Origin of the sequence: Psychroserpens algicola, from assembly GCF_014526325.1 — a bacterium.
Taxonomy (GTDB): domain Bacteria; phylum Bacteroidota; class Bacteroidia; order Flavobacteriales; family Flavobacteriaceae; genus Psychroserpens; species Psychroserpens algicola.
In genome coordinates this window covers 1-230,686 of record NZ_JACNMJ010000002.1, presented here as the reverse complement: position 1 = coordinate 230,686, position 230,686 = coordinate 1, and the positions used below count along the sequence as shown (strand labels likewise).

The following is a 230,686-nucleotide window of genomic DNA, read 5'->3' as shown; positions in this document are numbered from 1 at the left end:
TATCAAGAGCCGACAGAAGACGTATTAAAAGTTAAAATTAATGGATTAGATTCGGTAACTGCTCGAGGAATATCTATCTATGACATGTCTGGAAAAGTCTTATATACTGAATTATTTAGTGCATCAGAATTAGAAAACCAATCTGAAATGATACGATCAATTAATACATCACCTTATGCCAGAGGCATCTATATTGTTAGATTGATTTATGACGATACCAGTGTCTTAAAGAAAATCCCGATTCGGTAATATATTTTTGAATTAGCTATTAATTGTAATAACCATTGCTAGTATAAATATGCTAGCAGTGGTTTTTTTATGTAATAACAATAGTACACTTCATATGATTCTTAAATAATTTTATACATATCTTAATAATTTTAATCTATTGTACGTCAGTTTGTTATGTGCGTTAATTTTTAGTATTTAAGCTTCGTTTAATAAATAAATGACGTTTCAACGTCTTTTTCTGCACTTTCATCGTATATCAAATCGTATACCATAATGCAATGTATGTATGATCTAATCAATTTTTAGATTTTTAGTACGAAAATTCTTAATGAAAATTAGTCGCAATTGGCTTTAAATTAGTTGATTAGAATTGTAGTTTTGCGTCTAGAAAATTGAATTGATTTAAAATTCTACATGAAGGTTTTCGCATGTTTTAAAATTGCATTTTAAAAATAATTAATAAAAAAAATATTAATCCATTACAAATTATTAACCCTAAAATGATTACACTTAACCATAGAAGCCCTCTCTATCGTGCCTTCAAATTATTAAACTTCAATTTTTTACTATTACTTCTGTTTTGCATATCAAATTTTAGTACTGCGCAACAGAAAGCTTTTCCAGATGCAGTTGGAGCAGCAGCATATGCTACAGGAGGTCGTGGAGGCGATGTTTACCACGTTACAAATTTAAATAACAGCGGATTAGGAAGTTTTAGAGACGCAGTAAGTGCTTCTAATCGTACCGTTGTTTTTGATGTAAGTGGCACCATTCAATTAACATCTAACTTACACATTTATGCTAGTAATTTGACTATTGCTGGGCATACTGCTCCACTAGGAGGAATAACAATTACAGGGAAAGCCGTGTTTTTTCAAGACATAGATAATGTAATTGTAAGATATATAAGATTTAGACCTGATTATAATCCAGCTGGTAACGTTGATGCATTAAATGGCGTCAATTGTACGAATTTTATAATTGATCACTGTTCGATTTCCTGGGGAGGAGATGAAGCATTTAGCACAGTTGGTAGTTCGTCAAATATTACAGTGCAAAACTGTATTTTTGGTGAAAGTAAAACCGGTATGCTTGCTGGAGATGGATATAGTCCTATTTCTACAAATTATAGTATAATTGGTAATTTATACTATAATATAAGTCACAGATTTCCAAACGTTACAGCGCTTAGAACTGATGTTATAAATAATGTCGTTCATAATTGGTTTACAAGGTTAATGGCTGTAGCTGCTCATAATAATTCACAGTTAAACGAAATAGGTAACTTTTATCAAAGTGGAGTAAAAACAGCAGATCCAAGAGGATATGATTTTGCAGTTAACTGGTTAGATATTGGTAGCTCGAGTCAGCGTTCTAATATAAGAATATATACTGATGGTAATGTTTATCCCTCTTTTTTAACCGAAGCAGGTGACGATTGGAGTCTTTATGTGCATAGATTTAATGTAAATAGTGGCGCGTATGCAGGAATTAATCAATGGGATGATGCTGACACTGATTTTCGTTTATCTTCACCATTGCCCTTACTAGGTGAAGCGCCAACATTGATGACTGCTCAGCAAACCCTTATAAATGTACCATTAAATGCTGGAGCAAATAAATATTTAAATAGTGATGGTAGTGCTGCAATATATCGTGATAAAACAGATGATATTTACATCACGAATGTTACTAATAATGTATCTGAATATTATTCTTATCCACCAACTAATATAGTTACTAAACAACACTATTTAGAGTTTCATAATTCAGTTAGTAATACACCAATTAATTCCAGACCTGCTAATTATGATTCTGATAATGATGGCATGCCAAATGTCTGGGAAAACCAAAATGGATTGAATCCTAATAATTCATCAGATGCTAATAGTGTTCAACCTGATGGGTATACCAATCTTGAGTATTATCTCAATGAAATGTCTATTGTGGCAAATACAACGCCTGACTGTTCAAATGAAATTGCAACCTTCCCATACAATGAAGGGTTTGAAAATACATTAGGAGCCTGGACACAATCTAGTGCAGATGATATAGACTGGACAATTGATGCCAACGGAACACCTTCAAGTGGGACAGGTCCTGCAAATGCATCACAAGGAACCTACTACGTGTTTGTGGAGGCTTCAGGAAATCCAGCAAAACAAGCATTTTTAAATTCACCATGCTTTAACCTGTCTAATTTGTCTAATGCCAATTTCAGTTTTAAATACCATCAATTGGGTTCTACAGATACAGGAACGATTGATTTAGAAGCAAGTGATGATAATGGCGCTAGCTGGACATCCATATGGAATAGTTCTGGAAACTTAGGGAATTCATGGCTGGCTGCCGATATTGACTTAGCGGCTTACGTTGGAGGAAGTGTTCAATTGCGATTCAATAGAGTTGTAGGAAATTCTTATCAGGCCGATATTGCTATTGATGAAGTGAATTTAAAAGGAACGGCAAATACAGTTACTACTGACTGTTCTAATGAAGTCACATCGTTTCCATATACTGAAGGGTTTGAAAATACGTTAGGAGGCTGGACACAGTCCAATGCAGATGATATCGACTGGACAATTGATGCCAACGGAACACCTTCAAGTGGAACGGGTCCTTCAAGTGCATCGCAAGGAACTTACTACGTGTTTGTAGAGGCTTCAGGGAACCCAGCAAAGCAAGCATTTTTAAACTCGCCATGTTTTAACTTGTCTAATTTATCTAATGCCAATTTCAGTTTTAAATACCATCAATCGGGTTCTACGGATACTGGAACGATTGATTTGGAAGCAAGTGATGATAATGGAGCTAGCTGGACATCCATCTGGAATAGTTCTGGAAACTTAGGCGATTCATGGCTCAATGCTGATATTGACCTGGCAGCTTATCTTGGAGGAAGCGTTCAATTGCGATTCAATAGAGTTGTAGGAAACTCTTACCAAGCAGATATTGCTATTGATGAGATAAACTTAAAAGAGATTATTAATACTGTGGATGAAGATTGCTCAGGAGAAATTGCATCGTTTCCATATACTGAAGGATTTGAAAACACGTTAGGAGGCTGGACACAATCTAGTGTAGATGATATTGACTGGACAATTGATGCCAACGGAACACCTTCAAGCGGTACTGGTCCGACAAGTGCATCACAAGGAACTTACTACGTATTTGTAGAGGCTTCAGGAAATCCAGCAAAACAAGCATTTTTAAACTCGCCATGTTTTAATCTGTCAAATTTGTCTAATGCCAATTTCAGTTTTAAATACCATCAATCGGGTTCTACGGATACAGGAACGATTGATTTAGAAGCAAGTGACGATAATGGTGTTAGCTGGACATCCATCTGGAATAGTTCTGGAAACTTAGGTAATTCATGGCTGACGGCTGAAATTGATCTGGCAGCATATCTCGGAGGAAGTGTTCAATTGCGATTCAATAGAGTTGTTGGTAACTCTTACCAGGCCGATATTGCCATTGATGAGATTAGCTTAAAAGAAATTATTAATACTGTAGATGAAGATTGTGCAGAAGAAATTGCATCGTTTCCATATACTGAAGGGTTTGAAAATACGTTAGGAGGCTGGACGCAATCTAGTGCAGATGATATCGATTGGACAATTAATGCCAACGGAACGCCTTCAAGCGGGACTGGTCCTGCAAGTGCATCACAAGGAACCTACTACGTATTTGTAGAGGCTTCAGGAAATCCAGCAAAGCAGGCATTTTTAAACTCGCCATGCTTTAATCTGTCAAATTTATCAAATGCCAATTTCAGTTTTAAATACCATCAATCGGGTTCAACTGATTCGGGAACCCTGGACTTAGAACTAAGTAAAGATAATGGTACTAGCTGGACATCTATCTGGAATAGTTCTGGAAACTTAGGTGATTCATGGTTAATGGCCGAGATTGATTTGACAACCTATATTGGAGGAAGTGTTCAATTGCGATTCAATAGAGTTGTAGGTAACTCTTACCAAGCCGATATTGCCATTGATGAGGTAAGTTTAACAGAAAGCACCAATTCTGGATGTGCTAGTGGTATTACATCGTTTCCATATACTGAAGGATTTGAAAATACGTTAGGAGGTTGGACACAATCCAGTGCAGATGATATCGATTGGACAATTGATGCCAACGGAACGCCTTCAAGTGGGACAGGTCCTGCAAATGCATCACAAGGTTCATACTACGTGTTTGTCGAGGCTTCAGGAAATCCAGCAAAGCAGGCGTTTTTAAATTCTCCATGTTTTAACCTGTCTAATTTATCAAACGCCAATTTCAGTTTTAAATACCATCAATCGGGTTCAACCGATTCAGGAACTATTGCTTTGGAAGCAAGTGATGATAATGGTGCAAGCTGGACATCCATCTGGAATAGTTCAGGGAATTTAGGCGATTCTTGGCTAACCGCAAATATTGATTTGACTGCGTATTTAAATGGAAGTGTTAGACTGCGATTTAATAGAGTTGTAGGCAATTCTTATCAGGCTGATATTGCCATTGATGAGGTAAGTTTAACAGAAAGTGTCAATTATGGATGTGCTAACGGAATTACATCGTTTCCATATACTGAAGGGTTTGAAAATACGTTAGGAGGCTGGACACAATCTAGTGCAGATGATATTGACTGGACTGTTGATGCCAACGGAACACCTTCAAGTGGTACAGGTCCGACAAGTGCGTCACAAGGTTCATACTACGTATTTGTAGAAGCTTCAGCAAACCTAACAAAACAAGCGATTTTGAATTCACCATGTTTTAATTTGTCGAGCTTATCAGATGCAACTTTTAGTTTTAAATATCATCAACTAGGTTCAACCGATTCGGGAACTATTGACTTAGAAGTAAGTGATGATAATGGTGCAAGCTGGACATCGATTTGGAATAGTTCAGGAAACATAGGTGATTCATGGCAATCTGCAAGTGTTAATCTTTCGTCTTATTTAGGTGGTAGTGTGCAATTGCGTTTTAATAGAATAACAGGTAACACCTGGAAGGCAGATATTGCTATCGATGATGTATCGCTATCAACTAGTAAGTCTGGTAGAAAGGCAGAAACAGGAAAATCGAAAGCAAAAGCAGAAGCAGAAACAAAAACAGTGGCGACTACAATCGAAACAAACACGATAGCTGTTGAAGAACTAAAAGACATCGCTTTATATCCAAATCCGGTTAAAGGCAGTTCAATTAATATTAAGTCTGACTATACAAATCTTTCATTTGAAATTTATAACATGGTTGGCCAGATAGTTTCTAAAGGAACTTTAAAAAACAATGCTATTGATATTAGTAACTTAAATACAGGTGTTTATCAAATTAGGTTTTCTTCGGAAGGTCAAATAATAACAAAGCGATTTATTAAGCAATAATTATTAGGCAATAATTATTAGGCATATTTAATATTAAAAAGTCCAGATGTAATGATCTGGACTTTATTTATTTGACTTCTAATCTAATGTCATGATTTCACATTAAATATGTGATGATTGCTATAGTGGATGATTATTTCTAAAAAGCCTTTATTTGATAATTAAAGACTGGATGGTAGCAGAAGAATCACAATTTTTGACAGTTAGGAATACCTCTTTTTCTTCGAGTTCATTTTCGATAAGATAGGTTTTGCAACCTTCAGATTTTGTATCACTTTCTGAAAAGTTTACATCTCCAGTTTTAATCAGTTGAGACACAGCCAGAGTATCTAAGCTGTATGTTTTCATTGCATTTTCAGTAGCTTCAGAATAGAAGTGTTTTTTTATACTTATGTTTTTTATAGTTCTGGCATTTGGACCATAGGAACAAGATGTCTTTTTTCCGCCTAGAAAAAAGGCAAGTAAAATCAGACCTATAGAAAATCCGCCTAAGTAATAGCCTATTCTATGAATTAATTTCATGAGTGATAGTTGTCATTTTGATTGTTAGCAATATAGTTAGTGAAACAAATTACTTTTTTTAACTTCTAGAAAATTAACAGATTGACATCACTACAGTCTAAATCGAACCAATCGGCAACAGATTTATTTGTCAATATTCCGTGGTAAAAATACAACCCATTTTTTAAACCACGATCAAAACGGATGGCATTTTCAATACCACCATCTTCAGCAATTTTTAATAGGTAAGGGGTAAAGATATTACTAATTGATACTGAGGCCGAACGTGAATAACGAGCAGGAATATTTGGAACACAGTAATGAATAACACCATTGTGTTCAAAAGTGGGTTTATCATGATTTGTAACTTCACTGGTTTCAAAACATCCACCCATATCAATACTAACATCGATAACAACAGCTCCAGATTTCATGGTATTCACCATGGCTTCTGTAACTACAATTGGAGACCTGTTTTTGCCTCTAACGGCTCCAATAGCTACATCGCAACGTTTTAGAGCCTTTACCAGGTTTTTAGGTTGAAGTGTCGAGGTATATAAAGTTCTTCCGAGGTTGGATTGTACACAACGTAATTTTGTAATAGAATTGTCAAATATTTTGACATTTGCACCTAGTCCGATAGCAGAACGCGCAGCAAACTCGCCTACAGTTCCTGCGCCAATAATGACAACTTCGGTAGGAGGCACACCGCTAATATTACCAAACATCAAGCCGTTACCACCATTGACATTGGATAACAGTTCAGATGCAATGAGTATAGAAGCAGTTCCGGCAATTTCGCTAAGTGATCGTACTGCAGGATATGCGCCATCGTCATCTTTAATGAATTCGAAAGCCAAGGCAGTTATTCGTTTAGCAGCCAGGGTTTCAAAATATTTTTTGCTTTGAGTTTTTAGTTGTAATGCAGAAATTAAGAGCGTTTGCGGATTGATGAGTTTAATTTCGTCTATCGAAGGTGGTTCTACTTTAAGTATAATAGGGCAGGAGAACACTTTTGCTGTATCGTTGGTGACTTCTGCTCCAGCTTCGCTATAGGTTTTATCTTTAAAATTAGCGCCTTCTCCAGCACCAGACTCTATCATAACGCGATGGCCATTTGAAACTAATGCAGAGACAGCATCTGGGGTTAAACAGACTCTTTTTTCTTGAAAATGGGTTTCTTTGGGTATTCCAATAAATAAATCACCTTTCTTTTTATAAACTTCTAGGGTTTCTTCTTGTGGAAGTAATTGTGCTTTGGTAAAAGGAGATAAAGATTTGCTCATTGATGTTTTAATTGGTAACTCAAATTACAAATAAAAATTCATTTTTTGCAAAATAAGTTTTATATTAGAGATTATTTTCTATGAGTTTGATTTTGAAGAGAAAAAATATCCATGACTATATTATAATATTAATTATTCTATCAGTTAAACTAATCTTTTATATACCTGAGTTAATGACCAATGAGCAGCTAAATACAAAAGTATTTGGTTTTGAATTTAACTTAAGATTGATTTTGTGGTTTTTAGCTGTTAAACTTCAATTAATAATATTATTATTTATATGGCATTACACATCGAGACATTGGTGGAAAATTGCTATAATGATTCCTCTAACTCTAGAAGTTTTTAAGTTTATTGGTTTTCTAAATATCAAGTTTGAAAATTTTGATGAAGTAGATTTTATTACCAGTATACCAGTAACTATTCCTATAGTATTGTCCTTACTTTATTTATCTAATAAATTGAATAAATATATTAATCATCAAGTAGTTTATGAAAAATTAAATACTGAAATTGATTTAGTTTTTAAAGAAATGCACTATAACAATAATGACGAATTAATTTTAAAGTTAGAATTTAGTAATTTAAAGAAAAATAAAAAGAATTTTGACAAAGCTGAATACTTAGAAAAATTATTAAAACTTAGGAGTAAACTTTATCAAAATGAAAAACATTAAAATAAAAAAAGATTTAATTATTGTTCTTATAATAATAATTTCTCCGTTTGCTTTTTACTTTCATGTATTGGCACCTACAACGAAAGTTTGGGATACTAAATTTTTCACTATAGATGCAGGATACTTTGAAAATGTAAAAAATTATTTATGGATTTATGCATATAAAACTTTGACTATTTTAATGATTTCTATTTGGTTTGTGACTTGCAAAAACTGGTGGAGATTGGTTCTGTTAATTCCTCTATCAATTGAATTTTCAAAATTTATCAGTTTTTTAAATGATAGATATAATTTTTTAGATAATTATGGTTTTGCTCATTCACTTCCAATATTTTTAATGTTTAGTTTTCTTCTCTTGTTTATAGCAAAAAAGCTAAACTATTATTCAGTAAATAGCAATACCAGATCAGAACTCAATGATGAGATTTATAAGTTGATGAATGATTTATCACTATTTAATAGGAAGGAATCTTATAAAATTAAAAAGAAATATGATCTTATAAAAAAGCAGAAAGATAAAATTGAAAAAAAAGAATATTTATGTAGTCTTATAGAATTAAGAAATAGTATAAATGAATAACTTAATTATCACTATCATCAATATTATTAATTTCTAACAATATTTCATCAAAAAGAGCTTTCTTTTCATCAGACCATTTTTCTTTTAAACGATTATTTATGTAGGCTTCAATCTCTAGTTTAGTTTTTGATTTAGGTTTAGGAACTTCTTTAATGAACATCTCTCCTTTACCAGTAATCAACCATATTAAATTAACCTGAGGATACTCTTTAATAATACGCTCAATCACGTCGCTTCCAACCGAAGCATTGTTCTTTTGCATGCGTAATATATAACCATTGGCAGTTCCAATAGAAATGTCAAATTGTCTGGCACTCATGTTTAATGCAGTAATCAACTGCATAATACGATGTACGGTTTTACTCATTATAATTAGGGTTATTAAGAGTCAATCAATATAACTGTATGTTACAAATGTAAATGTTTTTGAATTAAAATCAATAAGTGTCGATTATTTTCTAAATTTTAGCTTATGCAATTTAGTATTAATAAAAAAAACAGCTCATATTTATGAACTGTTTTATCTTATAGAAGTTATTTATGTTAACGAGTTAAAAATATTGCTTGATTTTTCCCCACAGTCCTTTAGGTTTCATCATAAATTCTTCTTCAAGTTCCTGCATTGTTTTATCAGCATCGTTTAATTTGTCAAATATTTTTGCTCTCACCAAATATATTGAAGGTATAATTATTGCCATAAGTGGCAGCATATACATAAAATTCATCTCATCAAAATATGATTGATCTTCATTAAAAAGAGCAAATATTTGATACAAATACATTACAATAGGTACTAAGAGAGCGTGATACCACCAGTGTCTACAGGTGAAAAACCAAATTAATAATAAGAATAGAGGAACCGCTTTGCCTGTAAGAATCCACATAACTAAGTTTGCATTTTCCCAAGCTTTACTATCATAAGTAAATAAAAAAGTGCTCCAAAATCTTTCTTCTGGAACACTTTCATGAATCGAAAACAGATATGGTGTAATAGCTAATAAAATAGCCACGACACTACCTTGAATAAAATTTCTTTTATAAGTTATCTGGTTTTTTGAATTTCTTTTTCTCGATTTCAGTTTTAACTTGTCCATCTAGGTTAATTAAATCAGTTGCCTGAGCTGTGAACAACATACCACCGAAAATCGCGATAGCTAGTACGTACTTTTTAGTCTTCATAATATAAGGGATTAAATTAATTAATTGCTCAAATATAAGAAGCACTTATACTTTAAACAGTTAAAACGAGTGTTAAAAACCACTCTTTTAATCATCTTTTCTTACGGTTTTTCCGTAATCCTCAATAAAGACGCGGTGTTAGGTTGCTTATTTATTTGTTAAATATTGTGTTGCTCTATAGGTTTTTTCTGGGTTAATATCATGTTTTGGCTCAATTTGAGGGATCTTGAGGTCTTATTTTTGTAAGAAATTTCAATACTGTTTATGTCTTGTGGTAATAAATTTTCAGCGTTTTCAGGCCATTCAATAAACACCCAATTGGAGGTGTATAAATAATCTTCAAATCCAAAATTTAAAGCTTCTTCTTCGTCATTAATTCGATATAAATCAAAATGAAAAATCGAAGCCTCATTTCCTAAATATTCATTTACAATTGAAAATGTCGGACTACTAACGTCATCATCACATCCAAGACATTTAACTAATGATTTTATAAGCGTTGTCTTTCCAACTCCCATATCACCATTAAATGCTATAGTTTTTGATGTTGCATGATCCAATATCTGTTTTGCAACAGTATCGATGTCTTCAATCTCATATGTGATCTCTAATAACACTGACATTTTCTTAGTAACATAAATGTATTTTATCTAATTTGATAGCAATATTACATAAATTATATGAGAAAAACTAGAAAAAAGTGTATTTCATCGGCTTTTTTTGCATTACATGGATTTATTTCGGATTCATTACAACAAACGGAATAATCATTTCTTCCAGCGAAACGCCTCCATGCTGATAGGTATTTCTGTAATAACTTACATAATGATTGTAGTTGTTTGGATAGGCTAAAAAATAATCACTTTTCGCAAAAATAAAGGAGCTACTCATAGTTATTGATGGCAATTGAATGGTTTTTGGGTCTTTAGCTACCAAAACTTCACGTTCTTCATAAGTCAAACTTCGACCAGTTTTATAACGCAAATTTAAGCTCGTGTCCCGATCACCAATTACCTTTGAAGGATGTTTTACATTTATGGTACCATGATCTGTAGTTAGAATCAACTTAAACCCAAGACCTTGCGCTTGCTGTATCATTTCTAATAAAGGAGAGTTTTTAAACCAGCTCACCGTTAGTGATCGGTAAGCCTTGTCATTAGACGCTAATTCTTTAACAACATCCATTTCTGTTTTTGAATGTGATAGCATATCCACAAAATTGTAAACAATCACTGAAAGGTCATTATCTTTTAATGTTTTGAAGTTTTCAACCAGTTTTTTTCCTGCTTTAAGGTTTGTGATTTTATGGTATTCTGTTTTTAAATGTTGAAGTCCTAAACGCTTTAACTGACCTTCTAAAAATTCTGCTTCATGCATGTTTTTTCCACCTTCATCTGTATCGTTTTTCCAAAGATTAGGATGTAGTTTTTCCATATCTACAGGCATTAATCCCGAAAATATGGCATTTCTTGCATACTGTGTCGCTGTTGGAAGGATACTGTAAAAGGGTGTTTCAGAATCTTTTTTGTAATAGTTGTTGACTATAGGTTCAAAAGCCTTCCATTGGTCATAACGTAGGTTGTCAATGACGATTAATAGTGTAGGCTGATCTTTACTTATTTCAGGAACAATTTTGTCTTTAAACAAATTGTGCGATAGTGTTGGTGCGTCAGCATTATGATCAAACCAATCTGAATAATTTTTTTCTATAAACTTACCAAACTGAACATTAGCTTCAGTTTTCTGAGACTCTAGTATTTCGGTCATGCCAACATCTTCAATATCTTCAAGTTGCAACTCCCAGTATATAAGTTTTTGATACAAGTCACTCCATTCTTCAAAGCTGTTTACCATAGATAAATCCATAGCTATTTTTCTAAACTCTTGCTGGTAGTTAGAGGTTGTTTTTTCTGAAACGAGCCTAGAGTGATCCAAGTTTTTCTTTAAACTCAATAAGATCTGATTAGGGTTTACAGGTTTAATGAGGTAATCGGCAATTTTATTTCCGATGGCTTCTTCCATAATATATTCCTCTTCACTTTTTGTAATCATAACTACAGGAAGATTAGCACGACGCTCCTTAATTTCATTTAATGTTTCTAAACCGGTCAGGCCTGGCATATTTTCATCTAAAAACACGATATCAAAATTAGTATCGTCAATAATTTCAATAGCTTCGGTACCACTTTGACACGTGGTAACTTTATATTGTTTTTGCTCAAGAAAAATAATATGTGGCTTTAAAAGATCGATTTCGTCGTCAACCCAAAGAATATTTATAGTGTTCATGTATATTTGTTTAAATTAATGTAAAAGCTTAACGTTTGAAGACAAGTAACAAACTTAAAATCTTTAACGACCCAATTTACGGATTTATTACTATTCCGAATTCGGATATTTTCGATTTAATTGAACACAAATATTTTCAACGATTGCGCCGAATTTCTCAAATGGGTCTCTCATATTTGGTGTATCCGGGAGCTCATCATACGCGATTTCATCATGCCATTGGCTGCATGCATTTAATGCAAAAAGCTGTGAATGTGCTTCGTTTTAAAGAGGTTACAATTTCTCAGGAAGAAGAAAAAGCACTTTTTATTGCTATTTTATTGCACGATATTGGACACGGACCATTTTCTCATGCCATGGAACACAGCATCGTAAATGGCATTTCTCATGAAGAGATTTCGATGCATTTCATGCAAAAGCTCAATAAAGAATTTAACGGAAGTTTAACGCTAGCCATCCAGATTTTTGAAGGAAAGTATCACAGACCCTTTTTATGTGAGCTCATTTCAAGTCAGTTTGATATGGATCGCGCAGATTATCTTAAACGCGATAGTTTTTATACTGGAGTAGCCGAAGGTAATATCAATAGTGAACGATTAATTACCATGTTAAATGTTGTTGACGACAGACTGGTTGTAGAAGAAAAAGGAATTTATAGTGTGGAGAAATTCCTGGTCGCTAGACGATTTATGTACTGGCAAGTGTATTTGCATAAAACAGGATTGGTAGCTGAACAATTGCTGACCCGAGTTTTAAAACGTGCTAAAGAACTCAAAAGCCAAGGTGTACAATTAAGAGCAAGTGAAGCCTTAACGTATTTTCTTGACAATGAAATTTCCGCCGAAAATTTTGATGATTTTACTCTTGAAACATTTTCTCGTCTAGATGATACTGATATTGTTTCAGCTATGAAAGATTGGCAATACCATGAAGATTTTATTCTCAAAAACCTTTCAGGAATGATTATCAATAGAGATCTTCTGAAAATAAAACTAAAGAATAAACCGATTAAAAGATCAACGCTTGACAAGCACATTTCAAGCCTGATATCTAAATATAATATTTCTAAAAAGGATGCTGAATATTTTGTATTTATCGATGAAATATCTAATCAGGCATATCAGTCTAAAAAACAGAATATCAAGATTTTGCAGAAAACTGGAAAAGTGGTAGACATCACCAAAGCATCAGACCAGTTTAGCATGAAAGCCTTGTCTAAACCTGTAACAAAATATTATATCTGTTATCCTAAATAAAATCTAACACATTTTTCCTATTTTTGCGTGAATGAACTTTACAGCACAACAAATAGCTGGAATTTTAGAAGGTGATATCGTAGGCGACCCTGAGGTAGAAGTTTCTAAACTTTCAAAAATTGAAGAAGGTACAGAAGGCTCTTTGACCTTTTTGGCAAACCCAAAGTATAAGTCATACATTTATTCTACCAAAGCGTCTATAACGATTGTCAACAAAACATTTGAGCCAGAAAATGACATCTCTACAACGCTTATTAAAGTTGAAGATGCCTATAAATCATTTTCTAAACTTTTAGAATATTACAATCAAGTTAAACTGAATAAATTCGGAATAGAACAACCTTCATTTATTTCTGAAACAGCTTCTCTAGGAACTGACGTTTATGTTGGTGCTTTTAGCTATATTGGAGATAATGTTTCCATTGGACAAAATGTTAAGATTTTTCCAAACGCATATATAGGTGACAATGTTGTTATTGGAGACCATACTATTGTGTTTTCAGGAGCAAAAATTTATTCGGAATCCATCATAGGAAAATACTGTGTTGTCAACTCGGGCGTTATCATTGGAGCCGATGGCTTTGGTTTTGTGCCAGACGAAAATGGCGAGTATAGTAAAGTTCCTCAAACAGGAAATGTAATTATTGAAGACCATGTCGATATTGGTGCAGCGACTACAATTGATAGAGCAACGCTGGGATCAACCATCATTCGCAGAGGTGTAAAGTTAGATAACCAAATTCAAATTGCTCACAATGTAGAAATTGGTAAAAATACAGTTATTGCAGCTCAAACAGGAATTGCAGGGTCAACAAAAATTGGTGAAAATTGCCAAATTGGAGGTCAGGTTGGTATTGCTGGTCATATTACAATTGGTAATAATGTTAAAGTTCAGGCGCAATCTGGAATTGGAAAACATGTTAAAGATAACGAAGTGCTTCAAGGGTCACCTTCATTCACTTACGGAGATTGGAATAAATCATATGTATATTTCAAAAATTTACCTAAGATTGTTAAAACCATTAATGATTTAGAAAAGAAAGTAAATGGCAATAATTAAAACAGACGTTAAACAAAAAACTATTGAGAAACAGGTTTCTCTCACTGGAGTAGGCTTACATACTGGTAAAAATGTTACGCTAACATTTTGTCCTGCTCCTGTAAATAACGGATTTTCTTTTAAGCGTATCGATTTGGAAGGATCTCCAGTTATTGAAGCAGATGCTAACTATGTCACCAATACTCAAAGAGGCACTTGCTTAGAAAAAAATGGAGTTACTATTCAGACTTCTGAGCATGTACTAGCAGCTTTGGTTGGATTAGATATCGATAATGCGATTATCGAATTAAATGCTTCTGAGCCTCCAATTATGGATGGTTCTTCAAAATTCTTTGTTGAAGCTCTCGAAAAAGCAGGTATTACAGATCAAGATGATTTTAGAGAAGAATATGTTGTGTCTGATGTAGTCTCTTATTCTGATGAAGAATCAGGAAGTGAAATTATCGTGATGCCAGCAAAAGAATACCAGGTGACAACTATGGTTGACTTCGGAACAAAAGTTCTCGGAACGCAAAATGCAACCATGAATCATATTTCAGATTTTAAAACTGATATTTCTGATTCAAGAACGTTCAGTTTCTTACATGAATTGGAAATGTTATTGGAACACGGACTTATAAAAGGTGGAGATCTTAATAATGCCATTGTTTATGTAGATAAAGAATTATCTCCCGAAACTATGGATAAATTGAGAGTCGCATTCAATAAAGATTCTATAGCAGTCAAGCCTAATGGGATTCTTGATAATTTAACTCTTCATCATCCTAACGAAGCTGCGAGGCATAAGTTACTTGATGTTGTTGGAGATTTAGCTCTAGTAGGAACTCGTATTAAAGGTAAGGTAATTGCTAATAAACCAGGACATTTTATCAATACACAGTTTGCAAAAAAACTGTCTAAGATTATAAAAAATGAGCGTCGTAATAACGTACCTCAAATCGATTTGAATCAAGAGCCATTAATGGACGTGATTCAAATTATGGACATGTTACCTCACAGACAACCATTTTTACTGCTTGATAAAGTGTTTGAATTGTCTGAATCTCATGTGATTGGTATGAAAAACGTTACCATGAACGAAGAGTTTTTTAAAGGGCATTTCCCTGGAGCACCAGTAATGCCAGGAGTTTTAATCGTTGAAGCTATGGCGCAAACTGGAGGAATTTTAGTCTTGAGTACTGTTCCAGATCCAGAAAACTATTTAACCTTCTTTATGAAGATTGATAAAGTGAAATTCAAACAAAAAGTAGTTCCTGGTGATACTCTTATCTTTAAGTGCGATTTAATAACGCCAATTCGTCGCGGTATCTGCCACATGCAAGGCTATGCTTACGCCAATGGAAAACTTTGCGCAGAAGCAGAGTTAATGGCTCAAATTTCAAAAGTAAAATAAAAAGCAAATGAACCAACCTTTAGCTTACGTACATCCTGGAGCAAAAATCGCTAAGAATGTAGTTATAGAACCTTTCACGACAATATATAGTAATGTAACCATTGGAGAAGGCACATGGATTGGAAGTAATGTGACCATAATGGAAGGGGCTCGTATTGGTAAAAATTGTAATATTTTCCCTGGTTCTGTAATTTCTGCAGTACCTCAGGATTTAAAATATAATGATGAAGATACACTTACAATAATAGGTGATAATGTTACTATAAGAGAGTGTGTTACGATTAATAGAGGAACTACCGATAAAATGAAAACGGTTATCGGTAACAACTGCTTAATCATGGCTTATTGCCACATTGCTCACGACTGTATTGTTGGTGATAATTGTATCTTTTCAAATAATAGTACTTTGGCTGGTCATATTTCTGTTGGTGATTACGTCGTTTTAGCAGGAATGACTGCAGTGCATCAATTTTGTTCTATCGGAAACCACGCTTTTGTAACTGGTGGATCTTTAGTGCGTAAAGATGTGCCTCCATTTGTAAAAGCAGCTCGAGAGCCATTATCGTATGTTGGAATAAACTCTGTAGGCTTACGTCGACGTGGATTTTCAACAGAAAAAATTAGAGAAATTCAAGATATATACCGAATATTATATCAAAAAAATTATAACAATACACAGGCTTCAGATTTAATTGAAGCTGAAATGGAGGCAACTCCTGAACGTGATGAGATTCTTCAGTTTATTAAGAACTCTCATAGAGGTATCATGAAAGGGTATTTCAAATCAAATTAATTTAATAAATTAGACAAACATATTATGGCAAGTACTTCAGATATTAGAAACGGATTATGTATTAGATATAATCACGATATCTTTAAAATTATCGAATTTTTACATGTTAAACCTGGAAAAGGACCTGCTTTTGTGAGAACTAAGCTTAAAAGTGTAACAACGGGAAAAGTTATAGACAATACATTTTCAGCAGGACATAAAATTGATGATGTTAGAGTAGAAACTCATAAGTTTCAATACTTGTACAATGATGGTGAATTTTACCATTTTATGAATGAGTCTGATTATACTCAGATTCGCTTACTTGAAGCGGCTTTAGATCGACCAGATTTAATGAAAGAAGGTGAAGTCGTAACGGTTTTAATTAATACCGAAGACAATATGCCATTATCTGTAGATATGCCTGCAAGTGTGATTTTAGAAGTGACGCATACCGAACCAGGTGTCAAAGGAAATACAGCAACCAACGCAACAAAACCTGCAACCGTAGAGACAGGAGCTGAAGTTAATGTACCTTTATTTATTAATGAAGGTGACAAAATTAAAATAGAAACTGAAAAAGGAACCTATAAAGAACGTATCAAGGAATAGTCAATGAAATTCCCAAAACCTCATACACTTAAGGAAATTGCAAACCTTATCTCTACAGAATTTGTAGGAGCTGAGGATTTTCCTGTTTTAGGGATGAACGAAATTCATGTTGTTGAACCTGGAGATATTGTATTTGTTGACCATCCAAAATACTACGATAAAGCATTAGAATCTGCTGCTACCATAGTTTTAATCAATAAAAAAGTAGAGTGTCCTGAAGGAAAAGCACTTTTAATAAGTGATGATCCGTTTAGAGACTTCAATGCGCTTACGCTTCATTTTAAACCGTTTCAATCCTCTAATGTGTCAGTTTCACCTTCGGCAACAATAGGAGAAAATACAATTATCCAGCCCAATTGTTTTATTGGTCATAATGTCAAAATTGGTAATAATTGTACCATTCATTCCAATGTTAGCATTTATGATGATACAGTTATTGGTGATAATGTCATCATACACGCAGGAGCAATTTTAGGAGCTAGCGCGTTTTATTATAAAAACAGACCAGAAGGCTTTGACCAATTGCGTTCAGGTGGTCGCGTAGTTATTGAAAACAATGTAGATATTGGTGCCTTGTGTACAATTGATAGAGGTGTTACTGCAGATACAATTATTGGTGAAGGTTCTAAACTGGACAATCAAATTCAAGTTGGACATGATACTGTTATTGGTAAAAAATGCTTAATTGCATCTCAAGTCGGAATTGCTGGTTGTGTTATCATTGAAGACGAAGTCACTATTTGGGGACAAGTAGGAATCACCAGCGGGATTACCATTGGAAAAAAAGCTGTTATTTCAGCAAAAGCAGGTGTTAGTAAATCACTTGAAGGACATAAAAGCTATTTTGGTGTACCTGCAGATGATTTCAGAAGTAAATACAAAGAAATTGCAGCCATCAGAAAAATACCTGAAATTCTTGAAAAACTAAAAACTTTATAAATGTCAGCAAAAGAAGTTGTTAAAGCATTCTATGCATTAGATTTAGCCCAGGATAATAATGCCATTGATTACATTCATAAGGATTGTAAATTACTTTGGAATAGTAGTAATGGGTTTACAACTTTAGATTATGATGGTATAAATGCGATGCTCTCAGGTTTAAAAAAAGCGTATCACTCGTTTACTTATCGCATCAGCCACTTATTGGAAGATCAAAACATGGTTACTGCACGATATACCATTTATGTAACCTCAATTGAACGTCCTCAAAAAGAAGATGCTTTAGCACATTTTATATCCATTTGGGAAGTAAAAGATGGGAAATTATATCGCGGACATGAGATTAGTCAGCTTGCTGATGACAGTTCAGAAAGTTTAAATTCATATGCTGAAATAAAAGTCTAAAAATTTTTAAAAATCATAAGCAATAACTTATTTTTGCACAACGAATTTCAAAGTAAGAAATTCTTCTAATCACAAAAAAGTCAAATAAAACAAACACAAATGAGCGTTTTAGTTAATAAAGATTCAAAAATAATAGTTCAAGGTTTTACTGGTAGTGAAGGTACGTTTCACGCAGGCCAAATGATTGAATACGGAACCAATGTTGTTGGTGGAGTAACTCCAGGAAAAGGAGGTCAGACACACTTGGATAAACCCGTATTTAATACCGTTGCTGAAGCGGTTAAAGAGGTGCAAGCCGATACCACAATTATTTTTGTTCCTCCAGCATTTGCTGCAGATGCGATCATGGAAGCTGCCGATGCTGGAATTAAAGTCATCATTACAATTACAGAAGGCATTCCTGTAGGTGATATGATTAAAGCCTCAAATTATATAAAAAATAGAGACTGCAGATTAGTTGGTCCTAATTGCCCAGGAGTTATTACTCCAGGTGAAGCTAAAGTTGGTATTATGCCAGGTTTTGTGTTCAAAAAAGGAAAAGTTGGTATTGTGTCTAAATCGGGTACATTAACTTACGAAGCTGCTGATCAGGTTGTAAAACAAGGTTTAGGAATTACAACCGCTATCGGAATTGGTGGTGATCCAATTATCGGAACAACAACCAAAGAAGCTGTTGAATTATTAATAAACGATCCTGAAACTGAAGCTGTGGTTATGATTGGAGAAATTGGGGGTCAATTAGAAGCCGATGCTGCACATTGGTATAAGGCAAGCGGAAGTAAAAAACCAGTTGTAGGCTTTATTGCAGGAGAAACAGCACCAGCAGGACGTACTATGGGACATGCAGGAGCAATTGTAGGAGGAAGTGATGATACAGCACAAGCTAAAAAGAAAATTATGAGAGCTTGTGGTATTCACGTCGTAGATTCACCAGCCGAAATTGGTAAAAAAGTAGCAGAAGTTATTGGTTAAGAATGATTTCCTGTTAAAATAAATATAAAACACATTCGTTATAATTCCGTTGACTGTAACTTAGTCAACGGAATTTTTTTTAACTAACTCAATTAAAATTAACAATTATTATCACATGAAAAACATCAAACTATGTGTTATGCTGTTTGTAATTGCATTAGCTTACAATTGTAAAACAGATAACAAAAGTGATTTGGCCTATGCTGTCGAATCTAAAACAGACAGTAATGGATTTGCTTTCGAATCTGTTGCAAATGACCCAACAGGTTTACGCTTATACACGCTAGATAACGGTTTAAAAGTGTATTTAAGTAAAAATATTGATGAACCTAAAATTCAAACGTTTATTGCTGTAAGAGCAGGTTCTAATTATGATCCAAAAGAATCTACAGGATTAGCACACTATTTAGAGCACATGGTTTTCAAAGGTACCGATGAAATCGGTACAGCAGATTGGGAAAAAGAAAAAGCGTATTTAGATCAAATCTCTGACCTATATGAACAACACAGAGCTGAATCTGATCCAGAAAAGAAAAAAGAACTATATAAAAAGATTGATGAAATCTCATTAGAAGCATCAAATCACAGTATCGCAAATGAGTACGATAAAATGGTTGCTTCTTTGGGTGCAACAGGAACTAATGCTTATACGTGGTTCGAGCAAACTGTTTATGTCAATAAAATACCTGCAAACGAATTAGAGAAATGGTTAAAAGTAGAAAGCGAGCGATTTAGCCAGTTAGTATTACGCTTGTTTCATACAGAGTTAGAAGCTGTATTTGAAGAATTTAATAGAGGTCAGGATAACGATTATAGAAAGCGTTATGCAGCAATGTTAGATGGTCTGTTTCCTAATCATCCTTACGGACAACAAACGACTATAGGAATAGGAGACCATTTAAAAAATCCTTCAATGGTTGATATTCACAACTATTTTGATAAATACTACGTGCCAAATAATATGGCTATGGTATTAGTTGGTGATATCGATTTTGAGAAAACGATAAAAGGGGTGAATGACGCCTTCGGAAAGTTTGAAAGAAAAGAAGTTGTTCACCCAATACTACCTAAAGAAGAACCTATTACATCACCAGTAATTAAAGAAGTTTTTGGTCCAACTGCTGAAAATATTTCAATTGCTTTTAGAACTGATGCTTCTGGAACAAAAGAAGAAAAGTTAGTCACTATGTGTGATATGCTTTTAGCTAATGGTACTGCCGGACTTATAGATTTAAACTTAAATCAGCAGCAATTAGTTCAAAATGCGAGCTGTTCTCCAACATTCTTAAAAGAATATGGTTACCACACTTTTACAGGAACACCTAAAGAAGGGCAAACACTTGATGAAGTGAAATTATTATTACTTGGTGAAATTGAAAAACTTAAAAATGGAGAATTTGACGAATGGATGCTTGATGCTGTTATTAATGACTTAAAATTAAGTGAAACTCAGCGTTATGAAAATAATTCAGCCTTAGCAGATATGTATGTCAATGCGTTTATCAAACATTTAGACTGGAAAGGTAGAGTTGAATTTTTAGATGATTTAAGAACAATAACGAAACAAGAAATCGTTGATTTTGCAACCAATTTTTATAAAGACAATTATGTTGTAACCTACAAACGTCAAGGTGAAGATGATTCAATTGTAAAAGTTGAAAATCCAGGAATTACTCCTGTCAACCTAAATAGAGAAAAAAGTTCTGCCTTTTTAACCAATTTCAATGCTATAGAGTCAAAACCTTTAGAGCCAAAGTTTATCGACTATAAAGAGGCAATTAAAGAGACTAAAACTGATAATGGTATCAATGTGTCTTATATTAAAAATGAACAAAATGATTTATTCAACATGAATATCATTTTTGATATGGGAAGTGATAATGATAAAAAACTCGGACTCGCTGCTGGATATATGGAATACCTAGGAACAGATAAGTATTCTGCTGAAGAATTGAAAAAAGAATTCTATAAATTAGGAGTCAATTATTACGTTAGTGCTGGAGCAGAAACAACTTATGTTGGTTTAAGCGGAATAAAAGAAAACTTACCTAAAGGTTTAGAATTATTAGAGCATCTATGGAATAATGCAGTACCTGACAAAGAGGCTTATGATAAATATGTCGAATCTATAGCTAAAGGACGAAAAGATAACAAAACTCAAAAAGGAAGTATCCTATGGAGTGGTTTAATGAGTTATGGAAAGTACGGCGAAAATTCACGTTTGAGAAACATTTTTAAAGTCAGTGAATTGCAAGCTATGGATCCTGCCGAATTGGTTGAGATTGTTAAAGACATGAAAAACTATGAGCAGCGAATTTTTTACTACGGAAAAGATGTCGATGCTGCTGTAGCTGCTTTAAACACAAGTCATGTAGTTGCTGATGAGCTTAACAAATACCCAGAAGCAATGGCTTATCTTGAAAAAGAAACTGGAGGCAATGTGTACTTTGTAGATTTCGATATGGTGCAATCTGAAATGCTGTTTTTAGCTAAAGGCGATCCTTTTAAAGCTGAAAACATGGCGGCTTCTACTTTGTTTAATACCTACTTCGGAAGCGGATTGTCTTCAATCGTTTTTCAGGAAATTAGAGAATCTAAATCTTTGGCTTACTCTGCATTCTCAAACTATAGTAATGCTAGCAAACAAGATGATTCTAATTACGTCATGGCTTATATTGGTACGCAAGCTAATAAAATGCCTCAGGCTGTTGATGCAATGATGGATTTAATGACAAATATGCCTGAAGCTGAAGAGCAATTTAATGCTGCTAAAGAATCGACATTAAAAAAACTTGCAGCGCAACGAATCACTAAATCAGATGTATTTTGGAATTATGAGCGACTTAAAAAGTTAGGTATCGATAATGATAATCGAGAAGAGATATATAATACCATCAAAAACATGACTATGGATGATCTTCGTGGTTTCTTTAATGAAAACATTAAAGGGGAAAACTATAATGTTATGGTAATTGGTAATAAGAAAGATATCGATTTTAATGCTCTAAGTAAATTAGGGAAAGTTCAGGAAATGGATATCGATTATTTATTTAACTATGAACAACCTGAAGAAATTAAAATGTAGTTTCAGCTAAAACGCATTTAAATATAAAGGCAGCTAATTTTTAGCTGCCTTTATTATTTGAGATAAAATTTGATGAAAAAGAGCAAAGCGATATCAATAGATTTTGGTTAATTATACTTGTAATCAAAACTATTTATACAATGAAATACTTAATAACATTATTCATAATTGTTCTTCCTATCATTGGATTTGCTCAAGACCCGATGTTGCAAAATGACACTGACGAATTAGAAGATCAGGCAACTCAAATCACACAGCAATACAATAATGAACTGGCATTAACATCAAAACAGTTTGTGTTATTTCAGAAAAAGGTAGAAGAATTTTTAATTAGAAGAGAAACTATTGAAACAAAATATAAGGGAAAAGAAAAGTTAGACTTGTTGTTTACAATGCAAGAAGTAGAAACTCGAGAAATGAATGACATTCTCACGAGACCACAACTCAACTTATACAAAAAAATTAAAGCAAAAATTCAGCCGCTATCAGTAGTAGATAAACGGTAAAATATCTACACATATATGTTAAAAACCTCACAAGAATTTGTGAGGTTTTTATATGTTGTGCAACTTGTAATTGCTATATTTGAATACCAACTATTAAATAGTAAAAAATGAAATTATTAGAAGGAAAAACAGCAATCATAACAGGTGCAAGTCGAGGTATAGGTAAAGGTATTGCCGAAGTTTTTGCTCAACATGGAGCTAATGTTGCATTTACATACAGCTCTTCTGTAGAGGCAGCAAATGAGTTAGAAAAAGAATTAAACAGTCAGGGTATTAAAGCTAAAGGTTACCAAAGTAATGCAGCGAATTTTGAAGACGCTCAACAACTTGCAGAAGATGTCTTAGCCGAATTTGGAAGCATCGATATCTTAGTTAATAATGCAGGTATTACAAAAGACAACCTTTTAATGCGTATGGGTGAAGATGATTTCGATAAGGTTATTGAAGTGAATTTAAAGTCAGTATTTAATATGACCAAAGCGGTTCAGCGTACCATGCTAAAACAACGTAAAGGGTCTATAATTAATATGAGTTCAGTAGTTGGCGTAAAAGGAAATGCTGGACAAACAAATTATGCGGCGTCTAAAGCAGGAATTATCGGGTTTTCAAAATCTGTAGCTTTAGAGTTAGGATCAAGAAATATAAGAAGTAACGTCATTGCTCCAGGGTTTATAGAAACCGAAATGACAGCAAAGCTGGATGAAGAAACCGTAAAAGGTTGGAGAAGTGCTATTCCTTTAAAACGTGGTGGTACACCAGAAGATATAGCAAATGCTTGTGTGTTTTTAGCAAGTGATATGAGTGCTTATGTCACAGGACAAACCTTAAACGTCGATGGTGGAATGTTGACCTAATTCGAATTTGATTTCACAGAGTTTAGACAATAGTTTAAATGCTGTTCGAAAGCTATTACATGCAAACAGAAACAATAATATACATGATCATATCTGGAATTTTAGCGCTATTACTAGCGCTTTTTCAGTATGCTTATAAGTCTAAATTAAGTGGAAACCGGTCCTGGCTGCTCATGCTGTTGCGATTTATTTCACTATTTGCTGTTTTTGTGTTGCTTATCAATCCGAAATTTAATACGGTTACATATTACAATGAAAAGCCAAATTTAGTCGTTGCTATAGATAATTCAGAGTCCATTCGTTATCTTAATCAAACTGAAAGTACTACTGATTTCATTACAGCATTAAAAGCTAATGAAGCTCTGAATGATAATTTTAATTTAGAGTTTTATAGCTTCGGAAAAGAGCTCAATTCAGTAGATTCGTTGTCATTTGATGAAACACAATCCAACCTGGCTTTGGTGTTTGAACGTTTATCAGAAGTATATAATAATTCAATTTCTCCTACAGTGCTCATTTCCGATGGGAATCAAACCTATGGAAATGATTATACCTATCTGACAAAACGTTACAAGCAACCTGTGTTTCCTGTGATTTTGGGTGACACAACAACCTATACGGATGTGAAAATTCAGCAATTGAATGTCAATCGCTACGCGTATTTAAAAAACAAATTTCCTATTGAAGTTATTGCGACTTATAACGGAAACGCAACAGTTAATACACAATTAAAAATTACTGCTGGTAATGCGATTCTGTTTTCTAAGCCAGTCACTTTTAGTAAGTCACAAACATCACAAATTGTCAATATAACATTGCCGGCAAATAGAGTAGGTGTTACGAGTTATCGCGCAGAGATTGTTCCTTTAGATAATGAAAAAAACAAGGTGAATAACATTAAAAACTTTGCTGTAGAAGTTATTGATCAGAAAACCAGTGTCGCTATTGTTTCAGATATTTTGCATCCTGATTTAGGAGCGTTGAAAAAATCGATTGAAAGTAATGAACAACGAAGTGCGGAAATTTTATCTACAGTAGAATTTTTAAATAAGTCTAATGACTTTCAATTGGTAATTGTGTATCAACCAACAAATAATTTTAGAGCATTATTCAGTGAAATAGATAAGCTGAAGTTGAATAAAATTATCATTGCCGGAACAAAGACAAACTGGTCATTATTAAATCAGTTGCAAAGTAATTTTAAGCAGGAACTTACCAATCAGGTGGAAGAATTTCAGCCAACCCTAAATCAAAACTATGCTACTTTTATTGTTGATAATTTAAACTTTGGAGAATTTCCGCCTTTAAAAGCAGAGTTTGGTAGCACATCATTTACGGTTCCTTACCAAACCATTCTTTATAAAACTATTAACGGAAATCAAATTGACGAGCCATTGCTGGCTACATTTGAAATCAATGATAAACGTGAAGCATTACTATTGGGTGAAGGCATTTGGAGATGGAGAGCACAAGCATATATGAATGAAAATTCATTCAATATGTTTGATAATTTTATGGGAAAACTGGTACAATACTTAAGTACTAATAAACGTAGGGCGCGACTCAATGTAAATTACGAATCGTTCTATAATGGTAATGATAATGTAAAAATCACTGCGCAGTTTTTTAATAAAAATTATGAGTTTGATGATAATGCTACGCTAAATATTACATTAAAAAATAAAGCGACAGAGGCTGTCAAATCATTTCCTTTTGTTCTGAAAAACACAAACTATGAAGTAGATTTAAGTGGTTTAGAGGCAGGAGATTATAGTTTTACAGTTAAAGTTAACTCCGAAAATATTTCAAAATCTGGTGAGCTCAAAATACTAGATTATAACGTAGAGCAACAATTCTTAAATGCTAACGTCACTAAACTTCAAAACTTAGCATCTACAAGTCAAGGATCGTCTTATTTTATCACAAATGCTTCTGAAATTGCAAATGATTTACTTAATGACTCAAGGTTTGCAACGGTTCAAAAAAGCACTAAAAAAGTCGTACCTTTGATAGATTGGAAATATCTTCTTGCACTCATTGCGCTTAGTCTAGCTTGTGAGTGGTTTATTAGAAAATATAACGGACTAATTTAAAAATTTAAACTATGGAAAAATTACCAAAAGGCGGTGTTCTAACTATCATCGTTATTGTTGCTGCATTAATATTATTATTTAAATCGGTTGTGACTATAGATTCAGGGCACGCTGGTGTACTTTATCAATTAGGAGGAGGAGTTGATCCTGAGAGTGAACCACTTGGAGAAGGTATAAATTTTGTCGCACCATGGAACAGTGTTATCGATTATGAGGTAAGACAACAGGAATTGCCTGAGAAAATGTCGGTATTATCCTCAAATGGTTTGGATATCAAGCTAGATGCTTCAGTACTTTATCAACCCGATTACAAAAACTTAAGTCGTTTACATAAAGAAAAAGGTAAAGAATATATTAGTAGAGTTTTACAGCCAGCTATTAGAAGTGCTGCACGTAGTGTTGTTGGACGTTATACTCCAGAGCAACTATACTCAAGTAAACGTGATGCTATTCAAGATGAAATTTTTGAGGAAACCAAAAAAATTGTCGAGCCACAATACATTCAGTTAAACAATATTTTAATTCGTGATGTGACGTTGCCTCCAACAATTAAAGAAGCTATTGAGCGTAAATTAAAGCAAGAGCAAGAATCGTTAGAGTATGAATTCAGACTTGTTACCGCTGAAAAAGAAGCTCAAAAAGTTAGAATTGAAGCGCAAGGTAAAGCCGATGCGAATAAAATTTTAAGTGCTTCACTTACAGATAAAATACTTCAGGATAAAGGCATTGATGCTACAATCAAATTGTCTGAGTCTCAAAACAGTAAAGTCATTGTTATTGGATCTGGAGATTCAGGAATGCCAATCATATTAGGTAATCAGTAAACTTATAGTGAGAGCTTGTATTTTATGTTTACTAATATCTGTTTTTGGGTTTGCTCAAAAGGACAATCAATCTTTCTATAGAAATTTTGTAGAGGCTTATTACAACAAACAAACTCCAGAACCTATATTGATTTATGATGATATGGGTGGAAATGTTGTAGATACGTTGTATAACATTGCCGACAAGAATTCATGGTATAAGATTGCTATTACTGAAAGTGAATTTGGTTGGTTTAAAATGCGTAACATCCAAAGATTACCGAGTTCGTATAAAAATTTCCCTTATGATGATCATTGGGTGAAAAGTACTAACTTTTTAGTGCATGTCGATAATTATGATGACAATCATCAGGTGTATATATATGATTTACCATCATTAAATTCTAACCGAATTCATAAAATGGATAATTTTCAAATTGTGAACATTATAGAAATTAATGATTTATGGTCGAAAGTGAAATTTAAAGTTGGTAAAAAACGAATTGAAGGTTGGTTGCGTTTTAAAGATCAATGTGCCTATCCGTGGACTACTTGTCCAAAATATGAGTAATTTGCAATTTGAGCTTTAAATATTAATAATATCATAAATCTTCTTCTAAGATTAGGTTTTGTTAATTTTAATTTGCAATCTTTGTTTAAACATAACAACTAATGTATTTTATTCAATCACATCATCATCATTTTCATACTGGCACTCAAGCGAGCTGAAAATGTATTGAATGAAATCAAGATATTTAAAAAACCGTTTGAGTAAATCAAACGGTTTTTTGTTGTTTAACAAGTTCCTTAAATGATTTGCTCAAGCTAAAAAAAATAAAAAAGTAATTATGAGTAAATTAAAAATTGCAGTACAAAAATCGGGAAGACTTCACGATGATTCCATGCGGATTCTTAAAGATGTAGGAATTTCAATTGATAACGGAAAAGATCAGCTTAAAGCCTCGGCTAAAAATTTTCCACTCGAAGTATTTTACCTTCGGAATGGCGATATTCCACAATATTTAAAAGATGGAGTTGTAGATGCAGCTATCATAGGAGAGAATGTTCTGGTTGAAAAAGGCAATGGAATTTCTAGTATCGAAAAATTAGGATTTTCAACGTGCAAAGTATCTGTTGCTATTCCAAAATCAAAAACATATACATCCATTCAGGATTTGGAAGGCAAGCGCATAGCCACATCGTATCCAAATACGGTTAATCAATTTCTTAAGCAGAATAAGGTCAATGCCAATTTGCACATCATTAATGGATCGGTTGAAATTGCGCCTAATATCGGATTAGCTGATGCCATTGTAGATATTGTTTCCAGCGGTAGTACATTGTTTAAAAACGGATTAAAAGAAGTTGATGTGTTGTTAAAGTCTGAAGCCGTTCTAGCTGTATCACCAAAAATATCTTCAGAAAATCAAAACATATTAGATAAACTTCAGTTTCGTTTGAAATCGGTTTTACGAGGCCGACAAAGTAAGTATGTATTACTTAATGCTCCAGACGAAAAGTTAGAAGCTATCATAAATATTTTACCAGGAATGAACAGTCCGACAATTCTGCCTTTGGCAAAAGAGGGTTGGAGTTCATTGCATTCGGTGATTAATAAAAATGAATTCTGGGAAGTGATTGATGAACTCAAAAGTAATGGAGCCGAAGGAATTTTAGTATGTCCAATTGAAAACATGGTACTGTAATGAAAACGATTTTAAACCCTAAAAAAACAGATTGGTCTGCTATATTAAAACGACCAACTCAAACTGTTGAAAATATTGAAAATACTGTTAATCAAATATTCAATGACATACAAAGACGTGGAGATAAAGCCATTTCTAAATACACTGAATTGTTTGATGGTGTTACATTAGATGCAACAGTTGTTAGTGAAAAAGAGATAAGTGAAGCTTCACTGCAGGTTCCAGAAGCACTAAAGAAAGCAATTCAAACTGCTAAAACAAACATTGAAGCGTTTCACCAGGCTCAGGAAACCAAGCGTGTTACAGTTCAAACCTTTCCTGGTATAGAATGCTGGCAGGAAAAACGAGCAATCGAAAAGGTTGGCTTATATATTCCTGGAGGCACTGCACCATTGTTTTCAACTGTTTTAATGTTGGCTATTCCAGCTCAGATTGCAGGTTGTAAAGACATTGTAATGTGTTCTCCACCAAATAAAGAGGGTCTAATTGCTAATGAAATTTTATATGCCGCTCAATTATGTGGTGTAACAAAAATCATTAAAGTTGGAGGTATACAGGCTATTGCAGGAATGACCTTTGGAACTAAAGTCATTCCGCAGGTATATAAAATTTTCGGGCCAGGAAATCAGTATGTTACTGTAGCTAAGCAATTGGCTACCAAATATGGTGTTGCCATCGATATGCCTGCTGGTCCAAGTGAGCTTCTAGTCGTAGCTGATGATTCGGCAAACGCAAGTTATGTAGCCTCAGATTTATTGAGTCAGGCTGAGCATGGAGCCGATAGTCAGGTGATATTAATATCAACGTCTCAACAACTTATTACCCAAGTTGCTAATGAGGTGAAACAACAATTAGCAGTATTGCCTCGTAAAGACATGGCTGAGAAAGCTATAGATAATTCGAAACTTATTTATGTGGAAACTGATACAATTGCGATGGAAATGATTAATGAGTATGCTCCTGAACATTTTATCATTTGTACAGAAAATGAAGATTTTTACATTGACTATATCGTAAATGCTGGCTCCGTATTCATAGGAAACTACACACCAGAAAGTGCAGGTGATTATGCCTCTGGTACAAATCATACGTTGCCAACAAATGGTTATAGTAAATCGTACTCTGGAGTCAATTTAGATAGCTTTACCAAGAGCATCACATTTCAGAAAATATCAAAAGAAGGGCTATTAAACATTGGTAATACCATAGAATTTATGGCAGAAGCTGAAGGACTTCAAGCTCATAAAAATGCAGTAACATTGCGACTAAACGATTTAAAATAAGACGCTATATTAAATTCAGTACAATGATAATGAAGCAAAAATTTAATTTAAACAACCTCATTCGTGACAATATCAAAAACCTAAACCCATATTCTTCAGCAAGAGATGAATATAAAGAAGTTTCTGGTAGTATGGTATTTCTTGATGCTAATGAGAATCCATTTAATAATGGTGTCAATCGATATCCAGATCCTCAGCAAAATCAGGTAAAAACGCAACTGTCCAAACTGAAATCTATCTCAGTAGACAACATACTTCTAGGTAATGGAAGTGATGAAGTTTTAGATTTAATTATTAGAGCATTTTGCGAACCTAATCAAGATAGTGTTATCACATTGCCTCCAACATATGGTATGTATGAAGTATTGGCTAATGTCAATGCTGTGGAAGTTATAAAAATTCCTTTGAGTTCAAATTTTCAACCACAAGTAGATAAGATTCTCAAAGCATCGTCTAAGGCTACTAAATTACTGTTTCTCTGTTCTCCTAATAATCCAACGGCAAACAGTTTTGATACGAAACAAATCGAACTATTGCTTAATGAATTTGAAGGTATAGTGGTAATAGATGAAGCCTATATCGATTTTTCAAAAGCAGAAAGCTGGATACAGCGCTTAGACGAATTTCCTAATTTAATTGTAACACAAACCTTATCTAAAGCTTATGGCATGGCAGGAATTCGACTGGGAGTTTGCTATGCGTCAAAGGCAATAATTTCGATTCTAAATCGCATTAAGCCACCTTATAATATTAACGAATTAACACAGATAAAGGCTTTAGAATACTTAACAAAACCTCACCTGGTTATCGAAGATGTAAGACGTATATTAGAGCAACGCGACTGGTTAATGACAGAGCTAAAATACATAAGCTGTATAAACACAGTTTACGATTCTGATGCTAATTTTATTTTGGTTAGCGTTGATAATGCCACAGCTCGATATTCTGAACTGGTAAGTAAAGGTATTGTCGTAAGAAACAGAACTAATCAACCTTTATGTGAAAATTGCTTGCGATTTACTGTCGGTTCGCAAATGGAAAACATCAAATTAATTACAGCATTAAAATCACTAAAATAAGCTATGAAAAGAGTATTATTTATAGATAGAGACGGTACACTCATCAAAGAACCAGCAGACGAGCAAATTGATTCATTTGATAAATTGGAATTCTATCCGAAAGTCTTTCAGTATTTAAGTAAAATCGCTAGCGAACTCGATTTTGAAATCGTCATGATTACCAATCAGGATGGTTTAGGAACCGCAGTATATCCAGAACATACGTTTTGGCCTGTGCATAATTTCATTCTAAAAACCTTTGAAGCTGAAGGTGTCGTTTTTAAGGAACAATTTATAGACAGAACTTTTGCTAAGGATAACGCTCCAACCCGAAAACCAAACACGGGTTTACTGACGAAATACTTTTCTTCGGAATATGATCTGGAAAATTCTTTTGTGATTGGAGATCGGTTAACAGATATTGAACTTGCTAAAAACTTGGGTTCAAAAGGAATTTTTATAAATGATCATACAAACTTAGGAACCGATGAAATTACAGTAGAACGAGAGGCTCTAAATGGGTTTATTGCTTTAGAAAGTAATGATTGGGAAGCCATCTATACCTTTCTAAAAACAGATGCTCGAACCGGAAGTATAACGCGTGATACTAACGAAACAAAAATTAGAATCGATTTAAATCTTGATGGAACTGGTCAAAGCAGCATTCATACAGGAATTGCCTTTTTTGATCATATGCTGGACCAAATTGCACGTCACGGACAATTGGATTTAATGATTGATGTTGATGGCGATTTAGAAGTCGATGAACACCATACTATTGAAGATACAGCGATAGCTCTAGGTGAGGTGTTTGCAACGACTTTAGGAGACAAATTAGGTATTGAGCGATACGGATTTTCTTTACCTATGGATGACTGCTTTGCGCAGGCTGCCATTGATTTTGGTGGACGAAACTGGCTCGTTTGGGAAGCCGATTTCAAACGTGAAATGATTGGCAAAATGCCTACTGAAATGTTTTTTCATTTTTTTAAATCTTTTACCGATGGCGCCAAATGTAATTTGAATATAAAAGCAGAAGGTACCAATGAACATCATAAAATAGAAGCCATCTTCAAAGCCTTTGCTAAGGCTATTAAAATGGCTGTTAAGCGTGATGTAGAGAAAATGATTTTACCATCAACTAAAGGGATGTTATAAATGAAGGTTGTAATTATAGATTATGGCGCTGGAAACATAAAGAGTATACAGTTTGCCTTTAAACGTTTAGGTGTTGATGCTCAACTCTCTAATAATGCAGATGTTATAAAAGCTGCAGATAAAGTTATTTTTCCAGGAGTTGGTGAAGCGAGTTCAGCTATGTTCATGCTTAGACAAAGCGGATTAGATAAACTTATTCCTAAATTAACACAACCTGTGTTAGGAATTTGCCTAGGTATGCAACTTATGTGTAATTATTCTGAGGAAGGTAATACTAAAGGACTTGGAATTTTTAATGCAAACGTTAAACGTTTTAATAAGCGTGTAAAAGTTCCGCAAATGGGTTGGAATACAATAAAAGCGTTAAAATCTAAGCTATTTAAAAACATTAATGAAGGCGAATTCATGTACCTTGTGCATAGTTTCTATGTAGAAGAATGTGCAGCTCAAATTTCAACGACAAACTATGATGAAGACTATGCTTCAGCATTACAAAAAAACAATTTTTATGGGGTTCAATTTCACCCTGAAAAAAGTAGTGTGGCAGGAGAACAACTATTAAAAAACTTTCTAGACTTATGAGAATTATACCAGCAATAGATATTATAGATGGAAAATGTGTTCGCCTTACAAAAGGAGATTACAGTACTAAAAAAGTATATAATGAGAACCCAATTGAAGTTGCAAAAGCCTTTGAAGGTGCTGGAATTCAATATTTGCATTTAGTAGATCTGGATGGTGCAAAAGCTAATCATATTGTAAATTATAAAGTTTTAGAGCAAATCAGTTCTAAAACAAATTTAAAAATCGATTTTGGAGGCGGCTTAAAAGCAGATGAAGATTTGCATATCGCTTTCAATTCTGGAGCCAAGCAAATTACTGGTGGAAGTATTGCTGTTAAAAATCCAAAAGTTTTTGAAGGCTGGATTAATAAATATGGTGGAACTAAAATTATTCTTGGTGCAGATTGTAATAATGAAAAAATTGCTGTCAGTGGATGGCAGGAAGAAAGTAATATTGACGTTTTGCCTTTTATCAAATCCTATGAATCCAAAGGTGTAACGTATGTGGTCTGTACTGATATTGCTAAAGATGGAATGCTTGAAGGACCTTCATTTGATTTGTACAAGCGCATTATCAGTACGTCAAAACATATTAAATTAATAGCATCTGGTGGTGTGACGTCTATCAAAGATTTAAACACATTAGAAGATTTAGGTTGTGAAGGAGCAATTATAGGTAAAGCACTTTATGAAGGACATATTAGATTACGAGATTTAGAAGCACATATTTAAACTATGTTAACAAAACGAATTATACCTTGCCTGGATATCAAAAACGGAAGAACCGTTAAAGGTGTCAATTTTGTAGACTTAAGAGATGCTGGTGATCCTGTAGAATTGGCAAAACAATATGCAAAACTAGGAGCAGATGAACTGGTGTTTCTGGATATTTCAGCTACGCTTGAAGGTCGTAAAACGATGCACGAAATGGTTTTAAAAGTGGCTGAGCATGTTAATATTCCATTTACTGTTGGAGGAGGTATTTCATCCATAAAAGATGTTGATGATTTATTGCATTGTGGTGCAGATAAAGTTTCAATTAATTCGAGTGCAGTGAAACGCCCAGAATTAATCAATGAATTAGCAAATAAATTTGGGAGTCAATGTGTGGTTGTTGCTATTGATGCTAAACAAATTGATAATGAATGGATAGTACATTTAGCAGGAGGAACTCAACCTACAACGCTTAATTTATTTGATTGGGCTAAAGACGTTGAGCAACGTGGTGCTGGAGAAATTCTATTTACTTCAATGAATAATGATGGTACCAAATCTGGTTTTGCTAATGCTGCATTGGCAAAATTATCAAAACTGGTAAACATACCAGTTATTGCTTCTGGAGGAGCAGGAACTATACAGCATTTCGCAGATACATTTAAAGAAGGAAAAGCTGATGCTGCCTTAGCGGCAAGTGTATTTCATTTTGGAGAAATAGAAATTTTAAATTTAAAAAGAGAGTTAAAAAAACAGCATATACAAGTGAGGCTCTAGAACACTTCACTAAGCTTTTTAAGAATAAAATAATAAAGATTATATAATGAATATAAATTACGATAAAAATAACGGACTTGTTCCTGCTATCATACAAGATGCCGCTACTAATACTGTCTTAATGTTAGGCTATATGAATGAAGAAGCACTTCAAAAAACTGTAGAGACCAAACTCGTAACTTTTTTTAGTAGAACCAAACAACGCTTATGGACTAAAGGTGAGGAAAGTGGGAATCATCTAAAGCTAGTAGATATAAAACTTGATTGTGATAGCGACACACTATTAATTAAAGTGAACCCAAATGGACCAACCTGTCATAAAGGGACAGATACGTGCTGGAATGAAAATAATAGTCAGGATTATGGTTTTTTGTCAAAATTGGAAGATATAATTTCAGAAAGAAAGCAAACTGCCTCTGACGACACTTCATATGTAGCTTCATTATTTGCTAAGGGTATCAATAAAATTGCTCAAAAAGTAGGAGAGGAGGCAGTTGAAGTTGTCATTGAAGCCAAAGACAATAATGATGAATTATTTTTGAATGAAAGTGCCGATTTACTATTTCATTATTTAATTCTTTTACAAGCTAAAGGCTTTATTTTTAATGATGTAATGTCAATTTTACAAGAGCGTCATGTAATGTAGCTTTGTTTTTCATCGAATATTTTCGCATATTATCGATTAATATTTTTTTTCATCGAATAATATTAGATTTCAACGGTTTTTTTTGGTGGTTTTATAAGTTTGTGTTGACAAAAATTAGTTTAACAAATTTAACAACCAAATCTTATGAAAAACTTTACACCTACTTTAGTTTTTTTATTTTTTTTGTGTCTCTACAATTTTTCAAGTGCGCAAGAAAAATTTGGATTCAATATCCAAAACACAATCCAAGAGAGTAACCATCTAAACTCATCATCTGATGAAAATGAACGCTTAAATCGATTATTACCAATCACATACACTTATGATGATGGTTGGATTTCCGATAATCCAATAGGAATAGCGACTTCAATTGATACTATTATTATAGAATCAGGAACTGTAAATATTTCCGCTAATACAGTTTGTGATAACTTAGTAGTTAATCCTGGAGCTGCAGTTACTGTTGATACTGATGTAACCCTAACTACAGCAGTTGTTGATTTAAACTCTACATCTCAAATGTTTTCCAGTTTAATAGCTGACGGAACAATTATTGGAGCCGTGAATTACCATCGGTATGCCTCAAAAATAGGAACTAATGATTTAATTTCCTCTCCGGTTTCCAATCAGTTATTCGAAGCATTTGCCTTGGTTAATATTGGTGACCTAGCTGCTTCTGGCTTAATAAGAGCTTTTGCTCCTTATAATACAACAGCTGGAGCTTATCAAAACTACGATATAATCAATAACGCTACTACAGTAATTGAGTCTGGTGTTGGCTATAGAGTGGCAACAGTTGATGGTAGTACACTAACCTTTTCCGGACTGGTAAGAACTGATGATGTATTAGATATTCCAATTTCTGATGCAGCTTCGGGTGACGCATGGAATTTGATTGGTAATCCGTATCCGTCATATCTTGAATTTGATACATTTTTTAACCTAAACAAATCACAATTTGATGGTGCTTCTCACCGAGCAATTTATGGTTACGATGGAGATGCATCAGACGGCTGGACAGTTTGGAATCAAGCAACAATTGATTCTCCAGCAATAACCGAACTCATTGCACCTGGTCAGGCATTTTTTGTGAAAGCTAAACCTGGAGGTGGTTTAATAGATTTTACAACATCGATGCGTTGTAGCGGAACATCTGATGATTTTATTTTAGGGAGAACGACGTTATCGGCTCATCACGGACATATAAAATTAAACATGAGTTCTGGTAGTTCGAGTTATAGTACCGATTTTTACTTTAATAGTAATGCTTCTGATGGCTTTGATCCTGGATATGATGCTGCTCTTTATGGCGAACCTTCTTCATTTTCTATTTATTCACATTTAGTTGAAAATAACACAGGTACGGCTTTCGCAATCCAGTCACTTAATCCTGATGCCATGTATGACATTGCTGTTCCGTTAGGTATTAATGCCACTCAAGGACAAGAAATTACTATTAGTATTACGGAAACAGATATGCCAAATACTATCGATATTTACTTAGAAGATACAGTGGCTAATACACTTACACTGTTAAATACCAACGACTTTGTATTCACGCCTAGTACTGATTTATCTGGTACTGGTCGCTTTTTTCTGAGGTTTGAATCTGATGTGCTTCATGTTGCGCAATCGACTTTAGAGATTTTAAGTATCTATAACAATACTCAAGATAGAACAATCGTTATATCTGGTGAATTACAACAAGGAACTACAGGTAAATTGTATAATATGAGTGGCCAATTGGTGCTTTCAAATGCTTTAAATAGTGCGACTACTCAAAATAATATTAATGTAAGTGCATTAAGTACTGGTATCTACATGTTAGAGTTAAGTAATGCTGCAAATGACATACGAATGCATAAGTTGATTATTCAATAAGAAAGATAAAATCAACTAATTTATTTAGCCGCTATAGTCAATGATTGTAGCGGCTTATTTTGTAAAATATATTAGTAAGTATGCTTCTGAAAATTTTGTAAAAACTCATAAAATAGCGTTCTTGCTTTTATGTTTAATAAACGCTTTTACTATTTAATAAAGATTCAATATTTAGGATATCGTTTTCATGGTTGGCAAAAGCAGCCCAAACTGAAAACGATTCATTTAATGATTGATAGAACACTTAATTTTATTCTTGACGGAAAACCATTTAAAACTTTAGGTTCTGGTCGTACAGATGCTATGGTTTCTGCCAATGAAACCGCGTTTGAATTGTTTGTCTATGAAAAAATAGAAGATCAAACCGCCTTTTTAGAATTGTTTAATCTTAACCTGCCTCAGGATTTAAGAGCATTAGCTATTGAGGAAGTAGATGCTGATTTTAATATCATTCAGCACTCAAAAGTTAAAGAGTATGTGTATTTGTTTACTTATGGGCAAAAATGTCATCCCTTTTGCGCGCCAATAATGACTACAATTTTAGATGATTTAGATATAGAACTAATGAAAAAAGGAGCTCAGTTATTTGAAGGGACTCACAACTTCAAGCCTTATTGTTTTCGAGCGACCGATAAAGGATTATATGAGCGTACTATTGATAGTTGTATCCTTACAGAAAACACATTGTATTCCGCAAATTTTTTTCCGAAAAACACGTACACACTTATCGTAAAAGGAAAAGGCTTTGGTCGAAACCAGATTCGCCTCATGATGGGAACGCTTATAAAATTAGGTAGAGGAGAAGTAGATTTAAATTATATTGAAAATTCCCTCAAGTCTGAAAGTACAGAGGTTATGGATTTTATAGCACCTGCTTCAGGTTTGATTTTGAATTCGGTTGCTTTTGAATAACATTATAATTTGCTTTTTGCATGAGCTAAACCTAATTCAATATAATGCAATAATTCGGCTTCGGTTTTAATGCCATTTTGAGAAACATAGACGAACTCTTTCATTAGTCGTTTGGTAAAATCCATAGGTCTTACAGCGTCTTTAGCCAATTCAGTAGCTATCACATCTGAGAGGACTCTAACCATCAAATCATCTTTAACAATACCAACAGTCATTTTACCTTTGTATAAAAAGCAAAGGCCTCCAAACATTTTCTTTTCAGTAAAATCTTCTGAAAAAAAACGAAGTTGTTCTCTGATTCTGTTTGCGAGCTGTTCGTCAAATGCCATAACTTAAATTTTTAATCGCGCAGAAGCCATGATACTTTGATCGGCATAATCACCTTCTAAATATTTAAGATGACCAACTATAGCAATCATAGCAGCATTATCTGTTGTATATTCAAACTTTGGAATATAAGTCGTCCAACCAAATTTTTGTTCGCCATTTTTTAAAGCTTGCCTAATGCCTGAGTTTGCCGATACACCACCACCAATTGCAATATGTTTAATACCAGTTTGCTTCGTTGCCAATTTCAATTTATCAATTAAAATTCCAATAATCGTATATTGAATTGAGGCGCAAATATCATTCAAATGCTCTTCAATAAAATTAGGATTTGCTTTTACCTGCTTCTGTATAAAATATAATATAGCCGTTTTTAATCCCGAAAAACTAAAATTTAAGCCATCTACTTTAGGCTTTGTAAAGGCAAATGCTTTTGGATTTCCCAATGCAGCTCTTCTGTCTATTTCTGGTCCGGCAGGATAGCCTAAACCTAATAATTTCCCACTTTTATCAAAGGCTTCACCAACAGCATCATCAATGGTTTCTCCAATCACTTCCATATCGAAGTACGAATTGACCTTAACAATTTGAGTGTGGCCTCCAGAAATCGTCATCGCTAAAAAAGGAAATGGCGGCTTTTTAAAACCGTCTTCTTCAATAAAGTGTGCCAGAATATGAGCTTGCATATGATTTACATCAATCAACGGAATGTCTAACCCGTAAGCCATTGATTTTGCGAAAGAAGTTCCTACCAATAAAGATCCCATTAAACCTGGACCACGAGTAAAGGCAATGGCACTGAGTTGCGTCTTAGAAATTTCAGCAGTTTTTAATGCCATATCAACTACAGGAACAATATTTTGTTGGTGTGCTCTAGACGCTAATTCTGGTACAACACCGCCATAAGCTTCGTGTATTTTCTGACTGGCAACAATGTTACTTAAAATTTTGCCGTTACACATTACAGAAGCCGCAGTATCATCGCAAGAAGACTCTATAGCAAGAATATATATATTTTGTGAAGTCATTAATATAAATTAGGCACAATAATTGTTAATTTTGAGGTCAAAGTTATAACTTTCAGAGCGTATCAAGAAATTCCTAAAAATAGTATCAAAAATATTAGCAATTATTTTGCTATTGTTCATCATTTTGGTGTTGGTATTATCTATTCCAGCTGTTCAAACAAGTTTAGGAAAATATGCAACTAATCGTATTAATGATGAGTTTGGGACTAATATTAACATTGGAAAAATCGGACTCCAGTTTAATGGCGATGTAGAACTTAAAGAAATTTACATTGAAGATTATAAAAAAGACACCTTAATTGCCATAAATGAACTAAATACTTCAATCCTTAACTACAGAAATGTTATTGATGGTACTTTAAACTTTGGTGATATTGATATCATGGGTTTAATTTTTAATGTCAAAACGTATAAAGGCGAAACCGATACAAATCTCGATATTTTTGTAGCCAAATTTGATGAAGATAATCCCAGACCTGAAAAAAGCACATTTTTACTGTCTTCAAGTGATGTCTCTATATATGATGGGACATTTAGATTAATTGATGAAAATCGTGAAACAGAAAAAGTACTCGAGTTTTACGATCTGAATATCAATGCAACCAATTTTGTCATTGCCGCAAGTGATGTTAATGCCCGAATAAATACGCTGGCTTTTAAAGATAGTCGTGGTGCATATGTTAAAAATATGGTGACCGATTTTGAGTATACTGTTGAACACATGATTTTTAATAATCTGAGTATTAAAACTGAAAATTCTCATCTTGACGGAAATTTGCGTTTTGATTACAATAGAGAAGATTTTAAAGATTTTGAAAATAAGGTAAACGTAACAGCAAATTTTAAAGATTCTGAGGTGTATCTCAATGATTTAAATACGTTCTACAACGAATTTGGAGTCAATCAAAAAGCGCAGCTCAATGTAGAATTATCAGGAACTCTCAATAATTTAGATGCAAAAAATCTTCAGCTTAATGCCAGTGGTAGAAGCAAAATTTATGGCGATATTAACTTTAAAAATCTATTCAGTCAGGCTGAAGGCGATTTTTCAATGAACGGTCGATTCGATAATTTATCGTCAAATTATTATGACCTAACCGCATTATTACCAAATATTTTGGGAGAATCTATTCCGACAGTATTTTCAAAACTTGGCGATTTCAGAATCACAGGAACCTCATTTATAACTGATACAACCATTGACGCAGATATTAATATTAATACTGATATAGGCTTAATAATATCAGACATGAAAATGACTCGTGTTGATGATATCGATAATGCCAGTTATATTGGTAATGTTGTTTTTGATGAGTTTGATTTAGGAGTCTTACTTAATGATCCTAAGGTTAAAACAACATCTTTTAATCTGGATGTCGACGGAAAAGGATTTACAATTAATAATTTGAGTACTCAGGTAAAAGGGGAGGTTTTTCATATCGAATATAATGATTACGACTATAAAGATGTCGATATTTCTGGTAAACTCGGAAATCAGATTTTTAATGGTTTCCTCGAATCGAAAGACAAAAATTTCAAATTTCAATTTAACGGACTAGCAGATTTGTCTAAAGAGATCAAAGCTTTTGATTTTAGCGCTAACGTTGAATATGCTAACCTTAGAGCCTTAAATTTTATTACAAAAGATAGTATTTCTGTATTTAGAGGGAATGTAACCACATCGATGAAAGGCGCTACCATTGATGATGCGTTCGGAACCTTAGATTTTGAAAATACAACTTATGTCAATGAAAATGACGAATACTATTTTAAAGATTTTAAAATAGAGTCCAAATTTGAAAATGATAAGCGTATACTAACCATTAATTCACCAGATATTATTCAGGGTGAAATGAGTGGTAATTTTAAATTTGCCGATATAGGTAGGCTGGTCGAAAATTCTGTAGGTAGTATCTATACCAACTATATTCCAAATGAAATTGAAACCGATCAGTATATAGAATTTGATTTTAAAATCTATAATAAAATTGTAGAAGTATTCTACCACGAACTAGAATTAGGACCAAACACAACTGTAAAAGGACGAATTGAAACTGATGAAAAACAGTTTAACTTAACATTTAATTCGCCAAAAATTAAACTACTCGATTATTTTGCAAATGACATTTCTATATTAATTGACAATAGTAATCCGCTGTTTAATACCTATGTTGAAATGGATACATTGAGTACGAAGTTTTACAATGTGTCAAAATTCAGCCTTATTAATGTAACACAACGTGACACCCTTTTTATCAAATCTGAATTTAAAGGAGGTAAAAATAACGTAGATGACTTTAATTTGAGTATGTATTATACCATCGATGAAAATAACAAATCGGTTGTTGGTTTTAGAAAGTCTTCGGTTTTATTTAAAGATAATGAATGGATTATTAATGAAGATAAGAACAAACTGAATAAAATCACCTTTACCAGAGACTTTAAAAACTTTGACATTAGTGAGATGGTGATGAATCATTTTGATGAGCGTATCGAACTTTCAGGAGACATACAAAGTGATACTTACAAAAATCTGAAACTTGATTTTACCGATGTTGACCTCACTAAAATCACACCTAGAGTCGATAGTTTGCTGTTAGAAGGACGCGTTAATGGAGAGTTAAAAATTCTTCAAAAAGATGGCGTGTATTTACCAAATTCAACTGTTGTAATAAGTGATTTAAAAGCTAATGACTTTGAATTAGGTGTACTTAACGCACAAATTACAGGTAATAACTCCTTAACCAATTACAATGTTGATGTAACTCTTAAAAATGACAACTTAAAATCACTTGATGCCAAGGGTGTAATAGATGTAGATTCAAATTTAATCGATATCGATGTTGCCTTTGAAGAGTTTTTGTTAGATCCTCTAGATCCTTTTGGAGAAGGCGTAATAACTAATATTAGAGGTTTGGTTACAGGTAATGCTAAGGTAAGCGGTAACCTGAAAAATCCGCAATTTAATGGTGATTTACTTTTAGATAACGCAGGATTAACCATACCATATCTGAATATTGATTATAGCTTTGACTTTGATTCTAAAGTGAAACTAGAATCTCAAAAATTCATATTCCAGAATGTTGAGATTACCGATTCTGAGTATTTCTCAAAAGCAACTTTGAATGGTTTTATTGGTCACCAGAATTTTTCAGATTGGAAACTCGGATTAGAAATTGATACCGACCGTTTACTGGTTTTAGATACCGATTATGATGAAGAAGAGCTCTATTATGGAACAGCTTTTGTCGATGGAAAGGCAGAAATTTCCGGACCAACAGACGCACTAAAAATAGAATTCAACGGAAGTACAGCTCAAGGGACTATTTTTAAAATTCCTTTGAGTGACTTAGAAAGTTACGGTGATAATTCATTTATTAAGTTTTTAAGTCCTGAAGAAAAAGAAGCCCGTTTACGTGGTGAAATAGTTAATAATACTGAAATAAAAGGGCTAGAGCTCGAGTTCAATTTGTTCGTCAATCCGTATGCAGATATCGAAATTGTAATTGATAAAAATTCAGGAAGCACCATTCAAGGTAAAGGAAATGGTAATTTACTGTTTGATATCAATACCAACGGAAAATTTCAAATGTTTGGAGATTTTCAAATTGTTGAAGGTAATTATAACTTCGCTTATGCTGGGCTTGTTCAGAAAAAATTCACTGTGGTTCCAGGAGGCTCCATCCGTTGGGAAGGTGATCCACTAAAAGCGCAGGTGGGTTTAACAGCAGTATATAAAGCCAGAGCTAATCCTTCGGTTTTACTAGATGCGCCTATTAATAGAAGTATTGACGTAGAAGTAGAAATTAATCTAACAGGTCAGCTAGAACAACCAGATCCAGATTTTACTTTTAATTTTCCAGATGTAGATTCTAATATTCGATCAGAATTAGAATATCGTTTAGAAACCAGAGAAAGTAGAGAAAATCAGGCCTTATTTTTATTGTCAACAGGTTCGTTTGCTAGTGAGGCAAGTCTGGGACAACAAGCATATGGTACTATTTCAGATCGTGTAAATGCCTTTTTTAACAGTTTTCTAACCAACGATGACGGGAAACTGCAGGTTAATTTTAACTATGAAGCGGGATCGCAAACTGCAGATTACCAAACCGATGATAGATTAGGTTTAACATTAAGTACAAAAATTAGTGATCGCGTATTAATTAACGGTAAAGTAGGAGTGCCTATAGGTGGTGTCAATCAAACTGTAATTGCTGGTGATGTTCAAATAGATGTACTTTTAAATGACGACGGAACACTTAAAGCGACATTCTTCAACAGAGAAAATAGTATTAGAAACTTTGGTGAAGAAATCGGTTATACTCAAGGCGCAGGTTTAACTTATAATGTCGAATTTGACACCTTTAAAGAATTGGTACAAATCATCTTCTCTGGTAAGAATAAAAAGAAAGCGGAAAAAAAGGAAGAAAAAGTAGAAGATGAAAACGAAAATCTAACTCCAGATTTCATAAAAATCAAATCAAAAAAGGGTTCGAAAAGCAATTAATTTCGCCTGTTTTTAACATTTTTTCTTTTTTTTATTAACGAAAACGTTTGAGTTTTTGAACACCTGTTAAATAAACCCTATTTCCATTTTTATTGTAGTTTTTGTTTACTAAGTTTACTTTTTGAATCAAAAAATATATGTCAAAAAAGATAAAAAAAATAGGTGTTTTTACATCTGGAGGAGACTCTCCAGGAATGAATGCTGCCATACGATCTGTAGTTAGAACTTGCGCTTTTCATAATGTAGAATGTGTTGGGATTTACAGAGGTTATGAAGGGATGATTGAAGGTGATTTCAAGGCGATGAATGCACGTAGTGTAAAAGACATTATTAATAAAGGAGGAACCGTTCTTAAGTCTGCTAGATCTAAAACGTTTAGAACTGCCGAAGGTCGTAAAGAAGCTTATAAACAATTAACCAATGCCAATATTGATGCTCTTGTTGCTATTGGTGGTGATGGTACTTTTACAGGTGCCATGGTGTTTAATCAGGAATTCGGGTTTCCTGTCATGGGAATTCCTGGTACAATTGATAATGATATCTTCGGAACATCTCATACACTTGGTTACGACACCGCATTAAATACAGTCGTTGAAGCTATCGATAAAATTAGAGATACTGCAAGTTCACATAACCGCTTATTTTTTGTTGAAGTTATGGGACGTGATGCCGGACACATTGCTTTAAATGTTGGTATTGGAGCAGGAGCTGAAGAAATTTTAATTCCTGAAGAAGATTTAGGTTTAGACCGACTATTAGAATCTCTTCGTCGCAGTAAACAATCCGGAAAATCGTCTAGTATTGTTGTCGTAGCTGAAGGTGATAAAATTGGTAAAAATGTTTTTGAACTTAAAGATTATGTGGAAGAAAATATGATCGAATACGATGTACGTGTTTCTGTTTTAGGACACATGCAACGTGGTGGATCACCATCATGTTTTGATCGTGTATTGGCAAGTAGAATGGGTGTTAAAGCTGTAGAAAGTCTTTTTGAAGGAAAAACCAATTATATGGTAGGTCTTTTAAGTGATAAAATAGCGCTTACACCTTTAGATAAAGCTGTTAAAGGTAAATCTGAAATAAATATGGAATTATTACGAGTGTCAGATATCATGACAACATAATTCTAAACACAATAACTGAATAATAACGTAATAGAAATAAAAAAAGAAAAAAATGTCAAATTTAAAATTAGGAATTAACGGTTTTGGTAGAATAGGTAGAATCGTTTTTAGAGCAACAGTAAAGAGAGATGATGTTGATGTCGTTGCAATCAATGATTTATTAGATGTAGAGCACTTAGCTTATTTATTAAAATATGATTCTGTTCATGGAAATTTTGATGGAACCGTAGAAGTTAAAGATGGACATTTAGTCGTTAATGGTAAAACGGTTAGAGTTACTGCAGAAAGAGATCCTAAAAATTTAAAATGGGATGAAGTAGGAGCAGATGTTGTTGCCGAATGTACAGGAATTTTTACAACGCTTGAAACAGCAGATTATCATATCCAAGCAGGAGCAAAGAAAGTTGTAATTTCTGCACCTAGTAAAGATGCTCCTATGTTTGTAATGGGTGTTAATGACGATGAATTAACAGGAGATCATACTATTGTATCTAATGCATCATGTACAACTAACTGTTTAGCACCAATGGCAAAGATTGTTGACGATAATTTTGGTTTAGAAGAAGCTTTAATGACAACGATTCATGCTAGTACTGCAACACAATTAACGGTTGATGGACCATCTCCTAAAAATTATAGATTAGGACGTTCGGCACTATTAAACATTATCCCTTCTTCAACAGGAGCAGCTAAAGCTGTAGGAAAAGTTATTCCTAAACTTAACGGAAAATTAACGGGTATGGCATTTCGTGTTCCAACTGCTGATGTATCTGTTGTAGATTTAACAGTTAGAACTAAACAAGAAACATCTCTTGAAGATATCAAAGCTGCTTTCAAAAAAGCTTCTGAAGGTGCAATGAAAGGTGTTTTAGGATATACTGAAGATGCGGTGGTTTCGCAAGATTTTGTGAGTGATGTAAGAACTAGCATATTTGATGCTGATGCTTGTATCGAATTAAATCCAAAATTCTTTAAATTGGTATCTTGGTATGACAATGAGTTTGGATACTCAAACAAATTAGTAGATTTAGCTCAAAAAGTTAATTCTTTATAGTAAATAATTCACTTTAAATCCGCAGTTATCAATAGTTTAGCTGCGGATTTATTTTTTAACTAAGCTCATGATTTTAATCACTGATGGTGGCTCAACTAAATGCGATTGGATAGTCGTAGATACTAATGGAAATCAACTCCATGAAAAAATTCGTACTAAGGGTCTTAATCCTGCCATTTTAAAAGAAAAGAAACTTAAAAAAATAATTCGTAGTAGTGATGAACTCATGCAGTTTAATCATCAAGTGACGCATGTATTTTTCTATGGCGCTGGCTGTGGAACAGAAAAGCCAAAACTAATGCTTACTGAAGCACTAATGTCCATATTTATTAACGCTGAAATTGATGTCCAAGAAGATACTATGGCAGCTGTTAGAGCTACATTAAATCATAAAGATGAAGCCGCTGTTGTTTGCATTATGGGTACGGGTTCAAATTGTAGTTACTATGATGGCGAACATTTGCATCAACGTGTCGTATCATTAGGTTATTCTCTTATGGATGATGCTTCAGGGAATTACTACGGAAAAGAGCTTATTAAAGACTTTTACTTTAATAAAATGCCTGAAGATATAAAGGTTGCTTTTGAACATAAATACAACTTAGACGCCGATTATATTAAATATAATTTATACAAGCAGCCTAATCCGAATGCGTATTTAGCGAGCTTTGCAGAGTTTATGTTTTTAAACAAAGATTCTGATTATATAAGGGACATGATTAAAAATGGAATTCGTGTTTTTGCTGACCATATGATTTTTCAATACCGACAAGAATTAAAAAGCGTACCTGTTCACTTTGCAGGATCAATTGCGTTTTTTGCTGAGCAGGAAATACGCGAAGTAGCAGATGAACTTGGTTTTACTGTAGGTAATTTTGAAAGACGCCCTATTGAAGGGTTAGTGACTTACCATACAAATCAGTTATAAATACTCATCAATTATTTGGTAGATTTAAACGACCTTATGATAACCAGAGCGCAAAGTATTGTAGTGGCTACAAGACCTATGGCAAGTCCGTTTTTTCCATAGATAAAATTTCCGATAGCAAAAAGCATACTGTAAACACCAATTACACCACAGAAGAATCCAAGAATCTTCATTCCAAAGCCTTTAAATTTAGATTCACTTCCGAAGATTAAACTGTTAAAGGAGTTTAGCGTATTGGCATCTGTAGGTTTAGTTAGTAAAGTCACTAAAATCCAGCCTATTGTGGTGACAACAACGCCAAATACCAATTGCCAGTGTCCAGCGAGCTCAATCATAGGAGTTTCTAGTTTTCCGTTTATAAAAAAGAACACAGCAATAACAAATGAAATGACCATTGCAGCAATCTCACTATACGGATTAATTCTTCCCCAGAACCATCTTAAAATAAATAGTAAACCGGTACCTGCTCCAATTTGTAATAATAAGTTAAGGACTTCACCTGCCGACTGAAGAAAAAATGAAAACAGAGCAGCTAATATCATTAGTGATATTGTAGAAATTCGACCCACTAAAACCTGTTTTTTATCTGAAGCATCCTGATTTATAAAGCGCTTATAAAAATCATTAACGATATACGAGCTTCCCCAGTTGAGTTGAGTTGATATCGTGCTCATAAACGCAGCAATCAACGATAGCAATACAATACCAATTAATCCAGACGGCAAATAAGTCATCATAGCTGCATAAGCAACATCTTCACCTTGCATTGAAGCCGAAAGGCTAGGGAAGGTTTGATTGATACTCTCTAAGTTTGGAAAGATGATTAATGATGCCAGACCCACAATTATCCATGGCCAAGGACGAATTGCATAATGTGCAACATTGAAAAATAAGGTTGCCCAAGTAGCATGCTTTTCATTTTTAGCAGCAAGCATTCGTTGTGCGATATAACCACCACCACCTGGCTCTGCGCCAGGATACCAAGTACTCCACCATTGTACTGCCAAAGGAATGATAAGTACTGTGATTAAAGCTTCAGTATTACTAAAATCAGGCAGTAAGGCTAGTTTATCTTTTACGTTGATGTGTGTTAGTAAATTTGTTGTGCCTCCAATTTCTGGTAGATTTACAATGTAAATGGTAGCCCAAATACTTCCAATCATGGCAATTATAAACTGAATGAAATCTGTGATTAAAACCCCTTTTAATCCGCCAAAAGCCGAATAAATCACTACTATTATTGATGAATAGATTAACATTTCACTTTGCGAAATACCAAGTAATATATTGGCAATTTTGGCACCAGCCAGGCATACACCTGCCATAGTGATCACATTAAAAATAACACCTAAATAAATTGCTCTAAAGCCTCTTAAATAGCCTGCAATTTTTCCGCTGTAGCGCAATTCATAAAATTCTAAATCGGTAGTAATATTACTTTTTCGCCATAGTCTGGCATAAAAAAATACGGTAAGCATGCCAGTAAGTAACATGGCCCACCATACCCAGTTTCCTGAAACGCCACCTTCTCTTACCAGCTGTGTTACTAAACCTGGTGTATCAGCAGCAAATGTAGTTGCCACCATACTCACACCAAGGAGCCACCAAGGCATATTTCGACCTGAAAGAAAAAATGCTTTAGAATCTTTACCAGCTTGCTTTGATACATAGATACCAATACCAGCAAAAAGAATTAAAAAGAAAATAATGATGATCCAATCGAGAGTTGAAATACTCATAGTCGTTAGTTAAGATGTTAGCATAACAAATCTAATATTTATATTGTAATAAAAAAGGCATTAGAATATCTAATGCCTTTTTGGATAAAAATTGGTTGGTTAGTTATTTTATCCATCCTTTTGCTGTTGCCATTTTTGCAAACCAAATAAGGAAAGCACAAATGACTAATATCATAATTGGCATTGCTAAACTCATATCGTCAACAGTACTAAATAAATAGCCATGCTGAACAGCAGCACATAGAAAAGAGATTATAAATAAAATTGTAGCCCATTTTTTTCTAATAAGTAATGCTAAAGCGCCTAAGGCACCGCAAAACACTGCTAAAGCAAAACAAGCAGTATACCATGCAGGATATTCTACTAAAAATTCAGCTTGTTGTTCTTGAGGAAGTTGAGCTACCATGTCTTCAGTCATGAAAGCACGACCTAAATATGCAAGAACGCCAAGGCCATTCCAAATAAGTGCTAATACGGCAACAATCCAAAACCAAACAGGTGGTTTGTTGTTTAAAGAATTTGTCATTGTAAATAGATTTTAGTTAGTTAAACGCAACAATTTATAAAATTTATTGCTAAAAAATCAAAAAACTCAACCCGATTTTATGATTTACATAAAATCGAATTGAGTTTTGACACTTAAAATTTGTATAAATTCTAATCTTCTACAATATGAAGAACAGGTGTTTTATTTACCCATTTTCCATTTTTAGATTCACCAAGAATAATAACATCTTTTGTTTGCTCATATTCTTTTATGGTACGCATCATTTGCTCTTTGGTGTCTCTGTGTAATTTAATTCCAGTATTTTTACCTTTATTTCGGATTTCTATATAAAATCCGTCTCTGAATTTTATAGGTCTTGTTGGAGGTCTTCCCATGTATCTGTATTTGTAGTAATAGTCTTGCATATTAATAAAAATATATTCAATATGCAAGGGATTCATTGATTTTTCAAAACTAATTATTTTAGCCACTCTAAAACAGCAATTTGCATTAGTAAAACTTATTAACATATAGACACTAGCTATCCCAAAAAGTTTTTATATTTTTATCTGCATCGACTCAGATATTACAATGAAAGTTAAAAAGAAAAAAAAATCTTATAAAGCATCCAATCTTCCGCCAGGTACTATGGCTTACAAAGGCCTAAAACAAACGAGTACTACTGATGTTGAAATTATAAACTATTCAAAAGATCAATACAAAAGCATTAATTCTAATCGTGTCGAAGATGCTTTTGATTTTAAAGGAAATGATCATGTAACCTGGATTAATATTAACGGATTAAATGATATTAAGGCCATAGAAACTATTGGCTTGCATTACCATTTACATCCTTTAACGCTCGAGGATATTGTTAACACCAATCAACGCCCAAAAATTGAAGAGTTTGAAAATTATCTTTTCGTTGTATTTAAAATGTTATACATAAAAAATGATGACGAATTGTACTATGAACATATGAGTTTAATTGTTGGTGAAGATTATGTCATAACCTTTCAGGAAGCAGATGGTGACGTTTTTGATGATTTAAGAGAACGCTTGAGTACTGCTAAAGGACGAATTAGAACTCAGGGATCTGATTATTTAATGTATACCTTGCTAGATGCTATAGTAGATAATTATTTTACTGTTATAGAAGCGTTTGGCGATAAGGTTGAAGAGTTAGAAAGTGCACTTTTTCAATCTGAAGATACTGGTCCTGATACACCGCAAGTCATTCAAAAACTAAAACAAGAAATTCTTAAAATTAGACGTTCCATTTATCCACTAAGAGAAGTTATCAATCGCATGGAGAAAATTGAATGTGCATTCATTGAAGAAAAAACACACAGTTATCTTCGGGATCTATATGATCATATTATACAAGTAAATGAATCTGTTGATTTATATCGCGAAATGATATGGAGTTTAATGGATATGTATATGACGATTATTAGTAATAAGATGAATGAGATCATGAAAGTGCTTACTATCATTGCTACCATATTCATTCCATTAACATTCATTGCAGGTATATATGGTATGAATTTCGAAAACATGCCTGAACTCCATACCGAATATGGTTATTTTATACTGATAGGAGTGATGTGTGTGCTGTTTATTTTTATGTTAATTTATTTTAGAAGAAAGCACTGGCTTTAACATAATTTAAGTTAAACAATTCCCAAAAGGGTTAAATGCTGTTAAACCACTTGACAAAATTCAAATATCCCATAGTTTATATAGTGTAATTAATTATTAACACTAAAAAAACAAACAAAATGAGTTATTTGAATATGCAAGATGAAAAGTTAATTCCGGTAGTAGTTGAATTAAATACACTTTTAGCCAATTACCATGTATATTACCAAAAATTAAGAAACTTCCATTGGAATATCCTTGGAGAGAATTTCTTTGATCTTCATAATAAATTTGAAGAATTATATACTGATGCACGAACGAAGATTGACGAAATTGCCGAACGTATCTTAACGTTAAGATACCATCCGATGAGTAAGCTTTCTGACTATTTAGAAATTTCTAAAGTACAAGAAGTATCGCCATTAAAGTCAGATAAGGATATGGTCAAAGAAATTATCAATGATCATAAAATCTTATTGAAACAAATGAGTACTGTTATCGAAAAAGCCAACAGTGCTAGTGATGAAGGTACAATTGATTTAATTGGTGCTTACATAAGAGAATTAGAGAAATCTAGCTGGATGCTTAATGCATGGACTAAGAAAACTTCTGAACAGCTAAAACCTAATCTCATCGAATCTTAAAATAGCTTAAGTTTATAATTATAGCATAAGCATCAAAAGCTTATTGGTATAAGCAAAGACTATCAAACCAGTACTGCTATATTGTAGTATTGGTTAGATAGTTCATCTACCTTACAAATAATACAAGTAATTAAACTAAAGAAAAAGAAAAATGAAAGATCAATTAGACAGTGCATTTAGTAACCTATCAGAAAAACTATTAGGATGGCTGGATGCTATTATACAAAACTTACCAAACCTAGCTTTAGCCATCATTGTACTCATAAGTGCCTACTTCATTGCTAAGTATGTCAACAAATTTGTGTACAAAATTGTATCTAGAAAAGTACAGCAGGAATCCATAAGTAGCATTGTTGCCAGGATTAGTGCAGTTATGGTTGTTCTCTTAGGTTTGTTTTTAGCATTAGGTATACTAGACTTGAGTAAAACATTAACATCGTTACTAACAGGTGCAGGAGTTATTGGTTTGGTAATCGGTTTAGCTTTACAAGGCACGTTGTCAAATACGATTGCAGGTGTTGTCATTTCTTTCAGAAAGAAAATCCAAATAGGTAATTGGGTAGAAACCAATGGCTATTCTGGTGAAATTATTGATATTAATTTGAAAGATTTTACGTTGAAAGAAGCCGATAATAATATGGTTGTCATACCTAATAAAATGATATTAGAAAATCCGCTTAAAAACTATTCATTAACTACAAAAATGAGAGTGTTTTTAGAATGCGGCGTAGGCTATGAATCTGATTTAGAACAGGTTGAACAACTTACTAAAGAAACCATTTCAAATGCCTTTGATCAGGTTGAAAGTCCTGATGATGTAGAATTTTACTACACAGAATTTGGTGGAAGTTCAATCAATTATTTATGTCGATTTTGGATAGATGCTGATAGTATGTTAGAAAAACTAAAAGCTAAAACAAAAGCAATTATCGAGATTAAGAAGGCCTATGATAAAGAAGATATTAATATCCCGTTCCCAATAAGAACATTACAGTTTGATAATCAATTAACACTTGATAATTCGAAAACAGTCGAAGAGTCTTTTTCTAAAAACTAAATAAATAGTTTAAGTATTTGCAACACTATGTAAATCATATGAGCAAATATCATCAAACATTTTGATGGATATTGCAACTATAGATTTGAAAATCAAATCAGTTAAACACTAAATAAATTAAACATGAAAAAAATACTAGTAGCATTTTTATTCCTATTTACTGTAAGTACAGTATTTACAGGATGTAGAGATGAAAAAACACCAGAAGAAAAAGTTGAATCAGCCATTGAAGACGTCAAAGATGACATTGAAGATGCATCAGATGATGTTAAAGACGCAGCTGAGGATTTACAGGATGAAATCGAAGAAGCTGCTGAAGAAGCTGGTGATGATAACTAAAAATAGAACCAAACCAAACGTAGTTAGAACGTCTAGCTAAATAGATATAGAACCATTAAAAATTATAACAAAATGAAATATTTAATTTATACATTTTCTTTACTAATGGTCGCTGGAGCGTATGCTCAAAATAAACCGGTTGATAAAGTAGAGGAAACAAAAGTAAAAACAATTAAAACCGTAGAAGACGGTAAAGTTGTTGAAAACAAAGTGAAAGTGACAACCAAAAAAGAACAAGAGGTCATGACAGATCCTAATTACAAAGGAACTATCGATGCGCCTAGAGTTTTTCCTAAAGTAAAAGTTACTAAAACAGTGAGTGTTGATAATGATAACGATCCATTTTATGAATCGAAGGATAAAATTATCTACTACACTAAAGATAAAAATACATTCAAATTTAAAGCTGAAGACAAAGGGTTTATGATGGCCGATGAAAATGACGTCATGCTAGGATCTGCGATATTATCTTTAAACAAACAGTATTATATTTTAGACATTAATAATTACTCTGGAATTGGATACTTTAATAGCGAAGGTAATTTTGTAGTTGAATATTATAATTCAGATACTAAAACTTTAGTTAATGAAGAGTTTAAGAACAGTGCTAAGTTTTAATAAATACTTAGGTTAAGAAAAGAAAGTCTCAATTTTTATTGGGACTTTTTTTTGTACTTTTAATCTGAAAAAATTATAACCTTATGGCTACTGCAACATTCTCAAAAGATATTTTAGATTTCTTCAAAAAATTAGAAAAAAACAACGATAGAGACTGGTTTAATGCACATAAAAAAGAGTTTAAAGCTAATGAGCGTAAAGCTAAGGAAGCTTATAATCTAATTTATGAATCCTTAAATAAGCATGATGTTGTCGATGGATTTAAGCTCTTTAGAATTTATAGAGATGTGCGATTTTCAAAAAACAAATTACCCTATAAAACTCATTTCGGAGGCTCGTTTCATAGAAAAAAACCAGAATTACGAGGTGGCTACTATGTTCACATTCAGCCAAATGATCAATCGTTTATCGCTACTGGATTTTGGGAACCGAATAAAGAAGATTTATTGAGAATACGTAGAGAATTTGAACAAGATGATCAAGAAATTAGAGCTATTATAAATGATAAAACTTTCAAATCTGTTTGGGGAGAGTTTGTTGGTGACGAACTTAAAACAGCACCAAGAGATTTTGATAAAACGCATCCTGCTATCGATTTAATAAAAAAGAAGCAGTACATCTTTACAAAACATTACAGTGATAAGGAAGTCATAAGCGAGGGATTTATAGATGATGTGAATGCCTCTTTTAAAGCAATCAGACCGTTTTTTGACTATATGAGCGATGTCCTTACAACCAACTTAAACGGAGAATCTGTTATCTAATTTCAGTAATTGTATATGTTGTATTATTAAATGTAATACAATCGCCTGTCGTTTTATTATATAACAACTCGCCAATAGGAGAGGACTTTGAAATCACAAAATAAGTATCATTTTCAAGCTCTATTTTTCCAATACTGAGCGCTATGTAAAAATTCGATACATTCGTTTTTACCAAACTACCAAGAACTACGTGTTGATGAATGGTATTGGTGTGAATCGTTTTAAGCGTATCTATCATTTTAGTAGCATCGCTTAAATACTGAGCGTTTTTCTCTAAATCATTAAACAATTTTCCATTGCCAGAATCATCGCCATCGTCATTACTTTTGTCATTGTTTTCAATAGCGTCTTTAATGGTTTCAATTTCATCTTTATAATTGGCAATACGCTTATTTACATATGAGAAACAAGCCTCCAGCAGTTACGTTTTTAGAGTACTCATATAGCTTTAGCAAGCGGTTGTGAAAACAATTGAATATTACTCACTAAACGTTCTTTTACAATATGCATCATACGCTTATTTAAGGCAGAAGAATTTTGAATATATAGCTCGTATTCTTCAACAGTAAACTGTCCGATAATCATTCCTTTTACCGAATTTCTAAACTTCATGTCTTTATGAATAGCATTCTCAATATAAGCGAGTTGTTTTGTAAGCGATAAATCATAAAATACATTTTTTCGTTTGGAGATATAATTTCTAAAAACGACAATAAGAAGGTGGTTTTGCATTTTTATGATAGGACGTAATGTGGCATTTTGAAAGCACTCATCTGTAGTCATATGTTCATTAACTTGAGCTGAAGCTATGGTTGGACGTATAGATTTAAGGTTTGTAGATCGATCATTCATGGCTTTAAATTTTATTAAAAATAGAAATAAACTACTGCTGATTTATGGTGTGAATTATATCTTGTCAACGGTGTTATTAACAAATTGAAAATTTTGATACTTCTATTTCATTTTCCAATATGTCCTCATATGATATAGTACAAGAAACTCTTACCTTTGAAAAAAAGCTAAAACTATGAAATTTGGAAGCGTAGATAATCCACAAGATTTAGATTTAAGTTTGCCTCAGGATCACATTGATACAGCAAGGGTTTTAAATCGCGTAAAAGATGATAATCTTCCTGAGATTTATGTAGGTTGTGCAAAATGGAACAAAGCCGATCTTAAGGGTTTTTATCCCAGAGGAACCAAAGATGAATTAGGCTACTATTCCAATCAATTTAATGCTATTGAGCTAAATGCGACGTTTTATAGAATTTTTCCTGCTGAACAATTTTCAAAATGGTACGATAAAACTCCTGAAGGCTTTAAGTTTTTTCCGAAGCTCAATCAAGAAATCAGCCACTGGAAACGTCTTAATGAGGTTCAGGCTGTTGTAGACCATTATTTGTCTAATGCCATGCATTTAAAGGAAAAACTCGGTACTATATTTCTACAAATGCATTCTAATTTTGCACCAAAAGACTTTGATCGCGTTGTAAATTTTATAGAACATTGGCCAAAAGAAATTGATTTGGCAGTAGAGTTTAGACATACCAATTGGTATGCTGATGATGTCGTTGCAAACCAGTTATACGATGTGTTGGAACAACATAATATTTCTAATGTTATTGTCGATACCGCAGGACGTCGTGATTTGATGCATATGCGACTTACAAATCCTACAGCTTTTGTGCGCTATGTTGGTGCTAATCACGAAAGCGATTACACCAGACTTGATGATTGGGTCATGCGCTTAAAAGAGTGGCAGGAGCAAGGCATTAAAGAAATAGATTTCTTTATCCATCAAAATATTGAAAAAGAATCGCCATTATTATCGGCTTATTTCATCAAAAAACTCAATGCAGAACTGGGTTGCAACTTAAAGATTCCAAATGGAGATAAGGACACCTTATTTTAGCTTACAGAATACAAAAAACATAACAACGAATTATTAGCATATGAGATTTCACACACGTAAATGGGTTAAACCCGAAGATTTAAATCCGAATCAAACACTTTTTGGAGGTCAGCTTTTAGCCTGGATTGACGAAGAAGCAGCACTGTACACCATCATTCAATTAGAAAATTCTAAAATTGTAACCAAGTACATTTCTGAAATCAACTTTATGTCATCGGCTAAGCAAGGTGATATTGTTGAAATTGGTATTGAAGTGATAAAATTTGGTAAGTCCTCATTAACCTTAAAATGTGAAGCCCGAAATAAGATGACCAGAGAAACAATTCTTACCGTCGATAACATCATTATGGTTAACTTAGGTGAAGACGGAAAACCAGCACCTCATGGCAAAACAGAAGTCGAATTTGTTAAAGACAGGCTAGAAAACTAGTCCTTTATTTTTAAACTTACTGTTGTACTATACCAGACGAAAACTCAAAAACCTCTAAGTCAAAATAAGGCACTGCGGCCAAGGCGTGATCGAAAATATCAGACATGATATACTCGTAATTTTCCCAGCGTTTATCACTACTAAAACAATAAATTTCAAGAGGAAGACCGTGAGCTGTTGGCTCTAATTGTCGCACCATGATAAACATCTCTTTATTTATGGCAGAATGATTCTCTATATAAGTTTGTAGGTACTTTCGAAATACACCTAAATTCGTCATATTTCTACCATTAATAAGAACCGATTTATCGATTTGATTCGCTTCATTAGCAGAATTGATATCTTTTTGACGCTGATTTAAATAACTGGTAATTAGTTGAATAGTTTTTAATTTTTCAATATGTTCATCGGTAAGATAGGTCACACTACTGGCTTTTAAAATGATAGACCGTTTGATACGTCGACCACCAGACGATTGCATGCCTCTCCAGTTTTTATACGAATCGGAAATGAGCGCATAGGTCGGAATATTGGTAATGGTCATATCAAAATTTTGAACCTGAACCGTTGACAAGTTAATCTCAATAACTTCGCCATCGGCACCATATTTTTCCATGGTAATCCAATCACCAATACGAACACTATCGTTTATAGCCACCTGAATACTTGCAACAAAACCAAGAATAGTATCTTTAAAAATTAATAGTAAAACCGCAGATGCAGCACCAAGTGTGGTAAAGAATTTTAAAAAGGACAGGTTAATTAAAATGGCTAAAATTGAGGCTACTCCAATAATCCAGATGAATAACATCACCACTTGAATATAACTGTCAATAGGCTTATCTCTTAAGCTAGGTAAGGTTTTAAAATAAGATTCGAAAGTCTTTAAAACACTTCTGATAATCCATATGGTTAAGATAATAGCATACACTTTCAGAAGCATGATGACATAGCTCTCAAAATGCGGAAAGTCATAAAATACTATTGGAAATAATTTAATAGTCAAAAACAAAGGCACCAAATGGGCAATACGTCGTGGCGCACGATGATTGACAAGTAAATCATCAAAATTGGTTTTAGTCTGTTCAGAAAATTTATTTGAAAAATGAATGATAAGTTTTCGGGTGATACGATCTGTAACAAATATGATAATGATTAAAATAAGCAATAAGCATATCATATTGAAGTACTTCGCCGAAAGCTCAGACATCCCAATAGAGACAAAATAATCAGAAAAAAAACACTGGATCTGTTCCATTATTTGGTATTTGGCTTCAAGTATTTCTTTTCAACGTAAAAGGTTCCAAAAGGAATCACTGAAGCTGCTAATACTATAAGTAAGGTTCTTGTATTCCATTTGAACTCTTGACCTACAACTATAGCCAATACAATATACGCCAAAAATAAGATACCATGTGGCATACCTAATAATTTGACATACATTGGCTCATCTCCAAAGTATTTGATGGGTGTCGCAATAAACAACAACAATATATAGGACACACCTTCGAGAAGTGCAATAATTCTAAAGCTATTTATAAGTGAAAACATAAACTCTTAAATTTTATGCAAAATTAGTAGATGTATAACAAATACAATCATTTATTACAAGTATTTTAACGAATCCTGATTCATAAAAAAAGGCCATCGTTTCCGACAGCCTTTTCATGGATTAATTAACCATAAAATTCTAGGTTAAGAATAATAATTAGTTTGACGACATCATAGCGAAAAACTTGTCGATATTGGGTAAAATAACGATACGTGTTCTACGATTTGTCGCTCTGTTTTCTTTCGTGTCATTATCAGTTAGTGGCTGATAAAAGCTACGTCCTGCAGCAATTAATTGTTCGGGCGCCACGTTGTAATCATTCTGTAATTTTTTTACAACAGCTGTTGCACGCAATACACTCAAATCCCAGTTGTCTTTGACAGCTGCAGTGCTTTTCATTAATTTATTATCTGTATGACCTTCTACCATAACGTCAAGACTTTCTTCTGAATTGATAACGTTAGCAATTTTTTGTAAAATCTCATTGGCCTTATCACTTACTTTATAGCTTCCAGAATTGAATAACATTTTATCTGAAATAGAAATCATTACTACTGTTTCCTGAATGTTTACAGCAATATCTTCATCTTCTTCAATTGAATCCATTGACTCTTGTAAATTGAACTGTAAGGCTAAATTCATTGAATCTTTCAAGGTTTTAGCCGTTGCCATATACGCTGGAGGTACATTTTTAAGTGATTCGCGCATAGCATCTTTTTGCTTTTCAGAAATCACAACACCATCAACTGAAACCAGTTTTGTATTGTTGTCTTCGGTAAGCTCATTTATTTTAGAATTGTAGTTGTCAACGCGCTCCTGAATTTTTGCAAACTTCGTCTCTAATTCTTCTTTTTCGACTTTAGTTTTTGTTAATTCACTTTTTAACTCGCCGTTATCTTGCTCTAAGGCAAGGTATTTCTTTTTAGAAACGCAGGCTGTTAAAAATAATGCTGATAGTACAATTACTGAAATTCTTTTCATAATGTTTTAATTATTGTGTTATTGGTTATTTGTTAATATCTACGGTTATAAATCTGATATAGACTTTTTGTTGCTAACATTATGTTTTTTTTAAGATTTTAAAAATCAACACATTTGTTAGTAAGGTTCTATAAATCAGTATCTAAAGGGTGTTTTTAAATTAATGTGTCTTCATTTTTTCTTTACGTTTTTGAAGTTGACGCTTTAATTCACTGACAGTATCTGAAATCGCTTCACGGAAATTTTCATGTGAAGATTCGGCAAATAGTCTTGGACCAGGAGCACTGAGTCTGATACCGCATTTCATTCCTGTGTCATCACTCGAAGTATTTTCAGTTTTAAAAAAGACATCTGCTCTAATTACAAAGTCGTAATGGTCAAATATCATTTTTAATTTCTCTTCTGCGTACTGTTCTAAACTTTCACTTGCTGTTACATCGTGATATTCATAATTAATTGTCATAGTTGTATATTTTAGATGATTTGAAATTTCAATATTGAAACTCCTTATAAAATCAATATACAGGGAAGCACATTGCTATTTTAACTGTATCCTAAGTAATTTTATCGCAAATGATATCTGAGCTCTAAAGTCCTTAAAGTTTTGTGAAATCGACGTTAAATTTTATTGGCATTGATTATTTTTAAAGCAAAATCACACCAAACCAACACTCATGAAACACATAGTCCTTTTTGTAATGGCATTAGCATTTTGTTGTATGCCAATGACACATCATGCCCAATCGAAACGAAAAAAGAAGAAGAATGACAAAACGGAAGCAGTCACTCCAGCACCTAAAAAAAATCAAGGTAAAATAAAAGCTTATGATAAAGTCATTACTAAAGATGCTATATCTGATGAGGGTTTATTTAAGGTGCATAAAGTAGGAGAGAAGTACTTTTTTGAAATTCCTAATGAGCACCTCGGAAAAGATATGCTGCTGGTGAGTCGAATAGCTAAATTACCTGCTAATCTGGGAGGTGGTTATATTAATGCAGGAACAAAAACAGGTGAACGTCTGGTTGCCTGGGAACGTTTTGACACTAAGATTCTCATCAAAGAACGCTCTTATAATTCGGTAGCAGATGAGGAATTACCTATCAGTATTTCGGTTAAATCGAATAACTACGAACCCACTTTATTTGCTTTTGATATTGCCGCTTTCAGCAAAGATTCGTCAGCAGTTGTGGTCGATGTCACTAAGTTTTACAGCAGTGATGTGAAAGCGATTAGCGGACTACCGAGTCGGTTACGAACTACATATAAAGTTCGAAATCTCGATGTGTCCAGAAGCTTTATCAATAGCATGAAAAGTTTTCCACAGAATATAGAAGTCGTTCAGGATATGACCTATAATGCTTCACAACCACCTTCGGCACGTTCGGCTGAAACGATCAGTTTGCAAATGAATCAATCCATGATTTTGTTGCCTGAAACGCCTATGCAGCCACGATTTGCCGATGAGCGCGTAGGTTGGTTTACGTTTAGTCAGGTCGACTACGGAAGCGAACAACTCAAAGCAGATACCAAAACTTATATCCGCAGATGGCGACTAGAGCCCAAAGATCCTGCTGCATACGCCAGAGGAGAACTGGTAGAGCCTGTTAAACCTATTGTATACTATTTAGATCCTGCAACGCCCGAAAATCTGCGACCTTATATCAAAGCTGGTATTGAGTTGTGGCAAGGTCCGTTTGAAACCGCTGGATTTAAGAATGCTATTATTGCAAAATATCCACCGACAAAAGAAGAAGATCCCGATTTCAGTCCAGAGGATATTCGCTATTCGGTAGTGCGTTATGTGGCGAGTGAAACCCGAAATGCTATGGGTCCGAGTGTATCAGATCCCAGAAGTGGTGAAATTATTGAAAGTGATATTATCTGGTATCACAACCATTTACGTTCCTACAGAAATCGGTATTTATTAGAAACAGGAGCGGCGAATCCTTCGGCAAGAACCTTAAATACTCCAGCAGAAGATATTGGTGAAATGATGAAAATGGTGATTGCTCACGAAGTAGGCCATGCTTTAGGATTACCACATAATATGAGTGCCAGTAAAGCGTATGATGTTGAGAGTTACAGAGATGGTGCGTTTACACAAGAATTTGGAATCGCTTCTACCATTATGGATTATGCACGTTACAATTATATTGCGCAGCCAGGCGATCAAAATATTAGATTCATTCGTCAGATAGGACCTTATGACCATTATGCCATCAATTGGGGTTATCGTAACATTCAGACAGCAAATTCAGCAGAAGCAGAAATTGGCACTTTAGACGCGTGGATCCTTGAAAAAGCAGGCGATCCTAAATATGTCTTCGGAAAACAAAGTAGCCGATTTGATCCAACATCACAAACAGAAGACATTGGAAATGATGCAATTAAAGCTTCTAATTATGCCTTGAGTAATCTAAAGTATGTTGCACAACAGTTGCCAAAATGGACGAGTGATCAAACCAATAACTATGATGATTTAGAAGAACTCTATGGCGAATTATTAGGTTGTTATAACCGTTATGTTGGTCATGTTTTAAGTAATATTGGAGGCGTAGAGGAGCATCTCATTACACCACGTCAGGGCGGAATTGCTTATCAGGCTGTACCGAAACAAAAGCAGCAGGCTTCTATGCAATGGTTGCATAAAAATGCCTTTGAAACGCCAATGTGGTTATTAGATAAAAGCATGTTGCAAAACATTAATTATGCTGGATATACTGACCGTTTAAGACGTTTGCAAAGTCGTTATTTAAATGGTTTATTAAGTTTTGACCGCTTAGGACGCTTAATTGACCACGAAGCTATTAATCCTACAAATTACAGTGCCTTATCCATGTTACAGGATTTAAGAAAAGGTGTGTGGAATGAAGTTAATTATACTAAAAATGTAGATGTGTATCGTCGAAATTTACAGCGTGTTTATATTGATCGTATGCAGTATTTGATGACAGAAGACTTAGATCCACGACAGTCGCGACAGTATTTTAATGTATCACAATCGGATGTTAGAGCTTTGGTTAGAGGCGAACTAAATACCTTAAAACGTCAAGTTGCTGCTGCAGGAAATCGAGCAGTGAATACCGTCACAAAGTACCACTACAGAGACTGTGTTAAGCGCATCGAACAGATTTTAGATCCCAAATAAGCACATTTCCGACGCATAAAAACGACACCCTTTTGAAAACTCAAGAGGGTGTTTTTTTACCTATGCTTTAACATAGGGACTGTAGATTACGAATGGCTGGTTAGCATCCGCAAACGGTACCTTTGCAAATCGCTTTCATATAGCGATAATTACAACTCACATGATGCGCTTTACCAATTTCTCCGGGATTAAATAATAATGCTTCAGCAATTGCAGCAAGACGTTCTGTGTCATTGATTATAGTTGGTTTCTCAATAGTAGAATCTTTGGTAACGTAAAGCGCATTTCCGACAGGTTCATAGTTCCAGTCTTCAGCATCCTTAAGTAATTGTCGCAATGTCATCCAAGACTCTGGTACAAAAGAGCGTAATAACTCTATTGTTAGTTTTCCGGGAGGTAAAAACGGTACAATATCAAGGTAGTTTTCATAATTGTAATCGTTAGTAAAAGTCGAATTGTAATAATCTCTAAACGTGGCGTTTCCAGGTTTCGGACCAGCAAACGTTATGGTTTGAGTTACCTTGATGTTATATTTTTTACTACTAAGCAGTACAGCAGCTAAAGGCGCCATCGCACCACCTTTACTATGTCCTGTGATGTATAGCGGCAGACTTTGATCTGAATTTAATATGTTGAGGACTTTTACAATGTCACAAATTAGTGTTGTTAGTGCAAAATGAAATCCGGAATGCACTTTTCCAGGGAAATAGTCGTACTGACCAGGCACTGCAAGAAATATATTCTGAATCCAGTCGAGAATCGAATCTACTGTCCAAGCAGGAGGTAAGGTACCACGAAAGGACAGGATGATTTCTGATTTAGTTTTACCGACAAAACAAGCTTCAATCTCATCAGATACAATCACATAAGGATCATCTACCAGACCAATTTTATTGTATTGATTGGCCACATCTTTAGTAATAAGTGGTAAAGGCGTCGGTTTAGGTAACCCTTTGGGATTGATAAGATCTAACTGATACATTCCAGAAGGATACGAGGTTTGAATTAAATATGCCGATGCAGATGCACATAATAACTTACAAGGATCGATAGTTGCCATAGCTTTGAATTTTGATGTTTTTCAAATTTAATTTCCGAAGCTCATAAAAAATAGCGTAGTATTACGTGGTTTTAAAATCGCATAGCTGTTGCAACTTTGAGCTATGTCAATAAATTGTTTTATAAATACTATCTTGTAGGATTATTAACCAACTAACTAATAATAATACCAATGAAATCACTAACTGTTCAAGACATTAATGCGATAATTAATGGCGACATTGTAGGTCAGGCCAACCTTGAAATTACAGGATTGGAGCACATTCAAAAAGCAAATCAGCATCAAGCCACCTTTATAGGAAATCGGAAATATGCGGCTATGTGGAACGACTCTAATGCCGCTTTAGCCATTGTTAACGATACTATTAGCTTAGAACCTGGCGAAAACAGAGTTCTGATAAAAGTCAAAAATGCCGATCTGGCTATGGCAAAGTTATTAGACGCATTTACTCCAGAGTCACCACATTTTGAATCGGATATTCATCCTACAGCCGTTATAGATGCATCAGCAAAACTAGGCGAAGGGACTAAAGTTGGAGCGGGATGTTATATCGGAAAAGATGTTGTTATTGGTAATGGCGTAGTACTGTATCCTAATGTTACAATACTTGATGACACTACTATTGGAGATCATACAACAGTCTGGTCTGGTACAGTAATTAGAGAGCGTTCGGTGATAGGCAGCTATTGTATTTTTCATACCAATGTGAGTATTGGCGCAGATGGCTTTGGATATCGTCCGAGTGATGATGGGAGAGGACTCGTTAAAATTCCGCATATCGGTAATGTCGTTATCGGTAACGGTGTCGAAATCGGAGCGAATACCTGTGTCGATCGTGCGAAATTTAGTTCTACCATTATAGGCGACGGCTGTAAGATTGATAATCTGGTTCAGATTGCCCATAACTGTGTATTAGGACGCTCGTGCATTATGGCAGGTAGTAGCGGCTTGGCAGGTTCGGTGACCTTAGGTGATGGTGTTGTTATAGGAGGCAGTGCTTCAATAAAAGACCATACCACGATTCATTCAGGAGCGACAATTGGAGCAGGATCAGGTGTGATGAACGATGTACCTGCAGGAAAAACAGTACTGGGATATCCTGCAACAGACTCACGTGAGATGCTGAAACAATGGGTTGCGCTACGGAAATTGGCACGCTAATACGTAAACGTCTTTAGGTCATTAAGCCGATTTCTGCTGTACATTTTGTTTTAAATGTAGCAAGCCAGCGACCATACGGTCTAATTCTTGTTCTAAGAATTCTGCTTTTCTCTTGCTAAATCCTGAAATGGTTTTGGTATAGAGTTCTAATCCGTTATGCGTAATACAAACGCCATAAGTATCAGTTTCAGCATCTAAAAACACTGAAGTTCGGTAGTCACTACATGCTAACAACCAGTAACATAAACTATTAATCTGATTGAATAAAGAAAATTTCGTTTCCATAATCGTAAGGTTTAATAGATTGAGGGTCATCTTATACTAAGATAGTTTCAGAAGGCTGTAGTTTCAAACTTGTTGGTTATGTGGTTCATTTTATTCGGTAGCGTGGTTAAAAGGGCCAAATAAACAGATGAACTACAGCTCATCATTAGGATGGAACTCGAAATAGAACGTCTTTGAAATAAGTGAAGGACTTTTTTTGTATTTTAATCTCATGAAATTATTTAATAAAACACGTTTTAAGTCGGTAGAAGCCAAGCGCCTTCGAAATTACCTGCTGTATGCCGTTGGTGAAATTATCCTGGTTGTCTTTGGAATTCTTATCGCTTTATACATCAATAACTGGAATAAGGACAAGCAAATTGCACGTCATAATCATGATTTACAGCAAAAGATCTTAGTTCAGCTGGATCGTGATATTCATGATTTGGAGCAGTTTAAGCAGGAATTAGACACGCTCAATCAGGTGTATTTAAAAACACTGAAACGTAAGTATGACCAATCTAAGGTAGATGATGGTGGATTGTTATCTACCATATTATTTGAAGTCAAAGAACTGGCGTTAGACAAGCATAGCGTGAACTGGATTGATAATGCCGAATTGGATAATTCGGAAATTTCAGAAGGGCTTATAGATTTAAGCAGTTTATATAAAGCGTATTTTAAAAATATTGATGATATCGAATCGATTATTTATAAAAAGCTTACGACCAATTTGGAAATCATAGAATCGACACAACCTTGGTATACCGAATTGATTACCGATTTTAGTTGTAAGACCGAATGCGTAAAATATTTATTGCATGACGAATCGCACAAATCCCGAATAGCATCGTTACGATTTTTATACATTAATGGGTATGGTAGTATCATTGACGGCTTTTATTATGATCTGAAACGTGCCAAAACACAATTAGAAGCCAAGATTAAAAACGAGCATACTTAGACATTTAAGTTTTATATCGTTTTGATTTAATCCTTACACATACCAACAACAGGGAAGACTTTAATTATTTTTATTTTACATAATATAAATTATAGTACATTTACAACAAATTACTGTATACACAGTATTTTACATAATTGCAGCTATAATGGCTGCCAGACTTATAGCGTTCGTAATTATGTAAAAAGTAATTTGTGACACTACCAAAGTTTATAAATTGGATAAGCTGTAACACACATAGCAATTATGTACAAGCTAATTGTGATATCTATAGTTTACAAAGGTCCTGGATATTACAACCCAATAAACTACTATGCTTATAAATCTCTTATATTGTATAATGCTCCATAAATTTTGAAATACGCGATTCTCAGGCAGATTAAATTATTTTAGATGTATTCGTACATACGCGTATTTGACAGTCAACCGGACATTTGGTTAGTGCTCTAGTTTTACAAACACGCTTCACCCGAATTAAACCCGACGCATACCCGACGCATACCCGACGCAAACCCGACGCAGATACGGAGGAGTTCGTTAGGACATTTGGACTTATTGTTTGAATATTATGTAAAATAGAAAGATAACTTATTTTTGGTTTTAGATGCAATTACATTGCGTTGTACTAAAATTTTAATTTAGATTGTAATCCCATCGCACTAGCTGGCTCATTCTCTAAGATTCTATTTTATATAATATTAATAGTTAATTAACGAGAATATTAAGATTTCTTTCTTCAGTATGTGTTTGTTCAAAATCATACACTTCAATATTATCGCGTTGTTGTTTAGTAGTTTTTTTTAGTCTACGATTAACTAATTTAATTCTAATTTCTTCTAATTTAATCGTGTCTAAATTTGGTATGATAATTGAATTCGTGAAACACAAAATATCTTCAATATTTCTATCTTCACGAAGCATTTTATCTAAAATATCAAATTGCTTATCTGTTATATTTTTATTGTAAGGAATTGATAGTTCTTTAAACTCATTTGGTGTCAGTTCAAGAACTCCACCTCCATAAAATCGACCTTCCAACTCTGCCAAAACGAATGTCAATGAATTATAAAATGAAAAAACTAAATTTTTGATATTATAATTTTCTTTCATATTGATTCTATAAAATGAATCGGTAGCAAGACTATTAGCTTCGTTAACGAAAATTTTAGGATATTTATGACATCTTTTAACAAACAAACCTTGTGATAGCCAGGTGCTTGGAACATGATACCAATTATCTCTCAAGGTCATTTTATACCTTAAATGTAGTTCTCCTTTTCCTTCTTTTTCCTTCTTCTCCCCTTTGGTTAGATAATTAATTAATTTGACATCAAGTTTTGATTTTGGAAGATTAGGAAAAAGTAAAAAATTGACTTTAACATTTTTATTTTTTAAATAGTGAAAATCAAAACTAGTAAACTTTGCAACATTGGGAACTAATGCTCCTTTTGGAAGTATCGGTTTTACAATACTGCTGAATCTTGATAATTTATTTTCTTTTAACTCTTTATCATTAAGTATGAAATAATCATTTGCAGCTGAAACAATACCTACTTGCGCTTTTTCTGTATAAAACTTAATTTGCTTATGCTCATTTTTGAGATAATCCACAAAGTTTAATTCATCATCTGTTAAAATATAATTAGTCCATTTATCAAGAGTTGTTCTATGGATATTATTGTTTTTTTCTGTGAATTTTGGTTCTTTTAAATCATCTAATTGTTCAACCTGATAGAAAGAAATACCATGTTGATTTATATTCTCAATTCCCTTTACACCAATTAAAGCTACAACATCTTGTTGTATTCCATCAAATATTAATTCATTAAACGCAAAGACCTCTACCCTATCGAACTTATCAATAATTAATGCTCTCAATTCTTTTGCATATTTTACTTGTAATATTTCTGAAGGAATAACAAAACAAAGTACACCATTTTGATTTAAGCTCATTATTGCAGCTTCAACAAAGGCCATCCAAATGTTGTTAATTTTACCGTTCGATACTACCAAGTTACTTGAATCTTTAAACCTCTTATGAACTTCATCACAACTTTTTACTTGAACCTTCTTAAGATTACTTCTCTTTACATAAGGTGGGTTTCCAATAATTAATGAATATTCATCATCATTCTCTAAATAATGTTTTAAATAATCTTGATGATTAATAGTCTTATCAATTTTATCTGATAAAGGAATTAAGGCATCGGCTTTAGCTAATTCTACACCATTTATATCGAATAAGTCAATAGAAATATTATCAATTGTATTTAAATCTAAACTCTTAAAAAAAGAAGAAACAAATTCACCATCACCACAACTAGGTTCCAAAACAGATATTTTATTTCCTTTTAGATATTTTTGGACAATATGATTTGATAAAAATTCTGATAGAATTTTTGGAGTATAGTATGAACCTGTATTTTTTTTAGTATTTGACAATTACTTATTTCTTTTTATTTCGCTTGGTTCATACCTTGCTATTTCTTTATCCTTATTTAATAAAAGACTAATTTCAGTAATTTTTACATTAATTTCATAAAGTAACTCTGCTGCAGTTTGACTCCCTTTTTTTGTTAAAAGTGATTTGCTTAAATTAATAAGTTTATTTGCTTCACTTACATAGTTTTCCCTAATAAAATTTTCTTTTCTTTCATTTATTAGTTGTGGTCTATTTAAAAATATTTTTTCTACAATATAAGTTGATGCAATAAAATTTCCGGAAATAGTCCCATCTCCATTATGTTTAAATAATGTATTATAGTCTATTTCATTAGGGTTAGGATATGAAATTACAGAATGATCAGGGACAGGTTCATTAGGCCAATCATTACTTTTAAATCTATTGCAAATTGCACAAGCATAAAATAAGTTATTATAATCTTTAACTAATCCAGCAAATTCTTCTAGTGATTTAGGTTTATAATGTTCTACATGAAAATGATCACTTCCTCCAATCGGATTTTCATGAATTGCACAATAAACACATTTTTCTTTAGCTTCCCTTCTAAGATATGGTTTATAGTCACCATATTTAGAAACGGTATCTGGTACTATAGAATCTTTTTTATTAAAAACTGTATATCTCATTCTATTTCTTTAAAAAATTTTCAATTTTATTTGATAATTCTTCTAGCTCTTTTGTTTTGGAATCTAATTCTTCTATCCATTCCTGTCTATCAATTGAAATAAAACTTGATAATGGTAACTGCATTTTGGTTTGTAAAGCTTTTAATTCATCTTTATTCTTGTCAGTTGCTTTATTTAAAGCTACTAGTTCTGATAATTCAGCTAATCTTATATACTCTTTGTTGAAATTTTCTAAATAAGTTTGAGTTGCACGTACTATTCTTTTAAATTGTTGATTGGCGCTATCATCATTATTAAATTTGTCCCTTTGGATAACGCCTTCGAATTCACCCTCCATTTGTGTTAAAATATCATCATCAGCATGAGCAGTAACAACATATATAGGTAATTGTTTATTGGTTTCTCTAATTACTCTCACAAGATCATGTCCATCATAACTATGAAACCCACCACCTGTTTTAGGCGTTTCTCGAAGTTTTTCGTCAACAATTAAAATGACAATTTTATTGTGAGATATCCACTTAGGATAATCCAATATTTGATTTAATGGGTCGAAATGTTGTACATCCCAAGAGATTCCTTCTTGTTTTAGATATCTACCAAATTTTTTTGATAATCTTTTTCTAACACTTTTTCTATCATCAATTACTGCTACTAATGCCATATGTAAATTCTATTTTTTTGGTAACCAAATCGTGAATTTTGCTCCTTTTAAATTTGGATCGTTTCCAACTTCTCTTTGCCCGTCAAGATCATCAATAATTGACTGAACAATTGTTAATCCTAACCCTGTTCCAATTTCATTCCCTTTTTCATCAGTCTTAGTTGTATATAAAGCCTCCCAAATGATTTCAGTAAAATCTTCATGAATGCCATTTCCAGAATCAGAAACTATAATTTCGAAACCATCTGTTTCATCGATAACTTTACTACTTAATTTAATTTCTATTTCTCTTAATGTATCATTATGAAGGCAAGCAGAGTATGAATTAGTCAATAAATTAATAATTATTGTTTCAATATCCATTGGAAATGTTTTTGCAGTAACCTCTTCCATTTTAGTTGAAATTTTAATACCTCTAACATGAAATGCTGTTGACATTTCCTTTATTGTTTTACTTAATAGAGCTTTAATATCTATTAGTCTTTTCTTTCGTTTATCTCTTTTAATTCTTGTTAAAGCAAAAGACCCCCATTCAGAAACATGCTTTGAATATTCTCTAGCCTCGATAAGCTCTTCAATTGCTTCATTTATATTTGGAGGATTCTCATTTAAAGACTCTATTGCTTCTTCATTGGCCATTTTAAATTGAGAAATTGACATTTGAGTTTCATGACCAAAAACAGCAGAAGCAATACCTACAGTCGCAAGGCCTCCTAAAGTTCTATTTTTATTGAGTATTTCTTCAATTATTTTTTCTGTCGACTCGGTTTTTACAAGAATTGCATCAACATTTCTCGAGGCATCTAAAACATAAATATGATTATTTTCTTCTGCCTGTTTTCTTAATTCAGACAATTCTAATTTTAATTTTTCTAATTCCTCTTTATATTCATCTAGTATTTTCTTATGAGACTTTTTTGGTGTTATATTTCCTGGCTTATCAATTTTTTTATGGATATTATGTCTGTGTAATTCCAATAATCTCACACCACAAAGCACTAGAGCTCTAAGGTCAAAATATGCTTCATTATGAACTAACCCCTCTCTTGCAGCACTATCTTCCAATTTTGCATTCTCATCCCTGTTAATGTAAATTGCACCAAGCATTTGATTGTTTTTTACCATCCAATCTTGTCTACCTATACCTGCAGGATTTTGTGCTTGTCTATCACCTAAATTCAACCAATCTTCACCATCTTTACCTGAAAAACCATATGGTTTTACGCTAATATTGTCTCTATATATTTTTACGCCTCCATTAAATTCCAAATACTCTTTTAATTGTTTTAATGTAAAACCAGTTCCTTTGACAAGAGCAGATTCACGAGGATAAAACATTAAATCAAACATTACAGGACCACATGAAGGTTTTTTATCACTAATATCAAATTTTTTAAAGTCATTTAGATAGTTTTGTTCACCTTTTATATTAGACTTTTGAGAAAGCAATTTCCAAGATATTTGTTTTTCTATTTTTTTATCACCAAACCCATATTTATCACTAATGAAATATGATATTTCTTCACTCATTCCATCATAATAAACATTGAGTTCAACTTCTGGTTCTAAATGTTCTTTTGGTTTTATTTCTCCTTTGTAATCCGTCTTAATATTAGTGTTGATTGTTATTAAGAAATCTTCAATAACTTTGAAAGGCGATGTTAAAATTGATAATTCTTCATATAATCTTCGCAAGTCAGATTCACTCCAATTATTTCTTAAATTTCTAATAATAATTTCAGTCCCAGTATTACTTTTTTCAGGTAAATTAATCTTTGGTGTATCAATTTTTTTGAATGGTATAAGTAGAAGGTCTATACCTTGTTTGTTGAAATCATCCCAATTAATTTCTAATCCAAATATATCAGAATCTTTAGATTTAGTAACCAAACTTATTGTAGAGCCTAGTCTATCTGCGGAAAGTCTTCCAATTCCTTTTTCACCTGTTTTTCTTCTTTCCTTTTTTGATTTCTTTTCTATCCTTTTAGTAGAAAAACCTATTCTTAACCATCTATTAATAACATCTTCTTGAGACATTCCAATTCCAGTATCAACTATTCTAATATAGCTATTGGAACCATCCATAATAATATCAATATCAACTTTTTCTGCATCAGCATCATACCCATTTTTTACTAATTCAATAACTGCTGTAGTATGATCTTTAATACTTTCCCTTCCTAAATGAGCAATTGTTCCAGCATCAGTTCTGAAACGAAGATTTTCATTATCATATTGAATAAAATCAGAAGTCAATTCTAAAAACTGTTGATAATCCATACTTTCAGCTTTTAATAAGGATTCCAGTTCTTTTTTTATAGTATTTTCAGTCTTCATGAGTGCTTTTTTGTGTTAGAAACAATTAAATCCTTGACATCCATATCTAGTATATTTGCAATTCTATTCAAATCTTCTAAACTTGGTTGTCTTCTATTCTGTACATAAGAATTAACCATATTATAGCTTTTACTCAACTTTTCAGATAACCAAACTTGCTTAATTCCTTTTTCTTCAAGCACCTCTTTTATGCGATTCATTATTCTTAGGGATTTGAAAAATAAAAATAGTACTAATATTTAATAATATATCATAATTTGAGATAAAATTTAATCATTAGACATATTGCAATTCCACACACATCACTCATATATACCTATAGCTTTTAAGAAGTTGCGAATCTCACAAGTTCGATTTCCACTACACTCCTACCGACGGTTCGTAAAAAACTGTTTACTCGCACACACGCTTTAATTTAAAAAAGCCATCAATGAGATGGCTTTTTTTAGTATAACGATTATAAACGGAATGATTTTGACTTATGATGGCTTGATATTCTGGTTGACTCTAAATAAATTATTGGCATCATACTGCTTTTTAATCTGTAATAATCGCTCATAGTTATGCTTATAACTTGCTTTAATACGATCTTCGCCTTCGTTCATCATAAAATTAGAATAGGCTCCACCAGATGAATATGGATGTAATGCTTCCCAATACTCCTTACACCAATTGGTAATTTTATCTGCATTTTTAGGATCGGGATCTACACCAACGATGACACCTGCATATTTAGCACCTCTGTATGCCCAAGGCGTATCTTTAGCGCCTACTCTGCTTGCTGCTCCGCTAATTGGATATAAATGCATTTGAGATAATGGTGTTGGTATATTAGACCCAAATTTTAAGTGTTGCTCCGTAATATCTGGCGTTAAAGTATCAAAAAAATCTGCTCGCCAATACCATTGCATTCCTGATGGAAAAAGACCATCAAACATGCTTTGCAAAGCAGGATATGGCATATCACCAACGTGAGCAAATACAGGGTTTAAATCTAAAACGGGTTGGAATAATTCTTCGAATGTATTGGGATCACCAACGTAACACCAAACAATAGCACAAAACTGTTTGTTGTGTAGTTCTGCTGGAAATGGGGATTCTGGAATGATCATAGTGGCTATGAAACCGCTTAATTCTTCTGGTCCATTTTGTAAAAAGTTGTCATACCAAGCCATAATTTCTTCAACGCGTTCTATGGGCCACAAGGTTGGTCCGCCCTTAATCATCTTTACAGGATGCGCCTGAAATTTAAAAGATGTTACTACACCAAAGTTTCCTCCTCCGCCTCTAATTGCCCAAAAGAGGTCTGTATGTTCTTTAGCATTCACAGTGACAAAACTCCCATCTGCTAAAACCATTTCTGCTTCTAAGAGATTGTCTATAGTGAGTCCATATTTTCGGGATAAATAGCCAACACCTCCTCCAAGGGTTAAACCACCAACGCCTGTAGAAGATACCATTCCTGATGGTACTGCTAAGCCAAACTCGTGTGTGACCGCATCAACTTCATTCCAAATATTACCGCCTCCAACTTTTACCGTATTGTTTGTTGTATCAACATCCACAAATTTTAGTCCGGATAAATCAATAACGAAACCCTCATCACATAACCCCAGACCAGCACCATTATGGCCGCCTCCTCGTATAGCTACCAATATATTATTATCTCTTCCAAAATTTACGGCAGCAATAACGTCTTCTGTAGTTTCGCACATGGCGAATAATCCTGGATGTTTATCTATCATGCCATTGTACACTTTGCGTGTGTCATTATAAGTTGCATCTGATGGAAAAACGAGACGCCCTTTTAATTGTGATGCAAAGGATTTTAAAGTATCAGAATCTATATCTTTAATTGCTTTTTTCATGTTTTATGTATAAAATAAATCATTTAGATTAATTTTAATGATTTATGATGTTAAAGGTGAATGGTGTTCGTGTACCATTTTCCAGCCGTTACTGGTCTTCACAAATAATAGTGTGATTTGATCGTTAACAATTACTAAATCGTCTCCAAACCTTAAGTGAAAATCGGAATGGAAGGTTAAATTAGCCACGTCTCCATAAACGGCAATTTGCAAATCATTGGCATCAAACTTTACGACTTCAGTTACAGCTCCAAAAACGTTACGTTCGTGTGCTTCATTCGCTGCAGCGCCATTTCTTGGCTCTCCATTTTTAAATTCTGTAAATTTCGGACTATAAGCATGAAAGGAAATAAGTTGATCCATATCGCCATCAATAATGCTTTGTGCTATAGCTCCGAAAGTGTCCATGACTTCTTGTTTCTCTTCTGGGAATTCATATGTGATAATATCACGATTATTTATTTGGTTGTTATCATCTTCGTTGTCACATCCTATGATTATAATTGAAAAAATCATCATCAATACTACTGCTAATTTTGTGTTCATAATTTTATATGTTTTTGGTTTTCAACAAAATTAGAATAGAAAAATAATGTGTAATTCTACATTTAGACCAAATAAAAGTACTTTTAGACCAGTAGTAAATTTAGCTTCAACTAATTGATATATAGTTGCTTATTTTTTAGATGTGAAATTTGAAGGCAGTATTCCGTATTTTTTATGGAAACATTTTGAAAAATATGCAGGACTACTAAAGCCTGTTTGATAAGCTATCTCAGATATGTTATTATGTTGTTTTTCGAGTAATTCTAAAGCTTTCTCTAAACGATAATCTCTTAAAAATGTATTAGGAGATTTACCTACTAAAGTCATCATGGTTCTGTAAAGTTTAGACTTACTATAGCCTAAGTTTTCTTCAAAATCATTAACGCTTATTGTGGCTTGCGACCATATACGTTCTGTATAATTCATTAATAGCATTATAAAATCTTCATCCTTCGTATTTAGAACACTTATAGATGTGTTTGCTAAGGGTTTATTTTGATTTTCACCTTCGTAGAGGTCATTAACTACTGAAGAAATTGAAAAACCACCTTTAGTGATATCGCTTAAATAATCGGCACATTTTATAGTATCCTCAAAAATACTGTCTTTTTCAGTAACAGGTGTGCCAGCACTAATGCCTATTTTAAATTCTAAATCTGGAGTTATGACTTTATGGTGTGTCTCTTGAATTTGCATCGCACAATGCAAAGCATCTGTCACCGAATCAAAAGCGACTAAAAAGACATTTGCATCTTGTTTTACTATACGTCCATTATGATGAGACGTTAAGGTCTTAATAGAGGTGTTGTAGCCTCTAACCGCAGCTTTTAGGATATTGATGTCGTTAATTCTTAAAGTTTTAGTCTTTAGTTTTACAACCATCAAGGTTCTAAAAGCAGGGTCATTAATAATGTTAAGCTTTACATTTTTAGATTTTTCAGGATCTTCAATACGTCCTAAAAAGGATTCAACTATGGTATCATTAACCTCAATTATACGCGTAGGTATTGCTCCATGTGCATTTTCATGCAAATCTATGAGAGCTTGTTTATTTGGAGCTTCAATTAAGCAAAAAGCCGTTTTTCTCACTTCATCACACCAATAGGTTAATCCTCTACAATTATATTTGTGCTCAAGATTTAAATCTGCTTTGTGCATTTCTGCAACATGTGCAGCTGTAATACCTTCGGGAAGGTCGTGTAAATCTAAAAATAATGGCATCTGGTTGATTTTGAATGTAATATACATTAATTTTTAACGTATAAATTATAAAATCAGCTGACTTATATTTTAAAACCTATTTTTTGAAAGCTAATCGTATTAATGAAGCGGGTGATTTTTTCAGGAGTTGATAATGAAAATAGACTTGCAAGCAGCAATGTTTTTATTGCAGATAGAAAGTGAGTTATAGTCCATTTTACACATATTCCTCATGTATAGCTAAAGCTCATAAGAAACCGTGAATCTTTCAAGTTCGATTTTCTCTCCTCTCCTATTCGCCTTCGCTAAAAAAACTCAAGTTACCTAAACCACCAATAATCCTAAAGATAACCAGCACTGTCACAGTTTCGGGAAACATACTTGGCAATCCTGATCCAAATGCAGAGACCGTAAAAAGGAGTGCTAATATGATGAGCGAATTTTTTCGCCCTATTTAATACTTAATTTTCCTGCGATGATGTCACCGACAAAACACCCTAAAAGTGCGCTTCCAACGACCCAGCCTTTTAAGGCATCACTCAATTCGAAGTACTTACTAAAATAAAATTGAGCACCATTAGATGACGCCTGTATCATAACCAAATAAAAGACCACCTAAAGCAGAAATGATGGTGATTAGCAATAAGTATGTTTTTTATTCATAATTGTATTCGTCTTAATAATCATATAAAAATACTTTTTAATTATTGATATACTCTAACGGTTGTTCAATGTCATATCACAATCCCTTAGCTTTACGTAAGATCTTGACCACACGACTGTGGGTTATTTCTAACAAATTCCACTGGTAGCCTTCAAAATCGGTGGTATTCATAAATTGAATGACAACAGCATCAATATCTTTATGGTATTCTGCCATACATTGGTAGCCTGGCGCCAATCCGCCATGATTAAACTCATAAAGCGAACTGTAGAGTTTCATTTCTTTTTCATTGAGTAATGAACCATCGTTTAAAGCTCTTAAAAAGATGCCAACATCTTCAGCTGTAGCTATCATCATGCCATTATTCTCGTTTTTAAAGTCCTTTTCAATTCCCACATAATATCCACTCATAACATCATCTATATTGTTTATGTCATCAAGAGAACCAAACGTGTTTTTTAGTCCAAGAGGTATTAAAATTTCCTTGTTGAAATACTCTTGACGCGGACCTCCTGTAACTTGCTCAATGATTCTTGAAAGCAATAAATAATTGGTATTAGAATAGCCATAATCTTCGTTGGGCTCAAAGTTGGCAGGTAAATCGAGTGCATATTGAAGCACGTCGATATTGGTGTTGGGTTGGTTTTTCCAAAACTCTGGATTGTCTGTAAAATTTGGAATACCACTTCGGTGCTTCACCAGCATTCGCAAGGTAATCTTATCTGAATTTTCAAGTCTTCCCACGAGTTCTGGAAAGTAATCTGCTACTGTTTTTTCTAAGGATATACGATTTTCATTTGCTAGTTTAGTAATGGCAACAGCGACATAGAGCTTGCTAATACTGGCGATTTTAAATAAGGCGTTTGGTTTGGCTGGAATTTTCTCTTCTTTATTATGATAACCAGCTGTGTAAAATGCAGGAGGCTTTCCAGCTTCATCAACATATACAATTACGCCATCAAAGCCATAACTCAAGGTTTGATCTACTTGCTCTTGAACGGTGTCTGGTAATGGCAATATCCAAGCTTTTACTAAAATCCACGGAACAAACCATAAGGAAATAAAAGTTCCAACAAGTAAAACTATTCTAAATATTTGTTTGCCTTTTGAGGTTTTTCTTAAAGTGCTTACCATTTTATGAAATTGAGTTATTTAAAATGTATAGTACAAATATCTAAAATGGAAACTATGATAAAAATAAAAAACTACTGAACTGTAGAATACGATAGCTAAATTGGTATTTAAAAGTTTAATCTTAAGTAATGCTGATTTCGTTTAATAAATTTTAAAAGTTTACGCTTCATTAGATTTTTCTAATTGCTTTCGTATATGATCACTATCCCAATGATTATCGTAAGCTACAATGCCACGTTTAAAATCATTTTCTAGCAACTTTTCTTGTTGCTCGAGTTCTTTACGCGCTTTAAAAATATAGTCGTCGTCACGTTTCGGCTCTGTTGCTAAACGTCTTAAACTAGCTTCGTCATATTTAATAAAATTTTGAACCTGACGATTCAATGTATATTTTCTGAAACCTAACTTACTCAAAGCATCGCTAGCCAAAGTTAACGATGTATCTAGAGTTTCACGATAAATATTATGAACATCGAGATTTAATAATTCATATGCATCGTACCTGTTTTTAGAACGTACCATAAGTCCTACATGCGGATATTTTTCCTTGACAATTTTTGTTATGGCTTTTGCTACGGACACTTTATTGGTGGCGCAAATCAGTAGTTTGGCTTCGGCAATTCCTGCAGATTCCAGTAAATCTTGACGTGTAGCATCACCATAATACACTTCAAATCCCATCTTTCTCAGGAAATCCACACGATTAGAATCAAAGTCTAATATCGTGGCTTCAACACCATGCGAACGTAAAAAACGACCAATTGTACTTCCAAAATGTCCGAAACCAACCAAGATCACTTTTTGCGATTTAGCGATATGATCCATTGGGCGTTTTATCAATTCTTTAGTTCCTATTTTCGGAAGAATTAAACGCTCATTTAGCAATGCTAAAATTGGTGTTAAAGACATCGATACGGCTGTCACCACAAGCATCATATCCATTTGTTCTTGTTCTAAAATGTTTAACTGAAAAGCGAAAGACAATAATACAAAGGCAAATTCACCAACTTGCGCTAAACTAAACGTCAGCAGTACATTTTGGTCTAATTTCAGTTTAAAAATACGTCCTGTTATAAATAACACCAGTGCTTTAATAATAACAATGGCAAGCAAAATGCCACCAATGGTCAACGGACTTTTAGCAATAACCACAAAGTTGATGGACGCACCAACAGCCATAAAAAAGAGTCCGAGTAGTAAATTTTTAAAAGGTTCAAGCGTACTTTCCAGTTCGTGTTTAAATTCGCTAGTAGATAAAACGACACCACCTAAAAAAGCACCTAATGCTGGACTTAAGCCAACAAATTCCATTAAATATGAAATGCCAAATACGATTAAAAATGCAGCGGCAATTAATAACTCTCTAACACCTGTTTTGGCTACTTTTCGAAGCATTGGCACCACTACAAAACGACCTGCTAATACTATGACTACAACCGATAAAATAATGGCTAAGGTTTGTAATCCAATTGGTAAACTCTCAATTAAAGTCCCTGTAGTATGAGCTGTATCACCTTCAGTAATATCTGACGAATTAGATAGTAATGGTAACGCACCAATCATAAATATTACAATGATATCCTGAAAGAGTAATATCGAAAAGGAACTTGACCCGAAGGTCGTATTCATCAAGCCTTTTTCCTTAATAGTTTGTAAGGCTATTGCTGTTGATGATAGGGCTACTGCCATTCCAACGGTTAAAGCTACTTGCCATTCAAAACCCATAATTGCAAAAAATATATAAGTTAGCGCTATGGTTAATGTGACCTGTATGCCTCCCATTCCCAGAATTGATTTCCGCATATTCCAGAAATTTTTGGGTTCGATTTCTAATCCGATTAAAAACAGCATAACAACAACGCCAAATTCGGCAAAATGAAGTATGTCCTCTCCTTCTTCTCCAATAAATCCGAAAACGTAAGGCCCAATTAAAACGCCTGCCAATAAATACCCAATCACCGAACTTAAGCCCAATCGCTTAGCTAAGGACACACAAATAATGGCTCCAGCTAAAAAAACGATGGCTTCAAATAGTAAACTTCCAGACATAATTTAAACCGTTAAAATTTCTAAATCGTTAAGAAAAAAGCAATTTGATAACTGTGTCGCATTAAAATCGCCCTGGAGTAAATCTATGAGCTGTTCGTATTGGTTGGCATAATTCAGTAGATCTTCATCCGATAAATGATGCGTTCCCATGACTGCAAATGGCGGCAAATAGCGCATGCCACACAAATTGGCAGTTTGTTCATAAGGTCTTAAAAACTCGTTAATCGTAAAGGTATTATACCCTTCAGAACAATATACTTCTCGTGAACCACCAGTCGTAATAACGTTAAAAATAGTTTTATTTTGAAGCACTTTCCCTTTTGGTCCGTAAGCCCAGTTAAACTCTAAAACCAAATCTTTCCATTGTTTTAAAATCGCAGGACTACTATACCAATACAAAGGATGATGCCAAATGATGATATCGTGCTGTACTAGTAATTCCTGTTCGCGCTGTACATCAATATGAAAGTTGGGATAATGCTCATATAAGTCGTGAAAGGTCACATGTGCCTTATCTTTTAAGCGTTCAATTAAAGCAGCATTAGCTCTGGATTTTTCAAACTTCGGATGTGCAAAAAGAATAAGTACTTTTTTCATTGATATTTTGGTTGATTCTGAAACTTTAACTGCTTATAATTGCTTCTGTTAAAGTTAGCAATAATTTAATTTTGGTTGCATCGTAAGCATCAGGATGCGCATGTGCATATACACCTCTGTCATTGTCAAAATATGTGCCTGATTGATTTTTATGACGTTCTGACATTGCTAGATCATAAAGAATGTCCACTCCTTTTTCTGCTGGCGACCAATGTTGTCCGTAGGCTTCCTTTGCCATTTTTGTGTTTAACAAAGAACCAGGGTTTACTGCAATAGTCGTTATATTTGAATGATTTTCAGCAAAGTCGAAAGACCACATCGTTAAGGCTAACTTACTTTGCGCATAGCTTTCACTTGCGTTAACGGTAGCATCTCCAGTTAACACCCCTTTTTGAACGGTAGATTGTGCTGCCGAACTTAAGTTAATGATTCGTGTTTCTGAACCTTTATTTAAAATGGGTACTAAACTTTCAGTTAAAATATAAGGTGCCAAATAATTTACTGCCATTCTAACATCTAATCCGTCATTGGTTTTATCTATCGGACTTTTATAAATACCAGCATTATTGATAAGTATATCTAATTTAGAAACTTCTTTTTTTATTTTTTCGGCTAGTTGTTTTACAGCATTTAAATCTGAAAAATCAGCTACAAACCCTTTGATATTTGGATTGTTTGAAGCCTTTTCTAGTTCATTAATGACTGAATTTACTTTAGCTTCACTTCTACCATGAAGATATATGTGATGGCCTTCTTTAGCTAATTTTAATGCGGTAAGTTTCCCGATGCCGTCTGTACTTCCTGTAATTAATATGGTTTTCATTATTGATGTCTTTTATGTTTGATTAGTCAGCTTAAGCACAGTCGAAAAGTTTTTATTAATTCTCGACTGCACTTAAAATGACGTTATGCATTTACTGCAATGTATTCTATTTTTTATTCTATTTAAAATGGTGCTATAGTATCTTTTGGTCCATCTGGCAAACTCCAGCGTTGACGAGCTGTAACATTTTCTAATGCAGTATCTTTGATAGTGTTACTGCTGATGTTTCCGTAACTACTGTTGCTACCACGAGGAATTTGCATCTGGTCTCCATACAACCAAACCACTAAGTTACTGCGTTGTCCGCTAGTAATTGGGTGTGTGGCGTGTGGCACATTACCTCTATGAATAATGGCTTTACCAGGCTCAAACTTTGTTTGTACCGTTTTTCCTGAGGCTTTATCATAGAAATCAACAATGGAACCTGTAAATGCTTCATCAGGTAAATTAATGTTGATATTCAAGGTAGCCGCAGACGCATCGGTATGTGCATGTAAATCCTTATCCTTATCTGGATTGTACTGAATAGAAAACCCAAAAGTTTGATTATCGTAACCATAAGTTCCTAATAATAATCGCGCAATTGGACGCATATAACGATCCATTATAGCATTATAAAACGCTTGGAAACTTGGTGCAGCAAAATGACCTTCAGAACGAGGATCTAACATCATTCCATAACGGTTTAATTGTATTCCGTAAGGCGCACGTTTTGGAATTCCTGAATTTACCGCATCTTCTAAATACTTACGAAAATCAGCTAAACGCTCTAAATCAAAAAATTGTGCTACATAAACACCAGGAATAATTTCTTCCCATAAATCGGCCACAATAGTTTCCTTTTCTGGATTTTCCCAAGCGTCGTTAATGGCTTTACGTAATTTAGGGTCAAGTAAAGATTCGTCTGGTAGTAATAAATGGTCTTTATTTTCTAGTTCCCATTCAGCCCAAGCAGCCTCTAATAATTTACGGTTATCATTCCAAAATTTTGAAACTGATGGATCGCGTCTTAATGATAATTCTCTTGATGGTACGTCTAGAGCACGAGCTTCTGCAAGTGCATTGGTTTTTGTTATTGTTTTCATAATTTCTAATCTCTTTTTATAATTGAATCTCTTGCAAATCCATTAGCATAGATTCCCAATTCTTTTGATTATTATGATCGAATTGCGCACCATTTTCATCTGCTATTGTAAAACGTTTAATCGCTGGTGTTTTACTGGTTGCTTGAAATAACTGGTAAGCTTCTTCTTTTAAAGCCTCTTTAATTGGTAAGTCGATTGACGCATAAATGGCACGTTTACAAGCTTCAATAGATTCTGCTGGAAATTTAGAAATACGCTCTGCCAACGCATCTATATAAGGTCCGATCTCATCAGCATCTAACGCTTTGTTGATGGTTCCGAATTTTTCAGCTTCGTCAGCATCCCAATCTCTGGCGCCTAAAATAATCTCTAAAGCTTTACCAAGTCCTGTTTGTCTTGCCATACGAGACGCTCCACCTCCACATGGTAAAATGCCCATACCGACTTCCATTTGCATGAATTTGGCTTTTCCTCTTGCCGCAAAACGCATGTCTAATGCTAATGCCATTTCGTGTCCGCCACCACGTGCAAAACCTTCAATTTTTGCTATGGTTGCTTGTGGTACATTACTTAATCGTTCTAAAACCGATTGTAAGTCTAATAGTTGTACTTCGTTTCTAGGCACTGCTTCCGTAGACATATCTCTAAGCAAATTGGTATCATAATGACATACCCAATAGTCTGGGTTTGATGATTGAAATACAACCACTTTTACACTTCTGTCCCGTTCTAAACGTAAACACAAACTACTTAAGTCTGCTAGCATTTCTTGTCCTTGTACGTTTACTGGTCCGAAATTAATAGTTACCGTTAAAATGCCCCCATTTTGTTTTGCTGTGAATGTTTGAAAATTTTTGTAATCCATGATTTCTAATGTTTTAGTTACTACTGTTTTTTGTTGTGTTATACTAACAGTACAAACTTACCTCAGAGATCAAGGTGTTTTTTGGTAGAAAACAATGTGTTATTGGTAAAAAATAAGGTTTATAGTAAAAAAACCTTAGGCTAAATTGGCTTTAAAGGCACTTAAACTTATGCCCTTATACGTTTTAAAGGTTTTATTTAAATGGCTAGAATCTGTAAAACCAAGCTCTAAAGCTATTTCAGAATCTTGTGCATCCGTGTACTTTAATCGTGTTTCTACCAATTTCAATTTATAATTAAGGATGTATTTTTTTAAAGGCACATCAGTATGTTTTTTAAAATACTCACTAATATAATTGTCTGCCATATGAAATTCTTCCGCTAAGCTTTTGGTACTTAATACTTCAGGATTGTAGATATTAGAGTGAATAAAGTTTATGATTTGCTGAATTTTTGATGACTTTACCTCTTTAATAGTTTCAGCATTTATATACTGAATATTTCTAGCAATTAAATGAAGTATAACTGACAATGAATTTTGAATGATGAAAATATCATTGGATTGTTTATTTAAATATTCCGTAGCGACCATGTTTGCTAAAGCGACCAAATGCGCTCTATCTGAAGTGGTTTCAAATTGCATTTCGCGTAGTTGATGACTTTCACTATTTAAAATTTCTTCAATTTTACGAAACCAATCGTTAACAGGAAGCGTTGCCTTTTGTAAAGCTGTGTTTCTAAAAAAACTCTTTAAAAACTTAATGGCTGTTACTGTGGTTGGTGTTTCAGCTTGTATAATATAAACGTCATCAGGAATAAACACGAAAATACTATTGTCGGAATACCGTACCGTTTTACCGTTAATTTTTATGGTACCATCGCCTTTTTCGATATAAACAATTTCGAAAAAACGTATCGTTGTGTATTGACAAAACGTAAAAAAAGTTTCGTCTTTATACTTCTGAATTACGATATTTTCGAGAATGGTTCTTGCCATTATTACTAAAATAGTGAATTTAAAATAGAAGAAGCCACAGTATGTCGTGGCTTCTCCTTGCTATTAATCAATAAGGGTGTATTAATTAAAATCATAATATTATTTTGAAATCACTTCAAAATCGCCATTAGTGCGAATATAAATCAATGCGCTTTCATTATCTTTTACAGAAATGTTATTAATGGTATTTTCTTTAGCTCCAAAATAACTTCCAGGTTCGAGTACATTCATAAACTTACTGTCTGAAAATCGATGCGCTATAGTTCCCTGAATTACCACAGCTCTGAAGTTGGAACTTAAATTTTTAATCGCTCCTTCAAAACCAGCAGGTAATTTTAAGAGCGTTGCACGTAATTGTTTTTCCTCATGATTTCCCCATAAGAAAGCAGTTTCTACTTGACTTTCATTAGAAACCCAAGTCATATCTTTGGCGTTTAACCATACTAAATTTGAAGGGTCCATGTTTACAGGACGCTCGCCATTATCAAAAGCTTCAGAAGTAGGCTTTACTAAATACGGACCTTCTTGAATATCTAAAAGAGCTAAATTATCCTCAGCATCAGCTGCAGTAATATGTGCTTCTCCTGCAGGCTGCTGCCAGTAAGATCCTGCAGGTAGCCATTGCTTTTCAGCATGTTCATCATCATTATGCAATAATCCTTTAATAACGACACCACGATACGTGATATTGTGAATGTGAGGAGGCGATGAAAATCCTTTTTTAAATTTCACTAAAAAACCAGCTGGCTCATTTTTGGTACGATCACCCCAAAGTTTACCTGCAGCTGGACTTTTGTCGCCTCTTAAAGGGTTAAGCCAACCCCATTCAATATCATCAGCAGTTACTACCTCATTTTTAGATAAAATAGTATCGGTTGTTGGTGTTTGTGCCACTGCATTAGCACAAACTATTAACGTAAATAATATTGTAAAAAATGTTTTCATTGTGTTTTTATTTCCAAGTGACTATATCTTCTAATGGACGTCTTGATTTTGGGAATTCTGGATCTGCTTTCCGATATCCAAATGCCGCCATAAATGACAACCCGTACTTATCTGTATCTATATTAAACTTTTCTCTAAGCAAAGCTTCCGCTTTTTCTTGATGAAATCCTTCTATCGGACAAGAATCTATTCCTGCTAAAGCTGCCGCTGTCATCATATTCCCTAGAGCAATATACGTTTGCTTAGATGACCAATCGAATAATTTTTTATCTGAATCTAAATTAAAGTCACGTTCTTGAAACTCTCTGTAAAATTTAGAATACATTTCAATGACATCTTCTGGCATTTGCTTGACGTCTTTCATCATATGTTCTATATATGCTGCATCATGTTTTACCATAGGAGCCTTCATACTTAATCCTAAAATAAAATGACTAGCCGTATCTAACTTCAAAGGTGCTCCCCAAGCTACTGGCTTTAAAAGTTCGCGTAACTCTTTATCTTGAACAACCACAAAATGCCAAGGCTCAAAACCAAAAGAGCTTGGTGATAGATTAGCAGTTTTTAAAATGAAGTTTATTTGATCATCTGTTAATGTTTTTTTTGGATCAAATTCTTTAGTGGCATGTCTGTAATTAAATGCGTTTAAAATATCTTCTTTAGCAATGTTTGGTGTATTCATTTTTATAATATTATAGGTTTAAAATAATTGTACTATCAAAAGTATAGTAACAAAAGTATTGGTAGTTTTATTATTATACAATAACGGTCATAAATGATAGTATATATTTTAGACTAAATACTTTGGCTCGATATCAGTGTTTATAGTACTTTGGAGCTAATGTTAAAATAACTATAAAAAGTATAGTTGTATAATTAATGATAGTGTAATAACTTTGCAAAATTAGAAGCGTAGATTTATGGATATTGAATATAAAAAAAGAGTCATCAAATTTAATGATAAGACGTTCTCTTGCTCAACCAGTATTGCCATGGAACTGATTGGAGGAAAATGGAAAAGTGTTATTCTCATTTATTTGTTGAACGGGAAGAAACGATATAATGAATTATATAAGTTGATATCCACCATTACTGAACGTACACTAAGTCTTCAACTTAAACAACTTGAAAAAGATGGTTTAATTTCAAGAAGAGTTTATACAAAAAAACCTCCATTAAAGGTTGAATATGAACTAACGTCTTTTGGTGAAACTTTAGGACCTGTTTTATTAGCTATTGCCGATTGGGGAACAACAGTTGCTGAAGAAAAAGGAGAGATTGTAGATTAACTGTAACAATACATTAACAAAACTTAACGTTTTATTTTTTATATTCGGCAATCAAAAATTAGTAGTTCCTTTTCCCTTATATGAAATTAGTCATTTCTTGTATTATATGTATCGCTTGGTCTTTTAACGTTGAAGCCCAAAAAAACTTAGACTTCAATGTAGATATTTCAGACTTTAAATTTATTAAAACCGTAGATTCTGTATCGGTTACTATCGTTCCTGAAATGGATACCATACCACCTCTGGATATTAAAGCTGAGTATTGGGATCATACAGTGTATAATCCTTATCGAGATGCAAATGTGACATTTCCGTTACAACTTCAGTTTAAAGATTCTACATACCACTCACCTATCGGAAAGCAAAAAGTAGTCACCTCTCGTTATGGTTGGAGACGAGGCAGACCACATCGCGGTATAGATATAGATCTCGTTACTGGTGATAGTTTGTATGCCATGTTTGATGGTATAGTGCGTATGTCAAGATACAGCAGAGGTCATGGAAAAACAGTTGTTATAAGACATTATAACGGATTGGAAACTGTTTACGCTCATTTATCTGTTTATGGTGTAAAAGAAAATGACACAATAGCCAAAGGTCAGTATATAGGTAAAGGCGGTGTTTCTGGAAATGCTAGAGGTAGCCACTTGCATTTGGTGGTTAATTACAAAGGTATAGCTATTAACCCTGAATATTTATTTGAGTTTAATGATTCTAATAAAATTAGAGCAAACGAACTTTGGGTTACAAAAACCTGGACACGACCAATTGCTCATAATTCTAAACGTCAAAGTAAATTAAAATTGTTGCTTTCAGAAGAAGATGCAATGACTAGCCTAATCAAAGAAAAAATAATATACGTTGTCAAACCTGGAGATACGCTATCTCGAATTTCAAGACGAAACAATGTATCTATAGCCTCGATTTGTAAAACTAATGCACTCAGCCGAAACTCTATTATTAAGATTGGTCAAAAACTCGTTATCGAAAAATAATAAGGGTATTCTTAATTTAAAGCCGTAGTGTTATCACTATTTAAAACAATGTTTTTGTGGGCAACTAATAAATCACCCTCTTTTTCTAGTTTTAAAACTCTGGTAGGATCTCCTTTTTTTGCCATACGCTTACGACATAATTTAGTCAATAATGGATCGTCATCAAAAAGAAAACTGGCTAACTCATATTCTGGTTTCTTAGGCTCTTTAATTACTGGAAACAACTGTTGTAATTGATTGTAGCGTCTATCATTACCTGGTACAAATGTATACAATGTATATTGCCCATCAGCATCCGTTTTTACCCAAGCTCTATGGTGCACATAGCGTTTATCATTAGAAGTTCTTAAATCAAAATCTCCCGTTTCATCAGCTTGTTCAATAAATAAAATGACATCTTTTGCAGGTGTGACACCATCACTTTGATAGATTGTTCCCGTAACTTTTATTTTAGTTGTTTTAGATTCAAAGTCAGGTATGGTATCTGTACTATTTAATTGAAGTTCTTGATAATCATATATAGGGTTTCTGTCTAAATAGTCGTCTAAAGTGCTTGTAGCATCTTGTGCGAAAATCGACATATTAAAAACTGTAAGACACGTGAGACTTAGAAGTGAGAATATTTTTTTCATGAGGTTAAGCATTAAGATTTACTCAAAATTCATAGAATAATTTCATAAAACCTTAAAAATCATACGAATGCTTAAATTTTACGATGAAATGTTATACAACGCAAAATACATCGATGAAATGTAGATATAACCTTAGCATTAAAAGTGATTGATTTTAAAATCTGCTATCTCAATTTTAGACCATTTATATTAATTCTTATCAAAAAGTTTATATGCCCTTTATATGATTTTTTAATTATCTAAACTTTTAGATTTTTCAAAAAAAAGTAATTTTTTACAATTTTTTGAGATGTTTAGATTGAAAAAAAGACGAAAGTATTTCATCGTAAAAATATGCATTTTGTCTAGTGATTATGCAGTTTATCCAAGAAATATGCATTTCATGCGTTAAAATACTTTGCAAAAAAATTGAAAAATTAGTTGGTTTTTTTAATAATTTGTATAGATTTGCTTGTCCTAGATTAACTAAAAAAACTAAAAATGAAAACAAAACCTACTTTATTAAGCATCATTTTTTTACTGATGATCAGCTTCAGTTTCGCTCAAAAAAAGAATGCTCCTGTTAATATAATTAGTGGCAAAGTCAATATTTCTAAATACCATAGTCATGATGAATTAAACAGAATGACTAAAGGCGAGTTACTAACCTTATACATCGAACGTATTGAAGTCATTGTAAATATTTTGCCCAATATAGCCTTCGCTACTAAACCCGGAGTTACTATGGGTTCTTTAGGAATTCCTGAAACAAAAGAAAATAAAAAAGCACTTGAAGCCAATCGTGAAGCTTCTGTCAATTATTTTGATAGTACTGTTGAATTTCAAACTTCAATTTTACCCTATTCTGATACCAGAGATTTAATTGCTGCAATTTTATTCTATGAAGAAACACTTAAATCATTACACACCTATAATGATTATAAAACCGATTAGCCTATTTTTTACTTATTAATTTGAATTTAGCCTCGACAATTTGTCGAGGTTTTTTTGTGATTTTATTTTAAATCTTAACCTGTTGATTATTTGATAGTTAATTTTGAACTAGAATTTTAGTGTTAAATCAAAATTATTTGTAGGAATAAAACTACAAGTGTATTAAAATTGTGTATTTCGTCGATATTTTTTGCATTTCATAAGTATTAATCCTATGTTTGATGTATATATTTTAGCGCCCACTAATCTAACAAATTGAATTTAACTACTATGAAAAAAATTACTCAGGTTACACTTATCTTTTTATTAGTGTATGGCAATTTATTTGCACAGCAGGAAAAAGGCATCATTGGTTATAACAACTGGTTGAATCCTTGGACAGAATTTAAGCCAAATAAAGTTGAGTATGGAAAGCCTACTCAAATACTAAGTGGCAATATTTCGAGAGATACAAAATTGTATAAAAGAGACATCTATTTGTTATTAGGTGATGTTTTTGTTACAGACAGTTCTACATTGACAATTGAACCAGGAACAGTAATTATTGGAGATTTCAAAACTAAAGGTTCATTAACCATTAGTAACGGATCTAAAATCTTAGCTGAAGGTACTCATACAGACCCTATTATTTTTACTTCAAGTAGAAGTGTTAAAAAACCAGGAGATTGGGGAGGCATATTTATTCTTGGCAATGCGCCAACTAATAAATACGGAAATGAATCCTCAATAAACTATGGGCTAAGACCATCAGATTCTAAAAGCATTAGCTATGGTGGAAATGATCCTAATAGCAATTCTGGAAGTTTAAAATATGTACGTATAGAGTATGCGGGAAAACGAACAAAAGATTATGGCTATTTTAATGCGCTGACTCTTGCTGGAGTTGGGCAACATACTATTATTGAAAATGTAATGGTAAGCTATTGTGAAGGTAACTCATTTAATGTTTTAGGCGGTGAAGTCACATTAAACAAATTAGTATCCTACAAATCAAGTAGTAATGACTACGAATTTAATTATGGTGCGCAATGCTGGATCATTAACTCTTTAGCCATACGCTCTCCGTATGTTTCTGGAGCTGATATCTCAAGATGTATGTACATTTCGTCATTTGATCAAAAAGAGGATGCCGATTTAACAAATAATCAAACTCTAGTTGAAGCTGAAAACCTAACGTTAATCAATCTAAGTGATGATTTACGTAACGACATTAAAGTTGGTTTAGTAAATGAAGCAATTTACATCGGTGAAGATGCATCATTTACAATTGATAAAAGTGTGATTTCTGGTTTTAATCCTGCTGTAATTTTTGATAATAAAATTAAAATTAACAGTGAAAATCTGGAAAAAATCCAATTCACTAGAACTTACTTTAATAATTGCAAGGGAAACATTTTTGTAAAAGATGTTCCTAATAACGAAGATTTAGAAAACTGGTATGGCAACAGAGCTTTCAATAATGTATACTCTAAAGGACCAGATTCTGAAACGTTCATCGATGCTAAAAATTTAAATCGTCCAGATTTCAGATTAAGAATTAATAGAATTATAGCATCAAATGATCTTATCGATGATGACGATGACGACGATTAATAAATCCCTAATAATAATTAATAGCAAAACTTATTAAGATTTAATTAAAGAACCATTGCTTATAGAATAAACAATTACGCCCCAAACTAAATGTACTACACTAAAATCGCATATAATTTCCTTATTGGACTTTGTGTGTTTATTCTTGCTTCTCAAGAAAACCTCAATGCCCAAATTGTTATTGGAGCACCTAATTTAGGCTTCAGTCAAGCATGTGCGAGTGATTCATTTAACACTTACAGTACAACATTTGTATTTTCACCAGAAAGTGGATTAAATGCTTCTAATCAATTTTCGATAGAATTATCTGATGCCGATGGAGATTTTTCAAACGCCATTGTCATTTTTACATCAAATCCAGGTGCTGTTACAACATCACCAGCAACCTTAAATTTTTCTCTACCAGAAACGACTGCTGGAGAACAATATAAAATAAGAATTAAGAGTAGTTCACCTGCTGCAACAAGCTCAAGTTCTGTGTCATTTGCCGCTTATTATAAAATTCAAGATAGTCCGTTTACAATTAATAATTTAGTCTCTACGGGAGCTTATTGTTCTGGAGGTAGTTATTTGTTAACCATTGATAATCCTGGAAATGGATCAAATGATTCTCCATTAAACTATCCGTCGTTAACTTTTAACTGGTATAAAGAAACTGGTCCAACGACTTCTGTTTTTGTAGCTGAAGGTCCTTCGCTTACTGTAAGTGATGAAGGCACCTATTTTGTAGAAACCAACTATGGAACATGTACTTCAAATTCATTTTCAAATCGTGTAACCATTAGTGAAGTCTCTTCTGGAGAGGCTAATGCTGGTATTTCATCTAGTTTAGGAAATCCATTTTGTCCTGCTCAAGGTGCAACCACATTAAGTACATTAGGAGGTAATAGCTACCAATGGTTTAAAGATGGTGTGGTTATTCCAGGTGCAACTGATCAAATGTATCAAACGACCGAATCGGGTGAATATGCTGTACAAGTAGATTTAGGAAGTTGTTCGGCTTCTGGTTCAATAGACCTTGTTAGTGAACTTTTTGATGCCACAATCAATGTACCAGAAATCAATACTATAGAAGATGGTGATACACTTTTTGTTGAACTCACAACAACAGCAACTGCTCCAGAATTTGAATGGTATTTAAATGACGTACAAATTATAGGTGCTACGGAAACGACATATACCGCAAGTGATTTTGGTACATACAAAGTCATTATAACTGAAACTTCAGGTTGTATGGGATCTCGCGAATTTCTGTTTGAAGTCGAAGAGGCTGTAGATCCATTTCCTGATGTAGCGCAAATTCCAAATGTTATAAGTCCAAATGGAGATAACATTAATGACACATGGGTGATTCCAACAAAATATGTTAGTGGTACTAATACCGAAGTCATAATCATGAACAATCGTGGGAAAGTCGTATTGCAAACCGATAATTACCTCAACAATTGGCCAGAGCAAGATTTAAACTTATCAAGTATAAATCAAGTATTTTATTATGTCATAACGACTGCAAATAACGAAACCAGAAAAGGTTCAATAACGCTAGTGAAATAATATGAAAACACCTCTTTTTGTTTTAATATTATGTATCTGTTCAATACAGTTGTTCTATTCTCAAGAAGATGATGGAGTGGTATCGCTTAGCTTGCCTGTAAGAAATTCATTGACATTTAATCGATATGCAATCAACCCAACGTTTAGTTTCGTTAGGGAACAAAATAAATATGTAAGCTTTTCTAATAAACGTGAATGGGTGCAATTTGATGACGCACCTCTCACCTATTTAGGAAGTTATTCAGGTAGATTTGGTGAAAATATTGGTGCAGGCATTGGCGTGTTCCAGCAAAATTATGGAGTATTAACCACGTTTGGAGGTATGCTAAATTTCGCCTATAATGCAAGATTAGCTAGAGATAGTAATTTAACATTTGGTCTTAATATTGGAGCCTATAAAAGTGGAGTTAATACAGGTAATGTAATTACTAATTTTGATGATCCTTCTTTGCAAAATGTACCAGAAAACTTTTTACTTACTGTTAATCCAGGTATCAACTATGGCTTAGCATTTTTTGATTTTGGTGTTTCTATAAACAATCTTGCTGTTTATAATTTTAAGACTTCAGAAATGATTGAAGATAATCCGGAACAAAGTATTCAAGCACATTTAATGTATACAGGATATATGAATACCAGAGGTTTTTTTGATGAAAGTAAATTCTCCGGACTCATAAAATCCGAATTTAAGACCGATGAAACTATTGTGTCTGCTATAGCCATGCTTACTGTTCCTAAAGGAATTTGGGCGCAAGTAGGTTATAATACTGTATTTGGTGTTTCGGGTGGTATCGGACTTAATATTACTCAAGAAATTGCTATTGAATACAATTTTGAGAAAGCGATTGGTGATTTAACCGAATTTGGACCATCACATGAAATCACACTAGCGTACCGATTTAAAAACAGAGAGCGATATGACTACAGTAGTGGTGATGAAGTTGCTGGTTTAATTTCAACTAACAAAAGAAAGCCTAAAGTATCTAAAATAGATAAAGAAAAAGCTGAAGCTAATAGAAAGTTAGCAGCTGAAAGAAAAGCAGAACAAAAGGCAAAAGCAGAAGCAGACGTGCAAGCGAAGTTATTAGCAGAGCAAAAGGCAAAAGCAGAAGCTGATGCACAAGCAAAGTTACTAGCGGAACAAAAGGCAAAAGCAGAAGCTGATGCTCAAGCAAAGTTATTAGCTGAACAACAAGCAAAAGCAGAAGCTGATGCACAGGCAAAGTTATTAGCGGAACAAAAGGCAAAAGCAGAAGCTGATGCACAAGCAAAGTTACTAGCGGAACAACAAGCAAAAGCAGAAGCTGATGCACAAGCAAAGTTATTAGCGGAACAAAAAGCAAAAGCAGAAGCTGATGCACAAGCGAAGTTATTAGCAGAGCAAAAAGCAAAAGCAGAAGCTGATGCACAAGCGAAGTTATTAGCAGAGCAAAAAGCGAAAGCAGAAGCTGATGCACAGGCAAAGTTATTAGCTGAACAAAAAGCAAAAGCAGAAGCTGATGCACAAGCGAAGTTATTAGCAGAGCAAAAAGCGAAAGCAGAAGCTGATGCACAGGCAAAGTTATTAGCTGAACAACAAGCGAAAGCAGAAGCAGACGCCCAAGCAAAGTTATTAGCAGAACAACAAGCGAAAGCTGAGGCTGATGCACAAGCAAAGTTACTAGCAGAGCAACAAGCGAAAGCAGAAGCTGATGCACAAGCAAAGTTACTAGCAGAACAACAAGCCAAAGACGATTTGATTTCTAACCCTAAAGATGAAACGACGAAATCAATGCTCGCGTTGACACAGCAAACTGAAGAGACTAAAACAACTCAAAGTGAATTATTAAAACGCTTTGATGCTATCGTTGAAATTAAAAACAAAGATTTAAAAGATTTAAAAGAGGAAAATGATCTGAGTGAACAAGGAATTACTGTTGGGCCAAAACCTTTTAAAAGTATAACTGAAGAGAATAATAAATTAGCGGCTATAAAATCTGAGTTAGATAATGTTATAGCTTCTCGCAACGAAAAAATAAAACAACTTAAAGCTTTATATGACGATAAGTTTGAAGCAGATACCATTACTAATGATGAAGTATTTCTTCATTACAAAAAAACTATTGAGCGTTTAGAATCTGAACAACTAAAAGCCATTGATGCTAGAGCAAATTTAGAAACAAGACTTGAAGATATTAAAGTTGCTACTGAATTTGAAAGACGACGACGAATTAAACGTGCTGCATTTGATAATGAAGAAGAGCGTTATTCACAAGATAGAGCAGCTTTACAAAATATTAAACAAACGACAAACCTTGCTGCTGCGCCATTAAAATCTGAAGATTTTGATTTTGGAGAAGAGCAAAGCGGAAATATCCAAATATTGAAAAATATTAAGAATGTTGACGAAGGTTATTATTTAATTATTGCTGTGCATAGTGATGCTGATAAAAGAAATGATTTTGTTAGAAAAGTTGTCGCTTCAGGAAGAACTGATGTAGATTTCTTCTACGATATCAATACTAGTAAGTATTACATTTATTATAAAAAAGTTGATAGCATTGAAGCTGCAAATGAAGGATTAAAATCAAAAGAAAACAGACCATACAATGAAAAAATGTCCCTCGTCAAAATAGAGAATTAAAATAAGTAATTAGGCCCAATTTCATTTAAGAAATGCCCTCTTCTAAAATGAAATTAAAAAAATTAGTATCATGAAAAAACCTACTTTTTCTAGAATCGCAATCGTAATCTCATTATTGTTTTTAGGCCTTCAATCCTATGCCCAAAACTATGAGCCATTCACTCCGAGATTTAATGAGGATTTAAAAGGAGATATTGTTCTAATCGGTAACAATATCCTTGGACCAGATAATAATGCATTTAATGATAATTCAGTATACAATCATAATGTAGATATGAGGTATATTGATATTGATGGTGATGCAACAACATTTAGTTCATCAAGTTCAGATTTAGACATTCCCAACCCTAACTGTTATAGAATTATTTATGCAGGTTTGTATTGGGGAGCTGTTAATCCTGGTAATGAGCCAATAACTGAAGTCAAATTTAAAGGACCTGTAGGTGGTTATAATGATATTCAGGGAACAATTATATATGATGCAAATGGAACTACTGTAGATGGTGGTGATAGCTTTTCTTATGCTTGTTTTGCAGATGTGACAGACATCGTTACAAGTTTTGGTTCTGGAACAGATTTAGGAACGTACACCGTTGGTAACGTGTCTTCAGCCGAAGGTCAAACATCCACGTTTAACCCTTATAACGGTACAGGTCAATCTGCTGGATGGTCACTGTTTATTGTTTACGAAGATCCAACTTTACCAGGGAAATCCATTACAAGTTTTGATGGTTTTAGTGCCATTAGTGTTCCTGGTAACAATCCAAATTTAGATATTCCTGTTGACGGATTTAGAACAATCCCTGCTCCTGCTCCTGTTAGAGCAAATTTTGCCTTCGCAACATTAGAGGGAGATAGCCCAATTGTTGGTGATCGTTTACGTTTAAATGGTGTTAGTTTATCTACTGCCGATCGTCCGGTAACCAATTTTTTTAATAGTTCTGTAACGCAATTAGACGCCACACCTGTTAATAACAGAGTCCCAAATAGTACAAATACACTCGGTTTTGATACTGGTGTAATGGCCATTCCAAATCCAGGAAATACTGTAATTGCTAATGATGCTACTTCTGGAACTATACGTTTAGAAACTAGCGGAGATACTTATTTTCCTTATTTCTTCGCCTTTGCAGTCGAAATAATCGAACCTAATATCGTACTCACCAAAATTGTTGAAGATGATGCAGGAAATGATATTGGAGGGCAAACCGTAGGTCTTGGGTCATCATTAAATTATGTGATTGGCTTTCAGAATACTGGAAATGATAATGCTACAAACTTTCAGATTAGAGATATTCTCCCGGTTAATATTATATACAACCACCCAACCGATTTAGTATTACCTCCTGGTGTTACGGTTTCAAGTTATAATCCTGTAACTCGTGAACTTATTTTTGATATAGACAATTCACTTGTTGAAGAAAATGATCCGGTATATGAAATCCGTATTGAAGTTCAGGTTGTTGATGATTGCGGACAACTGGCAGATGCCTGCTCAAATATTATTAGTAACCAGGCTTTTGCATCTTATAACGGATTTTATAATCCTACATTTCAAATTACAGATGATCCAAGTTTAAGTAGTAATACGGGATGTTTATTATCTCCTCAGGCTACTAATTTTTTAGCCGATTTAGATTGTACGTTTACTGAGGAAATAGTCTTATGTGGTGATAGTGTAGATTTAACTGCTGCAGATGGATACGATTCGTATTCATGGTCAACAAGTCCGACAGGAACACCAGTAATTGGCAATACCCAAACCATCACAGTCACCGCTACAGGAACATATTATTCATTTAATACAGCTGTAGCGCCTTGCCAATCAATTGAGCAAGAATATGTGGTAGAGATTTTTGGAGGTAATATCGAAAACCCGGTAATACCATATGCTGACGAAGTCGTGACCTGTCCTAACGATGGAAAACTATTACCAAATATATTTTTATGTGGAGCCAATGATTCAAGGTTTATTCAGACAAATATTTCAGGAGCTTCATCAATCATATGGGAACAATTAGACGAGTCAAGTTGTCCTGCCGTTTCAGATCCAGATTGTGCAAATGAAGATGATTCATGTACATGGAATCAAGTAGGTGTTGGTTCAGATTTTTTAGCTGATACTTCAGGTCAATTCAGATTAACCATAAATTATGAAGGTGGATGTTTTGTTCAGTTTTATTTTAATGTCTATCAAAATTTACTCAATGCCGATGTTATCGCTACAGATATTATTTGTACAACACCTGGAAGCATAACGGTTATTGATGTGCCTTCTGGTTATGAGTATAGCTTAGATGATATTACCTATCAAACGAGTAATGTATTTACAGTTAATACGCCAGGAACTTATACGGTTTATATCAGACAAATAGGTGTTCCTACCAACCCTTGTGTATTTACTGTTCCTGATGTTCAAATTAGAGATAGAGATTTTTCGGTTACAACAACTGTAATTCAACCTTTATGTCATGGTGATAAAGGAAGTATTCTTTTAGCTGCTAATGATGTAGATCCTCAATATTCATTTGAATTATTTGATGGAGGGACTTTAGTAAATAGTGTTGGTCCGATTGTAGAAAACACTTATAATTTTGAAAATTTAAATCCAGGAACGTATACGGCTACAGTTGAAACAGAAAATGGATGTACCTACACTGAAGACATAGAAATTGTCGAGCCACCACTATTGACAGTTACAGCAGCTGTAACTATTCCATTAACATGTACAGATGGAGAAATAACAGTGTATCCTGAAGGAGGAACACCTCCTTACTTCTACTTTGTTAATGGTTCAACAGATTTTCAAACGGTTCCAGAAATAGTTGTGACTACAGCTGGAGTCTATGATATTACAGTTGTGGATTCTAACAACTGTAGTGCGAGTACAACTATAACGGTTGACGCTATTCCTGAACCTGAATTTTCTATTATAACAACCGATATACCATGTTCTGGAGATGCTGGAACATTAACGATTGATGTTACTGCTACTAATGGTTATAGCTTAGAATATAGCATAGACGGCGGAACTACCTTTTTTAATTCACCTGTATTTACTGGTTTAACTGAAGGCGACTATAATGTTGTGGTTCAGTACTCTGCAGGCGCATCAATTTGTACTACAGATCCGCAAACGGCTACTATTATAGCCAATAGTGCTATTTCAGGAACTGCGGAATTGACGGCACCTTTTACATGTAATTCAGCAGGAACAATAACGGTTACTGGAGTTACTGGTGGAGACGTACCTTATACCTATAGTATTGATGGTGTTAATTTTCAGTCCAGTGATACCTTTTCTGGATTAACTGAAGGCACTTATACAGTAACTATAAAGGATGCAAATGATTGTACTATTATAACCAATCAGATTACTATTGAAGCATTAGATCCGCCAACAGATTTAACATTTGACAATACACCTGTCACATGTCCTTCAAATACAGCAACAATAAATATCACAGGAACTACTGGTGGAACTGGTGTATTAGAATATCAAATAATTGCACCAGCAGCTTATAGTACTCCGTATCAAACATCAACTGCATTTACAGGTTTAGAACCAGGAACCTATACGTTTCAGGTTAGAGATGAAAATGACTGTGTTTACAGTGAGTCTTATACTATCGATCCTATTCCTACACCTACAATAGCTGTTGTATTGACATCAGATTTAAATTGTACAACATCACCAGATGCTGTTATTACTGGTACTATAACTGGCACTGCTCCTTTTACATATGCTGTATCAATTGATGGTGGTACTTATACATCACTTGGAGCTACAGGAACACCATTTACTTATACTGCATCTACAGATGGCACTTACCAGTTTGAAATTACTGATGCAAATGGGTGTACTGCAGAATCAACTATAATAACAATCGAACCCATCTCTTTACCAAATTTGAGTCTTGTTACACAAGCACAGCAAATACTATGTAATGGAGATTCTAATGGTGCCATAGATATTGATATTGATGATACTGTTGGCACAGCTCCTTTTGTAATCAACGTATATAATGATACAACAGGTGTTGATTACGGAAATCAAACGTCTGGATTAACAGCTGGTACTTATACAATTACCATTACAGATGCAAATTCTTGTACAGCAACTGATACAGTAATTATTAACGAACCTGACCCGATTGTATTAGATTATGATACAGTAGATATTACTTGTACTTCTGGCAATACATCAGAAGGCTCAGTAATTATTAACTCTGTTACTGGTGGAACAGCACCATATAATTATTTTGTCACAGGATCAAATGGCTATTCTAATTCAGAACTTAATGCTACTGGATCAACATCAGTAAGTTTTAATGTCGTCGATTTTGGATTATATCAAATTAATATTGTTGATGCTAATGGATGCTCAATATTGGTGCAAGATGTATTGGTAGCCTCTCCTCCAACAGATTTAGATATTTCTGTAACAGCAACTGTAGACTGCCTTTCTGGTGGAGAAGCTGTGGTGAGTGTTGGATCTACATTAACCAGTTCAGGACCATTCTTTTTTAGTATTTATCAAGGACCAATATCTGTATATCCAGATCCTGTGGGATCATGGATTCCAGAAGATTCTCCTGGTAGTGAAACTGCTACATTTATGGGGTTAACACCAGGTGTTACCTATACGTTTATCGTTTACGATGCATCAACCAACTGTAGCTATTATGAGCCTGCAACTACACCTATACCTACAAATTCAACATTGACATTAAGTGCAATCAGCTCTAATAATATTACATGTACTGGAAGTGCCGATGGTAATGTGTCATTTACTATTAACAGTACTTATGGTACTGATGTCAATGTAGATTATGAGATATTTGATTCATTATCACTTGTATCAACAGGTATAACTGGTTCAGGAGTAGTTCTTGCTGGAGATAATCTAATAGTTACTGATTTAGGACCATTACCTTTTGGTAATTATTTTGTTTCGGTTACAGAAACTTCAGGTCCAAATACTGGTTGTGGTGTTGTGACTTCACCATTTAACATCACCGAATCGGCTATTGCTTTAAACTTAACAACATCTATAGATCAAAATGCAAATTGTAATGCAAACTCTGGAATCATAAGTGCTATTGGAGAAAATGGAACAGCTCCTTATCAATATCAAATCACAACAACTCCTGCTGCTCCACTTGCATCTGACACAAACTGGGCTTCAACAAGTGTTTTTAATGTTGATGCAGGTAATTATTATGTACATGTTATAGATGCGTATGAATGTATTGTGTCTAGTCCGGTCATCGTGCTACCAATGGACTCGACTCCTCAAATTTCTGCTGTTGCAAACAATTTGTGTACAATAACTGAAGGTAACTTTGAAATTGACGTCGTTTTAGATACACCTGGAACTGCTCCATATAGTTTTAGTATTAATGGAGGAGCATTTCAAACGCAAACAGCGCCATTTAGTATTTCAAATTTATTCTCAGGAACTCATACTATTGAAATTCAGGATGCAAATGGTTGTGGAAATCTAGTAACCGTTGATATTCCTGCACCAATTGAATTAACACCTGAAGTTTCAGCATTACCAACTTGTAATAATGATGACGGTGAAATAACAGTTACAGCTAGTGGTGGATCAGGATCTTACACTTATAGTATCAATCCAAGTCCAGTGTCTGTAAGTTTAAGTGGCTCGGTATTTTCAGGTGTGCCATCTGGAGTTTACACCATCACAATTACAGATACTGTGACTTCTTGTACTGAGGAAGTGACTATATCATTAGCCGAAGCTACACCTCCTACTTTTACAACAACTCCTACCAATGTTACATGTTTTGGAGATAATAGTGGTTCGTTTGATATTAATGTAAATGGCTATTCTGGAACCTATACTTATGAAGTTTTTGATAGTTCTGGTACTTCAGTAACTGGGATTGTAAATGCAAATACTTCTACAAATCCATTAACCGTTACTGGTATGAATGCTGGCACATTTTCAGTAGTCATTACCGAAACACAAAGTCCGTTTTGTTCTGCAACATCTGGTGTTGTTATCGCTTCGCCTTCTGAAATACTAACACTTACAGCAACTGAAACATCTAATGTGACTTGTGATAATAGTCAAGGAACTATTTCAGCTGTTGCAAATGGTGGTTGGGGCGATTATCAATATGAATTAACAGGAGCTGCTACAGTTCCATATTCTTCAAATGGAACATTTACAGATCTTTCAGCTGGAAATTATACTGTTAACGTAATGGATGCTCAAGGCTGTATCAATTCAGTAAACATAACACTTATAGAACCTACGCCTATTGATGCCACATTTACACCGAGTACAACAGTATTATCTTGTTTTGGTGATCAAGATGCTTCAATTACAGTTACTAATGTAACTGGAGGTGTTGGTACAGAATACATATATACACTTCATACCATTTCTCCTACACCAAGTACATCAGGGCCACAAAGTTCAAATGTATTTACCAACTTAGGACCTGGTACATATACTATAGATATATCTGATGGAAACGAATGTTTTACGACTTCAGCTAATATTGTGATAGCTGAACCTACTCCATTAGAAGTAGATTTGGTAAAATCGACAACTCAAACATGTTTAACAGAATCTACATTAACCCTAAGTGCTTCAGGAGGAACTGGACCATACACTTATAGTAATGATAGTTCGTTTGCAACTGTTTTAGGGTCTTTTAATTCTTCGGTAACGTTTTCTGTACCTACAGGAACATTCCAATACTATGTTAGAGATGCAAATGGTTGTATATCTAATGTTTCTAATGAGATTACCATTGACCCACTTCTGGATTTAGTTATCAACTTACAATCAACTAACCCAACGATTAATTGTGCAGGTGATAATAATGGAACTATCATGGCTACAGCTCAAGGTGGATTAGGAAATTATATTTATACGTTACAGGATACGAGTGGTGCAACAATCCCTGCAACACAAAATAGCCCTGGTGTATTTACCGAACTTGTTGCAGGCACTTACGTAGTATTTGTAGAAAGTGGTGATTGTGATACAGCTTCTGCTCCAATTACGATAACCGAACCAAGTGCTCCATTAGAAGTAGATTTCGTCGTAAACGATATTACTTGTAGTGGAAATAATGATGGTATTTTAGAAATTAATGCGACAGGTGGAACAGGAATTATTAAATATGCTATTTCACCACAATTGGATCAATTTTTTGAAACTAATGTTTTTGAAAACTTAGCACCAGGTAACTATGATGTGATAGTTCAAGATGTGTTAGGTTGCTATGTTACTTTTGATTTTACTATTACAGATCCAATACAGGTGATTTTGAGTATTGTTCCAAATTCATTGTTTGAAGAAACTTGTGAAGGTGAAGGTAATGGTGAGTTTAGCATTGATATTTCTGGAGGAACTTTGCCATATAGTGTGAGTTTAGATAATTATGATGGTCCTTATACAACAGGATCATCTGGACAAACTGTATTTGATTTTACGGCCTTAAATGGTGGTGATCATACTGTTTTTGTTCGTGATGCTCAAGGCTGTGAGTCTGAATGGAATATTACATTCCCTGATCCAGTAACTATAAATCCTGAAGTAAATATCGAATACCTCTGTGAAAATAACAGTCTTAGTAATACAGTAACTGTTACAGTTGATGATAGTATAACAGATGCATCACAATTAGATTATTCTCTAGATGGAGGTCCATATCAATTAAGCAATGTATTTACAGATGTTATACCAGGAACAGGGCATTATATCGATGTGAGACATACTAATGGTTGTATCCAAACTACCGATTTATTTGATATTGAAGACTATCAACTGCTATCATTATTATTAACCCAAGGTGATGAACCAGGTGAAATTATAGCTACTACAACTGGTGGCACTGGTATTTATCAATATACATTTAATGGAGAAGATTATGGTACTACTAATGTATGGGTTGTTACTGAAGAAGGGACATACACCGTAATTGTAACTGATAGTGCAGGTTGTCAGGCAACAGCCATGATTGAAATAGAAATAGAAGGTCCTTGTATTCCAAATTATTTCACACCTAATGGTGATGGTGTTAGTGATGGCTGGACTGTTGGTTGTGCTGAGGATTACCCAAATCTTACATTCGATATTTTTGATAGATATGGTCGTAAAGTTGCAACCTATCGTGTGGGCGAATATTGGGATGGCAAATACAATGGTACTGAGCTGCCAACAGGTGACTATTGGTATGTTGTTAAGCCTAACAGTGAACTTCTTAACAAGGATTATGTTGGACATTTCACACTTTACAGGTAATAATGCCTAAAGAATTAAAATTAGTATTCAAATGAAAAAATTCTCTCTATATATTCTTTTATTATTCTGTTCTTTCAATTACGGACAAGAATTAAATTTACCTGTATGGACCCAATATCTTGCAGATAATGATTTTGTCATTTCTCCTACGTATGCAGGAATTGGAGACAATTTTAAAGTTAGAGCTAACGGACTCACACAATGGGTAGGTATTAAGAATGCGCCAGACAATCAATCCTTGTATGCCGATTTCCGAATAGGAAATCAAACAGGCGTTGGTTTATCACTATATAATGATAGAAATGGAAATACACGCCAGAAAGGTGCGAAATTCTCATTCGCTCATCATATCATCTTAGATTATAAATCGAAACAATATTTATCGTTTGGACTGTCTTATAATATCAATAGTTTTAGGATTGACATTGAAAATTTTCAACCTACTGAAGAGATGCCTATTATAGATCCTAGTATTACAGATGACAGGTCGCGATCTAATAATAACTTTGATGTTGGCTTTTTATACCGTTGGAATCGCTTTTATTTTAGTTTTAATGCTAATAATATATTGCGAAAGGATATTGATGATTTCGTTGGTGTTGAACCAAATCAGCTTCTCAATTATCAAGCCTATACTGGTTATGTCATTGCGAGTAAACAAAATAAAAATATAGAATTTGAGCCTTCGGTGTTTTTCCAAATGTTTGATAGTGATAACCGATCGGCTACAGACATCAATTTTAAATACCGTCGATTTAATCGCGATGGTGATTATTATTGGGTTGGCGGATCGTACCGCTTTTTGAACGATCAGTTTTTAAAGCCCTTAAATGTAGGGCCAATGGCTGGTATAATGAAAAACAGACTTTATCTAGCCTATTCATATCAACTAACAATTAATGACCTATCTGGTTACAATTCGGGTACACATGTATTAACTATAGGACTGGATTTTATGTCTGGAATTAGCAATTGTGCCTGTACAAAAGGAACGAGCTATAGAAAGTATAAAAATAACGGAAATAACAGAAACTAGGTCTTGTTAACTTCTAATTTATAACCTATTCCGTGTACATTAGTAAGTTTGATTGTATCGTCGCCTTTTAGCTTTTTACGCAATTTTGAAATGTAAGTGTCCAGGCTTCTGCCTACAATAACACCATTATCTTCCCAAACTTTTTTTGTGAGTTCTTCGCGCGTTATGATTTGATTGGGACGCGCAACTAAAAGTTCTAAAAGCTCGCACTCTTTTTTAGATAAATTGATTTCAGTAGCAGACTTTACCAATTTATTTTGCTCTGGATAAAACTGAAAACTGCCAATTTCAGAATAATTTGTTAGCGCTTCATGCGAACTCTCTGAAGTCAATCGCTTTTCTCTAAAATAATAGCCTATAAAAATAATAGCACCAAATAAAATGACATATAGTAACGGATGCCTATTAAAAAATGTAGACCTGGCATCTAGAAATGTGACTTCAATAGTATAACAATCTTCAGGTAAATAGCGTCCAGCACACGGAATTATAGTGCGTTCCTCCTCTACATTCATCTCATAACTGTAAGCAACTTCTTTATCTGCACACTGAATGGCTTCAACACGATAATTTTTAGATAAAAGCATAATGGCAAAACTACTATCGATAACGGTAACCAGCTCATTAGGTTCAAACGATAAAGAATGTTGGAATGACAACTGATACGTAGATGCATCCTTTTTTACAACAGGCAAAATAATTGATGTTGAATCCTGCTGTTGTAACAACAATTGATTACCTGCTTCTCGTAAGGCAATTTTAATTTTACTAGAATCATCAATCGCTGTTGTAGTATTGTCACAAGCGATAAAACTACAGACAAATAGAAAAATAATGACAGCACTAAGACTATATAATTGTTGTTGTTTCATAATTACATGTAAATAACATAATATTTACTGACTTTTTACAACTGTTGACACTTCTTTTACATTTTTTTGACACTTTTAACCTGAGTCACTTCTAGTTTTACATCATAATCAAAATTAAAAAACGATGAAGTTAAAAGTACAATTATTAGTAAGCATATTTACAATTTGCTTAATTGCAACAACCAATGCACAAGAAAAATTACAAATCAGTACCGCTAAAAGCGAAATTAAATGGTCTGGAGAATACACCTTTTATTTTGGAGGTCATAATGGAACCATTAGTTTTTCTGAAGGATATTTTGAAAAAACGAATGAGGTCATAACTGGTGGAGAATTTATTATTGACATGAACTCAATAGTGTGTGACGACATAGATACAAAAGATGCTAATGAAAGTCTGGTGAACCATTTAAAAGATCCCGATTTTTTTGATGTTGATAAATTCCCGAAGGCGACATTACAAATCACAAGTGTAGAGTATCATGATAACGCACAGATGAAAATCTATGCTAATCTTACCATTAAAGGAATTACAAAACCCATATCGTTTAACGCAGAAGTAGATTACGAATCACAACAAATGACTACAAAATTTAAAATCGACAGAATGCTTTGGGACATAAGCTATAATAGCAAAATGAGAGATGGAGCCATTTCTGACGCCATCGGATTTGAAGTGAAATTAAGTTTGTAAATTTATATCATGAGAACAGTCTTACTTAGCTTTACTTTTCTGATGGTCTCCGTTATGAGTTTCGGACAAGATGAAGCGTCTTTAGGCGTACTAGAATCGGATACAACATGGCTCAAAGAAATTATTAAATTTCCGATAGGATTTGCTCCTGAAATCAATTATACAGGATATGAAGATCTTAGATTTGCAAAGCAATGGAGAGCAATAGACCATGATGATTTTTGGTGCTATATGTTTGTGTGGCATGTTGATAGTATTCAGAAACCATCGGCAAAAGATTTAGAACAGCAGTTGAAATTGTATTATGACGGACTCATGAAAGCCGTTAATAAAAAGAAAGATTTTGAAGTTCCTGAAACTACTGTTCTCGTTATTAATGCTAAAGGTGATGCCGCTAGTGATTTTATTGGCAAACTAAAAGTTTATGATTCATTTAATTCTGAAGCGATAATCACTTTAAATGTTCAAGTGAAATTATACCATTGCATCGCCTCTAATAGAACCAATATTATGTTTAAGTTATCACCATTAGATTTTGATGAGGCAATTTGGGAACGGTTTAAAGACGTCAAACTCACAGATGGTAATTGTACATTAAAAAATTAAGTATATGCCAAATATCCCATGTCCCAAATGTAGCACTACAATTGAATTTGATTTTAAAACTGTTTTAGACGGAAAAGATTTTATATGCAAAAATTGCAATAGTAAAATCACTTTAACATACAGCGATAACAAAACGATTTTTAAAAATGCTCAAAAAGCATTAGATAAACTTAAAGACAATTTAGATATTGATTAGTAGCAAAAAATTATACTGGATATCCTATATTTGAGTATAACTTAATACTATGAAAGACCTCACATTCGATAAAAGCCGTGTTATAAACTTTAGTGATGCTGTGTTTTCTATCGCTATGACATTGTTAGTTTTAGAAGTAGGTATCCCTTCAATTAAAGCCATTTCATCTAATAGTACTTGGGTGATATTACAAAATAGAATTCCGAGTTTTATTGGATTGGTTGTTAGTTTTTTAGTGACTGCTTTATATTGGGTATCACATCTAAGATCGATGAAATACGTTACAACTGTAGATGCTAAACTATTATGGCTTAATATTTTTTTATTGTTATTTATAGTACTTATGCCCTTCTCTACAGGGTTTTATGTGACTGGTTACAATTTAGTCGGGCCATTTGTCTTTTACTGTTTTAATCTTTCAGCTATCGGGCTTTTTAATTTTTTATTGATAAGGTATATCATGAAAAAAGAAATTGCTAATCCAGAATTAACACCTCACATCAAAAGGTGGTATTTACATACAGCTCTTAATGCATTAATCATCTGGATTTTAGCAGGTGTTTTAGCATTTATACTGCCTTCGGTTGCAAGATTAATATTCATTTTAATATTTGTAATTCAGTTTTTTATTAACCGTAATTACAAAAAAAAAACAACAAGACTTAAATAATACGCTTTAGTTATTCTGAAATTGGAGTAATTTGTCCAGTATATCGAATTGGAAAACGCTTCGCTCCTTTTAGAATCATATCACTCTTAAGCGAAGGATATAAAATAATGGTAACGTTATAACCCTCATTATTACTTTTTGCATCAAATGAAATGGTATAACTGCTGTTATCATTTTTTTCAGCTTTGTAGTTTTTAATCGTTCCATCAAACGAAATATTATTATCATCAGATTCGTTATAACCCGATGGCATTTGTACTTCTCCATAATATGGAAGTCGAGATGTTATGGTTTCACCATCGAGCTTAAGTTCGTTTGCAATACCTGTTAGACTAATGCGGTTGGCGTTACTTCCTGGCGCAATAATTCCAGAATTTTGTAAAGCAGATATACTTCTGTTCACTTGTGGCATTGCCCAGTGAGATTCAATTTTAAATGTCTGATTGGCTACTAATTGATCTAAAGCAGCTATTTGTTCTGGAGTTGCATTTGTTTTTGAAGCACTACAAGCCATTACAAATAAACTCACAAATGACAATATGATAATTCTTGTTTTCATAATATGCTTTTTAGCTTACTAAAGATACAAATCCATAAGTTCAAATCATTGGCATTTAACATTTTATATAAGGTTATTGATTTATTATTTCACCATTTGCTCTAAACTCAATATCCTTATTTTTTCCTTTTTGCTTAAATTCCACATCGTAAAACAAACCTTTAGAGTGGTGTTCAACTTTTTCAACTTCAGTAATATCATCACTATCATAGTCCGATTTAATGACATCTCTAATGGCCTTAGGTAAATCTTTAACATCGATACTACTTTCGGTTTCAATCCATTGTCCGTTAGGCGCATAATCGGCTCTGTATTTTATGCCATCTATTTTGAAGTTAGATTCATAATTTCCATTGGAATCTTTATGCCAGTCTGGATCATTTTCACCAGGATACATCTTTTGAAATGTTTTCTTAACCGCATCTGGAGCCTGAGCATTTGAGCTGTTTTGACATGCTAAAAAAAATGTTATCAGTAGTGTAAATAAGATATGCTTTTTCATAATTTTTGTAGTTATGTTTAATGTGAATAATTCTATAATTTCAGTAAAATTAAATATTTACATCCTACAGTATTATCTCATTAACTATAATTAAGAGCGGTATCACTAAGCCGCATTAGAGTCAATGATTTCATCATATCGGATATATTAAGTCTGGTGATTATACTACTTTACAACTATTAAATAATCATTAAAACTATATTATTATGTCAATACTTACAATCATTATAAGCGTACTACTCCCACCCGTTGCTGTATTTATGCAACACGGTGTTGGAAAAGAACTGCTTATCAATATTTTATTAACCATACTTGGATGGGTTCCAGGTGTGATTCACGCTTTAATCGTTAACAAATAATACTAAAATCATGAAAACCAATAAAGACACAAAAGATTTAGATTACAATCCTGAAATCACCAAAGAGGATTTAAAACATTTGGGTGACAAACAAGGGCATCTAAAAACAGAAACGAGTGATGATGATCTACTCAAAAACAGAAATAAGCCTGTTGATTTCACTGGTAAGGATTTAGATGTTCCGGGTCGAAAACTTCCAAAGGACAGTACTCCTAAAAAATTAAAAGATGAGGAAAATCAGTTATATAGTCAGGGAAGTGAATCAAATGAAAATTTAGAGCAAACTACTGAACACCTTAAATAATTAGGGGTTTAAACAAAAAAAAGACTACTAATTGGTAGTCTTTTTTTATGACGTAATTGATACATTATATCATATCTTGTAATTCTTGTTTAGAAACCGATTGTCCGTATAATTTCTGGTCTGGATCCATAATTGATGTTTGTGTTAAATCACCAACATATACTGCATCAAATCCGATATCTTCAATTAATTGTTGCGTAGCTGCTCTACTATCGGCATCTTGTGCAGCAAAAGGAATAGCCAGTTTTTGAGATGAATCCCAGGCTCTGTTTTTTAAATCTTCAGCTTTAATCGTATTAAATGCTTTGGCTGTCTTAGCCGTATTAAACTTCATTGCTGTATATTCTGAAGCATTTCGATTACTATCTCTTACCTCTTTTGCCATGTCACCATCGCGTTGCGGATACGGGTTTGTAGCATCAATGATAACTTTGTTTCCGTATTCACCTGCATATAATTCTGATAGTCTATCAATGGCTTTAAATGGTGTAGCTAGTAAATACACGTCAGCATTAGCTTCAAAGGCTTTTTCAATACTCATAGCTTTAGCCTTACCTTCTGACGACCGAACTAAATCGTTCAACTCTTCAGGATGTCTACTGCTAAACAATACCTCATGTCCGGCTTTAGCCCAATGTTTTCCTAAATTTCCTCCAATGTTTCCACTTCCTATAACTCCTATTTTCATAATATTGATTTTTAGTTACTATTAATTTATAAGCTAAGTTGCTAAAAAATACGCTCAGAGATTCGCTTAAATGATGAAACTATTAACGCATTTAAAAGCGTTTGGAGAAAAAACCTTTGTAAAAAGACGAACTCCTTAGTGACCATACTAAGGAGTTCTATTTGTGTAATACTTAAATGCGTATTGCTACATATTTAAGTGGCTGCGAAAGTAGACTAATTTATTTAGTAAACACGCAATTTGCCGATAAGTTTTAAAAATTATTAAAGTGTCATTTGTTTAAACTTAATTCCCAGGTCCTTTTGGATGTTTTGAATTTCCTGCTCTTCACCAGAAATAATAAGTGCAATAGACTCACCTGTTTTACCTGCTCTGGCTGTTCGGCCACTTCTATGGGTATAGTAGTCCAGCTGATCTGGTAACTGATGATGAATCACAAACGCCAGATTGTTGACATCAATACCTCTAGCCGAAACATCGGTAGACACTAAAAATTGTAAAGACTGGTTTTTAAACGCTCGCATTACCTTATCACGCTCTTTTTGCTGCATATCGCCTTGCAAAGCATCGACTGAAAAGCCTTCTGCTTTTAATTTTTCAGTTAGCTGATTGGTTCCTGCTTTAGTTCTACAAAAAATAATACCTCTGTCATCATCATATTTATCTAGTAAACGCGTAATGATATTGACTTTTTCTTTAATTGAAGTGACGATATAATGATGCGAAATATTAGCATTCACAATACTGTTTCTGTCAATTTCTACACGCATGGCATCAGCAGCCATATAGGTTTTGATAATTTTCTGAATCTCTTCAGGCATCGTCGCCGAAAACAACCAGGTATGTCTCGTTCCTGTTGTGTATTTGAGAATTTTATTCAAATCCTGCTTAAATCCCATACTCAGCATCTCATCAGCTTCGTCTAAAACCAATGTGTCGATGTGTTTAATGTTAACCTCGCCTCGTTCTATAAAATCCAATAATCGCCCTGGAGTTGCTACAATTATATGAGTTGTACGTTGCAAGCGTTTTAATTGAATGTCCATTTTTTCTCCACCATACACGCCTTCAGCAAAAATTTTAGCATCACAATATTTGGTGAATTTGAATAGCTGTTTCTGAATTTGTTGCACCAATTCTCGTGTTGGTGCTAAAATCAAAGCTTGAACATGGTCTTTTTTGGGGTTGATATTCTGAAGAATTGGCAATCCGTAAGCTGCTGTTTTACCAGTACCTGTTTGTGCTAAGCCAATAAAGTCGTTTTCATTTTTAAGCAACACAGGTATGGCTTCTTCCTGAATTTGAGTGGGTTGTTTTATGTTGAGTTCTTTCAATCCTTTAATCAAAGGTTTTGAAACGCCTAAGTCGAAAAATGTCTTGTCCATAATCAATAATAATTGTCTGCAAAGGTATTGTTATTCTGCTAGCTTTCAGAATTAATATTCGTAATTTCGAACTGAAATGGAAATCGATTCAAAACATATCCAACAGCTATATCAAGCCTGCTGCAATACGCATTTGCTTTGGAAAAATAGTGTTGTATGTGGTCTCAAACAACTCCAATTGCCCAATGAAACATCTTTAGTTTTTCTTCGGAAACTGAAGCGACGACTCCGACTTGGTCAATTAGCTGAACAATTTGCATTTAATTATATGGAGTCATGTGAAGCCTTAGAAATACTAGCCGAGAATATTCAAATCCAAAAAGAAAAGCATACTAAAGGTGAATTGGATGCCTTGCTACTTATTGATAACCAACCAATTCATCTTGAAATTATCTATAAGTTTTACGTATATGATGAAAGTTTAGGGACTTTAGAAACAGATAAATGGATTGGTCCCAACCGAAAAGACAGTCTCAAAGAAAAACTCACCAAACTCACAAAAAAACAGTTGCCTCTACTCTATTCTAGTGATTGTAAATCAACGCTAAAACATTTAGGTTTGGACAATTATAGTTTTAAACAACGGGTCTTATTTAAAGCACAACTGTTTGTGCCTTATCAGCAAGAGATTCATTTTGAACAGCTCAATCAAGATTGTGTTTGTGGCTTTTATATACATACCAAGCAACTAGAACATTTTAAAGTTTGCGAATTCTATATACCAAATAAATTGGATTGGTTTTTAGAACCGCAAACTGATGTTGACTGGTTGAATTATGCTAATTTTATTCTGGATTCGCATACATTTTTAGAACAACAACAATCCCCTTTATTTTGGATAAAAACTGAAAACGGTACAGTATCTAAAGGCTTTTTGGTGTGGTGGTAAAACTTTAAATTGTTATAAACACGCTTAAATCTAGCATTACAGTTAATTTACATGCATGATAAGTATTAGATTTGTTTATAAACTAAACTTCTACTATGACAACCTTAGCTATAATTGGAATTGGTCCTCGCGGATTGCATGCTTTAGAAAACCTGTTAATTAATCTTTCCAGAGCTAATAAGCACATTCAAATATTAGCTTTTGAGCCTTGCCATGAACCTGGTGCCGGACAAGTTTGGTATACTAATCAATCTGATGCAAATTGGACAAACATTAGTGAAAGAGCTTTAAAAAACTTAGAAGGTCGACAAGAAATACACTATCGAGACCGTTTAATTGAAGGATTTCCTTCATATCACGAATGGATAAACTTCGCGCAGAGTGATAAAGCTCCAGATACTTTTCCTCCGAGAAAACAATTGGGACGCTACTTACATGAACGTTATGAATCTCTTACCAAATCACTAGAGCATGATAGCTTTCAACTTATAAATTCTAAAGTTGAACGTATTGAGTTTAAGCAACAGCAACTTCAAGTACTTACAAAAGACAACAGCTACATTTGTGATGACGCTTTAATTACAATTGGTCACCAACCAACTGAATTATCAAAGCAAATTAAAGAATGGAAAGCGCATGCAAAAGCTCATCAAAACATAAACACTTTTGAAGACTGCTATCCATTATCACAATTTGAAAGTATTAAAAATCAAAAGCATTTAAATATTGGGATACGAGGTTTTGGTTTGGCTATGATAGATGTGATGCGTGATTTGGTTACCAACTCATTTGGAACATTTAGAGTTGTAGACCCTTCAACTTTTAAAACACAATATATAAGTAACGCAGCACAGCACCTCAAATTAATTCCATTTTCGTTAGACGGCTTACCAATGGCTCCTAAGCCCTTAAACAAGCATATAGATGATTGGTTCAAACCCACTGATGAAGAACTGAATTATTTTAAAACGGAACTAGAAGCAGTATCACGAACTCAAATTAAGGTGAGTTCCCTTGATTTTTTAACCATACCTATTTCTAAAATAGCCGCTAGGGTTTTTGTTGAACTTAAGTCTGAAGCGATGAATCATGATTTGAATCAAAAACAAATTGAAACTTTGATTCTAGAATGGTTGGATGATTCAGAAACAAAACATCACCTTTTTCAAGATAACAGTTCAACATACAATACTATTAAATCGTATATTCAAATGGCATTAGGACTGGAGTCGATAAGCCTTGATTACTGCATTGGTCAAGTCTGGAGACATTGTCAGCCAACCCTATACAAATCATTTTCTCATGCCCAATTAGACGAAGCTATCATTGAAAAAGGTATTGCGCTTGACGAGGAAAGTAAACGGTTTTCTTACGGACCACCAGTAGAGAGTATGCAACAAATTCTGGCGTTGGTAGATGCCAATATTCTTAGTTTGGATTATGTTAATGATCCAGATATCGAACTTAATGATAAGGGATGGCAATTAGAAAATGCGCAACAACAAACCATACAAATTGACATCATGATTAACAGTGTTTTAGATGCGCCTAAACTTTTGGAAGTCACAGCTCCCATAATTACTAATCTTATTCATAATGATTTAATTGAGCCCATACACTCAAAGTTAGGTATAGACACAAAACCAAACGCCTATGTTATAACTGAAGAAAATAACGAAGACATCCCTATAGCAGTTTTAGGTCGATTATCAAAAGGCAGTGTAATTGGTGTTGATGCTATTTTGGAATGTTTCGGACCGAGAATTAAGGACTGGGCAGAAGCTTATGTGAATCAATTAGGAAGTTAATTAATAAGGCTGTTTTTCGCTTAAATATTTCCAGTAACGTTTTGGCACGTGTCGTATATGGAGTTTCATGTTTTTTCGAGATTCAATATTGGTGCTTTTAAAATAATCTTGCCATAACTTCTGAAATTCAAATTCCTGTTGATCAAAGTAGTCTGTATTGGTTTTAGTAAAATCAAAATTTGAAGGAAATTCCATAGCAATAATATCTACCTTCTGTAAGTCATAAAAGAGTCCATACTGACGTTTGATATCATAAATCAACCATTTTTGGTCAGCATAACGGCGTTTAAAATGCTTTGAAATTAGAGGCAATACATTAAAATCGGGTTCAATACTTGCAAAATAAATAGCATCCTTTGTTAGTCTGAATCTCACAAACGCTTCCATTCGATGCTTTTCACGGCCAACCATTTTGGCAATTTGTACTATTTTCAAAACGGAAGGGTGAGAAAAGTCTTTGTCAACTTTTAAATCTGTTGAGAAAACATATCGTATATAATCCAGTAATAGATTTTCAACACCAGCCTGTTCACTTAAAAATGCATAATACAATTGATAATGACCAGATTTAGACATTTTGTTGTTTAACCCTTTCCAAACGCGATTGGCTTTTAATTCATCTGTGACAATGGTTTCATTTTCAGAAAACATAATATGTTGCACACCCGACTCACTTTGAATTGTTACAGCATCTAATTGTTGTTCAAACACATAAAAGACTGTGCTTAAAAATCCATCAAAAGTGCCATCATAAATTAAATTTCGATTGTGCATCTTATCCGAATAAACTTAATTGATTACTCAATGTGCTGCGATATTTACTTGTAGAGTTTTGTAGAATTAATCCTTTAATTTTTTCAGGAGATAAGTCTCTACGCTCAAACTGATTGCTATCACATAACATAAAGTACTGTGCTCTGTTTAATGCAATTCCTATCTTTTTAAGATGCTCCCAGTTTAATCTTCTAAAGCGACGTGCATTTAAAATCTTATATACAGACTTCATTCCCAAACCCGGAATTCTAGCAAGCATGCGCTTGTCTGCTGTATTAACATCTACAGGAAATTCGTGCAAATTTCTAAGTGCCCAGCTTAATTTTGGGTCAACATCTAAATCTAAATTTTGATGCTTTTCATTTAAAATTTCACTCACATCAAAACCATAAAAGCGCATTAACCAATCGGTTTGATATAATCTGTTTTCTCGCATCATAGGAACGGCACTTCCTATTTGAGGTAAGCGATTATCATAGCTTATAGGTACGTAGCCAGAATAGTATACACGCTTCAAATTATAAGTGTTGTAAAAATGATTAGAGGTTTGCATAATCTGAAAATCATTCTCACCACTAGCACCAATAATCATTTGCGTACTTTGACCAGCTGGTGCATACTTAGGTGTATTTTTTATAATCTTTTTTTCTGATTTATATTGAATGATTTCATTTTTTACCTTTACCATTGGTTTGATAAAATCTTCACGTTTTTTATCTGGTGCTAATTTTTTTAATCCTGAAGCAGTAGGAATTTCAATATTTACGCTGAGTCGGTCTGCATATAAACCTGCTTCTCGCATCAATTCATCTGAAGCTCCTGGAATCGATTTTAAATGTATATATCCGTTAAAATTCTCTTCCAAGCGCAATTTTTTAGCAACGGCCACCAAACGCTCCATGGTATAATCGGCACTTTTAAAAATACCAGAGCTTAAAAATAGACCTTCTATATAATTACGTCTGTAAAAATTAATAGTTAAATCTACCACTTCCTGAACCTTGAATGCTGCACGTTTGATATCATTACTCTTTCGAGTAACGCAATAAGCACAATCAAAAATGCAGTAGTTAGTTAAAAGAATTTTGAGCAAGGATACACATCGGCCATCTTCGGTATAAGAATGGCAAATTCCCATTCCTGTGGCATCACCTAGACCTTTATTTTTATTTGTTCGCTGGCTTCCGCTTGAAGAACATGAAACGTCATATTTTGCAGCATCAGCTAAAATTTTTAATTTTTCTTGGGTACGTTCAAAAGACATAAGTAGGATTAATTTGTAGGACAAATATCGTAAATATTACTGAATATAACCAATAAAATTAAACATATGTTTAAATTTTAAATATAATTTTCATTAGCGTTAATAATTATAGCATATCTAGCAAAGCCAATTACAGACAATGATTATACTGTGTCACTATGAAACGATTCATAACTATATTCATCTTAATACAAAATTTTCAAATGAGTGCACAGCATATAATTCCAGATTCAATATCTACCGAAGTTAACACTGCTTTATCGTATTATTCACAATTGGATAGCATTCATATAAAATTCAAATTCAAAAAGAATATAAAAAAATCAACGATGCAGGCTAGACCGACATTTGGAAGTTTTTTTAGAAGTAAAAAAAATAGAAGATTTGTAGTGTTAATTAGTGAGACATTTAAAATTTCTGATAAAGAATTTCGTACCAGAGATATTCCTTCAGATATTTTAATAGGATGGATAGGTCATGAACTTGGACATATTATGGATTATCAAGATCGTAGTAAACTCAACCTGATTTGGTTCGGAATCAAATACTTACTTTCTGAAAATCATATTGTTGAGGCTGAGCGTGCAGCAGATACATTTGCTGTATATCACGGTATGGAAGACTATATTTTGAAAACTAAGGACTTTATATTGAACCATGCTCAAATAACAAAATCCTATAAAGACCGTATAAAAAAATACTACCTCTCTCCTGAAGAAATTATGGAATTAGTGAATCAACGACAAGCTCAACATTCTGAAAATTAAGATTCTAAAATAAAAGCTTCCCAGTCTTCAAATTTTTCTTCACCCATAACACGTTCCATTTTAACTTGTCCGCCTTTCTTCTTATTTCTGGCATTCCAATCATAGAATTTTTCTGGCGCTACAACTTTGACCTTCACACCTTTTAAAGCTTTGCTTCTCGCTACTTTATAATTTTTATTTGCTGCTTTTAATGAGGCGTCTAAGGCTTTAGCAATTTCAGTTTCATCAGCATTTTTTAATTCAGAACCCAAATACCAGCAATGGTAAAATTCTCCATCTTCTGCCCTATGTGCACAAATGGTATATTCTGGAATTGTCGTATCAAATTGTGCTTCTAAATCTCTTAGCGCAGCATCCATTTTATTTACTGAGAGTTGCGAACCTACAGTATTCAAAAAGAATTTTGTTCGACCAGTAATTTTAATTTCAGCACGCTCAACATTTGTAAATTCTATAGTATCACCAATCAAATAGCGCCATGCACCACTTACAGTACTTATAATAAGAACATAATCCTGATCTAACTCTACATCTTTTAATGTTACTGAAGGTGCATCATCCTTTAAAGAACCATCCTGATTGATATATTCTGGTTGAAAAGGAACAAATTCGAAATAGATACCATTATCGGTGTTGAGTTGCATGGCATCGGTTTCAGGTCGGACTTGCGTAGCGATATAGCCTTCAGACGCTAGATATGTATCAATAACTGTGACAGGTTTGCCCATGAGTGCTTTAAAACTCTTTTCATACGGACCAAAAGCTACGCCTCCTGAAGTATAGACTTTGAGGTTTGGCCATATATCATGAATGTTTTCAACTTTATGATAATCGATAACTTTTTGCAGCATCAGTTCAATCCATGAAGGAATACCACTTAACGCTCCAATATCCCAGTCTTTAGCTCGCTCTGCAATACGTTGTACTCTTTTATCCCAGTCATCAATTTTAGCGATATCTTCACCAGGCTTGTAATAGCTTTTAAACCACGACGGAATGTTGCTAGCGCTTATCCCGCTAATTTCACCTTCCAGATGGTCGTCTTTTTCATCCAAATCGGTTGAACTTCCCAACATCATAATTTCCTTTTCAAAAAAATCGGCTGGTAAATCATAGTTATTTAAGGCAAACACTTGTTTGATACCTGCTTGCCTGATGGCTTCAATCATGTCATCTGTAACTGGAATACGTTTACTCGTGGTTCCAGTTGTACCAGAACTTAGTGCAAAGTAAGAAGGATTACCAGGCCAAGTCACATCTACATCACCTTCATGTAGTTTATACCACCATTCTTCATTAATTTTATTGTAGTCAAAATAAGGTACGCCTTTAGCAAATGCTTCAGAACTATTATCGGCGTTAAGGATATCCTCAAACTTATAATGTCTCCCAAACTGAGTGTCTTTAGCCTTTTCTAATAAGTGTTTTAGTACCTCTGCCTGAGCTTTAGTGTGTTCTATTTCAGAAGAAAACGTGTCTTTTAACTGGATGAAACTTTTAATGATATTACCTAAAATTGCCATATATAATTTCTATAAATGTTAGTATTTACTATTAATTTCAATGTTTATTACAAATTTTACGCTGCTATTTTTCGACATTCTTCAGCACATTTACGACATGATACAGCACAGGCTTTACAATGCTCATGATCATGAGCTTCACAGTGGTCGGCACAATAGTCACATATTTCGGCACACAAGAGTGCATATTGTTTTACAAATGCACTATCACATGCCATCATTTTAATACAGATATAACAGGCATCGATACATTGCACACAGCATTTCGGACAGTCATTCATACTAGATTTACCTGCCATTTCAGATAAACAATGTTGACATTCAACCAAGCAAGTTTGACAAGCTTCTATACAGGATTCATATTTAATAGTCATGATTTGTAAGTTTTGATTTATGGTGTGAAGTAAAAGAAATTTAACTGCGTGCAATAATGCGAATACTAAAAACATTAACTCATTTAATGGAGACATTAAATGTAATGACGCCGACAAAATTATTTTGACAAGCTTTTGTGAGAATCTATTGTTTGTAAAAAGGCATATTATTAATCCAAAAGCAAAAAAAAGCACCTCAATTGCGTAGATTTTAATAGAAACCGTTTAATAGCCGTACATTTAGTTTTCTAACACAACCTGACTTGACGACATTAAAACTAAAAAATATACTCACCGGTTTTGGTATGATTTCCATCGTACTGACATTAATGCCTTTTGTAGCCTTAGATTACTGGTGGATACGTATGTTTGACTTTCCACATTTACAACTCACATTTTTAACGTTTTCTGCTATACTTTTTTATATCATAAAATTTGACTTTAATGCTTGGAGAGATTATCTGTTCGTAGGAATTTTAGTGCTATGCTCTATATTTCAGTTTAGTAAAATATACCCTTATACTAAATTTGCAGACTATGAAGTTTTAAATTCAGAACGTGGTGAGTCGAATTTAAGCCTATTTACTTCAAATGTATTGCAAACAAATACAGATTATGAATTGATAAAATCGATGTCTACAACTAAAAATGCAGACATCATGCTATTTACAGAAACCGATAAAAACTGGAACCATGAGATAAGAAATTCATTAAACCGTTCATATATACATCAAGTAGAATTTCCTTTAGACAATACTTATGGCATGTTGCTTTATTCAAAATTGGAGTTATTTGACACTTCTGTAGAATTTATGGTCAGCGATAGTGTTCCTTCAATTCATACAAAAGTAAAATTAGCAAGCAATGATACGATTCAGCTATATGCCATACATCCAACTCCTCCTATGCCTCAGGAAAATCCTAAATCAACCGACCGAGATGCAGAAATGATGATGGTGGCAAAACTGGCATTAGACTCTAAATATCCTGTAGTTGTTATTGGTGATTTTAATGATGTAGCCTGGTCGCAAACCTCAAAACTATTTCAACGTGTCAGTCGTTTATTAGACTTAAGAAAAGGCAGAGGTTTGTACAATACATACAATGCAAACAGTTACATAATGCGATGGCCATTAGACCATATTTTTATATCTAGTGAATTTAGATTAAAACATTTAGAACTATGTGATGATGTAAATTCAGATCATTTTCCTCTGTATATAGAATTAAGTTTTGAGCCCGAGCATAAGCAGTTACAGAAATCACCTTATCCAGCTGAGGCGGATTTAAAATCTGCTGAGGATCAAATAAAAAAGTTTAAAGACAATAAATAATATTATGAAAGATTGGTTTACTATTACCTCGGAAAGTTTAATAGCTATAATTTTAACAGCCATTGGAATTTATATCGCTATAGTCCTCATAACTCGAATAAGTGGCAAACGAAGCTTTTCTAAAATGTCTAGTTTTGATTTTGCTGTGACTGTAGCCATAGGATCTATAATGGCTACTGTTATCATCTCTAAATCGGTATCCTTACTTCAGGGCATTACAGGCTTATTAATTATGTATGCCATCCAAATGATAGTCGCTTATGGGAGACGTTTTAAAGGTATCAGACACCTCATGGACAATAAGCCTACATTACTCATGAAAGACGGGAAAATCATTGAAGGGAGTCTAGAAAAATGCCATGTCACAGAATCGGATTTAAAAGCGAAATTACGTGAAGCTAATGTGATACAACTAAGTGAAATTAAAGCCGTTGTATTTGAATCAACAGGTGATATTTCAGTCCTACATGGTTCCAGTGACAAAACTTTGGACGATTGGATTATGGATTTTTAAACTCTGTTACAATATCAAACACTTCTTTAAAGTATCTTCATATATCGCTTCGTATTGTGGTACAATTTTATGAATACCAAACTTTTGAGCTACAGCTTTCGCGTTAGATTTAAATGAAGCTAAGCGTTGGTCATCCGACAGGATATAAATTGCATTTTTAGACATATCATCAACGTCATTAATTTCACTTAAATACCCTGAGAAGCCATGCTCATTTACTTCAGGAATCCCTCCAGTATTACTTGATATTACCGGAACTCCAGAAGCCATAGCTTCTAAAGCCGATAATCCGAAACTCTCTGTCAATGATGGGAGTAAAAACAAATCACTAAAACACAGAATCTTATCAATTTCATTACTATTTCCGAAGAACACCACTTTATCGCTAATCCCTAATTTTTCGCATAAACGTTCTGCTGGTTCTCGCTCTGGTCCTTCGCCAACCATCATCAACTTAGCTGGAATTTTCTTTTGAATCGTATTAAAAATCTTAATCACATCTGGAATTTGCTTTACTTTTCTGAAGTTACTAATATGTGTGATGATTTTTTCATTATCTGTAGCCATCATAGCACGCTGGCAATCTGTAAAATTAGGCTCGTGCTTTGTTAAATCTATAAAATTAGGAACAACGTTAATCTCTTTTTTTATATCAAACAGACGTAAAGTGTCCTCTTTTAAACTCTGAGAAACCGATGTAACTGCATCTGATTTATTAATACTAAACGTAACTGCAGGCTTATAAAATGGGTGACTTCCAACCAGTGTAATATCTGTACCGTGAAGTGTGGTTACAATAGGTACATAAACACCTTCTTCCTGCAACATTTTTTTTGCCATATAGGCTGCATAAGCGTGCGGAATTGCATAATGCACATGTAAGACTTCAATTTTGTGAAGTTTCACCATATCGACCAATTTGCTGGATAACGCCAACTCATACGGCTGATAAAGAAATAAGGGATATTCAGGAACGTTAACTTCGTGATAATGCACATTATGACTTAATAACTCCAGACGCACAGGTTGACTGTAAGTTATAAAGTGAATTTCGTGACCGCGTTTAGAGAGTTCTAAGCCTAATTCGGTCGCAACGACACCACTTCCACCAAAAGTTGGGTAACAAACAATTCCTATTTTCATACCTTAATTAACTTACTAATGTTTATGTTCGGCGATATCATCATCAGAATCATTATCAATAATGGCTTCATAAATTAATCGCTGTATTTCTGTTCTTATATTTTCTCTTAATAATAAATTCTTCCCTGCCTTAGGATAAGTTCTGTTGGCTAAGAATATATATACGATCTCAGCTTCAGGATCTGCCCAGGCATAAGTTCCTGTAAATCCGGAATGCCCAAAACTGGTCATGGATACACAGCCACATGTTGGACCTTCATCCCCTAGTTGTGGTTTGTCGAAACCAACGCCTCTCCTTACATTTTTATGACAAAAATGACAGGTATTAAATTTATCTATGGTTTCAGTTTTAAAATATCGTTTTCCACCATAATAGCCTTTCTGAAGGTATAGCTGCATCATTTTTGCAACGTCATTGGCATTACTAAACACACCTGCATGACCACCTACACCATTTTGCATTGCTGCTCCCATATCATGTACATAGCCTTGAACTTTTTGATAACGGAAATAATCATCAATCTCGGTAGGAATGATATTTTTATCGCTAAATTTTGTCGACGGATTATATGTCGTATAATTTGCACCTAGAGATTGGTAGAAATGCGTTTGAACCAGCTCGTCTAGTGGTTTTTTATAATATCCTTCTATATATTTTTTCAAAATATAATAGGGTAAATCACTGTATCGATAGCGTAAAGTTGATAACAATTCGGTTTCTAATATGACTTTTTGAATCGAATCTGGATAATCATGACGTAAAAACATTTCCTCAGCAACTTTTATACTAAAGCGAGGAGTTGCTACTCTCCTGTAATATTTTGGATCGGGCTTTTGAGTTACAGAGTCTAAGGTTGCAACATAAAAAGGAACCCAAGGACGCAGTTGAGCATAATGCGACAACATGCTTTTAATCGTAATATTTTTTTTGTTTGAATTTAAATATTCAGGAAGAATTCGCGACAATTTAGTATTCAATGAAACTGCCTTTTTTTCCTCCAACTCCATTAATAGCGGAAGTGTTGCCAAAATTTTTGTAAGCGAGGCTACGTCATAAATATCTTCAAATTTCACCTTTTCTTTTCCGTCGTAAGTATGTTTTCCGAAATTTTTATTGTACACTACTTTTCCTTTTCTAGCGACTAATAATTGAATTCCAGGTGTCATTTTGTTGTCTACTGCGTAATTAGCAACAGAATCTAAACGTTGCAATTTTTTTGAACTCATTCCGACACGTTCTGGAAGTCCGTAACTTAATGAGGAAATTGAATTATAAACAATACCGTCGCCAGCATTAAAGTGTTCACCCAATGATACAGGGATGGTCCCTTTTGCCGAAAGTGATCCAAAAATAATTTGAGCAGATTTTTGTTGTGAAATAGCACTGTTTTGATAACTCATAACAATGCCTTCAATATTTTCAATTGTAGACAAGTCAATAAGCGAATACGGTCTCGCAAACACATCAAGAATTACTGTATTGGTCCTTGCTATTTCGTAAAGCCAGACTAAATCTTTGTCTTTAAATTTATAGCCTTGCCAAGGGTTGTCATTCTTTTTATGGAAACCAACAATAACCGTATTGTAATTTTGAAGCTTCGTAATAAGTTCATCTAATTTATCGGCAGTTACTTTATGGACTTTGGTGTATTTTTTTAATTCTTCATAAAACTCAGAACCAGAGCTATCTCCAAGCTCGACATAGGCAATTTTTTTAGTTTCTAAATGTCGTAATGGCAATACTTCCGATTTGTTTTTTAAAACTGTTATAGCATTCTCAAATAACTCTTCGTATAGAATATCGTCTTCCAGGCGATTTAAATCATCAACTAATGTTGCGGTTCCTATCGGTTGGTAATTATCTAAACCGACTTTATACTTCGCCATCAAAATTTTCTTTACTGAATGTGCTAAGCGTTCTTCGGAAATGTCGTTTTTGTTGTAAGCATCTATAATTTTATCAATAGCTTTAGGAACATCTTCTGAAATTAATAATACATCGTTTCCAGCTTGAAATGCCGCTAAGTCAATTTCTCCAGGAGTGCTGTAATTAGACACCCCTTTCATTTCTAAAGCATCTGTAAAAATTAAACCTTTAAAGCCTAAAGAATCTTTTAATATATCAGTAACAATATGTTTGGATAATGATGAAGGAAAGCCGTCACGAGGTTCTAAACTAGGCACATTTAAATGTGCAACCATGACACTAGATAAGCCTTCTTTTATCAGTTGGCGATAAGGATATAATTCGATAGAATCAATACGTTTTTCATTGAAATTTATCGTCGGAAGTGTTTTATGAGAATCACTATCTGTATCGCCATGACCAGGAAAATGTTTTGCATTTGCTAACACACCTGCATCCTGCATCCCTTTCATAAATGCTGATGCTTTTTCAGTAACATTATCTCTGTCTTCTCCAAAAGAGCGGTTACCAATGATTGGATTTTTCGGATTTGTATTAATATCAACGACAGGTGCAAAATTAAAATGCACACCAATTCGTTTACAATGTTCTCCAATATGATAGCCTGTACGTTCTACTAACTTTTTATCTTTTATAGCTCCTAATGTCATATTCCATGGAAAGGCATATGTAGAATCTAAACGCATACTCAAACCCCATTCGGCATCCATACCTATCAATAATGGCGTTTTTGAAATAGCTTGATATAAATTATTTAGCTTAGCCTGACGAACAGGACCTCCTGTTGAGAAAATTAAGCCACCAATGTGATTGTTGTTGATGAGTTTAGCAATCTCATTTTCATTGCCTTTACTATCGTTAGAAAATGCACGAACCATAAAAAGTTGTCCGATTTTTTCTTTCAAACTCATGTTCGAGTATACACTGTCAACCCATTGCTGTTGTGCTTTAAGGTTTTTGTGTGCTAAAGGATGGTTTGCTTCCTGAGATATCATAGGAAATGATATAACAAGGGTAAAAATAAGGGACACTATATATCGCATAAATAAACGTCTTTTTAAACTGTTCTTTGGGTACTGATATTAAGAACTAAAAACTATGCCAAAATAGTATTTTTAGTAGGAAGTATAAAGACTTTAAGATAGATTTATAAAGAAGGTTGTAAACAACTAGATGAATATTGCAATTGCAAACGCTTTAGCACAACAAGATTCTACAGTAGTTATTCAATCAAATCGATATGTCTGTCATGATATCCAAGTAGATATAATACACCATCAAGACCAATACTAGATATAGAACTCTGGGCATTATGTTTAACCTTTGGTTTTGCATGAAAAGCAATCCCTAAACCTGCCAGATTAAGCATAGGCAAATCGTTGGCACCATCACCAACTGCAATAGTTTGACTAATATCGATACCTTCCATTTTTGCAATTTCCTTAAGGTATTCGGCTTTTTTATTACCATCGACAATGTCACCAATATAACCACCAGTTAATACACCATCCTTAATTTCTAATTGATTGGCATATACATAATCCATTCCCAACTCTTTTTGCAAATAGTGACCAAAATACGTAAAGCCACCAGATAGAATAGCAGTTTTAAAGCCGTAACTTTTTAAAGTATCGATAAGTCGCTTAGCGCCTTTTGTAATTGGTAAATTAACAGCAACATCACGTAGGACTTCTTCTTTTAAGCCTTTTAAAAGCTTCATGCGTTTTTCAAAACTCTCATTAAAGTCTATTTCGCCTTGCATTGCCGATTCTGTAATGGCTTTAACTTCCTCACCAACTCCAGCTAGTTCTGCTAATTCATCGATAACTTCAGTTTGAATAAGGGTCGAATCCATATCGAAACAAACCAGACGTCTATTTCTTCGGTAAATATTATCCTCCTGAAATGCAATATCAACATCTAAATCGCTAGAAATTTGCATGAATTTTTCAGTTAAATCAGCTTTACAGTCAATTTTACCTCTTATAGATAGTTGTATAGAAGCTCTTGGGTATTCTTCTTCGTTGACAAGTGACGTCCGACCAGTAAGTCGCTTAATAGCATCTATATTTAAATTTCTTTGAGAGATGACTTCGGTTACTCTTGATATTTGCTCGGCAGATAATTTTTCACCTAAAATGGTAATGATATAGCGATCTTTACCTTGTAATTGCACCCAGTTTTCATAATCATCAAGGGAAATTGGAGTGAATTTTGCAGTAACACCAAGTTCATAAGCTTTAAACAATAAATCTTTTAAAACCGCAGCCGATTTTTTTTTAGAATCAATTTCAAATAAAAAACCCAGAGATAATGTATCGTGGATATTGGCTTGTCCTATATCTAAAACCTTAGCTCCATATTGTGATAACACGTTAGTTAATCCTGAGGTTAATCCTGGTTTATCCTGTCCAGATATGTTTAATAAAAAAATCTCCTTAGTCATATTTATATAGTAACGTATTTATTTTAAAAATCGGCTGTGCCAACTCTCACTTGCTGGAACCTCCCAGTTTTCTTTAAACTCTGCAATATTAGTAACCAGATTATTAAAAACGATAGTGTTTTTTGAAACTGCTTTGTCTTTCGCCATTTTTTTAAAATCCAATAATGACTTATGAGCAATGTAGTCTCCTTGTTTGTAGGACACATTCATTTTGTCCATCAAATCAACATTATAGTCTTTTTCTAATTGCTGGATAAAGTGTACCGAAGCATCAATACTGCATCCTGTCGCGCGATTTAAACTTTGATTTAGAGCAATAACTATAAATCGCTTATATTTAATAAGATATCCCGATTGCAAATCACTGCCATGTGCAGTCCAGTTTTCTATAAAAACATCGAGCTTGCTTTTTATTTCTGAAATTTCGTCTTCTGTAAACGATCGGTTCGCTTGGTAAATCCAAACGCGAGATTCTTCAGGTAATGTATTAAAATCTACGAGCATAGGTTTTCATTTTTACGGACACAAAAGTACAATATTACATCCAATCTTTATCTTGAGATTCGACCTTAAATAATAAAAAATTATAGATGCGTTTTGCTTCGTCTTCTTTTATATACGGAATGGTTACATCTTCTGAAGCTGTTGAAATTTCAAGAGATGCAATCTGTTTGCGCTTTTGAAATACACTTTGCTTTATCACAATTGACTGAATTTTATGAATCTCAAAAATTTCGGTAACACGATCAATAAAACCACGTCCTACTGTTACATAATCTGCATCAATTTGGTAATAGGCCTTTTTATATTTAAGGTTGACATATAAAACAGATATTAGTCCTAAGACGATGTTAATCAACCAAAAATTGGTTTTAAAAATCATATATGCCACAAGATTGAGTATCATGATTACAATTAACATTCTATAAGCTAAAATGCGCTTATAATACAGTTGTGGTTTATACACTTCGGAAATAGTCTCGTAAGTCTTATACAGCTTTTTCACCAAGTGTTCTATTTGTTGTTTGTTCATAGCGACAATCACAAAGTTTTTTTGCTGTTTTGCATGAACCATAGCTTGCTTTACTGAAAGTGTATACAAACCAAAATAAGCTTTAATACGATTGGTTTTGATGATTATATTTTGAATTCGACTTGGTGTTAAGCTTAGTGATATTTTATTAAAAAGCCCTTTATTGATTTCGATGGTCTTTTTATGCTCTAAAACTTCTAAGTTAAAATTGATGATAAAGGTCTTGATAATTGAAAACAACAATGATAATAAAAGCGCAAACAGTATCATGAACACACCAGTAATCATAACGCTTATAAAGCTGTCATTATCAAAATGAGTCATGGCTTTAAAACGTTCCAGCAACATCTGTTCTTTAACATAGTCTCTAAATTCGTAGTATAAACCAAATACAAATGATGTGATAATTGCAAAACTTCTTAAATGGTTTTGTGATATTCCTTCCAAAATCAATCGCTTGGTTGAAATGCGATAAAACACAGTACTGCTGTCATCAACTTGCGAATCTGAATCTTTGGTTAGAATTTTATTAAATAATTCCTTTTTTAGACGCAAGGCAGTAGGCTTATCTAAAGCATTGATATGTATTTCAGACTTCTCATCACCTGCCGTTTCAATATTGAGTCCGACGACATTGATAAGTTGCTGAATAAAATTTTGTTTGATGTAGACGTTTTGAATTTTTGATTTGGGAATTATTGTAATGTCTTTATTAATAATGCCTGTAGACAAATGAAATTCATCTGATGTAAGATGAAATTTGAAATTTAAATATCTCAAAACAGCAACTATTAGGATGATCAAAAGTATTATAATACCTATAGTAATTAATGTACCGACTGTTAAAAACTTGAAAGATTCTTTTTTTGAAATTGTTAACCCGATAGCGATAAAAAAAACAAAAAAATGCCGAATAAACTTATAAGCATTTAGCGCAAAAATCACCAAAACACCTTTTGAAGATTGCCTAACTGGCTTAGTATAGTCAATTATTTTCATTGACCTTGCTACTTAAAAAATCATTAACCTGTTTAGCCTCTTTATTTGGTAAACCTTTAATACTTAAATCAGTTCCAGATTCTCCAGCTGTATAAATATTTAAAGTCGCAAGGTTGAGTTTCCGATCCAGCCAGGATCGTGATGTTTCAATATGTTGAATTCTTGATACAGGTACAGTAGTTACAGAATGTACAATAAATCCCTTAGCATAAATAACGTCTTTTTCACGTATAGCATATTGTCGCTTTTTAAACGCCAGTAAAGCTGTCACAAAATTAAAAGCACAAATCACTAGTACTATGACGAAGAGATACCAGAAATTGTCTTGAATAACTTCCTTTTTTAAAAAGACTTTGATTGCAGTTAATACGGAAAGTATAATGCCATAGACAATAACACTATTGACAATTATTACTTTAATATATGCTTTGGAAATAGGCTTTAAAATGACATCATCAATACTTGGCATCATCTCGTTATGAATTTGTGTATTGGTGAAGTTCATTTTCTGTTAGTGGTATTAATTACCTTTTTTTATTGTGCTTCTTAAAATTTCTGTAGGTCAAAAATCCATACATAAGAACGCCAAAAACAAAGTAAAAAGCTAATCTTAGCCATGAAAATTCTCTATCCATAAGCTTGTCAAATAAGACGACAACAATTGAGAATACAGTACCTCCTATTAAACCTGCTGTTATCACACGTTTTTTACTTACGTTGGCCATAATTATAAATCCTGAGCGTTGGCGATTAACTCTGCAATATCCATAACAGCAATATCATTTTCCCTTTCTTTATTTTTAACACCATCGGTCATCATGGTATTACAAAACGGACAACCAGCAGCAATAATTTGAGGTTGTGTTTCTAGAGCTTGTTCTGTTCTTTCAATATTTACGTCTTTATGTCCTTGTTCTGGTTCTTTAAACATTTGAGCTCCACCAGCACCACAGCATAAACCACGAGATTTACAGCTTTTCATTTCTACCAGTTCGGCATCCAGTTTTCTAATCAAATCTCTTGGTGCTTCATAAACATCATTAGCACGTCCTAAATAACAAGGATCATGAAATGTAATACGCTTACCTTTATATTCGCCACCTTCTATAGATAATCGACCTTCATTAAGTAATGATTTTAAAAATTGTGTGTGATGCATCACTTCATAAGTACCACCTAGTTCTGGATACTCATTTTTTATGGTATTGAAACAATGCGGACAAGCAGTTACAATTTTTTTAATTTCATAGGCGTTCATAACTTCAATATTGGTAACAGCCTGCATTTGAAATAAAAATTCATTCCCTGAGCGTTTTGCTGGATCACCAGTACAACTTTCTTCGGTACCTAAAACAGCAAATTCTACGTTAGCTTTATTTAAAAGTTTTACGAATGCTTTTGTTATTTTTTTTGCTCTATCATCAAAGCTTCCAGCACAACCTACCCAAAATAATACTTCAGGTTGTTTTCCAGCTGCCATAAATTCTGCCATAGTTGGCACTTTAAGTAATTCGCTCATAATTTTATTCATATATCTTTAGTTATAGTATCTACTAATTAGACTCTGATAACTCAACTTAATTATCTTTAATTTCAGCAAAATCTGTTTTTGCTATTCTAATATAGATGGCTAGTTTTTTCTTCCCATCTTTTAATCTGTTTTTAGGATCGAAGCGCTCTAAATACGTTCTTCGCTTGGCTTCTTCACCTATAACTTCCTTTTGAAAATCGCTGCAATAATCGCAAATCACTTTCAAAAGCTGAATATCTTTAACCTCATTATTGCGATACTCAATTACTGTATACGACTTTATTTGTAAAGAGTCTTTAGTATATGATTGAGCATCTAAAAACCCACTGACCAAACAAAAGACAGTGATTATGATGAGTTGATATTTCCGAAGAAAAACACGCATTACTACTCATTTTTCCAGTTTAAACGATCCATTTGATTATAAGGCCAAGGCGCTCCATTATTTTCAATATTAGTCATCATATTATTAAGTTCCATAGGCGCAGCACTTTGCTCCATGACCAAATACTGACGCATTTGCATAATAATATTTAAAGGGTCAATACTCACCGGACACGCTTCAACACAGGCATTACAACTTGTGCAAGCCCAAAGTTCTTCATTGGTAATGTAATCGCCAAGCAATTGTTTATTGTCGTCTTTAAATTCACCTTTATTAGCATCTATATTTTTACCGACTTCTTCCAGGCGATCACGAGTATCCATCATGATTTTACGAGGTGATAATTTTTTACCGGTTTGGTTTGCCGGACATTCACTTGTACAGCGTCCACATTCGGTACAGGTATAAGCATTAAGTAAATTAACCCAGCTTAAATCCTGAACATCACTAGCACCAAACTTTGCTGGTACTGCCGCTTCTGTGCCTTCAGGTGGTGCAGCGAAAGGATCAACATTAGGATCCATCATCATTTTTACCTCATTAGTAACTGCTTCAAGGTTTTCAAATTGTCCTTTTGGTGTTAATTTTCCGTAGTACGTATTTGGAAACGCTAACAGAATGTGTAAATGTTTAGAGAAATACAAGTAATTTAAAAAAGTTAGAATCCCTAAAATATGTAACCACCAAGCTGTTCGTTCTATGATGATAAGTGTGCTGTTAGAAAGTCCGTCAAACAAAGGCAATAACCATTGACTTATTGGAAAAGAACCAGCTGTAGGATACCCTTCTGCTCCATTGAGTTGCAATTGTAAATCGGCACCATTCATTGTTAAGAACAAGCACATTAAGACCACTTCAAAATAAAGAATAATATTACCATCACTTTTTGGCCAACCTTTCATTTCAGAACTTAAAAAACGCTTTAGTTTTACGATATTTCGTCTGATCCAAAATACAATAACCGCTACTAATACAGCAAAAGCCAGAAGCTCAAACGAACCGATTAATATATCATAAATTTCACCTGCTGATGAAAAAATACGGTGTTGACCTGTGAGTCCGTCGATAATGATTTCTAAAACTTCGATATTTATAATTACAAACCCAACATATACGATAATATGTAAAAAACCAGCAATAGGTCGTTTTACCATTTTGCTCTGACCCAAAGCTATCATAGCCATGTTTTTCCAGCGTTGCGGTTTATTGTCGTTAATGTCAACATCGCGTCCAAGCTTGATGTTACGCATTAGTTTTCTGACATTATTAGCAAAATAACCAATGCCTATGACCAATGCTATGGCAAATATTAGTTGTGGTAAAAAGCTCATATAAGGATGGTTTATTAGTCTTTATCTTTTATTTCATTGCCTTCAGCATCGTAACGCTTAGGTTTCTTTCCGAAGAGAGAGAAATGCACATAACGCTTCGGGTTTAGCTTCATATCTTCTAGCAATTGCTCCATTTGTAAAGCAGCACCTTCTAAGTTATTGTAGAGTCCTTCGTCTTTTAACAGCTTACCTATAGAACCATCGCCATTTTCAATGCTCGTCATGAGTGAATTTACTGAAGCAAGTGTTTTATCAAGTTCTGCAATAGTTTTAGATAGCTTCACCTCTTTTAAATCTCCCGTTATAACCGATAAATCTTTAGTAATAGAATCGAAGTTGGTTAACATCGAACTCAGTTTTTCATCATTTTTAGTGATCAACTTATTGACAGAGTAAGAAACCGATTTAAAGGATTTCATTGTAGCATTAAGCTCTTTAATCGCACTTTTGATGCCTTCTTCAGATTCGTCAACAACAAGACTATTTAAGTTGATTAATAAGGTGTCGGCCGATTTTAATGTAGCACCTAAGTCATCACTAACACCTTCAAAGTTTTCTGTAAGGTTATTAATTAAGCCATCTTTAATTTCAGATTGTAAAAAGTCTCCCGGTTGAGCACGTTCACCTTCTTCACTAACAACTATAGCAAGCGCGTTTCCACCCATAAGTCCAGTTTGATACAAACGAATTTTACTGTTTTTTGTAAAGACTAACTTTTCATCAACACTAAACTCTACACGAGTTTTGCCAGTTTCAAAATCGTATTTAATGTCTTTTACTTTACCAACATTATTCCCTTTTATAGTCACTGGCGAAGAAGCGCTGAGTGCATTGTAGTCAAATTCGGTATAATAAGTATTAGGTGATTCGAATAGATTTTCACCTTTAAGATAATTGAATAAAAATATCAATAATATAATACCCGAAAGGACGAGTATTGCTGTTTTTACTTCTCTTGAGACTTTCAAATTTTACAATTTTGGGTTAAAACAAAATTAGCAATAAAAATATAAAGAACCTTTCTAATTAGAGGCAGATTTCAATGCTTCGGAAACATCTATTTTTTTTCCATCTCTATAAGCCACAACAAAACAGTCTTTATAGCCTTTAGATTTGGCTTGTATTTGAAGTTGTTTGATCTGGCTATAATCAGACGTATAGCCATAAAAGTATTTATAAAAGTTACCCACTTTTTCTCTGGAGATATCGTTTAAACCTTTAAAATTATAAGATTTAGGCTCTAGTTTTTTTGAACTGGCAGCTATTTGAACTTTAAAAACAACATTATCTATAATTTGAGGCTCTTCAACTTCGGAAGGTACGGTATTAGAATCGTTATAAATATTCTCCCCAACATTTAAATCTAATTGCTTTTTGTAATCTAAAATAGCATCTGTTATAGATTTAGACATTTTTGATTGTCCGGTTTTCGAATTTAAATATGATCCTTCTTTTTTGTAAGTCAAAAAACCTGTTTCTACCAATACACTTGGCATATACGTATTGTGCAATACCCAGAATCCGGCTTGCTTTACACCTCTACTTTTACGCTTTTGCTGAGATTTAAAGTTGTCTTCAATATAACGTGCCAACCTGATACTCTGATCAAGATAGTCTTCTTGTATTAAACTTAATGTGATGAATGATTCAGGAGAATTTGGGTCAAAACCTTCATAGTGTTTTTCATAATCAGATTCTAAGAAAATCACTTCATTCTCTTTTTTTGCAATCTCAAAGTTACGCTGATTAGCATGCAAACCTAACACGAAAGTCTCAGTCCCGTTTGCTGAAGAATTATGAGCATTACAATGCACCGAAACAAATAAATCGGCATCGGCATCATTTGCAATTTTAGCACGACCTCTTAAGGTTACAAACACATCTTTTGTCCTGGTATAAATAACCTTAATGTCTTTGTTCTTTTCAAGTTCCTTACCAACCTGTAAAACAATATTTAATGCAATATTACTTTCCCTGTAGCCATTGCCGACATTACCAGAATCATGACCACCATGACCAGCATCTAAAACCACAACAAACTTATCGCTGTTTTTCTGAAAAGCGTGAGCAGATGTTAAAAAACTTGTAATTAACAAAACTGTTAATACGAATATATAATGTAGTGTCGTTCTCATACGTGTTTAACGTTTAATCAACTTGGTTTATTTTTTAAGTCTTATAAAAGCTAGCTAATATAGGCTTTAGAAACTTTAGATAAATTAATTGAATTATAAATTAATCATAAAAAATATATGTAATTTTGGCAATTCAAAAACCGAGCCATACTTTAGCAAAAATACATTTAAAAGCATTGCGTACAAAAAGCTTACACATACTTTTTACCCTAAGTTTTACCATGTTTATTAACATGTTTTGCTTCGCACAAGAGTTGCCTAAATCTAAGGAGACTATCAAGCCAAAACCTTTAAATGACTCAATTTCAGTAACTGTTGACGACTTATTAGCTCCTCCTGTTAATGTAAGAGAAAATGATAGTATTGCTAATGATTCCATTCCGAAGAAAAAAAAGAAGGAAACTTTAGAAGGGATCGTCAATTATAAAGCTAAAGATTACGTTAAACTCAACCAAAGAATTAATCAGACGACATTATTTAATGAGGCCGAAGTGACCTATACTGACATGAATATTAAAGCAGGTATCATTGTCATTGATCACAGTAAAAATCTCGTTTATGCAGGTCGGCTTAAAGATTCAGCAGGAGTTTACACGCAAAAACCGGTATTCACTCAAGGGCAAAGTGTCATAGAACCCGACTCGATTATATTCAATACTTTAACCAAAAGAGCGCTTGTTTTTAATTCTAAAACGGAACAAAGTGGCGGAATCATTATCGCTGAAGTCACAAAAATGGAAAACGATTCGATTCTCTTTATTAAAAACGGAAAGTTTACTACTTCAGAAAACGAAGAAGATCCCGAATATTACTTTAAAATGAGGAAGGCAAAAGTCGTTCCCGGAAAAAAAGTAGTTACAGGGTTAACAAATCTTTTTATTTATGATGTGCCAACACCTATAGGATTGCCTTTTGCTTATTTCCCGATGACTAATAAACAAACCTCTGGTGTAATTATGCCTACTCCAGGACAAGATTTAGGAAGTACAGATAGAGGGTATAACTTACAAAACGGTGGATATTATTTTGCCATCAGTGATTATTTAGATCTGGCTGTATTAGGAGATTATTACACCAACGGTAGTTATGGTTTGCGTTTAGAATCTAATTATGGTTTGCGTTATAAGTTTAGAGGAAATCTGAGCTTTAGGTACGAAAATCTTATTAATGGTGAGCGTGGCTTTCCAGATTTTTCAAAATCTACGATATATAATATTAGGTGGTCACATAGTCAGGATGCCAAATCTAATCCCAATTCTCGATTTTCAGCATCTGTAAACTTGGGTAGTAGTCGGTATTTTCAACAATCTATTAATCAATTAAACCTGCCAAGCACACAAAATAATACGTTAGCATCTTCGATATCGTATTCTAAAACATTTCAAGGTGAGCCACAGGTCAATTTGAATGTTACTGCTACGCATTCTCAAAATACAAACACCGAACAAATTAATATGACCTTACCGACGCTTCAAGGTAGTGTTGGACGTATGTTTCCTTTTGCTCCAAAAGTTGGCAGTAAAAAGGGTGTCATTCAAAATATCAACTTTCAGTACAATGTAAGAGCTGAAAACAGAATTCAAACAACAGACTCTCTGTTTTTTAAATCTGAAATGTTCGATGATGCACGTATTGGAGCCTTACACTCGATTCCTGTATCTACGAATTTTAAAGTCTTTAAATACTTTAGTATGAGTGCCAGTGCTAATTTTGAAGAAAACTGGACGCTTAATACCATTAATCGATTTCAAGATGAAGATGGTGACATTATAACTGAAGACTTAAATCAGTTTGATCGTTTCTTTACTTACAATTTCAGTACAAGTATTGGAACAACTATCTATGGGATGTTTAATTTCGAAAAGAAAGGTAAAAACCCAAAAATTCAAAAAATAAGGCATGTCATGCGACCATCTATTAGCTATAATATTAATCCGGCTTTTGATGAGTATTATGATACGTATGAGATTATTGATGCAGATGGAACGACAGTTGCCGACTATACAAGATTTGAAGGCGCTTTGTTTGGCTCGCCTAATAAAACCTTCTCAAGTTCTATGGGAATTTCCTTAGGAAATAACTTTGAAGCTAAAATTAGAGATAATGATAGTACAGCAACTGAGCCAAAGAAAATCAAACTTTTAAACAACCTTAACTTTTCAACCTCATATAACTTTGCTGGAGATTCGTTACAATGGAGTCCGTTACGTGTCTCTGGAGGAACCACCTTACTCAAAGACAAAATGAATGTCAATTTTGGAATGGTACTCGACCCATATGCCTTAGATAATAATAACAGGAAAATTGACCAGTTTAATATTGATAATGGCGGAAGTTTATTTCGACTAACTTCAGCGTCTTTAAACGTGAGTTACTCCTTATCTAGTAAAACATTTGAAGGTGATGGTGAAGACGACCGAGCAACGCAAGAATCCCTACGTAATGGTGGTCGTGCAGATGACCTTTTTGGAAAACCTCAAGATTTTGCCGATCAGCGATTATCTGATGACGACCGGGACAAAGATAAAGGCGATGAAGAAGAAGAATCAGAACTGTATAACTACATACCGCCTTGGAGTTTGAGATTGGCATATGCGGTAAATTATAGTAATTCGGCACGACAAAATGAAATTTCGAGTAACTCTTTAATGTTTTCAGGAGATGTCGAATTATCACCGCGATGGTCAGTTGGTGTTTCATCTGGTTATGATTTTGCCAATAAAGGATTTACTCAAACCCAATTGCGTTTTGAACGAGATTTATTAAGCTGGCGCTTGAATTTTAGCTGGGTACCTTTCGGCACCTATAAATCATGGAACTTCTTTATAGGAATACGTTCTAACCTACTTAAAGATCTTAAATATGACAAGCGTAGACAGAGAGATCAACAACTATAAATTAACGTCTTATGAAAACAATCATTAATACACCTCATGCTCCTGCTCCTATCGGACCGTATAATCAGGCCGTTTTAACAGGAAACACACTCTATACCTCAGGTCAAATTGCAATTAATGTGGAATCAGGTGAACTGGTTTTAGACTCTATTACGGCTGAAACAGAACAAGTCATGCAAAATTTGAAAGCGGTTTTAACTGCTGCTGACATGACTTTTGAGCATGTAATTAAAACCTCAATATTTATTAGTGATATGCATAATTTCTCTGAAATTAACGAGGTGTATGCTAAGTATTTCAATGCCGACACAGCTCCTGCACGCGAAACAGTTGAGGTCGCAAATTTGCCAAAATTTGTGAATGTTGAAATTAGCATGATTGCTGTCAAATAGGATTCTGGCAGAGTTATAAACAATCATTTCTTAAAAACTTCACCACTTAGGTGTTTTATAATAGTATCATCGGTTTAATTTTGAACTATAATACTAAACAACTTAACTATGCTTAAAATTTTACTAACAACTACTCTACTCTTTATTTCAACCATTGCTTTTGCTCAAAAGGAATTTGAAAAGTCACTAGACTCAGTTCAAACACTAGATGACGTAACACTATTTTTTAAGAAACATAAGAAAGCTAAAGGAAAAGTGATAGTATTTAATGAAGAAAAGCACAAAACACAAATGGCACAGGACATTTTTAAGATGAGTGTTGGCGCTAAGAAATACTTTAAAGATGCGCCACAAAAAACCTATTATAAAGTCATTGAAAAATATGAAATCCCTTACTACAAAGTCAGTTGTGTGTTTTTAGACGGACATAAAAAATCAATTGAGGATATAAATACTATCAGACAAACGGTGATTTCTAAATACGGAAAAGGTTACAGGTTTGAAGATCTGGCTAAACAGTATTCTATGGATATGTCTGCTAAACAAGGTGGTGATTTAGGCTGGTTTACAAATGGTGATTTGCATCCTGATTTTGAATCTGCTGTAATTGATGGCGCTTATAATGTCGATGATATCTTTACGTTAGACATACCAGATATTAAAGCCTATTATGTAGTTTTAATAACAGAAGACAAAAAACTAATTGAAGAAGCTAAAGTGTTAAAAGTTACAGAACCCAGAAAGTAATGCAATTGTTTTACAACCCAGATTTAACCCAAACCGATACTGAAATCAAGTTTTCAAAAGATGAAAGTCGGCATATTGTAAAAGTACTTCGTAAATCTGTTGGTGACTCGTTGCATATTACCAATGGAAAAGGTTGGTTGTTTTTGGCTGAAGTAATGATAGCTGATATCAAAAATTGTTGCGCTACGATTAAGTCTGCTACTTTTCAAGCCCAAAAAGATTATCAATTACACCTTGCTGTTGCTCCAACTAAGATGAACGATCGTTATGAATGGTTTTTAGAGAAAGCTACTGAAATTGGTATTGATAGTATCACACCTATCTTCTGTGACAATAGTGAGCGTCGTGTGATAAAAATAGAACGGTTTGAAAAAATTCTTCAAACTGCAATGAAGCAATCACTAAACAGTTACTTACCAAAATTAAATGAAGCACAGCATTTTAAAGATTTTATAACTCAGGATTTTAAAGGTCAGCGTTTTATTGCACATTGTGAAGACACAGACAAAACATCGTTAAAGCGCAAATTAAAGTCTAATGAAGATGTAATTATTTTAATAGGTCCCGAAGGTGATTTTAGCACTTCTGAAATTAAACTCGCAATCAAGCATAACTTTAAACCTGTAATGTTAGGCGAAACTCGATTACGAACAGAAACAGCTGCAATTGTAGCCTGTCATTCGGTTGCTTTTAGCAATGAATCATAAGTTCATATAAAATAGTTTAAAATATTGTATTTCAGTATTTTGAAAATTATGATTAAAAATTTTAATAGCTTTGATTTATTTGAGTATTAATAAAATAATGGAATCATAAATAACGTTAAAACCTATTCATCATCTATTTAAATTTTTATTTTTGGTATATGAGATATCTATTAAAAACATTCAGAAGTCTTTATATAATAGTACTGTGTGTGATGTGGTTTTCTAGCACAACAGCTTCTGCTCAGGATTTGGCTATTGTTAAATATAAAGGCGGTGGCGATTGGTATAGTAATCCGACTGCGCTACCAAATCTAATTGCGTATTGTAATGATAATATTAAAACCAAAATGAATACCAAGCCACAAGTGGTTGAAGTTGGCAGTATTGATATTTTCCAGTTTCCGATGTTACATATGACAGGTCACGGAAATGTATTCTTTACCGATGAAGATGCTGACAACCTGAGAACATATTTAGTTTCTGGTGGCTTTTTACATATCGATGATAATTATGGTATGGAGCCTTACATAAAAGAAGAGTTGAAAAAAGTATTTCCAAACCAGGAACTGGTTGAACTACCTAAATCTCATGAAATTTTCAATACTGCATATAAATTCCCAGGTGGTTTGCCGAAAATTCACGAGCATGACGGCAAGCGTCCGCAAGCATTAGGCATTTTTGAAAAAGACCGCTTAGTATTGCTTTTTACTTTTGAAAGTGACTTAGGTGATGGCTGGGAAGACCCTGAAGTTCATAATGATCCCGAAGACGTGAGAGAAAAAGCACTTAAAATGGGAGCTAACATTGTAAAATACGCGTTTGAAAACTAAGGATAACCTATTTTAATGCAACTCGACCACTACTCTACAAATTTTACTCCTAAGAATTTTCCTGTCACTTTAGTCTGTGAACAGGTGACCAATGCACCTAATGTTGGAAGTTTATTTCGCACTGCCGATGCATTTGGTATTGAACAATTAATTTTTTGTGGTGAGCAAATTCCTTTAGGTCGTAAAATGACTAAAACGTCAAGAGCAACCGAAAAAGCAGTAAATTTTCAAGTTACTACAGATGCTCTTACAGTCGTTTCAGAATTAAAGACCAAAGGATATTTTATCATTGCGCTAGAAATCACATCTAATAGCACTGCACTTACAAATTATACATTTCCGAAGCATACACCGATAGCTTTGATTATTGGTGACGAGAATTTTGGTGTATCCGAATCCTTGCTAAACATAAGTGATGCTGTGCTTCATATTGATATGTATGGTCAAAATAGTAGTATGAATGTGGTTCAGGCTACAAGTATAACTTTATACGAAATCACAAAGCAAATTAAATAAAGTCTTTATATTTATAGTGTAAAACTAATTCAATGAATTCTAAAGCCATTGCAAATGGAATCCTTAGAGCTGTAGGCATTATTCTTGCTGTTGCTCTGGTATTATATTTCTTATATAAAATACAATCGGTTATTGTTTACATTCTCATTGCAGCTGTAATATCGCTTATTGGCAGACCAATAGTTATCTTTTTGAGACGACGCTTAAAATTTAAAAACACTTTTGCCGTGGTTGTTACCATGGTTTTTCTTATTGGAATTTTTGCAGGAATCATAAGTTTATTAATTCCGTTGATTGTTGAACAAGGTCAAAATTTATCTCTATTAGATATTGACCAACTTAAAATTAATATTGAAGAATTATACAAAGCGTCTATTCAATACCTTGAACTCAATCATATCGATGCCGAACAAGCAATTAAAGAGTCTAAAATTCTTTCAAATCTCGACTATAGTATTATTCCAAACTTCTTAAATAGTTTTGTAGCTGGTATTGGAAGCTTTAGTATTGGCTTGATGTCTGTATTATTTATTGCGTTTTTCTTTTTAAAAGACAGCAACTTATTTCAGCAAGGTATTTTAACCTTTATACCCAATGAAAAGGAATCAAATACCAAACGATCTTTTAGTAAGATTTCAGATTTACTTTCCCGTTATTTTGTCGGTTTATTTTTTCAGATCCTAATTCTGTTTGTGATTTATACCATCGGCTTACTTATAATTGGAGTAAAAAATGCTGTTGTCATCGCCTTTTTATGTGCATTAATTAATTTAATTCCTTATTTAGGACCATTAATTGGAGGTGCTTTAATGCTGCTTTTAGTAATGACAAACAACTTAACGGATAGTTTTAGTGAGGTGATTTTACCAAACATAATCTATACGTTAATCATTATTACTGTAGCGCAATTAATTGACAATTTTTTCAGTCAGCCATTTATCTTTTCTAAAAGTGTAAAATCCCATCCACTAGAAATTTTCTTAATCATCATCATTGCTGGATTGCTTTTTGGGGTCGTTGGAATGATTGTCGCAGTACCAAGTTACACAGCTATAAAAGTGATTTTGAAAGAATTCTTATCAGACAATAAAGTGGTTAAAAAATTAACACAAGGGCTGTAAAAATATTTTGAATACTGAAATTTTAAATACTGAAGTTCAAGATTTTATTACCAATAATCTAGCTGCTGATATTTCTAAACTCATACTCAAAGGCACAAACTTCAAAACGGTAAGCACATTAGAAATTATTGAACAAATCGAAGCCAAAGGAAAGAGCAAAAATAAGTTGCCAACCTGGTTTGCTAACAAAGATATTTACTATCCCAATAAACTTAATATTGAACAAACTTCATCTGAAATCACTGCAGCATATAAATCAGAATTGCTCTCAGGAAAGTCACTAATAGATCTTACTGGAGGCTTTGGTGTAGATTGTTATTATTTCGCTAAAAGCTTTGAAACTGTAACGCATTGTGAGATTGACGAGGACCTCTCACAGATTGTTGCCCATAATAATATTCAATTAGGTATTACAAACATTCAAATAATAGCCTCAAATGGTATTGAACACCTACTTGCGTCAAAAAATACCTATGATTGGATTTATATAGATCCGTCGCGACGACATGAGCAAAAAGGGAAAGTTTTTTTCTTAAAAGACTGTTTGCCAGATGTGCCAAAGCACTTAAATTCGCTTTTAAAGCATAGTAATTCAATAGCTATAAAAACATCTCCTCTATTGGACATTTCAGTTGGAATAAAAGAATTGCAGTATGTAAAAGACATCCATGTTGTAGCTGTAAAAAATGAAGTTAAAGAGCTCATTTGGATAATAGAAAACGGTTTTGATAGTACAATTACTATCAAAACCGTTAATATATTAGCGGACACAAAAGATGTATTTTCTTTTTCATTAAACGGTGAATCTAAAGCATCTGTGACTTATGAGTTACCGTTACAATATCTTTATGAGCCTAATTCCTCTATTCTTAAATCTGGAGGTTTTAATTCTTTGGCTGAAACTTATAAGCTTTCGAAGCTACACCAACACTCGCATTTATACACTAGTGATCATTTGGTTGATTTTCCCGGCCGAAGGTTTAAAATTGAAACTGTATTAGCTTACAATAAAAAGAGCCTAAAAGCGCTTGGGTTATCTAAAGCCAATATAACAACCAGAAATTTCCCTGAAACTGTACAACAAATTCGTAAGAAGCATCGTATAAAAGATGGTAGTCAAAACTACTTGTTTTTTACAACAAATGTTCACAACGAAAAAATTGTAGTTGTTTGTTCAAAAATCTAATTAAAGACTTTCTGGAGTTGCATCAGTAAGATAGTTGTCTGTATCGACTTCTAAGTCAAAGCTCATACACTGATTCATAGTGTAGACAACTTTTTCATCTCTTAGTCCTGTAGTATTTTTTTCAACATTAAAAATAACATTACCTTCAGCAAACATTAAATAGCTAGAGCTATTACCTGGAGCCAAGTCTTGTACAGTATGAAGTACTACACCTTCAGCAGTTGCAATTTGTAATGTTACAACAACACTTCCGTTATTAGTAATTCTAGCTTGTGGATCGACACCACTACAAGGTGGATTCTGAGAGTTTGGTGCAATAGCGTTTTCTAAGAGAAATGATTCTTCAAATTGCTCATTTTCAATAGATTCTACTGAGCAATTAAAACATGTAGTCATAACAACAGCACACAAAATTGTGTATTTAAGTAGGTTTTTCATCGATTTGGGGTTTAATGAAATATGTAGACAAATGTAATCCTAAAATTGAATTAAACAAACTATTTTATCGATTAAATGATTAAAATACTCGACAAAATACACTTGCAAATCAAAATCACCGATGAAATACACTACAAAAACACTGATATTCTACGTGTTTTCAGAATCATATTGCTTTAAAAGGATTAGATAATTAATGTATTATTATATAGCAAGTTACACGAAACATGTAGCAAATTTATCTTTGGCTAAAAAAGTGTTTAAAAGCTTTTGCATATACCTATGTAGCATTACAATGAATCACAAACGTTATGAACTGCTTTTTTTGTTATGAATCAACTCAAAAATGTCTGCTAGAAATAAATCACTATCAATTGGTGTTATACCATATTCAGACTCAATTTTCTTGAGTGTAGGTTCCAAATCCAAATCAAATTCATGTAAAGACGTTAAGTCTGAGATATAGCAATTATAAAAACCAATTCCTATAATCTTGTCAAAAAAATCAACAGCTATAGATTCATAGTTTTGTATTCGTACGTTTTCAACAAACTCAAAAGGAACGTTGGCTCCGGGTCTGGGTAATTCTTGATGATTCTTTTTATAATCTATAAACTGAATCTTTAAATTTTCAATAGCTTGATATTTAGTGTTGCCATAAGCGAATAGACCTGACCAATTGGAGAATCTTGCTCCAAATTCGACATCATTTTGCTCTGTACTATGATTTTTCCAAGTTTCAATAGGATAATCATCAAAATCCCATTCCGACTTCAAATATGACAATAAGAATTTTAGTTTCGCTTTTAGATAGTTCACCTTACTTATAGCTAAATTGTTTATGGTTTCATTTTTGAATAAAAACAAGAAATCCCTTCCAAATACATGAAAGGGATTCTGTGAGCCCTGAAGGATTCGAACCTTCGACCGCCTCCTTAGAAGGGAGGTGCTCTATCCAGCTGAGCTAAGAGCCCTCAATTGTGTCGGGGTGGCAGGATTCGAACCTGCGACCTCCGCGTCCCAAACGCGGCGCGATAACCGGGCTACGCTACACCCCGAATGGTTATCAACTTTTTTGAGGAATTAAAATTTAATTTCTCTAAAAATTCGAGGTGCAAATATATATCTTTTCTTTAAAAGTTGACAACTTTTATTATTAAATTTAAGCATAAAATTTATTTTAATGAAATTTGTTAGTCAATCCGTATTCATTATCAGTTTGATAAGTCTTTTAACTTGTGCTCAAGACAAAACACCTATTAATAATAATCATTCGCATGAAGTGGTTGTTTCAGAACTAAATAACCCCTGGGCATTTATCTTTCTGCCAGATAATTCAATGCTTATAAATGAGAAAGCTGGAAAAATTATTCATTTTAAGAATGGAATTAAAACAGAAATAAAAGGTGTTCCCTCTGTTTACAATCGTGGTCAAGGTGGCTTGCTAGATATAAAACTTCATCCTGATTATAAGACAAATGGTTGGATTTACTTGACTTATGCGTCTTCTGAAGGTGAAGAAAAAGGCGGACATACAGCATTGATGCGTGCCAAATTAAAGGATAATAACTTGATTGAAAAAGAAGTATTATATAAAGCAACACCAAACACAACCAGAGGTCAGCATTTTGGATCGCGCATAGTGTTTGATGACCAAGGTTATGTGTATTTTACAATTGGGGAGCGTGGTAATCGTGATGAAAATCCACAAGATATCACTCGTGACGGCGGTAAAGTTTATCGTTTAAATGATGACGGCTCTATTCCTGATGATAATCCGTTTATTGGTGAAAAAAATGCAAAAACAGCTATTTATTCCTATGGTCATCGCAATCCGCAAGGCATGGTCATACATCCAGAAACCCGTGAGATATGGACTCACGAACACGGTCCTAAAGGTGGAGACGAAATCAATATTATTGCATCTGGAAAAAATTATGGCTGGCCAGTAATTACTTATGGTGTAAATTATATTGGCACCAAAATCACCGATAAAACGGCTCAACCTGGTATGGAACAACCTCTTCACTACTGGGTGCCTTCTATTGCTCCAAGTGGTATGGAATTTATTTCAAGCGATAAATACAAAGGATGGAAAGGAAATTTATTGGTAGGCTCATTAAAATTTCAGTACTTAGATAACTGTTATATTAAAGATGGAAAAATCGTTAAAGAAGAACGTCTTCTTGATGGTTTAGGGCGTGTACGTTCAGTAAACCAAGGTCCTGACGGATATATCTATGTTGGAATTGAAAATCTAGGAATCGTAAAACTCATAAAAACAAAATGAAATTAAAAGTCATCACTATAATAACAGTAGCTCTATTTGTCTCTTGTAATTCTTCAGAAAAAAAGCAAGACATTTCAAAAGTTGATGAGACAATAGCATCTAAAACGCAACAAGATCCAGATTTAACTGAAAGCATGAAACGCGGGAAAGTTATTTACACCGATTTCTGTGTGAGTTGTCACATGCCAAATGGCAAAGGTGTGCCAAAAGCGTTTCCACCTTTAGCAAAGTCGGATTACCTTATGAATAATCGTATTGAAAGTATTAAATCAATCAAATACGGACAATCTGGAGAAATCACTGTAAATGGGATAACATATAACGGAACAATGACGCCATTAGGACTGGAAGATTCTGAAATTGCTGATGTTATGAACTATATCACCAACAGTTGGGGAAATTCAAACTCTAATTTAATAACCGCTAAAGAAGTTTCAAAAATAGAAGAATGATTTTATATCATTATTACTAAATTTGCTCAAGTTAAACTTAGATATAAAATATGCTCATAATTGGAATAGCTGGTGGAACAGGATGTGGCAAAACAACTGTTGTAAATCAGATACTTAACGAATTACCAGAAGGTGAAGTTGGCGTGATATCTCAAGATTCGTATTATATGGATACCTCACACTTGAGTTTTGAAGAACGTAAAAAAATAAATTTTGACCATCCACGATCTATTGACTTCGAATTGCTTGAAGCACATCTTGGAGAATTACGAAAAGGAAAACCTGTTGATCAACCTGTATATTCGTTTGTAAAACATAACAGAACTGGTGACACCATTACAACTAATCCAAGAAAAGTAATGATTGTTGAAGGTATTTTAATATTAACAAACCCAGAATTAAGGGAAATGTTTGATATTAAAATCTTTGTGCATGCCGATAGTGATGAACGTTTAATACGACGTTTAAAACGTGATATTTCTGAGCGTGGGCGTGATATAGACGAAGTGTTAAGTCGATATCAATCGACACTTAAACCAATGCATCAGCAATTTATTGAACCTATGAAAGAGTATGCAGATATTATCATACCAAACAACAAATACAATACAGTTGCAGTTGATATAGTAAAAACTATTATCAACGAAAAATTAAATTAATGCTCAAGTACTTAAAGAACATATTTGTGATTGTTTTTATCGTTTTTGCGATATGGATGCTATTTATCGATTCAAACTCGTTACTTATTCATCGTGAATTAAATCAAGATATCGAAGATTTAGAAAACGAAAAAGATTATTATAAAAAGGAAATTGAAAAAGATAAAAAGGCAATTAAAGAACTGAGTACTGACGAGGGTGTTGAGAAATTAGCAAGAGAAAAATATTATATGAAGAAGGATAATGAAGACATTTACATTATTGAATATGAAGACAGCTTAAACCTTGAGAAAAAAGATGAGTAAAGTATTATTTAAGGAGTTTTCAGAAGTCTCATCAAAACAATGGAAGCAAAAAATTCAAGCCGATTTAAAGGGAGCTGACTATAATAAGACTTTAATTTGGCACACCAATGAAGGCATTGATGTGAAGCCTTTTTATCACGCTGATGAATTTGATGATGTTCTGAAAATTCCAGAATCTAAGGCAAGTGAGTTTAAAATTTGCCAGTCCATATATGTGGCAAATACTGAAAAATCTAACGCCAAAGCTGTTGATGCCATTTCCAGAGGTGCCGAAACTATTGAATTTATTATTCCTTCTGAAACTGTTTCTATTGAACAACTACTAAAAGGAATAGACCTTAGCAGGACTCCTATTTCCCTGGAATTACAATGTCTTTCGTCGGAATATATCAGTACAATCCCTTCTTCGGAAAACATAACTATTTCCGTTGATATTATTGGGCATTTGGCAAAAACCGGAAATTGGTACCATAACTTAAAAGACGATCATAAACATTTTGAAAGCATAGTCAAACAAACCAATACCATCAGTATTAATCTGGACGTTTACCAAAATGCTGGTGCTCATATAGTGCAACAATTAGCCTATGCCCTAGCGCATTTAAATGAGTACTTCAATCATTTTAAAGACTTGCTTGATGACAACCAAAAAGAAAGCCTAAACGTTATTTATAATGTGTCTGTCGGCACCAATTACTTTCTTGAAATTGCGAAACTAAGAGCGCTACGAGTATTACATACAACTTTGGCAACTGAATATGCTATGAATGCCGTTTGTACGATACATGCAACACCAACGAAGCGAAACAAAACAATTTACGATTACAATACAAATATGTTACGTACGACTACAGAATGTATGAGTGCAATTTTAGGTGGTGCAAATCGAATTTCTAATATGCCTTACGATGCGATTTATCATAAAGATAATGAGTTTGGAGAACGTATCTCCCGTAATCAGCTTCTGGTTTTAAAACACGAGAGTTATTTTGATAAGGTTGATAATCCTTCTGATGGTGCATATTATATTGAAAGTTTAACATCTCAGCTTTCTGATAAAGCTCTGGACGTATTTAAAGCTATTGAAGCAGGTGGTGGATTTCTATCTCATTTAAAAGAAGGCACTATTCAGAAAAAAATAAAAGAAAGTGCTCAAAAGGAACAACAACAGTTTGATACTGGCGAACTGGTATTGTTAGGTACCAATAAACATCCGAATGCAGATGATAAAATGAAGCAGGATTTGGAAATTTATCCTTTTGTAAAATCCAATCCAGTTAAAACCTTAATAGCACCAATTATTGAAAAACGCCTCGCCGAAAAGATAGAACAAGAACGACTTAAAACCGAATAAATTAAAAATTATGAAAATAAAATTAGCGCTCATAGCAATAGGTCTATGCCTTTTTAATTGCAAACAAGATGGGTCTCAACAAGACAAAGTAAAACTTGATTATAAACACGCATCGCGAACACAAGTCATCGATTGTGATGGTGTTGATAATACACTGATTCAGGAGGCTCTCTTTGCTTTTGAAGATGATATTCTTAATTTTTACACACCTGATAAACCTATATATTCAAGAGCCTATAGTCTGTTTGTAAGTCAGTCATTAACTGGTGTTGCAGATTATCCTAAAATGGTATCAGAACATTCTAAACAAGTATTTGAAGCTTTAAAACAAGATAAAAGCTTGTGGACTACTAATCCGGATGGTAGCCGTTTAAATTTTAACCATCCACTTTTTAAGTGTATTGGAAATGAAATTGCAGATGAGCCACTAAGCAAGACCTATAATGCATTAATTGATACAAAAAGTATGAGTCTACGTATGTTTGGTGACCAATTAAAACGTAAAACTTTCGGGATGAAAGATGATAAGTATTTAGCAACGTATGTTGCCTTAGAGTTGTTTTACGGAAAATTATATGATGTAGACTTTAACAAACAATCTAAAGATGATAATTATGAGGAAAATAGCGGGTTGAAAGAGCATTCATCTCATGATGGACATAATCATTAATTAATGAATTTCAGACTGATTTTTATAGTAGTTTGTCTTATTTTTTCAAATTGTAAAGAAGCTTCTGTAAAGAAAAAAGAGAATGATGTTGTTGGAGAATACTTTGAACTAGATAACGATAATATTAAACTTTTTTTACCTGCCTATTTTGAAAGATTTTCTGAAGAGGAATACGATAAGGTTATAAGTAATTTGCCTGATTCAGAAGAAAAACGAATTGAGAGAAAACGATTTAACTATTTAAAATACTCTAAAGGACATATTTATTTTTTTAAAGACTTAGCCTCATCAACTTTAATCAGCGTGAAAATGGGATCATATTTACCGTTTAGTAAAGAAGAATCATCTCAAATTTTGGGAATACTATCAAGTTCCTGCAATAGTTATGCTGAGTTATTTGATATGAATTGTGAAAAAATAACTGCTGGTTATTCAGATACTTACAAAACTAAAGTTTTTAAGGCTGCATACAGATTAACAGATGAGAATGATTATAGCACTTACAATACAGTATATTTTATTTCATCAAACTATAAGACATTTTCAATAGATATATTTTCAAACACAAATAAAAACTATAATTCATTTATAGAAAAAATAGTTGTGAAATGACGAGAAAAAACCTCCAACATTTAAAAATCAATACAAAGGCTAATGTCAGAAAGGCCAATACCAATCCGTCTTTCAAAACTGCTGAAGACATCCTGGTAAAACCTTCATATTCTAAATCTGATCTTGAAGATGTAGAGCACTTAAACTTTATTGCCGGAATAGCACCAAACCTACGTGGACCATATTCGACTATGTATGTTAGACGCCCTTGGACTATACGTCAGTATGCAGGTTTTTCTACTGCTGAAGACAGTAATGCCTTTTACAGAAGAAACTTGGCTGCTGGTCAAAAAGGCCTATCTGTGGCATTTGATTTGGCGACTCATCGTGGCTATGATTCTGACCACGAACGTGTGGTAGGTGATGTTGGGAAAGCTGGCGTTGCCATTGACAGCGTTGAGGATATGAAAATCCTATTCGACCAGATTCCTTTAGATAAGATGTCGGTGTCTATGACCATGAATGGTGCTGTATTACCCATTATGGCGTTTTATATCGTTGCGGCTGAAGAACAAGGTGTTGCTCCAGAGCTATTGGCAGGAACCATTCAAAATGATATTCTGAAGGAGTTTATGGTTCGTAATACGTACATCTATCCTCCTACACCTTCTATGAAAATCATTTCAGATATTTTTGAATACACGAGCAAGCATATGCCCAAATTTAATAGTATCAGCATTTCGGGATATCATATGCAAGAAGCTGGTGCAACCTGTGATATCGAATTGGCTTACACCTTAGCAGATGGTTTAGAATACATTAAAAAAGGTCTTGAAGCAGGTATGGATATTGACACCTTTGCACCACGTTTATCCTTCTTTTGGGCTATCGGCATGAACCATTTTATGGAAATATCCAAAATGCGAGCGGCTCGTATGCTTTGGGCTAAATTAGTGAGTCAATTCAATCCTAAAAACCAAAAATCATTAGCGCTTCGTACGCATTGTCAGACTTCTGGTTGGAGCTTAACAGAACAAGATCCGTTTAATAATGTCGCGCGAACAACCATTGAAGCAGCTGCAGCAGCTTTTGGAGGTACACAAAGTTTGCATACAAATGCTTTGGATGAAGCTATTGCATTACCAACCGATTTTTCGGCACGAATTGCCAGAAACACGCAAATATTCTTACAAGAGGAAACAGGCATAACCAAAACTGTTGATCCATGGGCTGGTAGCTATTACGTTGAAAAACTAACGCATGATATTGCCCAAAAAGCCTGGTCACTTATCGAAGAGGTTGAAGAACTTGGCGGAATGACCAAAGCTATTGAAGCTGGGATTCCTAAATTACGAATTGAGGAAGCTGCAGCACGAAAACAAGCCAGAATTGACTCTGCCCAAGATATTATTGTTGGTGTAAATAAATACCGTTTAGAGGAAGAAGATCCTATAGCTACACTTGAAGTTGATAACCAAACGGTAAGAAACGGTCAAATTAAACGTTTAAATCATATAAAAGCGACAAGAAATACAGACGCTGTAAATCTGGCATTGTCAAAATTAACTGAAGCAGCACGTACAGGCGAAGAAAATTTATTAGCTTTAGCCGTTAATGCTGCGCGAGAGCGAGCAACTCTCGGAGAAATAAGTGATGCTTTAGAAGCTGAATTTGGTCGCTATAAAGCACAAATAAAATCCTTTTCTGGTGTGTATAGTAAAGAAATAAAAGATGACGAAAGCTTTAAAAAAGCTAGAGAATTAGCCGATAAATTTGCAGAGCAAGATGGAAGGCGTCCACGCATTATGATAGCCAAAATGGGACAAGATGGCCATGATCGTGGTGCTAAAGTAGTCGCAACAGGCTATGCAGATGTTGGGTTTGATGTTGACATCGGCCCTTTATTTCAAACACCTAAAGAAGCTGCAAAACAAGCTGTAGAAAATGACGTACATATTTTAGGCGTATCATCCTTAGCTGCAGGGCATAAGACGCTAGTACCTCAAGTTATACAAGAACTTAAAAATTACAACCGAGAGGATATTATGGTGATTGTTGGTGGTGTGATTCCTAAGCAGGATTATCAATATTTATTTGATGCTGGTGCTGTTGCTGTATTTGGTCCAGGAACAAAAATTAGTGATGCAGCAATCAAAATCTTAGAGATCTTAATTGATTAAAAAACAAACTACTATTTATGATCAAAACTTACTTTGCTCTTGCCCTTTTATTTACTTTTAGCATTAATTTTATCTTTTCTCAAAACTTCACTATTCCAGGAGAGGTCTCTGTTGATGGCGAGTTTAAAAAAGGATTCTTTTCTGAAGAATTAAATGAATACACTAATTCGCTTAACTTCAAATATTCTGATAGTGGAGAAATCATAGATCTTTTCAATTCTGAGAATATTGTTTTTAAAATAAATTCAAAACGCAACCTTTACAAAACACTTAATGTCGAAGGATACATCCATCCGTTTATTCTAATAGTTGATGGTAAAGCATCGTTTTATAAGGATATAAATTCTAAAAATTTCTATATTCAAAATGAATCAAGAAATTCAAAAATTGTAAAGTTGGAGCCGTTCAAAAGTTCTAAAAAAAATAGTCGCAATGCCGGAATTCTTTCTCTTATTTTTGAAGATTGTATCTCAGTTAGATCTCAGATAGAAAAAGAAGATATTAACGAATCTATGGTGATTCAGTTAACAAATAATTATAACAAATGCCCAGAATATGCTAACGGTTTTCAGCTTTCAAACAAACAGAAAAAAGAACAAGAATACCTAAAACAGCCTAGTATTTATTCACTAGATTTTGGTGGCACTTTAGCCTTCAATAATTTTGATAGTCAGATTCCTTTTCTTCAAAATGAAAGTACTAAATCTAATAACGTAGGTTATGGTGCTTTTGTAAGTTTTAATGTGTCTCCTACTTACTTTAACCAGTTGAGAGATATCTTATATTTTGACATTTCAGTATCGTATAATATAGCTCCAGAATTTGAGGTTGAATTTTATGATGTTAGCAGAGCTAATTTTTTAATCAACGTATCCCCAACATACTATTTTTTACGTGATAGAAAATTAAATCCTTTTGCTCGTGCTAATTTCGGAATTAACTATACAAATTATGAATTAGTAAAAAACGAGGAGTCTATTTTTAGAGATGTAGAAGGAACACGTAAAAGTTTTATTTTTGGTATTGAAGCTGGTGTTCAATTTAACAGGCAATTTGAATTAGCTTTACTTTACCAACCAAAATCCAAAGAGAAATACACTATTTTCTTAAATAACACCTTTGAAATTGACAACAGTATAATTGCTTTGAAGGCGTCGTATATTATCAATTTTTCAAAAGATTAGTTCATATAACTTGAGTTCATAAGCAAGAGGACATATTGAAATCTGCATGACTCCAATAATATTGAATTTGTTACGTTGTGTATACTATGAAATTTCAAAGAAGACACTTACTTCTAAATTATATTTTCATTGGATGTCTCATCGTACTGGTACTAAATGATCATATTCTGAAATGGGAATATTCAAATTGGTTAACAGGCAAATTATCTGATTTCGCCGGAATGCTAATACTTCCCATAATCATTACTTACTGCAACCCAAAGCATCTTAAATTCAACTTAGTGCTATCTGCAGTTCTTTTTATGTTTTGGAAATCCTCTTTATCCACTAATGCCATAGCTCTATATAATACTTATGCTTTTATCAAAACATCAAGAGTTGTGGATTATACCGATTATATAGCATTAATCATGTTACCGATTGCTTATTACATTATAACAAAAATTAATACGAATCCTCAATATTTTCAAATTAAAACCCGTTTCAATTCGGCATACATCTTTGTTTTAACTTTATTTATTTTAATCTCTGAAACACCAGGAAGACAATATTACATCACTCATACTGATAGTAATTTTAAGTGTCATAATTGTGATCTTAAATTAGATATGTCGCAAGCTGAAATTCTGGAGAAATTAAAACGGTTTAACATTAAAGCTGACACAAATTACAACCAGATTAACGAAAATCGTTATGGCTTTTCTGAAGACAGTTTAAACTATTACACTATCAAAGCGTTTATTATTAATCAAGATACATTGCGAAATGCAGATATATCATTACGAAGTCCAGTTTCTGGCAAAACAATAATTTCTCTCAATGGTTTTGATTATGAAAAACCCATTTCTAATCAAAAAATGAAGCGCAAATTAAATCGTCATTTTAAAAAAATCGTCAAGTCCTACTTTCGTGAATTATAATGGCTTATTTTCTTGCTTTAACACTTATCTGAATACTTTAAGAACTGTTAACAACTTGGGTTTCCAAAACTCGTAAATAATTGTATTTTTACATTCAATTAAACCAAATCATTTAATGGGTAAAATCATTGCAATTGCCAATCAAAAGGGAGGTGTTGGTAAAACAACAACTTCAGTCAATTTAGCAGCATCGTTAGGCGTTCTAGAGAAAAAAGTATTGCTTATAGACGCAGATCCTCAAGCCAATGCAACATCAGGTCTTGGTATTGATGTAGAGCAAGTTGAAATTGGAACCTACCAGTTATTAGAACATACAGCCTCGGCTGAAGAATCAATTATCACAACCGATTCTCCTAATGTAGACATTATACCATCTCATATAGATTTGGTCGCTATCGAAATTGAATTAGTAGATAAAGATGAACGAGAATATATGCTTAAAAAAGCGATTTCTCATCTTAAGTCGGCTTATGACTACATCTTAATCGATTGTGCACCATCTCTTGGACTGTTAACATTAAATGCGCTAACAGCATCAGATTCTGTGATCATTCCAATCCAGTGTGAATATTTTGCACTAGAAGGTTTAGGGAAGTTATTAAATACTGTAAAAAGTGTTCAGAAAATACACAATACAGATTTAGATATTGAAGGCATGTTGTTAACGATGTTCGATCAGCGTTTGCGTCTTTCAAATCAAGTTGTTGAAGAAGTTCAAAAACACTTTAGTGATATGGTGTTTAATACCATTATACAACGAAATGTAAGGCTTGGCGAAGCACCAAGTTATGGCGAGAGTATAATTAAATATGATGTTAGCAGTAAAGGCGCAACAAATTATTTAAGTTTAGCAAAAGAAATCATAAATAAAAACGCATAATGGCGAAGGCAACCAAAAAACAAGCATTGGGCAGAGGTTTATCTGCATTGTTAAAAGATCCTTCTAACGATATAAAATCTGCAAACGATAAGCATGCAGATACTATAATTGGAAATATCATTGATTTAGATATCGACGTGATTGAAATCAACCCATTTCAACCGCGTACCAATTTTAATGAAGAAACCTTACGGGAATTAGCATCTTCTATTAAAGAATTAGGTGTAATTCAGCCTATAACCGTTAGAAAATTAGAATTTAATAAGTTTCAGCTGGTGTCTGGTGAACGCCGTTTCAGAGCGTCTAAGTTAATCGGATTAAAAACAATACCAGCCTATATCAGAATTGCTAATGATCAGGAATCATTAGAAATGGCTTTGGTTGAAAACATTCAACGTCAGGATTTAGATCCTATTGAAATAGCGCTTTCCTATCAGCGTCTGATTGATGAAATATCACTAACACAAGAGCAAATGAGTGAACGTGTTGGTAAAAAACGTTCTACAATTGCTAACTATTTGCGTTTATTAAAATTAGACCCGATTATCCAAACGGGTATGCGAGATGGATTCATTTCTATGGGTCATGGTCGTGCCATAATTAACATTGAGGATCAAAACCTTCAGTTAGATATTTACGAAAAGATTATTACCGATAAATTATCGGTGAGAGCTACTGAAGCTTTAGTGAAGAGTTACAACAACCCTTCAGATAAAAAACCATCTGAACCTGAGGAACTTCCTAAATTTGTTAAAAAAGGCATAAAAGAATTTTCAGAATACTTTGGGCATAAAATTGGCGTTAAATTGTCAAAGAATGGAAAAGGACAAATCACTATTCCTTTTCATTCTGAAGAAGATTTTAACCGTATAAAAAAACTGGTACAACGTGCTAAATAAATTAGTATACAGCCTTCTCTTATCTTTTTTTTTCATCAGCATAGTACATGCGCAAGATGAAAACACTACTGATGAAGTGAGTACAGATATGATCGTTGTTAAAGATACTGTTAACCTTAACAAGCGTGACCCAATTAATATTTTGGCGCCTTCAAAAGCAGCCTTCTACTCTGCCATCTTACCAGGTTTAGGTCAGGCTTACAATAAAAAATACTGGAAAATCCCACTTGTGTATGCTGCTATTGGTATTCCTGTGTATCTGTATGTGAAAAATGATCAAGATTACCAATTATATCGTGACGCTTATAAAAGACGTTTGTCTGGTTTCCCTCAAGCGTCTGAAGGTGATCCATTTCCGAATATTACAAACGACGGACTCATAAACGCTCAAAAGCAATTACGAAGAAATAAAGAGTTGGCATTACTTATTGCTATTGGTGCCTATGCGCTTAATATTATTGACGCTAATGTCGATGCACACTTATTGCAGTTTAACGTCGATGAGGATTTATCTCTAAGACCACATTTCAAGTACAACGAAATGGAAAACAATACCAATTTAGGACTTACCCTCAATTTTAAATTCTAAAGAATGAATATTGCACTTTTAGGCTACGGAAAAATGGGCAAAGCCATTGAAAAAATTGCTGTCGATCGTGGTCATCAAATTATTCTGAAAGTATCTAGTACTACTGAAAATTTTTCGCTTGACGCTATTGACGTTGCCATAGATTTTAGTTTACCTACAACTGCAGTTGCTAATATTTCAGAATGTATTAAAAATAATGTGCCTGTCATTTCTGGAACAACTGGCTGGCTTGACCATTATCAAGATATCGTGTCGTTATGCCATGCAGAACAGGGTACATTTTTGTACGCTTCTAATTTTAGTTTGGGTGTTAATATATTTTTCGAACTTAATAAAACCTTAGCTAAACTTCTTAAAGGCTTACCGCAATATAATGTGAGTATGGAAGAAATTCACCATACCCAAAAGTTAGATGCGCCAAGTGGTACTGCAATTACGCTTGCAGAAGGTATTATTGAAGCTACGGACTATAAAAATTGGACTTTAGATGCTCCAAAACAAAATGAGATTGGTATTTTAGCAACACGTATTGAAAACGTTCCTGGAACTCATGAAATCAATTACGACTCTGAAGTGGATAGCATACAAATCAAACATACAGCTCATAGTCGTGAGGGATTTGCTTTAGGCGCAGTGGTTGCTGCCGAATATGTTCATGATAAAAAAGGTGTCTTTACAATGAAAGATGTCCTAAATATTAGTTAATAGTTTAATAAAATGTAACGTTTTTAAAAACGGCTCAACTTACTAAAAAATCAAATTATAGATATGACAATTACTCAGTGGTTAATTTTTATTTTAGTCATCCAAATCATTCACGGAATTGGTACATGGAAATTATACGTAAAAGCTGGTCGCCAAGCTTGGGAAGCTTTTATTCCTGTGTATAACGCAGTCATCTTAATGAAAATTATAAACCGTCCTTGGTGGTGGACTATATTGCTCTTCGTTCCTATTGTCAACCTTATTATGCTTCCAGTGGTTTGGGTTGAGACCGCAAGAAGTTTTGGAAAAAACCAGTATATGGACACTTTCTTAGCTGTTATTAGTCTGGGCTTTTATAATTTCTATCTCAATTATGTTGCTGACGTAACTTATGTTGAAAACAGAGACTTAGATCCTAAATCTAGTTCTGGTGACTGGACAAGCTCTATTTTATTTGCCATCGTTGCAGCAACAATTGTACATACGTATTTCATTCAACCTTTTACGATACCAAGTTCATCTCTGGAAAAATCGCTATACATTGGTGATTTCTTATTTGTAAGTAAATTTCATTACGGAGCAAGAGTGCCAATGACTACTGTAGCAATGCCTATGGTACATGATACCATTCCTGTTGCTAATGTCAAGTCGTATCTGTTTAATGATAATTATGATAAGCGTAATACATCTTTAATTAACAAAACACAGTTGCCTTATATGAGGCTTCCTGGTTTTGAATCTATCGAGCGTAACGATATTGTAGTTTTTAATCAGCCTGCTGACACCTTGGTTAACATGGATGATTTTAATCCCGATCGTAACTATTATAAGCCTATAGATAAGAAGACAAATCTGGTAAAACGCTGTGTAGGTGTGCCTGGAGACTCTCTGGAAGTTAGAGATGGTTATGTTTATATTAACGGACAAAAAAATGAATTACCAGATCGTGCTAAACTTCAATTTAGCTATTATGTTGTGGCTAAAAACAGAACGTTTAATCCTGTAGAATTAAAAAACAGATACGATATTACAGATCGAATCATTCTTTTAAACGATGGAAAAACCTACTACTTCTCTGCCATTACCGATGAAGCCTTAGAACGTTTTAAAAATCATCCTAACGTAGTAAGTATCACCAAGAGTACTACGGAAAAAGGAACAAGAGACGAAAGAGTTTTTCCTCATAACTCAAGCTATAACTGGAATTATGATAATTTCGGACCAATTTACATTCCGAAAAAAGGGGAAACTGTGGCACTTAATATGGAGGTCATTCCAATATACAAACGCTTGATTTCAGAATACGAAAACAAGAAAGTAACTACCAATGGAAATCAAATTTTGATTGAAGGACAACCAAGTACATCGTATACGTTTACTCAAGATTATTACTGGATGATGGGTGATAATCGTAATAATTCAATCGATTCACGTGGTTGGGGGTTTGTGCCTTTCGATCATGTGGTTGGAAAACCTGTCTTAATCTGGATGAGCTGGGACGGACTTAGGAATCCGCGTTGGGAACGCTGGTTTACAACCGTTGGTGGCTCCGGAAAGCCTGTATCGTATTTAATTCCATTTTTGATATTACTGGCTGCGTGGTTTGGTTTTAATAAATGGCGTAAAAAGAAAAAGGAGGCGCAATAGCACTTATATCTGAATTTCAAATGGACGTATTATTACATCCAACATACTTTCCTAACATTGCACATTTTGTTGCAATGTTACAAGCAGACCATATCGTATTTGAAACTTGTGATAACTATCAGAAGCAGACCTATAGAAATCGGACATCTATTTATGCAGCCAATGGTAAATTAGATTTAAACGTACCTGTGGTGTATTCTCAAAGAAATCGTCAGTTGTATCGTGACGTTGACATATTTAATACGGAAAACTGGCAAATACAACATCTAAAATCTTTAGAGTCTGCTTATCGAACCTCCCCTTTTTATGAGTTCTATATTGATGATTTAATACCTTTATTTGAAATGGAAACGACATCGATAATGGAGTTTAATTTAAAATGTATTTCACGCATTTTTGAATGTCTACAGTTGGCATTTAGCTATAAAACAACAGAGCGCTTCGACATGAACCCAAATGCGATATTGGATGCCAGAGGCTTAGCCAGCAGCAGAAAAGAAATCAAGCAGGTTTTTAAGCCTTATGCTCAAGTATTTGATGAGAAACATGGATTTATTTCTAATCTCAGTATCCTAGATCTCTTGTTTAATGAAGGGCCAAACACTGAACTATACCTGGAAGCTCAAAATTTACAATTATAATGTTACAACCATTCGTACATTATGGCATTCACTTTTTATTGCCGCTTATAGTTGCTTTGCTGTTTTTTAAAACGAACTGGAAATTGGCTTACCTAATTATGCTAAGCACGTTTTTGATTGATTTAGACCATCTTCTGGCAACACCATTATTTGATTCTAATCGTTGTAGTATTAATTTTCACCCACTACACTCCTATTATGCTATTGGTGTATATATGGTTTTAACTCTTATAAAGAAAACCAGACTGATAGGTTTAGGATTGGTAATTCACATTATAGCCGATCAGGTAGATTGCTGGATGATGTAGTTTATTTAAGTTTTACTTTGGCCATTATTGGATAATGATCAGAATATTTGACATCATAGGTTTTAAATGAATTTGTATCAAAACCATTATCAACCAAGACAAAATCAATTCGTACAGGAAAAAACTTGAAGTCGTAAGTACGACCAAATCCATTACCAGCCTCAACAAACGCATCTTTTAAATCGCCTTTTATTTCTTTATAGACGTACGAATAAGCAGTATTATTAAAGTCGCCACAAATTATCATTTGATACGGACACTGGGCTTTATGACTTAAGAATAGTTCAGTTTGAGACTGTTGCATTTTAAATGTTGAACTCACCCGTTTAAATAAGTTTTCAGAGTTTTCCTTAGTAAATTTTTCAGATGTAGGATCAATTCCTGAAGATTGTAAGTGCACATTATATATACGAATGGTATCGGTGTTTCTTACAATGTCGGCAAAAATAGCATTGTTAGATGTGTTTGGAAATTCAATAGATCCAGAATTTATAATAGGAAATCTGGTATAGATAGCTTGTCCGTTTTTAACTTTCTTACCCGAAAGCTCTTCATACTTAAAATATCCGTTTAAAACAATGTCATCATCTGGTCTGTATTCTTGCATGCATAAAATATCGGGACGCTTTTCAGAAATAAAACCAGAAATATTTTGTTTTAAATTGGGATCATCAATCCAGTTAAATGCATTAAATAAGCGTACATTATAATTCATTACTGAAAAATTCTGAAGGTCATCTACATTTTTAGAAGCTGAAAATTTATACAACGAAAAGACATAACTATATCCGATAGCGAGTACTAAAATTGATAGTATTAATTGTTTTTTTGTTTTTAGTAACCAGTATAAAACAAAAAGTAGATTTACCAGAATTAAAAAAGGAACCGCCAAACTTAACACAGAGAGAAAAGCAAATTGCTTTGGTTCTAAATATGGTAAAAGGTAAGATAGCAGCAATGCAAATGCCATCAATGAATTGACAACAAACATAAGCTTCTCAAAACCTTTTAGTTTACGCATATGGATTAATCTTTACCAGATTTAAATAAAAATGCTTTTTCTTCTTTAGTTAAACTGTCGTAACCACTTTTACTTATTTTATCTAAAATAAGATCGACTTTTTTCTGATTATTAAACTCATTAAATTCGTCTTTATTATGGCCGGCAAATGGTTTCTTTTTATTCTTATGAACGGTCTTAAGTATTGGTTTCCGACTAAATAAATTCGTAACAGTGTCCATTAAATTCGAAAACCCCTTACCGATATCTTTTCCTTTTAAAAGTTGTGTTGCATAAATATAACCCAACAAACTACCTCCAAGATGAGCAACTCGACCTCCTTGATTGATACCACTAAAAAAGCCAATTAAATCAAATACAACAATAGCTACACCAATGTACCATAATTTAATTTTAATAATAAAAAACTGGGCTTCACGATAAGGCATATAAGCGCACACGAAAATAAGTAGAGCATTTACGCCAGCAGATGCGCCAACTAAAACGGTAACCTTATCAACTAAAAGCGATGGTATGACTGCATTTACTAATAAAAAAGTGAGTCCGCCACAAATAATACCTAAAAAATAAACACTTAGTGATTGTTTCGTAGGAAACAAATTTACCATTGTTCGTGACACAAAATACAGTACAAGCATATTAAACAACAGATGGAATAGGTCGTAATGCGTAAACCCGTAAGTAATTAGTGCCCATGGTTTCATAATAAAATCTGAAAAGCCACTAGGCAACTCTAACCAGTTGAGTGTGCTAGATCTTGGTATCTGTCTAATAACTTGCAGTAACCAGCCAACGAAAAAGACCAAAACATTTAGTGCCATGATCTTCTCAAAAACGTTAAGGCGTTTTAACTTATCTTTTATATCGTATGCTAAAGATGTCATCGATCCCAACGGTTTTTATTAAACTGTGTTTTTTTCCAGTACCACATAATTAAAAATCCGGTGATAGCACCACCAACGTGAGCCATATAAGCTGTATTACTTGGACTGAAAAAAGACTGACCAGTTAAAGCAGAGATAATATCCAATAGGATAATTCCAGGGATAAAATACTTAGCTTTAATAGGTATTGGCAGGAATATTAGCATTAGTTTGGCCTCAGGATTCATCATTCCGAAAGCCGCTAAAATACCCATAATACATCCCGAAGCTCCAACCATTCTTGAGTTTGATGTAACATTCATATCAAATAAAGCATCAAATACTTGTTGGTTGATAAGGCTTCTATTAAAATTGAACTCATTTAAAACGGGATATAATCCTTGCTCGAACAATTCTCCCCTAATAAACATCCCGTCACTGGCATTAATATTAGCTATACTATGAATCAGTTCAGAACTCATATTTAAATCTGCAATGCTCTGATATGCTGAATAAAAGTCGTAGTAATAATAAGCCAGTTGAAAAAGAACAGCTCCTAATCCAGCTGATAAGTATAGAAATAAGAATTTTTTAGAACCTAATTGCGTTTCGACTGCAGTACCAAACATCCATAGCGCAAACATGTTAAATAAAATATGAGTAACGCCACCATGCATGAACATATGGGTAAATATTTGCCAGGGTTGAAATAAATTATTTTCGGGAAAATATAAAGCGAACCAAGCATTAAACAATGCACCATTTTGAATAGCAATTGTCCCTATAAACATGACAACGTTTATAATGATTAAATGCTTTACTGTATCAGTTATACCTCTCATCATAAATTAATCACATAAATTTTTTATCAAAATCATCAACACTCATTGTAATAAATGTCACTCTGTTTGTTGGAGACACTGAAGGTTCTTTACAAGCAAATAAACTGTTTACTAGATGCTCCTGCTCTATTTTGGTTAATGATTGACCGGTTTTAATTGCCAAACTTTTTGACATTGATTTTGCTAATAAATCGGTAGCACTATAGTTACTATCAGGCACTTCTTGTTCTACATCACTTATTAATTGTTCTAATATAATGGAGACTTCACTTTCAGGAACGTTTACTGGCACTCCTGTAATAGATATAGTGTTATCTTTAAATGCTGAAAACACAAATCCTGTGTGCTCTAAATCTTCTTTTAATTGCAATAGCAATTCCATTTCAGATAGTGAAAACTCTAAGGTTAACGGGAAAAGTAATTGCTGACTTACAGCTTCTTTGATCGTAAGGTGTTTTAGAAACCCTTCATATAAAATCCTTTGATGCGCACGATGCTGATCTAAAATCATCATTCCAGATTTTATAGTACTAATAATATATTTATTGAGTAGTTGATATGTGGTCTGTGTAGTTTCGACTAGTTTATCTTCGGAAAATAAAGAGGTGTTTTCCGATTCGCTTTCAAATTCAACCTCACTAAAATGACGTTCTGTTTTTGTGCCTTTCGATTCTAATCCAACATACAAACTTTCCCATTGCGCTGCTGGTTCCTTTTTATAGGACGCTCCAATATGATTGCTTTTTGACGTTCTGGTCTCCTCCTGAAAAGGATTAAAACTCCGATCAACTTCTACTGATGGCGATGACACACCTTTATTTTTATAATCATAAGGTGTATCCAGATTATTATCCCGATCAAAATCCAATACTGGAGCAATATTAAATTGCCCTAAACTATGTTTAACTGCAGATCGCAAAATGGCATATAAGGTATGCTCATCATCAAACTTAATTTCGGTTTTGGTAGGATGTATATTGATGTCTATCGTTTTTGGATCGACTGTCAGATTCAAAAAATAACTCGGATAACTCCCATCTTTAATCAAACCTTCATAAGCCGAATTAATCGCATGATTCAAATAGGCACTTTTGATGAATCTATCATTAACAAAGAAAAACTGTTCATTTTTGGTTCGCTTTGCAAATTCGGGTTTACCAACAAATCCGGAAATTTTTAAAACTTCTGTTTCCTCTTCAACAGGAACTAACTTTTCGTTTGTTTTTCCTCCAAAAATATTAACTACACGTTGTCTGTAATTGCTCGTTGGAAGATTGAAACTTTCACTTCCGTTGTGATACATGACAAAGGCAATATTGGGATGTGCTAAAGCTACGCGGTGAAACTCATCAATGATATGTCTGAGTTCAACATTATTAGATTTCAGAAAATTACGTCGTGCCGGAATATTAAAAAATAAATTTTTGACGGATAAGGATGTTCCTTTAGGTGTTACAGTAACATCCTGATGTTTTACAGTACTACCTTCAATTTCTATAAGGGTTCCCAATTCGTCACCATCTTGCTTTGTTTTTAATTCAACATGCGCAATAGCTGCAATACTAGCGAGCGCCTCACCTCTAAACCCCTTTGTGTTTATAGAAAATAAATCCTCAGCAGAACGAATTTTTGATGTCGCATGGCGTTCAAAACTCAGGCGAGCATCTGTCACTGTCATTCCTTTTCCATTATCAATAACCTGGATAAGTGTTTTACCTGCATCTTTGATAATTAATTTAATGGTATTTGCTCCAGCATCGATAGAATTTTCAAGTAATTCTTTTACAACCGAAGCTGGTCGTTGTACAACTTCACCTGCTGCAATTTGATTCGCAACATGATCTGGTAACAATTGAATAATGTCTGACATTAGCGTTTAAAGGAGAATATGGATAAATCGAAATCGATAATAAATAAAAATACGAGAATTAAAGCCGCTATGATATATAGTACACGACGATTAGCTCCAGTAGTATCATTATTAGTTTTATAATCACTTATGGCATTGTTGAATTTAGTTTTTAATCCTTTATTACTGCCAGCAGTTACACGATAATCATCGAATTTATGTTTTAATTCAAACGGACTTCCTTCGCCATTATAATAACGAGGCTGGTAACTGTATCTCTTATTTTTTCGTGTGTTTAAAATTCCCATGATGCTATGATGTTTCGTAATGAGTTAAAACATACCACAGTGCAATTATCATTCCTAAAATGACTAAAAGGATGACGAGTGGCATACGTTGTTTGCTTTTGTGCTTTCCTTGACCTCTTACAGATTCCCAATGTGATTTAAGGTTATCACCAGATTTAGAATCTCTGAGATGCCGAGGTATGTAATTAAAACGTTTATGTTTTCGCTGTTGAAACAAACCCTCTACTTATCTAGTCTATGGTATCAAAAGTACAGAATTTACAAGTAAAATCAGCTAATCAATTCCTAAAAATTGTTAACAAACATCAGTTTCTTCGGAAATTTTATAAGACGTTATCGTTTGCAATAATAAATGAAGATCTAACGAATTTAGATTATCTGTTTCGGCGTAAGTTTGCCATTTTGATTGCTGCAATAGCGGCTTCAGTTCCTTTGTTGCCATGCTTACCTCCTGAGCGATCAATAGATTGCTGCATCGTATTATCTGTTAAAACACAAAAGATAACTGGCGTATCTGAGTTAAGATTAAGCTCTTTAATACCATGAGTAACACCCTCACAAACAAAATCAAAATGTTTAGTCTCTCCTTGAATAACACAGCCAATAGCAATTACGGCATCAACTTGATATTCAACCATTTTTTTACTTCCGTAAATTAATTCGAAACTACCTGGAACATCCCATTTTATGATGTTTTCTGAAAGAGCACCACAATCCAACAATGCATCATAAGCACCTTGGTAAAGTCCATTAGTTATGGTATCATTCCATTCAGAAACAACAATCCCAAACCGAAAGTCTTTCGCGTTTGGGATTGTGTTTTTATCGTAGTTAGATAAATTATGATTTACAGTTGCCATAATTCAATTATTTACTACCTTCTGCTCTTCCGATAAATGCATCGATATTTTTTGCCTGATCAGATTCTGAAAATTCGGCTTTTATACGTTTGTAGTATTCTAATGCTTTATCTGGCTTACCTAAAGATTCTGCCACACCAGCAGCTTTGAATAAATACATTGGTGTTGTATAGGCATTTGTTGACGCCTTAATCGCTTGTTCATAATATCCTAAAGCATCATCTAATTGATTAAGTTGTACAAAAGCATCACCAATTCCACCTTTTGCAAGTGGTCCCAATACTGCATCATCACCATCAAAATCACTTAAATACTTTACAGCGTTTGTATAATCTTTAGTGTTTAAATACGCCATACCAGCATAATAGTTAGCTAAATTACCAGCAGGTGTGCTTCCATATTCACTAACGATATCGACAAGACCATATTTCCCTTCGCTTCCGTTTAATGCAAGATTATATATAGAATCTTTATTTGTAGCGGTTACAGCTTCTTCAAAATATTTCTGTGCTGTATACATTTCATTCATTGCTTCTTCCGCTTTTGGCTCAGCAATAAATTTATTATAGCCTAAATATCCTAAAACAACTAATGCAGCCAGACCGATAATAATAAAAATACCTTTCTGGTTCTTTGCAACAAAATCTTCAGCTTTATTAGCACTTTCATCTAAAGTATTAAAAACTTCAGCTGTTGTAGATTCTTGTTCTAATACATCTATCGTTTCACCTTTCTCCTTGATAGGTTTTGGTTTATATCCTCTTTTCTTATATGTTGCCATAATTCTATATTTGTGCCCGCAAAAATAAAATTTTTATTGGGATTTAAAAGGTAAATTATTTGTTATTTTTACTTCATCTTACAATAAAGGCAACCTAAATACGAATATTCCTATTACTTTTATGATTTTAAAAATGTTAAGCTTAGTTAATTATAAGAATTTTGAAAGCCAAGATTTTGAATTTGACGCAAAAATTAACTGTTTTGTTGGTTCTAATGGTGTAGGAAAAACCAACGTTTTAGATGCCATCTATCATTTGTCCTTCGGAAAAAGTTATTTCAATCCAGTAGCAACCCAAAATATAAAACACGATGAAGATTTTTTTGTTGTGGATGGAATATTCAGTAAAAATGATAAAACTGAAAAAATAGTGGTGTCGCTAAAACGCGGACAAAAAAAAGTGATTAAGCGCAATAGTAAAGCTTATGAAAAATTTAGTGATCATATTGGATTTATTCCACTGGTAATAATTTCACCTGCAGATCGTGACCTAATTATTGAAGGTAGTGATACACGCAGAAAGTTTATTGACAGCGTTATTTCTCAAAGTGATAAAACTTACTTATTAAATCTTATAAATTATAATAAGGTCTTATCGCAACGAAATGCTCTACTTAAATACTTTGCGCTAAATAATACATTTAATGCACAAACACTAGAGGTCTATAATGACCAATTACACACTTATGGCAGTGACATATTTAAAACCCGAGACGAATTTCTCAAAACATTCATCCCAATTTTTAAAGCGCGTTATAAAGCCATAAGTAATGATAATGAAGTTGTTAATTTAAATTATAAAAGTGATTTATTTGAGGATGACTTACAATCACTTTTAGCAAAGCATATTAATAAGGATAAAGCCTTACAATATACAAGTGTCGGAATTCATAAAGATGATTTAAGTTTTGAAATTGAAACCTACCCTATTAAGAAATTTGGGAGTCAAGGTCAGCAAAAATCATTTTTAATTGCTTTAAAGATGGCACAGTTCGACTTTATAAAACAACAAAGTGGTGTGACGCCTTTACTATTACTGGATGATATTTTTGATAAATTAGATGAAAACCGTGTAGCTCAAATTATTAGTTTAGTGGATAATGATGATTTCGGACAATTATTCATTAGCGATACGCATGCAGATAGAACTGAAAGGATTATTAAACAAATTCATCAGTCGTATAAAATTTTTAAATTGTGAAAAAAATATTCGTTTTACTACTTTTAATAACATTGAACAGTTGTGCAGAATATCCTGCTACTTATATTCCTCATATTGCAGGTTACTGGGAAATAGAAAAAGTCACGCTCAATGATGGCTCAATAAAAGAATATACATTCAACGACACTATAGATTATATACAAATTACCGATAGCATGTCTGGTCTGAGAAAAAAATTAAAACCCAACTTAATGGGTACTTTTGAAACCTCAAAAAGCATGGAGATATTTAGTGTGTCAATTGAAAACGATAGTCTTTATATGCATTATAAAACACCTTACGCCAACTGGAAAGAGACTGTTTTAAAAGCTGATGAAACACAGCTAATTATTCTAAATGCCAATAAAGATATGTATCTTTATAAGCGATATAAACCTCTTGATTTAGAGTAATGGCAAAACGACACAATGACAATTTACCAATAAGTGAAATTCTTAAAGAATTTGTAGAAGCAAATAAGCTGCAATCTGGTCTAGATAAGGTTGATGTGAGAGAAGCTTGGGCAAAAATGATGGGAAATGGCGTAAATAATTATACTACCGACATCAAACTTGACAGAGATGTGCTTTATGTATCTTTAAGCTCTAGTGTGCTTCGTGAGGAATTAAGCTATGGCTCGCAAAAGATAATTGATATGCTCAACGAATCTATTGGAAAAACTGTAGTAAAAAAATTAGTCTTGCGGTAATTAAAAATCATTTCACTATCGATATTCCAAACCTATGAAATATATAAAACTCATTGCAACTCTGGTGCTAACTATAGTTGTTTTTTATTGCTTAAATACGAAGCTTGGTTCAGTTCCTCCTATTGGAAAATTTCTAGATCCTGTTGCTGGTGTCTGGCAAAATGATACTGATGAAATCATCGACGGTAACGTGTTGATTGAAGGCTTATCTGCTTCTGTAACCATTCATTATGATGAACAATTCATTCCACACATATTTGCAGAAAACGACGCCGACTTATACAAGGCTCAAGGCTATATCACTGCTAAGCATCGTTTATGGCAAATGGAATTTCAAACACATGCAGCTGCTGGACGCTTATCTGAAATCGTTGGTGAATCTGCTCTTAATTATGATCGTCAAGAACGACGACGTGGTATGGGTTTTGGTGCCGAAAAAGCTCTAGAAGTTATGCTAGATGATCCAGAAATATCAATTTATCTTGAAGCCTATCGTGATGGCGTGAATAGTTACATCAATAGTTTAGACATCAAATCTTACCCTGTAGAATACAAATTATTGGATTATAAGCCTGAAGCCTGGACGACAAAAAAAACAGCTTTGTTATTAATGTATATGACAAAAATGCTCGCTGGTGGCGATGAAGATTTAGAATATACTAATCTACTTCGCAAATTTGGAAAAGATCGATTTGATTTACTATTTCCGGATTTCTTTGATGTGAACGATCCTATCATTCCGAAGGAAACAGACTGGAGCTATATTAATGTTGATAGAACTAAAACACCGCAAAGCGAATTACCTTTAGATACTATCCGAGAAACCATTCAAAAACCTAATCCAGATAATGGAAGTAATAATTGGGCTGTGTCTGGAGCAAAATCGACAACAGGAAATCCGATTTTAGCAAATGATCCGCATTTAGGATTAAACTTACCTTCTATTTGGTTTGTGATGCAATTGAGTACACCTGAGCATACGGCAATGGGAGCAACTTTACCAGGAGCATTAGGTGTGATATCCGGATTTAATAATCATATTGCCTGGGGAGAAACTAATGCAACACGTGATGTGCTAGATTGGTATAAAATAGAATTTAAAGATGCATCTCGAACACAATATAAACATGATAACCAATGGAAAAACACCAGTGTTCGCGTCGAGAAAATTAAAGTAAAAGGAGCTGCAACAGTAGTAGATTCGGTAATTTATACGCATCATGGTCCTGTGACTTATGACCATACTTTTAAAAGTGACAATCCTAAGGCTGGCTATGCGATGCAGTGGATTGGTTTAATTGGTGGCAATAACCAACTTCCGTTTTTAGCTTTAAACAAATCTAAAAATTATGAGGATTATGTTAACGCCTTAAAAACGTATACAGCTCCTGCTCAAAACTTTGTCTTTGCATCTACCGAAGGTGATATCGCCATCTGGATTCAAGGCTTATTTCCAAATAAATGGAAAGGTCAAGGTAAATTTTTGATGGATGGAACAAACCCTGAACACGATTGGCAAAGTTTTATTCCACAAGAATTTAATGCACATGTTAAAAATCCTGAACGCGGTTTTGTGAGTTCTGCAAATCAACATCCTGTTGATGAAAATTATCCGTTTTATGTGTTTAATGACGGTTATGAAACTTACAGAAATAGAGTGATTAATGACTTTTTTAAATCTAAAGAAAAGTTTAGCATTGATGATTTTAAAGATTTGCACAATAACAATTACAACCTGAAAGCTGCAGAATTACTTCCGCATATGATAACATCGATGGATATTTCATTATTGACTTCGGAAGAACTAGAAATTTATAATCAGGTAAAATCATGGGATTTAAATAATGATATTGATCAAATTGGTCCTAGCATATGGACAGCCTGGTGGTCTAAACTTTATAATATGATTTGGGATGAGTTTGATTCTGAAGATGAACTATTAGTCACACCTTATGCTTATCAAGCTATCTATCTTCTAAAGAATCACCCTGAAGATTCATTCATGGACATCTTAGATACTCCTGAAAAAGAAACTGCCAATGATTTGTTTGTATTAGCATTTAAAGAGGCTGCTAAAACACTTACAGACTGGAAAGCTAAAAACGGAGATTATAACTGGCAAGCCTATAAAGGAACTCGTGTTGGTCACTTGCTTCAGGCTTTACCAGCGTTTTCGAGATTTGATTTACCTATTGGTGGTGATCGAAATATTGTCAATGCAACATCTAGTACGCATGGTCCCTCCTGGCGAATGATTGTTGAAATGAGCTCACCTCCAAAAGCTTTGGGTATTTATCCTGGTGGACAATCGGGAAACCCTGGCAGTAAATACTATGATAATATGATTGATGACTGGGCAGCCGGACGTTATTATGAGCTCAACTTTATGCAACATGTAAATTCTACCAGTGGACTAATTTCAACACAAACTTTAAATCCTTCAAAGTAATTATGAGTAAGCAAAACATTATAAACTTCGTTGTGACACTTTTACTGGCTTTAATTTTATCACAATTTTTGCCTTGGTGGTCTGTTATGGTTGCAGGATTTGTCTCTGCTTTATTTTTTAGTTTAAAAAAAGTTGCTGTGTTTCTAGTACCGTTTTTGGCTATTCTTGTATTTTGGTCTGTGCATGCTTTTATAATTAGTAGTGGCAATGATTTTACACTAGCCAAAAAAATAGCAGTGCTTCTACCCTTAGGAGGCAGTCCTTATCTACTAATTTTGATCACAGGTTTAGTTGGTGGCTTAGCTGCAGGAATTGCGGCTTTACTTGGTAAGCAATGTAGTGTTCTGGTAAAAGGTTAAATTGCAACCTGATTGATATATCCTATAAAAAAAGCGCATCCGATGGTTGCGCTTTTTTTATAATAATGTTTATAATACTTAAAACATCTCTCTTCCAGAGAAGTGAAAAGCACCTTCAATAGCTGCATTTTCATCACTATCACTTCCGTGAACAGCATTTTCTCCAATAGAGGCTGCGTATAATTTTCTAATAGTTCCTTCAGCAGCTTCTGCAGGATTTGTAGCACCAATTAAAGTTCTAAAGTCTTCAACTGCATTATCTTTTTCTAAAATAGCCGCTACAATTGGTCCGCGAGTCATATACTCTACTAATTCACCAAAGAAAGGTCTTTCACTGTGAACTGCATAAAACGCCTGAGCATCTTGAGTGGTCATTTGCGTTAATTTCATCGCTACGATTCTAAAACCTGAAGCTGTTATTTTTTCTAAAATTGCACCAATATTCCCTTTTTCAACAGAATCTGGTTTAAGCATGGTAAATGTTCTATTTGTTGCCATTTGTTTATTTTAAATTCGCTGCAAAAGTAATACATTTCTTTAAAAATTCAGTATAAACCATTATTAAAAAATTGTATCTTCGTCGTCTATGAATACAAACGACATTAATAGCATAAAATCGCTTTTAAGTTCTCCAAAAGCCATTGTAATTATTCCGCATAAAAATCCCGATGGTGATGCCATAGGATCTACTCTTGGTTTATATCACTATTTAAAAAAACGTAATCACAGGGCAACCATTATTGCTCCTAATGATTATCCCGATTTTTTAAAATGGATGCCTGATGAAGCTTCAATTCTTAAATATGACGCCAATACATCCCAATGTGATGAACTCATTACTAACGCAGAACTTATTTTTACTCTGGACTTCAATTCTTTGAGTCGTATTGGCCAGTTAGAAGAACCAGTTAAGATGGCTAATGGTATTAAAATTATGATTGATCATCACCAACAACCAGATGATTATGCTAAGTATACCTATTCGGATGTAAAGATGTCTTCTACTTGCGAAATGGTATATAATTTTATAGCCATGCTGGATGACATTGATAAAATTGATTCAGATATTGCTACCTGTTTGTATACCGGAATTATGACAGATACTGGATCCTTCCGATTTCCGTCGACAACAAGTGCAACGCACCATATTATAGGAAATCTCATTGAAAAAGGAGCTCGTAATTCTGACATCCACAATAATATTTATGATACAAATAGTTATGAGCGTTTGCAGTTATTAGGCAGAGCTCTTAGTAATTTAAAAGTGATTCCTGAATATCGTACAGCCTACATTACCTTATCTCAAGAAGAGCTTAATACCTTTAACTTCAAAAAAGGTGACACAGAAGGGTTTGTAAACTATGGTTTGTCTTTGAAAGGCATCATTTTTGCAGCTATTTTTATTGAGAATCATCAAGAGAATATTATAAAAATTTCCCTACGTAGTAAAGGGAGTTTTTCCGTTAATCAATTATCAAGATCGCACTTTGAAGGCGGTGGCCACACCAATGCTGCTGGTGGAAAAAGTGATTTAAGTCTAAGTGAGACTATTGATAAATTTATTAGTATATTGCCTCAATACAAACAAGACCTCAAAGCCTAATGAAAATTGTATATAAAGTTATAATAGTACTGTTACTAGTAGTAAGTTGTAAAACGCCAGAAGCGCGTCAACCAGAACAAGTACAATCGGGTTCGTTTATAAAAGAATCTGCCGAACGCAATAAAAAACTCAACGAAAGAGAGCGAAAACGTATCGAAGCTATTATTGCTCAAAACCCAGAATATGACTATAAAACTTCGGCAACTGGATTTTGGTATTATTACCATACCAAAGTAGAAAAAGACACCATTACACCTCAATTTGGTGACATTGTAAACTTTGACTACAATGTTAAAGATTTAAAAGGAATTACTATTTATTCTGAAAATGAACTCGGTAACCAAAATTATGCTATGGATCAGGAAGAGATTTTCACCGGACTTCGTGAAGGGTTAAAGCTTCTGAAGCCAAGTGAATCTGTTACGTTTCTATTCCCATCACAAAAAGCATACGGCTATTATGGAGATAATGAAAAAATAGGAACTAATATTCCGTTAATGGTCAAAGTCACAGTAAATTCAATAAAACAAAATCAATAAATCTAAATAAATAACTATGCAATTGATGAGCAGAACACTCCAAATTTTAACCTTATGTTTACTGGTAACAGTAACATCCTGTAAAGAAGAATATCCTGATTTAGAAGACGGTCTTTATGCCGAAATCGTCACATCTAAAGACACCATGGTCGCTAAATTATTTTATAAAAAAGTACCAGTAACAGTTGCGAATTTTGTAGCCTTAGCTGAAGGTAATCACCCAATGGTTAGCGAAGAATTTAAAGGAAAACCTTTTTATGATAGTCTAACGTTTCATAGAGTTATGGACAAATTTATGATTCAAGGCGGAGACCACACTGCTACAGGTAGTGGGAATCCTGGTTATAAATTTACTGCCGATTTTGATCCTAGCTTAAAGCATGACAAGGGAGGAATCTTATCGATGGCTAATGGTGGAGGCATTAATACTAACGGAAGTCAGTTCTTTATTACCGAAGTACCTTACCCTAGTTTGGATGCATACGATGCCGAAGGAAACTTAAAACCATGTGATCAACCACGAGTGAGTTGTCATTCAGTATTTGGTGAACTGGTAAAAGGTATTGAAGTACAAGATTCAATCTCAAATGTTAAAGTTGGTGCCAGAAATAAACCTTTAGAAAATGTTTATATCACTAAAGTTAATATCATTAGAAAAGGATCTGATGCCAAATCATTTAATGCTGCTAAAACTTTTGAAGAACAACTTCCAGTTGTTGAAGAAGAATTTGAAAAAATTAAAGAAGATGCACGCTTAAAAGCTGCAGAAGAGCAACGTATTCGTGAAGAGAAAACTGCTGAAGCTTCAAAAGCACTAAAGCCGATATTAGATGAATACAATTCTAAAGCGACAACTCTAGCTTCTGGTTTAAAAAAATATGTGATTACTGAAGGTACTGGAGTAAAAGTTAAAGAAGGTGATAAAGCCATGATTAGCTATGAAGGGTATTTTACTGACGGACGTTTATTTGACAGTAATGATCAATCTGTTGCTGAAAAATATGGAATGTTTGATCAAAGACGATTAGATGCTAATATGTACGGTCCTACAGAAATGCCTATACGTAAAGATGCACAAATGATTGCTGGCTTTAAAGAAGCTATCGCATCAATGAAAGTAGGTGAACGTGCATTTTTCTATATTCCATCTCACTTAGCTTATGGTGAGCGTGGACGTGGTGGTATCAAACCTAATACCGATTTGACATTTATTTTAGAAATGACTGGTATTGCAGAATAAACCTAAGAAACATTATTAAAAAAGCCCTAGCAAAATTATTGCTAGGGATTTTTTAATATGTATTAACCAAATAATTATTTCTTCGGAATGTGCTTTAAAATCTCTAAAACATAAGTCCAGTATTTCTGAGCAGAAGAGATTTGAGCGCGTTCATCAGGTGAATGAGCACCTTTGATATTTGGTCCAAAACTAATCATATCCATATCAGGATAATTTGTCCCTAATATACCACACTCTAATCCAGCATGACAAGCGGCCACGTGTGGTTCTTCTCCATCATTTAGCGCTTTATAAAGTGGCACCATTACTTTCAGTATATCCGAATCCATATTAGGTTTCCAACCAGGATAATCACCATCAAAACTCACTTCACAACCCGTAAGTTCAAAGGTTGCACGTAACATATTTGCTAAATCCCATTTAGAACTTTCCACCGAACTTCTCGTTAAACATCCAATTTTAATTTGTCCGTCTTTTACAATAACACGAGCTATATTATTAGATGTCTCTACCAGATCAGGAATATCAGGACTCATGCGATATACGCCATTCAAAGCTGCGTAAATAGCTCTTGTCAAACCTTCCTGAACACCTAAGTCCATTATATGCTTCGGTGTCTCAGTTTTAGTAATTTCAATTACTAGATCTGGTTCCATCGTTGCATATTCTAATTTGATTGCATCTCCAATCGTTTTCATTTCAGAAATAAAAGCCTCTTCATGAATTGCATCAATAGCAACAATAGCATTACTTTCTCTCGGAATTGCATTACGTAAACTTCCGCCGTCAATTTCAGAAATACGCAATCCGAAATTTTCGAAACCATCAAATAATAAACGGTTCATCAATTTATTTGCATTTCCTAATCCTTCGTGAATTTGCATTCCAGAATGTCCGCCTTGCAACCCTTTAACAGCAATTTTAAAACCCATTTTAAACTCTGGAGTTTCTTCTTGCTCATAAGTTCTTGTTGCAGTAACATCTACTCCACCTGCACAACCAACACCAATCTCATCATCTTCTTCGGTATCGAGATTTAAAAGAATTTCACCTTCAAGCAAACCGCCTTTTAGACCCATTGCTCCTGTCATTCCTGTTTCCTCATCAATAGTAAACAAAGCTTCTATTGCAGGATGAGGAATGTCGTTACTTTCTAAAATCGCCATGATAGTAGCAACACCTAATCCATTATCTGCACCCAAGGTAGTACCTTTCGCTCTCACCCAATCTCCGTCCACATACATTTCTATGCCTTGCGTATCAAAATCAAATTCTGTATCATTATTTTTTTGATGCACCATATCTAAATGCGATTGCATTACTATGGTTTTACGATCTTCCATGCCTTTAGTAGCAGGCTTCTTTATGATGACATTACCAACTTCATCTTCAATCGTTTCTAATCCTAAATTAGCTCCAAAATCTTTCATGAATGCGATAACACGTTCTTCTTTTTTTGAAGGTCTTGGAACAGCATTTAGATCTGCAAATTTGTTCCAAAGTTGTTTAGGTTCTAGTTGTCTTATTTCTGAGTTCATTATGTTATTTTTTAGTTTAGCAAAGGTACATTCTTTTTACTATTTTTGAATCATGCTGAAACATAAAAAGCTTATTCTTGCGCTATCTATTATTCCTCAGATTATTCTGCTGAACATACTGGCTTACTTTCCTGATTTTATAGAGACCGTATATAGTCAAAGCATATATATTTGGATTTCTAAGCTCATGCGTTATGTATTTGGATGGGTCCCATTTTCTGTTGGCGATGTACTTTACACCATACTAGGAATATATATTATCCGTTGGTTTATTTTAAACAGAAAACGAATACTAAAAGATACTAAAAACTGGTTTTTAGATGTGCTTTCTGCAATTTCATTAGGCTATTTTGCTTTTCATCTACTCTGGGCGTTTAATTATTATCGTTTGCCTTTGCATAAATCGCTAGGTTTAGAACATGATTATACCACCGAAGAATTAGTAGCGTTAACCAATCAATTAATTGAAAAAACTAATGCAATTCAGCTTAATTTAGCAGCAAACGATTCGACCATAGTTATCATGCCTTATACAAAAACTGAAGTCTTAAAAATGGTACCAGAAGGTTACGATAAGCTTTCTGAGGAATTCCCATATCTTTCATACCATCCTAGAAGTATTAAGCGCTCTATATATAGTTTGCCATTAACGTACATGGGATTTTCAGGATACTTAAATCCGTTTACTAATGAAGCACAGGTTGATGGTTTAATTCCAACATATAAATTCCCGACAACTGGAAGTCACGAGGTAGCACATCAATTGGGATATGCTGCCGAAAATGAGGCTAATTTTATCGGCAGTATGGCCGCTATGCATCATCCTGATATTTACTTTAATTATTCTGGGTATGCTTTTGCACTTCGCCATTGTTTGCATGAAGTATACAGGCGTAACCCAGATCTTTATGAAAAATTAAAAGATCAGGTGCATATTGGCGTTTTAAAAAATTATCAAGAAGTACGTGATTTTTGGGACAACTATCAAAATCCTGCAGAACCACTCTTTAAAGCAACCTACAGCAATTTTTTAAAGTCAAACAATCAAGCTGGTGGAATGGATAGTTATAGCTATGTCGTTGCGCTTTTAGTAAACTATCACAAAGCGCATCCTATCAATTAAAACGTTAAAAGCCAGATTAAGTTTAGATTTTACTTTCTTTATTCTTTATCTTTAGAAAGAATTATAAACCAACAATTTTATATGAATAAAATCAAGTTTGCAATTGCTATGTGCTTTTGCAGTTTTGCATTATTTGCACAAGACTATTTCCCCAAGAACGATGGTGTAAAAACCACAAATACCAATTACCAAGCATTTACAAACGCCAAAATTCATATCACACCTAATCAGGTTGTAGAAAATGGCACGCTCTTAATTAAAGATGGTAAAATTATAGCTTCGGGTAAACAAATCAGTATTCCCAAAAATACTACTGTTGTCGACTTAAAAGGTAAGAGTATCTACCCTTCGTTTATTGATATGTATTCGACCTTTGGCGTTAAAAAGCCTGAACGCAAAACTGGTCAAGGGAGAAGTCCTCAATACGAGCCAACACGCTCAGGTTATTATTGGAATGACCATGTCATGCCTGAAAATAAAGCCATCGATAAGTTTGAATTTGATAGTAAAGCTGCTAAGGAATTAATGCAAGCAGGATTTGGTGTCGTGAATACACATATTGAAGATGGTATCGTGAGAGGTAGCGGAACTTTAGTAGCTCTAAATATGAGCGATGGCAATGAGGCTCGTATATTAGATCCAGAGTCTGCTCAGTATTTTTCGTTTAGTAAAAGTGTAACTTCAAGACAATCTTACCCAGGATCAATAATGGGTAGTATGGCTTTATTGCGTCAAATGTATTATGATGCAGATTGGTATGCCAAAGGTAACAGCAAAACCAGAGATTTATCGTTAGAAGCTTTAAATAAGAATAAAAACCTTGTTCAAATTTTTGGAGCTGGAAGCCGATTAAATGCGATGCGTGCCGACAAAGTTGGTGACCTCTTCGGAATTCAATATGTGATTTTAGGAGGTGGTGATGAATATGAACGTATAAATGAAATTAAAGCAACCAATGCTGCTTATATCATCCCAGTAAACTTTCAGGATGCATATGATGTAGAAAACACCTACTTAAGTAGATCTTTATCCTTAAGTGATATGAGAGCTTGGAGTCAAGAACCTACCAATCCAATGGTACTCGATCAAAATGGCGTTCAGTTTGCATTTACAACTCACGATTTAAAATCACCTAAATCTTTTTTAGCTAATGTAAGAAAGGCTTTAGAGTATGGACTTTCAAAAGAAAAAGCTCTTGAAGCACTAACAGTAATACCAGCTAAACTGCTGGGTAAATCTTCAGATATTGGTACGCTTCAAAAAGGAGCTTACGCCAATTTTTTAATTGCTTCTGGTGATATTTTTGATGCTAAAACAACCATATATGAAAACTGGGTACAAGGCCATAAGACAGTTCTAGAAGATATGAATACAAAAGATATCCGAGGTGATTATGAGTTCAAACTAGCAGGAGAGTCTTACAAAATGACACTTAAAGGTGAATTGAGTAAACTTAAATCTGAAATCACTAGTGAGGGAAAAACCAGAGGTTCAAAAATTACATACGATAACGATTGGATAAATATTGCAATGACCACAAAAGACTCAACAGAACAAGAGTTCATCAGATTGGTAGCGAATGTCTCTGGTCAAAATTTACTCAATGGAAAAGCTGTTTTTCCAAATGGGAATGAAATGACATTTTACGGAACAAAAATAGAGTCTTCTGACGCTTCTTCTGAAGATAAAAAGGATGAGGACACTAAACTAAAACAGGCTACTCCTATCACCTACCCAAATGTAGCTTATGGGTTTGCTGAACAACCCAAAGCTGAAACGCTATTATTTAAAAATGCAACGGTATGGACTAGTGAAGCTGAAGGTGTTTTAGAAAATACCGATGTGCTTATCAAAAATGGGAAAATAGCCAGAATTGGAAAAAATCTATCCGATGGAAGTGCTAAAGTAATTGATGCTACAGGAAAGCATTTAACAGCTGGAGTCATTGACGAACATTCACATATTGCTGCAAGTTCTATTAATGAAGGCGGACATAATTCGTCTGCTGAAGTTACCATAGAAGATGTTATCGATGATGAAGATATTGATATTTACAGAAACCTTGCTGGTGGTGTTACTTCTATTCAAATTTTACACGGATCAGCAAATCCAATAGGCGGACGTTCGGCGATTATCAAGTTAAAATGGGGAGAACCAGCCGAATCAATGATTTATGAGGATAGTCCGAAATTCATAAAATTCGCTTTAGGTGAAAATGTCAAACAGTCAAACTGGTCTAGTTTTGAACGATTTCCACAGACCAGAATGGGTGTCGAGCAACTATATATAGATTACTTCAATCGTGCAAAAGCATATGATGAATTAAAGAAAAGCGGAAAGCCTTATCGCAAAGACATTGAAATGGATGTGATTGCAGAAATTTTAAACAAAGAGCGTTTTATTTCTTGTCATTCGTATGTACAAAGCGAAATTAACATGTTGATGAAAGTTGCAGACCAATTTGATTTCAACATTAATACGTTTACTCACATTTTAGAAGGATACAAAGTGGCAGATAAAATGAAAGAACACGGTGTTGGAGGATCAACGTTTAGCGACTGGTGGGCTTATAAATATGAGGTTAATGATGCCATTCCGTATAATGCTGCCATTATGCATAACGCAGGCGTCGTTGTGGCGATTAATAGTGATGATGGTGAAATGTCTCGCCGATTAAACCAAGAAGCCGCAAAATCAGTTAAATATGGAGGCGTTAGCGAATTAGATGCCTGGAATTTTGTAACTCTTAATCCAGCAAAGCTATTACATATAGACGACCGTGTTGGAAGTCTTAAAGTTGGTAAAGATGCTGATGTTGTTTTATGGACAGATCATCCTATGTCTATTTATGCTAAAGCTGAAAAAACGATTATTGAAGGTGTTACCTATTTTGATTTAAAGCGCGATGAGCAATTACGTGCTCAGATAAAGCAGGAAAAAGGAGAACTGATTAATCAGATGCTAAAAGCAAAAAACAAAGGTTTAAAAACCCAGCCGATTAAAAAGACTGAAAAAGATCAAATGCATTGTGATTACTTAGACCATGCACAACACTAAACTTATAACTATGAAAACAATACATATATATACATTGGTTACTGCCTTTTTAAGCATAACCTTAGGATTTTCACAACAAACACCAGCACCAAAGCAGAGTAAAACGATTGCCATAACTGGTGCAACTGCTCATATTGGAAATGGCACTGTTATCAATAACAGTATCATCATTTTTGAAAATGGAAAGCTTATCAATGTTGCAGATATGGCTAATGTAAAACCAAACCTTCAAGGGATGGAAGTTATCGATGCTAGTGGCAAACATGTGTATCCTGGTTTCATTATTCCTAATTCAACCTTAGGATTAGTTGAAATTGATGCCGTTAGAGCTACAGATGATGATGCAGAATTAGGAACTTGGAATCCGCATATAAGAAGTTTAATTGCTTATAACGCAGAATCTAAAGTTGTAGAGTCTATGAGACCTAATGGTGTTTTGTTAGCGCAAATCACGCCACGTGGCGGACGTATTTCTGGAACCTCATCTATTGTACAACTAGATGCATGGAATTGGGAAGATGCCGCAGTTAAAAACGATGATGGTATTCATATGAACTGGCCCAGTAATTTTACACGCGGTCGTTGGTGGCTAGGTGAAGATCCTGCAATGAAAGCCAATAAAAATTATGACACTCAGGTATCTGAAGTTGAGGATTGGTTTAAAGGCACTAAAGCTTATATGAATGGCAGCAAATCTCCAAAACATTTGCCATACGAAGCTACAAAAGGTGTATTAGATGGAACTAAAACCTTATATATTCATGTAGATGACGAGAAAGGCATTACTGATGCTGTAAACTTCTCTAAATCACATGATATAAAATCAACTGTTATTGTTGGCGGATATGAAGCTCATAAAGTAGCAGATTTGCTAAAGAAAAATAAAATTCCTGTTTTATTACAACGTGTTCATACAAGACCAAGTCTAGCAGATGATGATTATGACATGCCTTTTAAACTGGCAAAATTGCTAACCGACAAAGGTGTTGTAGTGGCTTTGGAAGCCAGCGGACAAATGGAACGTATGAATTCACGAAATCTTCCATTTTATGCGGGAACAACTGTAGCTCATGGATTAACGAAGGAGCAGGCATTACAACTCATTACACAAAATCCTGCAAAAATATTAGGTATTGATGAGCACTATGGGACGCTAGAAGTTGGTAAAAGTGCAACACTTTTCATTAGTGAAGGTGATGCGCTTGACATGAGAACCAATATCCTGACGCATGCCTTTATAGATGGGCGTTTGTTGAGTTTAGAAACGCATCAAACTGAATTATGGAAACGCTACTCTAAAAAGCTTGAAAGCAACGATTAATACGTTAAATAAATGACTAAAATAGACCTGTATGTTGTACAGGTCTATTTTTTATAACTTATTCTATAACCTTGGCGCCTTCCGGTTGTTTAAAAAGTGAAGCGTCTGGTTCATTTTCTGAAACTGTTACATCAGTAAATTCTACAGTATTACGTTTTTCAGTTGGCACACCATTTTCATATTTATACCAATCTATACTTTTGGGTAATTGTACTCCGTTTAAATTTTGCCAGTTGTTATACCTGATATAACGGAAATCACTACTTTTTCCATCTTTTCCAAAAGTGACTGTATAAGCAAGCCATTCCATTTGGCTGGTTTCAGGATTGTAGTAAATAATGTATTGATCGTCTGGTGACTCTCCCACTCCTGCCTCATAGGAAATTAGAATTCCGGGATAGCTTTTTCCTTCAAACACTAAAGGTTCAGCTGTTTCATATAAAACACCATCATCACTTACTATAAATGGCATAGCATAAAAATACATCATCAAGCCTTTATAAAATTTTGCGTTGCCTGTGTAGGCATTACCATCTTTTTCATTAACCCATAATGTTTGTCCATCAAATCCAGATGTATACGTAGGTGTATCAATACGCTCTGCTCTACTTTTTAAATGTGTTGTAACAACTTCTTTTCCATTGGGTTTTTCGATAGTAAAGGACAAATGCTTCATTTGCTTCCAGATATCAACTCCACCATGAGCATCAAATACCTTTGTGATATTTTCTGGATATGTACTGGTTGTGACATCTAATTCGGTTTTAGAATAATCTACAGACTCTACTTTTTCAGATTTTGGATGGTCTTTACATGATGCAAAAATTAACAGGATAATTAATAGTAAACTTTTTAATTTCATTGGTTTTAAGTTTTGATTTTGTGCTTAGACGACAAAAGTGCTTATAATTTACAAAAAACCTCAGTATATTTTACTGAGGTTTTTTCAACTAAATATTTCGATTTGGACTATTCTATTACAAGTTTCTTAACCCGTGTTTTAGTGTTTGCTGTTAATTTTACAAAATACATTCCGCTTTGGAAATCTGAAACATCAATAGTATAAGTATTGACTTCGGAAATGTTCTCCTCCAAGATTAATTTCCCCTGAAGATCGAAGATATGAAGTCTTACACTTTCTGAATTATTTGAATTTAATGCAATTGTAACTACATCTTTTGCAGGATTTGGATACAAATCAAATGTTGTAAAAACAGTATCAGAGACTGATAAACTTTCGGCTACAAACTCAGTATCAAAACGATTTGTAATCACAGGAGCATTATAGTCAAAATATATTGCAGCTGTATTAGGAATAATGTCACCAATGGCATATCCAGCTTTTGGTTTAATTCTAAAATAAACATAACCTTGACTGCCTTCTGCATCATCCTGTTCGGCAGGCAAATTGATATCTTCAAAATACCATTCTAAATCCGAATCTGTTCGCGTTACCACATAATCGTGACTAGAACGAATCATTTGGAATGTTGCTTCATCCAATTGGCTGTCTAATGCATCCTCTATTCTAATAAAAGTTGCAGCAGCAGTTCCTAGGTTTTGAAAACGGATGGTATAGTATAAATATTCGTCAGAACTTACAAAATCGTCATATACAATTCGCGGACCATGGCTTTCCATTTTATCATTTGGATCCCATGAGCCAACAACTAATTCGGATAATGTTGAATAATTATTAATGCTCACAAGATCATTAGAATCTGTTATATAAGTTGCTGTATTGGTCACTATATCTCCTAATGCCACTGTTGAAGGACAGGTTAGCGAAATGTAAATATCTTCGGAAGCTCCTGGAGACAAATTAACAAAATCAACTGTAAATCCAGAAGCCGTCGTATTTACTGTATAGTTAGGATTCACACTAATGACACCATTAAATATGAGTTGACTATCTGTTGTAAACTCTACAGTTCCAGAAGGAATTGTTGTAAAGCCTAAATTTTCTAACACAAGAATATTCTCATGTGTAAATCCAGGTCTTGGTGCAATCCATGGATTAATTAAATAGACAGCTAGATCTTCACAGCTTTGTTCTTCAGTCACAGGAAAATCGATGGTAACTGTCGTTCCTGTTGCAACCGAAATATCATTAAATACAGGTATTGTCACATCATAACAACCTGCCGATTCTTCATAAGGATTGAATGTAATATCATAGGTGTCGTTTTCATTTCCACTAATGATTTGTAAACTTCCTGTCGACGAACTTACCGTATTAATATTTCCGTCGTTATTAATTTCATAGGTAAAATATCCATTACTGAAATTAACTTCATTGGTATCAAAAAGAGTATTTAAATTACTATCTACAAAGGCATTAAGTTGAATAAATCCTACTGAAGACGCACAAAATACATCGAAGTCAAATTGTTCGGTACAACATGTACTTCCACTTTGACAACTAATACTGCCATCACTATCAAAAACCACTGATATGGAAGAACCAACTGAATTATAAGTCAATCCGGTAAAGCTACCCGAATTACCATATGGAAGATCAGAATTTAATACTGTACCATCAGAATCTATAATAGAAACTTCGTCAAAGTTCACTTCGGTTGCTCCTGCATTAAATACCAGTGTTAATGGTAAACCATCACTACTTTCAAAATGAAATTCGGTAGTATCATAATTTCCGTAACAATGCGTCGTATTTATAGCACCTGAATTACAGTCGATAAGTTGATTAGGATTTGGTCGTGTTGTAAAACTTTCTTCAGTACAAGACTCGGCATCACCATTATCATTATAAGGTATTATTGTTACGTAATAAGTGACTTCATAATCTAAAGTTTCTAACTCATAAGTAAGCACATTACCGACATCTAAATGGTCTATAATTTCTGTACCTCCTGCAGTGATTCCAACAGATAATTTATAACCATTTACTACTCCAGATGAAGCCGTCCAGGTCAAATCTGTATGTTCATTGACATTAGTTTCACCGTTTTCTGGAGTCGTTAACACTGATGTACAATTTGGTAATGCGTTTGGATCAACACAGCTTACATCATAATCAATAGGTATAAAATTTTGATTTGAACAAGCTATAATATCATCAGAATCTACATAAATCGTAATAGAACTTCCAGAAGAAATAAATGACAGTCCGGTTAAATCTCCATTATTACCATAGGTTGTAGCTTCAGGATTTAAATTGGTGGTTCCATCTGAATCTAACACATACAATTCATCCCAACCAAATTCTACTTGACCTGCATTAAAAAACACCTGTAAAGGAGACCCATCAGAACTCGAATACGTATACTGAGTTGCATCATTAAGTTCGTAGCAATAGCTTGTATTAACTGGGTCCTCTCCACATACAACAGTTATAGGACAACTTTCACCAATCAAATTAAAACTGGTATAATTAAAACAAGAATCACTGAGATTATTAACGCGAACATATATAGTTTGCGGATTGGTTATTGCACTATATTGACTAGGATTAGTGATAATATTAGTCTGATTGAAAAGGTCATTTAAATTGGTATAAAAAGTAACAGATACGGTATTAGGGTCAATTCCATTTAAAACTTCTGGAATAACACTTGTTAAATCATAAACACTATTTGTTGGTCCACAAGCAATAAGATCCTGAGGTTGAACGATGGTTACTGAAGTTCCTTCTATAACTTCTACTGTAGTCGTAGTAGAGTCACAATCTGTATTAGAATCGGTAACTGTAACGGTGTATGTACCAGCTTCAAAAACAATAATTTCTGGATTGGTATCACCTGTGTTCCATAAATAAGTATATTGTCCGCTTCCTCCATAAACATTAGGCGTTAAAACAATTTCACCATTATCACAAATGGTATAAGGTTCGTTAAAAACAACTTGCGGACTTAGATAAAAGTTAACAAAGATTTCCACTATGGTGAAACTCCCAGATTGGTTATCAGTAATTCTCACATACACTACTGAAGAATTTCCACTTACTGAATACGTTTCAGGATTGACGATTGGATTAATTTCATTTTGAGCATCGTTTAAAAGCGTATAATATTCAAATGTATATCCAGAAGTATCTTCACCATAAATCATATTAGAGGCTTGACTAGTTAAATCATACTCTACAGGTATATTTGGGTCTTCACCACAAACAAAGACTTCAACAGAGGTTGCATTAACACAGTTTACGTTCACAACTAATTCTAAGGTGGTAATCGCAAAACAATCTGTAGAATTTGAAGATACTCTTACAAATAAGGTTTGATTAAACACTGTAGTATTAGTATATATATAATCTAGTGTATTAGTATTGTTATTTGCATCTGATTGTGTTTCATGAAAGGTAACTAATAACGTAGGATTATCATTTCCGTCTAAAATACTAGGGATACTATTTGATAAATCAAAAGTTGCAAAGCCATCACTATCGGTATCACAAATTTCTAATACAGATGGAGTCGCCAAGCCGTCAAAATTTAAATTTATAACTTCGAAATCGGCTACGGTTGAACATTCACCATTAATATTATAAACGAACAATGTGTAAACGCCTTGTTCAAATACTTCTAAGAATGGTTCATTTTCATTTGGAATTATAAAACCGTCTAAATACCATTCGTGTACATAATTAGGATCATAAAGCCCTGAATCAACTATAATACTTGATCCATCACAAATTTCATAATAGGACTCTATTGTTGGCTGTGGTATAAAATCAACGATGAGATCAAATGAGGTTTGCGCTATATTACCAGTAGCATTTTCTAGTACTGTAACATATATGGTTTGCGGATTAGAAAAATTAGTAAATGGGCTGGATAAGGCGTTAACCTGAGTATCGGCATCTGCCTGCGTTAGGTAATAACCAACAGAGTAAGATGACGGATTTAATCCTCCTAAAATTTCGGCGTCTTTTAGTGTTAAATCAAAATCATAAAAGCCATCACCATCAAAATCACAAACGATAAAATTTGAAGGTTGATTGATTGAGAAATCCTGCACTTGACAAATTACTTCTGCTAACCATCCAGTTGTCGTTCCCGAACTATCACTTACAAAATTAAGTGTTAAACACCCTGTAGCATTATCTGCAGCGATGTATTGCGGACTACTAGTTCCTGAATAAGAACCAATTAACGGACTATTTACTGAATCACCATCATATATACTTAGGACATCTGCATCTAGTTGCGTAGAAAATTCCATGAAGTTAATACTCACATAATTACTATCCTCTTGCGGACATAATGTTAAGGTCAAATTTTCATTGCTCTCATAATTTGCATTAGAACCTCCAGAATCTGTCAACAAGAAGTTGCATTCGGTCCAGGAACCACTTTGCATGGTAATTTCCTGTGAAAAGCTAAAAAAAGAAAAAAGAAGGGCAAAAAGCGGAAATAGTAATTTCAATTTCATAGAAAAGAGTTTTGGTTAGTTTAATAATCAACACAAATGCGTCAATAGTATAACAAGTAAATTTAGAATTCTCCTACCTCTTTAAAAGATTCTATAAAATTCTTAATCGCTGTCAACATTAAAAATACTTCTTAAAACTGTAAATTTGTAATCTAAATACAGATTAATTTGCACTATGCATTATAAAGAAATCACAAGTACCCAAAATCAACTAGTAAAGCAAATTCTTGTTTTAAAGGAAAAGTCTAAAGAACGTAGAAAAACAGGTCGTTTTGTGATTGAAGGTCAGCGTGAATTACAATTAGCATTACAAGCAAATTACACAATACAGACCTTATTATTTTATCCTGAATTAGTTTCTGAAAGCGACTTGGATAAACTCATTCCGTCTCAAATTGAACGCATTATAATTTCTAAAGAGGTATTTCAAAAATTAGCGTATCGTCATACTACTGAAGGCATTATTGCAATAGCAGAAACAAAGCCGCACCATCTTGATGGTTTAACATTTCAGAATAAAACTCCATTAGTACTCATTGCTGAAGCGCCTGAAAAGCCAGGAAATATTGGAGCTATTTTACGAACTGCAGATGCTGCAAATGTCGATGCCGTTATTATTGCAAACCCAAAAAGTGATTTATACAATCCAAATATTATACGATCAAGTGTAGGCTGTGTATTTACCAATCAAATAGCTGTGGGTAACACCTCAGAGATTATCACATTTTTAAAGCATCACCAAATTGCTATTTTTTGTGCAGCTTTACAAGCTTCAGTTAACTATGATACACAAGATTTTACAGCAGCATCAGCTATCGTAGTCGGCACAGAAGCTACAGGATTAAGTGATGAATGGCTGGCGCATGCTAGACAAAATATAATCATTCCGATGCAAGGCGAGATTGACAGTATGAATGTTTCAGTTGCGGCTGGAATTTTAATTTTTGAAGCCAAACGTCAACGCGGTTTTTTATAATTGCCAAGCGATTTTATTTAGTTTAAATTTGTCTGAATAAAAGTAATATATTTTAAATTTTATATGACTGCAAGTCTTCTATTTTACATCATTATAGCCATTATTTGTATCAATTTTATAATAGATAAGGTTTTAGATTATCTCAACGCTAAGCATTATAACGACCCTATCCCTAAAGAATTAAGTGATGTTTATGATGAAGATGAGTATAAAAAATCACAAGCATACAAGAAAACAAATTATAAATTCGGAATTTGGAGTTCACTATTTTCATTACTACTTACCCTTGGTTTTCTTGGGTTAGATGGTTTTGAATATGTCGATAATATTGCTAGAAGTTATAGCAGCAATCCCATTGGTATTGCCTTGATATTCTTCGGAATTATTATGCTTGGAAGTGATATCATATCAACCCCTTTTAGTTACTATAAAACTTTTGTAATTGAAGAGCAATTCGGATTTAATAAAACCACAAAGCAAACATTTATCTTAGATAAAATAAAAGGACTACTTATGATGGCTATCATAGGTGGAGGGATTCTTGCGCTTATCATTTGGTTTTATCAACATACACAAGATTTATTTTGGCTGTATGCTTGGGGTATTGTAACTGTTTTTACAGTGTTTATGAATATGTTCTATTCTAAACTCATTGTCCCGTTATTTAATAAACAAACGCCTTTAGAAGAAGGACGTTTACGCGATAAGATTTCAGACTATGCCAAGTCCGTTGGATTTAATTTAAATAAAATTTTTATTATCGATGGTTCTAAGCGAAGTACTAAAGCTAACGCCTATTTTTCGGGTTTTGGTAGCGAGAAACGAGTCACACTTTATGATACGTTAGTAAATGAACTAGAAGAAGACGAAATTGTAGCAGTACTTGCTCACGAAGTAGGTCATTACAAAAAGAAACACATTATTTTTAACCTAATGACCTCTATTCTACTTACAGGATTAACGCTTTACATTTTATCCATTTTTATTTCTAATCCGCTATTGTCTAATGCACTCGGTGTTGACATCGCTAGCTTTCATGTAGGCTTAATCGCATTTGGTTTACTCTACTCGCCTATTTCTGAAATCACAGGATTAATCATGAATCATTTGTCACGTAAATTTGAATACCAAGCCGATGATTATGCCAAACACACTTATAAACCTGAACCTCTTATATCGTCACTTAAAAAACTATCTAAAAACAGTTTGAGTAATTTAACACCTCATCCGTCGTATGTATTTGCTCACTATTCACATCCTACGCTATTAGAACGTGTTAAGAATTTAAAACAATAAACTTTAAGCATAAAAATTAATATCAGATGAAAATAAGCCTCGTTTTACTTTTATGTATGTCTCTCAGTATCTATGCTCAAGATATCCCTGATGGAACTACATACATCAAAACAATACAATCTACAGTATATAAAAAGAAAGATACCTTAAACCATAGAACGTTAAAAACATATTATGATATCGACTGGAATGTTTTAACCAACTCAAATAATTTATCTGCGGCTCTTGATAAAGGTTCTGAAACTGTAACTATAATGGATACCGACAAAAAATTTGTATCGGCAATTATAACATCAAAAAAGGATACTTTAGATTATATAGTCTACTTATATGATGACGCTGGAAATCGTACAAATTATTATCAAATACGAAAAGGTGATACTTTGAATGATCAAAAAAGAACCTATGATAAAAACGGAAACAATCTGGAGTTATTCAATAAAAAAAACGGCAAGTACTACTTAAGTTTTGAAGCAGAATATAATGATGACAATAAAGTTATCCATAGAAACTGGTACAATACAAATAAAGCATTGGTAAAAATTGAACAGTTTGAATATATCAACGACGGAAAAACAAAATTATATTATAAGACAGATAAAAAAGGGAAGCTGAATTTAGTTACAGAAACTACTGAAATAGATCCAGAAACCTTAAAAAAAACATACCACATACCTGCTAGCGGTATCAATTACGGAATTAAGCTAGAACATAAAAAAGGCTATTATTCAATCACTAAAACTGATGAAAAAGAGCGTTTTAAAAGCTTGGAGATTTTTGACAAAAAAGGAAGATTAACAACATCTGTATACGTGACTTATGAAACATTATAATCTAACAAAACCTATTGCCATGACTTTAAAACATAGTTATATATTATTAGTATTTTCATTTATTATTCTGGCTTGTAAAAACCCAGATCCCAATAAACAAATCGACGAAGGTAAAATAGAAAATAACACCTATGTAAGTCAGGAAGTTGGCTGGAGAATGGAAATTCCTGAAGGTTGGGATATCGTCACACTAGAAGAAACTAATGCTTCCAATGAAGTTGGTTTTGATGTGATTGAAGATATGGTAGATGGCGAAATTGATTTGTCTGAGTTTAAAAATTTATTGAGCTTTAAAAAAAACCAGTTCAATTTATTTTCTTCTAGTTCAGAACGTTTTATAGAAACCTATGAAAACGAATGGGAAGAGAACAATATCGCCTTAAAAGAATTGATTTCTGATGCATATACTGGTCAAGGTATCAAATCGACATCTACAGATATTATGACCGAAACCATTGACGGCATCAAATTCTCAGTTTATGAATTTTCAATTTATGGTCCAGACAATAATATCATCTTAAACCAATTGGCTTATTCTGCATTGATAAATGGCTATGACTTTGCAGCAAATATTAATTATAATAATGAAGACGATAAAAATGAAATGCTCAATGCGTTTAAAAATTCGACATTTAAAAAGCCTAAATCTAAAGGTTAAGCGTCTTTAAAACTATTATGCAACAGATAAATATTCATTACAATAGCTAACTTTTTTACAATAACGAGTGTAATCTAACAAAACCTTAAAAACTCATTGCACATTAAATTTCTTATTCATACTTTAGTTCTATGACTGAAGAAGCTATAGAAAAAGAAAATGCCGAGATTGCAAAAGCCTACAAAGAGCTTCTTAAAGTAAGCTATAGAACACTTACAAAAGAAGACAAAACACTCATACGTCAAGCTTTTGAAGTTGCATTAGATGCACACAAAGATCAACGCAGAAAATCTGGAGAAGCCTATATTTTCCATCCTATTGCTGTGGCAAAAATTGTCGCCAGTGAAATAGGATTAGATGCAACGAGTATAGCCGCTGCATTACTTCATGATGTCGTTGAAGATAATGAAGATTATACTAAAGACGATATCGAACGCCTTTTTGGAGAAACTGTGGCACGAATCGTTGACGGACTTACTAAAATATCGTCCCTGAGTAAAGAAACGGATGTATCGACTCAGGCTGAGAATTTCCGAAAAATGCTGTTAACGCTTAATGATGATGTTAGAGTTATTATCATTAAAATTGCAGACAGACTTCACAATATGCAAACGATGGATTCGATGCGTCCTGATAAACAGGAAAAAATCGCCTCCGAAACCTTATATATTTATGCGCCTTTAGCTCACAGAATAGGTTTATACAACATCAAAACTGAACTTGAGGATTTAGGCTTAAAATATACCGAACCTGAGGTGTATAATGATATTCTTGAAAAGCAAAAAGAAAGCAAAGCCGAACAAGATGATTACATCAAAGCTTTCTCTAAAGTTATCGTAGATTCACTAGATAAAGAAGGGTTAAATTACGAAATTAAAGGCCGCCCAAAATCGATCTATTCGATTAGAAAGAAGATTGTCAAACAAGGCGTCGATTTTGATGAAGTCTATGATAAATTTGCTGTTCGAATTATTTATAAATCGGATTTAAAAAATGAAAAATTCTTAGCCTGGAAAATTTATTCAATAGTAACTGATCACTTTATACCTAACCCAACACGACTTCGGGATTGGATTTCATCACCTAAATCAACAGGATATGAAGCCTTACATATTACAGTAATGGGACCAAAAAACAGATGGGTTGAAGTTCAGGTGCGAAGTGAACGTATGAATGAGATTGCTGAAAAAGGTTATGCAGCACATTATAAATACAAACAAGGCAACAATAATGAAGATGCTTTGGATTCTTGGATTAACAAATTGCAAGAGGCTTTAGAAAGCAACGAGACTAATGCTGTTGATTTTGTAGAACAGTTTAAACTCAACCTCTACTCTAAAGAAATCTTTGTCTTTTCGCCTAAAGGTGATTTGAAATCATTACCAAAAGGTGCAACCCCTTTAGACTTTGCCTTTAGCGTACATACTGAAGTTGGTATGAAAACTAAAGGTGCCAAGGTTAACGGACGATTAGTACCATTAAGTCATGAACTTAATAGTGGTGATCAGGTAGAAATATTAACTTCAGACACAATAAAACCTAATCGTAATTGGCTCGACTATGCCACAACTGCCAGAGCGCGTAGTAAAATAAAATCATCACTAAAAGCTGAGAAAAAAGATGTGGCTGAAGATGGTAAGGAAATACTCAGAAGAAAGCTCAAGCAGTTAAAAATTAATCTGGATGAGAAATCGGTGAACGAAATGGTCAATCATTTCAAACTTAAAACCAGTTTAGATTTATTTTATCGTGTCGGCATTGGTACAATTGACAACAAGATGCTTAAAGACTATGCGTCTTCGCGAAGTAATATGTTTATGAGTTATATCAAAAATAAAATTCGTAAACCAACAGTCGCTCCCGATTTAGATAAAGATGAGATTACTTCAAAATACGACCAGCTTGTATTTGGTAAAGAAGAAGAAAAATTAGATTATAAGTTATCAACCTGTTGTAATCCGATTCCTGGTGATCCAGTGTTTGGCTTTTTAACCATAAATGATGGCATTAAAGTTCATAAAAAAAATTGCCCGAATGCATTGAGTTTACATTCTAATTATGCTTACCGAATCATGCAAGCCAAGTGGATTGATTCTACACAACAAGAGTTTGCTACCCAAATAAAACTATCTGGAATTGATAATTTAGGATTGGTAAATAATATTACTCAGGTTATTTCTTCTAATATGCATGTGAATATGAAAAGTATCAGTTTTGAAACTGATGATGGTGTTTTTAGTGGTAAAATCAATGTGGTTGTCACCAATAATACCATGCTAAAAAAACTTATCGACAATCTTAAAAAAATTAATGGAATAGATAAGGTGACTAGAGTATAAAATTTATGTAAATTTGTGCTTTGAATATGAGTTCACATGAGTGAAAAAACAAAACAGACTAACCAAGATATTGTAAAAAACGTTTTTACAAAGTTTTTAGAAGAGAAAGGTCATCGAAAGACACCTGAACGTTATGCAATTCTTCAAGAAATTTACGATAGCGAAGAGCACTTTGATATTGAGTCTTTATATATCAAAATGAAAAATAAAAACTATCGTGTTAGTCGTGCTACACTTTACAATACGATTGAAATATTAATGGAATGTGCATTGGTACGAAAACACCAATTTGGTCAAAATCAAGCGCATTACGAAAAATCATATTTCGATAAACAGCATGATCATGTTATCATGACTGATACTGGTGAGGTTATCGAATTTTGTGATCCACGAATTCAATCCATAAAAAAAACGATTGAGGACGTGTTTGACATTTCAATTTCTAACCACTCACTATACTTTTACGCAACAAAAAACAAACCAACTAATTAATTACATACAATGGCAGTAGATTTACTACTAGGACTACAATGGGGCGACGAAGGCAAAGGAAAAATTGTTGATGTACTCACCTCCAAATACAACATTATTGCACGATTTCAAGGTGGACCAAATGCTGGACACACCTTAGAATTTGATGGTATAAAACACGTATTGAGAACCATTCCTTCTGGAATTTTTCACAAAGATTCTATCAATGTTATAGGAAATGGTGTTGTCATTGATCCTGTTGTCTTTGTACAGGAATTAGACGGTTTAGATCAATTTGATTTAGATTATAAATCAAAACTTATCATTTCCAGAAAAGCTCATGTCATTCTTCCAACGCATCGTTTACTTGACGCCGCTTCTGAAACATCTAAAGGTAAAGCAAAAATAGGTTCTACCTTAAAAGGAATTGGTCCTACATATATGGATAAAACGGGTCGTAATGGAATTCGTATTGGTGATTTAGAATTAGACAACTGGAAAGAAAAGTATAGAGCTCTGGCCAATAAGCATGAAGCCATGATTGGATTTTACAATGTAGATATCCAATACGATTTAAAAGAAATGGAAGATGAATTCTTTTCAGCAGTTGAACGTTTAAAAGAATTACAGTTTATTGATAGTGAAGAGTATCTTAATCAAGCCTTAAAAAACGGAAAACCTATCTTAGCTGAAGGTGCTCAAGGATCTTTATTAGATATTGATTTTGGAACTTACCCTTTTGTAACATCATCTAACACAACAGCTTCTGGTGCTTGTACAGGATTAGGTGTCGCTCCAAATAACATTGGTGAAGTTTTTGGTATTTTCAAAGCTTATACAACTCGTGTCGGTTCTGGACCTTTTCCTACCGAATTATTTGACGAAGTTGGATCAGACATGGCGCGTATTGGGCACGAATTTGGTGCTGTTACTGGTCGACCAAGACGTTGTGGCTGGCTGGATTTAGTTGCACTTAAATATGCTTGTCAAGTTAATGGTGTTACCCAATTAAGTATGATGAAAGGCGATGTGCTTTCTGGTTTTAAAACCTTAAAAGTATGTACCGCTTACAAGTATAAAGGTGAAACTATTACACATTTACCCTTCAATATTGAAGCTGAAAATGTGACTCCTATTTATACAGAGTTTAAAGGCTGGAAAGACGATTTAACTAAAATGCGTGATGTATCTGAGTTTCCTGCAGAATTAAATGATTATATCGATTTCCTTGAAAAGGAACTGGAAATTCCTATCACAATTGTATCTGTAGGTCCTGATCGAACGCAAACCATTAACAGATAATATAATAATAGCATTTTGAAGTCAATTCAGAATCTATTAAAAATCTGTTAAGGCATACTTTTCCGAAGAGATAATAGTTATTTTTGGAGCAAAACATAAAACCTTGAATCTAAGTTTTAGATATATTCTTATTATTGCCTGTTGTTTCTCAACGCTACTCTCCTATTCGCAAAAACCGAAACGTATATACATTGAATATTCTGGGTTTACTGTAAAAGATAGTCTTAAAGGCGAAAACGTGACCACTTTTGTTCGAAGTGACCAAGGTCAGATTCATATTGTACATGAAGGTGTTGATATGTGGTGTGACAAAGCTTTATATTATCAGGATCAGGATTTTATTGAAGCATTTAGTAATGTCGTTGTAAAGCAAGGTGATACTATTAACATGACTTCAAAATATGTTGAATATAGTGGTATTACTCAACTGGCTTTTGCTGCTGGAGATGTGGTTTTAACCGAACCACAATCGGTTTTAACTACAGACACACTCTATTTTGACCGTACCAAACAACAAGCCTATTATAAAAGTAAAGGTCAAGTTGTGAGAGACTCTTCTGGAACTATTACAAGTCAAGTTGGTCGTTATTATATGGATGATAGCAAATACCGCTTTCTAAAAGATGTCGTTTTAGTCAATCCAGAGTATACCTTAAAAACCAATCAGCTCGATTTTTATTCTGAAACGGGTCATTCTTATATGTATGGTCCTTCAACAATAGTTGGTGACTCTAGTAAAATTTATTGTGAACGCGGATTTTATGATACGAATAATGATACAGGCTACTTTATAAAAAACTCAAAAATAGATTATAATAACCGGGAAGTTATTGGCGATAGCCTGTATTTTGATAGAAACAGGAGTTTTGCTTCAGCAAGCAACAATATCAAAGTCACTGACACTATTAATAAAAGTGTCATTAAAGGTCATTATGCCGAAGTTTTTAGAGCAAAAGATTCTGTGTTTATTACCAAACGAGCTTTAGCAATTTCTGTACAAGAACAAGATTCATTGTACATTCATGCCGACACACTGATGGTTACCGGAAAACCTGAACATCGTATCACTAGAGCGTATTATAATGCAAAAATGTATAAAAGTGATATGAGTGGTAAAGCCGATTCGATTCATGCCGATCACAAATCTGGTTTAACACAGCTAATCAATTTAAAACGCTTTAATACTGGTGATGCTTTTTCTGTAAAGCGTAAACCTGTTATCTGGAATTTAGGAAATCAAATGACTGGAGATTCCATCCATTTAATTTCTGATGTTGAAAAAGAAGAATTAGATTCTCTAAAAGTATTTGACAATGCGTTTTTAATCAGTAAAGACACTCTTGGAGATGGTTTCAACCAAATAAAAGGTCAGCGTCTCATCGGTTTGTTTGAAAATAACGAACTATATAACGTAGATATCATTAAAAATGCTGAAATCATCTTTTATTCAAGGGATGATAAAGACACCTTAATTGGGATTAATAAATCCAAATCTGGAAGTATTAACCTTCAGTTTGATGGTCCGTATAAAATTATCACCTTACTCAATCAGGTTGATGGTGATATTTATCCCGAATCACAATTTCCGAAGAATGCGCGTCAGTTTAGAGGTTTTGATTGGCGTGGTGAAGAACAACCTAAAAGCGTTGAAGATTTATTTAGTGATGATCCTCCTTTAAATCTTCCGGTAATTAAAGGACTCGATCCTTTTGTTCCTGAACAAGAATTTTTTGATGAAGCGCTAATGAATCGCATCGATGACGCCGAAACCAAAGGTCAAAGCAAAGAAAATAAAGCTGCGCGACAAATTCCTAAGAAAAAAGAGAATACTTCAGGTGTAAAACCAACGATTAGTAGTCAACCCTCATCGAAAGCTTCCATAAAGAAAAAGCAAAATTGATGAAGGCCGATTTCTTTAAATATCAGGCGCAAACGACACCACATCCTTTAGCAATGACGATTTCACACGCCGAAGGATCTTATATTTATGATACTAATAATAAAGCGTATCTCGATTTTGTTGCTGGTGTTTCCGCTTGCGGCTTAGGTCATAGACATCCAAAAATACTTAATGCCGTCAAAAATCAACTGGACCGTTATTTACATGTGATGGTTTATGGCGAATACATACAAGAACCTGCGGTAGAGCTTGCAAAATTACTAGCCTCTCACCTTCCAAAACATTTAGAAAAAACATACCTTACAAATTCAGGTACCGAAGCTATTGAAGGCGCTTTAAAATTGGCGAGACGCGTTACAGGTCGGAGTCAAATCGTAGCTGCAAATCACGCTTATCACGGAAATACAATGGGTGCCATGAGTGTTATGGGATATGAAGATCGCAAACGTGTATTTAGACCCTTGATTCCTGATGTGGCATTTATTGATTTTAATCATTTTGATGATTTAAAGACCATAACCACAAAAACGGCAGCTGTTATTTTAGAAACTATTCAAGGTGGAGCTGGTTTTATTGAACCAAAAGAAGGCTATTTAGAATCTGTTCGTAAGCGCTGTACCGAAGTTGGTGCGCTCCTTATTCTGGATGAAATTCAACCTGGCTTTGGTCGTACAGGCAAATTATTTGGATTTGAGCATTATAATTGTGAACCTGATATTCTAGTGACTGGCAAAGGTTTAGGTGGCGGAATGCCGATAGGAGCCTTTACATCGTCTGCGCATTATATGGATCAGCTTCAAGACCAACCAAAACTCGGACATATAACTACGTTTGGAGGTCATCCGGTTATTGCTGCTGCTGCGCTTGCTACAGTAAAAGAAATCACCGAAAGTCAACTCATGACACAGGTCATCGAAAAAGAACAACTCATTAGAAAACATTTGCAACATCCGTTGATAACTGAAATACGTGGAAGAGGTTTAATGTTAGCTGCTTTTACAAATTCTCCAGACCTTACAAATGAGGTTATTTTAACATGCCAGGATGAAGGTTTAATTTTATTTTGGCTTCTTTTTGAACCACGTGCTATCCGAATTACGCCGCCTTTAACCATCTCAAATGAAGAAATTATTAAGGGTTGTCAGATTATAACACGAGTTTTAGATTCTGTTTCGGCATAGTTTATGCATTCACAATCATCAATTAAGTGTTTGATTTACAATTAGTAAAACTAAACCACCTTAATATTCACTCCAACTGTTAATTATTTTGTTGAAAACATTAAACCAATACATCAAAATTTTTAGTCGATAAGAGTACTTTTAATAAACAAACAACGCTACTTGCTTATGGAGTTTGGTCTACCCGAAGACAACAACAAAATATCGCTTACAAGATTTGAATCTATGCTCAAAACCAATAGTGTTTTGTTTTTTGATTCTAATGAATTTGAGAATATCATCCATCATTATCTTGAATCTGGCAAAATTGCCTTAGCTAAAAAAGCTGTAAAACTTGGTCTTGAACAGCATCCTAGTTCAATTAACCTTAAGTTATTTCAAACTGAATTATACGTTATGGAAAACAAGTTTGATGAAGCTGATATGTTGTTAAATGAACTTCACATTTTAGAACCTTCAAACGAAGAAATTTATATTCAGAAAGCAAATGTATTATCTAAACAAGATATGCATGAAAAGGCTGTCAATACATTATTAATTGCCTTAGATCTTGCTCAAGAAGATGAAGGCATTGGTGATTTATACGCCTTAATTGGCATGGAATATCTGTTTTTAGATCAGTTCGATAATGCAAGAACGTATTTTAAAAAGTGCTTAGATATAGATAAAGAAGACTATTCTGCCCTTTATAACATCATTTACTGTTATGATTTTTTAGATGAAAATGAAGATGCCATAACATTTTTAAACGCTTATATTGATACGAATCCGTATTGTGAAGTCGCTTGGCATCAGTTAGGTCGTCAATATTATACTGTTAAAGATTACGATAAAGCACTTACTGCTTTCGATTTTGCTATCATTTCAGATGATAGTTTTGTTGGTGCATATCTTGAAAAAGGCAAAGTTTTAGAAAAGAAAAAGCGCTTTCACGAAGCTATCGATAATTATAAAATAACATTGGCATTAGACGAACCTACATCGTTCGCTTTATTACGAATTGGTTATTGCTATGAAAAATTAGGTGAAGATGATTTGGCCGTTCAGTATTTTTACAAAACCGTACATGAAGATCCGTTATTAGATAAAGGATGGATTGCTATCACTAAATTCTACAATAAAAAACACAACTATCAAAAAGCTTTATTTTATATCAATAAAGCGATTAATATTGATGCTGAAAATGTGATTTATTGGAAACTCTATGCGCAAATCAACTTACGCCTTAATTTTTTAGAAGAAGCTGAGCGCGGCTTCAAAAAAACACTGGATTTAGGAAATTACGAATTGCAAACATGGTTATCCAGATCGGATGTACTCATCGCTTTAGGCGAATATGAAGCTTCTATTCACAATTTGATTCAAGCTGTCGAATTTTATCCTGAAACAGCCGAAATTGAATTCCGTTTAGCAGGATTGCACTTTACACTTCACGAAACTAATAAAGGACAATACCATCTCAAAAACGCACTCATACTCAATCATGAATATGAATTTATCATTGAAGAGTTATTTCCTAATGTACTAAAAAAACCATCTGTACAGCAAATGATTTCTCAAGCAAGAAAATAAGAAGTTAGCATCATTTTATTTTAACGAAAAATCATTCTTTTCTAGTAAGAAAATACTCGTGTTTCTTTTATACCTTTACGATTCTATTTGAAATTCAAAAATGCAAAGACAATTTAAAGACTATATCATTCTATTGCTTAAAGGTGTTGCCATGGGAGCAGCCGATGCAGTACCTGGAGTTTCTGGTGGTACTATAGCACTTATCTCAGGTATTTATGAAGAATTAATTACCACCATAGGTAATGTTAACTTATCCCTATTTAAAACATTACGTAAAGAAGGTTTTAAAGCATTTTGGAATCAGCTTAACGGAAATTTTTTACTAGCCTTGCTTTCAGGTATTGGGATAAGTTTTATACTGTTTATGCGAATAGCGAAGTACTTACTTGAACAGCATCCCATATTGATTTGGTCGTTTTTTTTCGGACTCATAATTGCCAGTATCTATTTTGTTGGGAAGCAAATCAAAACATGGAACATTGCCAGCATCATTTCAGTAGTTCTGGGTACAGTTATAGCATATTATATTTCAACGCTTCCATCATTAGGTGCTAATAATAGTCCGTACTTTCTTTTAATAGCTGGTGCTATCGCTATTTGCGCGATGATTTTACCTGGGATTTCCGGATCGTTCATTCTCGTGATACTAGGCGCTTATAAAACGCTAAGTGATGCACTTCATGATTTTGATGTGAAAAAAATAGCAATTTTTATGACAGGTGCTGTTATCGGTTTACTAAGCTTTAGTCGTATATTAAAATGGCTCTTTAAAAACTATTACAATACCACTTTAGCCTTACTTACTGGTTTTATTATTGGCTCCTTAAATAAAGTGTGGCCTTGGAAAAAAACCATTTCTGTGTTGGATAGTAATTCGGGTGATATTGTAGATTTTATAAGTATATCAGATCTTGGTAATCTATCCATATACCAAAAAGGAATTAACGATTTTGAAACTTACAAAACAGTTGTTGAAAAAAGTATCTGGCCTTCAGCTTATAGCGGTGATTCACAAACTTGGGCAGCTATAGCCTTAATGATATTTGGCTTTTTAACTATTTTTATTCTTGAAAAAATAGGTAACAAACACTAATATGCAAAGCACCAGAACTCTTAAAGATCGTATTTTTCTGGTTATCAAAGGACTTGCTATGGGAGCAGCAAACAAGGTTCCCGGAGTTTCAGGAGGTGTGGTTGCATTTGTTGCAGGATTTTATGAAGAATTTATTTACTCTTTACAACGAGTCAATAAAACAGCTTTCAAGTTATTATTTAACGGACGATTTAAGAGCTTCTATCGTTACATCAATGGAAAATTCCTAAGTCTATTGTTTTTAGGAATGATTGTTAGTTATTTCAGTGTTTCAAAAATTCTAGATTATTTTATTGCAAATTATGAACTCTATGTCTGGAGTTTATTCTTCGGAATGATTATCGGCTCTATTTACTACATCAATAAAGATTTTAAGGATTGGAATTATAAAAGCATACTTGCGCTAGTAATAGGAGTTTCTTTAGGGATTGCCATCAGCTTTCTGGATCCTGCAAAGGAAAATGACAACCTGATTTTTGTATTTTTCTGCGGAATTATTAGTGTGTCCGGAATGACGCTCCCAGGATTTTCTGGTTCATTCATACTAATTTTATTAGGAAACTATGTATTGCTATTAGTCGATTCTGTTAATGCCTTGTATGATACATTTGCAGAAATTTTTACAGGCGATTATAGTGTTATTCATAACGAAGTTCGTCTGAGATTGTTAAAGGTTTTAGCAATGTTCACTCTTGGTTCTGTAGCAGGTTTAGTCACATTTTCGCATCTCCTTAACTATGTATTAAAACATTATAAAAGTATTACGACAGCATCTATTATAGGGTTTATCATTGGGTCACTAGGTGTTGTTTGGCCCTGGAAACAAACCATTTATAAGTTACAGGATGATGGCAGTTTTATATTAGACTCCAGAGGCGAAAGAATTATTGCAAACTACAAACGCTTTTTACCAGAATTACAATCAGAAACATATATTGCCATAGGTTACATTATTATAGGAATAGTAATTGTACTTGCTTTAGAATGGTATGGCCAACGCACAAATAAAATCTCATGATTAGATTAGGATTAATAGGAAAAAATATATCATACTCCTTTTCAAAAGAGTATTTCGCAAAAAAATTTAAATCGGAAAAACGCCCTTTTACCTATGAAAATTTTGATATGCAAGACATCTCAGAATTTAAACCATTAGTAGAACACAATATTGATATTATTGGTTTTAATGTCACTATTCCATACAAAGAAGCCATCATTCCCTATTTAGACAAACTTGATAAAAAAGCAAAAAAAATAGGTGCAGTTAATACCATTACTGTGTCTTTCGGCGGAAAATTAAAAGGTTATAACACCGATTGCTACGGATTTAAAAAATCGATAAAACCTTATCTAAAAAAACATCATAACAAAGCGTTGATACTAGGTACTGGAGGCGCTTCAAAAGCTATTGCATATACACTTAAAAAATTAAAAATTGAGTTTGACTATGTGTCGAGGTCTAACAAACCAGGCGTCAAATTCACTTATGACACACTCACTCCAGATATAATTGCCGATTATAAAGTCATCATCAATTGTACACCGCAAGGCACGTATCCTCATGTTGACGAATGTCCAGACATCCCTTACAATGGCATCACCAATAAACATCTCCTCTTCGACTTAATTTATAATCCTGAAGAAACCAAATTCTTAAAAACCGGTCGACTTAATGGTGCTCAAACTATAAATGGGTATCAAATGTTAGTCTTTCAAGCCGAAAAAGCATGGCGTATATGGAACACTCTTTTTTAACACTAAATCTACATTAGAACTAGTATAATTAGTGCTTCTTTTTTGTAAATCAGTCGCTTGTTAGTATATTAGCCTTCTAACAACAAAACATTGAAAAATGTCTGAGAATGATAACCTGCAGGATGCAGACGGAAATACAAAATTAAAAACAACAGATTTGCCTCAACCCAATGACGATGGAAATACCGCTAGTGAGCCTATTTCCGAAGTAGAAAATGATACTACAGCAACCCATTCTGATGGACCTGAAGAATCAGCAAAACCTACTGAAGAAACCATTGAGACAAAAGATGAAGTTAAAACTTCAACTGAGGATAGTTCAGAAACTACAAATGAAACAACTCCCGATACTTCTGAAACTCCAATAAAAGCTGATGCTCACGTTGAAGAAATTGATGAGGCTAACGCCGAAGATGCCGAAGATGATGAAAATGCCGAGCGACATACTCTGGAATCTAAAGATTACCACGCGATGTCAATGGAGCAATTAACTATTGAATTTGAGCAGTTAATAGCGAATCATAAAATTCAAAATATAAAATCACAAGTAGACGATATCAAGTCTGAGTTTAACTCGAAATTTGATGCCTTACTTGATGAAAAAAAGGAAGAATTTTTGAGTGAAGGTGGAAATGAAATTGATTTCTACTATGCATCGCCAGTAAAAAAGCGATTCAATACTGCCTTTAAAACTTACAGAAATACATTGAACGCTTACTACAAAGAGCGTGAAAATAATTTAAAGGCTAATCTTGAAAAGCGCTTACAAATTATAGAAGAGATTAAAGGCTTAGTAAATGCTGAAGAAAATATAAATACAACTTACAAGCATTTTAAAGACTTACAAGAGCAATGGAGAAATGCTGGACCAATCCCAAGAGATCGCTATAATAATGCCTGGAATTCGTACCACCATCATGTTGAAATCTTTTATGATGTATTACATCTGAATCGCGACTTACGTGATATGGACTTCAAACACAATCTTGAGCAAAAAACTAAAATTATTGAGCGTGCTGAAGAATTAGCTAAAGACGATAATATCAATCGTTCATTCAGAGAATTACAAGTGCTTCATAAGTTGTGGAAAGAAGATTTGGGTCCTGTTGCCAGAGAACATCGTGATGAAATATGGGAGCGATTTAGTAATGCAACAAAAACCATACACGATAAGCGTCAGGATTATTATGCCGATTTAGACAAAGCACGAGAAACGAATCTGGCTAAAAAAGAAGAAATTATAGCAAATATTGAAGAGGTAGCTGCAGACACTTCTAGCTCTCATCAAGCCTGGCAAAAGAAAATCAAGCGTATTGAAGCACTAAGAGAGGCGTTCTTTAATGCTGGAAAAGTGCCTCAAAAAGTTAACGAGCAAACCTGGTCAAAATTTAAAGGTGCTGTAAGGACATTTAATAGAAATAAAAATGCCTTCTATAAAAATCTTAAAAAAGATCAATACGAAAACCTTGAGAAAAAGAAAGCTCTAATTCAAATTGCTTTAGATAATAAAGACAATGAAGACTTAGCTGCAACAACGCCTTTGATGAAGAAAATTCAAAGTGACTGGAAAAAAATTGGTCATGTTCCTAGACGCGATAGTGATAAGATCTGGAAAGAATTTAAAAATGCTTGTAATGCCTATTTCGACAGATTAAATGCTGAACGCAATGAAGCCAACAAAGAACTTATGGCTGCATATGAGCAAAAGTCAGCAATGCTCGAAGAAGTCAAAGCTCTTGAGTTAAGCGGTAAACCAGAAAAAGACATTGCTACAATTAAAGAGAAAATTGCAGCCTGGAAAACTATTGGTCATGTACCACAAAACAAGCGTTACATTGATGGGAAATTTAATAAAGCACTCGACGCTTTATTTGGTAAACTTGATATGGACAAAGCTAAATTAGAGATGCTCAAATTTGAAAATAAACTTGAAAGTTTATCTCAACCAAATGATACTAGACTCCTAGACAACGAGCAAAATTTTATCAGAAAAAAGATTACCGAAATTAAAGCAGAAATTAACCAACTAGAAAACAACATGCAGTTTTTCTCAAATGTTGATGAAAACAACCCACTAGTTAAAGATGTTATAAAAAACATTGATAAGCACAAGCAAGGCTTGACTGTTTGGGAAGAGAAACTCAGAAAAATTAAAAGCATGTATTAACACATAAATAAAAAGACCATCCCTAAAGATGGTCTTTTCTCTTTCTCATAGTAATTATTCCAATCAATTTTATCACTATACCCTATTTACGTAATTTTTACTGTTCTGGTTTTTTTAGTAGAATATTCACTAAATTTAAACATGGATACACTTATAGAAAAATTTTATACGGCCTTTAATGAATTAGATGCCGAAGCCATGATATCATGCTATCACGAGGATGTAGTTTTTGAAGATCCAGCATTTGGCATTTTAAAAGGCGAGCGGGCTTGTAATATGTGGCGAATGTTATGTGCTACCCAAAACGGTAAAGATTTTAAAGTTATTTATTCAAATGTTAATACAACTGCTAATGGAGGAAGCGCACTATGGGAAGCCTTTTATACATTTAGCAAAACCGGCCGTAAAGTCCATAATGTGATTACTGCTAATTTTAAATTTAAAGACGGAAAAATCATAAAGCACACAGATCAGTTTAACCTTCATAAATGGGCTAAACAAGCTATAGGTTTTAAGGGGTTTATAGTTGGAGGAACCCGCTATTTTAAAAACAAACTCAGGCATCAAACCAATAGCTTACTTACAACATATGAAAATCAGCAATATTCAAACAAAAAAGCTACTTGAGATGGTCTGAAGTAGCTTTTGTAATAATCAATATCTGTTTCTTTTTAGGGACCTATAGTTTACTTTATGTTTCAGTATTTGATTACACTTTAAGAATATTCAAAATCTATGCCAAAATCAGAAAAACCCAATACTACAGCTTAGAATTTAGCATATTCGAAAACATCTTTAGAAAAAAAAACAGGCTTAAAACTAATTGGTTTAGTTATCGGTTAGAAGGTAGATTTCAGGAAAATTCAGGTTTTTTACCTTCAACATCTTTATAAAAGGCTTTCATGAAAGCAAAATCGGCTTCAACATCATCGGTTGGATAAAAGGGTTCAGAAATATGATTCTGTTTGTTTTTGAAATCCAGAGTAAACATAATGATAGGTACATTTGCCGTTTTGGCTATATAATAAAATCCTGTTTTCCAGTGGTCAACTTTTTTTCGGGTACCTTCAGGAGCTAAAGTCAGTCTAAACTCCTCTTTATCTTCAAATAACTTTGCAATAGCTTCTACCTTATTTTGACCAGAAGTTCGATCTAATGCTGCACCACCAACAGCTCTAAAGTAATACCCAAAAGGCCATTTAAATAGTTCTTTTTTTGCTACAAAATTGGTTTTGACATTGACAATTTTACGAAGCAGAATACCATTGATAAAATCGTACCAGCTAGTATGAGGTGCTGCTATAATTACAGCTTTTTTAACTGTATCTTTTGAAAAATTAGTGTTTCCGGTGATTTTCCATCCCCAAATCTTAAAGTAGATTACTCGTGCTAGCCATCGCATATTACATTTTTTTATACAATGCTTTGAGTTTGTCTCTGGTAATAACTTTCTTCCAGTCTTTACCAACAGCATTTTCCCAAAGTGGTTCTAGACTAAGTGCTACATCAATCATCGTGTCAAATTCATCATCACTCAAATTGGCACAAATACCTTGAGGAATCTTAATATTATGCTTCTTACGCATAGCTTTATACATGGCTACACCTTCAGGATAATACTCTTCTAAGTGCTCGAAGACGATACAATTACCAACACCATGCTTAACACCTAAGAGATAGCCTAAACCATAACTCATTGCATGAGCAACACCAACCTGAGAATAAGCTATACTCATTCCGCCATGCCAGGATGCCATCATTAATTTATCGGCAGATTCTTCTTGAGATAAAGAATCTCCAAGAAATATTTCTTTACAGAGTTCTAATGCTTTTTCGCCATAACTCTGACTAAAAGCATTTAAAAATGTACCATTTAAAGATTCAATACAATGCACATAACAATCCATTCCTGTGTAAAACCATTGCTCTTTTGGAACATCTTTGGTCAACTCAGGGTCAAGAATAACTTGATCAAAAGGTGTATAATCACTGTTTATTCCCAGCTTTCTTTCTGGTCCGGTTAAAATAGTTGTTCGGGATACTTCTGCACCAGTACCAGATAAAGTAGGTATTCCTACATGGTATATAGCAGGATTTTTAACTAAATCCCAGCCTTGATAATTCTTTGCCTCGCCTTCATTTGTAAGCATGATTGCTACTGCTTTAGCAAGATCGAGAATTGTACCTCCTCCTATTCCGATGATACCAGAAGGTCTGTCTTTATAATTTAAAATAATTTGTTCAACCAGCTCGTCTACTTGTGACGTTTTTGGTTCGTGTTCTGCAGAAATATATAGAAGCTGATCGTCATAGGCTAAAGGAATTCTCGAAGTCATTTCAGAATTTCCCTTAAACACATCATCAACCAAAAATATGAATGGCGCTTTTCTATTTAAACGTTTAGGCGCTATAATATCGCCTAACTGATTAAAACTGCTTCGTCCAAATACAACTCTGGACACCATTGGGTAATTTTTATAACTCATTTACTTGTCTTCGTGTAACAAAAATAAAAACATAGTTGGATTTATCTTTACTTATTTAAATAATGTTGGAATTTTTCGGAAAATAATCCAACGTGATAACCATCAACCAATGCATGATTGACTTGTATTGAAACATTCATTGATAGACTATTACTGTCATTTTTAACCATTTTACTAAAGGCCAGCTTTGGCACAGACTCAAATTGTCCTGAAACCGGTTCTTTATGTCCTGAAAAATTGAACCAAGGTAAAGCCGAACAATGAATACATTCTAAATCATTTCGCAACGGAAATAAGGCTCCAGTAGTTTCAATTCTATCTTTTTCAGCATTAATATGTGCTAGAAATTCATTTAAATCATTACTAAACTCGATATAAGAAAACCCAAAAGTATTATCAGACCTCATTAATGTTGCAGAAGCATTTATAGTATCATACTTTACAACATCTTCATCAACGACTCTAAGTTTTAATTCATCTACAGCATTTATGGCTTGCATACAATCGTGTAAATACTTTCCAAAAAAAGACACATTATTATGTTTTGCAAACTGGTAAGCTTTAGTTACATCAAAAGGAATAGTGACACCAAAATAGGGGTCATTTAAAGATTTAAAATGGTTATAATGCTGCTTTCGCTTCCAGGCATTTATATTGAGTATCTCCACTAATTCAAAATTGCTTTTAAGTCTGACAAACTGGTCAATGTCTTATATTTTTTTTCTTTTATATCTTTTGTAGCCACCTGCTCGTGTAACCAAGTGGTATGAAAAGGAATATGAATCGCTTCAGCACCAATGGCTATTAATGGTAAGATATCAGATTTTAATGAGTTCCCAACCATTAAAAATTCTGATGGATTGATATCTAAATGTCCCAATAGTTTTGAATAATTAGATTCCTGTTTGTCGCTAAGTACTTCTATATGATGAAAATAAGATAATAAATTTGATTTCTCTAATTTTCGTTCCTGATCTAATAAATCTCCTTTTGTCACAACTATTAATCGGTAAGACTTAGATAATGTCATCAATGTATCTTCAACGCCATCTAACAATTCTACAGGTTTGTTTAACATGGCTTTACCAATATCTAATATTTTTGAAATCGTCTCATTTGAAATTGAATTATTAGATAATTCGAGAGCCATTTCAACCATTGAAAGTACAAAACCCTTAACACCATAGCCATAAAGAGGAAGGTTTTCTATTTCCTTTTTAAACAATTCTTGATCAATCTTATTAGCAGTCTCATAAGGCGCCATCAGTTTAGCAAATTCTAATTCTGCATCACGAAAATAGGTCTCATTAACCCACAGTGTATCGTCAGCATCAAAACCTATAACTTTTATATGTTGGTATTTAGCATTCAAATTATTTCCAAAGTTTTTTAGCACGTTCTAGATCTTCAGGAGTATCAATTTCAACACCTTCAATAGTAGTTTCAACCATTTTAATTCGTTTGCCGTATTCTAAATACCGAATGCATTCAATCTTTTCGGTAGCTTCAATAAACTGCATTGGAAGTTCATAAAAATCTAATAAGGCTTGTTTGCGAAATGCATAAATACCTTTATGCTTAAAGTATCGTGCTCCAGCTTGTTTATCACGAGGATAAGGAATTGGGCTTCTTGAAAAATAAAGCGCAAAATTTTGTTGATCCACAATGACTTTTACAGTATTTGGATTACTGATTTCATCCCAGTCATGGATTTCAACCATCAAAGATGCTAAGTCAATATTTTTTTCATGATCTTCTTTAAAAACTTCAAGTACTTTCCCAAGGCTTTCACGCTCTGTAAAAGGTTCATCACCCTGAACATTAACTACAATATCGACGTCTAAGTCTGCAACAGCTTCTGCAATACGATCGCTACCAGACTCATGTTCTTTTTTGCTCATGATTGCTTTTCCGCCATTAGAAGTGATCTCATCAAATATTACAGCACTATCAGTTACGACATACACATCATCAAAAAGCTGCGTTGCAACCGTAGCTTCATAGGTTCTTAAGATTACTGATTTTCCTGCTAGGTTTTGCATAAGCTTTCCAGGAAAACGTGAAGCACTATAACGTGCTGGAATCATTGATATTATCTTCATTTAATACAAAAGGTTGAGTCTCAAAAATAAAACTTTTAAAGGAATTTAAGTCCTACTTCTTTTAATCTTTTTATAAACTCTGTAAATAAGGAATAAAATAATTAGAACAAAAATAAATGCCAATACAGGAATGAATAAAGACATAATAGACATGATAACTGATGTGCCCGTTTCAATCGTTGAAACCACTGGATTAGCTATTCCACCTGTGGAAGTGGTTGAAGCAAGTCGAGTAGCACCAGAACTGCCTGCAATTGCAGCAGCAGTACCTCCACCAGCAATAATAGCTAAAGCCCAGGTAATTGCAGGACTCAAATCAGCTACTGTAGAAACCATAACAGCAGTTCCTGCAATAGTTGCCAAGGGAATAGCAATTGAATCTAAAAGATTATCTATATAAGGGATGTAATAGGCAAATATTTCAACTAAAGTAGCAACTCCAAGAGTGATAACAGCTGTTAAACTACCAATCCATTGCCAAGAATCATTAAGTTCCCATAAATTAAAATAAGCAGCCAAGCTTAAAGCAAACAAAGGTACAAACACCCTAAAACCGACAGATGCAGATAAACCAATGCCTAAGCAAATACTTATAAGTGTTTCAAAAGTCATCATACTAAACCATGTTTCTTTTAAGTTTTTATTTCAGTTTAACAACAGTAGAGTTATACGGTTTCAAAAAAATCATCTTTAAATCCGATAAGATATAATCTTTCTTTAGCTCTTGTTGCTGCTGTATATAACCAACGCATATAATCTTTATCAATGCCATTAGGCAAATAGGGTTGCTCTACAAAAATTGTGTTCCATTGTCCACCCTGAGATTTATGACACGTTATTGCATACGAAAACTTAACTTGCAAAGCATTGAAATGCTTATTGCCTTTTATACTCAGGAACTTTTTATAATTGGACGTTTCATCTTCATAATCCTTTTGCACCTCTTGGTATAATCGATTACTGTCCTCATAAGTTAACGAAGGGGTTTCGGCTTCAATGGTATCTAAAAGCAAAACGGTTTCAAATGGTCTCATCTTTGGATAATCGACCATTTGCACTTTCACTTCAGCAAAACGAAAATCATAAAGGGTTTGAATTGAAAAAATTTCTAGCACCTGAATGATATCACCATTAGCAATAAAACCAGCTTCAGTAGTAGGCTTGATCCAGAAGTAATTATTTTTAACGACCATTAAAAAATCACCAACAGTTAATTCATTTTCATTAAATAGAATACGATTTCTGATTTGTTGATTATATAAGTTAGCACGTTTGTTACTTCTTACTATAATAGCTGTATCCTCATGACCATGCTCACTATAAGAATCATTTATGGCATCCATAATTTCATGACCATCAATAAGACGTATGATATCGGTAAACCCATTAAGATTGAATTTAAAAGAGTCATAAAATTCATTTTCGATAACCTCTCTAATTCGCGTTGCATTACTCAAAATACCAGAATCCTGATTTTGCCTTACAACTTCATCAAGTTCTATTGACGTCACATTTTTATTATAATTTAAATCGAGTTTGTCTTGATTGAGAGCTGGAGAAAATTCAGATTTAACAGGAGGCAGTTGTGCCTTATCACCAATAAGTAATAATTTACATTTATGTCCAGAATACACAAAATGTATTAAATCATCTAACAACGATGTACTCTCAAAATTTTTAGAGTCTGCCGGAGTATCAGAAATCATTGAAGCTTCATCGACTATAAATATGGTGTTCCGATGCTTGTTGGGTTGCATCACAAATTTAACGCCTCCTCCTCTATCTTTCTTCGGAAAATAGATTTTTTTATGTATTGTAAAGGCTTCTTTTTTTGAATAATTAGAGATGACTTTTGCTGCTCTTCCTGTTGGAGCCATCAATACAGCACTTTTTTTTGTCTCCCATAAATTAGAAACCAGAGTTCCAATGATACTCGTTTTTCCTGTTCCAGCAAATCCTTTTAATAGGTATAAAGCATTTGGAGAATCGTCAAATACAAACTGTGCTAATTGTTCAATAGCAACCAGTTGCTTAGTTGTTGGAGCAAAAGGAAATTTCTTTATTAGTAATTTATAAAAATCTGAGGAGGTCATAAAAAGTGCTCAAAAAATAATTGAAAATGCAATATAACATTTAATGTGTTAAGGTTTTTATCACTTTACATCACAAATTTTGTTATAGAATATGAAAGTAATTTTATATCTTTCAACTTTCATTGTTTTTTATCTACAATATTTTAACGAATAAAAAAAAATTGTAGATTTGCGTAACTCCTTAACAAAATAAAAAAACTAACTATGTTAAAAATAATTCTTGTAGTTGTCGGCCTTATTTTACTTACCATTGGTATTGTTTGGTTAATTGATAAGTTTGTGCCTAAAAAATTAAAACCTGTACTTAATTTAGTATTATGGGCTCTAATTTTCTTTTTAGGATATATCACTTTCATGTCTGTTTATGGTGAAATCCAATTTAACAAAATTAAAGATGAGCGCTATAAAACAGTGATTACTAAATTAAAAGATATTAGAGATGCACAATTAGCACACAGAACAGTAACTAAAGAATTTGCTGGAGATTTTGATAATTTAATTAAGTTTATTGATACTGCCCAATTTACAATTACACAACGTAGAGATTCAACTATCATTGATGAAGAATTAACGCGTCGTTTTGGTGGTGTTGAAACAACTAAAGATATTATCGTTATTGACACCTTAGGTTTTGTGTCAGTAAAGGATTCTCTTTTTGGAGCAGACACACGCTACAAAACGATGATGAATCTCCCAGAAGGTGTTGGTCCTGCAGGATCAAAATTCAACCTTAAAGCTGGTAAGCTAGATGAAAGTGGTATTGCTGTTTTTGAAGCTTATGTAGATAAAGATGTTATTTTACACGATCAAGATAAAAACTTAGTGGCCAAAGAAAAAGAAGTGATGTCTGTTGATGGCGTTAACGGACCTAAGTTACAAGTTGGTTCTATGACCGAAGCAGATACAGGTGGTAACTGGCCTAAAAACTTAAGCAAAGACTAAATTGAAACAAAATAGTATAAAAGCATTGTCCATTCAAATTCGTTTGAGTGGACTTTCTTTTTGCATTCTAAATCGTTCAACGAACACAATCGAATGGCTTAATCATGTTCGACTTGACAAAAAAGCATCGCCTTTTGAGCTTTTAAATGAGTTAAAAAACGTAGTTGAGTCAAATTCGCTTTTTGAACAAACTTTTAATACGATAACCTGTGTATATCAAAATGAATTATCATGTCTTGTTCCCAAAGCGGTATTTAATGAAAATAACTTAGCCGATTATTTAAAATTTAATGCTAAGATTTTAAAGACCGATTTCATTAGTTATGATGAACTCTCTACCATTCAAAGTATGAATGTTTATGTGCCTCTGGTTAATATTAACAATTATATCTTTGATACCTTCGGAAGCTTTGAATACAAACACTCCTCTACTATTCTTATCGAATCTCTTTTGCAGTTAGGTTCTAAATTTTCAGGAGAAAAATTACATATTAATGTAAATAAAAACACCTTTGAAATTGTATATGTAAAAAATCTGGAACTTATTTTTTACAATACCTTTGAATATCAAAGTAAAGAAGATTTTATTTATTACATCTTATTTACTGTAGAACAGCTTAAACTCGATCCGGAAACCATCAAAACGGTCCTATCTGGTTCTATTGAAACTACAGATGACGATTATAGTATATTATATAAATACATTCGATTTGTAGATTTTATTCACCCAAATTATGATTATAAGTTTAAGACGGACATTAATACCAGTGCTTCACACAACGATTTCATTTTACTAAATAGCTTTAACTAATGCGAATTATTTCTGGTCAATACAAAGGGCGTCGAATTGTAGCTCCAAAAAAATTACCTGTCAGACCAACTACAGACATGGCCAAAGAGTCATTGTTTAATATTTTAAATAATCAGTATTATTTTGATGATATTTCAGTTTTAGATCTGTTTGCTGGCACAGGTAATATAAGTTACGAGTTTGCTTCCCGAGGAACTGAGCAGATTACTGCTGTCGACGAAAACTATGGCTGCATCAAATTTATAAATGAGACTGCCGAAAGTTTCGAAATGACTATTTCGACAATAAAAAGTGATGTTTTTAAATTCTTAGAAAAAACGACACAGCAACATACAATCATTTTTGCTGATCCTCCTTATGATTTTCTTACTGAAGAATTTGCCAGAATTCCGCAGTTAGTCTTTCAAAATACACTATTAGAAGACGAAGGCTTACTCATTGTTGAACATTCTAAACACACCGATTTATCTCATTTAGCGCACTATTCGCATTCCAAAAGTTATGGAGGTAATATGTTTAGTTTCTTTAAGTAAATCTACTTGTTTTTTTATTTAGGTTGAACCACTCTAATACTCCAACTGTACTAGTGCTATATTTGTAGTATAAACCCTATTAATAATTTTTTACTAACTTGTAAGTCTTCAACTCTGAGTGTATACTCATTTTGCACCTATAAATTGTCCTCCAATTTACTCCCTTCATTTTGATATGGTTAACTATGGCTATTAAGCAATCAACATATTAACTTAAATCAATTATTATGAAAGTATTACAAAAAACGATGTTAGCAGTTTTTACTTTGCTGCTATTTTTACCAATGCATGTTAATGCTCAAAAAGACCAGCCAAAGGTCACCTTAGAGTTTAAAAATGCTGAAACAGCAAATCAGCTTGTTCGAAATTACACTAAAGCGCTTCAAAATGGAGATGTTGCTAAAATGAATGCTCAACTCCATGAAAACGCTATGATTTATGGTTTAGGTGGTGCATTAGACTCTTTAAACGTAAAGCAGCACACTGCCTATTTTACAAATAGTACAAATCAGTTTAAACATTCTATTACTAATGACCTCTATTTGCCTGTTAAGGTTGAAGAGTATTGGAACGAAGGCGAATGGCTATTGTCTTGGGGAACAAACACTGTTACCGATAAAAAAACTGGAAAAACCATAATCATTCCTTACCATTCAGTATCAATGGTTGAAGGTGGTAAAATTGTATTTATGCGCTATTTCTATGATATGCTAAATATTATGGAAAGTCAAGGCTTTACACTAGCTCCTCCTAAACAATAAAATATCACAAAATAAAAACCCTTTACAAATTGTAAAGGGTTTTTTAATGGGAAAGTAAATCTATAAGCCGAATTCTGTATACCAACAAGACTAATCTAGTTGGCATCCCTATCATTTATCTGCGTTTACTGTTACCAGCAAACTTTAGCTGCCTACCCTCTAGCATCGCGCGTGCACGCTCAATCACTAGTTTACATGACATTGCACCACATAGAGTTTACCTGATTTCACTACAGCATGACCTGTACATTCTTTCTGTTGCACTTTTCCTCATCTCTCGATGGATGGCTGTTAACCACTATGATTGCACTATGGTGTTCGGACTTTCCTCAACGACAAATAAGCCGTTGCGATAAGGCGATCTACTCGTTTGCAAAAGTACAATTAATTGTTAATAACTCCTTTTAAATTACAGCATCATAATTCCTATTTTTATATTGAATTTTTAACTTTGTTATCTAAGTATTTTTAATGGAACATTTCATTGTATCAGCTCGTAAATATAGACCTCAAACCTTTAAGGATGTTGTGGGTCAGCAAGCTATTACAAACACCTTGTTAAATGCTATTGAAAACAACCATTTAGCTCAAGCCCTTCTGTTTACTGGTCCGCGTGGTGTTGGGAAAACGACCTGCGCTCGTATATTGGCCAAAATGATTAACAGTGATGGTTCTGAAACTGAAGATGAAGATTTCGCTTTCAATATTTTTGAACTGGATGCCGCATCTAATAACTCGGTTGATGACATTAGAAATTTAACAGATCAAGTAAGAATTCCTCCTCAGGTTGGAAAATACAAAGTCTATATCATTGACGAGGTGCATATGTTGTCACCTTCTGCCTTTAATGCATTTTTAAAAACCTTAGAAGAACCTCCTAAGCATTGCATATTTATTTTAGCAACAACTGAAAAGCATAAAATCATTCCAACGATATTATCACGTTGTCAGATTTTTGATTTCAAACGCATAACTGTCAAAGATGCTAAAGACTATCTGAAATATATTGCTGAAGAACAAGGTGTCAAAGCCGAAGATGACGCGCTACATATTATAGCGCAAAAAGCAGATGGTGCCATGCGTGATGCTTTATCTATTTTTGATCGTGTTGTTAGCTTTTCAGGAAAAGAATTAACCAGACAAGCGGTTACAGAAAATCTTAATGTTCTCGACTACGAAACATACTTTACAAGTACAGATCTTATTTTAGATAATAAGATTCCGGAATTATTAATTCAATACAATCACACCCTATCTAAAGGTTTTGATGGTCATCATTATATCGCAGGATTAGCGTCGCATTTTAGAGATTTGCTGGTCTGTCAAAATGAAAAAACAATTGAACTTCTAGAAGTTGGAGAAGACACAAAAGAAAAGTATTTAAAACAATCTAAAAAAGCACCTCATGCCTTTCTCATAAAAGGCATAGAACTCGCTAACGATTGCGATTTAAAGTATAAGAGCAGTAAAAATCAACGCTTACTTGTTGAACTTTGCCTTATGCAGCTTGCCTCTATCACTTTTGATGGAGAAAAAAAAAATAGCAAATATTACATAATTCCGCCATCTTATTTTAAAGCCAAAGGAATAACACCTATTCCTGTTGAAATCCCAAAAACAAACAAAACAAATGAGGTTGTTGATGAAACACCTGATACAAGCACGCCTAAAGTTAATACACCAATAGCTGCCGAGCCTGCAAAACCTGTACTGGATTTAAATAAAGATCAGCGTACATCTGGATTGTCTTTAAAAAGTATAAAAGCAAAAAAAGAGCATCAAATCAGACAAATGGAAGTTGTAATTGATGCCGAAGCTTTACCAACCGAAGCATTTACAGAAGCTGAGTTTCATGAGGCCTGGAACGCTTATATTAAACAACTTCATAAAAAAGGAGAGAAAATCATGGCTTCTATCCTTGAAATGGGAAAGCCAAAGTTAGATAACACAAGTATTAAGCTAGCATTTCCAAATGAAACATTAAAAGTTGAACTTGAGCGCGCACAGTATCCTTTGATGGAGTTTATTAGAAAATCATTGATGAATTATGATTTAAAACTCGATATTACTGTCAATGAAGAAATCTCTAAAAAATATGCTTTTACAACTCAAGAAAAGTATGAAAAACTCAAAGAGAAAAATCCAAATATAGAAGTCCTTAGAAAAACTTTTGGTCTGGATATTTAAAGTATTTATTATGAAAAAAATTAGCTTTATCATTTCTTGTATTTTGATCATTGTCCTCATGTCTTGTCATAATCGAACCAGTAAAAAAGAACGTTTAGAACAAGCTGTTACAGAATTCAATGAAAACATCAAATCAATAGATATAGACAATTACTATCCTGTCAGTTACACTGAAACAAAAACAGACTCATTGATTGCCAATACTTTCAAAGTTAGTATAAAAAATTATGCAAATATGGATTCTGAAATTCAATTAAGTCAACGCATAAATCAATTAGAAAAGACGACCAATTATCACCGTACATTTACTTCAGAAATCAGAGTAGTTGTTCAAGACAAAATTATTTTTGACACGCATATTTCTGTTGAAAATTTTATAGATTATTTGCCTTCAGATTTTTGGAATAATGCCACACTCGAACATGTTTGGGTCAATCAGGAACAATCAGATTCTGAAAAATTATCATTGGGATTATCATTTATCAATCCGGTACAACAGTCGCATAAATTATACAACTTGCGTATTGATAAACAAGGAAAACAGCGTCTAACTTTATTAGAAGATCACATTTAATTATGCTTGGATTAAAATTACCAACCGATCCGCGTTGGGTAAATATTGTAGAGAAAAATATTGAAGATATTTTAACAGATCACGCTTATTGTGAGCAGAAAGCCGCAAGTACAGCAATATCCTTGATTGTGAGTTTTCCTGAATATACCAAATTGGTTACCGAAATGACGGCCTTGGTTAAGGAAGAAATAAGTCACTTTAAGATGGTACATGATAGAATTCTGGCAAAAGGCTGGGTTTTAGGGCGTGACCGAAAAGATGATTATGTGATACAACTTTTAAAATTCTTTCCAAAAGGTGGTAGCAGAACCACACAGCTCGTTCACAGATTGCTGTATGCTGCTTTAATAGAAGCCAGAAGTTGCGAACGTTTTAGACTGCTTTCAGAAGAACTTGAAGACAAAGAACTCGCTGAGTTTTATAGAAAATTAATGGTGAGTGAAGCCAATCACTATACGATGTTTTTAGGATTTGCAAGGCAATATGGAGATCGTAATGAGGTGGATCAAAAGTGGCAGAACCTTCTTGATTATGAGGCAAGTATCATGAAAAATTTGGGTAAAAATGAAACAATTCACGGGTAAATTTCTTACATTTATTGTAATAAATCATACCCACTATGAAAAACATTTACTTTGCTTCTCTTTTTTTATTTAGTATAACTACAATCTTTGCCCAAGAGGATTTATTGGATGGCCAATGGGTTATGGATTCAATTTTTGATCATGATATTTTTTTGGAAGACCCATCAAATCCTATAACAATAGATTTTGATGTTGATGCTAATGTGATCACCATACAGAGTTTTTGTGGTGAAATATACCAAAGCTTTTATACAGCATCTACTACAGAGAATACTTTTGAAATTACAAACGCCATGTGGACTCCTACAACTTGCAGTGAAGATAATAGTTTTGAAATTGCAACTTATGGTTTGCTCTCTATTCCTACAGTACATCCTCAAATATTGATTTTTACTATTACCAACAACGGTGACTCGACCTCATTAGTACTTGATTTTGCCTACTTCGATGAAGGATTAGGGGTAACAACAGGTGTTGTTGCTAATTTCACCAAAGAAAACGATCCTCCAGAACAATTAACCACGAATTGGTACCTAGACCAAATTGTCGTTGACAATGTAATTCACAATAACTATTTCAACGAAAGTCAAAATATGGGTATCATATTCACTGCCAATCCAGGAAGTCTTGCAAATAATTTGGTTTTTGATGGGAATTCGTCTTGTAATTCCTTTGATGGTAATTATGTTGCTGATGAGAATACCATTTCGATCAACAGCATGGCTGTTACAGCCATGGATTGTGTAGGAACACCAAAACAACTCTACGAAGATTTATATATAGAAGTTTTAAGAGTTAATAACGCCATACCAAGTGTCCTCAATTATACAGCTTTTGGGACAGGTGACGCCGCGACTTTAGTAATTTCTAATCCTGCTTCTGGCGATTATGCTGTTTATGGTAAAATACCTTCGGAGACAACATTAGTACAAACATGGTATCTGTCTCGTATGGAAATTCCTGGTAGTTCTAATATAGAGATTCCCTTTTCTGATGCTCCTTCTTTATTATTTACCAATACAATTGACCCTGTGCTTTTTGAAACTCAAGCTTTAGGTAATGGCGACTGCAATAGCTTTTACTGCACCTATGAATTCTCTTTCACATCTAATGGAGACAATGTACTGATTAGAAATTTCGGAGCTACGTTGGCTGATTGTACTTCTAGCACATATGAAGATGCCTATTTTGCTACTTTAGAATCTCCTTCTTCGAATTATTTTGAATTAAAAATCATTAATGATGGCGCTACATTAATTATGACCGATTTGTTGGGTGCTAAACTAGTATTTGGAGATGCTCCATTATCTTTAGAAGATGTTGATATTCCAACACTTGATGTCGTTTTGAAAGAAAATCTAGTATCATCTGTACTAAAATTATCAGGTTTAGAACCTCTGCAAAACCCTAAATATACTATAGTTACCATTCAAGGCAAGACCATAGTAGGTGGCCCATTACTATCAGATATGATTCTAGTTGATTATTTATCATCTGGAGTATATTTTTTGAATATCACAACAGAAAATAACATCTCAAAAATACTTAAGTTTATTAAACGATAGATATAAAAAAAGCCTCAGTAGATACAAAGAGGCTTTTCAATTTTATGTGTTATTTGAGTTTTAGATTTTAATTCCAAATCCAAATTGAAATGTGGTATTTTGAGCTTCCAACCCAGAGATGTCTTCATCAAGAATGTTACTTAAACCATAATGAACACGAGCATCAATGAATAATTCATCGTTAATCATATATTCTACACCACCAACACCTGAAAAGGTGAATGTTGAAAACGCATCTTGATCTTTCCATGTTTTTAAACTTACCATTGGTCCAACACCTAAAGTAAACTTTTCACCGATAGCAAAGCGTGCCATAATTGGCATTTGTAGATAATCTGCTCTTAAATCGTCGGCTTTAGCTCCTTCAGCAGAATATTGAATTTCAAGATATGTTGAAAAGTTTTCAGTAATTCCATAATCTACGAATCCACCAAAAGCAAATCCGTTTCTATGTTGATTTGAAAATGTAGCATCTGGAGTAAAATCTAAATTTGAAATATTAAATCCTGCTCTAACACCATAACTCACTTCCTGAGAGAAAGATAGCGTTGTTGTAACTACGAATAATAAAGTAAGTACTATTGATTTCATTTGCATAAGTATTTTATTTAGGGTTCACATTTCTGTGATATTAATATCAAAATTATACTAGTATATAGCTAGATTTGAGACGGCTAATATATAATGAAAATTAAAAATACAAAATAAATATAGCCTATTACTCTCAAAAACACGCTAAAAGATCTATATATTAAAGGTTTATACTTGAAACTGTATTAAAATAGACACTTTTGATAATACCATCAGATAATCCGATTTTTGGAACATAAATATCCTTAGCTCCACTCCATTTCATAGCAGACAGATAAATTCGTGTTGCTGGAATAATTACATCGGCACGATCCTGATTAAGCTCAAGTTCTGTAATACGTTCTTCATACGAATAGGTTTGAAGCTTGTTGTAATAAGATGTTAAGTAAAAATATGTGAGCGGTTTACCTATTGATTTTCCTGATATTTTAAATATTTTATTAATATTTCCACCAGAACCTATTAAATCAATTGTGTCGTAAGTTTTCGTATTTGCCTTAATCCAGTCTTCGAGTTCAATCCAAATATCCTTCTTTACAATATCATTAAGCAAGCGAACTGTGCCAATTTTAAACGATTTTGAAGCTACCGTATTTCCGAGGTGAATAACAGAAAACTCCGTGCTTCCACCTCCAACATCAACATATAAATATGTTTTATCTTCTTTGATATACGAATGCAAATCTGTTGCTGCAATAATTGCTGCTTCTTCTTCTCCATTAATAATATCAATATCAATAGCTGCCTTTTTAGAAATAAGTTTTACCAAAGCTTTTCCGTTATCTGCCTCTCGCATAGCAGATGTAGCACAAGCCTTATAGGTAACCACTTTGTGAGATTTCATTAGTAATTTAAAAGCTACCATAGTATCCAGCATACGCTGTTTGTTTTCTTCGGAAACTTCGCCATTTAAAAACACATCAGCTCCAAGACGAATTGGTACACGAACCAATGACGTTTTTTTGAACTTTACAGGCTGCCCCTTTTGTTCAATAATACTTGAAATTAAAAGCCTTACAGCATTAGAACCAATATCTATTGCTGCGTATTTTTTTATGGTTAGCATAAATTAAGAATTCAGTTTATCTTCAAAATAATCGTAAAGTGCAAATTGGGACCTTACTTTCGGATTGTTGTTTTTACGATAATCATTATTTTGACTTTCGTCTATGATTCTTGCTTTAACATTATCACTCCAACAAATATCGAAAATATCTAATAAATCCTGCTTAATATCTTCTTGATATATCGGACAACTTACTTCAACTCTGTTTTCGATATTTCTGGTCATCCAATCTGCCGAAGAAATATAGACCTTTGTGTCGTTGTCATTGCAAAACACATATAGTCTAGTGTGTTCCAAGAATTTATCGATGATACTAATCACTTCAATGTTTTCGCTCATACCTTTAATTCCGGGAACTAAACAACAAATACCTCTGACGATCATCTGTATTTTGACACCTGCTCTACTAGCTTCATACAACTTGTCAATCATTTTATAACTTGAAATACTGTTCAATTTCAGTTTTATAAAAGCTGGCTTACCTTTTTTTACATTGTCAATTTCGGTATCTATTAAGGCAAATAATTTTGACTTTGTGTAATGCGGAGAGGTAATAATATGCTTGTAGCGATGAATTCTATAGTTAGTATGGAAAAAGTTAAAGACCTTATTAACATCTTTTAAAATTTTCTGATTGGCTGTAAACAGAGTAAAATCGGTATAAATTTTTGCTGTAGATTCATTAAAATTTCCTGTGCTTATAAATCCGTAACGTTTTAGTGAATTTTCCTCTTCACGCTCAATGACACATATTTTACTATGCACTTTCAGGCCTGAAACCCCAAACAGCATATTAACACCTTCGTCTTGCATTTGCTCTGCATAATCGATATTGGCTTGTTCATCAAAACGAGCTCTAAGTTCAATAACAACGGTTACTTTTTTACCATTTTTTGCAGCATTTATAAGTGAACTTGCAATGTGGGAAATTTGAGCTAATCGGTAAATCGTAATTTTTATAGTTTTTACCTGAGGATCTAAGGCAGCCTCACGCAAAAATTTTACGACATAAGAAAAGGTTTGATATGGTGTATGTAATAAATAATCTTTTTTTGCTATTGTATTAAATATACTTTGTTCTAGACTCAAGCCTTTCACCTTTAAAGGATCAATTTTTTTATACAATAAATCGTTTCTGCCCAGACTTGGAAATCCCATATAATCTCTTCTATTGTGATATCGTCCACCAGGAATGACACTATCTTTAGAATCGATTCCCATTTTAGTCATTAAATATTCTAAGGTTTCTTCATCAATAGTTTTGTCATACACAAAGCGTACAGGTTCGCCAATTTGCCTGTCTTTTACACTGTCGGAAATTTTTTCAATAAAACTTTTACTCAAATCACTATCAAAATCCAGTTCACCATCACGTGTAATTTTAATCATATTTGCAGTGATGCTGGTATAATTGAAAATATTAAAAATATCATCCAAACAATAGCGCAGTAAATCATCTAATATCATGATATAGCACTTGTCACCTTTACTCGGAAGAACGACAAATCGATCCATAGATTTGGTAATTTCTATGAGTGCAAATTGCTTAGAATCATTATCTAATTCCATTTTTACAGCCAAATAGGCTGCACTATCTTTTAAATGCGGAAGGTCTACTATATCATTTAAAATGATAGTAACTAAAGCAGGACTTACTTGTTGAATGAAATAATTTTTTATGAATTTATGCTGATCTTCATCAACATCTTTTTCATCAATAATAAAAATGTTTTCGCCTTCAAGTTTTTTTTGAATATTCTCTAAAATGTCTAAACTCTGGCTTTGCTGTTTTATTACTACCTGAGTTATAATTTCTAGCAAGTCGGCAGCTTTGATACCCAACTCACTCTTACCTCCTTTTCCAGCTTCATCAATACGTTTTACTGTAGCATAACGTACTTTGAAAAACTCGTCCAAGTTATTAGAAAATATTCCTAAAAAACGAAAGCGTTCAATTAACGGTACACTTTCATCTGCAGCCTCTTGTAAAACACGCTCATTAAATTGAAGCCAGCTCAATTCCCTATTTACATAGGTATTCTTATCTTTTGTCATTATTTTAAATCTCTAGGAAAAATAGTTAATTCTGTAATACCTTTTGATAAATCACTCCATGAATTTATATTCATTTTTAAGACGACCAATCCACTGGTTGGCAAATTATCAATAAAAGTATCGCCAAATATATTGCAAATAGATGTGAATGCATGATTATGACCAAAAATCATAACATTTTCATAACCATCATGTAGTCCTTTCAAAAAATTTACGACACTTTCCCCTCCAAAATCATATAAATCTTCTACAATAGTGATACGATTTAAATCAATATTTAAATTTTCCATAAAAATTTTACATGTGGTCAATGCTCTGTTTGCAGGACTAGAAAAAACAGCATCAGGTTCAAAATCGTTTGTTTTAAATGCTTGAGACACTAATTTGGCATCATTTAATCCTCTCTTTTTTAGTGGTCTATCTCTGTCGCTTACTTGGTGTTCCCAAGACGATTTCGCGTGTCTAATAAGTACAATTTTTTTCATTTATATTCGATTAAATGCAAATTTTATCGATAAAATGTTGCATAATTCCGTTTTAACGATTATTTTGCCCTCTTTATCATTTAAATTTGTCAAAAGAATTAGTAATCAGTTCATTTGTTCAGTTAAATTAATGTTTAATGACCCCAAATCAAAAATATATTAATATATCCATTTACCAAACATTGGTTACCAATGTTCTTCCCTCATTTATTATTGAATTTCTGACGAAGCCTAACAAGCATAAATCAGGTTTTTTTATTTTTTAATTTACATCGCTAAGCGAATTAATATAGTTTAAAATATTTACTCTATGAAAAAAATTACCTTGCTAATGCTGGTTTTTCTGGCTACGCTCTATACGTATGGTCAACAGCCATTGGATTTAAAAATTGAGGAAGGCGCAGATGCACCTAACACAGAGTCTGTTAGGTTTTACTTTCTATCAATAACAAATATTTCTGATGATACTGAAGGGTTTAAAATTTCAGCTAAAGATATTAGTTGTACAAATATTCCACCTGAACAACAAGTAACATTAAATAAAACTATATTAGATAGTACTCAAACTACTGAATTAACTAATATAACTCTTGGCTCTAATGAAACTTTAGAGTTTTATTTAAAAATTTCTAGACCAGATAACACGCCAGTAGACAAATGGAATTGCATCGAAGTTCAAGCAATCAATGACAATAGTATTATTTTAAGCAATGCGATTTTAATAAAATCATTAATCCCAGATCCATCCAAATTTAACTAGAAATAGTTATTACTAAACTCAAAACGTATTTATGAAAACTGCTATTCATCATAATACCAATAAAAAAATAGCCCTACTACTAGTATTGTGTTGTGGCTATTTTATCAATGCTCAAGTTTTAGACGCTTTCGATGCTAGATTCAACGAAACGGTTCAAGGAGATGTGACTATGATTGCCAATAATATGCTTTCTAGATCGGCAACTGGAGACTATGACGGATCTTCTGGAAATCATAACTTTAGCGATAATGTTTATGTCGATATTGATAATGATGCTTCAACGTTTAATTCTAGTAGTGCAAACCTGAGTAACCCAGCACCAAATTTAGAGTGTCTTTCCATTAAAAAAGCTTATTTGTATTGGGCAGCAGCAGATAGAGAACCTACTAATGATGTAAATTCTGAAAATCAACCAGGCTGGATATATAGTAACATCAAATTAATGTTACCTGGTCAAACGACTTACTCAAATTTATCGGCAGATAATGTTATATATAGAGGACGTGATGAACTCGTTCATATCAACAATGACCCTTATGTATGCTACAAAGATATAACTGCTCAAGTTCAAGCTTTAGGCGACCCATTTGGAAAATACCAAGTAGCTAATGTAGAAGCTAAAACAGGAAGCCTTACAGGTCATGGTGGTGGAAACATTGGTACTTCTGGAGGATGGCAAATCGTATTTGTTTATGAAAGTCCTAAATTACCATCTAAAAATATTAGTCTATTTGATGGTTATGCTAATGTGACAAGTGCTGTCAATAATTTTGATATTACATTTAATGGTTTTCAAACAGTTCCTATTGGTGATGTGAGTGCAAATGTTGTTATTGGGTCTTTGGAAGGTGATCGCGATTTATCTGGTGATCAACTTTTAATAAGAGATACATCTAATAATTTTGTACCTATTTCTGCACCTCAGAGATCGAGTGATAACTTTTTCAATAGCCGTATTACAGTTGGCAATGCCAATTTTATAAACAGAAACCCTAAAAGCTTAAATACATTAGGTTTTGATGCAGCGGTTTTCCCGCTTGCTAATGCGTCAAAAAACCTTATAACAAATAACCAAACTTCTGCTACATTGCGTTTAACATCTAACCAAGAAACTTATGGTTTATACCTTGTTGGACTTTCTGTTGATGTATGGGCTCCTAACCTGGCTCCAATAGACATTGTAATGGAATCTGGAACAGACCCAGCAAATCCAGGTGATATCATTGGTTACTCAATGGATATTGTAAATAGCGGGAATGATAATGCTGTTAATTTTTCTATGGCTGCTACATTGCCACCTCAGGTAAGTAATGTTATAGCTGACAACTTACCTTCTGGCGTTACCTATTCATTTAATGATTCTACTGGAGAATTAGTTTTCAATTTTATCGATGGCATGTTTGACGTTGGAGGTAATAATGTAGAACTAGATTTTGAAATCGTATTACAGGACGACTGCTATTTTCTTGAGACCAATTGTGATTTAGAATTTGAATTTCAGTTTACAGCCACCTATAATGGTGTTCAAAACCCAAGCTTACAAACAACAGTCAGTTCTGCTTCTATAAAAGACTGTAATGTTGGTGACTTACTTCCAATCGAAGTAGAAATTGTGCAACCAACTGTAGCATGGGCTACAGCTCCTGGTGCTTTAGATAGAATTATCGAATGTTCTGATACTTCTGCCATTAATAATGCGCAAAACCTAGAACCTGAAACAACGATCTGTAACTTTAATCTAACTAAAACTTCGGGCAATTTTGTTGCTGAACCAGGCTGTCCTTACAACGGTTCTTATACTAATACATGGACGTTTACCGATCAGTGTGGCGTTACTATAGAAACTTATGTTCAAAATATTTTTATTCAAGATACTACACCTCCAACTCTCGATGCAAACGCTTTTGATTTAACTGTTCAATGTAATGAAAACAGTCAAGAAGCATTAGACAACTGGCTAACTTCTAATGGAAGTGCTTCTGCTTTTGATAACTGCGGAAATGTAACTTGGTCAAACAATTTTAGCGGACTTACAGATGGCTGCGGAGAAACAGGTTCTGCTACAGTAACTTTTACAGCTACTGATGAATGCGGAAATACAACCGAAACAACAGCTACGTTTACAATCGAAGATACTGTAGGACCAACTCTTGTTGGCTTCCCATCAGATGCTAATAACGATATCCCGTCTTGTGTCAATGTTCCTGTTTTATCATTTAATAATTACCAGGAAGAATCTGGAGACAATGACAACACTACATTTCTTGAAGGTGAAGTGTTTAGGTTTAGTGATGTGTCGACTAATATTGATGCCTTATTGACCATTGTAGAGACTTTTAATACAACTATTCCTGTACTAGATGACAACTCTTCAGGACCAAATGCACTTAAGCCAAGAACTGCTTTTAGCTTAACAAATATTGGAGATAGAGCTTATACTGAATACAGAATTGATTTTGTCGATGCAACGACTGGTGACCCAGTAAGTTTACCAGAATTTTATACAAACTTTAATGATATTGATGGTGGTAGTAATTATGGAGAAGTTAACTGGACTCAATTTACCTCAAGTTATACGGTTAATGACCCTACAGATTTAACAATTACCGAAGAAGGTTCATGGATTGTTGCGACCGCTGGTACAACCGAATATGATGGTGTGACTAGTGTTAATCCTCAATCAAATATTACTACAAGAAATACCAATTCGAGTTCATATAGATTTAGATTAGGTGTTGTTGCTAGAAGAGCTAATGTTTCTGGATCAGGTAGACAACACAACATAGAATTTACGTGTATTTCTAATTATACAAATCCTGAAACAACAACTGATGAAATTACTATCGAATGTAGTGAATTAGAACCCGCAGAAACACTTACAGCTACAGACGAATGTGGTAATGCTACTGTAACTTTTGAAGAGACAAGAACCGATGGTAATTGTGATAACAATTATATTTTAGAACGAACATGGACTGCTACAGACGATTGTGGTAATGAAACTGTTAGAACTTTAATTATTAATGTACAAGATACTACGGCTCCAACGTTTACTACTCCAGCAGATATTACAATTCAATGTAACCAAGATGCCGATGACTTAACCCTTGTTGGTGATGTAACAGATGAGTTCGATGCGTGTACGTCGTCATCTGCAGATTTCCAAGCGACATATACAGATGCTATTACAGCAGGAAGTTGTGATAATCAGTTTACTATTACAAGAACTTGGTCACTAGCTGACGACTGTGGCAATACTGCTACGGACACCCAAACCATTACTGTAGTTGATACGGTTAATCCAACACTTACACTCCCAGCTGATACTACAATTGAATGTGGTCAAAGTACCGATCCTTCACAAACAGGTGTAGCAACTGGAACTGATACTTGCGGAAATGTAACTATTAACTATACTGATACTTCTGTTTCAAACTGTGGTAACACTCAAATAATTACGAGAACATGGACAGCTACTGATGATTGTGGTAACGAAACTTCTAATGCTCAAACCATTACTGTAGTCGACACTACGGCTCCTGTGATAACTATTCCTACGAATAAAATCAGAGAATGTGGAGAAGATACTAATCCACCAAATACTGGAACAGCGACAGCTACCGATAATTGTGGTAACGTCACTATTGACTATACAGATACATCAGTTTCTAACTGTGGAAATACACAAGTTATTTCTAGAACATGGACTGCTACTGATGAATGCGGAAATGTAGCTTCTGATGTACAAACAATTACTGTTGAAGATACTGGTGAACCTACACTTAATGTCCCTGCAGATATTACTATTGAATGTAATGAAAGTATCGATCCTACAAATACAGGTAATGCTACTGCTAGCGATACCTGCGGAAATGTAACTGTAACCTATACAGATGCTTCTGTTGCTGATTGCGGTAATACGGAGACAATTACTAGAACATGGACAGCTACTGACGACTGTGGTAATACAGTTTCCGAAACTCAAACTATTACAATTGAAGATACTACAGACCCAATCCTAACGTTACCTTCAGATATTACTATTGAATGTAATGATAGTATTGATCCTACAAATACGGGTAATGCTACTGCGACAGATGCCTGCGGAAATGCTACAGTATCATATGTTGATACATCTGCTGAGGCTTGTGGAAATACAGAGACAATTACAAGAACATGGACAGCAACTGATGATTGCGGTAATACGGTTTCTAGTACGCAAACTATCTCGATTGTAGATACTATAGCTCCTGACTTATCTAACTGTTCTATTGAAAATACAATATTAGAGTGTACTGACACTAATAACGAACAATTAGCAAATGATTGGAATGCGGCTAATATTGCTGCCTTAGAAGCTTGTGCTACAGATTCATGTGATACTGATTTAACAGGTCAAGTGACTTCTGATTACGACTTTAATAACTTAAACTCTACGTGTGGACCTTGTGGTACATTAAACGTAACGTATACTGTAACTGACGATTGTGGTAATGCTTCATCTGTTACAGTTACTCTAACTTTTGATGACGGAACGATTCCTGATTTATCTAACTGCTCTGTAACCGATCAATCTATCGAATGTTCTGGTGATGATAACGAGCAATTAGCTAACGATTGGAATGCAGCGAACATTGCTGCGCTTGAAAACTGTGCAGATGATTTGGGTATTACTGTAGTTTCTGATTATTCATATACAAATTTATCTTCTACTTGCGGACAAGGTGGCACTATTGATGTTGTATACACCATTAGAGATGACTGCGGAAATGCAACGACTCTAGAAGCGACATTAACCCTTGAAGATACAACACCTCCAAATTTAGATAACTGTTCTGTAACTGATCAATCTATCGAATGTTCTGGTGATGATAACGAACAATTGGCTAACGATTGGAATGCTGCTAATATTGCTGCACTTGAAACTTGTGGTGCTGATACTTGTGATACCGATTTTAATGGTCAGGTCACTTCTGATTATGCATACACCAACTTAGTGTCAACTTGTGGTCAAGGTGGTACGATTGCTGTCATCTATACGATTACTGATGACTGCGGAAATGCAACTACTTTAGAAGCTACGTTAACCCTTGAAGATTCAACACCTCCAAATTTAGATAACTGTTCTGTAACTGATACGACTATCGAATGTTCTGGTGATGATAACGAACAATTGGCTAACGATTGGAATGCGGCGAACATTGCTGCACTTGAAACTTGTGGTGCTGATACTTGTGATACCGATTTTAACGGTCAGGTGACTTCTGATTATGCGTACACGAACTTGATTTCAACTTGTGGTCAAGGTGGTACAATTGCTGTTATCTATACGATTACTGATGACTGCGGAAATGCGACTACTCTAGAAGCGACTTTAACACTTGATGATACTGTAATTCCTGATTTATCGGGATGTTCGGTTGAAAATACAACTTTGGAATGTTCTGACACTGATAATGAATCGCTTGCTGATGCATGGAATGCAGACAATATTGCTGCACTTGAAGCTTGTGCTGCTGATGCATGTGATACAGATTTTACTGGTCAGGTCTCTTCCGACTATGACTTTAATAACTTAAATACAACGTGTGGTCCTTGTGGAACATTAAATGTAACATATACCATTACAGATGACTGCGGAAATGCAACGACATTAATTGCAACATTAACCTTTGATGATGGGACGATTCCTGATTTATCTAACTGTTCTGTAACCGATCAATCTATCGAATGTTCTGGTGATGATAACGAGCAATTAGCTAACGATTGGAATGCAGCTAATATTTCAGCATTAGAAAATTGTGCGGATGATTTAGGAGTTACTGTAACTTCTGATTATGCATTCACAAATCTTACCTCTACTTGTGGTCAAGGTGGAACCATCACTGTAATTTATACGATTACTGATGATTGTGGTAACGCTACAACATTAACTGCAACTTTAACCCTTGAAGATACAACACCTCCAAATTTAGATAACTGCTCAGTAACTGATCAATCTATCGAATGTTCTGGTGATGATAACGAGCAATTAGCCAACGATTGGAATGCGGCAAACATCGCTGCGCTTGAAACTTGTGGTGCTGATACTTGTGATACAGACTTTAACGGTCAGGTGACTTCTGATTATGCGTACACCAACTTGGTTTCAACTTGTGGTCAAGGTGGAACGATTGCTGTCATCTATACAATTACTGATGACTGCGGAAATGCAACGACTCTAGAAGCTACCTTAACCCTTGAAGATACGACACCTCCAAATTTAGATAACTGTTCGGTAACTGATCAATCTATCGAATGTTCTGGTGATGATAACGAACAAATAGCTAACGATTGGAATGCAGCTAACATTGCTGCACTAGAAACTTGTGGTGCTGATACTTGTGATACCGATTTTAATGGTCAGGTCACTTCGGATTACGCCTATTCAAACTTAGTGTCAACTTGTGGACAAGGTGGTACGATTACTGTCATCTATACGATTACTGATGACTGTGGAAATGCTACTACTTTAGAAGCGACATTAACCCTTGAAGATACAACACCTCCGAATTTAGATAACTGTTCTGTAACTGATCAATCTATCGAATGTTCTGGTGATGATAATGAACAATTGGCTAACGACTGGAATGCTGCTAATATCGCTGCACTTGAAACTTGTGGTGCTGATACTTGTGATACAGACTTTAACGGTCAGGTGACTTCTGATTATGCGTACACCAACTTAGTGTCAACTTGTGGTCAAGGTGGAACAATTGCTGTTATCTATACGATTACTGATGACTGTGGAAATGCGACTACTTTAGAAGCGACATTAACACTTGAAGATACAACACCTCCTAACTTAGATAACTGCTCAGTAACTGATCAATCTATCGAATGTTCTGGTGATGATAACGAACAAATAGCTAACGATTGGAATGCGGCTAATATCGCTGCACTTGAAACTTGTGGTGCTGATACTTGTGATACTGATTTTAATGGTCAGGTCACTTCGGATTACGCCTATTCAAACTTAGTGTCAACTTGTGGTCAAGGTGGTACGATTGCTGTTATCTATACGATTACAGATGATTGTGGCAACACCACAACTTTAGAAGCGACATTAACACTTGAAGATACAACACCTCCAAATTTAGATAACTGTTCTGTAACTGATCAATCTATCGAATGTTCTGGTGATGATAACGAACAATTAGCTAACGATTGGAATGCGGCTAATATTGCTGCGCTTGAAACTTGTGGTACTGATACTTGTGATACCGATTTTAACGGTCAGGTCACTTCTGATTACGCCTATTCAAACTTAGTGTCAACTTGTGGTCAAGGTGGAACGATTGCTGTCATCTATACGATTACTGATGACTGCGGAAATGCAACTACTTTAGAAGCGACATTAACCCTTGAAGATACAACACCTCCAAATTTAGATAACTGTTCTGTAACTAATCAATCTATCGAATGTTCTGGTGATGATAACGAACAATTAGCTAACGATTGGAATGCGGCGAACATTGCTGCACTTGAAACTTGTGGTACTGATACTTGTGATACCGATTTTAACGGTCAGGTGACTTCTGATTATGCGTACACGAACTTGGTTTCAACTTGTGGTCAAGGTGGAACAATTGCTGTTATCTATACGATTACTGATGACTGTGGAAATGCGACTACTCTAGAAGCGACCTTAACACTTGAGGATACTGTAGTTCCTGATTTATCAGGATGTTCGGTTGAAAACACAACTTTAGAATGTTCTGACACTGATAATGAATCGCTTGCTGATGCATGGAATGCAGACAATATTGCTGCACTTGAAGCTTGTGCTGCTGATGCATGTGATACAGATTTTACTGGTCAGGTCACTTCTGACTATGACTTTAATAACTTAAATACTACATGTGGTCCTTGTGGAACATTAAATGTAACATATACCATTACAGATGACTGTGGAAACGCAACGACATTAATTGCAACATTAACCTTTGATGATGGGACGATTCCTGATTTATCTAACTGTACTGTTGAAGACATGTCAATTGAATGTTCTGGTGATGATAACGAGCAATTAGCTAACGATTGGAATGCTTCTAATATTTCAGCATTAGAAAACTGTGCGGATGATTTAGGAATTACTGTAACATCTGATTATGCATTCACAAATCTTACGTCTACTTGTGGTCAAGGTGGAACCATCACTGTAATTTATACCATTACAGATGATTGTGGTAACGCGACAACATTAACTGCAACTTTAACTCTTGAAGATACAACACCTCCAAATTTAGATAACTGCTCAGTAACTGATCAATCTATCGAATGCTCTGGTGATGATAACGAACAATTGGCTAACGATTGGAATGCAGCTAACATTGCTGCACTAGAAACTTGTGGTGCTGATACTTGTGATACTGATTTTAATGGTCAGGTCACTTCTAATTTTGCATATTCAAACTTAGTGTCAACTTGTGGTCAAGGTGGTACGATTGCTGTCATCTACACAATTACGGATGACTGCGGAAATGCGACTACTTTAGAAGCGACATTAACCCTTGAAGATACAACACCTCCAAATTTAGATAACTGTTCTGTAACTGATCAATCTATCGAATGTTCTGGTGATGATAACGAACAATTGGCTAACAACTGGAATGCTGCTAATATCGCTGCACTTGAAACTTGTGGTGCTGATACTTGTGATACCGATTTTAACGGCCAGGTGACTTCGGATTATGCATACACCAACCTGGTTTCAACTTGTGGACAAGGTGGTACGATTGCTGTCATCTATACAATTACTGATGACTGCGGAAATGCGACTACTTTAGAAGCGACGTTAACCCTTGAAGATACCACACCTCCAAATTTAGATAACTGTTCTGTAACTGATCAATCTATCGAATGTTCTGGTGATGATAACGAACAATTAGCTAACGATTGGAATGCGGCGAACATTGCTGCGCTTGAAACTTGTGGTGCTGATACTTGTGATACTGATTTTAACGGTCAGGTGACTTCGGATTATGCGTACACGAACTTGGTTTCAACTTGTGGTCAAGGTGGAACAATTGCTGTCATCTATACGATTACTGATGACTGCGGAAATGCGACTACTTTAGAAGCGACGTTAACCCTTGAGGATACTGTAGTTCCTGATTTATCGGGATGTTCGGTTGAAAACACAACTTTAGAATGTTCTGACACTGATAATGAATCGCTTGCTGATGCATGGAATGCAGACAATATTGCTGCACTTGAAGCTTGTGCTGCTGATGCATGTGATACAGATTTTACTGGTCAGGTCACTTC

Annotated in this window: 206 protein-coding genes, 2 tRNA genes and 1 other RNA gene (1 of these 209 cut by a window edge); 123 read left to right on the top strand and 86 right to left on the bottom strand. The window is 33.9% G+C overall.

The genetic code is table 11. From position 1 onward, the window contains the following. Window positions 1–249 carry the final stretch of a T9SS type A sorting domain-containing protein gene (locus tag H7350_RS06905; protein ID WP_204345166.1) on the top strand. The gene continues 4,716 nt to the left of window position 1, outside the view, so 249 of the gene's 4,965 nt are visible here — the last part of the coding sequence; the start codon falls outside the window, past its left edge; its stop codon occupies window positions 247–249. Window positions 250–731: 482 nt separating this feature from the next. Then, window positions 732–5,606 (top strand): T9SS-dependent choice-of-anchor J family protein, encoded by a 4,875-nt coding sequence (locus H7350_RS06900; protein ID WP_204345165.1) that lies wholly within the window; start codon window positions 732–734, stop codon window positions 5,604–5,606. 150 nt (window positions 5,607–5,756) lie between these two features. On the opposite strand, the gene H7350_RS06895 is transcribed toward H7350_RS06900, so the two are convergent. Both H7350_RS06895 and H7350_RS06890 read right to left on the bottom strand, forming a co-directional pair. After that, complete coding sequence (locus tag H7350_RS06895; protein WP_204345164.1) at window positions 5,757–6,128, bottom strand: hypothetical protein; 372 nt, start codon at window positions 6,126–6,128, stop codon at window positions 5,757–5,759. 65 nt (window positions 6,129–6,193) lie between these two features. After that, window positions 6,194–7,393 carry an alanine dehydrogenase gene (locus H7350_RS06890; RefSeq protein ID WP_204345163.1) on the bottom strand — a complete coding sequence of 400 codons (1,200 nt, stop codon included), beginning with the start codon at window positions 7,391–7,393 and terminating at the stop codon, window positions 6,194–6,196. A 173-nt stretch (window positions 7,394–7,566) separates the two neighbouring features. Here H7350_RS06890 and H7350_RS06885 point away from each other — a divergent pair, with 173 nt between their 5' ends. Beyond that, window positions 7,567–8,070: a hypothetical protein gene (locus H7350_RS06885; RefSeq protein ID WP_204345162.1), complete on the top strand. Its 504-nt coding sequence runs from the start codon at window positions 7,567–7,569 to the stop codon at window positions 8,068–8,070. Next, a complete protein-coding gene (locus H7350_RS06880) occupies window positions 8,057–8,650 on the top strand; it encodes a hypothetical protein (protein WP_204345161.1) in 594 nt (197 codons plus the stop codon). Before H7350_RS06885 ends, H7350_RS06880 begins: the two co-directional genes overlap by 14 nt. A 1-nt stretch (window position 8,651) precedes the next feature. Here H7350_RS06880 and H7350_RS06875 read toward each other — a convergent pair whose 3' ends face one another. From H7350_RS06875 to porX, 4 genes are all read right to left on the bottom strand, one after another. Continuing rightward, the gene (locus H7350_RS06875) at window positions 8,652–9,017 is read right to left on the bottom strand and encodes a hypothetical protein (protein WP_204345160.1); all 366 of its coding nucleotides are present in this window, start codon (window positions 9,015–9,017) and stop codon (window positions 8,652–8,654) included. Window positions 9,018–9,201: 184 nt separating this feature from the next. Then, the gene (locus tag H7350_RS06870; RefSeq protein ID WP_204345159.1) at window positions 9,202–9,744 is read right to left on the bottom strand and encodes a hypothetical protein; all 543 of its coding nucleotides are present in this window, start codon (window positions 9,742–9,744) and stop codon (window positions 9,202–9,204) included. Window positions 9,745–9,987: 243 nt separating this feature from the next. Then, the gene (tsaE, locus tag H7350_RS06865; RefSeq protein WP_204345158.1) at window positions 9,988–10,452 is read right to left on the bottom strand and encodes a tRNA (adenosine(37)-N6)-threonylcarbamoyltransferase complex ATPase subunit type 1 TsaE; all 465 of its coding nucleotides are present in this window, start codon (window positions 10,450–10,452) and stop codon (window positions 9,988–9,990) included. 112 nt (window positions 10,453–10,564) lie between these two features. Beyond that, complete coding sequence (gene porX, locus H7350_RS06860; protein WP_204345157.1) at window positions 10,565–12,118, bottom strand: T9SS response regulator signal transducer PorX; 1,554 nt, start codon at window positions 12,116–12,118, stop codon at window positions 10,565–10,567. A 35-nt stretch (window positions 12,119–12,153) separates the two neighbouring features. On the opposite strand from porX, the gene H7350_RS06855 reads away from it, so the two are divergent. From H7350_RS06855 to H7350_RS06740, 24 genes are all read left to right on the top strand, one after another. Further along, window positions 12,154–13,374, top strand: a complete 1,221-nt coding sequence (locus H7350_RS06855; RefSeq protein ID WP_204345156.1) for an HD domain-containing protein — start codon at window positions 12,154–12,156, stop codon at window positions 13,372–13,374. A 31-nt stretch (window positions 13,375–13,405) separates the two neighbouring features. After that, on the top strand, window positions 13,406–14,434 hold the full coding sequence (gene lpxD / locus H7350_RS06850) for a UDP-3-O-(3-hydroxymyristoyl)glucosamine N-acyltransferase (RefSeq protein WP_204345155.1): 1,029 nt from the start codon (window positions 13,406–13,408) through the stop codon (window positions 14,432–14,434). Continuing rightward, window positions 14,421–15,827, top strand: a complete 1,407-nt coding sequence (locus tag H7350_RS06845; RefSeq protein ID WP_204345154.1) for a bifunctional UDP-3-O-[3-hydroxymyristoyl] N-acetylglucosamine deacetylase/3-hydroxyacyl-ACP dehydratase — start codon at window positions 14,421–14,423, stop codon at window positions 15,825–15,827. The genes lpxD (H7350_RS06850) and H7350_RS06845 overlap by 14 nt, the downstream gene beginning before the upstream one ends. A gap of 7 nt (window positions 15,828–15,834) precedes the next feature. Next, window positions 15,835–16,620 carry an acyl-ACP--UDP-N-acetylglucosamine O-acyltransferase gene (gene lpxA / locus H7350_RS06840; protein ID WP_204345153.1) on the top strand — a complete coding sequence of 262 codons (786 nt, stop codon included), beginning with the start codon at window positions 15,835–15,837 and terminating at the stop codon, window positions 16,618–16,620. A gap of 24 nt (window positions 16,621–16,644) precedes the next feature. Next, entirely contained in the window at window positions 16,645–17,211 is a 567-nt protein-coding gene (efp, locus tag H7350_RS06835) for an elongation factor P (RefSeq protein ID WP_204345152.1), read from the top strand. A gap of 3 nt (window positions 17,212–17,214) precedes the next feature. After that, window positions 17,215–18,150 carry a UDP-3-O-(3-hydroxymyristoyl)glucosamine N-acyltransferase gene (locus H7350_RS06830; protein ID WP_204345151.1) on the top strand — a complete coding sequence of 312 codons (936 nt, stop codon included), beginning with the start codon at window positions 17,215–17,217 and terminating at the stop codon, window positions 18,148–18,150. Continuing rightward, on the top strand, window positions 18,151–18,555 hold the full coding sequence (locus H7350_RS06825) for a nuclear transport factor 2 family protein (RefSeq protein ID WP_204345150.1): 405 nt from the start codon (window positions 18,151–18,153) through the stop codon (window positions 18,553–18,555). Window positions 18,556–18,654: 99 nt separating this feature from the next. Further along, the gene (gene sucD / locus H7350_RS06820) at window positions 18,655–19,527 is read left to right on the top strand and encodes a succinate--CoA ligase subunit alpha (RefSeq protein ID WP_204345149.1); all 873 of its coding nucleotides are present in this window, start codon (window positions 18,655–18,657) and stop codon (window positions 19,525–19,527) included. Window positions 19,528–19,642: 115 nt separating this feature from the next. Further along, the gene (locus H7350_RS06815; RefSeq protein ID WP_204345148.1) at window positions 19,643–22,612 is read left to right on the top strand and encodes a M16 family metallopeptidase; all 2,970 of its coding nucleotides are present in this window, start codon (window positions 19,643–19,645) and stop codon (window positions 22,610–22,612) included. A gap of 140 nt (window positions 22,613–22,752) precedes the next feature. Beyond that, entirely contained in the window at window positions 22,753–23,118 is a 366-nt protein-coding gene (locus tag H7350_RS06810) for a hypothetical protein (RefSeq protein WP_204345147.1), read from the top strand. Between the two features lie 107 nt (window positions 23,119–23,225). Next, window positions 23,226–23,972 carry a 3-oxoacyl-[acyl-carrier-protein] reductase gene (fabG, locus tag H7350_RS06805; protein WP_204345146.1) on the top strand — a complete coding sequence of 249 codons (747 nt, stop codon included), beginning with the start codon at window positions 23,226–23,228 and terminating at the stop codon, window positions 23,970–23,972. A 59-nt stretch (window positions 23,973–24,031) separates the two neighbouring features. Further along, entirely contained in the window at window positions 24,032–26,065 is a 2,034-nt protein-coding gene (locus tag H7350_RS06800; RefSeq protein WP_204345145.1) for a VWA domain-containing protein, read from the top strand. An 11-nt stretch (window positions 26,066–26,076) separates the two neighbouring features. Then, on the top strand, window positions 26,077–26,889 hold the full coding sequence (locus H7350_RS06795) for a prohibitin family protein (RefSeq protein WP_204345144.1): 813 nt from the start codon (window positions 26,077–26,079) through the stop codon (window positions 26,887–26,889). A 7-nt stretch (window positions 26,890–26,896) separates the two neighbouring features. Then, window positions 26,897–27,439, top strand: a complete 543-nt coding sequence (locus H7350_RS06790) for a hypothetical protein (protein WP_204345143.1) — start codon at window positions 26,897–26,899, stop codon at window positions 27,437–27,439. A 277-nt stretch (window positions 27,440–27,716) separates the two neighbouring features. Then, window positions 27,717–28,574, top strand: a complete 858-nt coding sequence (gene hisG, locus H7350_RS06785; protein ID WP_204345142.1) for an ATP phosphoribosyltransferase — start codon at window positions 27,717–27,719, stop codon at window positions 28,572–28,574. Next, window positions 28,574–29,857, top strand: a complete 1,284-nt coding sequence (hisD, locus tag H7350_RS06780) for a histidinol dehydrogenase (RefSeq protein WP_204345141.1) — start codon at window positions 28,574–28,576, stop codon at window positions 29,855–29,857. Before hisG ends, hisD begins: the two co-directional genes overlap by 1 nt. 29 nt (window positions 29,858–29,886) lie before the next feature. Beyond that, window positions 29,887–30,936 (top strand): histidinol-phosphate transaminase, encoded by a 1,050-nt coding sequence (gene hisC, locus H7350_RS06775; RefSeq protein ID WP_204345140.1) that lies wholly within the window; start codon window positions 29,887–29,889, stop codon window positions 30,934–30,936. Window positions 30,937–30,939: 3 nt separating this feature from the next. Beyond that, window positions 30,940–32,073, top strand: a complete 1,134-nt coding sequence (hisB, locus tag H7350_RS06770; protein WP_204345139.1) for a bifunctional histidinol-phosphatase/imidazoleglycerol-phosphate dehydratase HisB — start codon at window positions 30,940–30,942, stop codon at window positions 32,071–32,073. Beyond that, window positions 32,074–32,655 (top strand): imidazole glycerol phosphate synthase subunit HisH, encoded by a 582-nt coding sequence (gene hisH / locus H7350_RS06765; protein ID WP_204345138.1) that lies wholly within the window; start codon window positions 32,074–32,076, stop codon window positions 32,653–32,655. Then, window positions 32,652–33,368 carry a 1-(5-phosphoribosyl)-5-[(5-phosphoribosylamino)methylideneamino]imidazole-4-carboxamide isomerase gene (gene hisA / locus H7350_RS06760; RefSeq protein WP_204345137.1) on the top strand — a complete coding sequence of 239 codons (717 nt, stop codon included), beginning with the start codon at window positions 32,652–32,654 and terminating at the stop codon, window positions 33,366–33,368. Before hisH ends, hisA begins: the two co-directional genes overlap by 4 nt. 3 nt (window positions 33,369–33,371) lie before the next feature. Next, window positions 33,372–34,127, top strand: a complete 756-nt coding sequence (hisF, locus tag H7350_RS06755) for an imidazole glycerol phosphate synthase subunit HisF (protein ID WP_204345136.1) — start codon at window positions 33,372–33,374, stop codon at window positions 34,125–34,127. Between the two features lie 46 nt (window positions 34,128–34,173). After that, on the top strand, window positions 34,174–34,773 hold the full coding sequence (gene hisIE, locus H7350_RS06750) for a bifunctional phosphoribosyl-AMP cyclohydrolase/phosphoribosyl-ATP diphosphatase HisIE (RefSeq protein ID WP_204345135.1): 600 nt from the start codon (window positions 34,174–34,176) through the stop codon (window positions 34,771–34,773). A gap of 144 nt (window positions 34,774–34,917) precedes the next feature. After that, entirely contained in the window at window positions 34,918–36,654 is a 1,737-nt protein-coding gene (locus H7350_RS06745) for a T9SS type A sorting domain-containing protein (RefSeq protein WP_204345134.1), read from the top strand. A gap of 129 nt (window positions 36,655–36,783) precedes the next feature. Beyond that, on the top strand, window positions 36,784–37,566 hold the full coding sequence (locus tag H7350_RS06740; protein WP_204345133.1) for a tRNA pseudouridine synthase A: 783 nt from the start codon (window positions 36,784–36,786) through the stop codon (window positions 37,564–37,566). Window positions 37,567–37,568: 2 nt separating this feature from the next. On the opposite strand, the gene H7350_RS06735 is transcribed toward H7350_RS06740, so the two are convergent. Further along, window positions 37,569–37,895, bottom strand: coding sequence for a TfoX/Sxy family protein (locus tag H7350_RS06735; protein WP_204345132.1), 327 nt, complete (start codon window positions 37,893–37,895; stop codon window positions 37,569–37,571). 3 nt (window positions 37,896–37,898) lie between these two features. Continuing rightward, complete coding sequence (tsaD, locus tag H7350_RS06730; RefSeq protein WP_204345131.1) at window positions 37,899–38,921, bottom strand: tRNA (adenosine(37)-N6)-threonylcarbamoyltransferase complex transferase subunit TsaD; 1,023 nt, start codon at window positions 38,919–38,921, stop codon at window positions 37,899–37,901. A gap of 106 nt (window positions 38,922–39,027) precedes the next feature. Between tsaD and H7350_RS06725 the strand changes: the two genes are divergently transcribed. The 4 genes from H7350_RS06725 to H7350_RS06710 all read left to right on the top strand — a co-directional run bounded on the left by H7350_RS06725 (window position 39,028) and on the right by H7350_RS06710 (window position 46,534). Next, on the top strand, window positions 39,028–43,428 hold the full coding sequence (locus H7350_RS06725) for a translocation/assembly module TamB domain-containing protein (RefSeq protein WP_235989285.1): 4,401 nt from the start codon (window positions 39,028–39,030) through the stop codon (window positions 43,426–43,428). A 137-nt stretch (window positions 43,429–43,565) separates the two neighbouring features. Next, window positions 43,566–44,552 carry a 6-phosphofructokinase gene (gene pfkA, locus H7350_RS06720; protein WP_204345130.1) on the top strand — a complete coding sequence of 329 codons (987 nt, stop codon included), beginning with the start codon at window positions 43,566–43,568 and terminating at the stop codon, window positions 44,550–44,552. Window positions 44,553–44,604: 52 nt separating this feature from the next. Then, the gene (gap, locus tag H7350_RS06715; protein ID WP_204345129.1) at window positions 44,605–45,606 is read left to right on the top strand and encodes a type I glyceraldehyde-3-phosphate dehydrogenase; all 1,002 of its coding nucleotides are present in this window, start codon (window positions 44,605–44,607) and stop codon (window positions 45,604–45,606) included. 67 nt (window positions 45,607–45,673) lie between these two features. After that, window positions 45,674–46,534: a BadF/BadG/BcrA/BcrD ATPase family protein gene (locus tag H7350_RS06710; protein WP_204345128.1), complete on the top strand. Its 861-nt coding sequence runs from the start codon at window positions 45,674–45,676 to the stop codon at window positions 46,532–46,534. 11 nt (window positions 46,535–46,545) lie between these two features. On the opposite strand, the gene H7350_RS06705 is transcribed toward H7350_RS06710, so the two are convergent. The 3 genes from H7350_RS06705 to H7350_RS06695 all read right to left on the bottom strand — a co-directional run bounded on the left by H7350_RS06705 (window position 46,546) and on the right by H7350_RS06695 (window position 49,221). Continuing rightward, entirely contained in the window at window positions 46,546–48,273 is a 1,728-nt protein-coding gene (locus H7350_RS06705; RefSeq protein ID WP_204345127.1) for a sodium:solute symporter family protein, read from the bottom strand. Window positions 48,274–48,376: 103 nt separating this feature from the next. After that, entirely contained in the window at window positions 48,377–48,799 is a 423-nt protein-coding gene (locus tag H7350_RS06700) for a hypothetical protein (protein ID WP_204345126.1), read from the bottom strand. A 131-nt stretch (window positions 48,800–48,930) separates the two neighbouring features. Then, window positions 48,931–49,221, bottom strand: a complete 291-nt coding sequence (locus tag H7350_RS06695; protein ID WP_338105767.1) for a hypothetical protein — start codon at window positions 49,219–49,221, stop codon at window positions 48,931–48,933. A gap of 130 nt (window positions 49,222–49,351) precedes the next feature. On the opposite strand from H7350_RS06695, the gene corA reads away from it, so the two are divergent. From corA to H7350_RS06665, 6 genes are all read left to right on the top strand, one after another. Next, window positions 49,352–50,422 carry a magnesium/cobalt transporter CorA gene (gene corA, locus H7350_RS06690; RefSeq protein WP_204345125.1) on the top strand — a complete coding sequence of 357 codons (1,071 nt, stop codon included), beginning with the start codon at window positions 49,352–49,354 and terminating at the stop codon, window positions 50,420–50,422. 119 nt (window positions 50,423–50,541) lie between these two features. Further along, window positions 50,542–51,045, top strand: coding sequence for a Dps family protein (locus tag H7350_RS06685; protein WP_204345124.1), 504 nt, complete (start codon window positions 50,542–50,544; stop codon window positions 51,043–51,045). A 151-nt stretch (window positions 51,046–51,196) separates the two neighbouring features. Then, complete coding sequence (locus H7350_RS06680) at window positions 51,197–52,102, top strand: mechanosensitive ion channel family protein (RefSeq protein WP_204345123.1); 906 nt, start codon at window positions 51,197–51,199, stop codon at window positions 52,100–52,102. Between the two features lie 123 nt (window positions 52,103–52,225). Continuing rightward, on the top strand, window positions 52,226–52,441 hold the full coding sequence (locus tag H7350_RS06675; RefSeq protein ID WP_204345122.1) for a hypothetical protein: 216 nt from the start codon (window positions 52,226–52,228) through the stop codon (window positions 52,439–52,441). A gap of 72 nt (window positions 52,442–52,513) precedes the next feature. Continuing rightward, window positions 52,514–53,059 (top strand): hypothetical protein, encoded by a 546-nt coding sequence (locus H7350_RS06670; protein ID WP_204345121.1) that lies wholly within the window; start codon window positions 52,514–52,516, stop codon window positions 53,057–53,059. Window positions 53,060–53,142: 83 nt separating this feature from the next. Then, a complete protein-coding gene (locus H7350_RS06665) occupies window positions 53,143–53,823 on the top strand; it encodes a DUF2461 domain-containing protein (RefSeq protein WP_204345120.1) in 681 nt (226 codons plus the stop codon). Here H7350_RS06665 and H7350_RS06660 read toward each other — a convergent pair. Continuing rightward, a complete protein-coding gene (locus H7350_RS06660; RefSeq protein ID WP_204345119.1) occupies window positions 53,816–54,112 on the bottom strand; it encodes a hypothetical protein in 297 nt (98 codons plus the stop codon). The two genes, H7350_RS06665 and H7350_RS06660, sit on opposite strands and share 8 nt — an antisense overlap. Window positions 54,113–54,261: 149 nt before the next feature. After that, a complete protein-coding gene (locus tag H7350_RS06655; protein ID WP_204345118.1) occupies window positions 54,262–54,675 on the bottom strand; it encodes a glyoxalase in 414 nt (137 codons plus the stop codon). A gap of 175 nt (window positions 54,676–54,850) precedes the next feature. On the opposite strand from H7350_RS06655, the gene H7350_RS06650 reads away from it, so the two are divergent. Both H7350_RS06650 and H7350_RS06645 read left to right on the top strand, forming a co-directional pair. Beyond that, complete coding sequence (locus H7350_RS06650; protein ID WP_204345117.1) at window positions 54,851–55,735, top strand: DUF72 domain-containing protein; 885 nt, start codon at window positions 54,851–54,853, stop codon at window positions 55,733–55,735. 40 nt (window positions 55,736–55,775) lie between these two features. Continuing rightward, on the top strand, window positions 55,776–56,165 hold the full coding sequence (locus tag H7350_RS06645; protein WP_204345116.1) for an acyl-CoA thioesterase: 390 nt from the start codon (window positions 55,776–55,778) through the stop codon (window positions 56,163–56,165). A gap of 16 nt (window positions 56,166–56,181) precedes the next feature. Here the strand turns inward: H7350_RS06645 and H7350_RS06640 are convergent, their stop codons facing one another. From H7350_RS06640 to hpf, 4 genes are all read right to left on the bottom strand, one after another. Beyond that, window positions 56,182–57,423: a mechanosensitive ion channel family protein gene (locus H7350_RS06640; protein ID WP_204345115.1), complete on the bottom strand. Its 1,242-nt coding sequence runs from the start codon at window positions 57,421–57,423 to the stop codon at window positions 56,182–56,184. After that, entirely contained in the window at window positions 57,423–57,716 is a 294-nt protein-coding gene (locus tag H7350_RS06635; protein WP_204345114.1) for a DUF3817 domain-containing protein, read from the bottom strand. The genes H7350_RS06640 and H7350_RS06635 overlap by 1 nt, the downstream gene beginning before the upstream one ends. A gap of 157 nt (window positions 57,717–57,873) precedes the next feature. After that, entirely contained in the window at window positions 57,874–58,698 is an 825-nt protein-coding gene (locus H7350_RS06630) for an OmpA/MotB family protein (protein WP_204345113.1), read from the bottom strand. A 160-nt stretch (window positions 58,699–58,858) separates the two neighbouring features. Then, window positions 58,859–59,161 carry a ribosome hibernation-promoting factor, HPF/YfiA family gene (hpf, locus tag H7350_RS06625; RefSeq protein WP_204345112.1) on the bottom strand — a complete coding sequence of 101 codons (303 nt, stop codon included), beginning with the start codon at window positions 59,159–59,161 and terminating at the stop codon, window positions 58,859–58,861. Window positions 59,162–59,372: 211 nt separating this feature from the next. Between hpf and H7350_RS06620 the strand changes: the two genes are divergently transcribed. Continuing rightward, window positions 59,373–61,847 (top strand): zinc-dependent metalloprotease, encoded by a 2,475-nt coding sequence (locus tag H7350_RS06620; RefSeq protein WP_204345111.1) that lies wholly within the window; start codon window positions 59,373–59,375, stop codon window positions 61,845–61,847. Between the two features lie 100 nt (window positions 61,848–61,947). Here H7350_RS06620 and H7350_RS06615 read toward each other — a convergent pair whose 3' ends face one another. Next, window positions 61,948–62,907 carry a lipase family protein gene (locus H7350_RS06615; protein ID WP_204345110.1) on the bottom strand — a complete coding sequence of 320 codons (960 nt, stop codon included), beginning with the start codon at window positions 62,905–62,907 and terminating at the stop codon, window positions 61,948–61,950. Between the two features lie 171 nt (window positions 62,908–63,078). Here H7350_RS06615 and lpxD (H7350_RS06610) point away from each other — a divergent pair, with 171 nt between their 5' ends. After that, window positions 63,079–64,068, top strand: a complete 990-nt coding sequence (gene lpxD / locus H7350_RS06610) for a UDP-3-O-(3-hydroxymyristoyl)glucosamine N-acyltransferase (protein WP_204345109.1) — start codon at window positions 63,079–63,081, stop codon at window positions 64,066–64,068. A 21-nt stretch (window positions 64,069–64,089) separates the two neighbouring features. Here the strand turns inward: lpxD (H7350_RS06610) and H7350_RS06605 are convergent, their stop codons facing one another. Beyond that, entirely contained in the window at window positions 64,090–64,353 is a 264-nt protein-coding gene (locus tag H7350_RS06605) for a hypothetical protein (protein ID WP_204345108.1), read from the bottom strand. A 211-nt stretch (window positions 64,354–64,564) separates the two neighbouring features. On the opposite strand from H7350_RS06605, the gene H7350_RS06600 reads away from it, so the two are divergent. Beyond that, complete coding sequence (locus H7350_RS06600) at window positions 64,565–65,296, top strand: hypothetical protein (protein WP_204345107.1); 732 nt, start codon at window positions 64,565–64,567, stop codon at window positions 65,294–65,296. Between the two features lie 705 nt (window positions 65,297–66,001). Here the strand turns inward: H7350_RS06600 and H7350_RS06595 are convergent. From H7350_RS06595 to H7350_RS06510, 18 genes are all read right to left on the bottom strand, one after another. Next, window positions 66,002–67,738 carry an Eco57I restriction-modification methylase domain-containing protein gene (locus H7350_RS06595; protein WP_204345106.1) on the bottom strand — a complete coding sequence of 579 codons (1,737 nt, stop codon included), beginning with the start codon at window positions 67,736–67,738 and terminating at the stop codon, window positions 66,002–66,004. Beyond that, on the bottom strand, window positions 67,739–68,386 hold the full coding sequence (locus H7350_RS06590; RefSeq protein ID WP_204345105.1) for an HNH endonuclease: 648 nt from the start codon (window positions 68,384–68,386) through the stop codon (window positions 67,739–67,741). 1 nt (window position 68,387) lies between these two features. Then, window positions 68,388–69,050 (bottom strand): DNA-binding transcriptional response regulator, encoded by a 663-nt coding sequence (locus tag H7350_RS06585; protein WP_204345104.1) that lies wholly within the window; start codon window positions 69,048–69,050, stop codon window positions 68,388–68,390. A gap of 9 nt (window positions 69,051–69,059) precedes the next feature. Beyond that, window positions 69,060–71,387, bottom strand: a complete 2,328-nt coding sequence (locus H7350_RS06580) for a sensor histidine kinase (RefSeq protein ID WP_204345103.1) — start codon at window positions 71,385–71,387, stop codon at window positions 69,060–69,062. Continuing rightward, window positions 71,384–71,587, bottom strand: a complete 204-nt coding sequence (locus H7350_RS06575) for a helix-turn-helix transcriptional regulator (protein WP_204345102.1) — start codon at window positions 71,585–71,587, stop codon at window positions 71,384–71,386. The genes H7350_RS06580 and H7350_RS06575 overlap by 4 nt, the downstream gene beginning before the upstream one ends. A gap of 279 nt (window positions 71,588–71,866) precedes the next feature. Then, complete coding sequence (locus H7350_RS06570) at window positions 71,867–73,255, bottom strand: FAD-binding oxidoreductase (RefSeq protein ID WP_204345101.1); 1,389 nt, start codon at window positions 73,253–73,255, stop codon at window positions 71,867–71,869. Between the two features lie 42 nt (window positions 73,256–73,297). Beyond that, window positions 73,298–73,801 (bottom strand): YybH family protein, encoded by a 504-nt coding sequence (locus H7350_RS06565; protein ID WP_204345100.1) that lies wholly within the window; start codon window positions 73,799–73,801, stop codon window positions 73,298–73,300. Between the two features lie 129 nt (window positions 73,802–73,930). Continuing rightward, the gene (locus H7350_RS06560) at window positions 73,931–75,022 is read right to left on the bottom strand and encodes a nickel-binding protein (protein ID WP_204345099.1); all 1,092 of its coding nucleotides are present in this window, start codon (window positions 75,020–75,022) and stop codon (window positions 73,931–73,933) included. Between the two features lie 429 nt (window positions 75,023–75,451). Beyond that, window positions 75,452–75,598, bottom strand: coding sequence for a hypothetical protein (locus tag H7350_RS17125; protein ID WP_338105766.1), 147 nt, complete (start codon window positions 75,596–75,598; stop codon window positions 75,452–75,454). A 142-nt stretch (window positions 75,599–75,740) separates the two neighbouring features. Continuing rightward, on the bottom strand, window positions 75,741–76,799 hold the full coding sequence (locus H7350_RS06550; RefSeq protein ID WP_204345098.1) for a serine hydrolase domain-containing protein: 1,059 nt from the start codon (window positions 76,797–76,799) through the stop codon (window positions 75,741–75,743). Window positions 76,800–76,958: 159 nt separating this feature from the next. Continuing rightward, complete coding sequence (locus H7350_RS06545; RefSeq protein WP_204345097.1) at window positions 76,959–78,848, bottom strand: monovalent cation:proton antiporter-2 (CPA2) family protein; 1,890 nt, start codon at window positions 78,846–78,848, stop codon at window positions 76,959–76,961. A gap of 3 nt (window positions 78,849–78,851) precedes the next feature. Beyond that, window positions 78,852–79,445, bottom strand: coding sequence for an NAD(P)H-dependent oxidoreductase (locus tag H7350_RS06540; protein WP_204345096.1), 594 nt, complete (start codon window positions 79,443–79,445; stop codon window positions 78,852–78,854). Between the two features lie 25 nt (window positions 79,446–79,470). Then, window positions 79,471–80,268: an SDR family NAD(P)-dependent oxidoreductase gene (locus H7350_RS06535; RefSeq protein ID WP_204345095.1), complete on the bottom strand. Its 798-nt coding sequence runs from the start codon at window positions 80,266–80,268 to the stop codon at window positions 79,471–79,473. Between the two features lie 122 nt (window positions 80,269–80,390). After that, window positions 80,391–81,353, bottom strand: a complete 963-nt coding sequence (locus tag H7350_RS06530; RefSeq protein WP_204345094.1) for a 2OG-Fe(II) oxygenase — start codon at window positions 81,351–81,353, stop codon at window positions 80,391–80,393. A gap of 16 nt (window positions 81,354–81,369) precedes the next feature. Continuing rightward, complete coding sequence (locus tag H7350_RS06525) at window positions 81,370–82,218, bottom strand: enoyl-CoA hydratase/isomerase family protein (RefSeq protein ID WP_204345093.1); 849 nt, start codon at window positions 82,216–82,218, stop codon at window positions 81,370–81,372. A gap of 135 nt (window positions 82,219–82,353) precedes the next feature. Next, window positions 82,354–83,214 (bottom strand): AraC family transcriptional regulator, encoded by an 861-nt coding sequence (locus tag H7350_RS06520; protein ID WP_204345092.1) that lies wholly within the window; start codon window positions 83,212–83,214, stop codon window positions 82,354–82,356. Window positions 83,215–83,313: 99 nt separating this feature from the next. After that, entirely contained in the window at window positions 83,314–84,159 is an 846-nt protein-coding gene (locus tag H7350_RS06515; protein ID WP_204345091.1) for a DUF4437 domain-containing protein, read from the bottom strand. 7 nt (window positions 84,160–84,166) lie between these two features. Continuing rightward, complete coding sequence (locus H7350_RS06510) at window positions 84,167–84,841, bottom strand: NAD(P)H-dependent oxidoreductase (protein ID WP_204345090.1); 675 nt, start codon at window positions 84,839–84,841, stop codon at window positions 84,167–84,169. A 238-nt stretch (window positions 84,842–85,079) separates the two neighbouring features. Between H7350_RS06510 and H7350_RS06505 the strand changes: the two genes are divergently transcribed. Continuing rightward, a complete protein-coding gene (locus tag H7350_RS06505; protein WP_204345089.1) occupies window positions 85,080–85,448 on the top strand; it encodes a winged helix-turn-helix transcriptional regulator in 369 nt (122 codons plus the stop codon). A gap of 80 nt (window positions 85,449–85,528) precedes the next feature. Continuing rightward, window positions 85,529–86,443: a peptidoglycan DD-metalloendopeptidase family protein gene (locus H7350_RS06500; RefSeq protein ID WP_204345088.1), complete on the top strand. Its 915-nt coding sequence runs from the start codon at window positions 85,529–85,531 to the stop codon at window positions 86,441–86,443. A gap of 11 nt (window positions 86,444–86,454) precedes the next feature. Here H7350_RS06500 and H7350_RS06495 read toward each other — a convergent pair whose 3' ends face one another. After that, on the bottom strand, window positions 86,455–87,075 hold the full coding sequence (locus tag H7350_RS06495) for a peptidase associated/transthyretin-like domain-containing protein (protein WP_204345087.1): 621 nt from the start codon (window positions 87,073–87,075) through the stop codon (window positions 86,455–86,457). Between the two features lie 480 nt (window positions 87,076–87,555). Between H7350_RS06495 and H7350_RS06490 the strand changes: the two genes are divergently transcribed. From H7350_RS06490 to H7350_RS06465, 6 genes are all read left to right on the top strand, one after another. Next, the gene (locus H7350_RS06490) at window positions 87,556–88,008 is read left to right on the top strand and encodes a hypothetical protein (RefSeq protein ID WP_204345086.1); all 453 of its coding nucleotides are present in this window, start codon (window positions 87,556–87,558) and stop codon (window positions 88,006–88,008) included. A 270-nt stretch (window positions 88,009–88,278) separates the two neighbouring features. After that, the gene (locus H7350_RS06485) at window positions 88,279–89,601 is read left to right on the top strand and encodes a hypothetical protein (protein WP_204345085.1); all 1,323 of its coding nucleotides are present in this window, start codon (window positions 88,279–88,281) and stop codon (window positions 89,599–89,601) included. Window positions 89,602–89,691: 90 nt separating this feature from the next. After that, window positions 89,692–91,155, top strand: a complete 1,464-nt coding sequence (locus H7350_RS06480; RefSeq protein WP_204345084.1) for a T9SS type B sorting domain-containing protein — start codon at window positions 89,692–89,694, stop codon at window positions 91,153–91,155. A gap of 1 nt (window position 91,156) precedes the next feature. Next, entirely contained in the window at window positions 91,157–93,778 is a 2,622-nt protein-coding gene (locus H7350_RS06475; protein WP_204345083.1) for a PorP/SprF family type IX secretion system membrane protein, read from the top strand. 70 nt (window positions 93,779–93,848) lie between these two features. Continuing rightward, entirely contained in the window at window positions 93,849–102,065 is an 8,217-nt protein-coding gene (locus H7350_RS06470) for a T9SS type B sorting domain-containing protein (RefSeq protein WP_204345082.1), read from the top strand. A gap of 31 nt (window positions 102,066–102,096) precedes the next feature. Beyond that, on the top strand, window positions 102,097–103,101 hold the full coding sequence (locus tag H7350_RS06465; protein WP_204345081.1) for a PorP/SprF family type IX secretion system membrane protein: 1,005 nt from the start codon (window positions 102,097–102,099) through the stop codon (window positions 103,099–103,101). Here the strand turns inward: H7350_RS06465 and H7350_RS06460 are convergent. Beyond that, window positions 103,098–103,973: a winged helix-turn-helix domain-containing protein gene (locus H7350_RS06460; RefSeq protein ID WP_204345080.1), complete on the bottom strand. Its 876-nt coding sequence runs from the start codon at window positions 103,971–103,973 to the stop codon at window positions 103,098–103,100. The two genes, H7350_RS06465 and H7350_RS06460, sit on opposite strands and share 4 nt — an antisense overlap. A 124-nt stretch (window positions 103,974–104,097) precedes the next feature. Here H7350_RS06460 and H7350_RS06455 point away from each other — a divergent pair, with 124 nt between their 5' ends. The 4 genes from H7350_RS06455 to H7350_RS06440 are packed head-to-tail and all read left to right on the top strand — an operon-like array spanning window position 104,098 to window position 106,139. After that, on the top strand, window positions 104,098–104,667 hold the full coding sequence (locus tag H7350_RS06455) for a YceI family protein (protein ID WP_204345079.1): 570 nt from the start codon (window positions 104,098–104,100) through the stop codon (window positions 104,665–104,667). A 9-nt stretch (window positions 104,668–104,676) separates the two neighbouring features. Then, window positions 104,677–105,273, top strand: coding sequence for a hypothetical protein (locus tag H7350_RS06450; protein ID WP_204345078.1), 597 nt, complete (start codon window positions 104,677–104,679; stop codon window positions 105,271–105,273). 4 nt (window positions 105,274–105,277) lie between these two features. Next, the gene (locus tag H7350_RS06445) at window positions 105,278–105,469 is read left to right on the top strand and encodes a hypothetical protein (protein ID WP_204345077.1); all 192 of its coding nucleotides are present in this window, start codon (window positions 105,278–105,280) and stop codon (window positions 105,467–105,469) included. A gap of 49 nt (window positions 105,470–105,518) precedes the next feature. After that, window positions 105,519–106,139, top strand: a complete 621-nt coding sequence (locus H7350_RS06440; protein WP_204345076.1) for a TMEM175 family protein — start codon at window positions 105,519–105,521, stop codon at window positions 106,137–106,139. Window positions 106,140–106,149: 10 nt separating this feature from the next. Here the strand turns inward: H7350_RS06440 and H7350_RS06435 are convergent, their stop codons facing one another. After that, window positions 106,150–106,698 carry a DUF4251 domain-containing protein gene (locus tag H7350_RS06435; protein ID WP_204345075.1) on the bottom strand — a complete coding sequence of 183 codons (549 nt, stop codon included), beginning with the start codon at window positions 106,696–106,698 and terminating at the stop codon, window positions 106,150–106,152. A gap of 73 nt (window positions 106,699–106,771) precedes the next feature. Further along, on the bottom strand, window positions 106,772–107,200 hold the full coding sequence (locus H7350_RS06430) for a PepSY-like domain-containing protein (RefSeq protein ID WP_204345074.1): 429 nt from the start codon (window positions 107,198–107,200) through the stop codon (window positions 106,772–106,774). Window positions 107,201–107,406: 206 nt separating this feature from the next. Here H7350_RS06430 and H7350_RS06425 point away from each other — a divergent pair, with 206 nt between their 5' ends. Both H7350_RS06425 and H7350_RS06420 read left to right on the top strand, forming a co-directional pair. Then, window positions 107,407–107,559 (top strand): YqaE/Pmp3 family membrane protein, encoded by a 153-nt coding sequence (locus H7350_RS06425; protein ID WP_204345073.1) that lies wholly within the window; start codon window positions 107,407–107,409, stop codon window positions 107,557–107,559. 10 nt (window positions 107,560–107,569) lie between these two features. Beyond that, on the top strand, window positions 107,570–107,863 hold the full coding sequence (locus H7350_RS06420) for a hypothetical protein (RefSeq protein ID WP_204345072.1): 294 nt from the start codon (window positions 107,570–107,572) through the stop codon (window positions 107,861–107,863). Window positions 107,864–107,927: 64 nt separating this feature from the next. On the opposite strand, the gene H7350_RS06415 is transcribed toward H7350_RS06420, so the two are convergent. Together H7350_RS06415 and H7350_RS06410 are read right to left on the bottom strand one after the other, a co-directional pair. Then, on the bottom strand, window positions 107,928–108,551 hold the full coding sequence (locus tag H7350_RS06415) for an NADPH-dependent F420 reductase (protein ID WP_204345071.1): 624 nt from the start codon (window positions 108,549–108,551) through the stop codon (window positions 107,928–107,930). Window positions 108,552–108,814: 263 nt separating this feature from the next. Then, complete coding sequence (locus tag H7350_RS06410; RefSeq protein WP_204345070.1) at window positions 108,815–109,936, bottom strand: DEAD/DEAH box helicase; 1,122 nt, start codon at window positions 109,934–109,936, stop codon at window positions 108,815–108,817. A gap of 76 nt (window positions 109,937–110,012) precedes the next feature. Here H7350_RS06410 and H7350_RS06405 point away from each other — a divergent pair, with 76 nt between their 5' ends. Beyond that, the gene (locus H7350_RS06405; RefSeq protein WP_204345069.1) at window positions 110,013–110,825 is read left to right on the top strand and encodes a DUF1853 family protein; all 813 of its coding nucleotides are present in this window, start codon (window positions 110,013–110,015) and stop codon (window positions 110,823–110,825) included. 95 nt (window positions 110,826–110,920) lie between these two features. Further along, a complete protein-coding gene (locus H7350_RS06400) occupies window positions 110,921–112,633 on the top strand; it encodes an FAD/NAD(P)-binding protein (RefSeq protein ID WP_204345068.1) in 1,713 nt (570 codons plus the stop codon). Here the strand turns inward: H7350_RS06400 and H7350_RS06395 are convergent, their stop codons facing one another. Both H7350_RS06395 and H7350_RS06390 read right to left on the bottom strand, forming a co-directional pair. Then, window positions 112,634–113,407 carry a TIGR03915 family putative DNA repair protein gene (locus H7350_RS06395; protein ID WP_204345067.1) on the bottom strand — a complete coding sequence of 258 codons (774 nt, stop codon included), beginning with the start codon at window positions 113,405–113,407 and terminating at the stop codon, window positions 112,634–112,636. It lies immediately after the preceding gene. A gap of 1 nt (window position 113,408) precedes the next feature. Further along, a complete protein-coding gene (locus tag H7350_RS06390) occupies window positions 113,409–114,671 on the bottom strand; it encodes a putative DNA modification/repair radical SAM protein (protein ID WP_204345066.1) in 1,263 nt (420 codons plus the stop codon). Window positions 114,672–114,829: 158 nt separating this feature from the next. Between H7350_RS06390 and H7350_RS06385 the strand changes: the two genes are divergently transcribed. Beyond that, the gene (locus tag H7350_RS06385; protein WP_235989284.1) at window positions 114,830–115,438 is read left to right on the top strand and encodes a hypothetical protein; all 609 of its coding nucleotides are present in this window, start codon (window positions 114,830–114,832) and stop codon (window positions 115,436–115,438) included. On the opposite strand, the gene H7350_RS06380 is transcribed toward H7350_RS06385, so the two are convergent. Further along, window positions 115,435–116,961, bottom strand: a complete 1,527-nt coding sequence (locus H7350_RS06380; protein WP_204345065.1) for a GH3 family acyl-acid amido synthetase — start codon at window positions 116,959–116,961, stop codon at window positions 115,435–115,437. The genes H7350_RS06385 and H7350_RS06380 overlap by 4 nt on opposite strands. A gap of 56 nt (window positions 116,962–117,017) precedes the next feature. Next, window positions 117,018–117,335, bottom strand: coding sequence for a four-helix bundle copper-binding protein (locus H7350_RS06375; protein WP_204345064.1), 318 nt, complete (start codon window positions 117,333–117,335; stop codon window positions 117,018–117,020). A 305-nt stretch (window positions 117,336–117,640) separates the two neighbouring features. On the opposite strand from H7350_RS06375, the gene H7350_RS06370 reads away from it, so the two are divergent. Beyond that, a complete protein-coding gene (locus H7350_RS06370) occupies window positions 117,641–118,669 on the top strand; it encodes an endonuclease/exonuclease/phosphatase family protein (protein ID WP_204345063.1) in 1,029 nt (342 codons plus the stop codon). Window positions 118,670–118,673: 4 nt separating this feature from the next. After that, on the top strand, window positions 118,674–119,183 hold the full coding sequence (locus H7350_RS06365) for a DUF421 domain-containing protein (RefSeq protein WP_204345062.1): 510 nt from the start codon (window positions 118,674–118,676) through the stop codon (window positions 119,181–119,183). A 6-nt stretch (window positions 119,184–119,189) separates the two neighbouring features. On the opposite strand, the gene bshA is transcribed toward H7350_RS06365, so the two are convergent. The 11 genes from bshA to H7350_RS06310 all read right to left on the bottom strand — a co-directional run bounded on the left by bshA (window position 119,190) and on the right by H7350_RS06310 (window position 132,113). Then, window positions 119,190–120,326, bottom strand: a complete 1,137-nt coding sequence (gene bshA / locus H7350_RS06360; protein ID WP_204345061.1) for an N-acetyl-alpha-D-glucosaminyl L-malate synthase BshA — start codon at window positions 120,324–120,326, stop codon at window positions 119,190–119,192. Between the two features lie 15 nt (window positions 120,327–120,341). Then, complete coding sequence (locus H7350_RS06355) at window positions 120,342–123,296, bottom strand: serine hydrolase domain-containing protein (protein WP_204345060.1); 2,955 nt, start codon at window positions 123,294–123,296, stop codon at window positions 120,342–120,344. A gap of 179 nt (window positions 123,297–123,475) precedes the next feature. Continuing rightward, the gene (gene serB, locus H7350_RS06350) at window positions 123,476–124,699 is read right to left on the bottom strand and encodes a phosphoserine phosphatase SerB (RefSeq protein WP_235989283.1); all 1,224 of its coding nucleotides are present in this window, start codon (window positions 124,697–124,699) and stop codon (window positions 123,476–123,478) included. A gap of 18 nt (window positions 124,700–124,717) precedes the next feature. Next, on the bottom strand, window positions 124,718–125,203 hold the full coding sequence (locus tag H7350_RS06345; RefSeq protein ID WP_204345059.1) for an ABC transporter ATPase: 486 nt from the start codon (window positions 125,201–125,203) through the stop codon (window positions 124,718–124,720). A 34-nt stretch (window positions 125,204–125,237) separates the two neighbouring features. Further along, on the bottom strand, window positions 125,238–126,731 hold the full coding sequence (locus H7350_RS06340) for a PH domain-containing protein (protein WP_204345058.1): 1,494 nt from the start codon (window positions 126,729–126,731) through the stop codon (window positions 125,238–125,240). Further along, window positions 126,718–127,236 carry a PH domain-containing protein gene (locus H7350_RS06335; protein WP_204345057.1) on the bottom strand — a complete coding sequence of 173 codons (519 nt, stop codon included), beginning with the start codon at window positions 127,234–127,236 and terminating at the stop codon, window positions 126,718–126,720. The genes H7350_RS06340 and H7350_RS06335 overlap by 14 nt, the downstream gene beginning before the upstream one ends. Window positions 127,237–127,458: 222 nt before the next feature. Next, complete coding sequence (locus H7350_RS06330) at window positions 127,459–128,250, bottom strand: (Fe-S)-binding protein (protein ID WP_204345056.1); 792 nt, start codon at window positions 128,248–128,250, stop codon at window positions 127,459–127,461. Window positions 128,251–128,308: 58 nt separating this feature from the next. After that, window positions 128,309–128,647 carry a hypothetical protein gene (locus tag H7350_RS06325; protein ID WP_235989282.1) on the bottom strand — a complete coding sequence of 113 codons (339 nt, stop codon included), beginning with the start codon at window positions 128,645–128,647 and terminating at the stop codon, window positions 128,309–128,311. Between the two features lie 2 nt (window positions 128,648–128,649). After that, window positions 128,650–129,978 carry a 4Fe-4S dicluster domain-containing protein gene (locus tag H7350_RS06320; RefSeq protein ID WP_204345055.1) on the bottom strand — a complete coding sequence of 443 codons (1,329 nt, stop codon included), beginning with the start codon at window positions 129,976–129,978 and terminating at the stop codon, window positions 128,650–128,652. 14 nt (window positions 129,979–129,992) lie between these two features. After that, on the bottom strand, window positions 129,993–130,946 hold the full coding sequence (locus H7350_RS06315; RefSeq protein WP_204345054.1) for an MlaD family protein: 954 nt from the start codon (window positions 130,944–130,946) through the stop codon (window positions 129,993–129,995). Window positions 130,947–131,000: 54 nt separating this feature from the next. Then, on the bottom strand, window positions 131,001–132,113 hold the full coding sequence (locus tag H7350_RS06310) for an N-acetylmuramoyl-L-alanine amidase family protein (RefSeq protein WP_204345053.1): 1,113 nt from the start codon (window positions 132,111–132,113) through the stop codon (window positions 131,001–131,003). Window positions 132,114–132,238: 125 nt separating this feature from the next. On the opposite strand from H7350_RS06310, the gene H7350_RS06305 reads away from it, so the two are divergent. The 8 genes from H7350_RS06305 to H7350_RS06270 all read left to right on the top strand — a co-directional run bounded on the left by H7350_RS06305 (window position 132,239) and on the right by H7350_RS06270 (window position 140,509). After that, a complete protein-coding gene (locus tag H7350_RS06305) occupies window positions 132,239–135,010 on the top strand; it encodes a putative LPS assembly protein LptD (RefSeq protein WP_204345052.1) in 2,772 nt (923 codons plus the stop codon). 11 nt (window positions 135,011–135,021) lie between these two features. Beyond that, entirely contained in the window at window positions 135,022–135,402 is a 381-nt protein-coding gene (locus H7350_RS06300) for a Rid family detoxifying hydrolase (protein ID WP_204345051.1), read from the top strand. Between the two features lie 108 nt (window positions 135,403–135,510). Then, window positions 135,511–136,149: a peptidylprolyl isomerase gene (locus H7350_RS06295; protein WP_204345050.1), complete on the top strand. Its 639-nt coding sequence runs from the start codon at window positions 135,511–135,513 to the stop codon at window positions 136,147–136,149. Further along, window positions 136,149–136,856, top strand: a complete 708-nt coding sequence (locus H7350_RS06290) for a 16S rRNA (uracil(1498)-N(3))-methyltransferase (protein ID WP_204345049.1) — start codon at window positions 136,149–136,151, stop codon at window positions 136,854–136,856. The genes H7350_RS06295 and H7350_RS06290 overlap by 1 nt, the downstream gene beginning before the upstream one ends. A 212-nt stretch (window positions 136,857–137,068) precedes the next feature. Beyond that, window positions 137,069–137,686 carry a DUF4159 domain-containing protein gene (locus H7350_RS06285; protein WP_420825363.1) on the top strand — a complete coding sequence of 206 codons (618 nt, stop codon included), beginning with the start codon at window positions 137,069–137,071 and terminating at the stop codon, window positions 137,684–137,686. Window positions 137,687–137,701: 15 nt separating this feature from the next. Then, a complete protein-coding gene (locus tag H7350_RS06280) occupies window positions 137,702–138,202 on the top strand; it encodes a TrmH family RNA methyltransferase (protein ID WP_204345047.1) in 501 nt (166 codons plus the stop codon). Between the two features lie 32 nt (window positions 138,203–138,234). Continuing rightward, window positions 138,235–139,323: an AI-2E family transporter gene (locus tag H7350_RS06275; RefSeq protein ID WP_204345046.1), complete on the top strand. Its 1,089-nt coding sequence runs from the start codon at window positions 138,235–138,237 to the stop codon at window positions 139,321–139,323. Window positions 139,324–139,330: 7 nt separating this feature from the next. Further along, a complete protein-coding gene (locus H7350_RS06270) occupies window positions 139,331–140,509 on the top strand; it encodes a THUMP-like domain-containing protein (RefSeq protein ID WP_204345045.1) in 1,179 nt (392 codons plus the stop codon). Here H7350_RS06270 and H7350_RS06265 read toward each other — a convergent pair whose 3' ends face one another. The 4 genes from H7350_RS06265 to H7350_RS06250 form a co-directional block, all read right to left on the bottom strand. Then, on the bottom strand, window positions 140,510–140,947 hold the full coding sequence (locus tag H7350_RS06265; RefSeq protein ID WP_204345044.1) for a hypothetical protein: 438 nt from the start codon (window positions 140,945–140,947) through the stop codon (window positions 140,510–140,512). Window positions 140,948–141,256: 309 nt separating this feature from the next. After that, a complete protein-coding gene (locus tag H7350_RS06260; protein ID WP_204345043.1) occupies window positions 141,257–141,733 on the bottom strand; it encodes a hypothetical protein in 477 nt (158 codons plus the stop codon). A gap of 114 nt (window positions 141,734–141,847) precedes the next feature. Continuing rightward, a tRNA-Arg gene (locus tag H7350_RS06255) sits at window positions 141,848–141,921 on the bottom strand. A 9-nt stretch (window positions 141,922–141,930) separates the two neighbouring features. Continuing rightward, window positions 141,931–142,005, bottom strand: a tRNA-Pro gene (locus tag H7350_RS06250). A 125-nt stretch (window positions 142,006–142,130) separates the two neighbouring features. Between H7350_RS06250 and H7350_RS06245 the strand changes: the two genes are divergently transcribed. The 17 genes from H7350_RS06245 to H7350_RS06165 all read left to right on the top strand — a co-directional run bounded on the left by H7350_RS06245 (window position 142,131) and on the right by H7350_RS06165 (window position 157,182). After that, window positions 142,131–143,237, top strand: coding sequence for a PQQ-dependent sugar dehydrogenase (locus tag H7350_RS06245; protein WP_204345042.1), 1,107 nt, complete (start codon window positions 142,131–142,133; stop codon window positions 143,235–143,237). Then, entirely contained in the window at window positions 143,234–143,689 is a 456-nt protein-coding gene (locus H7350_RS06240; RefSeq protein WP_204345041.1) for a c-type cytochrome, read from the top strand. The genes H7350_RS06245 and H7350_RS06240 overlap by 4 nt, the downstream gene beginning before the upstream one ends. Window positions 143,690–143,739: 50 nt before the next feature. After that, entirely contained in the window at window positions 143,740–144,348 is a 609-nt protein-coding gene (udk, locus tag H7350_RS06235; RefSeq protein ID WP_204345040.1) for a uridine kinase, read from the top strand. Next, window positions 144,348–144,653, top strand: coding sequence for an FtsB family cell division protein (locus tag H7350_RS06230; RefSeq protein ID WP_204345039.1), 306 nt, complete (start codon window positions 144,348–144,350; stop codon window positions 144,651–144,653). The genes udk and H7350_RS06230 overlap by 1 nt, the downstream gene beginning before the upstream one ends. After that, on the top strand, window positions 144,646–146,007 hold the full coding sequence (locus H7350_RS06225) for a methylmalonyl-CoA mutase subunit beta (RefSeq protein WP_204345038.1): 1,362 nt from the start codon (window positions 144,646–144,648) through the stop codon (window positions 146,005–146,007). The genes H7350_RS06230 and H7350_RS06225 overlap by 8 nt, the downstream gene beginning before the upstream one ends. Before the next feature lie 10 nt (window positions 146,008–146,017). Beyond that, complete coding sequence (locus tag H7350_RS06220; RefSeq protein WP_204345037.1) at window positions 146,018–146,677, top strand: hypothetical protein; 660 nt, start codon at window positions 146,018–146,020, stop codon at window positions 146,675–146,677. A 3-nt stretch (window positions 146,678–146,680) separates the two neighbouring features. After that, the gene (locus H7350_RS06215; protein ID WP_204345036.1) at window positions 146,681–147,289 is read left to right on the top strand and encodes a hypothetical protein; all 609 of its coding nucleotides are present in this window, start codon (window positions 146,681–146,683) and stop codon (window positions 147,287–147,289) included. Further along, window positions 147,286–149,409 carry a methylmalonyl-CoA mutase gene (gene scpA, locus H7350_RS06210; RefSeq protein WP_204345035.1) on the top strand — a complete coding sequence of 708 codons (2,124 nt, stop codon included), beginning with the start codon at window positions 147,286–147,288 and terminating at the stop codon, window positions 149,407–149,409. Before H7350_RS06215 ends, scpA begins: the two co-directional genes overlap by 4 nt. 17 nt (window positions 149,410–149,426) lie before the next feature. Continuing rightward, on the top strand, window positions 149,427–150,593 hold the full coding sequence (locus H7350_RS06205) for a hypothetical protein (protein ID WP_204345034.1): 1,167 nt from the start codon (window positions 149,427–149,429) through the stop codon (window positions 150,591–150,593). Window positions 150,594–150,679: 86 nt separating this feature from the next. Further along, a complete protein-coding gene (locus H7350_RS06200; RefSeq protein ID WP_204345033.1) occupies window positions 150,680–151,513 on the top strand; it encodes a hypothetical protein in 834 nt (277 codons plus the stop codon). Window positions 151,514–151,628: 115 nt separating this feature from the next. Continuing rightward, window positions 151,629–152,393, top strand: a complete 765-nt coding sequence (locus H7350_RS06195; RefSeq protein ID WP_204345032.1) for a ParA family protein — start codon at window positions 151,629–151,631, stop codon at window positions 152,391–152,393. Further along, on the top strand, window positions 152,393–153,292 hold the full coding sequence (locus H7350_RS06190; protein ID WP_204345031.1) for a ParB/RepB/Spo0J family partition protein: 900 nt from the start codon (window positions 152,393–152,395) through the stop codon (window positions 153,290–153,292). Before H7350_RS06195 ends, H7350_RS06190 begins: the two co-directional genes overlap by 1 nt. Continuing rightward, window positions 153,282–153,881 carry a DUF5683 domain-containing protein gene (locus H7350_RS06185; protein ID WP_204345030.1) on the top strand — a complete coding sequence of 200 codons (600 nt, stop codon included), beginning with the start codon at window positions 153,282–153,284 and terminating at the stop codon, window positions 153,879–153,881. Before H7350_RS06190 ends, H7350_RS06185 begins: the two co-directional genes overlap by 11 nt. A 3-nt stretch (window positions 153,882–153,884) precedes the next feature. Then, entirely contained in the window at window positions 153,885–154,586 is a 702-nt protein-coding gene (dapB, locus tag H7350_RS06180) for a 4-hydroxy-tetrahydrodipicolinate reductase (protein ID WP_204345029.1), read from the top strand. A 63-nt stretch (window positions 154,587–154,649) separates the two neighbouring features. Further along, complete coding sequence (lepB, locus tag H7350_RS06175) at window positions 154,650–156,233, top strand: signal peptidase I (RefSeq protein WP_204345028.1); 1,584 nt, start codon at window positions 154,650–154,652, stop codon at window positions 156,231–156,233. 20 nt (window positions 156,234–156,253) lie between these two features. Beyond that, entirely contained in the window at window positions 156,254–156,874 is a 621-nt protein-coding gene (locus H7350_RS06170) for a WbqC family protein (protein WP_204345027.1), read from the top strand. Continuing rightward, window positions 156,874–157,182: a DUF6122 family protein gene (locus H7350_RS06165; RefSeq protein WP_204345026.1), complete on the top strand. Its 309-nt coding sequence runs from the start codon at window positions 156,874–156,876 to the stop codon at window positions 157,180–157,182. The genes H7350_RS06170 and H7350_RS06165 overlap by 1 nt, the downstream gene beginning before the upstream one ends. A gap of 1 nt (window position 157,183) precedes the next feature. On the opposite strand, the gene H7350_RS06160 is transcribed toward H7350_RS06165, so the two are convergent. The 8 genes from H7350_RS06160 to H7350_RS06125 all read right to left on the bottom strand — a co-directional run bounded on the left by H7350_RS06160 (window position 157,184) and on the right by H7350_RS06125 (window position 163,706). After that, window positions 157,184–158,203, bottom strand: coding sequence for an endonuclease/exonuclease/phosphatase family protein (locus tag H7350_RS06160; protein WP_204345025.1), 1,020 nt, complete (start codon window positions 158,201–158,203; stop codon window positions 157,184–157,186). 5 nt (window positions 158,204–158,208) lie between these two features. Beyond that, a complete protein-coding gene (locus H7350_RS06155; protein WP_204345024.1) occupies window positions 158,209–159,087 on the bottom strand; it encodes a rhomboid family intramembrane serine protease in 879 nt (292 codons plus the stop codon). Continuing rightward, the gene (locus H7350_RS06150; protein WP_204345484.1) at window positions 159,084–159,908 is read right to left on the bottom strand and encodes a rhomboid family intramembrane serine protease; all 825 of its coding nucleotides are present in this window, start codon (window positions 159,906–159,908) and stop codon (window positions 159,084–159,086) included. Before H7350_RS06150 ends, H7350_RS06155 begins: the two co-directional genes overlap by 4 nt. Before the next feature lie 10 nt (window positions 159,909–159,918). After that, window positions 159,919–161,778, bottom strand: coding sequence for a DNA mismatch repair endonuclease MutL (gene mutL / locus H7350_RS06145; protein WP_204345023.1), 1,860 nt, complete (start codon window positions 161,776–161,778; stop codon window positions 159,919–159,921). After that, entirely contained in the window at window positions 161,778–162,065 is a 288-nt protein-coding gene (locus H7350_RS06140) for a riboflavin synthase subunit beta (RefSeq protein ID WP_204345022.1), read from the bottom strand. Before H7350_RS06140 ends, mutL begins: the two co-directional genes overlap by 1 nt. A gap of 4 nt (window positions 162,066–162,069) precedes the next feature. Beyond that, complete coding sequence (locus tag H7350_RS06135; RefSeq protein ID WP_204345021.1) at window positions 162,070–162,282, bottom strand: hypothetical protein; 213 nt, start codon at window positions 162,280–162,282, stop codon at window positions 162,070–162,072. Window positions 162,283–162,439: 157 nt separating this feature from the next. Continuing rightward, window positions 162,440–162,925: a 6,7-dimethyl-8-ribityllumazine synthase gene (gene ribH / locus H7350_RS06130; protein WP_204345020.1), complete on the bottom strand. Its 486-nt coding sequence runs from the start codon at window positions 162,923–162,925 to the stop codon at window positions 162,440–162,442. Window positions 162,926–162,932: 7 nt separating this feature from the next. After that, the gene (locus H7350_RS06125; protein ID WP_204345019.1) at window positions 162,933–163,706 is read right to left on the bottom strand and encodes a YfgM family protein; all 774 of its coding nucleotides are present in this window, start codon (window positions 163,704–163,706) and stop codon (window positions 162,933–162,935) included. 121 nt (window positions 163,707–163,827) lie between these two features. Here H7350_RS06125 and recF point away from each other — a divergent pair, with 121 nt between their 5' ends. Genes recF through H7350_RS06100 form a run of 5 tightly spaced genes read left to right on the top strand, consistent with a single transcriptional unit; the run spans window position 163,828 to window position 168,424 of the window. Next, the gene (recF, locus tag H7350_RS06120; RefSeq protein WP_204345018.1) at window positions 163,828–164,907 is read left to right on the top strand and encodes a DNA replication/repair protein RecF; all 1,080 of its coding nucleotides are present in this window, start codon (window positions 163,828–163,830) and stop codon (window positions 164,905–164,907) included. Next, entirely contained in the window at window positions 164,904–165,320 is a 417-nt protein-coding gene (locus H7350_RS06115) for a lipocalin family protein (RefSeq protein ID WP_204345017.1), read from the top strand. The genes recF and H7350_RS06115 overlap by 4 nt, the downstream gene beginning before the upstream one ends. After that, window positions 165,320–165,616 carry a DciA family protein gene (locus H7350_RS06110; protein ID WP_204345016.1) on the top strand — a complete coding sequence of 99 codons (297 nt, stop codon included), beginning with the start codon at window positions 165,320–165,322 and terminating at the stop codon, window positions 165,614–165,616. The genes H7350_RS06115 and H7350_RS06110 overlap by 1 nt, the downstream gene beginning before the upstream one ends. 34 nt (window positions 165,617–165,650) lie before the next feature. Continuing rightward, complete coding sequence (locus H7350_RS06105) at window positions 165,651–168,065, top strand: penicillin acylase family protein (protein WP_204345015.1); 2,415 nt, start codon at window positions 165,651–165,653, stop codon at window positions 168,063–168,065. Between the two features lie 2 nt (window positions 168,066–168,067). Continuing rightward, window positions 168,068–168,424: a hypothetical protein gene (locus H7350_RS06100; RefSeq protein WP_204345014.1), complete on the top strand. Its 357-nt coding sequence runs from the start codon at window positions 168,068–168,070 to the stop codon at window positions 168,422–168,424. A 78-nt stretch (window positions 168,425–168,502) separates the two neighbouring features. Here the strand turns inward: H7350_RS06100 and H7350_RS06095 are convergent, their stop codons facing one another. Continuing rightward, entirely contained in the window at window positions 168,503–168,922 is a 420-nt protein-coding gene (locus H7350_RS06095) for a nucleoside-diphosphate kinase (protein WP_204345013.1), read from the bottom strand. Window positions 168,923–169,010: 88 nt separating this feature from the next. On the opposite strand from H7350_RS06095, the gene H7350_RS06090 reads away from it, so the two are divergent. From H7350_RS06090 to H7350_RS06080, 3 genes are read left to right on the top strand one after another with little or no spacing between them, the layout of a single operon-like run. Next, entirely contained in the window at window positions 169,011–170,027 is a 1,017-nt protein-coding gene (locus H7350_RS06090) for a DHH family phosphoesterase (RefSeq protein WP_204345012.1), read from the top strand. Next, entirely contained in the window at window positions 170,027–170,566 is a 540-nt protein-coding gene (gene gldI, locus H7350_RS06085) for a gliding motility-associated peptidyl-prolyl isomerase GldI (RefSeq protein ID WP_204345011.1), read from the top strand. The genes H7350_RS06090 and gldI overlap by 1 nt, the downstream gene beginning before the upstream one ends. Before the next feature lie 25 nt (window positions 170,567–170,591). Then, complete coding sequence (locus H7350_RS06080) at window positions 170,592–171,806, top strand: peptidylprolyl isomerase (protein ID WP_235989281.1); 1,215 nt, start codon at window positions 170,592–170,594, stop codon at window positions 171,804–171,806. Window positions 171,807–171,880: 74 nt separating this feature from the next. On the opposite strand, the gene H7350_RS06075 is transcribed toward H7350_RS06080, so the two are convergent. After that, window positions 171,881–173,344 (bottom strand): aminoacyl-histidine dipeptidase, encoded by a 1,464-nt coding sequence (locus H7350_RS06075; protein ID WP_204345009.1) that lies wholly within the window; start codon window positions 173,342–173,344, stop codon window positions 171,881–171,883. Window positions 173,345–173,396: 52 nt separating this feature from the next. Here H7350_RS06075 and H7350_RS06070 point away from each other — a divergent pair, with 52 nt between their 5' ends. From H7350_RS06070 to H7350_RS06060, 3 genes are all read left to right on the top strand, one after another. Further along, the gene (locus H7350_RS06070; RefSeq protein ID WP_204345008.1) at window positions 173,397–174,467 is read left to right on the top strand and encodes a DUF3810 domain-containing protein; all 1,071 of its coding nucleotides are present in this window, start codon (window positions 173,397–173,399) and stop codon (window positions 174,465–174,467) included. Window positions 174,468–174,548: 81 nt separating this feature from the next. Next, entirely contained in the window at window positions 174,549–177,524 is a 2,976-nt protein-coding gene (locus H7350_RS06065; RefSeq protein ID WP_204345007.1) for an amidohydrolase family protein, read from the top strand. Window positions 177,525–177,534: 10 nt separating this feature from the next. After that, complete coding sequence (locus tag H7350_RS06060; protein WP_204345006.1) at window positions 177,535–178,845, top strand: amidohydrolase family protein; 1,311 nt, start codon at window positions 177,535–177,537, stop codon at window positions 178,843–178,845. A 58-nt stretch (window positions 178,846–178,903) separates the two neighbouring features. Here H7350_RS06060 and H7350_RS06055 read toward each other — a convergent pair whose 3' ends face one another. Together H7350_RS06055 and H7350_RS06050 are read right to left on the bottom strand one after the other, a co-directional pair. Then, entirely contained in the window at window positions 178,904–179,707 is an 804-nt protein-coding gene (locus tag H7350_RS06055) for a DUF6503 family protein (protein WP_204345005.1), read from the bottom strand. A gap of 107 nt (window positions 179,708–179,814) precedes the next feature. Next, window positions 179,815–184,239, bottom strand: coding sequence for a DUF7619 domain-containing protein (locus H7350_RS06050; RefSeq protein ID WP_204345004.1), 4,425 nt, complete (start codon window positions 184,237–184,239; stop codon window positions 179,815–179,817). A 175-nt stretch (window positions 184,240–184,414) separates the two neighbouring features. On the opposite strand from H7350_RS06050, the gene H7350_RS06045 reads away from it, so the two are divergent. The 15 genes from H7350_RS06045 (at window position 184,415) to H7350_RS05975 (ending at window position 202,409) form a co-directional block, all read left to right on the top strand. Beyond that, the gene (locus H7350_RS06045) at window positions 184,415–185,215 is read left to right on the top strand and encodes a TrmH family RNA methyltransferase (RefSeq protein ID WP_204345003.1); all 801 of its coding nucleotides are present in this window, start codon (window positions 184,415–184,417) and stop codon (window positions 185,213–185,215) included. A gap of 63 nt (window positions 185,216–185,278) precedes the next feature. Continuing rightward, a complete protein-coding gene (locus H7350_RS06040) occupies window positions 185,279–186,511 on the top strand; it encodes a M48 family metallopeptidase (protein ID WP_204345002.1) in 1,233 nt (410 codons plus the stop codon). A 26-nt stretch (window positions 186,512–186,537) separates the two neighbouring features. Then, the gene (locus H7350_RS06035; RefSeq protein WP_204345001.1) at window positions 186,538–187,344 is read left to right on the top strand and encodes a hypothetical protein; all 807 of its coding nucleotides are present in this window, start codon (window positions 186,538–186,540) and stop codon (window positions 187,342–187,344) included. Window positions 187,345–187,363: 19 nt separating this feature from the next. Then, window positions 187,364–188,002, top strand: coding sequence for a hypothetical protein (locus H7350_RS06030; protein WP_204345000.1), 639 nt, complete (start codon window positions 187,364–187,366; stop codon window positions 188,000–188,002). Window positions 188,003–188,133: 131 nt separating this feature from the next. Next, window positions 188,134–190,341, top strand: coding sequence for a RelA/SpoT family protein (locus H7350_RS06025; RefSeq protein ID WP_204344999.1), 2,208 nt, complete (start codon window positions 188,134–188,136; stop codon window positions 190,339–190,341). Between the two features lie 36 nt (window positions 190,342–190,377). Beyond that, the gene (locus H7350_RS06020; protein WP_204344998.1) at window positions 190,378–190,833 is read left to right on the top strand and encodes a Fur family transcriptional regulator; all 456 of its coding nucleotides are present in this window, start codon (window positions 190,378–190,380) and stop codon (window positions 190,831–190,833) included. Window positions 190,834–190,842: 9 nt separating this feature from the next. Then, window positions 190,843–192,114, top strand: coding sequence for an adenylosuccinate synthase (locus tag H7350_RS06015; RefSeq protein WP_204344997.1), 1,272 nt, complete (start codon window positions 190,843–190,845; stop codon window positions 192,112–192,114). A gap of 103 nt (window positions 192,115–192,217) precedes the next feature. Continuing rightward, window positions 192,218–194,014, top strand: a complete 1,797-nt coding sequence (locus tag H7350_RS06010; RefSeq protein WP_204344996.1) for an OstA-like protein — start codon at window positions 192,218–192,220, stop codon at window positions 194,012–194,014. Further along, complete coding sequence (locus H7350_RS06005) at window positions 194,014–195,195, top strand: aspartate aminotransferase family protein (RefSeq protein ID WP_204344995.1); 1,182 nt, start codon at window positions 194,014–194,016, stop codon at window positions 195,193–195,195. The genes H7350_RS06010 and H7350_RS06005 overlap by 1 nt, the downstream gene beginning before the upstream one ends. 168 nt (window positions 195,196–195,363) lie before the next feature. Further along, window positions 195,364–196,767: a tetratricopeptide repeat protein gene (locus tag H7350_RS06000; RefSeq protein WP_204344994.1), complete on the top strand. Its 1,404-nt coding sequence runs from the start codon at window positions 195,364–195,366 to the stop codon at window positions 196,765–196,767. 100 nt (window positions 196,768–196,867) lie between these two features. Continuing rightward, window positions 196,868–197,860, top strand: coding sequence for a DUF368 domain-containing protein (locus H7350_RS05995; protein ID WP_204344993.1), 993 nt, complete (start codon window positions 196,868–196,870; stop codon window positions 197,858–197,860). Between the two features lies 1 nt (window position 197,861). Beyond that, window positions 197,862–198,878: a DUF368 domain-containing protein gene (locus H7350_RS05990; RefSeq protein ID WP_204344992.1), complete on the top strand. Its 1,017-nt coding sequence runs from the start codon at window positions 197,862–197,864 to the stop codon at window positions 198,876–198,878. Beyond that, window positions 198,875–199,615: a shikimate dehydrogenase family protein gene (locus tag H7350_RS05985; protein ID WP_204344991.1), complete on the top strand. Its 741-nt coding sequence runs from the start codon at window positions 198,875–198,877 to the stop codon at window positions 199,613–199,615. The genes H7350_RS05990 and H7350_RS05985 overlap by 4 nt, the downstream gene beginning before the upstream one ends. A gap of 97 nt (window positions 199,616–199,712) precedes the next feature. Then, the gene (locus H7350_RS05980) at window positions 199,713–201,782 is read left to right on the top strand and encodes a DUF349 domain-containing protein (protein ID WP_204344990.1); all 2,070 of its coding nucleotides are present in this window, start codon (window positions 199,713–199,715) and stop codon (window positions 201,780–201,782) included. Window positions 201,783–201,923: 141 nt separating this feature from the next. Beyond that, entirely contained in the window at window positions 201,924–202,409 is a 486-nt protein-coding gene (locus H7350_RS05975; protein ID WP_204344989.1) for a nuclear transport factor 2 family protein, read from the top strand. Between the two features lie 226 nt (window positions 202,410–202,635). Here H7350_RS05975 and H7350_RS05970 read toward each other — a convergent pair whose 3' ends face one another. Genes H7350_RS05970 through H7350_RS05940 form a run of 7 tightly spaced genes read right to left on the bottom strand, consistent with a single transcriptional unit; the run spans window position 202,636 to window position 208,463 of the window. Then, window positions 202,636–203,184 carry a 1-acyl-sn-glycerol-3-phosphate acyltransferase gene (locus H7350_RS05970; protein WP_204344988.1) on the bottom strand — a complete coding sequence of 183 codons (549 nt, stop codon included), beginning with the start codon at window positions 203,182–203,184 and terminating at the stop codon, window positions 202,636–202,638. A gap of 1 nt (window position 203,185) precedes the next feature. Then, a complete protein-coding gene (locus H7350_RS05965; protein ID WP_235989280.1) occupies window positions 203,186–204,268 on the bottom strand; it encodes an iron-containing alcohol dehydrogenase family protein in 1,083 nt (360 codons plus the stop codon). A 47-nt stretch (window positions 204,269–204,315) separates the two neighbouring features. Beyond that, window positions 204,316–204,936 (bottom strand): CatA-like O-acetyltransferase, encoded by a 621-nt coding sequence (locus H7350_RS05960; RefSeq protein ID WP_204344987.1) that lies wholly within the window; start codon window positions 204,934–204,936, stop codon window positions 204,316–204,318. After that, on the bottom strand, window positions 204,936–205,640 hold the full coding sequence (locus tag H7350_RS05955; protein WP_204344986.1) for an HAD family hydrolase: 705 nt from the start codon (window positions 205,638–205,640) through the stop codon (window positions 204,936–204,938). Before H7350_RS05955 ends, H7350_RS05960 begins: the two co-directional genes overlap by 1 nt. A gap of 1 nt (window position 205,641) precedes the next feature. Further along, on the bottom strand, window positions 205,642–206,370 hold the full coding sequence (kdsB, locus tag H7350_RS05950) for a 3-deoxy-manno-octulosonate cytidylyltransferase (protein ID WP_204344985.1): 729 nt from the start codon (window positions 206,368–206,370) through the stop codon (window positions 205,642–205,644). Window positions 206,371–206,415: 45 nt separating this feature from the next. Then, window positions 206,416–206,982 (bottom strand): DUF4126 domain-containing protein, encoded by a 567-nt coding sequence (locus H7350_RS05945; RefSeq protein WP_204345482.1) that lies wholly within the window; start codon window positions 206,980–206,982, stop codon window positions 206,416–206,418. Between the two features lie 53 nt (window positions 206,983–207,035). Further along, entirely contained in the window at window positions 207,036–208,463 is a 1,428-nt protein-coding gene (locus H7350_RS05940) for an ATP-dependent DNA helicase (RefSeq protein WP_204344984.1), read from the bottom strand. A 204-nt stretch (window positions 208,464–208,667) separates the two neighbouring features. Here H7350_RS05940 and H7350_RS05935 point away from each other — a divergent pair, with 204 nt between their 5' ends. From H7350_RS05935 to H7350_RS05920, 4 genes are all read left to right on the top strand, one after another. Next, window positions 208,668–209,405 carry a hypothetical protein gene (locus H7350_RS05935; protein WP_204344983.1) on the top strand — a complete coding sequence of 246 codons (738 nt, stop codon included), beginning with the start codon at window positions 208,668–208,670 and terminating at the stop codon, window positions 209,403–209,405. Window position 209,406: 1 nt separating this feature from the next. Further along, complete coding sequence (locus H7350_RS05930) at window positions 209,407–210,216, top strand: DUF3822 family protein (RefSeq protein WP_204344982.1); 810 nt, start codon at window positions 209,407–209,409, stop codon at window positions 210,214–210,216. After that, complete coding sequence (gene rsmD / locus H7350_RS05925; RefSeq protein ID WP_204344981.1) at window positions 210,216–210,749, top strand: 16S rRNA (guanine(966)-N(2))-methyltransferase RsmD; 534 nt, start codon at window positions 210,216–210,218, stop codon at window positions 210,747–210,749. Before H7350_RS05930 ends, rsmD begins: the two co-directional genes overlap by 1 nt. Window positions 210,750–210,976: 227 nt before the next feature. Continuing rightward, window positions 210,977–211,510: a nuclear transport factor 2 family protein gene (locus H7350_RS05920; protein ID WP_204344980.1), complete on the top strand. Its 534-nt coding sequence runs from the start codon at window positions 210,977–210,979 to the stop codon at window positions 211,508–211,510. Window positions 211,511–211,557: 47 nt separating this feature from the next. Here H7350_RS05920 and rnpB read toward each other — a convergent pair. Continuing rightward, an RNA gene (gene rnpB, locus H7350_RS05915) (RNase P RNA component class A) lies at window positions 211,558–211,879 on the bottom strand. Between the two features lie 102 nt (window positions 211,880–211,981). Here rnpB and dnaX point away from each other — a divergent pair. From dnaX to H7350_RS05895, 4 genes are read left to right on the top strand one after another with little or no spacing between them, the layout of a single operon-like run. Beyond that, the gene (dnaX, locus tag H7350_RS05910; protein WP_204344979.1) at window positions 211,982–213,697 is read left to right on the top strand and encodes a DNA polymerase III subunit gamma/tau; all 1,716 of its coding nucleotides are present in this window, start codon (window positions 211,982–211,984) and stop codon (window positions 213,695–213,697) included. Window positions 213,698–213,707: 10 nt separating this feature from the next. Beyond that, window positions 213,708–214,271, top strand: coding sequence for a hypothetical protein (locus H7350_RS05905; protein WP_204344978.1), 564 nt, complete (start codon window positions 213,708–213,710; stop codon window positions 214,269–214,271). A gap of 2 nt (window positions 214,272–214,273) precedes the next feature. After that, entirely contained in the window at window positions 214,274–214,855 is a 582-nt protein-coding gene (locus H7350_RS05900; RefSeq protein WP_204344977.1) for a MiaE family protein, read from the top strand. Between the two features lie 35 nt (window positions 214,856–214,890). Continuing rightward, a complete protein-coding gene (locus H7350_RS05895; protein WP_204344976.1) occupies window positions 214,891–216,420 on the top strand; it encodes an META domain-containing protein in 1,530 nt (509 codons plus the stop codon). A gap of 60 nt (window positions 216,421–216,480) precedes the next feature. Here H7350_RS05895 and H7350_RS05890 read toward each other — a convergent pair whose 3' ends face one another. The 4 genes from H7350_RS05890 to H7350_RS05875 form a co-directional block, all read right to left on the bottom strand. Further along, entirely contained in the window at window positions 216,481–217,011 is a 531-nt protein-coding gene (locus tag H7350_RS05890) for a porin family protein (protein WP_204344975.1), read from the bottom strand. 160 nt (window positions 217,012–217,171) lie between these two features. Further along, a complete protein-coding gene (locus H7350_RS05885) occupies window positions 217,172–218,077 on the bottom strand; it encodes a Ppx/GppA phosphatase family protein (protein ID WP_204344974.1) in 906 nt (301 codons plus the stop codon). A 3-nt stretch (window positions 218,078–218,080) separates the two neighbouring features. Then, window positions 218,081–220,132, bottom strand: coding sequence for a polyphosphate kinase 1 (gene ppk1 / locus H7350_RS05880; RefSeq protein WP_204344973.1), 2,052 nt, complete (start codon window positions 220,130–220,132; stop codon window positions 218,081–218,083). Beyond that, complete coding sequence (locus tag H7350_RS05875; RefSeq protein WP_204344972.1) at window positions 220,132–220,617, bottom strand: SixA phosphatase family protein; 486 nt, start codon at window positions 220,615–220,617, stop codon at window positions 220,132–220,134. Before H7350_RS05875 ends, ppk1 begins: the two co-directional genes overlap by 1 nt. Window positions 220,618–220,927: 310 nt before the next feature. Between H7350_RS05875 and H7350_RS05870 the strand changes: the two genes are divergently transcribed. Beyond that, the gene (locus tag H7350_RS05870) at window positions 220,928–221,377 is read left to right on the top strand and encodes a hypothetical protein (RefSeq protein WP_204344971.1); all 450 of its coding nucleotides are present in this window, start codon (window positions 220,928–220,930) and stop codon (window positions 221,375–221,377) included. A gap of 31 nt (window positions 221,378–221,408) precedes the next feature. After that, the coding region (locus H7350_RS05865; protein WP_204344970.1) for an HYR-like domain-containing protein at window positions 221,409–230,686 on the top strand (9,278 nt) is incomplete at its 3' end.

What these genes read in the sequence shown, in the direction of transcription:
- H7350_RS06005 (WP_204344995.1), top strand. Translation starts at nt 194,014, where the DNA reads ATGAAGGCCGATTTCTTTAAATATCAGGCGCAAACGACACCACATCCT.
- H7350_RS06275 (WP_204345046.1), top strand. Translation starts at nt 138,235, where the DNA reads ATGAATTCTAAAGCCATTGCAAATGGAATCCTTAGAGCTGTAGGCATT.
- H7350_RS06895 (WP_204345164.1), bottom strand. Translation starts at nt 6,128, where the DNA reads ATGAAATTAATTCATAGAATAGGCTATTACTTAGGCGGATTTTCTATA.
- H7350_RS06220 (WP_204345037.1), top strand. Translation starts at nt 146,018, where the DNA reads ATGAAAATAAAATTAGCGCTCATAGCAATAGGTCTATGCCTTTTTAAT.
- H7350_RS06705 (WP_204345127.1), bottom strand. Translation starts at nt 48,273, where the DNA reads ATGAGTATTTCAACTCTCGATTGGATCATCATTATTTTCTTTTTAATT.
- fabG (WP_204345146.1), top strand. Translation starts at nt 23,226, where the DNA reads ATGAAATTATTAGAAGGAAAAACAGCAATCATAACAGGTGCAAGTCGA.
- H7350_RS17125 (WP_338105766.1), bottom strand. Translation starts at nt 75,598, where the DNA reads ATGATACAGGCGTCATCTAATGGTGCTCAATTTTATTTTAGTAAGTAC.
- H7350_RS06830 (WP_204345151.1), top strand. Translation starts at nt 17,215, where the DNA reads ATGAAATTCCCAAAACCTCATACACTTAAGGAAATTGCAAACCTTATC.
- gldI (WP_204345011.1), top strand. Translation starts at nt 170,027, where the DNA reads ATGAAAATTGTATATAAAGTTATAATAGTACTGTTACTAGTAGTAAGT.
- H7350_RS05970 (WP_204344988.1), bottom strand. Translation starts at nt 203,184, where the DNA reads ATGCGATGGCTAGCACGAGTAATCTACTTTAAGATTTGGGGATGGAAA.
- H7350_RS06565 (WP_204345100.1), bottom strand. Translation starts at nt 73,801, where the DNA reads ATGAACACAAAATTAGCAGTAGTATTGATGATGATTTTTTCAATTATA.
- hisIE (WP_204345135.1), top strand. Translation starts at nt 34,174, where the DNA reads ATGAATATAAATTACGATAAAAATAACGGACTTGTTCCTGCTATCATA.
- H7350_RS06585 (WP_204345104.1), bottom strand. Translation starts at nt 69,050, where the DNA reads ATGGCATTAGTAGCAGTAATTGATGATAGAAAAAGTGTTAGAAAAAGA.
- H7350_RS06875 (WP_204345160.1), bottom strand. Translation starts at nt 9,017, where the DNA reads ATGAGTAAAACCGTACATCGTATTATGCAGTTGATTACTGCATTAAAC.
- H7350_RS05890 (WP_204344975.1), bottom strand. Translation starts at nt 217,011, where the DNA reads ATGAAATCAATAGTACTTACTTTATTATTCGTAGTTACAACAACGCTA.
- H7350_RS06430 (WP_204345074.1), bottom strand. Translation starts at nt 107,200, where the DNA reads ATGAAAAAGCATATCTTATTTACACTACTGATAACATTTTTTTTAGCA.
- H7350_RS06425 (WP_204345073.1), top strand. Translation starts at nt 107,407, where the DNA reads ATGTCAATACTTACAATCATTATAAGCGTACTACTCCCACCCGTTGCT.
- H7350_RS06150 (WP_204345484.1), bottom strand. Translation starts at nt 159,908, where the DNA reads ATGAGAGGTATAACTGATACAGTAAAGCATTTAATCATTATAAACGTT.
- H7350_RS06655 (WP_204345118.1), bottom strand. Translation starts at nt 54,675, where the DNA reads ATGAATGATCGATCTACAAACCTTAAATCTATACGTCCAACCATAGCT.
- H7350_RS06160 (WP_204345025.1), bottom strand. Translation starts at nt 158,203, where the DNA reads ATGCGTAAACTAAAAGGTTTTGAGAAGCTTATGTTTGTTGTCAATTCA.
- recF (WP_204345018.1), top strand. Translation starts at nt 163,828, where the DNA reads ATGATTTTAAAAATGTTAAGCTTAGTTAATTATAAGAATTTTGAAAGC.
- H7350_RS06200 (WP_204345033.1), top strand. Translation starts at nt 150,680, where the DNA reads ATGAAATTTCAAAGAAGACACTTACTTCTAAATTATATTTTCATTGGA.
- ribH (WP_204345020.1), bottom strand. Translation starts at nt 162,925, where the DNA reads ATGGCAACTGTAAATCATAATTTATCTAACTACGATAAAAACACAATC.
- H7350_RS06345 (WP_204345059.1), bottom strand. Translation starts at nt 125,203, where the DNA reads ATGCTCGTAGATTTTAATACATTACCTGAAGAATCTCGCGTTTGGATT.
- H7350_RS06290 (WP_204345049.1), top strand. Translation starts at nt 136,149, where the DNA reads ATGCAATTGTTTTACAACCCAGATTTAACCCAAACCGATACTGAAATC.
- H7350_RS06280 (WP_204345047.1), top strand. Translation starts at nt 137,702, where the DNA reads ATGCAACTCGACCACTACTCTACAAATTTTACTCCTAAGAATTTTCCT.
- H7350_RS06450 (WP_204345078.1), top strand. Translation starts at nt 104,677, where the DNA reads ATGAGAACAGTCTTACTTAGCTTTACTTTTCTGATGGTCTCCGTTATG.
- H7350_RS06165 (WP_204345026.1), top strand. Translation starts at nt 156,874, where the DNA reads ATGTTACAACCATTCGTACATTATGGCATTCACTTTTTATTGCCGCTT.
- hisB (WP_204345139.1), top strand. Translation starts at nt 30,940, where the DNA reads ATGAAAAGAGTATTATTTATAGATAGAGACGGTACACTCATCAAAGAA.
- H7350_RS06440 (WP_204345076.1), top strand. Translation starts at nt 105,519, where the DNA reads ATGAAAGACCTCACATTCGATAAAAGCCGTGTTATAAACTTTAGTGAT.
- H7350_RS06375 (WP_204345064.1), bottom strand. Translation starts at nt 117,335, where the DNA reads ATGACTATTAAATATGAATCCTGTATAGAAGCTTGTCAAACTTGCTTG.
- H7350_RS06550 (WP_204345098.1), bottom strand. Translation starts at nt 76,799, where the DNA reads ATGGTAAGCACTTTAAGAAAAACCTCAAAAGGCAAACAAATATTTAGA.
- H7350_RS06090 (WP_204345012.1), top strand. Translation starts at nt 169,011, where the DNA reads ATGAATACAAACGACATTAATAGCATAAAATCGCTTTTAAGTTCTCCA.
- H7350_RS05920 (WP_204344980.1), top strand. Translation starts at nt 210,977, where the DNA reads ATGAAAGTATTACAAAAAACGATGTTAGCAGTTTTTACTTTGCTGCTA.
- hisD (WP_204345141.1), top strand. Translation starts at nt 28,574, where the DNA reads ATGAAAACGATTTTAAACCCTAAAAAAACAGATTGGTCTGCTATATTA.
- H7350_RS06380 (WP_204345065.1), bottom strand. Translation starts at nt 116,961, where the DNA reads ATGGCAATTTTAGGTAATATCATTAAAAGTTTCATCCAGTTAAAAGAC.
- H7350_RS06095 (WP_204345013.1), bottom strand. Translation starts at nt 168,922, where the DNA reads ATGGCAACAAATAGAACATTTACCATGCTTAAACCAGATTCTGTTGAA.
- H7350_RS06540 (WP_204345096.1), bottom strand. Translation starts at nt 79,445, where the DNA reads ATGAAAAAAGTACTTATTCTTTTTGCACATCCGAAGTTTGAAAAATCC.
- H7350_RS06045 (WP_204345003.1), top strand. Translation starts at nt 184,415, where the DNA reads ATGCATTATAAAGAAATCACAAGTACCCAAAATCAACTAGTAAAGCAA.
- lepB (WP_204345028.1), top strand. Translation starts at nt 154,650, where the DNA reads ATGACAATTACTCAGTGGTTAATTTTTATTTTAGTCATCCAAATCATT.
- H7350_RS06600 (WP_204345107.1), top strand. Translation starts at nt 64,565, where the DNA reads ATGAAATTATTTAATAAAACACGTTTTAAGTCGGTAGAAGCCAAGCGC.
- H7350_RS06385 (WP_235989284.1), top strand. Translation starts at nt 114,830, where the DNA reads ATGAAACGATTCATAACTATATTCATCTTAATACAAAATTTTCAAATG.
- H7350_RS06710 (WP_204345128.1), top strand. Translation starts at nt 45,674, where the DNA reads ATGATTTTAATCACTGATGGTGGCTCAACTAAATGCGATTGGATAGTC.
- H7350_RS06885 (WP_204345162.1), top strand. Translation starts at nt 7,567, where the DNA reads ATGACCAATGAGCAGCTAAATACAAAAGTATTTGGTTTTGAATTTAAC.
- H7350_RS06680 (WP_204345123.1), top strand. Translation starts at nt 51,197, where the DNA reads ATGAAAGATCAATTAGACAGTGCATTTAGTAACCTATCAGAAAAACTA.
- H7350_RS06215 (WP_204345036.1), top strand. Translation starts at nt 146,681, where the DNA reads ATGAATTTCAGACTGATTTTTATAGTAGTTTGTCTTATTTTTTCAAAT.
- H7350_RS06190 (WP_204345031.1), top strand. Translation starts at nt 152,393, where the DNA reads ATGGCGAAGGCAACCAAAAAACAAGCATTGGGCAGAGGTTTATCTGCA.
- H7350_RS06310 (WP_204345053.1), bottom strand. Translation starts at nt 132,113, where the DNA reads ATGAGAACGACACTACATTATATATTCGTATTAACAGTTTTGTTAATT.
- H7350_RS06605 (WP_204345108.1), bottom strand. Translation starts at nt 64,353, where the DNA reads ATGGAAACGAAATTTTCTTTATTCAATCAGATTAATAGTTTATGTTAC.
- H7350_RS05990 (WP_204344992.1), top strand. Translation starts at nt 197,862, where the DNA reads ATGCAAAGCACCAGAACTCTTAAAGATCGTATTTTTCTGGTTATCAAA.
- H7350_RS06645 (WP_204345116.1), top strand. Translation starts at nt 55,776, where the DNA reads ATGAGATTTCACACACGTAAATGGGTTAAACCCGAAGATTTAAATCCG.
- H7350_RS06520 (WP_204345092.1), bottom strand. Translation starts at nt 83,214, where the DNA reads ATGGCAAGAACCATTCTCGAAAATATCGTAATTCAGAAGTATAAAGAC.
- sucD (WP_204345149.1), top strand. Translation starts at nt 18,655, where the DNA reads ATGAGCGTTTTAGTTAATAAAGATTCAAAAATAATAGTTCAAGGTTTT.
- H7350_RS06140 (WP_204345022.1), bottom strand. Translation starts at nt 162,065, where the DNA reads ATGGGAATTTTAAACACACGAAAAAATAAGAGATACAGTTACCAGCCT.
- H7350_RS06575 (WP_204345102.1), bottom strand. Translation starts at nt 71,587, where the DNA reads ATGAATCGCATAAAAGAGGTGCTTGAAGAAAAAGGAATTAAGCAAGTT.
- H7350_RS06500 (WP_204345088.1), top strand. Translation starts at nt 85,529, where the DNA reads ATGAAATTAGTCATTTCTTGTATTATATGTATCGCTTGGTCTTTTAAC.
- H7350_RS05940 (WP_204344984.1), bottom strand. Translation starts at nt 208,463, where the DNA reads ATGACCTCCTCAGATTTTTATAAATTACTAATAAAGAAATTTCCTTTT.
- hisF (WP_204345136.1), top strand. Translation starts at nt 33,372, where the DNA reads ATGTTAACAAAACGAATTATACCTTGCCTGGATATCAAAAACGGAAGA.
- H7350_RS06125 (WP_204345019.1), bottom strand. Translation starts at nt 163,706, where the DNA reads ATGGCAACATATAAGAAAAGAGGATATAAACCAAAACCTATCAAGGAG.
- H7350_RS06475 (WP_204345083.1), top strand. Translation starts at nt 91,157, where the DNA reads ATGAAAACACCTCTTTTTGTTTTAATATTATGTATCTGTTCAATACAG.
- H7350_RS05965 (WP_235989280.1), bottom strand. Translation starts at nt 204,268, where the DNA reads ATGAGTTATAAAAATTACCCAATGGTGTCCAGAGTTGTATTTGGACGA.
- hisC (WP_204345140.1), top strand. Translation starts at nt 29,887, where the DNA reads ATGAAGCAAAAATTTAATTTAAACAACCTCATTCGTGACAATATCAAA.
- H7350_RS06195 (WP_204345032.1), top strand. Translation starts at nt 151,629, where the DNA reads ATGGGTAAAATCATTGCAATTGCCAATCAAAAGGGAGGTGTTGGTAAA.
- H7350_RS06545 (WP_204345097.1), bottom strand. Translation starts at nt 78,848, where the DNA reads ATGTCTGGAAGTTTACTATTTGAAGCCATCGTTTTTTTAGCTGGAGCC.
- H7350_RS06455 (WP_204345079.1), top strand. Translation starts at nt 104,098, where the DNA reads ATGAAGTTAAAAGTACAATTATTAGTAAGCATATTTACAATTTGCTTA.
- H7350_RS06510 (WP_204345090.1), bottom strand. Translation starts at nt 84,841, where the DNA reads ATGAATACACCAAACATTGCTAAAGAAGATATTTTAAACGCATTTAAT.
- H7350_RS06590 (WP_204345105.1), bottom strand. Translation starts at nt 68,386, where the DNA reads ATGAGATATACAGTTTTTAATAAAAAAGATTCTATAGTACCAGATACC.
- scpA (WP_204345035.1), top strand. Translation starts at nt 147,286, where the DNA reads ATGACGAGAAAAAACCTCCAACATTTAAAAATCAATACAAAGGCTAAT.
- H7350_RS06030 (WP_204345000.1), top strand. Translation starts at nt 187,364, where the DNA reads ATGACTTTAAAACATAGTTATATATTATTAGTATTTTCATTTATTATT.
- hisG (WP_204345142.1), top strand. Translation starts at nt 27,717, where the DNA reads ATGAGTAAATTAAAAATTGCAGTACAAAAATCGGGAAGACTTCACGAT.
- H7350_RS06880 (WP_204345161.1), top strand. Translation starts at nt 8,057, where the DNA reads ATGAAAAACATTAAAATAAAAAAAGATTTAATTATTGTTCTTATAATA.
- serB (WP_235989283.1), bottom strand. Translation starts at nt 124,699, where the DNA reads ATGACTAAGGAGATTTTTTTATTAAACATATCTGGACAGGATAAACCA.
- H7350_RS06335 (WP_204345057.1), bottom strand. Translation starts at nt 127,236, where the DNA reads ATGAACTTCACCAATACACAAATTCATAACGAGATGATGCCAAGTATT.
- rsmD (WP_204344981.1), top strand. Translation starts at nt 210,216, where the DNA reads ATGCGAATTATTTCTGGTCAATACAAAGGGCGTCGAATTGTAGCTCCA.
- udk (WP_204345040.1), top strand. Translation starts at nt 143,740, where the DNA reads ATGCTCATAATTGGAATAGCTGGTGGAACAGGATGTGGCAAAACAACT.
- H7350_RS06580 (WP_204345103.1), bottom strand. Translation starts at nt 71,387, where the DNA reads ATGAAGACTGAAAATACTATAAAAAAAGAACTGGAATCCTTATTAAAA.
- H7350_RS06620 (WP_204345111.1), top strand. Translation starts at nt 59,373, where the DNA reads ATGAAACACATAGTCCTTTTTGTAATGGCATTAGCATTTTGTTGTATG.
- H7350_RS06650 (WP_204345117.1), top strand. Translation starts at nt 54,851, where the DNA reads ATGAAATTTGGAAGCGTAGATAATCCACAAGATTTAGATTTAAGTTTG.
- H7350_RS06370 (WP_204345063.1), top strand. Translation starts at nt 117,641, where the DNA reads ATGATTTCCATCGTACTGACATTAATGCCTTTTGTAGCCTTAGATTAC.
- H7350_RS06795 (WP_204345144.1), top strand. Translation starts at nt 26,077, where the DNA reads ATGGAAAAATTACCAAAAGGCGGTGTTCTAACTATCATCGTTATTGTT.
- H7350_RS06000 (WP_204344994.1), top strand. Translation starts at nt 195,364, where the DNA reads ATGGAGTTTGGTCTACCCGAAGACAACAACAAAATATCGCTTACAAGA.
- H7350_RS06225 (WP_204345038.1), top strand. Translation starts at nt 144,646, where the DNA reads ATGAGTAAAGTATTATTTAAGGAGTTTTCAGAAGTCTCATCAAAACAA.
- H7350_RS06325 (WP_235989282.1), bottom strand. Translation starts at nt 128,647, where the DNA reads ATGCGTGTTTTTCTTCGGAAATATCAACTCATCATAATCACTGTCTTT.
- H7350_RS06525 (WP_204345093.1), bottom strand. Translation starts at nt 82,218, where the DNA reads ATGGATTACAAAAATTTTCAAACATTCACAGCAAAACAAAATGGGGGC.
- H7350_RS06745 (WP_204345134.1), top strand. Translation starts at nt 34,918, where the DNA reads ATGAAAAACTTTACACCTACTTTAGTTTTTTTATTTTTTTTGTGTCTC.
- H7350_RS06505 (WP_204345089.1), top strand. Translation starts at nt 85,080, where the DNA reads ATGGATATTGAATATAAAAAAAGAGTCATCAAATTTAATGATAAGACG.
- H7350_RS05875 (WP_204344972.1), bottom strand. Translation starts at nt 220,617, where the DNA reads ATGAAAAAAATTGTACTTATTAGACACGCGAAATCGTCTTGGGAACAC.
- H7350_RS06870 (WP_204345159.1), bottom strand. Translation starts at nt 9,744, where the DNA reads ATGGACAAGTTAAAACTGAAATCGAGAAAAAGAAATTCAAAAAACCAG.
- H7350_RS06320 (WP_204345055.1), bottom strand. Translation starts at nt 129,978, where the DNA reads ATGAGCTTTTTACCACAACTAATATTTGCCATAGCATTGGTCATAGGC.
- H7350_RS06410 (WP_204345070.1), bottom strand. Translation starts at nt 109,936, where the DNA reads ATGGACAAGACATTTTTCGACTTAGGCGTTTCAAAACCTTTGATTAAA.
- H7350_RS05935 (WP_204344983.1), top strand. Translation starts at nt 208,668, where the DNA reads ATGTTAAAAATAATTCTTGTAGTTGTCGGCCTTATTTTACTTACCATT.
- H7350_RS05975 (WP_204344989.1), top strand. Translation starts at nt 201,924, where the DNA reads ATGGATACACTTATAGAAAAATTTTATACGGCCTTTAATGAATTAGAT.
- kdsB (WP_204344985.1), bottom strand. Translation starts at nt 206,370, where the DNA reads ATGAAGATAATATCAATGATTCCAGCACGTTATAGTGCTTCACGTTTT.
- H7350_RS06495 (WP_204345087.1), bottom strand. Translation starts at nt 87,075, where the DNA reads ATGAAAAAAATATTCTCACTTCTAAGTCTCACGTGTCTTACAGTTTTT.
- H7350_RS06640 (WP_204345115.1), bottom strand. Translation starts at nt 57,423, where the DNA reads ATGGAACAGATCCAGTGTTTTTTTTCTGATTATTTTGTCTCTATTGGG.
- hpf (WP_204345112.1), bottom strand. Translation starts at nt 59,161, where the DNA reads ATGACAATTAATTATGAATATCACGATGTAACAGCAAGTGAAAGTTTA.
- H7350_RS06355 (WP_204345060.1), bottom strand. Translation starts at nt 123,296, where the DNA reads ATGCGATATATAGTGTCCCTTATTTTTACCCTTGTTATATCATTTCCT.
- H7350_RS06570 (WP_204345101.1), bottom strand. Translation starts at nt 73,255, where the DNA reads ATGAAAAAAGCAATTAAAGATATAGATTCTGATACTTTAAAATCCTTT.
- H7350_RS06685 (WP_204345124.1), top strand. Translation starts at nt 50,542, where the DNA reads ATGAGTTATTTGAATATGCAAGATGAAAAGTTAATTCCGGTAGTAGTT.
- H7350_RS05995 (WP_204344993.1), top strand. Translation starts at nt 196,868, where the DNA reads ATGCAAAGACAATTTAAAGACTATATCATTCTATTGCTTAAAGGTGTT.
- H7350_RS06015 (WP_204344997.1), top strand. Translation starts at nt 190,843, where the DNA reads ATGGCAGTAGATTTACTACTAGGACTACAATGGGGCGACGAAGGCAAA.
- H7350_RS06740 (WP_204345133.1), top strand. Translation starts at nt 36,784, where the DNA reads ATGTTTAATAAACGCTTTTACTATTTAATAAAGATTCAATATTTAGGA.
- mutL (WP_204345023.1), bottom strand. Translation starts at nt 161,778, where the DNA reads ATGTCAGACATTATTCAATTGTTACCAGATCATGTTGCGAATCAAATT.
- H7350_RS06515 (WP_204345091.1), bottom strand. Translation starts at nt 84,159, where the DNA reads ATGAAAACATTTTTTACAATATTATTTACGTTAATAGTTTGTGCTAAT.
- H7350_RS06060 (WP_204345006.1), top strand. Translation starts at nt 177,535, where the DNA reads ATGAAAACAATACATATATATACATTGGTTACTGCCTTTTTAAGCATA.
- H7350_RS05980 (WP_204344990.1), top strand. Translation starts at nt 199,713, where the DNA reads ATGTCTGAGAATGATAACCTGCAGGATGCAGACGGAAATACAAAATTA.
- H7350_RS06265 (WP_204345044.1), bottom strand. Translation starts at nt 140,947, where the DNA reads ATGAAAAACCTACTTAAATACACAATTTTGTGTGCTGTTGTTATGACT.
- H7350_RS06155 (WP_204345024.1), bottom strand. Translation starts at nt 159,087, where the DNA reads ATGACATCTTTAGCATACGATATAAAAGATAAGTTAAAACGCCTTAAC.
- H7350_RS06535 (WP_204345095.1), bottom strand. Translation starts at nt 80,268, where the DNA reads ATGAAAACCATATTAATTACAGGAAGTACAGACGGCATCGGGAAACTT.
- H7350_RS06845 (WP_204345154.1), top strand. Translation starts at nt 14,421, where the DNA reads ATGGCAATAATTAAAACAGACGTTAAACAAAAAACTATTGAGAAACAG.
- H7350_RS06065 (WP_204345007.1), top strand. Translation starts at nt 174,549, where the DNA reads ATGAATAAAATCAAGTTTGCAATTGCTATGTGCTTTTGCAGTTTTGCA.
- H7350_RS06735 (WP_204345132.1), bottom strand. Translation starts at nt 37,895, where the DNA reads ATGGCATTTGACGAACAGCTCGCAAACAGAATCAGAGAACAACTTCGT.
- gap (WP_204345129.1), top strand. Translation starts at nt 44,605, where the DNA reads ATGTCAAATTTAAAATTAGGAATTAACGGTTTTGGTAGAATAGGTAGA.
- H7350_RS06695 (WP_338105767.1), bottom strand. Translation starts at nt 49,221, where the DNA reads ATGAATCCCTTGCATATTGAATATATTTTTATTAATATGCAAGACTAT.
- porX (WP_204345157.1), bottom strand. Translation starts at nt 12,118, where the DNA reads ATGAACACTATAAATATTCTTTGGGTTGACGACGAAATCGATCTTTTA.
- H7350_RS06055 (WP_204345005.1), bottom strand. Translation starts at nt 179,707, where the DNA reads ATGAAATTAAAAAGTTTACTATTAATTATCCTGTTAATTTTTGCATCA.
- H7350_RS06330 (WP_204345056.1), bottom strand. Translation starts at nt 128,250, where the DNA reads ATGAGCGAATTACTTAAAGTGCCAACTATGGCAGAATTTATGGCAGCT.
- H7350_RS06615 (WP_204345110.1), bottom strand. Translation starts at nt 62,907, where the DNA reads ATGGCAACTATCGATCCTTGTAAGTTATTATGTGCATCTGCATCGGCA.
- hisH (WP_204345138.1), top strand. Translation starts at nt 32,074, where the DNA reads ATGAAGGTTGTAATTATAGATTATGGCGCTGGAAACATAAAGAGTATA.
- lpxA (WP_204345153.1), top strand. Translation starts at nt 15,835, where the DNA reads ATGAACCAACCTTTAGCTTACGTACATCCTGGAGCAAAAATCGCTAAG.
- H7350_RS06205 (WP_204345034.1), top strand. Translation starts at nt 149,427, where the DNA reads ATGATCAAAACTTACTTTGCTCTTGCCCTTTTATTTACTTTTAGCATT.
- H7350_RS06470 (WP_204345082.1), top strand. Translation starts at nt 93,849, where the DNA reads ATGAAAAAACCTACTTTTTCTAGAATCGCAATCGTAATCTCATTATTG.
- H7350_RS06635 (WP_204345114.1), bottom strand. Translation starts at nt 57,716, where the DNA reads ATGTTTTCACTTATAAATAGCTTTAGAATTATTGCACTTCTCGAAGGT.
- H7350_RS06240 (WP_204345041.1), top strand. Translation starts at nt 143,234, where the DNA reads ATGAAATTAAAAGTCATCACTATAATAACAGTAGCTCTATTTGTCTCT.
- H7350_RS06890 (WP_204345163.1), bottom strand. Translation starts at nt 7,393, where the DNA reads ATGAGCAAATCTTTATCTCCTTTTACCAAAGCACAATTACTTCCACAA.
- H7350_RS06415 (WP_204345071.1), bottom strand. Translation starts at nt 108,551, where the DNA reads ATGAAAATAGGAGTTATAGGAAGTGGAAACATTGGAGGAAATTTAGGA.
- H7350_RS06445 (WP_204345077.1), top strand. Translation starts at nt 105,278, where the DNA reads ATGCCAAATATCCCATGTCCCAAATGTAGCACTACAATTGAATTTGAT.
- H7350_RS06485 (WP_204345085.1), top strand. Translation starts at nt 88,279, where the DNA reads ATGAAAAAAATTACTCAGGTTACACTTATCTTTTTATTAGTGTATGGC.
- H7350_RS05945 (WP_204345482.1), bottom strand. Translation starts at nt 206,982, where the DNA reads ATGACTTTTGAAACACTTATAAGTATTTGCTTAGGCATTGGTTTATCT.
- H7350_RS06035 (WP_204345001.1), top strand. Translation starts at nt 186,538, where the DNA reads ATGAAAATAAGCCTCGTTTTACTTTTATGTATGTCTCTCAGTATCTAT.
- H7350_RS06295 (WP_204345050.1), top strand. Translation starts at nt 135,511, where the DNA reads ATGCTTAAAATTTTACTAACAACTACTCTACTCTTTATTTCAACCATT.
- H7350_RS06025 (WP_204344999.1), top strand. Translation starts at nt 188,134, where the DNA reads ATGACTGAAGAAGCTATAGAAAAAGAAAATGCCGAGATTGCAAAAGCC.
- H7350_RS06040 (WP_204345002.1), top strand. Translation starts at nt 185,279, where the DNA reads ATGACTGCAAGTCTTCTATTTTACATCATTATAGCCATTATTTGTATC.
- H7350_RS06365 (WP_204345062.1), top strand. Translation starts at nt 118,674, where the DNA reads ATGAAAGATTGGTTTACTATTACCTCGGAAAGTTTAATAGCTATAATT.
- H7350_RS06390 (WP_204345066.1), bottom strand. Translation starts at nt 114,671, where the DNA reads ATGTCTTTTGAACGTACCCAAGAAAAATTAAAAATTTTAGCTGATGCT.
- H7350_RS06665 (WP_204345120.1), top strand. Translation starts at nt 53,143, where the DNA reads ATGGCTACTGCAACATTCTCAAAAGATATTTTAGATTTCTTCAAAAAA.
- H7350_RS06560 (WP_204345099.1), bottom strand. Translation starts at nt 75,022, where the DNA reads ATGCCATTATTTTTAGATTTACACGACCTTCCCGAAGGTATTACAGCT.
- H7350_RS06465 (WP_204345081.1), top strand. Translation starts at nt 102,097, where the DNA reads ATGAAAAAATTCTCTCTATATATTCTTTTATTATTCTGTTCTTTCAAT.
- H7350_RS06400 (WP_204345068.1), top strand. Translation starts at nt 110,921, where the DNA reads ATGACAACCTTAGCTATAATTGGAATTGGTCCTCGCGGATTGCATGCT.
- H7350_RS06815 (WP_204345148.1), top strand. Translation starts at nt 19,643, where the DNA reads ATGAAAAACATCAAACTATGTGTTATGCTGTTTGTAATTGCATTAGCT.
- H7350_RS06110 (WP_204345016.1), top strand. Translation starts at nt 165,320, where the DNA reads ATGGCAAAACGACACAATGACAATTTACCAATAAGTGAAATTCTTAAA.
- H7350_RS06700 (WP_204345126.1), bottom strand. Translation starts at nt 48,799, where the DNA reads ATGACAAATTCTTTAAACAACAAACCACCTGTTTGGTTTTGGATTGTT.
- H7350_RS06340 (WP_204345058.1), bottom strand. Translation starts at nt 126,731, where the DNA reads ATGAAAATAATTGACTATACTAAGCCAGTTAGGCAATCTTCAAAAGGT.
- H7350_RS06630 (WP_204345113.1), bottom strand. Translation starts at nt 58,698, where the DNA reads ATGAAAAGAATTTCAGTAATTGTACTATCAGCATTATTTTTAACAGCC.
- bshA (WP_204345061.1), bottom strand. Translation starts at nt 120,326, where the DNA reads ATGAAAATAGGAATTGTTTGTTACCCAACTTTTGGTGGAAGTGGTGTC.
- lpxD (WP_204345155.1), top strand. Translation starts at nt 13,406, where the DNA reads ATGAACTTTACAGCACAACAAATAGCTGGAATTTTAGAAGGTGATATC.
- H7350_RS06420 (WP_204345072.1), top strand. Translation starts at nt 107,570, where the DNA reads ATGAAAACCAATAAAGACACAAAAGATTTAGATTACAATCCTGAAATC.
- H7350_RS06245 (WP_204345042.1), top strand. Translation starts at nt 142,131, where the DNA reads ATGAAATTTGTTAGTCAATCCGTATTCATTATCAGTTTGATAAGTCTT.
- hisA (WP_204345137.1), top strand. Translation starts at nt 32,652, where the DNA reads ATGAGAATTATACCAGCAATAGATATTATAGATGGAAAATGTGTTCGC.
- H7350_RS06230 (WP_204345039.1), top strand. Translation starts at nt 144,348, where the DNA reads ATGCTCAAGTACTTAAAGAACATATTTGTGATTGTTTTTATCGTTTTT.
- H7350_RS05870 (WP_204344971.1), top strand. Translation starts at nt 220,928, where the DNA reads ATGAAAAAAATTACCTTGCTAATGCTGGTTTTTCTGGCTACGCTCTAT.
- H7350_RS05895 (WP_204344976.1), top strand. Translation starts at nt 214,891, where the DNA reads ATGAAAAACATTTACTTTGCTTCTCTTTTTTTATTTAGTATAACTACA.
- H7350_RS06670 (WP_204345121.1), top strand. Translation starts at nt 52,514, where the DNA reads ATGAAATATTTAATTTATACATTTTCTTTACTAATGGTCGCTGGAGCG.
- H7350_RS06050 (WP_204345004.1), bottom strand. Translation starts at nt 184,239, where the DNA reads ATGAAATTGAAATTACTATTTCCGCTTTTTGCCCTTCTTTTTTCTTTT.
- H7350_RS06020 (WP_204344998.1), top strand. Translation starts at nt 190,378, where the DNA reads ATGAGTGAAAAAACAAAACAGACTAACCAAGATATTGTAAAAAACGTT.
- H7350_RS06530 (WP_204345094.1), bottom strand. Translation starts at nt 81,353, where the DNA reads ATGAAAACAATAACAAAAACCAATGCACTTGCAGAAGCTCGTGCTCTA.
- H7350_RS06675 (WP_204345122.1), top strand. Translation starts at nt 52,226, where the DNA reads ATGAAAAAAATACTAGTAGCATTTTTATTCCTATTTACTGTAAGTACA.
- H7350_RS05985 (WP_204344991.1), top strand. Translation starts at nt 198,875, where the DNA reads ATGATTAGATTAGGATTAATAGGAAAAAATATATCATACTCCTTTTCA.
- H7350_RS06170 (WP_204345027.1), top strand. Translation starts at nt 156,254, where the DNA reads ATGGACGTATTATTACATCCAACATACTTTCCTAACATTGCACATTTT.
- H7350_RS05885 (WP_204344974.1), bottom strand. Translation starts at nt 218,077, where the DNA reads ATGCTAACCATAAAAAAATACGCAGCAATAGATATTGGTTCTAATGCT.
- H7350_RS06100 (WP_204345014.1), top strand. Translation starts at nt 168,068, where the DNA reads ATGAGTAAGCAAAACATTATAAACTTCGTTGTGACACTTTTACTGGCT.
- H7350_RS06490 (WP_204345086.1), top strand. Translation starts at nt 87,556, where the DNA reads ATGAAAACAAAACCTACTTTATTAAGCATCATTTTTTTACTGATGATC.
- H7350_RS06070 (WP_204345008.1), top strand. Translation starts at nt 173,397, where the DNA reads ATGCTGAAACATAAAAAGCTTATTCTTGCGCTATCTATTATTCCTCAG.
- H7350_RS06300 (WP_204345051.1), top strand. Translation starts at nt 135,022, where the DNA reads ATGAAAACAATCATTAATACACCTCATGCTCCTGCTCCTATCGGACCG.
- H7350_RS06460 (WP_204345080.1), bottom strand. Translation starts at nt 103,973, where the DNA reads ATGAAACAACAACAATTATATAGTCTTAGTGCTGTCATTATTTTTCTA.
- ppk1 (WP_204344973.1), bottom strand. Translation starts at nt 220,132, where the DNA reads ATGACAAAAGATAAGAATACCTATGTAAATAGGGAATTGAGCTGGCTT.
- H7350_RS06480 (WP_204345084.1), top strand. Translation starts at nt 89,692, where the DNA reads ATGTACTACACTAAAATCGCATATAATTTCCTTATTGGACTTTGTGTG.
- efp (WP_204345152.1), top strand. Translation starts at nt 16,645, where the DNA reads ATGGCAAGTACTTCAGATATTAGAAACGGATTATGTATTAGATATAAT.
- H7350_RS06395 (WP_204345067.1), bottom strand. Translation starts at nt 113,407, where the DNA reads ATGCACAATCGAAATTTAATTTATGATGGCACTTTTGATGGATTTTTA.
- H7350_RS06405 (WP_204345069.1), top strand. Translation starts at nt 110,013, where the DNA reads ATGGAAATCGATTCAAAACATATCCAACAGCTATATCAAGCCTGCTGC.
- corA (WP_204345125.1), top strand. Translation starts at nt 49,352, where the DNA reads ATGAAAGTTAAAAAGAAAAAAAAATCTTATAAAGCATCCAATCTTCCG.
- H7350_RS06075 (WP_204345009.1), bottom strand. Translation starts at nt 173,344, where the DNA reads ATGAACTCAGAAATAAGACAACTAGAACCTAAACAACTTTGGAACAAA.
- H7350_RS05905 (WP_204344978.1), top strand. Translation starts at nt 213,708, where the DNA reads ATGAAAAAAATTAGCTTTATCATTTCTTGTATTTTGATCATTGTCCTC.
- H7350_RS06825 (WP_204345150.1), top strand. Translation starts at nt 18,151, where the DNA reads ATGTCAGCAAAAGAAGTTGTTAAAGCATTCTATGCATTAGATTTAGCC.
- pfkA (WP_204345130.1), top strand. Translation starts at nt 43,566, where the DNA reads ATGTCAAAAAAGATAAAAAAAATAGGTGTTTTTACATCTGGAGGAGAC.
- H7350_RS06810 (WP_204345147.1), top strand. Translation starts at nt 22,753, where the DNA reads ATGAAATACTTAATAACATTATTCATAATTGTTCTTCCTATCATTGGA.
- tsaD (WP_204345131.1), bottom strand. Translation starts at nt 38,921, where the DNA reads ATGACTTCACAAAATATATATATTCTTGCTATAGAGTCTTCTTGCGAT.
- H7350_RS06105 (WP_204345015.1), top strand. Translation starts at nt 165,651, where the DNA reads ATGAAATATATAAAACTCATTGCAACTCTGGTGCTAACTATAGTTGTT.
- tsaE (WP_204345158.1), bottom strand. Translation starts at nt 10,452, where the DNA reads ATGTCAGTGTTATTAGAGATCACATATGAGATTGAAGACATCGATACT.
- H7350_RS06800 (WP_204345145.1), top strand. Translation starts at nt 24,032, where the DNA reads ATGCAAACAGAAACAATAATATACATGATCATATCTGGAATTTTAGCG.
- dapB (WP_204345029.1), top strand. Translation starts at nt 153,885, where the DNA reads ATGAATATTGCACTTTTAGGCTACGGAAAAATGGGCAAAGCCATTGAA.
- H7350_RS05900 (WP_204344977.1), top strand. Translation starts at nt 214,274, where the DNA reads ATGCTTGGATTAAAATTACCAACCGATCCGCGTTGGGTAAATATTGTA.
- lpxD (WP_204345109.1), top strand. Translation starts at nt 63,079, where the DNA reads ATGAAATCACTAACTGTTCAAGACATTAATGCGATAATTAATGGCGAC.
- H7350_RS06285 (WP_420825363.1), top strand. Translation starts at nt 137,069, where the DNA reads ATGTGGTTTTCTAGCACAACAGCTTCTGCTCAGGATTTGGCTATTGTT.
- H7350_RS06435 (WP_204345075.1), bottom strand. Translation starts at nt 106,698, where the DNA reads ATGAAAACAAGAATTATCATATTGTCATTTGTGAGTTTATTTGTAATG.
- H7350_RS06900 (WP_204345165.1), top strand. Translation starts at nt 732, where the DNA reads ATGATTACACTTAACCATAGAAGCCCTCTCTATCGTGCCTTCAAATTA.
- dnaX (WP_204344979.1), top strand. Translation starts at nt 211,982, where the DNA reads ATGGAACATTTCATTGTATCAGCTCGTAAATATAGACCTCAAACCTTT.
- H7350_RS06080 (WP_235989281.1), top strand. Translation starts at nt 170,592, where the DNA reads ATGAGCAGAACACTCCAAATTTTAACCTTATGTTTACTGGTAACAGTA.